This window comes from Gottfriedia acidiceleris (genome assembly GCF_036421055.1).
Classification (GTDB): Bacteria; Bacillota; Bacilli; order Bacillales; family Bacillaceae_G; genus Gottfriedia; species Gottfriedia acidiceleris_C.
Map to the genome: position 1 here is coordinate 1 of NZ_JAZGQS010000008.1, position 230,686 is coordinate 230,686.

208 protein-coding genes, 1 tRNA gene, 1 pseudogene, 6 riboswitches and 1 other annotated feature (1 of these 217 cut by a window edge) are annotated in these 230,686 nt (G+C 33.0%); of the genes and pseudogenes, 56 read left to right on the forward strand and 154 right to left on the reverse strand.

The features are described 5' to 3' along the window. Positions 1-111 precede the first annotated feature (111 nt). The 5 genes from katG to qoxA all read right to left on the reverse strand — a co-directional run bounded on the left by katG (position 112) and on the right by qoxA (position 6,440). Positions 112-2,295 carry a catalase/peroxidase HPI gene (gene katG, locus RAH41_RS13375; RefSeq protein ID WP_331223051.1) on the reverse strand — a complete coding sequence of 728 codons (2,184 nt, stop codon included), beginning with the start codon at positions 2,293-2,295 and terminating at the stop codon, positions 112-114. 435 nt (positions 2,296-2,730) lie between these two features. Continuing rightward, entirely contained in the window at positions 2,731-3,012 is a 282-nt protein-coding gene (qoxD, locus tag RAH41_RS13380; protein WP_025672299.1) for a cytochrome aa3 quinol oxidase subunit IV, read from the reverse strand. Further along, the gene (locus tag RAH41_RS13385; protein WP_025672298.1) at positions 3,009-3,599 is read right to left on the reverse strand and encodes a cytochrome c oxidase subunit 3; all 591 of its coding nucleotides are present in this window, start codon (positions 3,597-3,599) and stop codon (positions 3,009-3,011) included. Before RAH41_RS13385 ends, qoxD begins: the two co-directional genes overlap by 4 nt. Further along, the gene (gene qoxB / locus RAH41_RS13390) at positions 3,577-5,541 is read right to left on the reverse strand and encodes a cytochrome aa3 quinol oxidase subunit I (protein WP_331223054.1); all 1,965 of its coding nucleotides are present in this window, start codon (positions 5,539-5,541) and stop codon (positions 3,577-3,579) included. Before qoxB ends, RAH41_RS13385 begins: the two co-directional genes overlap by 23 nt. Continuing rightward, positions 5,541-6,440, reverse strand: coding sequence for a cytochrome aa3 quinol oxidase subunit II (qoxA, locus tag RAH41_RS13395; protein ID WP_331223055.1), 900 nt, complete (start codon positions 6,438-6,440; stop codon positions 5,541-5,543). Before qoxA ends, qoxB begins: the two co-directional genes overlap by 1 nt. 787 nt (positions 6,441-7,227) lie before the next feature. Between qoxA and RAH41_RS13400 the strand changes: the two genes are divergently transcribed. From RAH41_RS13400 to RAH41_RS13410, 3 genes are all read left to right on the forward strand, one after another. Next, positions 7,228-7,560: a DUF1904 family protein gene (locus RAH41_RS13400; RefSeq protein ID WP_331223057.1), complete on the forward strand. Its 333-nt coding sequence runs from the start codon at positions 7,228-7,230 to the stop codon at positions 7,558-7,560. Between the two features lie 244 nt (positions 7,561-7,804). Further along, positions 7,805-9,163: an arsenic transporter gene (locus RAH41_RS13405; RefSeq protein ID WP_331223058.1), complete on the forward strand. Its 1,359-nt coding sequence runs from the start codon at positions 7,805-7,807 to the stop codon at positions 9,161-9,163. A gap of 31 nt (positions 9,164-9,194) precedes the next feature. Then, complete coding sequence (locus RAH41_RS13410; protein WP_331223060.1) at positions 9,195-9,860, forward strand: DUF2642 domain-containing protein; 666 nt, start codon at positions 9,195-9,197, stop codon at positions 9,858-9,860. Between the two features lie 107 nt (positions 9,861-9,967). Here RAH41_RS13410 and RAH41_RS13415 read toward each other — a convergent pair whose 3' ends face one another. The 5 genes from RAH41_RS13415 to RAH41_RS13435 all read right to left on the reverse strand — a co-directional run bounded on the left by RAH41_RS13415 (position 9,968) and on the right by RAH41_RS13435 (position 14,111). Then, on the reverse strand, positions 9,968-11,179 hold the full coding sequence (locus RAH41_RS13415; RefSeq protein ID WP_331223062.1) for a DUF4097 family beta strand repeat-containing protein: 1,212 nt from the start codon (positions 11,177-11,179) through the stop codon (positions 9,968-9,970). Continuing rightward, positions 11,176-11,631: a hypothetical protein gene (locus RAH41_RS13420; RefSeq protein ID WP_331223064.1), complete on the reverse strand. Its 456-nt coding sequence runs from the start codon at positions 11,629-11,631 to the stop codon at positions 11,176-11,178. Before RAH41_RS13420 ends, RAH41_RS13415 begins: the two co-directional genes overlap by 4 nt. 14 nt (positions 11,632-11,645) lie before the next feature. Beyond that, positions 11,646-12,107 (reverse strand): hypothetical protein, encoded by a 462-nt coding sequence (locus tag RAH41_RS13425; RefSeq protein WP_331223065.1) that lies wholly within the window; start codon positions 12,105-12,107, stop codon positions 11,646-11,648. Continuing rightward, the gene (locus RAH41_RS13430; protein WP_331223067.1) at positions 12,104-12,652 is read right to left on the reverse strand and encodes an RNA polymerase sigma factor; all 549 of its coding nucleotides are present in this window, start codon (positions 12,650-12,652) and stop codon (positions 12,104-12,106) included. Before RAH41_RS13430 ends, RAH41_RS13425 begins: the two co-directional genes overlap by 4 nt. A 292-nt stretch (positions 12,653-12,944) precedes the next feature. Beyond that, the gene (locus RAH41_RS13435; RefSeq protein ID WP_331223069.1) at positions 12,945-14,111 is read right to left on the reverse strand and encodes a CapA family protein; all 1,167 of its coding nucleotides are present in this window, start codon (positions 14,109-14,111) and stop codon (positions 12,945-12,947) included. 375 nt (positions 14,112-14,486) lie between these two features. Here RAH41_RS13435 and RAH41_RS13440 point away from each other — a divergent pair, with 375 nt between their 5' ends. The 3 genes from RAH41_RS13440 to RAH41_RS13450 are packed head-to-tail and all read left to right on the forward strand — an operon-like array spanning position 14,487 to position 17,842. Next, positions 14,487-15,437, forward strand: coding sequence for a MoxR family ATPase (locus RAH41_RS13440; protein WP_331223071.1), 951 nt, complete (start codon positions 14,487-14,489; stop codon positions 15,435-15,437). Beyond that, on the forward strand, positions 15,438-16,637 hold the full coding sequence (locus RAH41_RS13445) for a DUF58 domain-containing protein (protein ID WP_331223073.1): 1,200 nt from the start codon (positions 15,438-15,440) through the stop codon (positions 16,635-16,637). Positions 16,638-16,654: 17 nt separating this feature from the next. Then, on the forward strand, positions 16,655-17,842 hold the full coding sequence (locus RAH41_RS13450) for a hypothetical protein (protein ID WP_331223074.1): 1,188 nt from the start codon (positions 16,655-16,657) through the stop codon (positions 17,840-17,842). A 403-nt stretch (positions 17,843-18,245) separates the two neighbouring features. Here the strand turns inward: RAH41_RS13450 and menC are convergent, their stop codons facing one another. Genes menC through RAH41_RS13470 form a run of 4 tightly spaced genes read right to left on the reverse strand, consistent with a single transcriptional unit; the run spans position 18,246 to position 22,325 of the window. Continuing rightward, positions 18,246-19,361 carry an o-succinylbenzoate synthase gene (menC, locus tag RAH41_RS13455; RefSeq protein WP_331223076.1) on the reverse strand — a complete coding sequence of 372 codons (1,116 nt, stop codon included), beginning with the start codon at positions 19,359-19,361 and terminating at the stop codon, positions 18,246-18,248. 26 nt (positions 19,362-19,387) lie between these two features. Beyond that, complete coding sequence (locus tag RAH41_RS13460; protein WP_331223078.1) at positions 19,388-20,236, reverse strand: GNAT family N-acetyltransferase; 849 nt, start codon at positions 20,234-20,236, stop codon at positions 19,388-19,390. Further along, positions 20,211-21,386, reverse strand: a complete 1,176-nt coding sequence (locus RAH41_RS13465) for an amidohydrolase (RefSeq protein WP_331223080.1) — start codon at positions 21,384-21,386, stop codon at positions 20,211-20,213. The genes RAH41_RS13460 and RAH41_RS13465 overlap by 26 nt, the downstream gene beginning before the upstream one ends. 24 nt (positions 21,387-21,410) lie before the next feature. Next, positions 21,411-22,325, reverse strand: coding sequence for a MurR/RpiR family transcriptional regulator (locus RAH41_RS13470; protein WP_331223082.1), 915 nt, complete (start codon positions 22,323-22,325; stop codon positions 21,411-21,413). A 257-nt stretch (positions 22,326-22,582) separates the two neighbouring features. Between RAH41_RS13470 and RAH41_RS13475 the strand changes: the two genes are divergently transcribed. Both RAH41_RS13475 and RAH41_RS13480 read left to right on the forward strand, forming a co-directional pair. Continuing rightward, complete coding sequence (locus tag RAH41_RS13475; protein WP_331223083.1) at positions 22,583-23,692, forward strand: glycosyltransferase family 4 protein; 1,110 nt, start codon at positions 22,583-22,585, stop codon at positions 23,690-23,692. Further along, positions 23,685-24,467 (forward strand): HipA family kinase, encoded by a 783-nt coding sequence (locus RAH41_RS13480; protein WP_331223084.1) that lies wholly within the window; start codon positions 23,685-23,687, stop codon positions 24,465-24,467. The genes RAH41_RS13475 and RAH41_RS13480 overlap by 8 nt, the downstream gene beginning before the upstream one ends. Positions 24,468-24,514: 47 nt before the next feature. Here RAH41_RS13480 and RAH41_RS13485 read toward each other — a convergent pair whose 3' ends face one another. The 4 genes from RAH41_RS13485 to RAH41_RS13500 all read right to left on the reverse strand — a co-directional run bounded on the left by RAH41_RS13485 (position 24,515) and on the right by RAH41_RS13500 (position 30,228). Beyond that, positions 24,515-25,825 carry a UDP-glucose/GDP-mannose dehydrogenase family protein gene (locus tag RAH41_RS13485; RefSeq protein ID WP_331223085.1) on the reverse strand — a complete coding sequence of 437 codons (1,311 nt, stop codon included), beginning with the start codon at positions 25,823-25,825 and terminating at the stop codon, positions 24,515-24,517. A gap of 1 nt (position 25,826) precedes the next feature. Then, on the reverse strand, positions 25,827-26,738 hold the full coding sequence (gene galU / locus RAH41_RS13490) for a UTP--glucose-1-phosphate uridylyltransferase GalU (protein WP_331223087.1): 912 nt from the start codon (positions 26,736-26,738) through the stop codon (positions 25,827-25,829). Between the two features lie 674 nt (positions 26,739-27,412). Beyond that, complete coding sequence (locus RAH41_RS13495; protein ID WP_331223089.1) at positions 27,413-29,143, reverse strand: glycosyltransferase family 4 protein; 1,731 nt, start codon at positions 29,141-29,143, stop codon at positions 27,413-27,415. Then, on the reverse strand, positions 29,143-30,228 hold the full coding sequence (locus tag RAH41_RS13500) for a CotS family spore coat protein (RefSeq protein ID WP_419471606.1): 1,086 nt from the start codon (positions 30,226-30,228) through the stop codon (positions 29,143-29,145). The genes RAH41_RS13495 and RAH41_RS13500 overlap by 1 nt, the downstream gene beginning before the upstream one ends. A 305-nt stretch (positions 30,229-30,533) precedes the next feature. Between RAH41_RS13500 and RAH41_RS13505 the strand changes: the two genes are divergently transcribed. Beyond that, the gene (locus RAH41_RS13505) at positions 30,534-31,508 is read left to right on the forward strand and encodes an NAD-dependent epimerase (protein WP_331223093.1); all 975 of its coding nucleotides are present in this window, start codon (positions 30,534-30,536) and stop codon (positions 31,506-31,508) included. Positions 31,509-31,814: 306 nt separating this feature from the next. Here RAH41_RS13505 and RAH41_RS13510 read toward each other — a convergent pair whose 3' ends face one another. After that, positions 31,815-33,095 carry a helix-turn-helix transcriptional regulator gene (locus RAH41_RS13510; RefSeq protein WP_331223095.1) on the reverse strand — a complete coding sequence of 427 codons (1,281 nt, stop codon included), beginning with the start codon at positions 33,093-33,095 and terminating at the stop codon, positions 31,815-31,817. 302 nt (positions 33,096-33,397) lie between these two features. On the opposite strand from RAH41_RS13510, the gene RAH41_RS13515 reads away from it, so the two are divergent. From RAH41_RS13515 to RAH41_RS13530, 4 genes are read left to right on the forward strand one after another with little or no spacing between them, the layout of a single operon-like run. Next, entirely contained in the window at positions 33,398-33,523 is a 126-nt protein-coding gene (locus tag RAH41_RS13515) for a hypothetical protein (protein WP_331223097.1), read from the forward strand. A gap of 5 nt (positions 33,524-33,528) precedes the next feature. Then, on the forward strand, positions 33,529-35,091 hold the full coding sequence (locus RAH41_RS13520) for a spore germination protein (RefSeq protein ID WP_331223098.1): 1,563 nt from the start codon (positions 33,529-33,531) through the stop codon (positions 35,089-35,091). 26 nt (positions 35,092-35,117) lie between these two features. Then, positions 35,118-36,218: a GerAB/ArcD/ProY family transporter gene (locus RAH41_RS13525; RefSeq protein WP_331223100.1), complete on the forward strand. Its 1,101-nt coding sequence runs from the start codon at positions 35,118-35,120 to the stop codon at positions 36,216-36,218. Continuing rightward, the gene (locus tag RAH41_RS13530; protein ID WP_331223102.1) at positions 36,205-37,371 is read left to right on the forward strand and encodes a Ger(x)C family spore germination protein; all 1,167 of its coding nucleotides are present in this window, start codon (positions 36,205-36,207) and stop codon (positions 37,369-37,371) included. Before RAH41_RS13525 ends, RAH41_RS13530 begins: the two co-directional genes overlap by 14 nt. Positions 37,372-37,433: 62 nt before the next feature. Here RAH41_RS13530 and RAH41_RS13535 read toward each other — a convergent pair whose 3' ends face one another. Beyond that, on the reverse strand, positions 37,434-38,468 hold the full coding sequence (locus tag RAH41_RS13535; protein WP_331223104.1) for a CotS family spore coat protein: 1,035 nt from the start codon (positions 38,466-38,468) through the stop codon (positions 37,434-37,436). A gap of 441 nt (positions 38,469-38,909) precedes the next feature. On the opposite strand from RAH41_RS13535, the gene RAH41_RS13540 reads away from it, so the two are divergent. Continuing rightward, positions 38,910-39,119, forward strand: coding sequence for a hypothetical protein (locus RAH41_RS13540; RefSeq protein ID WP_331223105.1), 210 nt, complete (start codon positions 38,910-38,912; stop codon positions 39,117-39,119). Here RAH41_RS13540 and RAH41_RS13545 read toward each other — a convergent pair. Genes RAH41_RS13545 through RAH41_RS13555 form a run of 3 tightly spaced genes read right to left on the reverse strand, consistent with a single transcriptional unit; the run spans position 39,105 to position 42,960 of the window. Then, complete coding sequence (locus tag RAH41_RS13545; RefSeq protein ID WP_331223107.1) at positions 39,105-40,202, reverse strand: GerAB/ArcD/ProY family transporter; 1,098 nt, start codon at positions 40,200-40,202, stop codon at positions 39,105-39,107. The genes RAH41_RS13540 and RAH41_RS13545 overlap by 15 nt on opposite strands. A gap of 9 nt (positions 40,203-40,211) precedes the next feature. Next, on the reverse strand, positions 40,212-41,405 hold the full coding sequence (locus RAH41_RS13550; protein WP_331223109.1) for a Ger(x)C family spore germination protein: 1,194 nt from the start codon (positions 41,403-41,405) through the stop codon (positions 40,212-40,214). After that, positions 41,395-42,960, reverse strand: a complete 1,566-nt coding sequence (locus tag RAH41_RS13555; RefSeq protein ID WP_331223111.1) for a spore germination protein — start codon at positions 42,958-42,960, stop codon at positions 41,395-41,397. Before RAH41_RS13555 ends, RAH41_RS13550 begins: the two co-directional genes overlap by 11 nt. 354 nt (positions 42,961-43,314) lie before the next feature. Between RAH41_RS13555 and RAH41_RS13560 the strand changes: the two genes are divergently transcribed. Continuing rightward, a complete protein-coding gene (locus tag RAH41_RS13560; RefSeq protein WP_331223113.1) occupies positions 43,315-47,442 on the forward strand; it encodes a S8 family serine peptidase in 4,128 nt (1,375 codons plus the stop codon). A gap of 375 nt (positions 47,443-47,817) precedes the next feature. Here the strand turns inward: RAH41_RS13560 and RAH41_RS13565 are convergent, their stop codons facing one another. The 3 genes from RAH41_RS13565 to kynU form a co-directional block, all read right to left on the reverse strand. Further along, positions 47,818-48,534, reverse strand: a complete 717-nt coding sequence (locus RAH41_RS13565; RefSeq protein ID WP_331223114.1) for an alpha/beta hydrolase — start codon at positions 48,532-48,534, stop codon at positions 47,818-47,820. A gap of 278 nt (positions 48,535-48,812) precedes the next feature. Further along, entirely contained in the window at positions 48,813-50,243 is a 1,431-nt protein-coding gene (locus tag RAH41_RS13570; RefSeq protein ID WP_331223115.1) for an amino acid permease, read from the reverse strand. Between the two features lie 38 nt (positions 50,244-50,281). Beyond that, a complete protein-coding gene (gene kynU, locus RAH41_RS13575) occupies positions 50,282-51,568 on the reverse strand; it encodes a kynureninase (RefSeq protein WP_331223117.1) in 1,287 nt (428 codons plus the stop codon). A 224-nt stretch (positions 51,569-51,792) separates the two neighbouring features. On the opposite strand from kynU, the gene RAH41_RS13580 reads away from it, so the two are divergent. Then, complete coding sequence (locus tag RAH41_RS13580) at positions 51,793-52,404, forward strand: TetR/AcrR family transcriptional regulator (protein WP_331223119.1); 612 nt, start codon at positions 51,793-51,795, stop codon at positions 52,402-52,404. Positions 52,405-52,460: 56 nt separating this feature from the next. Here RAH41_RS13580 and RAH41_RS13585 read toward each other — a convergent pair whose 3' ends face one another. The 3 genes from RAH41_RS13585 to RAH41_RS13595 all read right to left on the reverse strand — a co-directional run bounded on the left by RAH41_RS13585 (position 52,461) and on the right by RAH41_RS13595 (position 55,628). Further along, complete coding sequence (locus RAH41_RS13585) at positions 52,461-53,993, reverse strand: long-chain-fatty-acid--CoA ligase (protein ID WP_331223120.1); 1,533 nt, start codon at positions 53,991-53,993, stop codon at positions 52,461-52,463. A 24-nt stretch (positions 53,994-54,017) separates the two neighbouring features. Continuing rightward, entirely contained in the window at positions 54,018-55,205 is a 1,188-nt protein-coding gene (locus RAH41_RS13590; protein WP_331223122.1) for a CaiB/BaiF CoA-transferase family protein, read from the reverse strand. Between the two features lie 273 nt (positions 55,206-55,478). Then, positions 55,479-55,628: a hypothetical protein gene (locus RAH41_RS13595; protein ID WP_331223124.1), complete on the reverse strand. Its 150-nt coding sequence runs from the start codon at positions 55,626-55,628 to the stop codon at positions 55,479-55,481. Positions 55,629-55,823: 195 nt separating this feature from the next. On the opposite strand from RAH41_RS13595, the gene speB reads away from it, so the two are divergent. Together speB and RAH41_RS13605 are read left to right on the forward strand one after the other, a co-directional pair. Then, on the forward strand, positions 55,824-56,768 hold the full coding sequence (gene speB / locus RAH41_RS13600; protein ID WP_331223126.1) for an agmatinase: 945 nt from the start codon (positions 55,824-55,826) through the stop codon (positions 56,766-56,768). A 241-nt stretch (positions 56,769-57,009) separates the two neighbouring features. Beyond that, entirely contained in the window at positions 57,010-57,591 is a 582-nt protein-coding gene (locus RAH41_RS13605; protein WP_331223127.1) for a TetR/AcrR family transcriptional regulator, read from the forward strand. A gap of 37 nt (positions 57,592-57,628) precedes the next feature. Here the strand turns inward: RAH41_RS13605 and RAH41_RS13610 are convergent, their stop codons facing one another. From RAH41_RS13610 to RAH41_RS13630, 5 genes are all read right to left on the reverse strand, one after another. Further along, a complete protein-coding gene (locus tag RAH41_RS13610; RefSeq protein WP_331223129.1) occupies positions 57,629-57,883 on the reverse strand; it encodes a spore coat protein in 255 nt (84 codons plus the stop codon). Between the two features lie 12 nt (positions 57,884-57,895). Further along, positions 57,896-58,084 carry a hypothetical protein gene (locus tag RAH41_RS13615; RefSeq protein WP_331223130.1) on the reverse strand — a complete coding sequence of 63 codons (189 nt, stop codon included), beginning with the start codon at positions 58,082-58,084 and terminating at the stop codon, positions 57,896-57,898. Positions 58,085-58,286: 202 nt separating this feature from the next. Then, positions 58,287-59,774 carry an amino acid permease gene (locus RAH41_RS13620; protein WP_331223132.1) on the reverse strand — a complete coding sequence of 496 codons (1,488 nt, stop codon included), beginning with the start codon at positions 59,772-59,774 and terminating at the stop codon, positions 58,287-58,289. Between the two features lie 688 nt (positions 59,775-60,462). Further along, the gene (locus tag RAH41_RS13625; RefSeq protein ID WP_331223135.1) at positions 60,463-62,457 is read right to left on the reverse strand and encodes an alkyl/aryl-sulfatase; all 1,995 of its coding nucleotides are present in this window, start codon (positions 62,455-62,457) and stop codon (positions 60,463-60,465) included. Between the two features lie 268 nt (positions 62,458-62,725). Continuing rightward, entirely contained in the window at positions 62,726-63,760 is a 1,035-nt protein-coding gene (locus tag RAH41_RS13630) for an AI-2E family transporter (protein WP_331223136.1), read from the reverse strand. A gap of 412 nt (positions 63,761-64,172) precedes the next feature. Here RAH41_RS13630 and RAH41_RS13635 point away from each other — a divergent pair, with 412 nt between their 5' ends. Then, entirely contained in the window at positions 64,173-64,610 is a 438-nt protein-coding gene (locus RAH41_RS13635) for a hypothetical protein (RefSeq protein ID WP_331223138.1), read from the forward strand. A 13-nt stretch (positions 64,611-64,623) separates the two neighbouring features. Continuing rightward, on the forward strand, positions 64,624-64,752 hold the full coding sequence (locus RAH41_RS13640) for a hypothetical protein (RefSeq protein WP_331223140.1): 129 nt from the start codon (positions 64,624-64,626) through the stop codon (positions 64,750-64,752). Between the two features lie 6 nt (positions 64,753-64,758). Here the strand turns inward: RAH41_RS13640 and RAH41_RS13645 are convergent, their stop codons facing one another. The 17 genes from RAH41_RS13645 to RAH41_RS13725 form a co-directional block, all read right to left on the reverse strand. Beyond that, positions 64,759-65,265, reverse strand: a complete 507-nt coding sequence (locus tag RAH41_RS13645) for a (2Fe-2S)-binding protein (protein WP_331223142.1) — start codon at positions 65,263-65,265, stop codon at positions 64,759-64,761. After that, positions 65,265-66,098 (reverse strand): FAD binding domain-containing protein, encoded by an 834-nt coding sequence (locus tag RAH41_RS13650; protein ID WP_331223144.1) that lies wholly within the window; start codon positions 66,096-66,098, stop codon positions 65,265-65,267. The genes RAH41_RS13645 and RAH41_RS13650 overlap by 1 nt, the downstream gene beginning before the upstream one ends. A 1-nt stretch (position 66,099) precedes the next feature. Then, positions 66,100-68,418, reverse strand: coding sequence for a xanthine dehydrogenase family protein molybdopterin-binding subunit (locus RAH41_RS13655; protein WP_331223146.1), 2,319 nt, complete (start codon positions 68,416-68,418; stop codon positions 66,100-66,102). Positions 68,419-68,688: 270 nt separating this feature from the next. Then, a complete protein-coding gene (locus RAH41_RS13660) occupies positions 68,689-69,588 on the reverse strand; it encodes a LysR family transcriptional regulator (protein ID WP_331223148.1) in 900 nt (299 codons plus the stop codon). A 361-nt stretch (positions 69,589-69,949) separates the two neighbouring features. Continuing rightward, positions 69,950-78,439, reverse strand: a complete 8,490-nt coding sequence (locus RAH41_RS13665) for an InlB B-repeat-containing protein (RefSeq protein WP_331223150.1) — start codon at positions 78,437-78,439, stop codon at positions 69,950-69,952. Between the two features lie 795 nt (positions 78,440-79,234). Further along, positions 79,235-80,086, reverse strand: coding sequence for a lipase family protein (locus tag RAH41_RS13670; protein WP_331223152.1), 852 nt, complete (start codon positions 80,084-80,086; stop codon positions 79,235-79,237). Further along, a complete protein-coding gene (locus RAH41_RS13675; RefSeq protein WP_331223153.1) occupies positions 80,083-80,952 on the reverse strand; it encodes a lipase family protein in 870 nt (289 codons plus the stop codon). Before RAH41_RS13675 ends, RAH41_RS13670 begins: the two co-directional genes overlap by 4 nt. Positions 80,953-81,140: 188 nt before the next feature. Continuing rightward, positions 81,141-81,581, reverse strand: coding sequence for a ferritin-like domain-containing protein (locus RAH41_RS13680; protein ID WP_331223154.1), 441 nt, complete (start codon positions 81,579-81,581; stop codon positions 81,141-81,143). A gap of 215 nt (positions 81,582-81,796) precedes the next feature. Continuing rightward, positions 81,797-82,222, reverse strand: a complete 426-nt coding sequence (locus RAH41_RS13685; protein WP_331223155.1) for a MarR family winged helix-turn-helix transcriptional regulator — start codon at positions 82,220-82,222, stop codon at positions 81,797-81,799. A gap of 98 nt (positions 82,223-82,320) precedes the next feature. Further along, the gene (locus RAH41_RS13690; protein WP_331223156.1) at positions 82,321-82,857 is read right to left on the reverse strand and encodes an NAD(P)H-dependent oxidoreductase; all 537 of its coding nucleotides are present in this window, start codon (positions 82,855-82,857) and stop codon (positions 82,321-82,323) included. Positions 82,858-82,985: 128 nt separating this feature from the next. After that, entirely contained in the window at positions 82,986-84,890 is a 1,905-nt protein-coding gene (locus tag RAH41_RS13695; RefSeq protein ID WP_331223158.1) for an APC family permease, read from the reverse strand. Positions 84,891-84,968: 78 nt separating this feature from the next. Then, a riboswitch (cyclic di-AMP (ydaO/yuaA leader) is annotated at positions 84,969-85,102 on the reverse strand. A 160-nt stretch (positions 85,103-85,262) separates the two neighbouring features. Then, positions 85,263-85,466, reverse strand: a complete 204-nt coding sequence (locus RAH41_RS13700) for a hypothetical protein (RefSeq protein ID WP_331223159.1) — start codon at positions 85,464-85,466, stop codon at positions 85,263-85,265. A gap of 107 nt (positions 85,467-85,573) precedes the next feature. Continuing rightward, positions 85,574-85,762, reverse strand: coding sequence for a hypothetical protein (locus RAH41_RS13705; protein WP_331223160.1), 189 nt, complete (start codon positions 85,760-85,762; stop codon positions 85,574-85,576). 107 nt (positions 85,763-85,869) lie between these two features. Next, positions 85,870-86,058 (reverse strand): hypothetical protein, encoded by a 189-nt coding sequence (locus tag RAH41_RS13710; protein ID WP_331223162.1) that lies wholly within the window; start codon positions 86,056-86,058, stop codon positions 85,870-85,872. A 240-nt stretch (positions 86,059-86,298) separates the two neighbouring features. After that, on the reverse strand, positions 86,299-87,429 hold the full coding sequence (locus tag RAH41_RS13715) for a cation:proton antiporter (protein ID WP_331223163.1): 1,131 nt from the start codon (positions 87,427-87,429) through the stop codon (positions 86,299-86,301). A gap of 246 nt (positions 87,430-87,675) precedes the next feature. Further along, a complete protein-coding gene (locus RAH41_RS13720; protein WP_331223165.1) occupies positions 87,676-88,329 on the reverse strand; it encodes a TrkA family potassium uptake protein in 654 nt (217 codons plus the stop codon). 38 nt (positions 88,330-88,367) lie between these two features. Then, complete coding sequence (locus RAH41_RS13725) at positions 88,368-89,708, reverse strand: TrkH family potassium uptake protein (protein ID WP_331223166.1); 1,341 nt, start codon at positions 89,706-89,708, stop codon at positions 88,368-88,370. Between the two features lie 165 nt (positions 89,709-89,873). Between RAH41_RS13725 and RAH41_RS13730 the strand changes: the two genes are divergently transcribed. Continuing rightward, positions 89,874-91,115, forward strand: a complete 1,242-nt coding sequence (locus tag RAH41_RS13730) for a cation:proton antiporter (RefSeq protein ID WP_331223168.1) — start codon at positions 89,874-89,876, stop codon at positions 91,113-91,115. Positions 91,116-91,155: 40 nt separating this feature from the next. On the opposite strand, the gene RAH41_RS13735 is transcribed toward RAH41_RS13730, so the two are convergent. From RAH41_RS13735 to RAH41_RS22630, 7 genes are all read right to left on the reverse strand, one after another. Beyond that, on the reverse strand, positions 91,156-91,533 hold the full coding sequence (locus RAH41_RS13735; protein ID WP_331223170.1) for a MerR family transcriptional regulator: 378 nt from the start codon (positions 91,531-91,533) through the stop codon (positions 91,156-91,158). Between the two features lie 12 nt (positions 91,534-91,545). Next, positions 91,546-92,256: an SDR family NAD(P)-dependent oxidoreductase gene (locus RAH41_RS13740; protein ID WP_331223172.1), complete on the reverse strand. Its 711-nt coding sequence runs from the start codon at positions 92,254-92,256 to the stop codon at positions 91,546-91,548. A 106-nt stretch (positions 92,257-92,362) separates the two neighbouring features. After that, the gene (locus RAH41_RS13745; RefSeq protein WP_331223174.1) at positions 92,363-94,714 is read right to left on the reverse strand and encodes a universal stress protein; all 2,352 of its coding nucleotides are present in this window, start codon (positions 94,712-94,714) and stop codon (positions 92,363-92,365) included. 60 nt (positions 94,715-94,774) lie between these two features. After that, entirely contained in the window at positions 94,775-95,335 is a 561-nt protein-coding gene (gene kdpC / locus RAH41_RS13750; RefSeq protein WP_331223176.1) for a potassium-transporting ATPase subunit KdpC, read from the reverse strand. Positions 95,336-95,359: 24 nt separating this feature from the next. Continuing rightward, positions 95,360-97,399 carry a potassium-transporting ATPase subunit KdpB gene (gene kdpB, locus RAH41_RS13755; protein WP_331223177.1) on the reverse strand — a complete coding sequence of 680 codons (2,040 nt, stop codon included), beginning with the start codon at positions 97,397-97,399 and terminating at the stop codon, positions 95,360-95,362. A 32-nt stretch (positions 97,400-97,431) separates the two neighbouring features. Beyond that, positions 97,432-99,105: a potassium-transporting ATPase subunit KdpA gene (gene kdpA, locus RAH41_RS13760; RefSeq protein ID WP_331223407.1), complete on the reverse strand. Its 1,674-nt coding sequence runs from the start codon at positions 99,103-99,105 to the stop codon at positions 97,432-97,434. A 38-nt stretch (positions 99,106-99,143) separates the two neighbouring features. Beyond that, positions 99,144-99,221: a potassium-transporting ATPase subunit F gene (locus RAH41_RS22630; RefSeq protein WP_088012318.1), complete on the reverse strand. Its 78-nt coding sequence runs from the start codon at positions 99,219-99,221 to the stop codon at positions 99,144-99,146. 513 nt (positions 99,222-99,734) lie between these two features. Further along, positions 99,735-99,877, reverse strand: a riboswitch (cyclic di-AMP (ydaO/yuaA leader). Positions 99,878-100,004: 127 nt separating this feature from the next. Continuing rightward, a riboswitch (cyclic di-AMP (ydaO/yuaA leader) is annotated at positions 100,005-100,143 on the forward strand. 117 nt (positions 100,144-100,260) lie between these two features. Between RAH41_RS22630 and RAH41_RS13765 the strand changes: the two genes are divergently transcribed. The 4 genes from RAH41_RS13765 to RAH41_RS13780 all read left to right on the forward strand — a co-directional run bounded on the left by RAH41_RS13765 (position 100,261) and on the right by RAH41_RS13780 (position 104,124). Further along, positions 100,261-100,638: a DUF2294 domain-containing protein gene (locus tag RAH41_RS13765; protein WP_331223179.1), complete on the forward strand. Its 378-nt coding sequence runs from the start codon at positions 100,261-100,263 to the stop codon at positions 100,636-100,638. Between the two features lie 43 nt (positions 100,639-100,681). Continuing rightward, positions 100,682-101,101, forward strand: coding sequence for a CBS domain-containing protein (locus tag RAH41_RS13770; protein ID WP_331223181.1), 420 nt, complete (start codon positions 100,682-100,684; stop codon positions 101,099-101,101). Between the two features lie 164 nt (positions 101,102-101,265). Beyond that, positions 101,266-102,639: an aspartate aminotransferase family protein gene (locus RAH41_RS13775; protein ID WP_331223183.1), complete on the forward strand. Its 1,374-nt coding sequence runs from the start codon at positions 101,266-101,268 to the stop codon at positions 102,637-102,639. Positions 102,640-102,657: 18 nt separating this feature from the next. Next, the gene (locus RAH41_RS13780; RefSeq protein ID WP_331223185.1) at positions 102,658-104,124 is read left to right on the forward strand and encodes a CoA-acylating methylmalonate-semialdehyde dehydrogenase; all 1,467 of its coding nucleotides are present in this window, start codon (positions 102,658-102,660) and stop codon (positions 104,122-104,124) included. 460 nt (positions 104,125-104,584) lie between these two features. Here RAH41_RS13780 and RAH41_RS13785 read toward each other — a convergent pair whose 3' ends face one another. From RAH41_RS13785 to RAH41_RS13815, 7 genes are all read right to left on the reverse strand, one after another. Then, positions 104,585-104,806, reverse strand: a complete 222-nt coding sequence (locus tag RAH41_RS13785; RefSeq protein ID WP_331223187.1) for a hypothetical protein — start codon at positions 104,804-104,806, stop codon at positions 104,585-104,587. Between the two features lie 34 nt (positions 104,807-104,840). Then, complete coding sequence (hydA, locus tag RAH41_RS13790) at positions 104,841-106,232, reverse strand: dihydropyrimidinase (RefSeq protein ID WP_331223189.1); 1,392 nt, start codon at positions 106,230-106,232, stop codon at positions 104,841-104,843. Next, positions 106,229-107,536 carry an NAD-dependent dihydropyrimidine dehydrogenase subunit PreA gene (preA, locus tag RAH41_RS13795; RefSeq protein WP_331223191.1) on the reverse strand — a complete coding sequence of 436 codons (1,308 nt, stop codon included), beginning with the start codon at positions 107,534-107,536 and terminating at the stop codon, positions 106,229-106,231. Before preA ends, hydA begins: the two co-directional genes overlap by 4 nt. A 16-nt stretch (positions 107,537-107,552) precedes the next feature. Beyond that, on the reverse strand, positions 107,553-108,890 hold the full coding sequence (locus RAH41_RS13800) for an NAD(P)-dependent oxidoreductase (RefSeq protein ID WP_419471604.1): 1,338 nt from the start codon (positions 108,888-108,890) through the stop codon (positions 107,553-107,555). 375 nt (positions 108,891-109,265) lie between these two features. Then, complete coding sequence (locus tag RAH41_RS13805) at positions 109,266-109,835, reverse strand: TVP38/TMEM64 family protein (protein WP_331223195.1); 570 nt, start codon at positions 109,833-109,835, stop codon at positions 109,266-109,268. A gap of 213 nt (positions 109,836-110,048) precedes the next feature. Beyond that, positions 110,049-110,738 (reverse strand): zinc metallopeptidase, encoded by a 690-nt coding sequence (locus tag RAH41_RS13810; RefSeq protein ID WP_331223197.1) that lies wholly within the window; start codon positions 110,736-110,738, stop codon positions 110,049-110,051. Between the two features lie 15 nt (positions 110,739-110,753). After that, positions 110,754-111,164, reverse strand: coding sequence for a MerR family transcriptional regulator (locus tag RAH41_RS13815; RefSeq protein WP_331223409.1), 411 nt, complete (start codon positions 111,162-111,164; stop codon positions 110,754-110,756). 195 nt (positions 111,165-111,359) lie between these two features. Between RAH41_RS13815 and RAH41_RS13820 the strand changes: the two genes are divergently transcribed. Together RAH41_RS13820 and RAH41_RS22635 are read left to right on the forward strand one after the other, a co-directional pair. Next, a complete protein-coding gene (locus RAH41_RS13820) occupies positions 111,360-111,755 on the forward strand; it encodes a spore germination protein (protein WP_331223199.1) in 396 nt (131 codons plus the stop codon). Between the two features lie 99 nt (positions 111,756-111,854). Continuing rightward, positions 111,855-112,019, forward strand: a complete 165-nt coding sequence (locus tag RAH41_RS22635) for a Ger(x)C family spore germination C-terminal domain-containing protein (RefSeq protein WP_419471607.1) — start codon at positions 111,855-111,857, stop codon at positions 112,017-112,019. A gap of 74 nt (positions 112,020-112,093) precedes the next feature. Here the strand turns inward: RAH41_RS22635 and RAH41_RS13825 are convergent, their stop codons facing one another. The 21 genes and pseudogenes from RAH41_RS13825 to RAH41_RS13925 all read right to left on the reverse strand — a co-directional run bounded on the left by RAH41_RS13825 (position 112,094) and on the right by RAH41_RS13925 (position 132,614). After that, positions 112,094-112,372: a gas vesicle protein gene (locus tag RAH41_RS13825; RefSeq protein ID WP_331223201.1), complete on the reverse strand. Its 279-nt coding sequence runs from the start codon at positions 112,370-112,372 to the stop codon at positions 112,094-112,096. A 13-nt stretch (positions 112,373-112,385) separates the two neighbouring features. Then, a complete protein-coding gene (locus RAH41_RS13830; protein WP_331223203.1) occupies positions 112,386-112,673 on the reverse strand; it encodes a gas vesicle protein K in 288 nt (95 codons plus the stop codon). Beyond that, the gene (locus tag RAH41_RS13835; RefSeq protein ID WP_331223205.1) at positions 112,636-112,848 is read right to left on the reverse strand and encodes a gas vesicle protein; all 213 of its coding nucleotides are present in this window, start codon (positions 112,846-112,848) and stop codon (positions 112,636-112,638) included. The genes RAH41_RS13830 and RAH41_RS13835 overlap by 38 nt, the downstream gene beginning before the upstream one ends. After that, a complete protein-coding gene (locus tag RAH41_RS13840) occupies positions 112,845-113,651 on the reverse strand; it encodes a GvpL/GvpF family gas vesicle protein (RefSeq protein WP_331223207.1) in 807 nt (268 codons plus the stop codon). The genes RAH41_RS13835 and RAH41_RS13840 overlap by 4 nt, the downstream gene beginning before the upstream one ends. Further along, positions 113,648-113,884 carry a gas vesicle protein GvpG gene (locus RAH41_RS13845; RefSeq protein WP_331223209.1) on the reverse strand — a complete coding sequence of 79 codons (237 nt, stop codon included), beginning with the start codon at positions 113,882-113,884 and terminating at the stop codon, positions 113,648-113,650. The genes RAH41_RS13840 and RAH41_RS13845 overlap by 4 nt, the downstream gene beginning before the upstream one ends. Further along, positions 113,881-114,633, reverse strand: coding sequence for a GvpL/GvpF family gas vesicle protein (locus RAH41_RS13850; protein WP_331223210.1), 753 nt, complete (start codon positions 114,631-114,633; stop codon positions 113,881-113,883). Before RAH41_RS13850 ends, RAH41_RS13845 begins: the two co-directional genes overlap by 4 nt. A 1-nt stretch (position 114,634) precedes the next feature. Further along, positions 114,635-115,519: a gas vesicle protein GvpN gene (gene gvpN / locus RAH41_RS13855; protein ID WP_331223212.1), complete on the reverse strand. Its 885-nt coding sequence runs from the start codon at positions 115,517-115,519 to the stop codon at positions 114,635-114,637. 11 nt (positions 115,520-115,530) lie between these two features. Then, the gene (gene gvpO / locus RAH41_RS13860; RefSeq protein ID WP_331223214.1) at positions 115,531-115,791 is read right to left on the reverse strand and encodes a gas vesicle protein GvpO; all 261 of its coding nucleotides are present in this window, start codon (positions 115,789-115,791) and stop codon (positions 115,531-115,533) included. A gap of 56 nt (positions 115,792-115,847) precedes the next feature. Further along, positions 115,848-116,084, reverse strand: coding sequence for a gas vesicle protein GvpJ (gvpJ, locus tag RAH41_RS13865; RefSeq protein WP_069033480.1), 237 nt, complete (start codon positions 116,082-116,084; stop codon positions 115,848-115,850). Positions 116,085-116,405: 321 nt separating this feature from the next. Continuing rightward, the gene (locus tag RAH41_RS13870) at positions 116,406-117,437 is read right to left on the reverse strand and encodes a C40 family peptidase (protein ID WP_331223225.1); all 1,032 of its coding nucleotides are present in this window, start codon (positions 117,435-117,437) and stop codon (positions 116,406-116,408) included. A 21-nt stretch (positions 117,438-117,458) separates the two neighbouring features. Further along, on the reverse strand, positions 117,459-118,544 hold the full coding sequence (locus RAH41_RS13875; protein ID WP_331223228.1) for a dipeptide epimerase: 1,086 nt from the start codon (positions 118,542-118,544) through the stop codon (positions 117,459-117,461). 144 nt (positions 118,545-118,688) lie between these two features. Continuing rightward, positions 118,689-119,006, reverse strand: a complete 318-nt coding sequence (locus RAH41_RS13880; protein ID WP_331223230.1) for a DUF3870 domain-containing protein — start codon at positions 119,004-119,006, stop codon at positions 118,689-118,691. A gap of 370 nt (positions 119,007-119,376) precedes the next feature. Next, complete coding sequence (locus tag RAH41_RS13885; RefSeq protein ID WP_331223232.1) at positions 119,377-120,612, reverse strand: sodium:proton antiporter; 1,236 nt, start codon at positions 120,610-120,612, stop codon at positions 119,377-119,379. Positions 120,613-120,884: 272 nt separating this feature from the next. Further along, on the reverse strand, positions 120,885-124,475 hold the full coding sequence (locus tag RAH41_RS13890; protein ID WP_331223233.1) for a bifunctional 2',3'-cyclic-nucleotide 2'-phosphodiesterase/3'-nucleotidase: 3,591 nt from the start codon (positions 124,473-124,475) through the stop codon (positions 120,885-120,887). Positions 124,476-125,301: 826 nt separating this feature from the next. Next, entirely contained in the window at positions 125,302-126,009 is a 708-nt protein-coding gene (locus tag RAH41_RS13895) for a hypothetical protein (RefSeq protein ID WP_331223234.1), read from the reverse strand. 271 nt (positions 126,010-126,280) lie between these two features. Further along, a pseudogene (locus RAH41_RS13900) lies at positions 126,281-126,427 on the reverse strand (phosphoglycerate mutase family protein); the annotation flags it as partial. Positions 126,428-126,625: 198 nt separating this feature from the next. Continuing rightward, the gene (locus RAH41_RS13905; RefSeq protein WP_331223236.1) at positions 126,626-127,579 is read right to left on the reverse strand and encodes an alpha-L-glutamate ligase; all 954 of its coding nucleotides are present in this window, start codon (positions 127,577-127,579) and stop codon (positions 126,626-126,628) included. A gap of 15 nt (positions 127,580-127,594) precedes the next feature. After that, positions 127,595-128,644 (reverse strand): LLM class flavin-dependent oxidoreductase, encoded by a 1,050-nt coding sequence (locus RAH41_RS13910; RefSeq protein ID WP_331223238.1) that lies wholly within the window; start codon positions 128,642-128,644, stop codon positions 127,595-127,597. Positions 128,645-128,824: 180 nt separating this feature from the next. Beyond that, positions 128,825-128,931, reverse strand: a riboswitch (SAM riboswitch). 138 nt (positions 128,932-129,069) lie between these two features. Then, entirely contained in the window at positions 129,070-130,161 is a 1,092-nt protein-coding gene (locus tag RAH41_RS13915; RefSeq protein ID WP_331223239.1) for a Ger(x)C family spore germination protein, read from the reverse strand. After that, positions 130,158-131,249, reverse strand: coding sequence for a GerAB/ArcD/ProY family transporter (locus tag RAH41_RS13920; RefSeq protein ID WP_331223241.1), 1,092 nt, complete (start codon positions 131,247-131,249; stop codon positions 130,158-130,160). The genes RAH41_RS13915 and RAH41_RS13920 overlap by 4 nt, the downstream gene beginning before the upstream one ends. Then, positions 131,250-132,614: a spore germination protein gene (locus tag RAH41_RS13925; protein WP_331223243.1), complete on the reverse strand. Its 1,365-nt coding sequence runs from the start codon at positions 132,612-132,614 to the stop codon at positions 131,250-131,252. It abuts the gene before it with no gap. Between the two features lie 460 nt (positions 132,615-133,074). On the opposite strand from RAH41_RS13925, the gene RAH41_RS13930 reads away from it, so the two are divergent. After that, positions 133,075-133,623: a DUF3231 family protein gene (locus RAH41_RS13930; protein ID WP_331223244.1), complete on the forward strand. Its 549-nt coding sequence runs from the start codon at positions 133,075-133,077 to the stop codon at positions 133,621-133,623. 49 nt (positions 133,624-133,672) lie between these two features. Here RAH41_RS13930 and RAH41_RS13935 read toward each other — a convergent pair whose 3' ends face one another. Next, a complete protein-coding gene (locus tag RAH41_RS13935) occupies positions 133,673-133,813 on the reverse strand; it encodes a hypothetical protein (RefSeq protein WP_331223247.1) in 141 nt (46 codons plus the stop codon). A gap of 640 nt (positions 133,814-134,453) precedes the next feature. Between RAH41_RS13935 and RAH41_RS22640 the strand changes: the two genes are divergently transcribed. Both RAH41_RS22640 and RAH41_RS13940 read left to right on the forward strand, forming a co-directional pair. Next, positions 134,454-134,537: a hypothetical protein gene (locus tag RAH41_RS22640; RefSeq protein ID WP_419471608.1), complete on the forward strand. Its 84-nt coding sequence runs from the start codon at positions 134,454-134,456 to the stop codon at positions 134,535-134,537. Between the two features lie 326 nt (positions 134,538-134,863). Then, positions 134,864-135,310 (forward strand): YndM family protein, encoded by a 447-nt coding sequence (locus RAH41_RS13940; RefSeq protein WP_331223249.1) that lies wholly within the window; start codon positions 134,864-134,866, stop codon positions 135,308-135,310. Positions 135,311-135,441: 131 nt separating this feature from the next. On the opposite strand, the gene RAH41_RS13945 is transcribed toward RAH41_RS13940, so the two are convergent. The 12 genes from RAH41_RS13945 to RAH41_RS14000 all read right to left on the reverse strand — a co-directional run bounded on the left by RAH41_RS13945 (position 135,442) and on the right by RAH41_RS14000 (position 147,825). Next, positions 135,442-136,206, reverse strand: a complete 765-nt coding sequence (locus RAH41_RS13945; RefSeq protein WP_331223251.1) for an ABC transporter permease — start codon at positions 136,204-136,206, stop codon at positions 135,442-135,444. 2 nt (positions 136,207-136,208) lie between these two features. Continuing rightward, entirely contained in the window at positions 136,209-136,967 is a 759-nt protein-coding gene (locus tag RAH41_RS13950; protein WP_331223253.1) for an ABC transporter ATP-binding protein, read from the reverse strand. A gap of 69 nt (positions 136,968-137,036) precedes the next feature. Beyond that, a complete protein-coding gene (locus tag RAH41_RS13955; protein ID WP_331223255.1) occupies positions 137,037-137,381 on the reverse strand; it encodes a DUF1048 domain-containing protein in 345 nt (114 codons plus the stop codon). An 18-nt stretch (positions 137,382-137,399) separates the two neighbouring features. Beyond that, positions 137,400-137,777 carry a DUF1048 domain-containing protein gene (locus RAH41_RS13960; protein WP_331223257.1) on the reverse strand — a complete coding sequence of 126 codons (378 nt, stop codon included), beginning with the start codon at positions 137,775-137,777 and terminating at the stop codon, positions 137,400-137,402. 1 nt (position 137,778) lies between these two features. Then, a complete protein-coding gene (locus tag RAH41_RS13965; protein ID WP_331223258.1) occupies positions 137,779-138,102 on the reverse strand; it encodes a PadR family transcriptional regulator in 324 nt (107 codons plus the stop codon). A 699-nt stretch (positions 138,103-138,801) separates the two neighbouring features. Continuing rightward, positions 138,802-140,790 (reverse strand): acetoacetate--CoA ligase, encoded by a 1,989-nt coding sequence (locus RAH41_RS13970; RefSeq protein ID WP_331223260.1) that lies wholly within the window; start codon positions 140,788-140,790, stop codon positions 138,802-138,804. 589 nt (positions 140,791-141,379) lie between these two features. Then, the gene (locus RAH41_RS13975) at positions 141,380-142,087 is read right to left on the reverse strand and encodes a response regulator (protein WP_331223262.1); all 708 of its coding nucleotides are present in this window, start codon (positions 142,085-142,087) and stop codon (positions 141,380-141,382) included. After that, positions 142,065-143,684 (reverse strand): DcuS/MalK family sensor histidine kinase, encoded by a 1,620-nt coding sequence (dcuS, locus tag RAH41_RS13980; RefSeq protein WP_331223264.1) that lies wholly within the window; start codon positions 143,682-143,684, stop codon positions 142,065-142,067. Before dcuS ends, RAH41_RS13975 begins: the two co-directional genes overlap by 23 nt. 272 nt (positions 143,685-143,956) lie before the next feature. After that, a complete protein-coding gene (locus tag RAH41_RS13985) occupies positions 143,957-145,666 on the reverse strand; it encodes an NAD-dependent malic enzyme (RefSeq protein ID WP_331223265.1) in 1,710 nt (569 codons plus the stop codon). Positions 145,667-145,734: 68 nt separating this feature from the next. Next, positions 145,735-146,703, reverse strand: coding sequence for a 2-keto-3-deoxygluconate permease (locus tag RAH41_RS13990; protein WP_331223266.1), 969 nt, complete (start codon positions 146,701-146,703; stop codon positions 145,735-145,737). A 636-nt stretch (positions 146,704-147,339) separates the two neighbouring features. Beyond that, entirely contained in the window at positions 147,340-147,522 is a 183-nt protein-coding gene (locus tag RAH41_RS13995; RefSeq protein ID WP_331223268.1) for a hypothetical protein, read from the reverse strand. Positions 147,523-147,585: 63 nt separating this feature from the next. Beyond that, positions 147,586-147,825: a hypothetical protein gene (locus RAH41_RS14000; protein WP_331223270.1), complete on the reverse strand. Its 240-nt coding sequence runs from the start codon at positions 147,823-147,825 to the stop codon at positions 147,586-147,588. A 313-nt stretch (positions 147,826-148,138) separates the two neighbouring features. On the opposite strand from RAH41_RS14000, the gene RAH41_RS14005 reads away from it, so the two are divergent. Then, entirely contained in the window at positions 148,139-149,380 is a 1,242-nt protein-coding gene (locus RAH41_RS14005; protein WP_331223272.1) for a helix-turn-helix transcriptional regulator, read from the forward strand. Between the two features lie 245 nt (positions 149,381-149,625). On the opposite strand, the gene RAH41_RS14010 is transcribed toward RAH41_RS14005, so the two are convergent. The 3 genes from RAH41_RS14010 to RAH41_RS14020 all read right to left on the reverse strand — a co-directional run bounded on the left by RAH41_RS14010 (position 149,626) and on the right by RAH41_RS14020 (position 156,112). Then, positions 149,626-150,030 carry a BsuPI-related putative proteinase inhibitor gene (locus RAH41_RS14010; RefSeq protein ID WP_331223274.1) on the reverse strand — a complete coding sequence of 135 codons (405 nt, stop codon included), beginning with the start codon at positions 150,028-150,030 and terminating at the stop codon, positions 149,626-149,628. A gap of 202 nt (positions 150,031-150,232) precedes the next feature. Further along, positions 150,233-155,149 carry a S8 family serine peptidase gene (locus tag RAH41_RS14015; protein WP_331223276.1) on the reverse strand — a complete coding sequence of 1,639 codons (4,917 nt, stop codon included), beginning with the start codon at positions 155,147-155,149 and terminating at the stop codon, positions 150,233-150,235. Positions 155,150-155,914: 765 nt separating this feature from the next. Next, positions 155,915-156,112: an aspartyl-phosphate phosphatase Spo0E family protein gene (locus RAH41_RS14020; protein ID WP_331223278.1), complete on the reverse strand. Its 198-nt coding sequence runs from the start codon at positions 156,110-156,112 to the stop codon at positions 155,915-155,917. A gap of 1,443 nt (positions 156,113-157,555) precedes the next feature. On the opposite strand from RAH41_RS14020, the gene RAH41_RS14025 reads away from it, so the two are divergent. After that, positions 157,556-159,529 carry a bifunctional UDP-sugar hydrolase/5'-nucleotidase gene (locus RAH41_RS14025; protein ID WP_331223280.1) on the forward strand — a complete coding sequence of 658 codons (1,974 nt, stop codon included), beginning with the start codon at positions 157,556-157,558 and terminating at the stop codon, positions 159,527-159,529. 28 nt (positions 159,530-159,557) lie between these two features. Then, positions 159,558-159,686: a hypothetical protein gene (locus tag RAH41_RS14030; protein ID WP_331223281.1), complete on the forward strand. Its 129-nt coding sequence runs from the start codon at positions 159,558-159,560 to the stop codon at positions 159,684-159,686. A 699-nt stretch (positions 159,687-160,385) separates the two neighbouring features. Here the strand turns inward: RAH41_RS14030 and RAH41_RS14035 are convergent. The 15 genes from RAH41_RS14035 to RAH41_RS14105 form a co-directional block, all read right to left on the reverse strand. Further along, positions 160,386-161,201, reverse strand: coding sequence for a YitT family protein (locus tag RAH41_RS14035; protein WP_331223282.1), 816 nt, complete (start codon positions 161,199-161,201; stop codon positions 160,386-160,388). 243 nt (positions 161,202-161,444) lie between these two features. Beyond that, complete coding sequence (gene fbpA, locus RAH41_RS14040) at positions 161,445-161,618, reverse strand: Fur-regulated basic protein FbpA (protein ID WP_331223283.1); 174 nt, start codon at positions 161,616-161,618, stop codon at positions 161,445-161,447. Between the two features lie 280 nt (positions 161,619-161,898). After that, positions 161,899-161,997, reverse strand: a riboswitch (SAM riboswitch). 85 nt (positions 161,998-162,082) lie between these two features. Beyond that, positions 162,083-162,188, reverse strand: a riboswitch (SAM riboswitch). Between the two features lie 190 nt (positions 162,189-162,378). Continuing rightward, entirely contained in the window at positions 162,379-162,582 is a 204-nt protein-coding gene (locus RAH41_RS14045) for a PfkB family carbohydrate kinase (protein WP_331223285.1), read from the reverse strand. A gap of 76 nt (positions 162,583-162,658) precedes the next feature. Continuing rightward, positions 162,659-163,636, reverse strand: a complete 978-nt coding sequence (locus tag RAH41_RS14050; RefSeq protein WP_331223287.1) for an ABC transporter permease — start codon at positions 163,634-163,636, stop codon at positions 162,659-162,661. Further along, on the reverse strand, positions 163,633-165,195 hold the full coding sequence (locus RAH41_RS14055; RefSeq protein ID WP_331223288.1) for a sugar ABC transporter ATP-binding protein: 1,563 nt from the start codon (positions 165,193-165,195) through the stop codon (positions 163,633-163,635). The genes RAH41_RS14050 and RAH41_RS14055 overlap by 4 nt, the downstream gene beginning before the upstream one ends. A gap of 104 nt (positions 165,196-165,299) precedes the next feature. Then, positions 165,300-166,268, reverse strand: coding sequence for an ABC transporter substrate-binding protein (locus RAH41_RS14060; protein ID WP_331223289.1), 969 nt, complete (start codon positions 166,266-166,268; stop codon positions 165,300-165,302). A gap of 391 nt (positions 166,269-166,659) precedes the next feature. Then, a complete protein-coding gene (locus tag RAH41_RS14065) occupies positions 166,660-167,421 on the reverse strand; it encodes a DeoR/GlpR family DNA-binding transcription regulator (protein WP_331223291.1) in 762 nt (253 codons plus the stop codon). A 1,409-nt stretch (positions 167,422-168,830) separates the two neighbouring features. Next, positions 168,831-169,403, reverse strand: coding sequence for a hypothetical protein (locus RAH41_RS14070; protein WP_331223293.1), 573 nt, complete (start codon positions 169,401-169,403; stop codon positions 168,831-168,833). Between the two features lie 258 nt (positions 169,404-169,661). After that, positions 169,662-169,862: a hypothetical protein gene (locus RAH41_RS14075; protein ID WP_331223295.1), complete on the reverse strand. Its 201-nt coding sequence runs from the start codon at positions 169,860-169,862 to the stop codon at positions 169,662-169,664. Positions 169,863-170,178: 316 nt separating this feature from the next. Further along, entirely contained in the window at positions 170,179-170,505 is a 327-nt protein-coding gene (locus RAH41_RS14080) for an ArsR/SmtB family transcription factor (protein WP_069033014.1), read from the reverse strand. Between the two features lie 100 nt (positions 170,506-170,605). Next, positions 170,606-172,381 carry a SulP family inorganic anion transporter gene (locus RAH41_RS14085; RefSeq protein ID WP_331223297.1) on the reverse strand — a complete coding sequence of 592 codons (1,776 nt, stop codon included), beginning with the start codon at positions 172,379-172,381 and terminating at the stop codon, positions 170,606-170,608. A gap of 203 nt (positions 172,382-172,584) precedes the next feature. After that, the gene (locus RAH41_RS14090; protein WP_091024007.1) at positions 172,585-172,923 is read right to left on the reverse strand and encodes a zinc ribbon domain-containing protein YjdM; all 339 of its coding nucleotides are present in this window, start codon (positions 172,921-172,923) and stop codon (positions 172,585-172,587) included. A 438-nt stretch (positions 172,924-173,361) separates the two neighbouring features. Beyond that, positions 173,362-173,820 (reverse strand): EVE domain-containing protein, encoded by a 459-nt coding sequence (locus tag RAH41_RS14095; protein ID WP_331223300.1) that lies wholly within the window; start codon positions 173,818-173,820, stop codon positions 173,362-173,364. A 3-nt stretch (positions 173,821-173,823) separates the two neighbouring features. Then, positions 173,824-174,363 carry a DinB family protein gene (locus RAH41_RS14100; protein WP_331223411.1) on the reverse strand — a complete coding sequence of 180 codons (540 nt, stop codon included), beginning with the start codon at positions 174,361-174,363 and terminating at the stop codon, positions 173,824-173,826. Between the two features lie 67 nt (positions 174,364-174,430). After that, entirely contained in the window at positions 174,431-175,378 is a 948-nt protein-coding gene (locus RAH41_RS14105; protein ID WP_331223302.1) for a YafY family protein, read from the reverse strand. A 555-nt stretch (positions 175,379-175,933) separates the two neighbouring features. Here RAH41_RS14105 and RAH41_RS14110 point away from each other — a divergent pair. Together RAH41_RS14110 and RAH41_RS14115 are read left to right on the forward strand one after the other, a co-directional pair. Further along, positions 175,934-176,272: a PadR family transcriptional regulator gene (locus RAH41_RS14110; protein ID WP_331223304.1), complete on the forward strand. Its 339-nt coding sequence runs from the start codon at positions 175,934-175,936 to the stop codon at positions 176,270-176,272. After that, positions 176,257-177,018, forward strand: coding sequence for a VanZ family protein (locus RAH41_RS14115; RefSeq protein ID WP_331223306.1), 762 nt, complete (start codon positions 176,257-176,259; stop codon positions 177,016-177,018). Before RAH41_RS14110 ends, RAH41_RS14115 begins: the two co-directional genes overlap by 16 nt. A gap of 868 nt (positions 177,019-177,886) precedes the next feature. Here RAH41_RS14115 and RAH41_RS14120 read toward each other — a convergent pair. After that, positions 177,887-178,228: a hypothetical protein gene (locus RAH41_RS14120; protein WP_331223308.1), complete on the reverse strand. Its 342-nt coding sequence runs from the start codon at positions 178,226-178,228 to the stop codon at positions 177,887-177,889. A 392-nt stretch (positions 178,229-178,620) separates the two neighbouring features. Between RAH41_RS14120 and RAH41_RS14125 the strand changes: the two genes are divergently transcribed. Further along, complete coding sequence (locus RAH41_RS14125) at positions 178,621-179,034, forward strand: site-specific integrase (RefSeq protein WP_331223310.1); 414 nt, start codon at positions 178,621-178,623, stop codon at positions 179,032-179,034. Between the two features lie 5 nt (positions 179,035-179,039). After that, on the forward strand, positions 179,040-179,189 hold the full coding sequence (locus RAH41_RS22645) for a hypothetical protein (RefSeq protein ID WP_419471605.1): 150 nt from the start codon (positions 179,040-179,042) through the stop codon (positions 179,187-179,189). A gap of 507 nt (positions 179,190-179,696) precedes the next feature. Here the strand turns inward: RAH41_RS22645 and RAH41_RS14130 are convergent. The 6 genes from RAH41_RS14130 to RAH41_RS14155 form a co-directional block, all read right to left on the reverse strand. Continuing rightward, on the reverse strand, positions 179,697-180,665 hold the full coding sequence (locus RAH41_RS14130; RefSeq protein WP_331223311.1) for a hypothetical protein: 969 nt from the start codon (positions 180,663-180,665) through the stop codon (positions 179,697-179,699). Positions 180,666-180,901: 236 nt separating this feature from the next. Next, positions 180,902-181,579 carry a hypothetical protein gene (locus tag RAH41_RS14135; protein ID WP_331223312.1) on the reverse strand — a complete coding sequence of 226 codons (678 nt, stop codon included), beginning with the start codon at positions 181,577-181,579 and terminating at the stop codon, positions 180,902-180,904. After that, complete coding sequence (locus tag RAH41_RS14140; protein ID WP_331223313.1) at positions 181,579-181,776, reverse strand: hypothetical protein; 198 nt, start codon at positions 181,774-181,776, stop codon at positions 181,579-181,581. The genes RAH41_RS14135 and RAH41_RS14140 overlap by 1 nt, the downstream gene beginning before the upstream one ends. Then, a complete protein-coding gene (locus RAH41_RS14145; RefSeq protein ID WP_331223315.1) occupies positions 181,773-182,255 on the reverse strand; it encodes a phBC6A51 family helix-turn-helix protein in 483 nt (160 codons plus the stop codon). The genes RAH41_RS14140 and RAH41_RS14145 overlap by 4 nt, the downstream gene beginning before the upstream one ends. A gap of 62 nt (positions 182,256-182,317) precedes the next feature. Beyond that, a complete protein-coding gene (locus tag RAH41_RS14150; RefSeq protein ID WP_331223316.1) occupies positions 182,318-182,662 on the reverse strand; it encodes a hypothetical protein in 345 nt (114 codons plus the stop codon). An 11-nt stretch (positions 182,663-182,673) separates the two neighbouring features. Then, complete coding sequence (locus RAH41_RS14155) at positions 182,674-182,928, reverse strand: helix-turn-helix transcriptional regulator (RefSeq protein ID WP_331223317.1); 255 nt, start codon at positions 182,926-182,928, stop codon at positions 182,674-182,676. A 390-nt stretch (positions 182,929-183,318) separates the two neighbouring features. On the opposite strand from RAH41_RS14155, the gene RAH41_RS14160 reads away from it, so the two are divergent. Further along, the gene (locus tag RAH41_RS14160) at positions 183,319-184,152 is read left to right on the forward strand and encodes a DUF2971 domain-containing protein (RefSeq protein ID WP_331223319.1); all 834 of its coding nucleotides are present in this window, start codon (positions 183,319-183,321) and stop codon (positions 184,150-184,152) included. Positions 184,153-184,335: 183 nt separating this feature from the next. After that, positions 184,336-184,899, forward strand: coding sequence for a tyrosine-type recombinase/integrase (locus RAH41_RS14165; RefSeq protein ID WP_331223320.1), 564 nt, complete (start codon positions 184,336-184,338; stop codon positions 184,897-184,899). Between the two features lie 213 nt (positions 184,900-185,112). On the opposite strand, the gene RAH41_RS14170 is transcribed toward RAH41_RS14165, so the two are convergent. Then, the gene (locus tag RAH41_RS14170) at positions 185,113-185,967 is read right to left on the reverse strand and encodes a hypothetical protein (RefSeq protein WP_331223321.1); all 855 of its coding nucleotides are present in this window, start codon (positions 185,965-185,967) and stop codon (positions 185,113-185,115) included. Positions 185,968-186,436: 469 nt separating this feature from the next. After that, positions 186,437-186,850 carry a hypothetical protein gene (locus RAH41_RS14175; protein WP_331223322.1) on the reverse strand — a complete coding sequence of 138 codons (414 nt, stop codon included), beginning with the start codon at positions 186,848-186,850 and terminating at the stop codon, positions 186,437-186,439. 192 nt (positions 186,851-187,042) lie between these two features. Between RAH41_RS14175 and RAH41_RS14180 the strand changes: the two genes are divergently transcribed. After that, the gene (locus RAH41_RS14180) at positions 187,043-187,933 is read left to right on the forward strand and encodes a hypothetical protein (protein ID WP_331223323.1); all 891 of its coding nucleotides are present in this window, start codon (positions 187,043-187,045) and stop codon (positions 187,931-187,933) included. 241 nt (positions 187,934-188,174) lie between these two features. Here the strand turns inward: RAH41_RS14180 and RAH41_RS14185 are convergent, their stop codons facing one another. From RAH41_RS14185 to RAH41_RS14230, 10 genes are all read right to left on the reverse strand, one after another. After that, entirely contained in the window at positions 188,175-189,152 is a 978-nt protein-coding gene (locus tag RAH41_RS14185; protein ID WP_331223324.1) for a hypothetical protein, read from the reverse strand. Between the two features lie 80 nt (positions 189,153-189,232). Next, complete coding sequence (locus RAH41_RS14190; RefSeq protein WP_331223325.1) at positions 189,233-189,655, reverse strand: hypothetical protein; 423 nt, start codon at positions 189,653-189,655, stop codon at positions 189,233-189,235. 476 nt (positions 189,656-190,131) lie between these two features. Next, positions 190,132-190,929, reverse strand: coding sequence for a hypothetical protein (locus tag RAH41_RS14195; RefSeq protein ID WP_331223326.1), 798 nt, complete (start codon positions 190,927-190,929; stop codon positions 190,132-190,134). A 212-nt stretch (positions 190,930-191,141) separates the two neighbouring features. Next, positions 191,142-192,059 (reverse strand): tyrosine-type recombinase/integrase, encoded by a 918-nt coding sequence (locus tag RAH41_RS14200; protein ID WP_331223327.1) that lies wholly within the window; start codon positions 192,057-192,059, stop codon positions 191,142-191,144. Between the two features lie 123 nt (positions 192,060-192,182). Beyond that, positions 192,183-192,255, reverse strand: a tRNA-Val gene (locus RAH41_RS14205). A 135-nt stretch (positions 192,256-192,390) separates the two neighbouring features. Then, on the reverse strand, positions 192,391-192,585 hold the full coding sequence (locus tag RAH41_RS14210) for a hypothetical protein (protein ID WP_331223329.1): 195 nt from the start codon (positions 192,583-192,585) through the stop codon (positions 192,391-192,393). 275 nt (positions 192,586-192,860) lie between these two features. Beyond that, positions 192,861-194,066 (reverse strand): DUF6944 family repetitive protein, encoded by a 1,206-nt coding sequence (locus RAH41_RS14215; RefSeq protein ID WP_331223330.1) that lies wholly within the window; start codon positions 194,064-194,066, stop codon positions 192,861-192,863. 99 nt (positions 194,067-194,165) lie between these two features. After that, positions 194,166-194,822 (reverse strand): TrkA family potassium uptake protein, encoded by a 657-nt coding sequence (locus RAH41_RS14220; protein ID WP_331223332.1) that lies wholly within the window; start codon positions 194,820-194,822, stop codon positions 194,166-194,168. Positions 194,823-194,836: 14 nt separating this feature from the next. Beyond that, entirely contained in the window at positions 194,837-196,153 is a 1,317-nt protein-coding gene (locus tag RAH41_RS14225; RefSeq protein WP_331223333.1) for a TrkH family potassium uptake protein, read from the reverse strand. A 163-nt stretch (positions 196,154-196,316) separates the two neighbouring features. Beyond that, positions 196,317-197,231 (reverse strand): DMT family transporter, encoded by a 915-nt coding sequence (locus tag RAH41_RS14230; RefSeq protein ID WP_331223335.1) that lies wholly within the window; start codon positions 197,229-197,231, stop codon positions 196,317-196,319. 116 nt (positions 197,232-197,347) lie between these two features. Between RAH41_RS14230 and RAH41_RS14235 the strand changes: the two genes are divergently transcribed. The 5 genes from RAH41_RS14235 (at position 197,348) to RAH41_RS14255 (ending at position 202,082) form a co-directional block, all read left to right on the forward strand. Further along, positions 197,348-198,076 carry an alpha/beta hydrolase gene (locus RAH41_RS14235; protein WP_331223337.1) on the forward strand — a complete coding sequence of 243 codons (729 nt, stop codon included), beginning with the start codon at positions 197,348-197,350 and terminating at the stop codon, positions 198,074-198,076. A gap of 113 nt (positions 198,077-198,189) precedes the next feature. After that, complete coding sequence (locus tag RAH41_RS14240) at positions 198,190-198,705, forward strand: YjcG family protein (RefSeq protein WP_331223338.1); 516 nt, start codon at positions 198,190-198,192, stop codon at positions 198,703-198,705. Next, on the forward strand, positions 198,702-199,133 hold the full coding sequence (locus tag RAH41_RS14245; RefSeq protein WP_331223339.1) for a GNAT family N-acetyltransferase: 432 nt from the start codon (positions 198,702-198,704) through the stop codon (positions 199,131-199,133). The genes RAH41_RS14240 and RAH41_RS14245 overlap by 4 nt, the downstream gene beginning before the upstream one ends. Positions 199,134-199,339: 206 nt before the next feature. Further along, complete coding sequence (locus tag RAH41_RS14250; protein WP_331223340.1) at positions 199,340-201,634, forward strand: ATP-dependent helicase; 2,295 nt, start codon at positions 199,340-199,342, stop codon at positions 201,632-201,634. A gap of 322 nt (positions 201,635-201,956) precedes the next feature. Further along, complete coding sequence (locus RAH41_RS14255; RefSeq protein ID WP_331223341.1) at positions 201,957-202,082, forward strand: hypothetical protein; 126 nt, start codon at positions 201,957-201,959, stop codon at positions 202,080-202,082. Between the two features lie 66 nt (positions 202,083-202,148). On the opposite strand, the gene RAH41_RS14260 is transcribed toward RAH41_RS14255, so the two are convergent. Further along, entirely contained in the window at positions 202,149-202,499 is a 351-nt protein-coding gene (locus RAH41_RS14260; RefSeq protein WP_331223343.1) for a DUF1360 domain-containing protein, read from the reverse strand. A gap of 291 nt (positions 202,500-202,790) precedes the next feature. On the opposite strand from RAH41_RS14260, the gene RAH41_RS14265 reads away from it, so the two are divergent. Next, positions 202,791-203,327 carry a CotY/CotZ family spore coat protein gene (locus tag RAH41_RS14265; RefSeq protein WP_331223345.1) on the forward strand — a complete coding sequence of 179 codons (537 nt, stop codon included), beginning with the start codon at positions 202,791-202,793 and terminating at the stop codon, positions 203,325-203,327. 61 nt (positions 203,328-203,388) lie between these two features. On the opposite strand, the gene RAH41_RS14270 is transcribed toward RAH41_RS14265, so the two are convergent. Then, entirely contained in the window at positions 203,389-203,925 is a 537-nt protein-coding gene (locus RAH41_RS14270; RefSeq protein WP_331223347.1) for a CotO family spore coat protein, read from the reverse strand. A 242-nt stretch (positions 203,926-204,167) separates the two neighbouring features. Here RAH41_RS14270 and RAH41_RS14275 point away from each other — a divergent pair, with 242 nt between their 5' ends. Together RAH41_RS14275 and RAH41_RS14280 are read left to right on the forward strand one after the other, a co-directional pair. Then, positions 204,168-204,641: a spore coat protein gene (locus RAH41_RS14275; RefSeq protein ID WP_331223349.1), complete on the forward strand. Its 474-nt coding sequence runs from the start codon at positions 204,168-204,170 to the stop codon at positions 204,639-204,641. A gap of 380 nt (positions 204,642-205,021) precedes the next feature. Next, positions 205,022-205,687, forward strand: a complete 666-nt coding sequence (locus tag RAH41_RS14280) for a DUF2642 domain-containing protein (RefSeq protein WP_331223351.1) — start codon at positions 205,022-205,024, stop codon at positions 205,685-205,687. Positions 205,688-206,100: 413 nt separating this feature from the next. On the opposite strand, the gene fabI is transcribed toward RAH41_RS14280, so the two are convergent. Further along, positions 206,101-206,871 (reverse strand): enoyl-ACP reductase FabI, encoded by a 771-nt coding sequence (fabI, locus tag RAH41_RS14285; RefSeq protein WP_331223353.1) that lies wholly within the window; start codon positions 206,869-206,871, stop codon positions 206,101-206,103. A gap of 251 nt (positions 206,872-207,122) precedes the next feature. Between fabI and RAH41_RS14290 the strand changes: the two genes are divergently transcribed. Further along, positions 207,123-208,286 (forward strand): FtsW/RodA/SpoVE family cell cycle protein, encoded by a 1,164-nt coding sequence (locus RAH41_RS14290; RefSeq protein WP_331223354.1) that lies wholly within the window; start codon positions 207,123-207,125, stop codon positions 208,284-208,286. Between the two features lie 141 nt (positions 208,287-208,427). Then, positions 208,428-209,186: a bis(5'-nucleosyl)-tetraphosphatase PrpE gene (gene prpE / locus RAH41_RS14295; RefSeq protein WP_331223355.1), complete on the forward strand. Its 759-nt coding sequence runs from the start codon at positions 208,428-208,430 to the stop codon at positions 209,184-209,186. Positions 209,187-209,378: 192 nt separating this feature from the next. On the opposite strand, the gene RAH41_RS14300 is transcribed toward prpE, so the two are convergent. From RAH41_RS14300 to RAH41_RS14315, 4 genes are read right to left on the reverse strand one after another with little or no spacing between them, the layout of a single operon-like run. Beyond that, positions 209,379-210,266 (reverse strand): RluA family pseudouridine synthase, encoded by an 888-nt coding sequence (locus RAH41_RS14300; protein ID WP_331223356.1) that lies wholly within the window; start codon positions 210,264-210,266, stop codon positions 209,379-209,381. A 13-nt stretch (positions 210,267-210,279) separates the two neighbouring features. Continuing rightward, entirely contained in the window at positions 210,280-211,071 is a 792-nt protein-coding gene (locus RAH41_RS14305; protein WP_331223357.1) for an NAD kinase, read from the reverse strand. A gap of 15 nt (positions 211,072-211,086) precedes the next feature. After that, positions 211,087-211,710 (reverse strand): GTP pyrophosphokinase family protein, encoded by a 624-nt coding sequence (locus RAH41_RS14310; protein WP_331223358.1) that lies wholly within the window; start codon positions 211,708-211,710, stop codon positions 211,087-211,089. Positions 211,711-211,725: 15 nt separating this feature from the next. Further along, positions 211,726-212,106, reverse strand: coding sequence for a hypothetical protein (locus RAH41_RS14315; RefSeq protein WP_331223359.1), 381 nt, complete (start codon positions 212,104-212,106; stop codon positions 211,726-211,728). Between the two features lie 136 nt (positions 212,107-212,242). Between RAH41_RS14315 and RAH41_RS14320 the strand changes: the two genes are divergently transcribed. Continuing rightward, positions 212,243-212,833, forward strand: coding sequence for a CYTH domain-containing protein (locus RAH41_RS14320; protein ID WP_331223360.1), 591 nt, complete (start codon positions 212,243-212,245; stop codon positions 212,831-212,833). Between the two features lie 733 nt (positions 212,834-213,566). Further along, entirely contained in the window at positions 213,567-214,439 is an 873-nt protein-coding gene (locus RAH41_RS14325; protein ID WP_331223361.1) for a DsbA family protein, read from the forward strand. A 273-nt stretch (positions 214,440-214,712) separates the two neighbouring features. On the opposite strand, the gene pepF is transcribed toward RAH41_RS14325, so the two are convergent. From pepF to mecA, 4 genes are all read right to left on the reverse strand, one after another. Continuing rightward, complete coding sequence (pepF, locus tag RAH41_RS14330; RefSeq protein ID WP_331223363.1) at positions 214,713-216,533, reverse strand: oligoendopeptidase F; 1,821 nt, start codon at positions 216,531-216,533, stop codon at positions 214,713-214,715. Positions 216,534-216,586: 53 nt separating this feature from the next. Next, a complete protein-coding gene (locus RAH41_RS14335; protein ID WP_331223365.1) occupies positions 216,587-217,792 on the reverse strand; it encodes a competence protein CoiA in 1,206 nt (401 codons plus the stop codon). A 174-nt stretch (positions 217,793-217,966) separates the two neighbouring features. Further along, complete coding sequence (cls, locus tag RAH41_RS14340) at positions 217,967-219,514, reverse strand: cardiolipin synthase (RefSeq protein ID WP_331223366.1); 1,548 nt, start codon at positions 219,512-219,514, stop codon at positions 217,967-217,969. A 50-nt stretch (positions 219,515-219,564) separates the two neighbouring features. Further along, positions 219,565-220,236: an adaptor protein MecA gene (gene mecA, locus RAH41_RS14345; RefSeq protein WP_331223367.1), complete on the reverse strand. Its 672-nt coding sequence runs from the start codon at positions 220,234-220,236 to the stop codon at positions 219,565-219,567. 317 nt (positions 220,237-220,553) lie between these two features. On the opposite strand from mecA, the gene RAH41_RS14350 reads away from it, so the two are divergent. Then, positions 220,554-221,225: a TerC family protein gene (locus tag RAH41_RS14350; protein ID WP_331223414.1), complete on the forward strand. Its 672-nt coding sequence runs from the start codon at positions 220,554-220,556 to the stop codon at positions 221,223-221,225. A 134-nt stretch (positions 221,226-221,359) separates the two neighbouring features. Here RAH41_RS14350 and spxA read toward each other — a convergent pair whose 3' ends face one another. Continuing rightward, complete coding sequence (gene spxA, locus RAH41_RS14355) at positions 221,360-221,758, reverse strand: transcriptional regulator SpxA (protein WP_056473638.1); 399 nt, start codon at positions 221,756-221,758, stop codon at positions 221,360-221,362. Positions 221,759-222,247: 489 nt separating this feature from the next. Between spxA and RAH41_RS14360 the strand changes: the two genes are divergently transcribed. Continuing rightward, complete coding sequence (locus RAH41_RS14360) at positions 222,248-222,451, forward strand: hypothetical protein (protein WP_069032985.1); 204 nt, start codon at positions 222,248-222,250, stop codon at positions 222,449-222,451. Between the two features lie 442 nt (positions 222,452-222,893). On the opposite strand, the gene RAH41_RS14365 is transcribed toward RAH41_RS14360, so the two are convergent. Genes RAH41_RS14365 through opp3b form a run of 4 tightly spaced genes read right to left on the reverse strand, consistent with a single transcriptional unit; the run spans position 222,894 to position 226,841 of the window. Next, complete coding sequence (locus tag RAH41_RS14365; RefSeq protein WP_331223371.1) at positions 222,894-223,829, reverse strand: ABC transporter ATP-binding protein; 936 nt, start codon at positions 223,827-223,829, stop codon at positions 222,894-222,896. Beyond that, complete coding sequence (locus RAH41_RS14370; RefSeq protein ID WP_331223372.1) at positions 223,819-224,868, reverse strand: ABC transporter ATP-binding protein; 1,050 nt, start codon at positions 224,866-224,868, stop codon at positions 223,819-223,821. The genes RAH41_RS14365 and RAH41_RS14370 overlap by 11 nt, the downstream gene beginning before the upstream one ends. Before the next feature lie 20 nt (positions 224,869-224,888). Next, on the reverse strand, positions 224,889-225,911 hold the full coding sequence (opp3C, locus tag RAH41_RS14375; RefSeq protein ID WP_331223373.1) for an oligopeptide ABC transporter permease: 1,023 nt from the start codon (positions 225,909-225,911) through the stop codon (positions 224,889-224,891). Between the two features lie 3 nt (positions 225,912-225,914). After that, positions 225,915-226,841: an oligopeptide ABC transporter permease gene (gene opp3b, locus RAH41_RS14380; protein ID WP_331223374.1), complete on the reverse strand. Its 927-nt coding sequence runs from the start codon at positions 226,839-226,841 to the stop codon at positions 225,915-225,917. An 828-nt stretch (positions 226,842-227,669) separates the two neighbouring features. Here opp3b and RAH41_RS14385 point away from each other — a divergent pair. Both RAH41_RS14385 and trpS read left to right on the forward strand, forming a co-directional pair. Beyond that, positions 227,670-228,044, forward strand: a complete 375-nt coding sequence (locus tag RAH41_RS14385) for a DUF3899 domain-containing protein (protein WP_331223376.1) — start codon at positions 227,670-227,672, stop codon at positions 228,042-228,044. A 58-nt stretch (positions 228,045-228,102) separates the two neighbouring features. Further along, positions 228,103-228,332 (forward strand) — a binding site (T-box leader). A 57-nt stretch (positions 228,333-228,389) separates the two neighbouring features. Then, entirely contained in the window at positions 228,390-229,391 is a 1,002-nt protein-coding gene (gene trpS / locus RAH41_RS14390; protein WP_331223378.1) for a tryptophan--tRNA ligase, read from the forward strand. A gap of 165 nt (positions 229,392-229,556) precedes the next feature. On the opposite strand, the gene RAH41_RS14395 is transcribed toward trpS, so the two are convergent. Beyond that, on the reverse strand, positions 229,557-230,309 hold the full coding sequence (locus RAH41_RS14395; protein ID WP_088012078.1) for a YjbA family protein: 753 nt from the start codon (positions 230,307-230,309) through the stop codon (positions 229,557-229,559). A gap of 216 nt (positions 230,310-230,525) precedes the next feature. Then, positions 230,526-230,686: the final stretch of a DUF2268 domain-containing protein gene (locus RAH41_RS14400; RefSeq protein WP_331223379.1), read on the reverse strand. It continues 619 nt past the right edge of the window; 161 of the gene's 780 nt are visible here — the last part of the coding sequence; the start codon falls outside the window, past its right edge — the gene reads right to left on this strand; its stop codon occupies positions 230,526-230,528.

Here is a 230,686-nt window from a genome sequence, read left to right on the forward strand (position 1 = left end):
AAAAGGCTGTCTATATGACAGCCTTTTGTTTGTAGAGAACACCGAGTAAAATCCTCCCTGATTGAACAGGAAGGATTATTAATTACTTCATATTATATATTGTATATTTCCTCATCCAAGGTCGAAGCGATCTGCATTCATGACTTTAACCCATGCAGCTATAAAGTCACGCACAAACTTCTCTTTGTTATCGTCTTGAGCATAAACTTCTACTATTGCACGCAGTACTGAATTTGAACCAAAAACTAGGTCAACACTAGTAGCTGTACGTACTATCTCACCAGACTTGCGATCACGTCCTTCAAATACATCTCCGTCTACAGGGGTCCACGCAATTCCCATGTCTAGCAAGTTTACAAAGAAGTCATTAGTAAGTGTACCAACTCGGTCAGTAAATACCCCGTGTTTTGTGCCATTATAGTTTGTACCTAGTACGCGCATACCACCTATTAGTGCAGTCATTTCAGGTGCAGTTAGGCCTAACAATTGTGCCTTATCTACTAATAGCTCTGCTGAATTTACACTATACTGTTTCTTTTGATAGTTACGGAATCCATCAGCAATAGGCTCTAACACTGCAAAGCTGTCTATATCTGTTTGCTCTTGTGTTGCATCGCCACGGCCTGGAGTAAATGGAACTTTTACATCAAACCCTGCATCTTGTGCAGCTTTTTCTACCGCAGCACTACCACCAAGTACAATCAAGTCGGCTAGGCTGACTTTCTTATGTAGATGGTTTTGAACGTTCTCTAATACATTCAGTACCTTTGCAAGTTGCTCAGGCTGATTTACTTCCCAATCCTTCTGTGGTGTAAGTCGAATTCGAGCTCCATTTGCACCGCCTCGCATATCTGAGCCACGGAAAGTACTTGCTGATGCCCAAGCAGTATTTACTAACTCGCTAATAGTAAGCTCTGTATCTAAGATCATTAATTTGATCTTTTCAACTTCTGCATCAGTTATTTCATATTCAGTAGCAGGTATAGGATCTTGCCAAATTAAAACTTCTTCTGGAACTTCCGGACCTAAATATCTTGAACGAGGCCCCATATCTCTGTGTGTTAGTTTAAACCACGCGCGAGCAAATGCATCAGCAAAATCTTCTGGGTTTTCATGGAAACGACGAGATATCTTTTCATATTCTGGATCAAATCGCAATGCCATATCAGCTGTAGTCATCATTGTTGGAACACGAACGGTTGGATCTTCTACATCTGGCGCAAGATCTTTCTCCTCAGGATTTACAGCTAGCCATTGAAACGCACCTGCAGGGCTCTTTGTAAGCCACCATTGATATCCAAACAATAGATCAAAGTAACCATTATCCCACTTTGTTGGGTTTGCAGTCCAGGCACCTTCAATACCGCTAGTGATTGTATCACGACCTTTACCAGAACCATGAGTACTTAGCCACCCTAGGCCTTGGGAATGAATCGGAGCTGCTTCTGGTTCTGGACCAACATGAGCTGCATCTCCAGCACCGTGAGCTTTACCAAAAGTATGCCCACCAGCAATTAGTGCAACTGTTTCTTCATCATTCATTCCCATTCGAGCAAAGGTTTCGCGTATGTCACGACCACTTGCAATAGGATCTGGTTTACCGTTTGGTCCTTCCGGGTTAACATAGATAAGCCCCATCTGAACAGCAGCTAGTGGATTCTCAAGCTCACGATCGCCCGTGTAACGTTTATCCCCTAGCCATTCGGTTTCAGTACCCCAGTAGACATCTTCTTCAGGATGCCAAACGTCTACACGTCCTCCTCCAAAACCAAATGTTTTTCCGCCCATTGATTCAATAGCAACATTTCCCGTTAGAATAAATAAATCAGCCCAAGAAATTTTGTTACCATATTTTTGCTTAATCGGCCAAAGCAGTCGACGGGCTTTATCGAGATTCCCGTTGTCTGGCCAACTATTAAGTGGAGCAAAGCGTTGTGTACCAGTACCTGCACCACCACGCCCATCACCTGTACGATATGTACCTGCTGAGTGCCAAGCCATACGAATAAAGAATGGCCCATAATGTCCATAATCAGCAGGCCACCAATCTTGACTGTCTGTCATTAGATTGTGAAGATCCTGTTTAAGTGCTTGATAGTCTAACTTTTTAAATGCTTCTGCATAATTAAATTCTTCATCCATAGGGTTAGATTTTCTGTCATTCTGATGTAGAATGTTCAAATTTAACTGGTTTGGCCACCAGTCTTTATTTACTGTACCAGCTGATTTCGGAGTAGTCGTGCTACCGTGATTAAACGGGCACTTTGCAATGTTAGAATTATCATTCATTTCCATACTTTTTTCCTCCTTAAAAGTAAATAAATACCCAAATAATTATGTATCTTGTATTACTTTTCAAACAAGATATGATTAATTATTATGCAATTATTATATTAAACTATTACATATAATCATAGAAATAAGCTCACAAATAAGATACTATTCACAACATTGTGAACAATTGATGACAATAACTTATTTTGTAAAATACATTGTCTAGTTCAATCAGAAACATCAACCAATTGTTAATACAGTCTCATTTATTGTTTTAAGGTAATCATTCATAAGTATTTCTTAACTTACTTCTACATTTAATACAAGACGACCTGCTATCTAAATGATTTACCGCTTTTTTATTTTTTAATGAAATGATCTTACTGGTAAGAAATTTAGTCCACCTTAAAAAAGCCAAAAAAAAAAGCTCTTCGAATATCGAAGAGCTTTTCACTATTACATACCCCAAACTAATGTCCAAAGTGTACCGAAGACAATTGCTACTGCAATAAATACTGCGTAACCTAAATTGATATATAATACACTTTTATTTTCATTTTCATTCATATGCATGAATACGATTAACTGAAGACCGCCTTGTAATAATGCAGTTACAATTAAAATAATAAATGATACTTTAAATGGTAAATTTAAATAGTAAACACTTAAAGCAATGATTGTTAGAACAAGTGATTGGATGAAGCCAACCACTTGATGCTTAGGGAATAATGCGCTCATCCAATCAGTCCTTTCACGTAAACAAAACTAAAGATAAAGATCCATACTACGTCTAAGAAGTGCCAGTATAATGAATAAATAAATGTTTTGTTTGCTGTAGTTTCTGTAATTCCCTCACGAGAAACTTGAATTAAGATTGCAATACCCCATAACATACCGAATGATACGTGGGCACCGTGAGTACCTAATAATACGAATAATGCTGATAATGCTCCACTACTTTGGATTGTTGCACCTTCATGAACATAAGTAAAGAACTCTGTAATCTCTACTCCTAGGAAGACTGCTCCTAAAGCTAGTGTTAATACAAGGAAGCTTATAAAAGCTTTTTTGTGATTTAATTTTATTGCGTTTACAACTAAACCAATCGTAAAACTACTTGTTAATAGGGCAAATGTTTCTATCATTACACCTTTCATCTCAAATAATTCTTTTTGAGTAGGTGCTGAACCAGTGTTATTTGCTAAAGTGAAGTAAACTGCGAACAATGTTCCGAATAAGGCAATCTCTGCTCCTAAAAATATCCAGAAGCCAAGAATCTTATTAGAACTTTCTTCACCTAGACTATACAGAGGCCTGCTGCTCATAGTGATCACCTCGTAATTTTTTCTCTGTTTCGATAATTTCTTCTTTATGAATATGGAATCCATGATCACGTTGGAAAGAACGTGCAATTAAGCAAAGTGCGATAGGAACTGCAAATACAATCATTGGAACCCACCATTCAAATATTAAGAAGAAACCAAATGCCATAAATGCTGCACCTAAAATGAATGGTATACCACTATTACTTGGCATATGAATATCTGTAATCTCGCCTTCAAGTAATGATTTACCTTCTTTTTTAGCTTTCCAGAATGGATCTAAAGAATCAACTTTTGGAATAACTGCGAAATTATAAGGAGCAATTGGACTGCTTGTAGCCCATTCTAATGTTCTTGCATTCCATGGATCACCAGTAGTTTCTCTTGGTGCGTAACGTACACTGTAATAAATATTGTAAACAAGTAAACAGAATCCGATTCCTAGCCCTACAGCTCCAATTGAAGCAATCAGATTTAATGGTCCGAAACCTGACGCTGCACTGTAAGTATACGTACGACGAGTCATACCTTTTAATCCTAATAAGAATAATGGGAAGAATGTTACGTTAAAGCTAACGATAATTGTCCAGAACGTAATCTTACCAATTTTTTCATCTAATTTAAAACCAAATACTTTAGGGAACCAATAGTAGAATCCTGCGATTACCGCAAAAACAGTACCTGGAATTAATACATAATGGAAGTGAGCAACTAAGAACATCGTATTATGATATTGGTAGTCAGCACTTGCCATAGCTAACATTACACCCGTTACCCCACCGATTGTAAAGATTGGGATAAATGCTAGTGAATACATCATTGGAACAGTAAATTCGATTTTACCTTTTCTTAATGTAAATAACCAGTTAAATATTTTAACACCGGTTGGTATACTTATTGCCATTGTTGTAATACTAAAGAAGCCATTTACAACAGAACCTTGACCCATTGTATAGAAATGGTGAACCCAAACAAGGAAACTTAGAGCAGAAATGGCGATCATACTAACAACCATGCTCTTATATCCGTATAAATTCTTTCTTGAGAAAGTAGCTATAATTTCACTGTAAATACCGAACGCTGGAAGAATAACGATGTAAACTTCAGGATGACCCCAAATCCAGAATAAGTTCGCCCAAAGCATGTCGTTACCATGTGCCATCGTAAAGAATTGAGTACCAAACTCACGATCGAACATCATTAATGCTAAAGCTACTGTTAATACTGGGAATGCGAATACGATAATAACGTTTGTAATTAAAATACTCCAAGTAAACATTGGCAATTTCATTAATTTCAAGCCTGGAGCACGCATTTTTAAAATTGTAACGATAAAGTTAATACCAGTCATTAAAGTACCTAGACCAGCAATTTGAAGCGAGATTGCGTAATAGTTATTCCCAACGCCTGGGCTGAATTCCTTACTAGCTAATGGGAAATAAGCTGTCCAACCAGCATCAGGTGATCCCCCGATAACAAAGCTTAAGTTTAAAAGCATTGCACCTGCAAAGAATAACCAGAAACTAACTGCATTTAAGTAAGGGAATGCTACGTCACGAGCTCCGATTTGTAAAGGAATAACGATGTTCATTAATCCAATAATGAAAGGCATCGCCATGAACAGAATCATAATTAAGCCGTGTGTTGTAAAAATTTCATTATAATGTTGTGCATCTAATATTTTTAAATCTGGTCCTGCTAACTGTGCTCTCATTAATAACGCATCTACTCCACCACGGAATAGCATTAATAATGCACACAGAATATACATTACACCGATACGTTTATGGTCAACAGTTGTTAACCATTCTTTCCATAAATAACCCCATTTTTTAAATTTGGTTAAACCAATTACAATAGCAAGAGATACAACAACGATACTTACCATTGCACCATAGATCATTGGTTCACCAGTTACAAAAAAGTGATCCCATTTATAACCCATTATTTCATCCCCTCCATATTATCCATGTCATGGTGATCAGATGAATCCTTCATAGAACCATGTTGATGTCCTGCATTTTTACCTTCTGGAGCTGGTCTAAATTCTAAATGAGTCGAAGAATATGACTTTCTACCTAAATGCTCAATTTTTAGTAATTTATTAAACTCTGTTTCTGTTAAAGCAGGAGCTGTTTCTTTAACGTCTTTAACCCAGCCATTAAATTCCTTATTATTCATTGCTAATACTTCAAATTCCATTCCAGCAAAGCCTTTACCATTGAAGTTACTGTTCTTACCAATGTATGAACCTGCATTTGAAGCAACAAAATTTAATTTCGTTACCATGTCACTCATTGCATATTTTTGTCCACCTAATTGTGGAATCCAAAAACTTGTAATAGGACCGAATGAATAAAGTCTGAATTCTACATTTCTGTTTGTTGGAATGTTTACATAGTTAACTGTTTCAATTCCTTGTTCAGGATAAGAGAAATGCCATTTCCAGTTTGAAGAACTTGCATAAATAACAAGTGGTTTATCATTTTCATGACCTTTTGGTACACTTTCAACTGCATTTGTTGTTTTAACAGTTACTACTGATAAAACTGCAACAATAATTATTGGGATAACAGTCCAAATAATTTCTAGTGTTTTACTACCCTCTTCATGAGGAGGTTCGTAATCTTTTGGAAGTTTACTAGCACGATATTTATATAGAATAACAATATAAAGAATGTAAACTACTAGTAAAACTCCTAACATCATCAACATCGAGAAGATTATCGTATCTGCTTGCGTTTTAGCAACAGGGCCCTTAGGATCAAGTACTGTAATCTTGTCACAAGCACCCATTACTAATGCAACCAACATGATCATCATGCTCATTAGAAATTTTTTCATTTCGCTCTTCCTTCCTATAACGTAAGTAAAAGTTCAAAATAGTTTTTTTGAATTATTTCTTAGATAAGTATTTTTATAAATTGTCACTAAAATGACAAACAATGTCCACAGTTATAGTAAGATACTTTAATTAAAAAAACAAACAATTAATTACCATTTTGAAAGGAAAAAAAGAGTGTTCACATTTTAGACATATTTGAAAATATGTTTATTTCTAAAAAACCTATATATATCAACTGTTCCACTCAATTGCTCACTTATTCACAACGTTCACATTTTAGACAAATATTAGATTTTGATTAACTTTTTGTTCACATTTTAGAAACATACATATTAGTAAATTAGTATAATAATTTTTATGAAACTTTACGAAATAATCTGTATTTTCACACAAAAAAATAACGCAGAATGATCTGCGTTAAAAACAGGGTTGTTAATTTGCTGAAGAGAAAAACTACTGTCCTAGCGCGTTCTTCTCTTTTTTAGGTTTTTTGGGGGTCTAAGTTTGCATTCCATATTTAACTTTCTAATATGGATAATACGAAGAACTAAAAAAACAATGGCTTATTTCTTAAACTTCTTTTATAAATCTTAGAATACCAAAAATGAAAATGATTATCAATACCAATTATTGGTTTTTTTAAATCTAACAAAAATGTTCAAATAATTTAAATATAAATTATCATGCTGTTGAAAAACTACATTGTCAATTAATTATCAAATTTTCGTAAAAGGAGTATTACCAAAGTATTTAAGCTATAATTGTATTAAAAAAGGTGGGATAATTATGCATCAATTATTAATTAAAGGGATTTCAACTGATGATATTTGCAATATTAGTAAGTCTTTAATCGAAGAACTCGCAGCAGTTTGCGAATGTGGGACAGATAATTTTACGATTGATTGTATTCATTCAACTTCAATTTTTAATGGTGAAATTGTAGATAGCTTTCCATTCATTGAAGTAAAGTGGTTTGAACGTGGAGGTGACACAAGAGATCGTTTCGCGGCTACAATCGCTAGACATATTAACACATTGAAAATTCCTGAATTTGAAATTGCTTTTATTACATATCAAGAAGATTGTTATTATCTAAATGGGAAGAAATTCCCACAATAATATTTTGAAATAATTTAGGTCAGCGAAGTAGCTGACCTTTTTTTTTTTGAAAATTTATATTTCCGGGGCAGGTGTACCTATAGGACGATGTCATTTCGGGACATTTCAACTATGTGGACAAATATACAAACTAAAAAAAATGGGTAATTGACTAAGTACATGATTTGTAAAATTGAATATTAGTATATTAATCGGACAAGTAGGACACAAAAAAATGCTACCGATTAGAGAAAGGTGAATAAAAATGAATTTTGAAATTGCAATGACAGCATTTGTTTTCATTATGACAATGGCCGTCATATTCTGGAGACCAAAAGGAATTCATGAGGCATGGCCTGCTTCAATTGGTGCAATAATCATTCTAGTAACTGGGATTGTTACTCGACACGATTTATACGACATTATAACAAAAATCGGTGGAGCTTCAATTACAATTATAGCTACTATCGTTATGGCTGTTATTTTAGAAAGCTTCGGGTTTTTTCATTGGTCAGCAGCTCGATTAGTTACATTGGCCAAAGGATCGGGATATCGGTTATATTGGTATATCCAACTATTATGCTTTTTGATGACTTTACTATTTAACAATGATGGAAGTATTTTAATTACAACTCCAATCTTAATCCTTCTATTAAGAAATCTTCGTCTAAAACCACACCAGAAAGTTCCATATTTATTATCTGGAGCGCTCATTGCGACAGCTTCTAGTGCACCGATCGGAGTAAGTAATATTGTAAATTTAATCGCTTTAAAAATTGTGCATATGACTCTATACATGCATACAGCGATGATGTTCGTACCAGCAACATTAGGTTTATTGTTTATGTCGGCGCTAATGTACGTCGTTCTAAAAAATAAATTACCTGAGACACTACCAATCTCAACAGATGATATTGAAGAATCGTTCTTTATAAAAAACTTCCATCCACTAAAAACAAAAATTTCAGTAGAAACGAAAAAGAAACGTACAAAATTTATGTTAAAAGTTCTTGCTTTCGTATTCTTAATGAGATGTTTGTTATTCGTTGCATCTTACTTTTCAATTCCAATTGAATTAGTTGCGGTACTTGGCTCTTTAGTCTTATTAATTTGGAGATGGTACCACTTAAGAACTAGCCCTACAGATATCTTAAAAAAGACACCTTGGCAAATATTACTTTTTGCATTTTCAATGTACGTGATTATATATGGGCTTCATAATGCCGGTTTAACTGAGTTTTTAGTAAAAGAATGTGAACCAATCGTTAATCAAGGATTATTCCAAGCAAGCTTTATTATGGGCGGTTTAGTAACTGTTTTATCAAATCTATTTAATAATCACCCTGCGCTTATGATTGGAACAATTACGCTTACTGAAATGGGTCTTGACCCAATCACTTTAAAAACGATATACCTTGCTAATATAATCGGAAGTGACATGGGGTCATTATTATTACCAATTGGTACACTTGCATCATTAATTTGGATGCACATTTTAAAAGAAAACAAAATTAAAGTAAAATGGAAAGATTATTTAAGCGTGACAATAATTGTTATCCCTTTAACAACAATCGTTACATTGTTTTTATTATTCTACTGGGTACAATTAGTATTCGCACACTAATCAATACTTTTACCTCTAGGAGGAGATCTACGTGAGTGATGTATCTACATTGCTAGGAAAACAAGTCTCGGTAAGATTGTCTGGAGATGTCATATTCGAAGGAATTCTTACTGATTTAGGACAAGATATTTTAGTGCTCTTTAACGGCATAAAATATTATTATATCCCTTGGATGCACATCCATATGGTATATCAAAAAAATGATTTAAAAGAAAAGATAGATAACCCTATTGAACCATCCATTACGCAGGAAATGGAGTCAATTTCATATCGTAAAATTTTACTGAATGCTAAAGGAATATTTTCAGAAATCTATGTAACTGGTAATATAACTTTTCATGGTTACATTATGAACGTATTGAATGATTATCTTGTATTTTACTCACCTGTCTTTCATACAATGTATATTTCATTATCACATTTAAAATGGATCACACCATATAACCATAGAGTAATGCCATATAATTTAACAAATGAGACACTAGGAGTACATCCACCTACTATACCTTTACACAGGTCTTTAGAAATTCAACTTAAAAAAGAAATTGGAAAGCTTGTTATTTTTGATGGTGGAACAGATCCAATGAAAATTGGACTTTTAAATAAAGTAGATAATAATCAAATAGAACTTTCCGTTGCAAGTGGACAAAGTGTTTATCTAAAACTGGGACATATAAAATCTGTACACTTACCATAGCTGGATACAACCTTTGATACAAAATGTATTTAAAGGTTTTTTTTTTGATTAAAATAATGAATTTAAGTAAAAAAAAGCCCCCTGTAATGCAAGGGGCTATTAATCTTCTAATCTTTATTTACGTAAATTGAACCATTCTTCGTTTTTAAAATCAGATGCTGTTTTCCACTTCCAACGATCGCCTTATTTGTATGATTCTCATCTTTATTTTTCATTCCCCAACCAATATTACCATTAAAACTACCATCATTTGTTTCCGCATTAATCGTTAGATTGTTATCCTTTTGTAGGTCGATTTGGATTTCACCATCATCAGAAGAAATTTTACTATTACCATTTAATAATGCATCCTCAACATTAATTGAACCATTATTTGTTTTTGCGTTAATTTTTCCTTTATAATCACTTAAGTTAATTTCTCCATCATAAGTTGTTATTTCACTTGATCCATCTATATTGGCATGTTCAATCGAAATGCTACCATTTCTTGTAGTGGAATTTAAATAACCAGAAATATTTTTGATTGTAATTTCACCATCATTCGTTGCAATTTCACTATCACTATTTAAATTTACATTCGTTAAGCTGATTGAACCATTTCTAGTTTTTGCAACTAAGTTTCCAGTCACATTCTCAATATTGATTTGACCATCATTTGAATTTATGACTGTTTTATTGTCTTTATTTGATACATTTACAGAGCCATTTTTTACATTTATATTCGTTAAAATACTTTTAGGTAAATCAATATTTAGTTGGGAACTGTCATGATCAAAGTGGAAAATCTGATTATCATCATTACGAATCTCGATAATCATTTTATCACCATGTGTTTTCACTGAATAATAATCAGATACTTCCTCACTTTCTTTTTTATCTCGATCCGGTACTCTTATATTACCACTTACATTTACTGCACTAGAATCGGTTCCATTTACACTGATTTCACTATTATTGGCTTTAATAATAACTTCATTAATTGATGAAGTTATTGTTTTTGAATCATTTACTTCAATATTTTTAGATTTAAATGTAAAACCAATTTCTTTGACAAACAGTTGACCAATACTAAATAGTAATGAAACAACCATCATTAATATAAGTAAAAAAATACTAAATCCATGAAAACGTAGAGAGTCTTCTTTTCTTACTAAATGGAATAGTAATATTTCTATTCCTAATAAAATACAAGCAACTGGCCATGCATTAATTAGAATCTTCGAATAAGGGATTGAAATAAAATTTTGTAGAAACCATAGTAAACCAATTGCGATTAAAATAATTCCCGCTGTTATAGTACCAACCTTCCAATTCCTCATACTTCTTTTTTCGACTTTCCAGTTAATAATTTAATACCGAGTCCGACAAAAACAAGACTAATTAGTAAATTTTGTACTAAATTATAGTCAATAAAAATATTGTAATGTCTAGAAAGATAATCAGAAGCGTTCTCTAATAATGATAAGCAACCAAAGCCGATTAATACCCAACCAATTAAGAACTTATTAAACTTAAATTGATGATTTACGATTGGCTCATCTACTAATTCAATATCTTCACGATATTTACTATGATACTGAAGTGCATCAAAGTAGCTATAAAATACGATGACTGGTATAAAAAATCCAAAGCTTGATATTAAATGTGTTAAAAATACTGTACCGAAAAATAACAGCATAAACTGCAATCCTCGACTCATTAATCCTAAATAAAAATGGCCAAGACCAGGTAAAATTGATAATAAATAAACTAATTTTTTACGTTTCTTCAAAGTTTGTACCTCCATTATTTTTTATTTCCTTTCAAAATTTTTGGAATTGGAATTGATAATTTAATTTCTTCACTTTTTTCAATTAATGAAGAAGTCTGATCAATCGTTTGTACAACGTGACGATTGGAATTTGTAATCCGCTCAGTTATTTGAAATTGGAAGAATAAAAATGTTGCTGCTGCAGCCAATACTAAATGGATTAAACGAACTTTTTTTGAATTCGTTTTTGATTTCTTTTCATTCGTTTTTTCCGTAATCTGTATTGATTCAGTTTGTTTCATTATTTCGTTTACTAACTCATCTGAAAAATGGAATTCAGGTGGATTCATCCATTCCATGTCTAATTCATTTAAAAGTTCAAGTTCCGCCTGACACAAGGTACATTCATTTAAGTGTTGTTCAAGCAAAAGAGATTCTTTATTTGAAAGCTTCTTTTGTTGATACGATATTAGTTGGTCAGAAGTTAAATGTTTCAAATGATCCCTCCTTTATGCTTGTCTTTAATTAATCGTTTGGCTCGATATAGGCGTGATTCTACAGTTTTAACGGCTACATTTAATTTCAAAGCTATTTCCCCATAGGTAAGTTCTTCAAAATAATATAATTTCAATACATCGCTATATGTCTGTGGCAATTCAATTAAATATGAATGAATAAGTTCTTTATCGATCGTTTTTATTAAAGCTTCTTCAGGTGATAATAAATTCTCTTCTGGTAAAGTAGAAAGTAATTCACTAGTTTCATTTTCCTGTTGTTTTACTTGTTTTCTTTTAAAATCAATAGCTTTATTCATTGTAATTCGATAAATCCATGTAGCCAAATTAGATTCTCCGTTAAAGTTTTCGAGAGAACGATACAATTGGAGAAAGACTTCTTGCGAAATATCTTCAGCATCCTTTTGGTTATTTGAAACTTTCAGTGCTACTGCAAATACCTTTGATTGGTATCTTACAATTAATTCTTTAAATAGTTGATGATTCCCCTTAACTATATTCCTTACTAATTGTTCATCCGACTCCATTGCATCACCTCTTTTCCTCTTCCATAATTTTAGACGAAGACAAATTTAAAAACCCTGCAAAAAAAGTAAATAATTTTATAAAAAATTTTTTCAAAAGATTCTTTTCAAGTTATTTGAATTGAAAAGAAAGTTAAATATCATAAAAACAATTACTAAGTAGTTTGTGAGAAAATACTTATTTAATGAATTAATGAACAGAAAAAAAGCTTATATTGTGGTATATAAGCCTTGTGAATTTCCTTTTTTATTTGCGATTCTCAGTTTTTAATGGCAATTTACACATTTTGCCGTTTTAATTTTGAACCTCAGGAATACTTTTTAAATCCGTTATATTTGTTCGCATATGGTTCATTATTTCGTTATATCTCATTTTGCCATTTATTAGATGAACATCATTAATATTTTCCAAAGACATAATTTTAAAATTTCGATTATCATGATAGTAATTATAAGTTGGAAAAAAGCTTGGATTTTTCAATTCAATTTTTACATTGTGATCTGTTTGAGTTTTTACTACATCAATTGTACCCATGCCACCAATTAACTCATAGATTTCATCTTGAGCTGATAAGAAATTTCCTAATGAGTAAAAAACGATTGATTTATTTCCCATTTTTCCAGTGACCCATGCCGGCGGTTGTAGGACGTGTGGATGATTTCCAATAATAATTTGAACTCCCATATCAGCTAATTGTTTTGCAAGATTCTTTTGGGTATTGTTCGGCATTCTTTCATATTCAATCCCCCAATGCATGGCAACTACTACCACATCTGATACTTTCTTTGCCCTTGCAACATCACTACGTATTTTGGCAAGGTCAATCAAATTTACTAAGTAATCTTTTCCTTTAGGAACCCGAATCCCATTTGTACCAAATGTGTAAGCAAGAAATGAAAATCGAATATTATTTTTATTTATCACTCTAATTTGGTCACGATCTGCTTGAGATTTAAAAGCACCTGTATATGGCATATGAATAGCGTTCCAATGGGAAATTGCACTTCGTATAATTTTCTCTCCTCGATCAAGCGTATGATTATTGGCGAGTGTTACAAAATCAACCCCAGCTCTTTTGAGTGCATCTCCAACTTCATATGGGCTATTAAACGCTGGATACGTAGATAATCCGAATTGCTTTCCACCAATCATCGTTTCTTGATTCGCTACTAAAATATCTGGCTTTTCCATCGTTTTTCTAACTTCATCAAACATTTTATTAAAGTTATATACACCATTTGGGAGCATAGCATCTTCATAAACTTCATTATGTATTAATAGGTCCCCCACGGCTCCGACAGTCACCTTTGTAACTTGCTGATTTATATTTTTTATAGGCTCTTTCTGCTCTTTTACCTGTTCTGTATGTCGTTTTTCTTTGAGTTCCTCTTGATTATTTTTTGTACACCCGCAAAGTAAAGTAAAAAAGCAGCTTATTAATACGATAATTATTTTTTTCATCTTTTTCTCTCCAGTTAAAGGGAGGTTCAATAGAATGCATTGTACAGGTATAGGTAAAGACAAAACAATCCGGAACCTTTATGTAATCATATTTTAATCCTCATCATCATTTAATACTCTTTATAATTCTTAAAAACTGCCGTTTCCGACATTCTTTCTTTTAAAATATTTCCATTTTTTAACAAATAATATATTTTACAGTGTTTATTGAAAAATTTCAACAAAAAGTAATGGTTCATTTTAATAGATTTCATAAAATTTACAATTATTGGACTTCACTATTGTTTAACTATTAAAATAATAGCATGTTCAACAATTTTTTGATGATTAAACAGATTTAAAGCTAAAAACGTTTTAAAAGAAAGGGAGAGAACAATGAATAGATCTGAAAAGTTATTACAATTAAAGAATGAGATTAGTCATGTGATAATTGGTAAAGAAGATGTCGTTGAAATGATTTTCATCGCTCTTATTAATAATGGACATATTTTACTAGAAAGTGTACCTGGTACTGGAAAGACACAATTAGCTAAAAGCTTTACCAAAACAATTAACGGATCGTTTAAAAGAATTCAATTTACCCCGGATTTATTACCTAGTGATGTAACAGGTATTCAATTTTTTCATCCAAAAGAACAAGACTTTCAGCTCCGAATCGGTCCTGTTATGACCAATATTTTATTAGCAGATGAGATTAATCGTGCTACTCCTAGAACCCAAGCTAGTTTATTAGAAGTAATGGAAGAAGGCCAGGTAACAATCGATGGGGAAACTATTCTTCTACCAAGCCCGTTTATCGTTATAGCAACGCAAAATCCAATTGAATCACAACAAGGTACGTTTCCATTACCTGAAGCACAAATGGATCGATTTTTTATGCAGATTCGTTTGGAATATCCTACATTTGGAGAAGAAAAAAGCATTATGAAGTCATATCGTTCAAATACTCCATTTTTGAATTTAAAAAATGTACTAACTTTAGAAGAAATTGATGAAATGAAAGAACAGGTGAAAACCGTTACAATTTCGGAAGAAGTAGAGGATTATATTTTAAATATTATTCATTCAACGAGAAATCATGAAGACATTCAACTCGGCATAAGTCCACGTGGTACATTGGCACTAATGAGAGCTTCACAAGGTAAAGCATATATAAACAATAGATCATTTGTCACTCCACAAGATGTGAAGGATGTCGCAATTTATCTCCTTTCACACAGATTGGTCTTGACGCTTGAGGCATCCCTAAAGAAAAATGCTAGACAAGTTATCGAATCAGTTTTAAATCAAGTTGAAGTTCCTGTAGAAGCTGGAGCTGGTCAATAAATGACTTGGAATAAAGAAATACATGGTAAAAGTTCACTTGATATCCTAACCATTTTTGGAATCATATTTCTACTCATTAATCTCTATCAATCTTCCTATTTATTAATGTTTTTAGGAGGATTTTTAATCATCATTAGTTTAATGAGTCGATACTATTTAAAACATATTGCTGATCACCTAATCATCGAAAACGACAAGGAGCCCATTCGAGTATCCGTCGGAGAACAATTTAATTTACCTATTAAGATGACCCAGAATCATTGGTTACCAATTATTAACGCAACAGTTCGAATAAAATTAGAACCTATAGTAGATAGTATAAATTTTAAAACGGTTAGTAACGATTCAAATTTGGAACTAATGATCCCAATTCAACTAAAAGGTTACGAAACGATTCAGATTACATTACCTCTTTCAGCTACCAAACGTGGAGTTACTAGAATTAAACAAGTAGAATTAAAAATTTCAAACTTTTTCAGTTTAGGTTATCTCTATTTAACATATAAACCTTTTTTACATAAAGAAATTATTATTTATCCAACTTTAATTCCTGTTCCTCAAATTGAACAAATTATTTCAACTAACTCATACGGTAGTTTTGTCACAAATACTAGTATGTTTGAAGATTTTCTAGCACCAATTGGAACAAGAGATTATGTCTATTCGGACTCATTTCATCGAATTCACTGGAAAGCTAGTGCTAAAACTCAAGTACTTCAAACGAAAATTTATGAACGAACTGCTGACTATTCAATGACATTTATTATAAATTTACGAGATTCTCATCATGATAATTTTAGATTAAGTATAATTGAAAACATCGAATCCATTGCTAGTAATATTGCCTATATAGTCCAATACGCTACATTAAAAAATATTAATTATGAAATATTTCTAAATTTGAACATGGAAAGTGGAGTTCCTGTTTATCATTTACCTATTGGTGGTGGTAAATCTCAACTAGGTAAAACTTATGATATCCTTGCACGAATTAATGGCGCAAGAATGACTCAGCCGATTGATAGATTACTATATTACGTAGAAAAGCAACAACGAAAATCTCCTGTTGTTATTTTATGTGGCCCATTTGGTAAGAATGGTGATCGCTATTTCGCTCAAATGCGAAAACGTGGCCAAATCATCTATTATCTACAAGATGATTTAGAAAGTCCAAAGCTTGTTCCATTTGGACAAAATTAAGTCGAAAGGATAATGAAATGACTTTACGTTTACTTTCTACATACTTTTTTTCTTTAGAATATTTATTGCTCTATTTAATCGTTCTATTTCTATACGAATCAAAAAATCAACTGCCACCTACTTTGGCATTCATTTGTATTTTTATGATTGGAAATCTATTTTTACTTTACTCATTGCGAAAGGCTAAAATTTCACGTGTTATTCCGTTTCTAGCAGCCATTATTTCTGGAGGACTTAGTTATACTCTAGGATTAAATTCAGTTACATCTATTTTATGTGCTAGTTTTATCTATTTTCGACTAGAAGCTTTTCTTAAAGACACTTCGTTATGGATCGAAGAACGAAATAAATTACAAATCATTTTTTATTTAGCTAGTTTGATCGTACTCTTTTTTGGCTTTGCTTCACATTATTCTCATATGAACTTGATATTATGGATAATTATTATTTTTACCATTTTATTTAGTTTAGGTAGATACTTTCAACAAGCAGTCACTACACATACGATTAAAAACTTTGGAGGAATGATTGGATCGATTAGTATAGCAGCCCTGCTTACTGGTACTATATCGTTAATATTGCCGATCTTAAAGTGGGCGATTTTTAAAGTACTAGACGGTTTATTTAGTGCAGTTGGTTTTTTAGGAACTCCTTTCTTTAACTATGTAGATCACATCACTTTAAAAGAGAAAAAAATTAAACTAGGTCAAAATTCAAGCGCTGAAGATAAAGTACCACAAAATATGCGTAATCACCATTATATTTTAGAGTCGATTCCTACTTGGGTATGGTTATTATTATTGATGATCGTTTTAATCGTAATTTGGCTAGTCATCAGAAAACTTTCTTATATACGAAATGAAAAACATACTGTTCATCAAGAAATCAGCATTGAATATAATGCAATTCCAGAACACAATAAGAAAAAAAGACGCTTTTTCAAACATTCTACCCCAACAGAGCAAATCAGAAAACTAATCTTCCAACTTCAAAAATATGCATCTAAATACAAGATGGGTCGACACCACAATGAAACATTAAAAGAGTGGTTAGAGCGAATACAAATACCGAATGAAGATGAAGTAATCAATGCATATAACTCGGTTCGCTATGGTAAAGGTGAAATAAAGGATATCGAGAAATATGAAGAACAAGTGAAAAGAATCAAGGAAAAGATTAAAAGCAAGATTAAGGAAGAAAATTAAGAACACTAAACCCAAACCTTTTATTTAGGGCTGGGTTTTTACTTTGTTTTAAAAATTTGAGATTACGAAAAGATCTGTGTTTGTGCAAATAAATTTGCTATTACAGTAATTAAATCTGTTCATGTGCAATTAAAAATACCGTTACCACAATAAAATTTTGCAAATCTGCAATTAAAAAAGCCAAGTCTGCAATTAAATCTATCATAACTGCAAATAGGCTTGGCTTTATGAGAAGATAGTTTATCAGATTTAAAAAAATAGATAAAATAACAATAAAACGAGTAAGAATCGTTCAAAACTAAACATTATTCAGTAAAAGTAAGCTTAATTTGATCTGATTAAACTTTCAACGTTAAATCAACAAGGAACACGACAACCATAAATTTAGGTTTGTGTCCTATGTTTATCTCTTATTGTAAACTTTCGTACTGATTGTATATTTTTCAATATTTTGCATGTGTGGGTCGTACCCGATGCCTGGTTTTGTTGGTACATTGATCATTCCATTTTCTACGGTTACTTCTGGCTTGATGATATCTTCTGCCCAGTATAATGCAGATGCTGCTGTGTCACCAGGTAGAATGAAGTTAGGTAATGAAGTGATTGCAATATTATGTGCTCTTCCAATCCCTGATTCTAGCATTCCACCGCACCATAATGGAATACCATTTTCCTGGCATAGATCATGTATTTTTCTTGATTGAGTTAATCCTCCAACTCGACCAATTTTAATATTAATAATTTTACAGCTTCCTAGTTTTATTGCTTTTCTAGCATCTTCTAGTGAGTGAATACTCTCGTCTAAGCAAATCGGCGTTTTCATTCTTTCTTGCAAATCTGCATGATCAATAATATCGTTATATGCTAGTGGTTGTTCGATCATCATTAAATTATAATCATCTAATGCAATTAGTTGATCCATATCAGATAATGTGTATGCTGAGTTAGCATCCGCCATTAATGGAATAGTTGGGTAAACTTTTCGTACTTTATCGATCAATTCAATATCCCAGCCTGGTTTAATTTTTAATTTAAATCTCTTATAGCCTTCTGCAAGTCGGTCTTCTATAATATTAATTGTTGAATCGATTGAATCTTGAATTCCAATGCTTACTCCTACTTCGATTTCCTTTTTCGTTCCACCTAATGCAGTTGAAAGTGAGATATTTTCTTGTTTAGCATAAAGATCCCAAATTGCGCCTTCTATAGCAGCTTTGGCCATATAGTTGCCACGAATATGTGAGAAATACTTTTCGGAAATTTCGTCTGGATGGTTAATTTCATTATTTAACACGATTGGAATTAAATAATCTTCTAGAATATGCCAATTTGTTTTTAAAGTTTCTTCATTGTACAGCGGATCAAGCATCGCAACAGATTCAGCCCAACCTGATATTCCATCTTCGCCTATCGCTTCCAATAAAATAAATTCACGGTCATATTCAGTACCAAAGCTTGTTGTAAATGGATGCAATAAATCTAGCTTCATATGGCGTAATATTACTTTTTTAATTTTCATTTCCGATATCTCCCTTATATACTTTTCTATTTGTTCAGTACATAAAAATGAACTGGCACTTCCGAGTCTGAATTTTTATAAAATCCAGTTACTTTCCATCCGCTTTGAAATAATCTTTTAAAGGTCTCTCTAGTAAGCATTCGCCATTGGCTTGCAATTTTACTATTCGTTTCTCTAATTGTTCGGAAATCTTTTGGTACCGCAACATAGGCTAGATTGTTAAACACATCTGTATCGTTTTGAATCGGCATTGGTAATCTGTCATTGTTTTCTTCCCATTTAATAAGTGAATTTTTAACAGCTTCATCTAAGTCAAAGTGTCTCAAATTCTCCTTTTCTTCTTTCCCTTTTGCAATATACCATTCAACTAAAAAACGGTCAGATGGAATTCCACTATTTAATAAGTCTTCCATTTCTCCATAGCAGTTTTCAATATACGTATTACAAACGCCACCTAACTTAGCAATATTTAAATACCCATTTGCTGTTTCTAATGGATCATAAGTCCAAGTAATCTTTTTATAGCCTAGTTTAAGAGCTTCTTCTTTTTGGGCAATTTTAAGTAGCTTTCCAATCCCGTTATTACGAAACTCTTGATCAATTCCAAGCATATGAGAACAAAGATAAACATTTTGACCATCATAGCCAGGAAAACTATATTGAAATCCAATTAGTTTATCTTCAAAATATGCACCTAAAACTAAGCCGCCATTTTTTGCTGCTGTAATTGTTTGATGTGTAGGAATTGAATCCTCATAACCCCAAATTTTAGATTCTAATTCTCGTACGTGCCCCATTTCTTCGATGGAATGAAGAGCACGAATCTTAATGCCTGTTCCTGTATTAACTTCAGATTGATTCAATTCGTTTAGCATTTGCCTCACCCCTACATTGTTCTTGTTCTGATGCTAATAAGACTGTTTGAGTTAAAATCTTCGCTCCATAATAAAGAGCTTCTAAATTAAAACTCATATGCGGATGATGTAATCCCGGAGTTAATCCACACCCTAAACCGACCATTGTAGCTGCAATTTGAGGATATTTATTTGTATAGAAATGGAAGTCCTCACCTCCATTTGAAATGCATTCAGGCACTACGTTTTCATGTCCGATTATTTCTACAATGGCTTTTTTGGTCATTTTTATTGCTTGCTCGTTTTTTACGGCCGCTGGAACAAACTCTTCCATAGACCACGAAATCTTAGCTTTTGTTTCAATCATCGTTTCCTCAAACACCTCCACTGTACGCGCGTTTAATTGGTTCATAATGTCATTTGTTTGCGCTCGAACATCAAGTGAAAACTTTAGGGTTTCTGGTATCGTATTTGATGCTTCATTTTCAGTTTGAATTTGGGTCATTTTAATTGAATGAGGGATATCCGTATTTAAATTTATTTGCTTTAATTTATTTACTATTTCAGCAGCTACTTCAATCGCATTAATACCATCTTGTGGTCTAGAGGCGTGAGCTTGAATTCCTCGAATTGTTCCTTTTATCGTTTCAGCAGACCCATGTATGATTACTGGAGATGCCTTCTGATAAGGTACTTCTCTTTCTGGTCTTAAGTGTACGCCAAACAAGGAAATGACATTTTCTAACGCACCATCTTCCATCATTTGAAGGGCTCCTTCACCCTTTTCTTCGGCTGGCTGGAAGATAAATCGAATCGTATGTTTTGGCTTAATACCACTTGTAGAAATGGCCAATGCTGCATATAAAACCATCGTACTATGAGCATCATGACCACATGAGTGGTTTGCCATTACAACACCGTCAACTTCTTGAACTAATGCATCCATATCGGCTCTTAGCGCAACAACTGTATCATTTTGACCCTCAATTTCAGCAATAAATCCAAAATGATTTTTAAACGTTTTAATCTCAATTCCTGCATCTTTTAGTCGTTCTCTTAAATACTGTGCTGTTTTTTCTTCATGCCAACTAGGCTCAGCTAGCTTATGTAAATCCTGGTATGTTTTTAAAATCGTTTCTTTATGATGATCTAGATAAGATTGTGGATTCATAAGATTTTCTCCTAACAGTTTTTTCTATTCTATAAACACTTCATATGTTGAATAAATTTTTTCCAATTTTTGTTGATACATTTGAATTCTTTTTTGGTCTTTTTCATATAATCCGGCAATCACTAAATTTAATAGACTAATAACTGATGCGACTGAGTTAGAACCACTTTCCACATTTTCTTCTGTAGTTAGAACTATATCTGCAATTCGGCCAATTGGTGATAATAATCGATCAGTAACTGAAATTAGACTTACTCCATTTTCTTTCGTACATTCTGCAATTGTTAGTGTTTCTTTTGCATACCTTGGAAAAGAAAATGCAACAACAACTGATTTTTCGGTTAAATTACAAAACTTTTCATAAAAGTCACCTGCTGGAGAACAGTACATTACGTTACCTCTTATTGAACTTAATGTATTTGAAAACCAATACGCAGCTATATGGGATACACGATGACCAACTATTAACACTTGATCAGCACAGGTAATTGCTTCAACAGCTTTTGAAATTTCCTTAATATTCGAAGGTTGTAATAAGTTTCTTAAAATATTTACTTCATTTTCGATAATTTTTGTAAAAGTATTCTGGCCGTCTAAATTTTTCATCTCTTCTTTTTCTTTTATATAATCCGTTTTATTTAAATGAAGAAACTCATTTTGAACACATAACTGCATATCACTGAAGCCTTCAAATTCGAGTGCATATGATAGACGAATGACCGTTGTTTCACTTACATCAGCTTTTTTTCCAATATGATAGGCAGTTTTAAAGGCACACTCCTCAAGATTTTCAATCATATAAGTCGCTACTTTTTTTTGGCCTGGTGATAATTGTGAAAATTTTTCCTTAACTAACAATTTAAAACTAGATCGCTCCATTATTTTTAATCCTTCCGGCGTTGAAGTATATCCTTCAACAATTATAAAAGTTGCAGTCAATACTTCTTTTTCTTATACATTATCATATCCCTAAACTAGGAGCAAGGAAAAATAGAAGTAAGTTTTTCTTCTTTTAACCTAATAAATATTTGTAGTTAGTAGTTAATTGCCCTTACAATTTACCTCAATTTGAATTAACTAAAATAGGACTACTATTCACAATTTGAATCCGGTCAAAAGCCGTAATCGTGTATACAATTATTTTTCAAATCGGTTTAAAAGTTATTTGTATACCCTAAAACCAAGGAGGGGAAAATTTGAAAGTCTTAATAATCTGGCGTCTTTTAACAGTTGGTGGAGTAAATGCTGGCTGGAGGAATCGTTCAATTTATTTTAAAAAGTTTGGAATTGATACAGAGTTTCTATACACAACAGATCATGGTGGATTACACATAATGGAAGATATTGCACCTGTCTATTTAACGAAGGACGAAAACGAAATTATTGATATTATTAAAAACAATGCATATGATGCAATCATTGTAGTAGATACGGGATCAGCGTATAAGTGGTTACAAAAAGCTAAATATAAAGGTCCAGTTATTGTAGAAGCACGTACGCCCGAGCTTATTAAACTACAACCTCATTTAAAGAAATTCAGAACCATTGAACCTGTTTCTATTATTGTTCCATCTAATTATCAAAAAAGATTAGTTTCAATCTTAACAGATAATATCCCCATTAAAGTAATCTACAATGGTGTTGACACATCATTTTTCCATCCATTAGCACAAGATGAAATCGCATCCGAAAATAATCCAATCCTTCCAAACAATAAAAAAGTTGTGTGCTGTATTGGGAGAGTGGATAAACGAAAAAACTGGCCAATGTTAATTGAAATCGCAAAATTGATCAAAAGTGAACGGTCAGATATTGAAATATGGTTAATTGGAGGAGCTCAAAGTGTTCAGCGAGAGGATTTTGCATTAACTTGGAAGGAAGAAGGTCTAACTGATATCATTAAATGGTTTCCGGTTATTCCTTATCAACAAATGCCTCATGTATACGCAAAAGTACTTCAATCCGGTGGTTGTACGATCGCAACTACAAAAGTAGAATCTTTTGGGAATACCTTTATTGAATCTATGGCATGTGGTGTTCCTGTTGTTGCTTCTAATATAATGCCTATTTCTGAAATCGTTCTTCAAGGTGAAACAGGTATGCTATTTCGCGGACATGATGTCCAAGATGCTGTTAAAAAAATCTATTCAATCGTTGATAATAAGAAGTTTCATCAAAAACTATCGCAAAATGCAATCAACCATGTTGAAAAAAATTTTGCGATTCATAAAGTAGCCGATATTTATCGCGAATATCTTTTAAAATTTGGTAAAGACAAAAATAGTGATGTGATTCAACATGATTGAACCAGTTTCCTATATTAAAAAACTAGAAGGAAAATCAAATGCTCATTTAATTACATTTAGTGATGGTAGAGATTATGTTGTGAAATATTTTCGGTCTGGATTTGAGAAAACATTACCAAACGAATGGGTTGCTTATTGCATTGCTAGATTTTTAGATTTACCAGTTCCTTTTGCTCAAATTGTTTCTATTCCTGAAGAATTTTCAAAAACGATACCGAATCTAGACATGGAAGAAGTTCAACATTCAAAGTTTCAGTTTGCTTCTTTATATATACCTGAAACGTTAAATGGCCACCAAGTTGTAACAGTTCCTAGTATTTTAAATAACAATCAGCTTGCAGGTACCATTTTATTCGATTATTGGCTGTGTAATGGAGATCGTACTCGAAAAAATATTCTACTTCGTGAAGAAAGTTTAGGTCAATTTAAACTTTGGATTATTGACCATGCTGAAGCATTTGGCTCCTATAGCTGGTTAACTTCAGAGTTAGAAACCTTGCCTCAAAATATAATGAAAAGTTCAACTCATCAATTCATGTCCCAATATATAAGTAGTGAGGAACAATTTAATGAACAACTGCAGATCATCCAAAGATTCCCAGTACTGCTTTTAGAAGAAATAGTAGAAGTAATACCTGATGATTGGTTATTATCAAAGGAAGACAAAAAGGCAATTGTAGGCAGATTAGTAAATCGTAGAAAAAAAATTCTCCCTTATCTTAAACATAAATTCGTCAAAACGATCTACCGTCCATTACATGAACAAAATGAGTAAAATAATAAAAACGACTTCAAATTAAATTGAAAGTCGTTTTTTTATTTTTATTGAATTATGGACGGTTTACCAACTGGGTAATATTCTATTTTCTCACAATCTCTTACTCTTTCTTCCATCAGACAGTTTCTTCCATCAAAAATGATTGGATTTTTCATTTTCATTAGGATAGTAGGTAAGTCAAGTTCTCTAAATTCTCTCCACTCAGTAACTATAAAAATTGCATCTGTATCTGTTACACATTCATTTATTGAACTAGCGTACGTTAAATTGCTACCTAGAATTTTTTTTGCATTTTCAATTGCAACAGGGTCATACGCAATGACTTCTGCTCCTAATTCTGTTAAAGAATTTATGATATTAATAGAAGGTGCTTCTCTCATATCATCTGTATCTGGTTTAAAAGATAATCCTAGACATGCAATCTTTTTCCCTTTTAATATACCAAATCGTTCAATTGCTTTCTTTACTAGCAATTCGCGTTGTAAGTTATTAATTGCAATCGTTTCCTTTAGAAAACCAAATTCTACCCCATTTAACCCGGCTGTATGCAATAAAGCTTTAACATCCTTTGGGAAACAAGAGCCGCCGTAACCTATACCTGCATATAAAAATGCTTCACCAATTCGTTTATCTTTCCCCATTCCTTTAGCTACATCTTCTACATTTGCACCGAGTGCTTCACAAAGATTTGCAATTTCATTGATATAACTTATTTTACTAGCTAAAAATGCATTAGATGCATATTTAATCATTTCAGCACTTCGAATACTAGTAATTAAAATAGGTACATTTAATGGTTTATACATTTCTTCAACAATTCTAGCAGACTCTTGATTATTGCTACCGATAATGATTCGATCTGCTTCCATCGTATCTTTAATTGCCGAGCCTTGTCTTAGGAATTCTGGATTTGAGACAACATCAACTACAAGATCGTTTCTGCAATTTTGTTGAATAATTTCCTTTACAACTTCATTCGTTCCAACTGGAACAGTACTTTTTATCGCAATAATTACGTCTTGTTTAATATTTTTTGCGATATCAATCGCTGCACCCTCAAGATAGGATAAATTTGCGGCCCCATCTTCTCTTTGAGGGGTCCCTACTGCAATGATAATAACCTTAGCATCTTCTAACCCCTTATCATATGAGGTTGTGAATGATAATCTTCCTAACTTTATATTATTTGTTATTAACTCTTCAATTCCCGGTTCATATATTGGAGAAATACCTGCACACAAATTTTTTATTTTAAGTTCATTTATATCAATACAAGTTACTGAGTGACCAATCTCTGCTAAACAGACTCCTGTTGTTAAACCGACATAGCCCGTACCTAATATAGAAATTTTCAAGTCAATCCACTTCCTGATTCTTCATATTTAGAGCATGTTCAGATATGACCTCATTTAAGAAAGCAATTACCTCATCTTTTATATCTTCTCTATTAATCGCAAAATCAATTGTAGCCATTATAAATCCGATTTTATTTCCGATATCATATCGTTTACCTTCGAAATTATATGCTAAAACAAATTGTTTTTTATTTAATTCATTAATTGCATCTGTTAATTGTAATTCACAGCCTTGTCCCACAGAAATTGTTGCTAAAATATCAAAAATCTCTGGTGTAAGAATGTATCGTCCCATAATTGCATAATTTGATGGGGCATCTTTCAATTTTGGTTTTTCTACTAGACAGTCAAGTTGAAAAAGATTTGTATTTTTATCGTAAGTACTTTCTTTTTGTTTAATAACGCCATATTTACTTACCTCTTCATCAGGAACATTCTGAACAGCAATAACCGGGGCATTATATTTCTCGTAAACATTAATAATTTGCTGTAAGCAAGGTGTTGAAGACATCACTATGTCATCCCCTAACAAAACAGCAAACGGCTCATCTCCTATAAAACTCTTAGCACATAATATCGCATCTCCTAATCCTTTTGGTTCCTTTTGACGCACATAAAAGATTTTCACCATATTGGATATTTTTTGCATTTCTTCCAAAACAGTTAGCTTGTTTTTTCGAGATAATGATTCTTCTAATTCATATGATTTATCAAAATGATCCTCGATTGCTCGTTTGCCTCTACCACTAATAATAATGATTTCTTCGATTCCGGAAGCTACAGCTTCTTCAACGATATATTGAATAGTTGGTTTATCAACTATCGGTAACATTTCTTTTGGCAACGCTTTTGTTGCTGGCAAAAACCGAGTCCCGAGACCAGCAGCGGGAATAATAGCCTTGCGGATTTTCATTTGAATTGCCTCCAAACATTTGTTCATTCTACTTTATATGTAAATGAAGGAGGTCTTGTCACCATATATACCTATTCTGTTTAGAAAGTTTATGACTTGATAACTAGGGTTTTATACGTCTATAAATTTATTTTTTTAGAAGACTAAACCAATCTATTAAATGGTAATGTTTATAGGAATTCATGCACAAAATTTGAGAGACTTTTCGTGGTACTTGAATCATGTTGCATCAGTATGATGCATTATGCGATTTGAAGAGATTAATTGCCTCAGCATAGGCATTAATTTTGCTAATTTAAACGTTATTTAAGAAGAGGTTTTTCATCTTCGCTCTTGTCATTTTCATCACTAGAGTAGGCGCTACGCAAGTCGATTTAACACTTATTCGGTGTTCATTTCATTAACATTCATTACGCTATTGATAACGTTAATTTGGCCATTTTTGTCGTTCCAGGAGTTGTCATTCATGACACGAATTTTGGCGTTAATTTAGCCAATTTAACTTTAATTAAGCGGTGTTCATAACTTGATCAGTAGAGTTCACTTATTTCATATTCGAAACACCATTCATATTAAATAATTTTCAAATTAAAAAAGGCTAGCTCAAAAGTTTTTAAACTGATGAGACAGCCTCTTTCGATTTATTTAGACAGATTCCTCAAAAATATAATCTTTTATCGATTTCTGTTTCTATGCATTTCAATGACGCTCGGAATTTTCTTTAATCTAAAAGGTTCTGAATTACCATTATTAGATAGATTGTTAGCCCTATTTTCTACTCTACTTATTTCATTTGCATATGATCTTTGATTTAAGTTTAGGTTTGAATTTGAGGTTGCATTATTTACGCCCTGATCGGATACTCTTCTAATCCTTAATCTTGGATTCGTATAGGTTGTAAATTCTTCCGCTACTTTTGTGACTACTTTTTCTTTAGGAACTGATTTTGCTTTCTCTACTAGGATTGCTAGCAATTCTTCAAGAGTTTTGATATCTGATTGAATAACTGGTTTTTCTACTTCTACTATTGATTCAGTAGTTTTTTCTATTTCAAAAGTTGGCTTTATTTCTATAGTTGGTTCGATTTCTTCAATGATCTCTGTCGTAGGTTGTTCGATTTCTTCAATAATTTCTTTTGTAGTTTGTTCGTTTGCTTCCGATACATTGTCATTAGCTACATCAAACTGTGTATTTTGTACTGCAGTTTTAAATAATGTTTGAGGTTCAAATTGTTCTAATTGTTCTGGTGAGATAGATGAAGCATATTCAGTTTGGCTCCATGTAGATAGAATTTCATTTGCTACACGACTCCATAAATACTTAGTAACTGCAAGTTCTCTACCCTTTACTCCCATATTCTTCATTAGCGTTTTATTTGATAATATTTCTGTAATTTTGGTAGCGAATTCATTTGGATCAACTGGATTTTCTACGATTAATCCATTCTCTCCTGGAATAATGACCTCAGGATTTCCCCCACGAGCAGTTGTTACAATTGGAAGTCCGGCTGCCATCGCTTCATAGTGCACCCTTGCAAGAGGCTCTTGCCATAATGAAGTACAGACAAATAAATCTGCTACTGCAAACCAGTTGTGTATTTCAAAAGGTGATACAAACCCTGTTGTAATAATCGGTACATCTTGTTTTTTTGCGATAGCACGAATATAAGCAACATAATCTGTAACATTGTTTTGACTAAACCAATTACTACCTACAATGACTAAAGCTAAATCTTTGAAAGTTTTTGAAAGTGTTGGCAATGCTCGTATTAGACGGTCTACGCCTTTATTTTCTGAAAGTCTTCCTGCAAATAAAATAACAGTTTTATTTTCTAAACCATACTCTTTTCTAAGTGTGTTTCTCGTACTAATCATTTTAGGATCATTACCAGGTAAGAAACGGTCAGAATCAACACCTGAGTAGATCGTTCTAATTTTATTTGCACTTTGAGGATAGAGTTCACGAATTACATTTCCTACATAATCACTTACCGTAACGATACTTGATACTTCTTCTAATACTAAATTCGCTTCATCAACGGCAATTTTCCCAATATTAAACATGTCATTATGCATACTTAACGTAATTTTTGAATTTGGTGCTACTTTTCTAATCGGAAGGACAAGTCGTGGTCTGTTAAAAATGTGGATTAAATCAAATTGATTTCCTTTAATGTATTCAACTACACCCTCACGATATAGTTCTAATACTTTCCCTGGCACACGTACATAATTTACACCGTCAATTGTTTCTTCATCTGGCAAAGTTGGATCATTAACGCCTAGTACTGTTATATCGTGTACCTTACTTAAATAAGGTAAACTTCCTGCAATATAAGTCTGGATCGCACCACCTAAAACTGGAGGTACTGGTAGGTTTTCTGTACATACCATTAATATTTTCATTATTTTCCACTCCAGTCGTTGCGAACCTCATTCAACGTTGCCCACTTTGACTCCTCTAAGTCAACGATTGATTGGATTAATTGTTTAGTAGATTCGCCTAAAAATAATTCTGGTTCATAAAGTACTTCTTTAATATTTTTATAAAATTCATTTGGCATTGAAAAGTCAATCATTAATACTTCATATAATTCTTTAGAAATTGGATTTGCTTCATGATATGCGTTTATCATTTCCCTTACCCATGTAGGATCCCAAGCGAATAAATCAGACATTGTTCCAGATATCAGTTTTCTAAGATCACGAATTGGCAAATCATATGCAACTCCATCTAAATCAATGATCCACATTCCATTTGGACCCATTTGACCATTTGACCAACCGTAATCTTGGTGAACTAAACCCCAGCTCGCATTTCCTTCATTCACCATCTTAAAGTAACCAGAGTTATTTAAGTCTTCCATACTCTTTCTTGCTTGTTCTTGAAATATATCTACTACATTTAATAAATCCTGACTTGCTGGCATTTCTTCATAAGCCAAGGCAATTGTTTTGAACCAATTCATTTTGTTATATACTTTTTCATAACTTTTTGGCCATTTGTGCAATCTTGATGCAATTTCTGCTTGAATCGGTGGTTCATAGCCTTTACTTAAACGATGGAACTCACCTAGAGCATAACATAACTGCTTAGCACCTTCTAAATCTTTAGAAACTGGTGTCAACTCTTCAATCCATTCTGCAACGAACCATAACTTTCCACCAGCTTCTACATATTCCTCACCATCTCTAGTTCGGACAATGCTTGGAACTCTAGCTTGTTGAACCTCAACTAAATACTTCTGAGCCCCTAAGCTAAACATACTTCTAGTAGGCCTTCTGTGTAAAAGCTTAAAACTTTTTGGACCATCGTTTGTTTCAATTTTCCAAATCGCTCCACCTTTATCAGCTTTCGTCGTAATTACTTGCATGCTATTTACTTGAAGATCATAAAACTTAAGTACTTCAAGCCCAATTTTTTCAATATATTCAGGCACATAGAATTCATCATGAATAAGCTCATCGACAATCCATGGCTCAATTATCATATTATTCAATTTCTCCCTCCTACTTTTTAGAGCCCATAAAAAAATTCACATTTCTTTTTAATGAAATGTAATAAATAGTTGCCTATTTCCTTTTTATTGCTCTTTAGTGTATTTAGACCTAATGTAATCATATGATTTTGTCCAAGTAATGTGAGGGTATATGTGTATTCTATTAAAAAAGTATTTTTTCTAATCTAGTTATATACATATTTCTATTTGTATTCGAACTTTGTCGTTTTCTCCGTCATATGATATTCCAACTATTGTTAGGTAAGGAGGTTTTTAACATTAAAAAAGTTAATACTTTGCGCATCTTAATTACTGGATGTGCAGGATTTATTGGATTTCATCTAAGCAGACGCCTATTAGAAATAGGTTTTCAGATCATTGGAATAGATAATCTAAATGATTACTATGACAGACGTCTAAAATTTGATAGATTAGAACTTTTAAAGAAATATGAACATTTCAGTTTCATAAATGGCTCAATACATGAAATGGAAATACTTGAAGAGTTATTTGTAAAATATAATTTCGATCTAGTCATTAATCTAGCAGCACAGGCTGGAGTAAGATATAGCTTAGAAAATCCAGGGTCATACATCCAATCAAACCTTGTAGGTTTTGCCAATATTTTAGAGTGTTGTAAAAATCATCAAATTAAACACCTTATATACGCCTCTTCTAGTTCTGTTTATGGAAATAATAAGAAAACTCCCTCATCAATTAATGATCGAGTAGATCAACCAATTAGCTTATATGCAGCTACAAAAAAATCAAATGAATTAATGGCACATTCTTATAGTCATACCTTTAATCTACCTACTACCGGATTGCGTTTTTTTACTGTCTATGGACCATGGGGCCGTCCAGATATGGCATTATATAAATTTGCTAATGCAATCTCTAACGGACAACCAATAGATGTTTATAATTATGGAAATATGAAACGAGATTTTACTTATATTGATGATGTAGTTGAATCAATCGTAAGAATCATAAAAAATGGGCCACCAAATGAATCTTCCTCATATTACAAACTTTATAATATTGGTAACCATAGCCCAGTGAAATTAAAATATTTTATTGAAGTTTTAGAAAAGCAACTTGGAATAAAAGCAACTATTCGTTTATTGCCGATGATTTCAGGAGAAGTACTTGAAACATATGCCGATATTGATCAACTTGTAAACGATATTCAATATAGTCCAACTACTTCAATTGAAGACGGTATTGCTAAATTTGTTGAATGGTTTAAGGAATATAAAAAATTAGACTAATAACTTTATAAATCAAGTTACAACTGAAAATAACCACAAGGATTATAACTTCCTTGTGGTTTATTTATTTAATCTAGGAAAAATTTTCGAAACAATTTTGTTTTCAATCATAATGAACTGCAATTCAATATTATAAAAAAGAAGATTATTTTTTTATTTTATTCCTAAAGCACTCTAAAACTCGGCATATCTTTTGCATCAATAGTTCCATCAAAGTTTATATCCGCTGAAAGTTTATTAGTACAAAATAACCTCAAATTAATTTTGTCATCTATTACTGTTTAATAACAAAAAAAGAAGCCCAGTTTAAGGGCTCACTGCATATAAATTATTAGCCTGGATGCGATCTTCACTTAGCATTTGAATATAATCCTCATTTAATTGATCTGTTAAATAATCTCTATAGTGCCAAATTGATAATAAGCATAGTTTAAATTTTTCAATTATCCCTACATTTTTAATTTTTCTAGCTACATTTATTAATTCATTTAAGCCTTCAATATATTGCTTATTTTCACATTTTAAAATTGAATGTGCGTAGCAGAAATCTAAATACAATTGTTGTTTATACAAATTTGAACTATTGGCCATTTTATGGATTACTTCTTCATGGTGATTGATTAAAGCTGAAGCATCTTCAAGTCTACCCAACTTTACATAGGATTCAATAATTCTCGGAATACCTACATATAAATCATCTCGATCTTTAATCCAATCGTAGTATTCATCAGTATATTGTAGTTCACCAAATTCTAGTAATGTAACATACCGATTACCGACTGCAGCTTCGGCAAAGAAATCATTTATCTTTCCATACTTTTTTATTATTTCCACCACTTCTTCTAAAGAATTACTTAACCTATTTAAAGCGAAGCCTTGATAAACTAATGCGTAGCCGAAATGTTTTTCATTTTTCGCCATTTTTTCTAATCGCTTAGCATAATGAAGGACTTTGTCCCATTGTTTTAACATATAGTAAGTAGCCGTAATATACAAAATGGTTAATTCCTGAAAATCATCTGGCATATAGCTTACATATTCTAGTACATGGACAAGGGTAGATGGTCCTTCTTCTGTTAACCTATTTAAGTAGTACTTTCTAAAATAACTAATAGCGACTTCTTCTGCTGTTTGATCCGGCATGTGATGAATAATGATTTCATACAAAGGCAGAGCCGCTTTCTCTTTCCCTTCAGCAAATAACTTTTCAGCAATCTCAAATAAATTTTGCAAATTTTTTGTTCGAATTGTCTTAGATTTTTCCTCTAACATTTCTGAAACGATGAAGTTTAACTCTTTTTTAAATCCTTTTATTGCACATTTATAAATGAATGCTACACTTCTTCTTTTATCTAAATAACGATTTTGATTAAAGCATAATTGTGTATAGCTTGAGTAAAAATATCCTTCTGCTAAACCGAATGCTTCTGTAATTGCATCTAAATAATGCAAAGAAAGTGGCTTTTTATTATTAAATACTCTACTAATATCACTAATATGGATTCCAGAATATTTAGCCAGATCAACTTTATTCCAATTTTTGTCATTCATAAATGTAAGAAAATCATATAGAAGTATCTGATTCATAAGCATTCCTCTCCATACTCGGTGATAACCTTTCAATTGCCCTCCATTTTGTCTAGATGAAAAATGGAAAACTAGGTAAAATCGCACGTAATCTACTAGGTTTATTATACTATTTTGCCATTTTTTTAAAATAGGAAATATTCAATTATTTAATTAAAATTAATTAATGATTTAAATTCTGTTTCAAATTCATTTGTTTTTAAATCAATATGTATCTTACTTTTCCAACCTTTTTGCATGCTTTTCCTACAATGGGAAATAATACCTTTATATTTTATAAATTAATTAATGGGGATGATTTAATGTTAAAAAAGATTATTTCATTTATACCTGATTATCCTATTTTCGTCCAAGCTTTTGTTACCTTTATTGTTCCTGTAGGATTATCAAAATTTTTCAAATGGGTTCATCTTATGGAGAAAGAGTGATTTAAATGAAGCGGTGGAGATCCAATAAAATCTCAGAAAATATGGCATCTCTAAATACTGAATCTCAAAATAGTAATGAGAACTTATCCAGTGATCTCCAAGTAAATTTGGATTGGATTTTTAATGAAATAGGACATAATTCTGATGTTAAATTTAGAGAAGTTTTATTAGGTGAAACAGATATTCAACTAGCAATCATTTTTATTGATGGCTTATCTAATGCTGAATTAATTCAAAAGCATATATTGGGTGAGTTAATGACCGGACTTACTGCCATTGCCACAAATCATCAAAATAATGGGCAATCTTTAAATCTAAAAGAAATTAAAAAATGTATTAAAGAGAAATCACTCACTGTTTGTACAATTGAAGAAGTCACTACTTATAAAAAATTAAAAACAGATGTACTTTTTGGTTCAATTGCTTTGTTAGTTGATGGTATTTCTGAATGTTTTTTGATTGGTGAAGCATTAACAAAAACTAGAGAAGTAAAGGAACCTGATTCCGAGGCACTTGTTCGTGGACCAAGACTTGGGTTTGTTGAAAGCTTAGCTGATAATACGGCTATGTTAAGACGTGCTGGAAAAAATCCAGATTTAACAATGCTAGGATTTGAAATTGGTGAGGTTTCAAAAAAACAATTAGTTATAGCGTACATTTCAACGATTGCGAATTCTGAGATTATCGAGGAAGTGAAAAAAAGAATAAAAAGAATTGAAATTGATAGCGTTCCCGACTCTGGTTATATTGAACAATTAATAGAAGATGATTATTTAAGTCCTTTTCCTCAGATTCAAAGTACTGAACGTCCTGATCGGGTTATGAGTGCCTTAATGGAAGGCCGAGTTGCCATTATTTTAGATGGCTCACCCTTTGCGCTAATAGCACCTGTAACTTTTCAGATGTTAATTCAATCTCCTGAGGATTATTATGAACGATGGATCGCAGCTACTTTAGTTCGATTATTACGATATTTAGCCTGTTTTATTTCATTGTTCGGGCCATCTTTATACATTGCGTTTATTTCATTTCACCAAGGTTTAATTCCGACAAAATTAGTATTTCATATAGCAGCTACTAGAGGAGGTGTACCGTTCCCTCCATTAATTGAAGCACTAATAATGGAAATCTCAATTGAAGTATTAAGGGAAGCCGGTCTGCGTTTGCCTAAACCAATTGGGCAATCTTTAGGAATAGTTGGCGGGTTAATTATCGGTCAAGCCGCAGTTGAAGCAGGTATTGTAAGTACGATTATGGTCATTGTCGTTGCAGTAACGGCAATTTCCTCATTTACATTACCACAATACAATGTAGGAATTGCCCTTCGTATGCTTCGTTTTTTATCGATGCTTTTTGCAAGTGTTTTTGGTTTATATGGAGTCATATTGTTTTTCCTATTACTTTGCAGCCATTTAGTTCAGCTCAAAAGCTTTGGTGTTCCTTACCTAAGTCCCGCTGCTCCAGTTCGATTAAGTGATTGGAAGGATTTCATCGTAAGAGCTCCACTATTTAAGATGAAAAATCGTCCAAAAAGCATGCAAGCTAAAAGAACAAGAAGGATGAAATAGCATAAGAAAGGAGGAGTAACTAGAATATGAATTCAAAGCCTATTGATCAAATATCAACGAATCAAGCTATCATGTTAATTGTAAATTTTATTTTTGGTGCAGGCATATTAATTTTACCAAGAAGTGTTACAGACAAAGTGAAAACGCCAGACGGTTGGATCTCAGTTATCATAGCCGGTTTGATTATAACCCTCTTAACCTTTTTACTCGTTAAGCTGTGTAAACAATATCCGAACGAAACATATTTTCAATTTACTCAAAAAATTATTGGTAAATGGTTAGGAATTTCATTAAGTATCATTATAATCGTTTATTATGCTTGCCTTTCAGCCTTAGAAGTTCGAGTGATGGCAGAAACGACTAGGTTATTCTTACTACAAGGTACTCCGTCCTGGGCTATTTTAATCCCGTTCTTGTGGATTGGTTTATATTTAGTACTTGGTGGGCTCAACCCCGTTGCTAGAATATTGGAAATTATTTTCCCAATTACAGTGTTATTTTTTCTATTAGTTATTTTTTTAGGAATAGGAATTGTTGAGATAGATAACCTTCGTCCAGTACTAGGAAATGGCATTAAACCTGTCCTTAATGGACTCAAAACAACTTCCCTTTCTTTTTCAGGATTTGAAGTGATTTTATTTGTTTTTATGTTCATGAAAGATAAAACGAAAATATCAAAAACAATTATGTTTGGCATAGGTATTCCATATGTCTTTTATACGATTACAGTTGTTGCTGTAGTCGGTGCTTTCTCAGTAGACGGTGTATTATTGCAAACTTGGCCCGTACTTACATATATTCGCAGTTACGATATTCAAGGTCTATTTGTAGAAAGATTCGACTCATTACTTTTAGTTATTTGGATTATGCAAATTTTTGCAACCTATATAATTGCATATTATATTTGTGTCCTCGGTATGGCTCAAATTTTTAATAAAAATATAAAACCTTTTCTTTTTGGTACATTACCATTTATTTACATTATCTCAATGATTCCAAAAGATATAAATCAGACTCTACTAATGGCTGATACAATCGGAGATACTGTATTTTATTTATTTGGGATTATCCCTCTTCTCCTATTAGTTATTTCATATGTGAGGAAGAAATTAAATGAGAAAATGTAGATATAAAAGGACTTTAATCATTTTAACTTTAAATTTAAGTATTTTAATTTTATTATCGGGTTGCTGGAGTAGTAGGCCCATTGAGGACTTAAACATTATCGTAGGTTCTTCGCTAGATAAAGACGGTGAAGGAAATTTAAAATCGACCCTACAATATGTCGTTCCTCAGGCATTGGATACAACAAAATCTGGTGGAGGTAATGTATCGAAACCTTATATTAATGTGATTGGTGAAGGCATATCGTTAGAACCGACAGGATGGGATACTACTTTAAGTAGAAATGGATTCATTTTTGGAGCACATCAAAAATGCCTTGTTATTAGTGAAGAACTTGCTAGAGAAATAAACCTCCGAGAGCTTACTGATTTATATTTTCGTGATATCGATATTCGTGGAAGTACGCTAATTTTCATTGCAAAAGGTGAAGCCTCAAAAGCATTAGAAACGAAAGAACCAAATGTCATTCCGTCATTACGAATCGTTGAAATTGCAAACCAATCATTAACTTCAATAATAGTCAGTAAAACACCATTAATAAAAATTGGTGGATTAATGAATTCTGGTTCTAGTTTTCTCCTCCAATTATTAGAAACAACTGATAAAGGTATTAAGTTTTCTGGCGGTGCAGTTTTTAATGGTAAAAAAAATAAAATGATTGGCTCTCTTAATCCACTAGAAGTAGAAGGAGTTAATTGGATTACGGCACAAGGAAAAGGGGGAGCAGTAAAGGCATACACGAAAAAATCAGATGGTCCGACTTGGTTTCAAATTGAATCGATGAAAAGTAAAGTAACACCACATATAAAAGGTGATAAAATCACTTTTGACGTCAAAATCGAGTCTGAAGGTAGAGTAGCAGAATATTGGAATCCTAAATTAAGACCTTTATTTGATGAAAAAAATGTGAAAAGAGTCGAAAAAGCAACCGAAGCAGAAGTAACAAAGATCGTAGAAAATGTAACAAAAAAGCTACAAAATGAATATAAAACAGATGTTGCCGGATTTGGAAACGAAATAAGAATTCAATACCCAAAAAAATGGAAAAAAATGAAGAATGATTGGGATGAATTATTTAGTAAAGCTAAGATAAACTACGATGTTCATATTTTGATTAGAGATTATGGAATGATTGGTAAGAAAACAAACAAATAAAAAAGTAAAACTCGAATCCTTAACTGGATTTGAGTTTTACTTTTTAAAATAAAGTTGAAGTTTTATCGATCATTAAGAACTTCATTTGTTCGTACAAAAAATGAAGAAATCACTCTTTCTTTATTTAATTCTAATGTAATTATTTTTTTCATTTTTAAAACTAGACTTTGGTCCACCAGCAATGTTTCCTTGTTTTCGTAATGTGCCGAAAATACGTTATAAAATAAATGAGGAAATAATAAATCCGCTTTAAGTAACTGGTACTTTAAACAAGATAACGGATTGATTTCCTGATATGCGATGATTAATTTCTTCATTAACTTTGGATTCCAATTTTTTTCTTTTATCATTAAGATATTTAAAATTCTTCTCATATCATGAATCGGTAATTCGATTTTTAAAGAATTCATATTTAAGAAATATAAATTCCCGTCTTCTCCAATTATAAGATCATTTACATCAAAGTTAAGGTAGCTTAATGTTTTTGCTTTCTCTTCTATCACTTCGGCAATATATTTATCAATTATTTCTAAAGCTTTTTCACATTGTATTAAAACCGTATTTATATTTTTTAAAAACAGCTTATCGATTTCATTTTGGTGTTTTAACTTTGCTCGTTCTTCTTTCCATTTTGTTAATTTTATAAATTTAGTTTGCAAATCATTTTTCCAATTTGATTGAATGGATGAAACGTGTTCATTTGTTAATTCAATGCCGAACGAAGCTTTATGAAAAGAAGCAATCCCATTCATTATTAAAATTAGATCTTCTTCACTCTCAAAATTTGGTTCCCTTCCGTTAACGGCTTCAAATAACATAAAATTGTCATCTTTTAACCTTACAAAACCATCACCTAATTTTGTTGTTAATACTTCTGGTGTAAAAACGCCATTATCTCTAAGATAATCAATTGCATAGATCATAAATTCAATATATTTTTCATCAATTAAAACTTTTTTTACCATTACTTCACCGATATTTGTATCAATGGGCCATTCAGCTTTTTTTTCATTAATGTATTTTAAAGTTTTATTTTTTACTTCTAAAGGGTAATTTGCCATTACTTTTTTTACTAGATCACTAAAAAAAGCGTCCAAAAATGATACCTCCCAAATAATACTTATCCACTGTTAATCTATGAATATGTACATGTTTAGAGACGGCTAATCTACTAATTAAATTAGGAAGTAAATTAATTTCAACTAATAAATTTCTGGCTGTATGCTGACATAACTGTTTGATCTTCATGATGTATACTTCTTCTATTAATTTTACTTTTCATTTCATAATTAATTACAACAATAATCCTATATTTTCTTCAGTGTTTTTAAATAATTACTTCGGCTTTTTTAACTAAAATAGGTGCAACATTTTTATGCAACTAAATACTTGTAACATCTCTCTACCCTTCACAACTAAGCAGAAGGGTAGACGTACTCTTCTAATGATTGAGTGATTTTTCCAATTAACAAATTAGATCTTATATTGAGTAAAACAGTCCCAAATTTCTCATAATACCATTAAAAGGAGTGTTATGAATGAAAGAAATATTAATTTTTATTTTGTTATCAATTTTTTGTTTTTTGTTATTTTACGGGCTTACATTATTACAAGGTTTTGATTTGCATTATTTAATGTTAGCAATTTCTTATAATAAAGTTGGCTTTATGGCTCTTGATAAAATTTTAATTGTTTATTTCACTCTCTATTTTGGCTTAACAATGTTTATGAATCTAAGAAAGAGATAACTTTTTCTGGATTTTTAAAGTCACAAATAGGATAAATGGCAAAATAATTTGAAACGGAACATGAAGATATTTAGGGACTAAATCAAGTCCAATATGAACATGCTGTGCATAAGATACGGTTGTAAATATACTAAAACATATAATAATAATTCCAATTAAAAAAGTTATTAACCAGTTTTCTTTTAAATGAAAAAGTTCCATTGTCCCTATAACTGCCCCAAAAAATAAAATGGATATTTTTATAAAACCTAAAATAACAAAAACAATTACCGCTAAAGACTCTAATCTTGTAAAAAAATCCCCAATGTTAATTAATGATACGCTTGAAAGTACTGGGTAAGTTGAAGCTTTAAAAATAATTTCACCTAAATTTGCTATATGTATGATCGTCGATATAATTAGAAAGACACCAGCATAGATCATTGCTAAATAGCTCATTTTGTGTGCATTTTTTGGTTGATCATAATATTGCAGCAATAATAAAAATATGATTGACTCCCCAAATGGGAATGTTAAAGTCGTTGGAAATACTGATTTTAAAACTGGTTTCCATCCGTATTCAAGCATAGGTTTTAAATGGGAAAAGTTCAAAAATCCAGTTAATAATTGTGAAAAAATGAGAATAAAAACGATAACCCCACTTAATAGAAAACAAATCCAAACCGTCCTAGCAAAGCTCGTAAATCCTTTCATAACAGTATAAATCATGAGAAATAACATAAGCATTGAAATGGTAAATAAACCTGTATTATCTAATGCAACAATTAAAATAAGTTCTGCAAAATCTCTCATAACCCTTGATGCAATATAGATACAATAAACAACATACAATATGCCTACAAAGCCACCTATATATTTGCCCCATGCTGTTTGTAAGCACTTGATTAATGAGTTAGACGGGTTATTTTTATATATTCCCAAATATAAGCTTAATAAGAGTAATCCACCAACAAGACTTATTAAAATTGCTAGCCAGGCATCTCTTCCAGCATCTTGTGCTGGGTCAACAGCAACAGCACTTCCTATCAAATAAATTGCCAATAAACTAAATAACTGCTCTGAATTAAATTTCATATCTTGCATTACATCACCTTATTTCTTCTTCATAATAACAGGATCTTCTAGTAAACCACTCCGTTTAATAATCACAGTTGTTTTCACATTCACTTTTGCTTTTGCGAAATCATCTGCCCAATGGCTTTTAAGTTGTTTCCATTTTTTAGGATCATTAGTATGAATCATATCTCCGAATCCAAAGACATCGCTTTTATAGAATTGAGCAGATTGAATACTATGTTCAATCTGTTGTTTGACTACTTTAGCAGCTTGTTTTTCAACCTTTATTAAATCTTGAACGCTTTCAAGATTGATTGAACAACCAGTTTCATCAAGTAATGTAAGGAGTGTATTATCAATGTTAATAATTGGGATATTCCCCATAACTTTCACATCCGTTTTTATATTTTGAGCATGTAACCGAAGAGAGCTATATTTATTATCTCCACAAGGTATGGCAAAATTCGTTTGTTGAATTTTATCCATTACCATTAAAATTCCTCTTACATCACGTCCAGAAATCCAACCAACTAGTTTACTACCTCGAAATAATGCTAAGCGATCAATTTTCGTTTCGGCTGGTTCCATCGTTTGTAAATTCGTTAACGTATTTTTTTCTTTATTATCGTTAACAATTTCAACTCCACTAATCGCAATCTCTTTCCCTGAATAGGTCATGTCTTCTCCTAATTCGAATACAGTTGGATTGACACTTTCACCTAATGAAAAATTAACGCTTTGGATTTTTGAAACCATTTCTTGTGATGAAACTTTATTAATCGGTGTCATTGTATTTAAGATCTCTTCAGCTGTTGAATTTTTAGCTACAAGGACAGACATAAAAGCAGAGACTCTTGGTTCCCTAAGAATGCTGTCAACTATTTCTTCTATACCGTGCTTTGCTGCGTTCTCTCCTATTACTGTTAAACCAACATGTGTAAAGTCTTTATTTTTCGTAATTTTTTTACCTGCCTCACGAATTGCTTCTGATAACGTTTTTCCTGAACTTGTATATAGAATTACTGGCGAAGAGTTACCACCACCATTTTGACCAGTAGCTAATTCTGTTGGATTAATGACTTGTAATGTAACCTTATAATTAGATTCATCAGACCAATCGACACCTAATCCAGTTATAAATGAGATTTTATTTAACTCCATATAATTATTACAGCCTGATAGTAGCAAAAAAACTGATATTATTAACTTTAATTGAAGTTTACGCTTCATTGTCTTCACCGTTTTTATTTTTTTGTTGTTTTCTCATCCGTGTTGATTCTGGGACATAATCTTGACTTGCAGTCTTTAAATTTTTCCAAGGTAAACGGATAAAATTATCTTCATTATCTCTAATTGATAATGGAGAAACTGGCATTAAATATGGGACCCCAAATGAATCGAGTGTATTTAAATGAACTAGCCAAAATAAAAACATTAATGCAATTCCATACAACCCAGCAATTCCTGCACTTAAAATAAATAAATATCTCAGTAGTCTTGCAGATGCAGCAACACTGTAATAAGGAAGAGTAAAACTTGAAATACCAGTAATAGAGACAAAGATAATCATTGCAGTAGATATAATTCCTGCTTGGACAACAGCTTGCCCTACAACTAGTGCACCAACTATTGATACAGTAGATGCTAGTACTCTTGGACTACGAATACTAGCTTCCCTAATGATTTCGAAAGCAAATTCCATTAGCAATAACTCAACGATCGCAGGAAACGGTACACTTTCTCTTTGAGCTGCTAGACTTACTAATAACGGTGTCGGGATCATCGAACGATGGTGTGTAATTAATGCAAGATATAATGCAGAAACTAATAATGATGTAAAAAATGCTATAAATCTCAAAAATCTTAAAAAGGTTCCAACAATATATCGTTGATTATAATCATCAGGAGATTGGAAAAACATAGGTAAGGTTGCTGGAAGCACTAAGCCCATTGGACTACCATCTACAATAATTCCAATTCTACCTTCTAATAAATTTGCGGCAATTACATCAGGTCTTTCACTGTCTAAGACAGTTGGAAATGGACTTAAGGGTTTTGATTCGATAAGATATTCAATATTTACTGATTCTAAAACTCCATTAACTTTAGAATTCTTTAGTTTTTCTTTTATAGTACGTAATATATCTTGATCAACCTTGTCATCAAGATAAGAGATTACTACACTCGTATTCGTAACATCACCAACTTTAATCATTTCCATTTTAAATTGAGCACTTCGAAGTCGATAACGGAGAAGCGACATATTCGTAGCAATTGACTCGGTGAAACTATCTTTTGGACCACGAATAATCGTTTGTCCAGTCGACTCTGAAACAGAACGGAATTGCCCACTTTTCGTGTCGATCAGAAGAACTTTTTCCAAATGATTTATAAATATTGCAGTATCTCCATTTAATATTGAAATCATAATGTTATTCCATTCAGTTTCGGTTTTTACTTGTGGAACATCAAATGTATTATCTTTCAAATCATTGAAAAAATTAATATCGCTTAAATCTTCTAACTCCGTATTCTTCCATTTACGAAGAATTGGATCAACGATAAATTGACTAATCGTCTCACCATTTGAGATACCTTGTAAATGAATGAGAGCCATTTTTCTTTTATGATTGACACCAACTTCAAACTCTCTAACAATTAAATCCGCACAATATTTGAGTTCACTATTTAGATTATGTAAATTCTTTTGTAAATCAGACGATAAAACAACTGGAGTTTTAACTTCTTTTGATTGTTTACTTCTCTTTGGATAACCGAAACGCATAGCAATCACCTATCAATTTCAATTTTATTTATTACTATTTAAAATTTGTTAAAAGTATAGAAATTATGCTATTTTTTACCATTTTCTAAATTCGCCAAATTATTAACGTGAAAAATCACCTACTTCGTTCAAATCTTAGGAAACGTTTAAATTCTACAAAATTCAATTTTTTACTATGTTTTCTAGTTTTTTTGAACAATTTTCTTAACAGTTTTGAATAGTTTAGTCTACTTGATCAGGAAAAACATTGATTTTATAGGGAATAAATAACCCAATTGACTGGCTATTAAATTTTCTTAATAATCGAAATATAGGGTTAATTCCTTAAATTAAAATTGAAGGGGTGTTTTGTATTTGAAAAGAAATTCAGTATTGCCACTCAAAGTTGTTTCCACTAGTTTTATAGCTGCTAGTTTGCTATTTTCTAGTCATACTTTTGCATCAGTTGATTCTACTTCTCAAGGTGGCGGATTAAACGTAGAGCAGTATTTAAAAAACCTAACAAAAGAAGATCGAAATCGAGTACATAGTAGTGTTGGAACGATGGATCAAGACAAATATTTATCACCAAAACTCGATACGTCTAGTGATAAGGCTGTAAACATCATCGTGCAATTTGCACAAGATCCTGCAAAAACAGATGTGAAGAAAAACGAAGATAAAGGAATTGAAGTCTCTTTAGATGAGGCAAAAAATAAAGTAGAAAAATCTCACCAAAATTTTAAACAAAAAATTGGAAAAGCAAAAAAAGCAATGTCAACTATGCAAATTCGTAAAGAGTACCGTTTGGCATTTAATGGTGTTGCGATGACTGTACCAGCTAATGAAGTACATACTATTCTTGCAATGGATGAGGTAAAAGCAATATTTGAGGATAAAGTAATCCAAATAGACCCATCTCCTTCAGAGATTCAAACAAGTGAGTCAAGTAGCCATTCTCCTGCAGTAGATAGTACTGAAAATATCGGCGCAACAAAACTTCACGAAGAAGGTATTACTGGAAAAGGTGTAAAGGTTGCAGTAATTGATACAGGAATCGATTATAATCATCCGGATTTAAAAGATGTTTATAAAGGTGGATATGATTTCGTGAATAACGATACTAATCCAATGGAAACAACATATGACGATTGGAAAAAGTCTGGTCAATCTGAAATCAATCAATTAAGTGGAACTACTTACTATACTTCCCACGGAACACATGTATCCGGAACAATTGCTGGTCAAGGTAAAAATAAAACTAATTATGCTGTTACTGGCGTTGCACCTGGAGTTGAACTATATGCATACAAAGTGCTTGGTCCATATGGTTCAGGCTTCACTAGTAATATTATCGCTGGCATAGACAAAGCAGTAGCAGACGGTATGGATGTTATTAATCTATCACTTGGATCTGATTATAATGACCCTCTTGATCCAAATGCCATTGCGATTAATAACGCTTCATTAGCTGGTACCACTGCTGTAATTGCAGCCGGGAACGCAGGAAGTAACCTATATTCACTTGGTTCACCTGGTACTTCTCCACTAGCTATCACAGTTGGAGCGAGTGATTTTTCAATGACAATCCCTACAGCTACTGGTACGATAAGTTCAAATGATAATCTTGCGTTACAAAATTTAAAACTTCTTGCAAAGAGCTATGATGATGATTTAAATACTTTTAAAAATCAAACGATACCGATTGTGTTTGTCGGGCTAGGTAATAGTGAAAGTGATTACAGCGGTAAAGACGTAAATGGTAAAGTTGCTTTAATTGAGCGTGGAATACTCAGCTTAAATGAAAAAGTAATGCTCGCAAAGAAACATGGAGCAAAAGCAGTATTAATGTACAATAATAACCCAACAGAAGGTCAAATCCCTCATTATCTTGGAAATGGCTTTGACTTTATCCCTTCCTTTACATTGACAAATGAAGAAGGTTTAAAAGTTGTAGATAAAGTAAAAAAAGGTAATGCAACATTTACCCTAAACACAATTGGAGAAATGAAAACGAGTGGAGATACATTAGCTGATTTTAGTTCACGTGGGCCATCAAACAGATTTTATGATATCAAACCAGAAGTAACTGCACCAGGAGTTGCTGTATTCTCAAGTGTGCCAGCTTATCAAAATGGGCCAAATCATCTAACCGATTATACGAATGCATATATGAGTGCTTCAGGTACATCAATGGCTACTCCTCACGTTGCTGGAGCGGCGGCGCTACTTTTACAAGAACATCCAGAATACAAACCAGAGGATGTAAAAGCAGCTTTAATGAATACGGCAGATAAACTGCAAAAAGATTACAGTGTATTTGAAGTTGGCGCAGGAAGAATCGATGTTTATGAAGCAGCGCATTCTGACTTGCATATTAAAGTACTAGATAAAACGATCAGCACGAAAGATGGTCAAGATATTACAATACCAGATGTTACAGGTGCATTAAGCTTCGGACCACAAGTTACTGCAGACAAAGAAAAAACAGACTCTCGAGTTGTTTCTATTTCAAATACTAGTAATAAAAAGAAAACATTTAATGTACAAGTTAAGTTTAATCAAAATGTTAAAGGGGCTAAAGATGCTTACGCTAACAATATTAAACTAGATGTTCCTGATACCGTAACAATTAACGCAAACAACACGATAAAAATTAAACCAACAATTCATATCCCTGCTACTGCAGAATTTGGTAACTACGAAGGCTATATTTATATTATAAGCAATAGCAATTCTGATGAAGTTTACCAAATACCTTTTGGTTTCAAGCATTTACAAGAAGGCATTAATACGATCAATGCTTTTGAAGACGCGTTTACAACGCGACGTGATTTAAATCATAGTTTCCCATCTGGAACAGCCATTGGATTATCTCTCAATAGTCCAATGGAAACTGTAGATTTAGTTTTAAAAGATGCGAAAACAGGAAAAGAACTAGGACTAGTTGATGCATATCAAGGTCTGTTGACGGAAGATACGATGTTCTTGACTGAATACGGATTTAATGGACTTTATAGTGCATTTACAGGGCATAAGGATCACCCAATTTCATATTCAAGAAAGCTTGCTCCTCCAGGAAAATATGAGTTAGAACTAATCGCAACAAACAGAGAAGGTAAAACCTTTAAACAGTCTGATGTGTTTTATATCGAAAATACTAACCCAATCGTAAAAATGCAACAACCAGGCGGAGTGTATGAGGTAACTCCAGACGGTATGACTGTAAAAGGTAACATATATGACCAACAAGTAGATATCATGAACCAAAATGGATTTAAATGGGATCAGTCTTCTAACATGATTAACGTAATTAATAAAACAAAATTCTCGTCAACACCTTTAAAAATTGAAAAAAATGGTGACTTCGAATTTAAAACTGGACTATTAGATGGTAAAGATATAACCAAAATTAGTCTTGATGCATATGACTACGCTCAAAATGGTATGCAGGATCATCCCGATTTCTCATATACGCTTGTTAAAAAAGGACTTCCATATGCAAAACTAGTAGCAAATAAAAATGATGTGAAATATGGCGAAAATGTAACGCTATCACTTAGTGCAAATAATATTAAAGATTTAACAGGTGGAGAATTTACATTAACATTCCCTTCAACAACATACGACGTTGCAAATGTATCCTTAAATAAGGATTATGTTTCTTATGCTAAGTCACATGGCTTAAATGCCGATCTTAAAATCATTGAGCAGACAGCAAGTAAACTGACACTTAACACTCAATTATCAGGTGACTCAGTTCAGCCAATCCAAACGAATATGCCATTAATTGATATTACGTTTAAAGTGAAAGAAAAACCAAGCAACTATATCAAATGGATTCAATCGATTGATCTTACAAAATCTACTGCGTTCTCATTAAATCAAGCACCTACTACTATTCAAGGTTTTGGACAAGGTATTAATATTGTACCAACTTACTCTCAACTTGAAGGTGGCATACTTGCAGATGGATTTTTAGATAACTGGGGTATTTGGTTAGACTACAAAAAAGATTTCTCTAAGGCGGGCATGAGTTTAAAATTAGTATCAAAAAATGGAAAGACTTATACTGGAGAATTTAACAGCAGTGCACGATACTTTGTTAAAAATCTTCCAGCTTCAAATGAAGATTATGATCTAACAGTTAAAATTCCTGGACATTTCGACCGACATGTAACAATTAATGATTTATATGATGTTACGAATGGTGAAACTGTAGGTCGATTATCTTATATTTTATATGCTCCAGTAATGGGTGGAGACGTAAATAACGATGATGTAATCGACGTATTAGATGCTGATTATATTAAAACATATTGGGGTACTAACAAGCGTGCAGCAGATATCAATTTCGATGGGATCGTTGACGCAAAGGATATGAGTTTTGTTCAAAAGAACTATTTAACACCAAACCCTGATGTCCAAGACGTTCCTAAAGGTAAAACGAAAATTAAAGGTGTAACTTTAGCAGACATTTTGAAGGACTTAAACATTCAATAAACAATTTAATAGAATAATAGTAAACGTCGGGTCATTAGACCCGACGTTTTTATGCTGATCAAATTGCTTTAAAATATTAACTTTTTAAACCATTAAAAGGTCATTTAAAAAATGCTATTGATCATTATTAAATGTCCCCATTTTCCTATTGACTATTTTATATTTCAACACTTTGATAAATAAGTTGTGTGGTATGATTCCAACTAGTTGCCCTGAAAAAAGCCAGAGATCAACATCTCGATCATGTTTTTTACACCTATATTTACCATGCTTATTAAAAATTGATTACACAAAAAAAAAGACTTTTTCATCAAGATCTGTTTCTTGAATCAAAGCCTTTTTAAACCTTTTACATTATTTAATTATTTTATACCATTAAAACGAACTTAAATAATCCTTCATCTCGTTAACTAACTGCTCAGGAGACTCATACATGCTCATATGTCCGGCACTGTTTAAAGTAGCAGTTTTAATATTTTCTTTTTCAATCGAAAAAGTCTTTTCAGGTGGAATAATCTGATCGTCTTTACCCGCAAGTAAAAGTACAGGTAAATTTGTATCGTTAAGTACATAATTTCTGTCGGGTCTATTTTTCATACTTATTAGGGCATTAACCGTGCCATCTACTGAAGTTTTATACCCAATCTGCTTTGCTAAATCTATTTCTGCACTATTTTTTTGAATATTTTTTGGAGAGAAAAGTTTAGGAATCAATCCATCGACGACGTTTTTCACTCCTTCATTTTTAACTTTTTCAGCATTTGCCTCTCTACCTTTTTTTGCTTCCTCACTATCTGGATAAGCCGTAGAGTGGATTAATGAAAATCCATTTAAATAATTTGAGTATCTTTCAGCAAAGGCCAGTGTAATATAACCACCTAGCGAGTGCCCAAACAAAGTTACTTGATTTATATTTAATTGATCTAGAAAATCTTTCATCATATCTGCATAATCTTCAATTGAATGTTCTTCTTTTATAGCAGTAGAGTCTCCATGTCCTGGTAAATCAATTGCTATCACACGATAATCCTCTGCTAATTTTGGAATTACTTTTTCCCAATATGCATGACTTCCCATAAAACCATGAATCAAAACGATTGGCTTCCCCTTACCTTGATCCTTATACGCAATTGATAAATTTTCAAGTTCTATTTTACTAGTAATGATCCTTCAACTCCATTCGAGAATTTTCAATGAATACAGGACTATTTTCATTTACTAAAATACCTATATTCAAAAATAGATACGAACTAACATAAAGAAACCTTATGAACAAAATTCTGCACTTTCATTATTTTCTCCTCTCTTTTCTCGAAATAATCTTTAAATTAAAAAAGGAGTGTCTCAAAAAAGAGAGACACCCCAATTCATTAAAATTTATCTACCTTCTGCTTAAATACCGCATCGTTACGTTGAATTTTCTGAGCTTTATTTTTATTTATAAATAAGTAAGCCACTGATAATACAATTAACCACGGTATTCCGAATTGAAGCATAATCTTAAAACCAGTAAACCAAGAAGTAATGGTTAATCCTAACAATAAAATTGCTCCTAAAATTGTGAAGTACGGGAAACCGATCATTTTTACTGGTAATTTTCGCCCGCCTGACTGTTCCCATTTTCTTCTAAAAAATAGATGTGAAACAAAGATTGTCATCCAAGTAAACATCGCGCCAAACATTGAGATACCCATCATAAATGCATAAGAGGAATCAGGTAGGACTGCATTTACGATTCCAGCAACAATAATTCCAATTGTTGAAACTGCAAGAGCATTTACTGGAACACCTTTTTTACTTAATTTGCCTAAAATTTTCGGTGCATGATTACTTTTAGAAAGTGAGTACACCATTCGTGTTGAAGCATATAATTGGCTATTCATCGCTGACAAAGCTGCCGTTAAAATAATAAAGTTCATAACGCCTGATGCAAAAGGTATATTTAATATTTCCATTACTTTTACAAAAGGACTTTCATCTACTCCTGCTGATTTCCACGGAACGATTATGAGCATGATTGCAATCGTTAATACATAAAAAATTGATAAACGAAAAACTGTTGCTTTCAGAGCTTTTGGAACAGCAATATCAGGTTCTTTTGCTTCACCCGCTGTAACCGCTATCATTTCAGTTCCTAGAAAACTAAATAGTGAAATGAAGACAGCTACCCACATTCCCCACCAACCAAACGGCATAAATCCTCCGTCATTTGTTAAGTTCTCTACACCAATACTCCCGTGATTAGACGTTCCAAATAAGATATAAGTCCCTAGTAAGATAAAACCAACAATTGCGCTTACTTTAATCATTGAAAACCAATACTCAAATGTTGCAAATGTATTTACACTAGTCGCATTTATATAAATTAATACTGCTGCAAAAAAGGCAATCCAAACGATTCCAGGTACAGTTGGAAACCAATATTTCATATAGACTGCAATTGCACTTACTTCTACTCCAACAGCAAGTACTTGTGCTACCCAATATGAATATCGGACAAGATATCCAGCCATAGGATGGATATATTTTTCAGCAATTGTTCCAAACGAACCACTAGTAGGATGTGCAACAGTCATCTCAGCTAAGCAACCCATTAGTAGTAAAACAATGAATGCACCAACTGCATAACTAAGTAATACACTTGGGCCAGCTGTTTTAATTGCTAGTCCGCTTCCAAGGAATAATCCCGTCCCAATTGCACATCCCATGGCAATCATTGTTAGTTGACTAGTTTTTAACTCCCTTTTTAAGCCTTTTTCTTGTTCGTTTTCAATTTGATAATTAGTGGTTGATTTCTTCATGATCTCATCCCCTTGTCCCCTTAGATAGCCAACTCAACTTATGCGACAACTTCACGTTCATTTTTAAATTTTTCATATTGCTTTTCATTCATGATTTTCTTAAGTGTTTGTACCACTTTCCAAACTTCCTCGTAAGAAGTGTAAAGTGCCACTGGTGCCAGACGAATAATATTTGGTGCTCTGAAGTCAGGAATAATACCATTTTCTTTTAGAGACTTACAAATACGTGCTGCTTCTTCATGCTCTAGACTGACATGTCCTCCTCGACGAGCATCCTCTCTAGGAGATCCAATGAAAAATCCCATATCTGGTAATTCTTGTTCGATACAATCCATTAAAAATTGGTTAATCTGTAGTGATTTTTCTCGAATCGCATCAATTCCAGCTTCCGTAAAAATCTCTAATGAGCCCATTAATGGTGCACAACTTAATACATGAGGCGTACCAATTTGATAAGCACCAGCTGTTTCAGCAGGAGTTAGCGTATGCTCCATATCGAATTGCTTATCTTTTCTTGAACTAAACCAACCAGCAAGTCCTGGTAGCTGGCCAAAATGTTTATGATTTACAAATAAGCCACCTACTCCACCCGGTCCACCATTTAAGTGTTTATAATTACACCAATAGGCAAAATCAACGTCCCATTCACTAAAAGAATGTGGAACTGAGCCAACAGAGTGACATCCATCAAAACCGATTAAAATTCCTCGTTTATGAGCTTCTTCAGTTAAACGCTTCATATCTAAAATTTGACCACTGCGATATAATACTGTCGGTAAGATAATCAATGCAATTTCATCTGTCATTGCATGAATAATGTCTTCTTCTTCTAAATAACGACCATCTTTACTTTTAACGCAAATAAGATCATTTTCAGGATCGAGTCCATGAATACGTAATTGACTTTGAAGAGCATAAATATCTGATGGGAATGTAAGCTCATCCGCTAAAATCTTTTTTCGATTACCTTTTGGTTGAAAAAAAGTAGCAACTAACTGATGTAAGTTAACGGTCGTGGAACCGGTTACAATTACTTCTTCAGAAGAAGCACCAACTAACGGAGCTAATTTTTCTCCTAATTTTTCTGCCATGAAAAACCATGGATGATTTCCATTTGTCCAACCGTCTATACCATAATTCTTCCAATCATCCAATGATTCTAGTAAAGTACGTTCAGCTCTTTTAGAAAGTAGTCCTAATGAATTACCGTCCATATAGATTGAGCCAGGTTTTAAGTAAAACTCATCTCTAAACTTTCTAAGTGAATCGAGACTGTCCATTTTTTTTGCGAATTCTAAACTTGTTTCTGTAACTTTCGTACTCATACTCTTCCCCCTCTATCAATCTACTATATAAATCTATTTGTGAAAAAATCATATCAATTAACTGACATCATGTCAATGACACGATGTCATATTTTCAGATAATAAAAAAAGTTTCAACTTTAATGATCAGGTTTTTTGTTAATGTACAGTGTTTTTCTGTCATTTCTTCCATTTTTATTCATTTACCTATATGCTAGATGTAACTTATGTTGGAGGATCGTAGTATGAGTAATGACAAAGTAGAATCTAAGCGTCAATTACGTTCAATGATGACAAGACAAAAACTACTCGAGGCTGCTAAAGAAGTATTTCTTGAAGAAGGATTTCAAAAGGCGACGATAACACAAATGATAAAAAAAGCTAATATTGGTTACGGAACAGCTTATGTTCACTTTAAAGGCAAGGAAGAGCTTTTAATTGTATTAATGGAAAGTGTAATGGAAAGGTTTTATAAAATTGCCGAAACTCACTTTTTTCCTGAAACGAAAGAATCCGCTGAATCAATTATTTATAAACAAGCTACTTCTTTTCTAAAAATGGCAGAAGATGAGCGAAATATGATGCAAATTTTTGAACAAGCAATTGGAGTATCTGAAATCATCTCAGACAAATGGAAAACGATTCGTGAAAAGTTTATTGGACGCATATCACTTGATATTTCTTATGCACAACAAACAGGATTAGCAAGAAAAGAACTAAATCATGAGCTAGTCGCCCGTGCTTGGTTTTTTACAAATGAGATGTATTTATGGGAAATCGTTCGAAATGAACAGCATTATTCAATTGAAGATATTGCAAAAACAATCACATCACTTTATACAACCGGTCTTTATTAAGTGCCAAATTAAAAAGCTCAAACTTTTACTTCTAAAGTTAGAGCTTTTTTAACTTCCTATTTTGATTTAGCGCTACAATACATTTCTCTTAAAATAAACTTCTGAACCTTGCCAGACGCATTTCGAGGAAGTTGATCAATAAATTCAACAACTCTAGGAATCTTATACCCTGCCATTCTTTCACGGCAAAAAACTTGAATCTCTTCAAAAGATAGACGATGTCCTGTTTTTAATACGACAATTCCCGTTACAACCTCCCCCCATTTAGCATCAGGCGTACCGATCACTGCTGCTTCCAAAATAGAAGGATGCTCATATAAAACATTTTCAATTTCAACTGAATAAATATTTTCTCCACCTGAAATTAACATATCCTTACTGCGATCAACTAATGTGATATATCCTTCCTCATCTACTACAGCTAAATCTCCTGTATATAACCAATCATCTTTTATCGTATCTGCTGTTTCTTGCGGCTTTTTATAGTATTCCTTCATGATTGTTTCACCTTTTAAGATTAATTCACCAACTTCACCTGGTAAAACATCTTCACCCATTTTATTGACCACTTTAATGACTGTATAAAGTAAAGGGGTTTTTCCCGTTTTTCCTAAATGATGCTCATGATCTTCTGGCGAAAGATAAATCCCTGTTGGCCCTCCTTCAGTTAATCCACATAAGCTGAAAAATTGATTTGTATTAAATAATTTCATACTTTTCATTAAAATTTCAGGTGGCATAGGAGCTGCACCATAGGCACAACGTTTTACGGAAGAAAGATCAAATTGATCAGCATTTGGAACTTGCTGTAAATAGTTATACATTGTAGGGACCCCAAAAAATAAAGTAATTTTATACTTTTCAATATCCTTTAAAACATTTACTGGGTTAAAATCACGATGGACCACATTTGTCATACCCAAATATAAACCTGGTAAAAAAAATATTACCAGCTGTGCACAATGGAATAAAGGAGCCACATGTAAAAGCCGATCCTGGCAGCTTTGTCCCATTACCGCACTCAATCCATTTATGAGCTTTTCAATTCGTTTATAGTCAAAAAGCGCACCTTTTGGTTGCCCAGTCGTACCTGAAGTATATAATAAATGAAAATCATCATCTCCTGAAATCTCTACTTGAGGATCTTCATCAATAGTTGACAACACATCAAAGTAGCTTAAACAATTTGGCGATGAAGTAGCTGGAGCAGTAATGATATTTCTTACTTTCATTAAGGACTTTGCAGCATCTAAAACGATTTTTTCTAGTTCTGAATCACAAACTACAAAGACACTATCCGACTGCTCTAAAATATATTCAACTTCTCGTGAAATTAGGCGGAAGTTAATTGGAACGACAACTGCACCTACTTTTACAGCAGCACAATAACTAATCGCAAACAAGTCAGAGTTTGCCATCATTAGAGCTAGTTTTTCACCTTTTTTTAAACCTAGTTTTTGTAATCCCCATGCAAAACGATTAACCACTTTATTGAATTCCATGTATGTGTATGTACGGTCTTGATAGACTAATGCTAATTTATCCGGGTGCCTTTTTGCGTTTAACGATAATACATTTCCAAAACTCATTTGCTTACCCCCGTCTGAAATGATTTAGTTTTCATCAGCTGACCTAATAACTCCTTTTTCAATGAATTGATTAATTGTTTGATTATCGTATCCTAAATTTGTTAAAACTTCTGTTGTATTCGTACCAGGTTTTACGCCAACATGTTGATAAGTAGGACAGAACACTGACGATTTAAAAGGTGAACCAATTTGCAACTGACTTGTACCATCATTTTTTTTGACGTTTACTAAAAGCCCCCTTTCTTTTAATTGCGGATGCTCACATGCTTCTTCAAAAGTTAAAACTGGCTCAACACACGCATCAAATTTACTAAAAATTTCGATTAACTCATTAAACGTTCTCTTACTAAATGCACCTTTTACTTCATTTTTAAATAAATCCAATTCCTCTTTATCCCCACTAAAAGAATAAGGTAGAAATTGAATGATTTCTAATGCCTCACATAATTGTTTTCGAAATGATGGTTCAAGACTACCAACTGAAAAGAAACGTCCATCTGCTGTTTCGTAATAATCATAAAACACACCTCCATTCAACAGATGTTCCTCTGGCATTGGATTAATTTTTTGAGTTAACCATCCAGAACCCATTAAAGATTGCAATGCAAAAGTACAATCTGTCATTGAAATATCAATCCACTGTCCTTCACTAGTTTGTTCACGATGAATGACAGCTGACAAAATGCCGATAATCGCGTGTAACGATCCACCTACTTGGTCTGCAACTTGGATTCCCATCGGAACTGGGCGTTCACTTTTTCTAGTTGAATAACTCAACACACCAGTTAAAGAAAGATAATTGTTATCATGTCCTGCACGAATTCGATACGGCCCTGATTGACCATAACCAGTAATTGAACAGTAAATTAGTTTCGAGTTAATTTTCTTCAATTGCTCATATCCTAATCCAAGCTTTTCCAATACTCCTGGCCGAAATTGCTCAATGACAATATCATACTCTTTCACTAACTTATAAATAATTTCAGTTGCTTCTTCATTTTTCAAATCAAGGGTAATAGATTTTTTAGAACGATTAATTGTTTGATGTGCGGCAGATTGGTCCCCATCAAATGGAGGTGAAGTTTGCAATATGTCGGGATGATATGGAGATTCGATTCGTAATACTTCTGCACCTAAATCCGCTAGTATCATAGTTGCATAGGGACCTGGTAAAAGACGAGTAAAATCCAGAATTTTCAATCTATTTAACATAGAGTTAACCTACTATTCAAAATAATTTCCTCACTCCATCTCTATAATTTGTCATTGTACATTAATTATTCTAGATTACTTGGTATCTCTCCTTTTTTAAAAGTCATATTATTGAATGTTGATTAGTGCCCACTAGTTTAAAAAAGTAGATGCAATTTTGAATTAAACACATGAAACTGAAAACTCTGATCAGATAGTTTATATGTTTTTTTATCTACCTATATTCAGGAGTAATAAAATTTTAAGCAGAAAAAAACCACTAAAAGTGGTTTTTTAATCACGCATTGCCCCTGCCTCACGAGAAGTCATTGCTCCTTGTCCTTGGCTTACGTCATTTTGAATTTGTTGTTTTACTTTTTGAGGATTCGTTCCTGATTTCATATTTGATCCCATATTCCCTTTACTTTGTTGATTTTGTGGCATAATATCCCTCCTTAATAAATTGTTTAACAATTATATTATTTACAATAAATGTCGTAATATCCGGGAATTTGAGCTAATAAATAATTCTTAATTGAATATAAAATAGTTTGACTATTCAGATTTAACAATCTATAATCATATTAAACTAACTACCGGTAGTTAATACAGAAAATAATAAATAGGAGATGATTTTTTATGAAATATCCACTTTCCCCTGATGTAAAACCTGAGTTTTGTACAACTGGAACGTTTATGAGATTACCGTCTGCAAAAGAAAATGCGAAATTAGCAATCGTAGGTATGCCTTTTGATACGGCTGCATCGTTTCGTGTGGGTGCTCGTTTTGCACCTCAAGCAATTCGCCAAGCTTCTATGACCCTATTTCCATATCATCCAATTCACAAGGTATATCCTTTTGATGATAGTAATGCAATCGATATTGGAGATGTGTCCGTTATCCCGCATAATATTCACCGTAGTTATAAAATTATTGAAGATGCAATGTTTGAATTAATGGATCAAAATATTATTCCAATCGCCTTAGGTGGTGACCACTCAATTACCCTTGCAAACCTTAGAGCAGCAGCTAAAAAGCATGGGCCAGTTGCAATGATTCATTTTGACTCACATACTGATACATGGGATACTTATTATGACGAAAAATATTGGCACGGCTCTCCTTTTATTCGAGCTCATGAAGAAGGATTACTCATTCCAAACAAGGTATTCCAATTAGGAATTCGAGGTACATTGAACCATCCTGGAGATATCGATGCTAGTCATGATCTAGGCTACAATGTTATTACGACTCCTGATATGTATGAACGAGGTTTTGAAGATATTTTAAGAGAAATGAAAGAAGTAATTGGTGATACTCCATGTTTCTTAACATTTGATATTGATTTTGTCGATCCTTCTTGTGCGCCTGGAACTGGAACGCTTGAAGTTGGTGGATATAATAGTATGGAAACTTTGAAAATGATCCGTACGTTAACTGATTTCAATTTTATAGGATTTGATTTAGTTGAAGTACTGCCATCCTATGATCCAACACAGATCACATCCCTTTTAGCTGCAACACTTGTACATGAATTTGCTAGTTTAGCTACATTGCGAATTAATAAAGGAGAGTCAAAGTAATTTATAAAAACTCTGTTATTTAAACAGAGTTTTTTTAGTGTGTTGTACTCATTAACTTTATATGAGGACGCTATTTTTAGTTTTTTCCTTTACTCCTTCCTCATGAAGCCTTAAAACTTCTACTTTTATGGGTTGCAGTTACTCCTATTAACTTTTTCAAATTAAATTTCAATAATTTTTAGACTTCAAACAGATTCCAGTTTATAATCTAGCTAACAAGAGTTAGTTTCGGAGGATGAATATGACAAAGGATAAGATTATTGCAGCAGCACTTGCCTTATTTTCTAAAAATGGCTATGAGGGTACAAGTTTAACTGAAATTGCTAAAGCTGTTGGGATTCAAAAACCATCTATTTATAATCATTTTAAAAGTAAAGAAGAAATCTTTCTTACTATTTATGAAAACATTCTATGGCTTCATGTGAAAAAAGTAGACGAACTAATGGGTGAAATAAGCGAACTATCTGCAAAAGAACAACTTTACAAAATTCTAAATTTAACATTTGAATATTATATTGAGTTCGAGGAGCAATCTACTTTCGTGAACCGCGCTGTCTTTTTTTCACCTGAACAATTAAAGGAGCAATTACATACTCAGTTCATGGAATCTGAAGAAGCGATGTCGACTATTTTAAGATCAGTAATTGATAAAGGGATTAAAAATGGCGAAATTCGAACAGGGAATGTTGAAGATTTTGTTATGTCTTATTACTGTTTAATTGATGGTATCTTTATTGAATTATCCTATTATGGAGCTGAAAAGATGAAGCCAAGAATATCAAACATTTGGCGAAATTTTTGGTACGGATTTCAAAACGAATAATAAAAAAGCATTCGATAAAACGAATGCTTTTTTATTATTACTGATTAGCCGTTAATTCTGATTTAAACTGCTGAATTAAATTGTCATCTGCAGGTGCAGCTGGTTTGTAAAATCCTTTTTGTAATGCATAATTGTACAATGTGCGTTGACGCGCTTCATCTTGATTTCGTAATTGAATTAAAGTTTGTCTTAACTCTGAATTATTCGATTGATTAATATATCCAGCATAAGCAGCTAAACTAGCATTTAGACCTTCTAAATAATCATTTACCATATCTTTATCTTGAAACATTGTCTTATCTCCTTATCCTAAAAAATTTAAAAGTTCTTGTCTTGATTGCTGTGCTGATTGAGCATCTCTTTGTAGTAATGCTTTTAATTCAGGATCAGAACAATTTTGAGCATAGGCCTCTAATTTATTTGCGATTGTACTATGTCCTCCGATAATATGACGAAGATTTTCTAATTCAAGTTCTGTTAATCCATTATTCATACTTAATTTCTCCTTTCGAACAAAAAATTACATACTTCTTTTTTCGTCTGCCTGAGCTTCTGTCCTTCTCTGACTTTGTTAATCAGAAAGGTTTTTCGAATACTCCACACATTGACATTATTAATTTTCCAAAAAACTGTAAAAAAATACGTAAAAAAGCTCAATCTATTCGAATAATAGATTGAGCTTTAGTCAAATTTAATTATAACTCTCTGCTGAAATCAGCTTCTTCTAATTTAACCTTTTTCGTTTTCATCACGACTTTATAGCCAAGATACCCAAGAATAAATAATGGTAGTCCAATGTAAGAAACAGCAACACCATACCAGTCAATTTTGTCTCCTGTAAATGCTTCATAATTTGTTCCAAGCATTGCAACTAAACATAAAACTGTTGCTAGAATTGGACCAAGTGGGAACCATTTTGCTAAATAAGGTAGATCTTTTAATTTTCTTCCTTGAGCGATATACGCTTTACGGAAGCGATAATGCGTAATTGAAATGCCTAACCAAGAAATATAACCAGCCAAGCCTGCTGCATTTAATAACCAAGAGTATACTGTACCATCACCAAATAATGAAGTTAAAAAGCAAAGCGCACCAATTAGAGTCGTCGCAATTAATGCACTTACTGGAACTCCACCTTTGTTTACTTTTCTTAAGAATTTTGGTGCTTTTCCTTCTTCAGCTAATACCCATAATACACGAGAACCAACGTATAAGCTTGAATTACCTGCTGATAAAACTGATGTTAATATTACTGTGTTCATTGCAGCAGCTGCAAAAGCTAGTCCTGCATGTTTAAATACTAAAGTAAATGGACTAATCGCAATACTATCAACATCTCCACCTAATAAGTTAGGATCTGTATAGCTGATTAAACAGCCGATAACGAAAATCGCTAATACGTAAAATAATAAAATTCGCCAAAAGATTTGTTTGATTGCTTTTGGAATGTTCTTTTCAGGATTTTCACTTTCCCCTGCAGTAACCCCAACCATTTCAGTTCCTTGGAAAGCAAATCCTACAATCATAAATACACTAAAGATCGATAAGAGACCGCCTTTAAATGGTGCTTCTCCTTTTGTGAAATTATCAAATCCACCAGTATGACCACTCATAATACCGAAAATCATTAATAATCCAATGACGATGAAAATAATGATTGTAGCTACTTTAATAATTGAAAACCAAAACTCAGATTCTCCATATCCTTTTACAGATAGTACATTTAAACCAAAAATTAAAACAAGGAATATAGAACTCCATACGATTCCAGGCGTATGTGGGAACCAATACTTCATAATTAAAGCCGAAGCTGATAATTCTAAAGCAAGGATAATTGCATTGTTGTACCAATAATTCCAACCAACAGCGAAACCAAGAGCTGGGTCGACAAATCTTGAAGTATATGTGCTAAAAGAACCCGAAATTGGAATAAGAGTTGCCATTTCAGCTAAGCTAGTCATAAGGAAATAAACCATGATACCAGCAATTAAATAAGCAACAAGAGCTCCACCTGGCCCTGCATCATGTATTGTTGCTCCACTCGCTAGAAATAGACCAGTACCAATCGTACCACCCATAGCGATCATTGTTAAATGTCTTGTTTTTAGTTTTCTTTCTAAATGTTCTTTTTTAGGCGCGTTACTTTGAACAGTGAAGTCACTTTTACGGTTTGTATTTTGCATGAATACACCTCTTTATTTTAAATTAAAATTTCTCCTAGAATTTAAATCTTTAAAAGCTCGCATACCAGTGTATCTCTGACTATTCGACAGGAAATTGCAAAACACATTCTAATACTAAACCTGGAGACTGAGCGATGTAAAGATGAAAATCCTCCCTTCTCGATTAAAAAAAGGAACAAATCTAATACCCTCAATGCTGGTAGCGTTTTCATTTTTTTTGCTTTCATCATCGAAATGTACTTAATTTAAATTATCATAATTTGACGAAAAATAGAAGAAGTTTTTTCATTGTTTAGATAATTTAGAGTTATTTAAGTATAGTTAAATTTTCAAAAATCGTATATTTATTTGAAACAATAAATATATATTAAATCTAAGTTCGACATACTTCAACAATTAATTATTAGATTGGTAAAAATTATATAATGAAAGCGCTTCGCAAAATTATATCCTTATTTTATAAAGCTTTACACTATTTAGAAGTTCAAAAATAATTATCTGTCTATAGGAAAATCATCATTCTTTTGCAGGTGAAATGTCCTGAATTTTTATCTTAAAGATCATCAACCATATACAAAAAAATGAATAAGACTTTGTTTTTAGTTTTCTGAATTTTTAGAACGAAAAATTTAAAAAAACATTCTTCATATTTCCTGAAGAATGCTTTAACATCTATTTTTAATCTATCTTATGGAGTAACAATATTGATCTCTTGATTGAAATGATCAAATAAATTTAACATCTCTTTAAATTTCTGCTTATTCCCATTAATGCTTAACTTTCCACTTTCAATTGCCTGATTTACATCAAGTTTCCCAAGCATCATGAAATAAAAAGTTACTTTATCTACAAATAATGATGCATCAGATTTTGTGGTTGTTAGACCTTTGCTATATTTAAAAACAGCGTTCTTGATATCAATTGTATAATTTGTATCCAAATCAGTAAAATTTACATTAAATGTTAAATTTTTATCATTTGCTTTTGGTCCATTTAGTGTAATTGACATATATTCTAAAAAATCATTTACTTCCATACTTAAGATTATCTGAGGGTCAACAGTACTAGTAGTTTTCGAACCATCTAACTTGACAATTCCTTTTCTCAGTTCTTCTGCCCCTGTTAAATAATAATTTCTCCAGGCTGCAGATTCGGACTGATAGCCTAATTGCTCGTAAGATTTAGCTAGTAAGTCTTTTGCCTTTTTATTAGTAGGATTTGCCATCACAACATTTTTCAAAACTTGCGCTACCCAACGATATTCCCCTTTTTCAAAATCCGCTTTTGCTAGCTTCAGTACTTTCTTTTCTCCACCCATATATTGAACATATTTAGTTCCACTCTCTACTTGTGGAAGTGGATCTAAATCAGATGGGTTTCCATTAAAATAGCCTAAATAATAATTGTAAACTGCTTTGGCATTTTGCTTTAAATTACCATAATATCCTCGATTCGCCCAGTATTTATCAAGGCTACTAGGTAGTTTTATTTGTTCAGCTATTTCATCTGCAGTATAGCCTTGATTTGCTAGACGAATTGTTTGATCATGAATGTATTTATATAAATCCCGTTGCTTTGACAGATGGTCGATTACACGACTTTTCCCCCATAACGGCCAGCTATGCGCTGTAATTAATGCTCCAATTTCTTCTTTACTAACTAAATTGATTGTATCATCCAAAGCTTTTACCCACTCCGAAGCATCTCGTGTTTTCGCACCTCTTAAAGTATAAAAATTATGCATCGTATGACCTGTATTTTCAGCGACTACTAAAGTTTTGTAATCATTTATGTAATAATGCATTTCTGAAGGTGCTTCAGTATTTAACGTTAATAAAAATTTAAACTGAACTCCATCTATTTTCATCGTTTGTACTTTATCTTTTATTTCAATTGTCGGTTGCAAAAAGCTAATTGTACCATTACTAAGTCTAGAGCCAATCCCATTTGTTACGTATCCTTTTTTATTTAAAGGTAAAAGATTTCCGAACATATACCCCGCTCTTCGTGACATGATATGGCCTAAAAGGATATTCTCACTTACTACTTCCTTTGAAAAATTCAGTGGTGTAATAATTGGTACTTTTTCTGGATTTGTGGCATATTGTAAAACTCCTTTTATCCCTCCAAAATGATCAACATGACTATGGCTAATAACTACTGCACTAACTGGTTTATTAGGGCGATTTGCATAATATAATGCCATCGCTGCTTTTGCAGTTTCACTCGTTGATAATGTGTCTAATATGATTAAACCTGTTTTACCTTCTACAATGGTCATTACAGATATATCTTGTCCACGAATTTGATAGATCCCATCAACTACCTTGTAAAGTCCCGGTGAATCTAGTAATTGAGCCTGTCTCCATAAGGATGGATTGACCGTTAAAGGGGCGGGTCCATCATTTATAATAGAATATTGGTATTGATCCCAGATGACAACACCTTTTGTATTTTTTATTTGATTTTGCATTAATGGTGAAATGAACCCTCTATGAGCGTCAATAAAATCTTGCTTATCATTAAAATTTAATTCAGTATAAATTTTTTCATTGGATTTAATTGTATCCATCGTAGGAGGCATCGTTTGTGAATAAACTTTGTTATTATTAAAATGACTAAAGAATAAAATGACTAATAGTAGATAAATAGTTAATCTTTTTAAGTATATTTTTTCAAACATGTTTTTACTCCTATTTTTTAGACATCGCAACAGCCCCCAGATAATGCTGAAACCTTTCTTTAGTTTGCCTTCAAATTTCCAATTTATGTTAATATTAGTGCTGAATTATGAGAGGAAGGGGGAGACTCCGCAGGAACAAGGGGGCTTTTGCTCATGGCCTATGGAAAGAGAGCTTGACGTAGTGGAAATCACTGTACTTAATAAAACCTCTTTTTTCAACACACAAAAAAAAGATGATATCGATGTAAACTCGATATCATCTTTTCGATTAATCAGCCGCTTCGCTTTGTTTCTTATCATGATCTGTTACGTCTAATACATCTAGTAAAAAGATAAATACAGGAATACCGATGATCAGACCCCATACGCCAAAAAAGCGTTCTGAGAAAACGAGAATTAAAAATGTATAAAAAACAGGTAAGTTTGTTTTAGCTGATATAAGTTTTGGATTTAAGAAATAACTTTCAAGCGCATGTAAGACTAAAATCATGATGATTACATACATAATATGAGCCATTCCACCGATTGTATAAGCAATCGTACAAAGAGGTATTAATGAAATAAACATACCTGCTACAGGGATTAGTCCAAGTAAGAAAATCAAAAAGCCTAAACCGATTAACTGAGGAAATCCCATAAAGTTTAAAGCGATTACCGATAAAATACAATTCACAAATGCAATGATAAATTGCGCTTCAATTACTTTTCCAAAAGAACGCGAAAATCTTTCACCAAAATAGGCCAATTCATTATAAAGAACTGATATTTTACTATTTTTAAATTTTCGAGTAAAAGCTATAATTCGAGGTTTTTCAAGAAGAAAAAAGAAACTCAGAACTAGAGCGATTAATACTTCAATTCCCCACTGGCTAATATTAGATGCATACTTATATAAAAAATCTAAGCCTTGCTCTGTATAGCCTGATATTTCAACCTTTTTAATTGCAGTAACGATATAGTTGATAATTTTCTCATCTGGCGGATTCATATAAAACGTTTTTATTTGGACGATTAGTTGAACAACTTGAGTTGTAATAATCGGTAAATAATTATAGATTCCAAAAACTAAAGCCGCCACAATGACAACATACAAAGAATAGACAACAACTAAACGATTAACTGGCAGTATCTTATTTACTCTATTCGTAATAAATTTATGTATCCGATCCATTAAATACGTAAAAATGAAAATTAGTAAGACTAAATTTATTATTTTCCGAATTAAGATCAACACTAGAACGATACTTGAAATGATTGCTAATCGTTTAAACGTGCTACTTTGATAAAATTTTTTCACATCCATTCTACAACCTCCTTACTTTTTCTTGATATTTGAGTAGTTTGGACTTTTTTTATTTTCAGTTTTTTTATTAGATGAAATTAATCTCTCTATTAATTTGTATTTAAACTAGACGACGCTTATGATTATATACAATAATCTAATTCATTTCCATCTATTAATAAGACAAATCAGTACAATTTATTGACAAAAAGGATAAGCATTCAAAGTCTGCGAAAAAAAAAGAGAAGCTATCTAGTAATAGCTTCCCCTACTTTCATTTTACTTTAAACCCAATTGAATGAAAACATCTCCATATAAAAATCTTTTCTTTGAATCCTATTACTTTTCTTGTTCCTAAGATTCTTTCCAAACTGCCTATATCCATTCACACTTGGGCACCGAGTGAATACTATAGGCATGAGGGTGTGATGCAATGAATAACTCTAAGATTAAAGAAGACCTCCGAATAATTGCTACTCTACAAAGAGACTTAAATGTTGCCACTGCTGCATTATTATTAACTGGTCAAATTACATTAATAGGTGTTTTCGTAACTTCTGGTGAATTTAGTCTATCACTAAGTGGACCCTTATTAGGTAGAGAACGTGTAGAGAGTAAATATGGAGATCAATTAACAAATACTCTCATTGATGTAATCGATATAATCATTGCAATTTTATTATTAATTGATGAAGTTCGAGTTGTTAGCTCTGTAATAGGACCTACTAGATTCTCACTCAACGTCAGTGGGCCCATTTTTGGTGCGCCAGTTAGCGAACCGACACTTCCTTTTCTAAAAAAAACGTATTACTTTTGTAAAAAAATTGTTTCGAAACATTTTGATATTGATCCACGAATCTTTAGTAAATAAAGGAATGGTGATTATGGCTTTAACAGATATCCCTACAGTAAGACCTACTGATACCCAAGTTTTTCTTATGGCAATTTCAGTCATTTCGTTTATTTTCTTCTTTACACGAAGAAAAGTTAGTGATACAACACAAATGAGTTAGCGCTCACTATTCGTCTTTTTCTAGCTCCTTATTTTTTGGTTCTTCTCTATTTTCGATAACTGACAAAACTGCTTCATGTATTTCTTCATAGCATGTGCATCTACAAATATTAGAAGATAGCCATTCTTTCATCGTTTCATATGTTGGATGTGAATGTTTCATTAAAAGAGAATGGCAATTCATGATGAATCCAGGTGTACAATAGCCACATTGAAATGCAAAATTTTCAACAAATGCTTTTTGGATTGGAGAATCTTTTAATCCTTCGATCGTTGTTATTTTTTGTCCAATCGCTTCAATGGCAAGCATGATACACGATTTATAAACGGTATCATTTATAACGACTGAACAAGCTCCGCAATCTCCATTTAAGCAGCCCGGCTTTGCACCAGTGAGACCAAGCTTTGTTCGTAGCACATAAAGGAGAGGGTCTGCAGGACGGATTTCCACTTGTCGCAACTCATCATTTATATCTAAAGAAATACTAATTTTTTCTGCTGGAGACTGGTCCATTACCTTCCCTCCAATTCTAAAATGATCGTTTCTAATGTATTTCTTAAAACAAATAGTCGATATTCCTTTGAGCCTTCTATATCATCTAATACTTCTCCAGGAATGAATTGCAATGCTTTTTGGATTCTTTCATCTAAATTTACATTCAAATTGTTAAGTTCAGCTTCCATTTTCTTGGAACGAAATGGAAACGGACATAAACCACTAAAGGCAAACCGTAATTGGTTTTCCACTTTTATAGATGCAATCGTTAGTAATGGATAACCAGTATCCCATTGCTGACGTTTTTTTATGCTTATGAAAGGTAGATTCATATATTTCTTTTCGGTTAACAGTTGAATAATAAGTTGTCCGTCTTGGAGTTGAAAGTTTTGATTAAATATTTGTTCGATTGGAAAAGCCTCAACACCATTGTATCCTGCAATAATTACTTGGCTATCACATAAGAGAAACGGTAAAACCGCTTCACGATAAAAAATTTGACCACACAAATTTCCACCTAGTGTTATTTTATTTCTTGCAGTGCGGTCTGCTATTTCCATCGATGTTTTTGAGAGTAATGGAAATAGGTTTTTCTCTTCTAGATCAGTAAGTGAAATGACAGCACCTGCTATTAAATAGTCCTCATTAAACTCAAACATTTGGCACTCTTTTAGCTCTTTAATATCAATCAGCGCATCTGTTTCAACTAGATTTAAACGACCAAGCGTTAGGATTTCCGTTCCACCTGCGTAATAAATAGGTCTTTTGTTTTTAGCTTTTAAAAAGTAAAAAATCTCCAATGCCTCTTTTATATTCATTGGCTTATAGTATTCTAAATTAGAAGATAACAATCTAGTTCCCACCTTCTTTTACTTTCCATAATAGTTCTGGGATAATTGGTAAATTATTTATGTTTACAGAAAGTGCTGTCGAAAGGCAATTACCAAGAGCAGCTGGCATTCCTAGTAAACCGTGTTCCCCTGCTCCCCTTGCACCAAAAACAGCATCAATTTGTGGTGTCTCAACAAACGCTACGTCATATTTAGGGTTCTCCCCAAATCGAATTGGTCGATATGTTCGCAATTGAGGATTTAATACTTTCCCATGCGCATCAAAATAAAACGTTTCGCGCCCTGCAAAAGATAATCCCATACTCATTGCACCTTTCACTTGACCTGTTGCAGTTTTAACATTTAGTACTTTGCCGATATCAACAGCTGTAACGGCTTTAAGAATCCTATATTCATAAGTTTTCGTATCAATTTCTACTTCAACCCCATGTGCACAAACTGTCCATTCAGGTCCTGGTTTTCCAGCTCCAGTTTCTCGATTAAGTTTGGTTAAGCCAGTTAAAATATAGTGACCTCTTCCAATTATCTGACCACCTATAGAATTTCCATTTGGGAATGTGTATCCGTAGGCAATATCTTTTATTGCTATGTTTTTATCCGGTTCACTCCTTAAAAATACTTTTCCATAACCAACTTCTAAATCTTCTATAGGAGCACGCAATATAAACGATGCTAAATCTTTTAGTTGACGAATCACATCTTCAGCAGCTACTAACAACGCTCTGCCAGCCATAAACGTCCCTCTACTCGCAACTGTTTTCCAATGTTCGGGTGTATTTAAAGTATTAATATTCATTTGAACATGTATGTCCTCTATGTCCATTTTGAGAATTTCTGCTAACATTTGAGCAAGAATCGTTTTTGTTCCTTGACCAATCTCTACAACACCAGACATTAGATTGATACTACCATCCGCATTATAGATTAATATGACACCTGAGCTTGCATTTGGTGTAATGGTAGAGGTTTTCCACGAACAACTAATCCCTTTCACTCTTAACTTATGATTTCCTAAGTCAACAACTTGACCTTCCTGCCAATTGATTAATTCTCTCATTTTTTCTATACATTTTGGTAGATTCCCAACTGTACTAGAATTTAATACAACTTGGGTAGGAGTTGTATCACCTGGTTTAATGGCGTTTTTTTCTCGAAGTTCCATTGGATCCATATTTAGTTTTTTAGCTAAGATATCCATTGCTCTTTCAAACGCAAAATGTACTTCAGAATGACTAAAACCTCTAAATGGTGCTGGATAAGGATGATTTGTATACATACATAAGGAATCACACCAAATATTTTCGATATTGTAAGGTCCAGTACAATCAACTGCTCCAGCCCTTGTTAAATCAATTGATTTATCTGCATACGCCCCGCCATCCCATAAATAGAGTATTTCTGCAACTTTGAGCATCCCGTCCTTTGTACTTCCAAGTTTTACATTTGCCTCTAGTCCTATATGAACAGGTGATGAAACCATGTCATTTTCCCGGGTGTTATAAATTTTTACTAATCGGCCATTTACTGCTCTTGAAGCAATAAAGGCTAAAAGCTCTAACTGCACTGCTCCTTTTCCACCGTACCCCCCACCTACAAATGGGGTTTTTACAATAACCTTTCCAGGTTTAATATCAAAATACTCTCCAATTAAATTCTTAACCATAAAAGGGCATTGTGAGGAAGTAGTTATCTCAACTGTGCCATCATGATGGATTTGAGCAAATGAACATCTTGTCTCCATCGCAGCATGATCAGATGGTCTAAATCCAAAGCTCTCATCAATCATGACTTCACTTTCGCGCCATCCTTTATTAAAATCACCTTTCCTAATTTTTATTCTTGTAGCAATATTTGTACCTGGCTCTGGATAAACTCCCTCGTTTACTTTATATTCCCCTAGCTTCGGGTGTACAAGCGGGGCATCTTGTTTAAGGGCTTCAAAGGGAGAGTTTACAACAGGAAGTAATTCATATTGAACTTTTATTAAATTAGCAGCTTTTTGTGCAGCAAATGGAGTATCTGCTACTACAATCGCTACAACTTCTCCAAAAAATCGAACACGATCAAATGCGATTGGGTATCGATCAAGTACCGCTTCTCCTACTAAAGGTAAGTTGTCACCAAATACAATTTTTCGAACACCCTTGACGTTATGAGCATCGGTTGCATCTATACTTTTAATAATGGCATGCGCATATGGACTTGTGACCAAACGAGCATGAAGCATTTCATTCGTCTCAAAGTCATCTGTATATTTAGCATGACCTGTTACTTTTTCGAAGGATTCTTTCCTGGGTATTCCTTTTCCGATAATGTGCATGATGGGTTTTCAACCCCTTTCGTAAAAAAAATTCACAATGTTAAAGCTTTAATGATATTTAATTTTTTCTTTTATATGAGATACTTTAAAAATTTATGTTTTGGATACTAAAAAAATGCCCAGATAGAAGAATCAGGCATCTTAATCAAAACGATAAACAATGAAATTTAGTAGATCTATTAAGTACAGGTGCAATTGGAAAAAAGTCTCAACTTGAAGATTAAAAAAAAGATAGTGTAGTCAGTTGTCATGCTGCCTTCACTATCTTTTTTACATAGTTGTATTAAACTGCTCTTTTAACTTCTCAACAAATTCTTTAGCCAACGGTGATAATGGTTTTGCTTGTAAATAAATCAGCCAAAAATCAACCTCAAAAAAGTCTTCATCTTTTAATGGGATTACTTTAATATCTCCGTTTAAAACCATTGGTCGATTTCGAATCGAAAATTCATGTAAATAAAGGATCGCTTGACTCTCTTTTACAAGTTCATAAAGCAAACTACTTCTATTTGTTTTAAGAACAACATTTTTTTGATTCATTTTTGAGATTTTTTGTAATGTTTTATAGTCCGAAGTTTTATACATCACAATTTTCGCATTAACTAATTCACTAGGTGAGACTGAATCATACGTATAAAATGGTGATTTTCTACCGACTGCAATACAAATATGTCCCTTATGAATCTGCTCAAATTCTATGAATTTTTCCCTTTTTAAATCTTCTTTTAAAGCAGGAATGAGCGCAAAATCATAATCTTGCTTAGTAAAATGTTGAAGTATAATAGCAGGATTTTCTTCAACTACTTCAAACGTAACTTCATTTTCTTCGTTATTAAACTTCACCATCGTTTCTTGTAGCAAATGTGTAAAAGTTGGTGCAGTTATTATTTTCAAATGATTTTCACTTCTATTTTTAATGTCATAAATTTCCTTGTTAAGCTCCTTAATCGTGCTCAATAAAGTCATTGCCTTTGCGATCACTATTTTCCCTTCAAAAGTGGGTGTAACCCCTTGTTTGGATCGGTAAAATATTTTTATGCCTAGCTCATTTTCTAACTGAGTAATTGATTGGCTCATCCCAGAAGGAGATATAAATAATTTTTCAGCAGCTTTTGTGATTGACATCTCTCTTGCTGCACATACAATATGTTCCATTTGATCAAAATTCATTTTTGCAATTTCTCCTTAAGAAAACAAAATCTATATCTTTTTCGTTAGATTTCAATTTTATATTAACGATAAAAAAAAACCAATTATTTCATATTATTAACATAATTAGTCTCAACATGCGTAATAATAAGCTTGGTAATTATTTAGTTCGACTTAATTAAGTTTCATAAAATAAAAAAATAAGACAAGAATAGATTGAATCATATTCTTGTCTTTAACTATTTTAAGGGAAAGTTTTTAATTTGAAAAAGCTGATCTAATCGTTTTACTTTTCCAAAAAGGGTGTTTAATCCATCTACGTAATATCATAAACACCTTTTTTGGTTTGAGAGTAAATTTGTACTACTTGTTATTCCGTTTCTTATAGCTTAATAGACATTACACTTGTCCACTCACCATAAATTTTTTGTGATCCAACCATTTTATAAGAACGGATTTTGTAATAGTAAGTTTTACCTTTACTTAATCCTTTGTTCGTATAATTAGTTGTTGTCACGCTAGTTACGTGGGTGTATGATCCTGTTTTTGAAGTTGATTTTACAATTTCATACCCTGTTGCACCTGATACTTTTGACCAAGTCAGTTTTACAGCATCTTTTGCAGCTTTTGCTGTTGTTGCATTTGATGGTTTACCAGGAACATTTTCCCATTTCGCGTAAATCACCGTATCTGCAGTAACTCGATCTGTAGCAAAGTTCCATGCCACTTTTCCTGCACCATCTTTGTACCATCCAACGAATACAAAGCCTTTTTTAGTTGGTGCTGCTGGTTGGCTAATTGTTGCATTGTAAATTGCTGTTTTTGCAGCAACTGAACTTCCCCCTTTAGTGTCAAATGTAACAGTATACGTGTTAATGTTCCATTTTGCATAAAGTGTAATGTTGCTAGTTAATGTTAAAGTGTTTCCTACTGGCGTATTTAATGTCGCATCTTTATACCATCCAGCAAATGTATAACCCGTTTTTGTTGGTGTCGGTAAGTTTAAGATACTATTGTAATCCGCAGTTTGAGCAGGAACTGTAGAACCTCCATTGCTCTCATACTTTACTGTATACGAATTGATTTGCCATTTCGCATATAACGTAGTGTCGTTCGTTACTTTATCTGTTGCAAAGTTCCAAGGAATTGTATTTAAAGCATCTTTGTACCAACCAACGAAAGTATAACCAGTTTTCGTTGTTGTTGGTGCTGTGATTCCTGTGTTATAATCTGCAGCTTTATCAGCAACTTGACTACCGCCATTGCTATCGAAGTGAACAGTGTAAGAATTAATACTCCACTTCGCATAAAGGATCATGTTGTCAGTAACTTTGTCTGTCGCAAAGTTCCAAGCTTCTTTTCCTTCAGCATCTTTGTACCAACCAACAAATGTGTAACCAGTTCTTGTCGGTTTTGTTTCATCTAGTAATGAATTGTATTCAGCTTTTACTGAAACTACAAGTCCAGCATCTTGTGTATCATAAATAACAGTGTATTTTGCTGGCTTCCATTGACCGTAAATCGTTTTTGCAGAGTAAATTGAATTTGTGAAATCCCAAGGGATTGTACAAGCTTCATCTGCAAACCAAGTTAAATCATAACCGTGTACAGTTGGAGCTGTGATTCTACGTGAAACAATTCGATCTTTAGTTGCATCCTTCACTACCGCTGGAGCATCTTTAGGCATTACGAAATGCACAGTATATCCATTTACAACTTTTTGTACTACTGTCACATCAGCATACTCTTTAGCTTTTAAATTAATGGTATAATCTTTCGCTCTTGAGAACAGACTTTGATCTAAAGTAATTGTACGATTTTCTTTATCTATAGTATATTTCGATGCGTCAACAGGAAGACCGTTGATAGTAATACCAGTAATCGCATTTGCCCAATCTTTGTCAACATACTCTAATACCATATCGTTGCCTACTGCATTATCCGTTGTATCTGCTGTAACAACTGAACCAGCTAACGCATATTTCGCATAAAGTGTGATTGGTTTTGTTACAATGTTATCAAAATCATATGGTATTGTTAAATCTTTGTCCAAGTACCAACCATAGAATTTGTAACCCACTTTTGTCGGATCGACTGGTTTTGTTGCATTTCTGTCTACGATTTGAGCAGAAATCGGGTCTCCACCATTTGATTCAAATGTTACTGTATAACCAATAACTTGGTCAGACACAACTACATCATTATAACCTTCAGAAACAATTGTCACATTTACTTTTTGTCCAGCTGTGAATAGAGCAGCATTAAGGATAATGCTATTATTTGTAATCGTATAATCCTTATTTAACTCTAATGTTTTCGCGCCGATTTTCACAGCTTTGATATTATTTTTCCATGTGCCATCATCTGTAAATGATAAAGTAATGTCACTTCCAACAATGTTTCCAGCAACATCTTTATTCACCGTAGGTGGTACTTTCATCCAACATAAATAGAAAGTAGAATTATCTGTTAAAACTTTCGGATTTGATGTAATATCAGACTTCTTATCACTTGAATTAGCTGCATCCAAATAAAGGTCTGGACTAATCGTTAAAGTTCCATTAATTACATGTGTAGCACCTGTAGACATATTTGGTGCTGTTGTTTTTCCATTAATTAATGCATCAGCAAAGAATGTATCAGTCGAATTCTTTAACGTACCACCGTTTAAATCAATATGGCGTCTATATCCAAGAAGTACATTTGGAATTGTAACTGTTTCCCCAGTTGTAGAAGTTATCTTTAAGTTGTATCCGTTAATATTTCCAAGGTTTCCAAGAGTTGGCATTTCACTGAAAGCAAACTTTTGCCCTAGGTTTGTTTGGCCTGCTTTAACAGCTTGATCATGCGTAGCCGTTGTGAAAGTTAGAATACCGTTACTTCCGTTAGACGATAAGTCATAAGTACTTGGGTCTAACGTATACTTCGTTGGTGTCGTATCTGTTGAGCCATCGCTCTTCATTCCATAGAATGTCGCTTCAATCGTTGCGATTTTGTCTTTTCCAGTTAACCAAGAAACATTTGTTAAATAATCTGGAATGTTGATTTTTAAATCGCCTTCTCCAAGCACCCAACCTTTACCACTTGCATTTTGGTTACTTGGGTCGAATTTCGCTCCATTAGGATTCGATTTATCAACAGGTGAATAACTTTGAGTTGTATTCATTTGCCATTTTGCGTAAACAGTAATGTCTCCATTTAAAGGATTTCCTTGCATTGCTAATGTACTATAAGTTTTATCAGTATACCAACCAAGGAACTTATATCCTTGTTTCGTTGGTACAGGAGTCATATATGACATTAAATCACTATTTGGACCATTCGATCTACTGGAATTCGGATTGTATCCTACCGCCATTGGATTGATCGGCGTTCCACCTTGGCTATCAAACGTAATACTATATCCAACTGGTTGTTGAGCTGTGTAAACAGGATCATAACCACCAATTACATCAGGATAAACAGTGCCATCTGCACCTTGTGAGCCGATAGTAAATCTGTAAAGTTGTGGCAAATAATTTGCTCCGCCTGGGTTTAAAGTTGCTTTACTATAAGTTGAAGCATCATTTGGATTAAGCGTAGAATCCGTCATAAATGTTTTCGCATTAAACGTAATTTTTCCAGGCTTACTAATGTCATAATACTTTTGGTTCGTATCTGGATTGATCAAATTAGTGATATCCATGCTCTTACCACTATTAGTCGTCACAATCACTTTATTGATTCCATTTCTCCATTTTGCATCTTCTATAAAGTTTAATGTTAAATCCTTTCCGATATGGGCTACTGTTGGATCAGTAATGATTGGAACCGCTGGCGTCGGAATTGGTACCGCTGAGACTGTTAAAGATTTCGTTACATCTTGGTAACCTGTCGCTTTTATTGTCATCGTGTAATTAGTAGCCGTTGGGAATAATGACCCAGGGAACGTAATTTTTGATGGCATTGTTTGCGATGCACCATTTGCATCATAGTACGTATAACCAGGGTTGATTGTCACTAAATTTGTTACATCTGTTGAACCTAACATGATTTTTGTAATTGCTTTTCTCCACACTACATCATCTACAAACACTGAGCTTGTTGGAGAAAGTGAGATTGTTGCTCCATTTTGTAAGTCTTGTAGCTTTGGTGTTGATGCGATTTGCATAGCTGGAGCTGCAAAGTTAAGCTTTTGCATAACTTGCTGTACTGTGTCACCAGCATTTAATGTAATTGTTGGTAATGTTCCTGGTCCTGTATAATCAAATTTAAAAGTTGTATCTTTATCTACCGTTAATTGCGCAGTTGGAACAGTTAAACCTGCATCAATCGCACTTTGATTTTGTACGCCAAAGTTTTTAAAGATGAAATAAAAGTCATTGTAATCAATTCCATAACCAAAACCTGTTGGTTTAATCCAATAAATATCTGCGTCACGGTTCTTGTTTAAAAATGCTGTTTTGTTAGCAACTGTATTGTTTGGATTATCTACATAACCTAAGTTTTTATATTGGTAATAAACATCGATTTCTTTCAGTAAATCTTTCATATCTATGACATTATCACCATTTACATCTCCCCCTAAAAGAATCGGGAAAAGACCTGGAAGATCCTTTATCGTACCTGATTGATAACCGAATTTGTTTTCACCAATTACTGGTGTTTTTGCATATCCTTTAAAATGTCCTGGTACACTTGCTTCCATAGAATATGGTTTATTACTTACAGCAGCTGTTACTGCATAATATGGATTAATAAACGTATAGGCCATTGTGTTATTAAATGAAGTCGGTTGATCCGTTGTAAATTTTGATCCTTTATCATCCGTCACTGTTACCTTCGCACCTGAATCAACTGTGAATTGTGGATAGTTGTTATTTACGTTATTTCTTGCAAAAGATTCCGCTGCTACACGTCCTCTAATGACAGAAATGTTCTGTCTTACATAAGGATCATTCGTTGGGAACCACGCGACTTTCGTATCGTCACCAGATAAAGTTAAATTAGCTGATAGTATTTGATATGGGAATGGTCCCGTAATTGGATCAGGATTATTATAGGTCACATCCGCCTCTATGATCGGCATATCATGGTCAAGTGCACCTGCAGCACCTATATTCGAAATCGTCACATCTATCGTTTTACCAATTTGATAAACTGGATGAACATATGGTTGTCCTACAGTAAGAACGTTAGTAGGATCAATTCCTTTACTGATCAGATAATTTTTGTATTCATCTGTTAAACGAATATTACTGAATTCATATACATTATTGTTATTCAGTAAAAATTTACCGCCGGTCATTCCAGTACCATAGTGTGTTGCCATTGTCATTTTGAATGGTTTATTCGTATCGACAACTACTTTATCTTCGTTGCCAGCTCCCGCATCTACTCCATTTGATGCAGTTAGTGTAACGTAAGGATTTCCCTTTTTAATAAAGTAATAAGTTTGATCATTGATACTATCACTTTCACCTGAATAATCAACTGGATCAATAATAAATTGACTACCCAATTTATTTGTAAGGTCCTCAGGGCTCACCCCGAAATGGAAACGACCTTTCGCATTCGTTTTGAAGTAGACTGTTGGGAACATGCTGTCTTGATAACCTACAACACTGTTTAAGCCTTGATCAACAGGAACTGGTGTCACACCATCTTGTGGGCTTGGCACTGACGTTTCTCCGTTAGCTTTCATTACATCTATGTTCGAGTCATAAACTGTTCCTGTGAACCCTTTTATTTCTTGTCCAGGTAAATACCCTGTCGGATCAATTTCATAAATCCCACCTTTAGAGTCTGAATCCATCGTCATAGTTGGTGGTGTACCGTCAATATATACCGTATCTTCTGCTGTATAACGTTTTCCATCTTTACCAGTTGCAATCATCTCAAGAGAATATGCGCCTTCTGGTAAAACTTGCACTGATTTTGAAATACCAGATGCATCATACGTACCATCGTATGATTTTGTAAATGGAAGATACCATCCATTAAAAAGAGTGATACGTGGGCCGTATTGGACACCTGGAATAATACCACTTCCGTTTGATAAGGTGTTAGCTACACCGATATATTTCCCGTCTTTGTCTTTAACAAGAATATAGTAGTTATCCATTGCGTTATTTACTGAGAAATTATAAGCTGAAAGATTTCCTACACTAGTCGCTTTAATCGCTACTTGGAAATTATTAATCCCTTTTTCCGCAACTGTAATCGTAAACGGAACGCGATAAGACTCCGATGAATCAGCTGAGTTTACTAGGTTAACATACCCTTCGTAAGTACCCTCTATTGCATTCGATGGAACTGTAATTTTTGCTGTTGCTTTAACAGTACTTCCACCGCCAACATTAATAGCTGACACACTTTTTCCATCAACAGTAAAGTCGATTTTTACATCATTTCCTGTGCCTGGACCTACTTTATTCGATCCCGCAAATTTTGTAGACATAAACTCAGTACTTACTTTAAATGTTTTACTGCTAGTTCCTTGGTTAGAAACTTGAAAATCTTTTGAAGAAAAAACGTCATCTGAACCGTTCGTTGCACCTTCTCCACGACCTTTAAAACCAAAGAACATGCTTCCAGTAAGATTATCTACTTCATGAAGTGTTGAAGCATCTGATAGATTATCAGCTGTAATTGCTTTATCTAACACTTGAATTTTCACATCAGTAGCAATTGCACGAGCAGGATCAACACGTCCAGCTCCTACTTGATAGACACTATAATTCTTTGAATCTGTGTTAATGCTTTTAGCTGTATTCATTAATACCGCTTTAATATCTGCAGGTGTATAATCTGGATGTGCAGCTTTAATTAAAGCTGAAATACCAGCAACATGTGGTGTTGCCATTGATGTACCAGACATAATCTGATAACCAAGTTTATAATCATGTGCCGCATTTGGTTCCCAAATATCGTATGGAGCTGTTGATGAAATATCAACACCAGGTGCTACAACATCAGGCTTAATTGTCCAATCTTTAACAGGACCAGTTGAACTGAAGCTTGCAAGTTCATCTCCACTCTTACTAATAGAAGCATCAAGTGTAGAAGGGAACGTAATGCTAGCAGATTTAGGATCCTTTTTAATCGTATCAGATAGAGCTTGACCTGCTACCTGTGTTAATGAAACGGAATAAACATTATCCATGCTGACACCTAAGAAATTAGGAATAAAGCCTTGGCTATCAGTATCATCAGTATTATCCCAAATGACCATACCCGCTGCTCCAGCGTTTTTAGCATTTGCCATTTTTGTTTGTAAATAGTCTACGCCACGCTTTACTAGAACAAGTTTACCTTTTACATCAATTCCGCTATAATCTGCTACACTCCCTAAACCAACATCAACAATTGGAAGTGTTTGACCTTTATACACATCGTCTGATTGTGAGAAGTTTTTACCAAATAAACGTGCTTTGTATGAAGTTGAACCATTCTTAACTGTCATTGTTGCAATATTTTCAGGAACTGTACTTGCACCAACCGTAATTGCTAGAGCTGAAGTACCTGGTGAGCCGACTGTAGCTTGTCCAGGTCCACTATTACCTGCAGCAACATCACACACAACTCCAGCTAATGTAGCATTGTTAATCGCAATACTAGTTGGATAAAGTGGATCATTAACACTTGCACCAAGAGATAGATTAATTACATCCATATGGTCTTTTGCGGCTTGATCGATACCACTTAGTACAGATTCAGTTGTTCCGTGTCCACCTGGTCCTAATACACGATAACCATAAAGTTCAACATCCGGTGCTACCCCATTTGCCGAATAAACATCGTTATTTTTCGTTGTATTTGCCGCAATCGTACCCGAAACGTGAGTTCCATGTGAAGTAATATATGGCTTATAATCCGATGGCGGTGTTCCCCATACTGAACCTGGATTCGCCTTATCAGCTACCCAATCATCATAAGTTGTTTCCATCGGATCATGGTCATCAACGTATTTTATATTTCCGTTTGCATCAAATCCGTCATTATTAACAAAGTCATGTCCACCATATAATTTTCCATTTGCATCATGTGTTGCCTTATATAGATCAGGGTGGTTGTAATCGATACCTGTATCCAATACACCCACTTTAACCTTTTGACCCGCGCGTGGACCTGTTTTAATGATACCTGTGTTACCATCAGCTTGAAGCTTATCAATTCCTAAATAGGAAAGTGCTGATGTTGGCTTGCCAACAGATGTACTTGTTGCTGCAGTTTTAGAATTTCCTTCATCTGGTAAAGAATATTCTACTTGAGACCAAACAGACGCAACATCTGGACTTTCTGCAAGTTTTTGAACTAAATTCGCAGGTAAGGTTAAAGCAACTCCATTAAATGCATCTGTAAATTCTCGCGTAATACGGATCCCCGTATTAACAGATTTTCCTCCAACGATCGTTGTTTTAGGTTGAGTATTCAAAAAGCTCTTAAAATTTGCATGGGAATCTTTAACTTTGTTTTGCGCATCGGAATATTCACTTGCGAATGCTTGACTATTTGCAGTTGCTCCACCTTTAGCTAAAGATTGCTTAATGATTTGTATTTTAGCTGGATCTTGTTTAAATTGAACAATAACATTTACCTTTTTTGGACCGATTAAATCCTTTTTGTCTACACGGATTTTTTCAGCTTGATCTGCTCCAGTAAGCTTATTAATATTTGCTTTTTGTTCAGCAGTAAGCCCGTCAAGAATACGGTTTACTTCTTTTGCATCAAAGGTATTACTAGATGAATTTTGCTGATTAAGCTTTGTTTCAGCGCTGTTTCCACTTGCATAACTATGAGGAATTACAACGTTTAAAAACATTGTACTCAACGCAAAGATCGACATGATCTTTTTAGTTGGCCTCTTACTAGAAACTTTTCTCTCTTTCATGGTTTCCCCCCCAAGTATAAACTAATAATAGAAAATTCTATTATTTTACCGAATTCGTAAAATTTAAGTATTAAAATGTTTCTAAATACTTAAATTTAATTAAATATTACTCCATGTTCGGCTTGTCTTGTATTGGGGAAATTTAGCGATTTATACTTCATTTTTTTACATAAATAACGCGACAAAATGTTATTCTATGACATAAGTTGTAAAATTCAAGCTAAAAAACCTATTAAAAATATCGAAAATTCAAGTAAAACAAGAAATTTTTGACGATTTTAAAATTGGGGGAATTTGAGGTTTTTGTTAAAAAAATTAAAAAGTTAGAAAATTCCTATTTTTAACAAAAAAGCTATCAAACTTTTAATAAAAAAAGAATGATAGCTTTCTAATGTAAGGTTAATCTATTTAGTTAATATAGACCTAATTGAGTTAAAACATCATCTAACGTTACACCCTTATAAGTATTAGGCGGCTGTTTTCATGTGTAATAGACTTTATTGTTAATTTCTATTTTAATCTTATTTGTGATTCTTGGTGTTCTAATTGCAGGTTTACTAATTTTATTTTTATTCTCAATTTTTATTTGCAGTGCACTGTTTATTTGCTCAGAGGGAATCCTTATTTGCTACTTGCTAAGACTTTTTTGCATTCCATTTTTATTACCGATAAAAAACGCACAAAGAATATTAATATATTAGTGCGTAAACCTCTTACTTACTATGATTTCCAACCTAATTGAGCTCTAAAAATAAAAAAATCAAACCTCTGAATATGATGGATTTGAGAAGTAACTCAACTTAATTCTTTATTTTTTTCAATACAGTTTCCATTATAAGGAGTACATATTTTTATACTTGGACAAAAATCAGGATTATTCAAACATAATGCAGAAGTAAATTCAGGATCTAATCTGCTTACAGTATTAAAATAACAACCAATATAATGATTACGAGCTATGCTATTTAATTGAAACGAAACTGGAAAATGATTGTTCACGTGCCGATAATATAAACCTTTAGATGTAAACGGCGGTGGATAAGCTTCTGCAGGTAGAGTAGGTATGATGTCATGTATATTAAAAATACGAAAACTACTCTTTACAATTTTATTGTATCGATAAGCAAATTCTGGATCTGCTACACGCGGACTACCGAAAGTATAGACTGATAGATTGTCGAAATGAGAATTCACTGTAATATCAAAAGCAGCTAAAACAGCTAAAGCCCCACCCAAACTGTATCCTGTTATCAATAGTCTTTTATTAGGTGATAACTTCATCAATTCTGTAAATAGTTCATTTCTTGCAGATTGATAAATACAAGTAAATCCTCTATGTGTTTTTCCAACATTTTCAGCAAAAGGATATTCTATTTGATACAAGTCTTGATCTGACTCATTATCTTTATATGAATCTGTACCTCTAAAAGCTATAATAATTTCATCTTTTGATTCTGCCATAAATCCAAAAACTTCAGCTTCTGGTTCTTCAACACCGGCAAAAGCATAAATCAAATGGCGTAGTTCAAATCCTTTCGGTAAAATAAGACTTCCATTTTCTATAAGCTGATTTGATTGATGGCACATTGCAGCAAGTAATATTGCATCATTACTATTAAATACATTGTCATTTCGATAGTAATTCATATACCTTCACCTTCTTTAATACAAGGTTTTGGACATTTACAAGTTCGCTGAAATGGAAAACACATTTCCGAATTAGGACAAAAATTAGGGCTTTCATTACATAATTTGATCGCATAATCTGGATTTAAATTACTTAAGTTTTTAAAATAACAGCCTATCCCATCATTTCGAGGCGTATTATTCAACTGGAAGGAAATTGGATATTTTGTATTTACATGTTGATAATAGATCCCGTCCTCAGTAAATGGCGGAGGATAAAACTTTTCTGGAAAAGTTGTAAATGAATCATGAATATTAACGATCCTTTGACTACTTTTCACGACTTGATTAAATTGATCAACAAAGTCTGGATCACCCACACGTGGACTCCCATAAGTATAAACGGATGCATGTTTAAATTTTGAGTTCGTTATTATATCTAAAGTGGCTAACGTTGCCAATGCGCCACCATAATTGTGCCCGGTAATAAAAAGTGTTTTATTCTTTGGAAACTTCTTTAATTCATTAAATAATTTTTTTCTTGTCGATTGATAAATACATGTAAAGCCCCGGGAAGTTTTACCACTATTCTCAACATAGGGATAAGGAACTTGAAGGATGTCATATGCTGCTATAAGATCTGCTGGATAGGCGGCATACCCTCTAAATGCGATAATAATATTTTCTTTTGATTCGGCAATATAACCAAATACCTCATTCGTAGGATTTTCTATATTTACATCAGCATGAATAATATACTTCAGGACGTAGCCTTTTGGTAAAGTAATCGTTCCTTTACGAAAAAGTACATATGTTTGATAGCTGAATGCAGCTAAAAGAATAGCTTCTTTGCTATTCAAAACATTTCTCTTTTCGGAGAGTCTCATATTTTTTCGTCCTCTCTTTTTTTCCTGTAAGCTTTAACTATTGTGCTTCTGCAGCCTTGAACTTTTCAAGATTTATTCACAGTTATCTTAAACTTGATATGATGAAATGTGGGAGTGGGATACAAAACTCCATAATTCATCATTAAAAATTTGTATTGATTTTCCATTCTTATGATACTCTCTTATCACTAGCCTAATTTATTTCTTGTATAAAAATAAAGGAACCATACTGCATGATTTTGCTCATCTTTTGCCGCTCTACTAAAGGCATTTTTAACGAATTGATTTGATGTACCATCTGAAACACTTAAATAAAAATCGACTGTTTCTTGTTCATCTTTTAGAGCAAACTCAAGACCTTCTACATATGCATTGGGACAGTCTTCTGATATTTTCGGTTGTGGTTGTCTCCCTGTTAATTTATGATAAATTGATATGAAAAGGTTGTAATGCTTTATTTCATCTTCTTTTATTTCTAAAATTGTTTTCCGTTCTTCCTCATTCTTTGCCAAACTAGCTAATTTTGTATAGCAATTAATAGCTGAATATTCACCATTAATAGCCTTTTCTAATTCACTAATTAATTTATGATCCCTCTCATACGAATTCCCATAGTATTGATAATACACAACTTCACCTCTACGTTTTATTTTATACAATTCTTGTTATTTTTTTTAATGACTCATACATTGTATGTTTCTTTCATCAAGATTAAGATTAATTTTTTGATGCGAATACGAAAAAAGAACCTTGTGTAAATACGTTTACAAGCAATATTAAACTTACAAAATATTGAACAAAAAAAGAAAAAAGAGCCTATAATAGACTCTTTTTCACATTTTTATTATTTTTTTGATTCAATCTCGAAAGCAGCTTGAAAAGTTTGTTTTGTAATAAGCTTTGCTGCGTCATCACCAAGTATTTCTGAATACCGTTTAGATAGATTTTTCCAGCAAACTTTTATTTCCTCTTGTATTTTAATTCCATTATTAGTCAAATTCACTAATGTTAATTTACCTTCACTTTTCCGTTCAACTAGTTTTTTGACTTCTAATTTTTCTACAAATCTTGTTGTAGTTGAAGGGGCAATATGCAATATATTACTTAATTCTGTTTGGGTGATATTTGGTTGCTCATTTACAGCCATTAATAAAAATGCATAGGTAGGTGAAATGCCTAGTGGAGCAAATTCCTCTTCTGCCATCTTATTCATTAATCTAGCCAAATGATTCGCAGTAAAGTATAAACAATTACTAAAATATTGTTCCATTTGCTCAGCTCCTGATTTATCTTGTTTGTCTATACAACTTACAAAATAAATCAATGATTTGTCAATAAGCAGAAATGACAAAAATTACTTCTTGAGTTTTAACGATTTCCACGTAATTTTGGATTCGTAATATATGAAGCTAACTCTTCAGCACTTTCTTGAAGTTCCTGATCTGACCTATTCATTACCCCTTGAAGTAAGAATGAAGGTAAAAAGTGCATTCCACATAAGTTTGCAGTAGCTTGTAATGGTCGTGTTAGTTCACTCATCGAGTAATGGTTATGCCCTCCTGCTTGATATGCTTGTGATGGCCCACCTGTTGAAATAACTAGCATAAATTCTTTACCTTTCAACTTAGTACCTTCTGATCCATAAGCAAAACCATAGCTTAATACCGTATCTTGCCATTGTTTTAATAAAGCAGGGGTACTGTACCAGTAAAAAGGAAATTGAAGAACAATACGGTCGTGTTCTAATAATAATTTTTGTTCTTTTTCAACATCAATTTCAAAATTTGGATAGTTAGCGTATAAATTGTGGATTGTAATTTCTTCTTGTTGAAGACGATTCATCCAAGCTTTATTCACTTTTGATTGTTCTAAGTTTGGATGTGCTAAAATAACTAAAGTTTTCATCTAAATTCTCCTTTGTGATAATTCATTTGTTTGTACATACAAATGATAATTCCTTTTTATAAATTTAGCAAGTATTTTTCAAGGTGAAGAAACAAAAAAGCATGAAATACTATTTCATGCTTTTAATACTACTTTCTCAAATGATACGGGACTGTCGTAACGACTACATCTTTCTGACTAATCAACCAAAGTCGAAGTAATAACGCTGTTTGGTTATGAAGAAGATTATGCCACCATTTTTTTGGAATAAATTGTGGAATCACAATTTGAACATGGCTATCTTCCTCTTTTGCTTCAATTAACTTAATGAATCTTGATAGTGGCGCTAATACTGAGCGATATGGGCTTTTTAAAACAACTAGGCGACAAGGTGAACCCCATTCTTCCCACTTTACTTCCATTCCTTTGATTGATTCATCATCAAACCCTACATAGACTGCTATTGGTTCTGAAGAAATACCTTTTGCAAATGATAAGGTATTGTGAACAACTCGATGAGTACCTGAAACTAATACAACTGTTATAACTTTATTTGCTTCTGGTTTAAAAGAACTTAAATCAATCCGTAATTCGCTTGCTACATTTTGATAATGTTTATAAATTGCTAATGAGAAGAAAATAATTGTTGGAATAACAACTAAAACAACCCAAGCACCATCTACAAATTTTGTAACTGCAAATATTACAGTAACAACTGATGTAACGATTAACCCAATAATATTTATTGCTAGTTTGACCTGCCAGTTAGGACCTTTTACTCGTTTCCATCTTCTTGTCAAACCTAATTGAGCGATTGTAAAAGATAAAAATACACCAATTGCATACAGTGGAATAAGTGCATTCGTATGTGCTTGGAATGCAATGATTAAAATACTCGCCGCTGCAGCAAGTGCGATAATTCCATTTGAGTAACCTAAACGATCGCCTCGGTTTGTAAATCCTCGAGGTAAAAATCCATCTGCTGCTACGATTGCAGCTAACTGAGAAAAACCTGTAAACGTTGAGTTAGCTGCTAAAATTAAAATGATAAATGTAAACCAAATGATGACTTGATATAAAATTCCATGTCCGAAATACACTTTTATTAATTGTGATAACATCGTATCGTTTGGATTAGGTGAAATACCATTCACATATAAATGATAGGCAAATCCTAAAAGAGTAATTGATGTTATAACACCTAGTGCTATATATGTTTTAATTGCATTTTTTTGACGAGGTTCTCTAAAAACAGGTACTGCATTTGAAATGGTTTCAATACCCGTTAAAGCTGAACATGCAGAACTAAATGCTTTCAATACAAGTAAAATACTTAAACCTTGTGGAACAGTACCAAATGTTGGTGTATGATGCTGGACAAATCCATTTTGGAATTCATCAAAAAATCCGGTGAAAATCAAAAGTAACATACAAATCATAAAGCCAAATGTTGGCCATGCAAAAATTTTAGCTGATTCAGCAACCCCACGAAGATTTACAACTAACAATAAAAATACACAAAAAATAGCTAATACCGTTTCATAAGGTGCAACAGCAGGGTATGCAGATGATACTGCTTCAAGTGCAGCAGAAACTGATACCGCAACAGTTAATATATAATCAACTAATAAAGAGCTTGAGGCAATAAGTGAAACCCATCGATGCTTAAAATTATCCTTTGCAATCGCATATGCCCCACCACCACTAGGATAAGCTAATATTCCCATAATATATGAAAGAATTAGTAATCCTAATAAAAGAACAGTTGCGATTGTAATCGGTATAATATACCAGTGCGCTTTTACCCCTAGACCGATCAACTCGGTCATTCCAGCCTCTGGTCCATAAGATACAGATGAATACAAATCGGCAGCAAGAATCGGTAAGGCAATGAACCAAATTAACTTATTATGCTGAGCATGTATTTCAGCAGTTCTCATTGGTCTACCAATAAAAACTCTTTTTACGCTGTTAAAATTTGCAACCGAGTAATAAATGCCAAAAATAGCTAAAATGAATAGTCCAATTTCTATATATTCGGACGGATGATGCATAAGATTTCTCCCCTTTTCTTAAAAAAGCGTACAAAAAAACACTAAGCTTTACTTAGTGTTTAAAAACAATACTAAATAAACCCCCTTCTTTAAATGCTTACGAGGTTAGCTGTCGGATTCGGGATTAAAGAATATCCCTACCTTTACAAAAGGATTCACCCCAATAAAGAAATGGTTCCCCCGCTCTTTTTAAGATTAAGCAACTATGGTTTTGAAAATAGAAAAATATAGAATTTAATTGTAAATATATAACTTCAGGATAAATTTGTAAAGAGACTTTTTTTAAAATGTACATTAGAACTTAAAATAATAGTAATCTAATAGAACTAAAAATGTGGTACAAACTTTTTCTTAATCAAATGCCTCTTGTCTTTATTTCCTACTAATATTGTCTACTTGATTCCAAACGATTTGTTGTGATTGATCTGTAGCTAAAGTGTTCGTTAATACATTTTGTACTTCAGTTTGATTAAATGTAGAAATCTTTTTATTAACTTCTGACATATTTGTTTCGTACCCTGTCAGTAAAATAGAAAACCCACATCCAACTACTATAGATAAAATGACTTTTTTCATTTTCTTTTCTCCTCTCATTTTTTTCATATAAAAAAACCATGACCGATGGCCGTGGTTTGACGTTCGTTTTTAAACGTATGACCAGCTAATGGAAAATTTGCTATTAATTACCGAACTTGATTCCAAACGATCTCTTGTGACTTTTTTGTAGCGGTAATGTTCGTTAATACGTTTTGAACTTCTGTTTGATTAAACATCGGGATTTTTTTATTAACTTCTGATATGTTCGTTTCGTACCCTGTCAGTAAAATAGAAAATCCACATCCAATAACTATAGATAAAATGACTTTTTTCATTTTGTTTTCTCCTCTCATTTTTTTCATATAAAAAAACCATGACCGGTGGCCGTGGTTTGACGTTCGTTTTTAAACGTAAGACCAGCTAATGGAAAATTCGTTAGTAATTAGCGAACTTGATTCCAAACGATCTCTTGTGGTTGATCAACTGCTACCATGTTTGTTAACACGTTTTGTATCTCAGTTTGATTAAACGTTGAGATCTTTTTATTAACTTCTGACATATTCGTTTCGTACCCTGTCATTAAAATAGAAAATCCACATCCAACTACTAAAGATAATATGACTTTTTTCATTTTCTTTTCTCCTTTCGCGATTTTTTTCATATAAAAAAACCAAGACATACTGTCGTGGTTTGACGTTCGTTTTTAAACGTAAGAACAACTTTATCATGATAAAAATTACTCGTCAAATGGTTTTTTTTGGAATTATTTATGTAAACGATTACTTGAAATGAATGATTTTTGATAGTCTATTTTTGGTAATCGTTTACATATTTATGACGATCATAATGAGGACGTTTTACTTAAAAAACGCTATTCATGAAAAAAAACCTTCATCATTGGAGGGGTAACAAGCGTGGTTACTAGCACAACCACTAAAAGGATCGTAAATAATGACTGATCTAACAATTTATTTTCTAAACCAATAGAGGCAATTATTAAAGCAACTTCTCCCCGAGATACCATTGCAGATCCAATACCTAAAGAATTCCTCCAGGAAAATCTAGAAATTTTAGCTCCAAGTGAAGAACCTATTAGTTTTGACAGAATCGCTACAATGCTTAAACCAATAATAAGCGTAATATTATCTAAAATCCCTGTAAATTTAGCAGTTACTCCAATTGATGTGAAAAATATTGGTACAAATAACGAATAACTAATTGTCTCCACTTTTTCAAAAACCTCATGCTTAAATTCAGTTACACTGATTGCTACCCCTGCAATATACGCTCCAATAATTGCAGCTACACCAGTATACTCTGCAAAATATGCATAAAGAAAACAAATGATTAAAGCCGAAGAGATTACTGTTTCTGTAACACGTAATGTCGAAAATTTTCTAAGTAAAAAAGGAACTACTTTCCAACCTACAATTATTGCTAATAGAAAGTATAATCCTTTTTTGAGAATTATTTTTCCTAAATTTACATCCCCGCTTTCACCCGCAAAGCTAAGTAAAAATGCCAGTGCGATGATCACTAAAATATCATCTATTACTGCAGCACCCATGACAGTTGCACCTTCACGGGTTTTTAATTTGTTCATTTCTTTCAATACCTGTACTGAAATGCTCACACTTGTAGCGGAAAGTAAAAGCCCCAAAAAGCTAGACTGAATCGTAGTAAAATGAAGAAATAGTCCAATTAAATAACCTACTCCAAATGGTACAATAATTCCTCCAACCCCTACTAAAGTCGACGCGATCCCAGTACGTTTAAACTCATCGATATCTGTTTCAAGTCCTGCAATAAACATTAGCAAAATTACCCCAATTTGACTTAATTCTTTTAATACATCTGTGTCATTAATTAGTCCTAATAGGCTAGGCCCAAGTATGATTCCGATTAAAAGTTTACCAAGGACAGACGGTTGTTTTAGTCTAACACTAATATCTCCTGCAATTTTAGAAGCTATTAAAATAATCGCAAGTTGAAAAATAAGCATATCTTCTGTAGTAATTGACTCCTTAGCGTTATTACAACTACTACACTCACCTCCAGCCTGAGTGAATTACGAAATTTATGTAATTATTGTCTTTACTTTTACTACAAATTTTCATTAGTGAATACTTTTATAAAGCAGCATTCATGACATTGTTATTAAATAGTAAAAAAATAAGGTAATCACTTTTGAAAACTAATAAGCAATTACCATATAGTTATTCGTATATTTAAATGAATTTTTAGTTATTTATTCAATATTTGAAAAACGATGCAAATCCCTATTTTCTCCAATCATAACCAATATATCTCCCTCATGTATCACTTCATCTGGAGAAGGTGAGATATTAACTACTCCTTCGCTTTTTATAGCGATGACCGTTAAGTTATATTCTACTCTAATATTTAATTCTTTCAAACTTTTCCCAACCATTTGTGAAGGTAACTTAATTTCTTCTATACTATAATTTTGCGCGAGTTCAATAAAGTTTAGAACATTTGGTGACATTAATTGATGGGCTACCCGTTCTCCCATATTCTTTTCCGGATAGATAACCCAATCAGCCCCAACTTTTTTTAACACTTCACCATGCCGTTTATTTAATGCTTTAGCAACAATTTTTTCAATTTTTAATTCATTTAATACTAACGTTGTTAAAATACTTGATTGCATATCATTTCCAATCGCTACTATAACTGTATCAAAGTTTCCAATACCAATAGCCTTTAAAGCTTCATCATTTGTAGAATCTGCAATTACTGCATGTGTGGCTATGTCTGCAAACTGATTAATTCTCTCCTCATTAATATCAATTACTAGAACTTCATTACCATGTTGCAATAAAGTATTCACAATACCTGAGCCGAATCTACCAAGGCCTATAACTGCATATTGTTTTTTCATATTTACATTGCTCCTATATAAAATGAATTTGGTACGATTTATCCAATCATGATTTTACCTTTTGGTCGTTTAAAAGGATCTGAAGTTCTTCTTAGCGTAACAGCAAAAGCGATCGTCAATGGACCAACTCTTCCCGCAAACATTGTTAAAATAATCAAGATCCTTCCAATGGGTGTTAGATCAGGTGTCAACCCCATAGATAATCCAACAGTTCCAAATGCAGAAGTTGCTTCAAATAAGATCATTAAGAAATTCTTTCCATGCTCTGTAATTGTTAAGACCATGGTAACAAAGATAACAATAAGTAGACCACTTATCGTAACGGTAAGCGCCTTATAAATAGTGTCGTACATGATACTTCTTTTAAAAAATATAACATCTTCTTTTCCTTTAATCTGAGATCGAACTGCTCCTAATAATGTAGCAAAAGTAGTTGTTTTGATCCCTCCTCCAGTAGAACCTGGAGATGCTCCGATAAACATTAAAATGATAATGATGAAAAGTGTAGACTGGGTTAAATCAGGGATATTAAGTGTATTCGACCCTGCCGTTCTAGGTGTCACAGATTGATATAACGAACCTAGAAATTTCCCAGTCCATGATAACGGCTGTAGTGTTTTTGGATTATGTAATTCTAGGAAGAAAATCAGAACCGTTCCTATAACTAATAAATAAATAGTAGTTTTTAGAACTACCTTAGTATGTAAAGAGAGAAAGCCTGTTTCTTTGTATTCGTATAATTCGTTCATTACGATAAAGCCAATTCCCCCAAGTATAATCAATAAACAAACTACAATTGTAACAGTTGGATCTGCTACATAACCAGTTAGACTCTTAAACTCTCCCATTAAATCAAAGCCAGCATTATTAAAATTTGAAACGGAATGAAATAATCCAAAATAGATTGCCTTTCTAATTGGCATATCAAATGAAAAACGAATTGCTAAAATTAACCCACCAACTAATTCAATTACAATTGTAAAAATAAGGATTCTCTTTACTAAACGAACAATTCCTGCAAGCGATAAATTATTCAATGCTTCCTGTAATAACAAGCGTTCTTTTAAAGAAATTCTTTTACCCAAAAGAACTGCAAAAAAAGTAGCAAATGTCATAAAACCTAAACCACCAACTTGAATGAGAGACAAGATAACTAATTGTCCAAATAACGTGAAGGTTGTACCAGTATCCACTACTACTAGCCCAGTCACACAAGTAGCAGATGTCGAAGTGAATAAAGCATCCAACCAATTCAGCCCTTCTCCATCCCTAGTAGCAATTGGTAGAGTTAGAAGAATACTACCTAAAACAATTATGAGAGCAAATCCAATCACTAAAACTTTTGATGGGTCTAAAGAAGGCTCCAGCTTTTTTTTCATAGTACATCCCCTCTTTTAGCATACAATATATTTTTCCATTACTAGTGTTAGCGTTCCCATTGAGGAAAAAATATAATATTAACTTGTTATTTTGTACAATAAATATTTTGAGTTCAACAAGGTCAATCTATGATTAGTTTATAAATGCCTGTGAGGTGAAATATTATGGAATCAGTTGTAATGAAATCTGTTGAACATGAATTGTATATCATTACTTTTGTCTTGATTTTTGGATTATTGGCAATTAAATTAGCTGAAAAAATAAAAATTCCTGATGTAGCTTTATTTATGATTATTGGAATATTAGTAGGTCCATCCGTATTTAATTTCATTTCATTACCAAATGAATCAGTAGCTAATCAGTTCATTATCGTACTTGGTTCTGTCCTAATTCTATTTGAAGGAGGTAGAGCCATTCATGTTTCCGTTTTAAAAAAAGTATGGATTACCATCTCTCTTCTATCGACTCTTGGGGTGATTATTACAGCTTTGGTTGTAGCAGTTACAGCTTTTTATTTATTAAAATTACCTTTCCTATATGCGCTTTTACTTGCCTCGGTCATCGCATCTACTGACCCAGCAACTTTGATTCCGGTTTTTAAACAAGTTACGATTCATGAAAAAGTAAGACAAACTGTAGAAAGTGAATCAGCTTTTAATGATGCGACTGGCTCTATATTGGCATTTACTATTCTAGGAGTCATTTTAGGACAATCGCAATTATCCATTACAGCTAGTATTTGGAGTTTTTTCCGTGAAGCTGGAGGCGGGATATTAGTTGGAATAATCATTGGTTTCTTTGGAGCGCTTTTTACCTCAGCACATAAATGGGCATTTTTAAATAAGTACAGTACAATTGTTAGTCTTGTATTAGCTATTAGCACATATTTAACAGCAGGATTAATTCATGCTAGTGGATTTATGGCAACTTTTACTGCTGGCCTGATTTTAGGAAATCCCCAATTGTTTCGTCTTCATATTTCAGAAGAGACTAAAACAACCGATGCTCACTTTTCTGATAATGTTACATTAATTATGAGGAAACTTATCTTTATGTTACTTGGTACACAAGTGAATTTTCATATATTAAGCAAATATTGGATACACGGGGTACTGATTGTTTTAGTTTTCATGTTTATTGCTCGACCACTAACAGTACTTTTTTGTACTTTGCCAGATCGAAAAGCAAATTGGTCTTGGAATGAAATTATATTTATGTTTTGGGTTAGGGAAACAGGAGTTATTCCTGCAGCTATCTCCGGAATGATAGTAGCAGCAGGAGTAAATTACTCAAACGAAATAACGACTGTCACTTTTATCGCAATCTTAATGACTATTTTAATTCAAGCTAGTACGACAGGGTATGTAGCTAAAAAATTAGGTCTTGTTGTAGAGAAATCTAAATAAAAAAGTGAGTTTAAACTTACGAATTCAATAAAAAAGACAACTATTGAAAGTTGCCTTTTTTATTTATTTCACCTTCATATTTAGTAATTTTCAGCTGAATTTTCTTTAAATTTTCTTTCGTTTCTTCTATTTGCTCTAAAACATTTTTTTCTTGTTGTTTCATAAGTTCTAAACGCTGATGCAATGTTTCTTCACCACTCATAGTCCAGTCAACAAATTGCTTTATTTTTTTGATTGGCATACCTGTGTTTTTTAGGCATAAAATCATTTCAATAAATTTAAGTGCGTCTTCATCAAAAATTCTGTCTCCACTTTCTGTTCTTTTTAGAAATGGCAACAATCCTTGATTGTCATAATAACGCAATTGAGAAATTGTTAAATGATTCAACTTTGCCACTTGTCCGATTGTATAATTCATGAACTCTCATCCTTACCAAGGCATAATTCCTTCTGCATTTAAAATTTTACCATTGTAGTTTAAATGACTTAATGCATAGGTAGTAATAATTTTAGCACCTTCAGATGTTGTTTTACCTCCAGGTGTATTTCCATTTAGGTCAGTCGTTGTAAATCCAGGTGTAACACCAAAAATCTCAGGACCATTACTTCCAAATTCTTTTCCAAGTGTAAGTGTTAATGAATTGTTAGCAGTTTTTGAAGAATTATACCCCAAGATATTGATTGATGCAGTTTCTCCAAGGTCAAATAATGTTTGTGATGCCATATCTGTCGTAACATTAATAATTTTTCCTCGTTCAGATTTTTTAACCAATGGTAAAAAAGTTTGAATCATTTGGAATGTTCCAAAGAAATTTACTTCAAATGCTTGGCGTAAAGTTTCAAGTTTGATTTCACTTGGCAAAATATGAAAATCTGGTGCTATCCCTGCATTATTTATTAATAGATCTAAATGATCAGTCACTTCATTTATTTGTTTTAAAGAATTTTGAATTGATTGTCTGTTCGTAACGTCTACTTGTATAAACGAAACATTTGATAAACCTAAAGATTTAACAGCCCTCATTCCTAAATCTTCATTTCGAGCACCCAAAAATACATGATAATTTTCCTCAGCTAACTGACGAACTACTTCTAATCCGATCCCTTTATTAGCACCTGTTACAAATGCAAATTTTTTCATATTAATTTCCTCCAATTATAATTTTGCTACTTACAAATTAGAGATTACTGCCTAAACCTTAGTTTAGGTCAAGCGTTTTTACGAAAAAATGTTTTGTTCATTTTCCTTAATCCTGCCATTCCTTCCCCTTGCTGATAAGGTCAGCAACAACTAACACATCTAAATGACGTAATCGTCTTAACAGCTTTTGAACAATTGAGCCTGTTCTAATTTCTTCCCATCTAGAACGAGCTGACTGACCTATAATGATATGGGTAGTCTTTTTTTCGATTATATTTTTTACTAGTTCAATGAAAACATGTCTACGATCTGTTGTTTCATATATTTCAAATGTTCCACCTAACCGTTTGGTTAAATCTTTTATTTTTATTAATGAAAGCTTTTCTTCTTCAGACAAATGATCATGTTCTTTCACATATGATACATATAATTTAGCCTTCAAACGGTATGCAATTCGAAAGCCTCTGCGAATCAGTCTTTCATTATTAGGTTTTAGATTAACACAAACAAAAATGACTTCTTCTTGTCTCCAAGGTCCTCTAAGTGTTAAATCTCTTTCCCATGCCTCTAACCGTTCATCTACATCATCAGCTACTTCTCTAAGTGCCAATTCCCTTAAAGCAATTAAATTTCCAGTTTTAAAAAAATTATTTAATGATTGTTCTATTTTAATTGAAGAATAAATTCTTCCTTCTCTCATTCTTTCCCTTAGCGCTTTTGGAGAAATATCAATTAATTCAATTTCATTCGCATCCCTAAGTATATGATCAGGTACTGTCTCTCTAACTCTAACTCCAGTAATTTGCTCGACACTATCATTTAAGCTTTCAACATGTTGTATATTCATTGTGGAAATGACTGATATCCCCGCTTCCAAAATTTCTTCAACATCCATATATCTCTTATTAAATTTACTACCTGGAACATTCGTATGCGCTAATTCATCTATTAACACGACCTCTGGGTTTCTTTGGATGATTGCCTCAGTGTCCATTTCTTCTAAAGTAGTTTCTTTATATGGAATAACTTTTCTTGGAATAATGTCTAAATCTCCTACTTTTTCCAATGTTTCCTTTCGACCGTGAGTTTCGAGTAATCCTATAACAATATCAATCCCTTTTTTCTTTAATTCATTTCCTTCCCTTAACATCGTATATGTTTTTCCTACACCAGGAGCTGCTCCGATATAAACTTTCAAAGTGCCGCGCTTAATTTTATGAATTTCCTGAGCAAGCTCTTGCGGACTTAAACGACGATAAGGATCCACTACTTTTTTAATTACTTGTTTTGTAGGAATTACTCTCTCTCCATCATTTTCAGCTCGGTCAGCAACAATAAACACATCGATGTTTTTCGTTTTTCTTACTATTTTATTAACGATCGAACCCTTCACAATTTCTTCCCAGCGTGTTCTCTTTGATTGGCCGAGTACAATACTTGTTATATTATTGCGAATGGAATATTCAACAATTTCTTTTGCAATTGAATTACTTCTTAATGGCAATTCTTCAAAAATCCCTCCGACTTTTTCAACAAGTTTTATGATGGAACGTTTAAAAGTTAATTCATCACTAGTGAGTTTTTTATTAGGTGGTTGAAAGCACACTACATGTAAATCTCCACCCAATCTTTTTGAAATTTGTTGCCCTCTTCGAATCAAAATAGAACCATTCAAATGATATTGTACGGTGACTAAAATTTTCTCCGAAGCCCCAGACGGACCGGTCATACCGTGTTTTTCGCGATATTCATCTAGTTCGTAATTTACTTCACCTGCTATAAAACGCAGTGCAAGTTCACGAAGAATTGCTAAATTACTTTTATGTAATAATTGATTAGAATTTTTGTTTTCTTCGTCAGTAAATGAATCCTCTTTTGATCTTTGTAATATCACTTCAGGCGTAACGTCTAATAACTTTACATCATCCGCCATAGCTAACGTGTCTTCCGGAACAAAAAAATCACCTTTAACTTTGCCTCCAGTTAATTTTTCTGCTTCATCATAAACTTCTTTTATTTCATAAATATTCATGGTAGTAATAACGCTTATATTTTTTGAAATTAAATAGTTAATATCTTCTATACGAGTGGGAAACATTGCATTCGGTCTATTTTTGTGTGCTAATGAATCGATAAGTACTACTTCCGGATTTCTCGTTATGATTGAATTGATATCAAGATCTTGTTTTATCGAGCCATTATCTTCCCAAGTTATTGAGGGGATTTTATCTAAGCAACCAATTTGTTCAATTGTTTTCTGACGATTTGTTTCACTAATTAACCCAATTACAACATCAATACCACGTTCTTTTAAAACATTACCTTCTTGGAGCATATGATATGTTTTTCCAGATCCACTGACAGCACCGATAATAATTTTTAATCGACCTTTTTTGATTTTCTGAATGGAAGCTAGTAATTCCTCAGGGGTTTTTCTACGAAACTGTTTATCGCTCAAGATTCTTCCTCCTTTCTATCTATATACATAGGGAAAAAGGAGAGAATGATTCCCCCCTTTTTATCTGATCTTCTGTAAAGCTAAGTTTAGTTCTAATATATTCACACGTGGCTCACCAAATATTCCTAATTGACGACCATTTGTATGCCTTTCAATTAACGATACTAGTTTATCCTCAGATATACCTGTTGCCTTTGCAACCCTAGGTGCTTGCGCTTTTACTGCTTCAGGGGATAAATCTGGGTCAAATCCTGAACCAGAAGTTGTTACTAAATCGGCTGGAATCGTTTTCCCTAAGTGACTATTTTCATTTTTTAATTTATTTATTTTTTCTTTTGTTGCTTTAACATACTCTTTTGACGCAACTGCTGCATTTGTTGCAGCTGAAGCAGTAGGATTGTAGTTTGCAGCAGACGCTCTCGAATGAAACCATTCAGGTCCTTTAAATTCTTGAGCTAATAGTTTAGAGCCTGTAACTTTTCCATTCGTTTCTATTAAGCTACCATCTGCTTTTTTGGGAAAAATAGCTTGCGCAACCCCAGTTGTAGCTAAAGGATAGCCTAATCCACAAATTAATAACAATACGATAGATGCTCTGATTGCAATCATAACTGATTTCAAATTAATTCCTCCTTTTCCTATGAATTAAACAAAGTGCAAAGTAGATACAAGCATGTCGATTACTTTAATGCCAATGAACGGTGCTATAACTCCACCAAGTCCATAGATTAATAAGTTTTTAGTTAATAGCTTATTTGCATCCATTGGCTTATACTTCGCACCCTTCATCGCAACAGGAATGAGGAGAGGAATAATGATTGCATTAAATATTAATGCTGATAGGATTGCAGACTTCGGTGAATTCAATCCCATAATATTAAGATAATCTAATTGCGGAATTGCCATGATAAATAATGCTGGGATAATCGCGAAATACTTCGCAATATCATTTGCGATTGAAAATGTTGTTAATGAACCACGGGTAATTAATAACTGCTTACCGATTGCTATAACAGATAATAGTTTTGTAGGATCTGAGTCTAAGTCGATCATGTTTGCTGCCTCTTTTGCAGCCATTGTTCCCGAATTCATCGCTAAACCAACATCGGCTTGTGCTAATGCAGGCGCATCATTCGTTCCATCTCCAGTCATCGCAACCAATTTCCCTTCATTTTGTTCTTTTTTAATCGCAGCAATTTTATCCTCAGGTTTAGCTTCTGCAATAAATTCATCAACTCCTGCTTCTCTCGCAATTGTGGCAGCAGTTAAAGGATTATCCCCTGTACACATAACGGTTTTGATTCCCATTGCTCTTAATTCATCAAATCGCTCTTTTAATCCTGGTTTTACTGTATCTTTTAAATAAATCACACCGAAAATTTGATCATTTATTGTAACAGCAAGTGGTGTTCCCCCTGCATTTGCAACGAGATTTGCTTTTTCTTCAAGTTCTTTTGGAACTTTACCACCCTTAGCTAATACATATTTTTTAACTGAATCTACTGCACCTTTTCGAATCTCAGTTCCATCTTTTAAATTTAAACCTGACATTCTCGTTTCAGCAGTAAATTCAATTATTTCAGCATCCTTGTATTCATTTTCATCCCAAGTAATACCATTTTTGTGCGCCAATTCAACTACTGAACGTCCTTCTGGTGTTTCATCTTTTACTGAAGATTTTAAAGAAGCTAATGTTACCTCTTTTTCTGTTATACTGCCAACTGGAATGAATTCATTCGCCATTCGATTACCGAACGTAATCGTACCAGTCTTATCTAAAATCATTGTATCAATATCCCCAGCAGCTTCAACTGCTTTACCAGACATAGCTAAAACATTAAATTGTGTTACACGGTTCATCCCTGCAATTCCGATCGCTGAAAGTAATCCACCGATTGTTGTCGGGATTAAACAAACTAGTAAGGCAATTAAAGTTGCTACATCAATTGATACGTTTAAATAGTTTGCAATCGGAACAAGTGTCATAATGACGATTAAAAATACTAAAGTTAATACTGCTAATAAAGTAGTTAACGCAACTTCATTCGGAGTCTTTTGACGAGCAGCTCCTTCAACTAATGAAATCATACGGTCAATAAATGATTCACCAGGGTCAGTTAAAATTTTAACAATAATATAATCTGATACGACTCGAGTACCACCTGTTACAGATGAAAAATCTCCTCCAGCTTCTTTTATAACTGGTGCTGATTCACCTGTAATAGCTGATTCATCGATTGAAGCTAGACCTTCTATAATCTCACCATCAGAAGGAATGATTTCACCCGTATCTACTCGAACGATATCTCCTTTTCTTAAAGAAGTTGATGGTACTTCTATATAAGATCCGTCTTTCTGTCTTAACTTCGCACTTGTTTCTGATTTCGTTTTTCTTAATGTATCTGCTTGCGCTTTTCCACGTCCTTCTGCAAGTGCTTCTGCAAAGTTTGCAAATAGTACTGTAAATAATAAGATCAAAAATACTGCAATATTATACGTTCTTCCAACTGAACTAAATCCAAAAATATCTGGTTTAATTGAAAGAATGAATGTAATAAATGTACCAACTTCCACAATAAACATAACCGGATTTTTTATCATGACAAGTGGATTCAACTTTTTAAATGAATTGATGACTGCTTGCGTTTTTATTTCTTTTGAAATAGGCTTATTTTCGATAGCCATATGATCAATCTCCTCTTTCATTATTATTGCTACTATTTAAACATTCCTAAATGTTCAGCGATTGGTCCTAGTGCAAGTACTGGGAAAAACGTTAATGCACAGACGATTAAAATAATCGCGATTAAAATGACAGTAAATAACGGTGTATCTGTTCGGAATGTTCCAGACGTTGTTGCAACAATTTTCTTAGTAGAAAATGATCCTGCAATTGCTAACATAGCAATAATTGAAATATATCGACCAAACAACATAACTAATCCGATTACGATATTATAAAAATCCGTATTAGCTGTTAGTCCACCGAATGCTGATCCATTATTAGCAGCACCAGAAGTAATTCCATACAGTACTTCTGATAGACCATGGAACCCAGGATTTAATATAGAAGAAACTGGTCCTTTTAATGCTAATGCTAAGGCAGTTGGAACTAAGATAATTAAAGGATGAGTTAAAATAGCAATAGAAACTAATTTAATTTCTTTTGCTTCAATTTTCTTTCCTAAAAATTCAGGTGTTCTTCCTACCATTAGACCACAGATAAAAACAGTTAAGATGACATATAATAAACCGTTTAATAAACCTACGCCCTTTCCTCCGAAAACATTGTTTAACATCATTTCAGCAAGTGGAATCATACCACCTATTGGCGTTAATGAATCGTGCATGTTGTTAACAGAACCTGTTGTAGCAGCAGTCGTTACAGCTGTGAATAAAGCTGATTCTGAAATTCCAAAACGTACTTCTTTACCCTCCATATTTCCATGGATACCGATTGCTTGTAATGCAGGAGTACCATTATACTCTGCAACAAATACTGCCGTAAGAAGCCCTAAAAACAAAATACCCATTGCAGCAAATACTGTCCAACCTTGTCTTTTGTTTTTAACCATTACACCAAATGCATAAACCAATGAAGTTGGTAAAAGCATCATACATACAATGTGAACTAAATTTGATAAAGGTGTAGGGTTTTCAAAAGGATGGGCTGCATTTGTGCCAAAGTATCCTCCACCGTTTGTACCAATATGTTTTATAGCCTCTAGAGCAGCTACTGGCCCTCTTGTTATTACTTGTTTAAGTCCTTCGATTGTTGTTGCATCGACTGCACCTTTTAATGTTTGAGGTACTCCTTGAAACACTAAAAATAGTGCTACTATAAATGCTAAAGGTAAAAATACTCGAGTGATTGAACGAACTAAATTAACATAAAAGTTTCCTAGATTATCTTGACGTCCTACTAATCCCCTAATAAATGCAATTGCAACTGCAAAACCAGTTGCCGCTGAAGTAAACATTGGGAATGTAATGGCCATCATCTGTGAAAAATAGGATAGTGAATTTTCACCACTATATGCTTGCCAGTTTGTATTCGTAATAAAGGAAGTTGCTGTATTGAATGCCAAAGCTGATGGCATATTCCCTATATGATCTGGATTGTAAGGTAAATATTTTTGAAATCTAAAGATCGCATATAGAAGAATCATCATGACAAAATTACTTAGCAACATCGCTAAAACGTATTTTTTCCAACCCATTTTCTCATCTTCTCGTACACCGATTAAACGATAAATTAATCGTTCAATCGGTCCAAAAAACCGATCTAATCCGGTTTTTTCATTGTCATATACTTTAACAAGGTAGCTACCTACTGGTTTGACTAATAAAACGATAATTAGCAATGTAACGACTACCTGCAAAATTCCCATGGACATTTAATAATTCCTCCCACATGTTTAACTAATTACTAAAATTTCTCTGGCTTAATTAGAACAAAAACTAAATATAGAATTAGAACAATCCCTATTATTGCTGGAATGAGCATCTATATTTCCCCCTTACGCTTTTTCACAAAATATTGTAAATCCCCAAAATATTGCAAATACAATAACCAATAAAGCTACCATCGTATAATCATTTATCAAAGTAGTTCACCCTTTCTATCTCAAAAGCTAGCATAATATTTCATGCACATTTTCATTAGTAAATAGACTTTTTAAACTAGTTCACCTTTTCAAAAATACTGATTTAGAGAATTAAAAAAGACCAATGGATACTAATCTTCAAATTAATTAACTAAAACTTAATAAGAGGAACATACATTAAATAAATGTTGTCCTAATAAGTTCGTTAATTCAATTTCAGAAGAAAAGTACTCATTGGTCTACTTAACACCCAGCTAGCAGCTCGCTCTCTTTGTGTTCTGTCTCCCTGATCCTTTTTAATCTTTACCATAATTTTCCATTAATTTGCAAAATAAAAAGACCTACTCTATTGTTTGCTCAGGTAATTATTGCAAAAAGGCAATAAAAAACCCGCTCAAATTAGGCGGTCTATTGACCTCCCTCGCTTTAGCCTACGAAGTTAGCTGTCGGGTAGGATGGCGAAAGAGTATCTCATCCCTTCTACATTCATGTAAAATTAACCCCAAAAAATTGGTTCCTCCGCTTACGAATAATCGTAATTAAGCCGATCTTTATTTTGCTGATTTGATTATACGGCGATGATTTTTTCATGTAAAGAGTTTTTTTCAAAAAAATTCTTTGTAAAATTTTATTCCTTTACAATTAGAATTATCTCTGTATGATATACATATCAACAAATAAATTTGCTGTAATCGCTAAATCGTAAATTACGAGCGGGGGATCCATTCGTGCATTGCACATGGGGTGAATCCATTTATGGTAGGGCTACTTTTCAAGCCCGAATCCGTCAGCTAACCTCGCCAGCGTTTGAAGGGAGCAAAATTTTACCGAGTTATTACTATTTCAATATACTTTTACCATTGAAATAAATAGCTACGAGAAGATTGCTCTTCTTTTGGCTATTTTTTTGTTTTAATTAACAGTATGGGAGAGATATTAATGGCATCATCAAAAAAAAAACTAGAAATCGAATTAAGTGAGGCATTTATAAAATTTCAAAGAGAACTTATTGGTAGAGGTCCTCAAGAAGCGAAAACTTATATAGTTGAGGATATGATTATCCTTCGATTCAAAGGCGTTTTAACAACAGAAGAGAAACACTTAGTATCTCATAAAACAGGAAAAAGCCTTGTCAAAAAAATGCGCCAAGTTCTTAGAGAAATGTATAGTAAAGAATATGAAGAAATTATTGAAAAATATACTGGATGTAAGGTTTTATCTAGTCATAGTGATACTAGTACAAATACCGGGGAACGAATTGAAGTTTTTATAATGGAGCAAAATATTATTAAATTACTAGAAGCTAAGAACAGTTAAATGATTATATCTAAATATTATAATTAAGTAAGGAGTATGAAAAATGAATATCGCGTTTTTCTTTACCCCCAAAAATGAACTTGTCTATTTGAATATCAATTCAACAATGCGTCAAGCACTTGAAAAAATGGAGCACCATCGCTATACAGCTATACCTTTAGTCGATGATTATGGTAAATATGTAGGCACCCTCACTGAAGGTGATTTATTATGGAAATTAAAAAATACAGAAAATTTATCATTCTCAAATACACAAGAAATCGATTTAAAAGAAATTTCCCTACACAACTTTTATGAGCCTGTTTCAATTAATGCTCAAATAGAGGATTTATTTACAAGAGCTATTAATCAAAATTTTATTCCGGTTATTGATGATAAAGATGTGTTTATCGGAATGGTGAAGAGAAAAGAAATTATTGAGTATTGTAGTAAGAAATTATTAAATGAAGCTAAAAGTAACTAACCGCTAAATACAAAATTAGCGGTTAGTTTTTTTAAATTTATTCATAAATCAACTAATCTACAATTTTGTCCATCATAAAAGGATAATATAAATCATTATGTAATATTAATTAATAAAGAGAGATTTCCATAATACTAGAATTTTGAAAGTTGGTGACTATTTTAGTGAATGATAAAACTGTAAAAGCAACTCCTTCTACTTCTCTTTCAAAAGAAGAGATTCTTGAATTAGACCAAAAATATGTATGGCATCATATGTCTCCTCACAATCCAAATCCAATGGTTTTAGTTTCTGGAAAAAATAGTACAGTTACTGATATTGATGGTAAAAATTATTTAGACGGGATGTCTGGATTATGGTGTGTGAATGTAGGTTACGGTCGCGAGGAAATCGCCAAAGCTGCTGCCAAACAACTTCAAGCACTTCCCTATGTTCCAATGTCTCAAGGCAATGTTCCATCTATCTTATTAGCTGAAAAGTTAAATGAATGGCTCGGTGGAGACTATCGTATTTTTTATTCTAATTCTGGATCGGATGCAAATGAAGTAGCTTTTAAGATAGCTAGACAATACCACCAACAAAATGGTGAGCCCCTGCGTTATAAATTTATATCAAGATATCGTGCTTATCATGGTAACTCTATGGGCGCTTTAAGTGCGACAGGTCAGGCTAATCGAAAAGTTAAATATGAACCTCTTTCTTCAGGTTTCCAGCATGTCGCACCACCTTATTGTTATCGATGCCCATTTGGTAAAACTTATGGGGACTGTGGCATCCAATGTGCAAAAGCGATTGAGGATATTATTAATTATGAAGGTTGTGAAACGATTGCTGGAATCATTATGGAGCCGGTGATTACAGGTGGAGGAGTAATTGTACCACCTGCCGAATACTTAACAAAAGTTCGAGAAATTTGTGATAAATTTGGTATTTTACTAATTGTTGACGAAGTAATCTGTGGTTTTGGCCGCTCTGGAAAACAGTTTGGACATCAAAACTTCGGTATAAAACCTGATATTGTCACTATGGCAAAAGGAATGACGAGTGCTTATTCCCCACTTTCAGCAACTGCAGTAAGTAGTGATCTTTATGAAGTATTTAAACAACCAGGAACAGATAATCATTTTCGTCATGTTAATACATTCGGAGGAAATCCAGCTTCATGTGCAGTTGCACTTAAAAACTTAGAAATTATTGAAAGAGAAAATTTAATAGAGCGTGCTTCCTATTTAGGTAAAGAGCTCCGTAAAAGATTAGACGGTTTACTACTTTATAAAAATGTTGGAGATATTCGCAGTTTTGGGTTTATTGCAGGAATTGAGCTTGTTGAGGATAAAATGAGTAAAGAACCTGCTAGTCCAGAATTGGTATTAAAAATAATAACTGAATGTAAGGCGCAAGGATTAATAATCGGTCGAAATGGAGATACGGTACCAGGCTACAATAATATCCTTACATTGTCGCCTCCATTTACAACAACTGATGAAGAGCTTGACTTTATTGTAAGTACTTTAAACAAAGCATTCTCAAAACTATAATCGTGCGGGGGGATCTTCTTGTCTACACAAACTAATATAAAGGTATTAAAAAATTTTATAAATGGTGAATGGATTGAAGCTTCAACAAATGCCAAGACAATTCCAGTTCCTAATCCTGCTACTGAAGAAATATTAGCATTTGTACCTCTCTCAACTAAATCAGATTTAGATACCGCTGTAAAAGCAGCTAAAAAAGCTTTTATTTCATGGAGTAAAACCCCTGTTCCTAAAAGAGCAAGAATACTATTTTCATATCAACAATTACTAATTAAACATTGGGATGAACTTGCTAATTTAATAACAATTGAGAATGGTAAAAGCTATAATGAGGCATACGGAGAGGTTCAACGTGGAATTGAATGTGTAGAATTTGCTGCCGGCGCACCAACATTAATGATGGGTAAACAATTACCTGATATTGCTACAAATATTGAATCAGCAATGTATCGATATCCTGTTGGGGTAGTTGGAGGCATAACGCCTTTTAATTTTCCAATGATGGTACCTTGCTGGATGTTCCCATTAGCGATTGCATGCGGAAACACGTTTATCCTAAAGCCTTCAGAGCGTACTCCACTTCTTGCAAATCGTTTAGCAGAACTCTTTACCGAAGCAGGTCTACCAAAAGGTGTATTCAATATTGTTCATGGAGCACATGAAATTGTAAACGAATTACTTCAAAATAAAGATGTTCCTGCCATTTCATTTGTAGGCTCTCAACCAGTGGCGGAATATGTATATAAAACTGCCTCTGCAAATGGTAAGCGCGTTCAAGCTTTGGCAGGTGCTAAAAATCATAGTATCGTTTTACAAGATGCAAACTTAGAAGAATCGGTTAAACAAATCGTTACAGCTGCATACGGGTCTGCAGGTGAACGATGTATGGCCTGTTCAGTAGTAGTAGCAGTTGGCGACATTGCTGATCCTTTAATAGAGAAATTAAAAATAGAAGCAAGTAACATCACAATCGGAAATGGATTAGATGAAGATGTATTCCTAGGTCCTGTCATTCGCAAGGAACATCGTGAACGAACTGAACAATATATAGAAAGTGGAATACAAGAAGGTGCGACATTATTACGAGATGGACGAAATGATTTAATTAGAAAAGAAAAAGGCTACTTCATTGGACCTACAATCTTTGATAACGTGAAACCATCTATGAAAATCTGGAAGGAAGAAATTTTTGCCCCAGTTCTATCAATCGTTAGAGTTGATACATTAGAAGAAGCAATTGAGCTAACGAACAAATCAGATTTTGGTAATGGGGCTTGTATCTTTACAGACAGTGCATCAAGTATTCGATACTTCCGAGAGAACATTGAAGTAGGTATGCTAGGAGTTAACATTGGCGTTCCTGCACCAATGGCTTTCTTTCCATTCTCTGGTTGGAAAAACTCGTTCTATGGTGACCTACATGCCAATGGTGCAGATGGGGTTGAATTCTATACAAGGAAAAAAATGATTACGAGTAGATTAGAGTAAATAAATTTTGGCTTTTCCATTAGTTTAAGTAACTGACTAATGGGAGGCCTTTTTTAATAGAAAAAATCGCATATCCCGTTAGTAGTTACGGATGAGATGCGATTTTTCATTCATTATTGATTTGCCAGAAAGTATATCTTCATTTAATGCTGGACGTTCAGTTTTGCTTGATCATTGCAAATTCGTTCAAAAACTTACCAAGATTGCATCGTTATTAATTAAAAGTAGCAAAAGTAGCTAAAATTCAATTTTTTTAATTTTAGTTGAAATTCATCTATTTTTTTAATGATTTAGCTTATTGAAGACTCATTTTACTATCATTATTTGTAATTCTCGATTTATTTGCAATTCTCGAATTTTAATTGCGATTCGGCCTTTTTTATTTGCGATTCTCGGATTTTAATTGCGTTCGTCTATTATTATTTGCAATTCGCCCATTATAATTGCGATTCTATAATCCTCACAAATGAATCCCCAACTGCCTAACAATTAACATCCCAAAATATTTCCGTGTATCTGCATTCATTATGTGAAGAGTAACAAACTTCTCCTCTTCATCTTGATTTTCAAAGTTAACATAAGCTCCATCTAGCGTTTCTCTTACACTCTTAATCTTGTAGCCTTTCTTTACAAGGGAATCGATTTGATTTCTTTCGATTAAAAAGTCCTTGTATGTTGACATTTATTTACTCATTCCTTTCATTACAAATCTTTTCTTATAGACTAGTTTCACCATACTTTTTCCTCTTTAAGTACTCACCACTACCTGCATTACCTACAAATTGCTTCTCTCTAATGACAAATTCTCCACGAACTAAGACACTCACTGGCTCTCCAGTCACTTCCATCCCTTCGAATGCGTTATAGTCGACTGCCATGTGGTGGGTTTCAGATGAAATCGTTCGCTTACAATTCGGATCAAAAATAACTAAATCAGCATCTGAACCAACTGCTATTGTTCCTTTTTGAGGATATAAGCCAAATAGCTTTGCACTTCTAGTAGAAGAGATGTCAACAAATTGATTTAATGAGATTTTGCCTTTTTTTACACCTTCAGAGAATAATATACTTACTCGGTCTTCAATCATGGGTCCTCCGTTTGGAATTTTTGAAAAATCGTCGCGACCAAGATCCTTTTGTCCTTTAAAGTCAAATGAACATTGATCCGATCCTAAAGTTTGCAGATTACCATTTTTTAATGCATTCCATAGGACATCTTGGTTCCATTTTTCGCGGAGTGGTGGAGACCAAACATATTTTGCTCCTTCAAAGTCAGACTTTTCTAGCATAGACTGATCAAGTACTAAGTATTGTGGGCATGTTTCACCCCAAATATCAATTCCACTATTTCGGGCTTCCGTTATTTTTTCAACAGCCTCTGCACAAGTAACATGTACGACATATAATTGTGAATTTGCTAGACCAGTTAATGTAGCCGCTCTTCCGGTCGCTTCACCCTCTACTTCTGGCGGACGTGTCAATGCATGGTATATAGGCTCTGTTTTCCCTTCATCTAAAGCTTGATTGATTAAATGATCTACAACATCACCGTTTTCCGCATGCACCATTACTAGTGCCCCATATTCCTTTGCTGCTAATAAAGTACGATATAACGTCGCATCATCAGCTTGAAATACATTTTTATAAGCCATAAATACTTTAAATGATGTGATTCCCTCATTTTCTATTACTCTAGGTAACTCTTTTAATACCTCATCATTTATTTCGCCAATCATTAGGTGAAAGCTATAATCAATCACTGCTTTATTTTTGGATTTTTCATGCCATGTTTCAATCGCTTTTTGGAGCGGTTCTCCTTTATTCGTTAAACAAAAATCAATAATTGTTGTTGTCCCACCGAAGGCAGCGGCAATCGTTCCTGTTTCAAAATCATCTTTTGTGACGGTTCCACCAAACGGCATATCTAAATGTGTATGGGGGTCTACTCCACCTGGAAAAATATAATGACCTGAAGCATCTATCACTTCTGAATCTGTCTGATTTAAATTTAAACCAATTGCAGAAATTTTATCTTCTTCTATTAAAATATCAGCCTTATAAGTATCCGTTGCAGTGACAATTGTTCCATTTCGAATAATTTTCTTCATTTTCTTTTCCTCCCCCCCTTTAAAATTGAATATTGATTAGATCTTGCTAATGTCTTTAAAGCATGTTGACGATCATTCCAAGTCATCGAGGGCTGTCTACTTGGGACTTCTACCATGTTAATTGCATCGTCCACCGGACAAACAATTTTGCATAAATTACATCCTACGCAGTCTTCTTCCCGAACCTTTAAATATGATTTTCCATTTTCATCTATTCCCATATCAATACATTGATGAGATGTATCTTCACAAGCAATATGACATTTATTGCAGTTAATACATTCATCCGTATCAATTCTAGCAACTACCTGGTAATTTAAATCTAAATTTCCCCAATCTGAATATTTATGAACTGATTTACCGACTAGTTCTGTTACTGAGGAAAGTCCTTTTTCATCTAAATAATTCGTTAAACCATCGATCATGTCTTCAACAATACGGAATCCATGGTGCATTGCAGCTGTACAAACTTGAACGCCTGTCGCTCCCATTAATAAAAACTCTACTGCATTTTGCCAATTCGATATTCCCCCAATACCGGAAATTGGTACCGATATTCGTGGGTTACGTGCACATTCTGCCACCATATTTAATGCAATTGGTTTGACTGCTGGTCCACAATACCCACCATGTGCTCCTTTCCCAGCAACATGTGGTACTGTATTCCAGGAGTCTAAATCTACTCCCATTAAACTGTTAATTGTGTTAATCATACTGACTGCGTCAGCTCCACCTCGAACTGCCGCTTCAGCCGTTACAGTAATATCCGTAATGTTCGGAGTTAGTTTTACGATGACAGGTGTTTTCGCAACTTCCTTTACCCAAAAAGTTTGTTGCTCTACTAATTCAGGAACTTGACCGGATGCAGACCCCATTCCTCGTTCTGCCATTCCATGTGGGCAGCCGAAGTTGAGTTCTAAACCGTCAACACCAACGTCCTCTACCCTTTTTACTATTTCATGCCATTTATATTGTTGCGGTTCAACCATAAGTGAGGCGATAATCGCTCGGTCTGGAAATCTTTTTTTCGTTTCATAAATTTCTTTTAAATTTACTTCAAGCGGTCGATCAGATATGAGTTCGATATTATTAAATCCTGCAACTCTTTGTCCGTTAAAATTAATCGCTGCAAATCGTGAGGAAGTATTAATAATCGGTTCACCTAATGTTTTCCAAACTGCCCCTCCCCAGCCAGCCTCAAATGCACGTTGAACCTGATAACCTGAGTTTGTTGGAGGAGCAGAAGCTAGCCAAAACGGGTTAGGTGACTGAATACCTGCAAGATTAATTCGTAGATCTGCCATGCAAGAAAACCTCCTTTTAAGTGTTTAACTGCTTATGAATTGCATAAGCTACTTCTTTACCTTGCTGAGCTGCAGTCACTACCATCGCTTCACCTTGCCCTTTTCCAAAAATGACATCACCGCAAGCAAAAACTTTCGGATTAGACGTTTCGAAAGTTTCTTTATTGACCTTCACAACTCCGTCAGTGTGTTCTAATCCAAATTGTTCGATCAACTCTGTATAGCGAGTTTGCCCGATCGCCTTTATAATCCCATCAACTGGAATCGTGAAATTTGAATTTGGAATAAGTACTGGCCTACGGCGACCATCTTTTCCAACTTCACCTAGTTCTAATCGGACACATTCAAGTGCAATTACTTTTCCGTTTTCGCCAATTATTCGTATTGGTAATGTTAGCCATCGGAATTCCACACCATCTTGCTTCGCAAAATCATATTCAAATTGATAAGCGCTCATTTCCAATTGCGTTCTACGGTATAAAATTTTGACATTGCCAGCGCCTAGTCGAATCGAACATGTTGCAGCATCAATTGCTGTATTGCCCGCTCCTATTACAGCAACATTTTTACCGATAAAACGATTTGATAATTCTCCCGTTTTTGTCTCTTTTACAAAATCAATCGCATCGTATACCCCGTCCAAATCCTCTCCTTCTATATCAAGCATCGGTACTTTCCCCATACCGATTGCCAGAACGACTCTGTCATAGTCTTTTAATAATTCCTCTGAAGAAATATCCGAACCAATTCTTGTGTTCGTATGAATTTTCACATCTAAGTTTTCAATTTGTTGAACTTCCCAGTTTGATATACTCTTTGGTAACCTGAAAGAAACGATACCATATCGATTTAAACCTCCGGCATGATTTTCTGCTTCAAAAATTGTTACTTCATAGCCTAATAAAGCAAGTTCACGAGCTGCTGCTAAACCTGCAGGACCACTACCTACTATTGCAACCGTTTTTCCATTCTTTTTTTCAGCCTTAAATAATTGTTGATTATTTTTTATCGCCCAATCAGTTGCATACCGCTGTAAATTGCCAATCATAATCGGTTTTGTAGAAGATTTTAGTACACATGCACCTTCGCACAGTTCTTCTGTAGGACAAACCCTGGCACAGCTGGCTCCAATCGGATTAGATGACATAATCGTTTTGGCTGATCCTTTTAAATTACCTGAACCAATTTTCTTAATAAACGTAGGTATGTCAATCCCAGTTGGACAAGCTTTAATACATGGGGCATCATAGCAATAAAGACATCGATGTGCTTCTTCAACTGCTTCCCGTTCGGATAATCCAGGATGGACTTCTTCAAAGTTCTTCGATAAATCCTCTAATGAAACTCTATTCACTAACAACACCCTCCTATTAGGCTACAAAGTTACTTTTTAAGAAAGCTGCTTATTCAACTGTTTCAATGATTTTAATCGCATTCATTCCATACAACAGCAAAAGTAAAGCACATTTCCAAGTAAGAACAATTACTCTACAATCTTTCTTAAAAAGGGAAAGCTTATTTAAAATTGAGGTATTTCAATATATGATTAAATAAATTAATTTAGACATGTTTATGTAAGGGGTTATCAGTGTTTAATTAGTGCTTATTTAAGCTTTTTGCCAAAAGTTAAGAAAGCTATTCTTTTTCGAATTAATTCAATTTTAGTTAGTTGTATTAGAAAAAAATAAAAGCTCAAACCATATAGTAGGTTTGAGCTTTTTACATTTTTTCAAAATTTATTCTTCACAAAAATAGTAAAGCGTTTTCTATAAAAATAGATCAGCAAGACGATAATTAACAATCCTAAAATGACTTTACCGAATAAAGTGAACTCTAAAACTTGATTAACAGAATACGATTCAAATAATATGACAGGTAACTTACCAATAAAACTAGCTAACATGAAGCTTGACCATGTGATTTTTCCAAAGGCAGCAAACAATGTAATCAAACTAGAAGGAATAAAAGGAATAAAACGCAAAATTAATACCCCAAAAAATGCTTCTTTTCCTTCTAAGCTTAAAAGCCTATTTAATCCTTTAAATTTAGTTGAATTACTAATAAATCTTTTTTGTAAACCCTTTCTATATAAGATAAAAGATACGAATGTACCAACTAATTCACCTATGAAAGAGACTAAAAATCCACCAGTAAGACCGAATAATTTAATATTGATTGCTGTCAAAAACCAAGCTGGTATAATACCAACAATACTAATAAGAACATTAATTAAAATACTTAGGATCACTGCATAGTCTTTATATGTATTTAAAAAATGTTCAATTGCAGAAAGTGTCATAATTTTCCCCCATTTTTTTTAACCACTTAATTGTACAACATTTAGTATGATAAAAAAGCTAAGGTTACAAAAATACATAAATCTTCCAAAAAATAAATCCTATTTACTATTTTAGACATTGATATTTTAAACATACTTACCTATTTAAATTTAATTTTTCACAAAAAAAAGATGATTTCGAATTGATCACGAAATCATCTTTTTGAATTAATTTTATTCTTCTTCAGTTTGTCCTTGGAAAAATATAAATAAATATTTTACTAATTCTAAAACTGAGATTAAGGTTGCAGCTAAATACGTAAGAGCAGCAGCTCCTAAAACTTTATTTACACCTTTTCTGTCGGAATCGTTGATAATTCCTCCTGCTAGCATTAATTTCTTTGCTCTTGAACTTGCATTATATTCAACTGGTAAAGTAATCAGTTGAAATGCTACTGCTACTGAAAAAAGTAAAATTCCTACTCCAATTAAAGAAAATGCTTGAAGTAAAAATCCTGCTAGTAATAGTAATGGAGCTGCACCTGATGCAATGTTAACGATTGGAAAAATCGTATGACGAAGTGTTAAGAAACCATACGAGGTATCATGCTGTATCGCATGACCTACTTCATGTGCTGCGACTGATACAGATGCAATTGATCTTCCATAATATACTTCTTCTGATAAACGAACCGTTCTTGCCATCGGATCATAATGATCTGATAAGCGACCAGATACTACTTCCACTGGTACATTAGGTAAATTATTATTATTTAATATATATCTTGCTACTTCAGCTCCGGTTAACCCTCCTGAAGCTGGCACTTCAGCCCACTGATTAAAACTAGATTTCACTTTAAATTGTGCCCAGATCGATAATCCGAAAGCAATGAAAATAAGGAAATCCATAGGATGAAAAAACATTCACATTCTCTCCTTTTAAAGAATAAATGACAATAACGTCTGAATTAATTCTGATGTTTGTGACGTTAATTGACGGATAATGTTTAGCTTTTGTTCTTCAGTTAAATTTTCTAGTAAATATTTTAATTGTGATAATTCATTCTGTAACTGATTCATATGAACAGTAACTTCCTCTGTTAGAGGGGCAACACTCTGATCGTGAATCAGAGTTTTTTTCTTATCTAAAATATCTTTTATTTCTTGGAGTGGTAAGTGCATTGATTTGCATTGCTCAATAAATTTTAAAGTCTCTAAAGAAGCTTCATTATAAAACCGGTGCCCAGATTCTGAACGCTCAGGTTCAAGTAATCCTAAGTTTGTATAATAATCAATTGTACGCTTAGACACTCCTACTTCTTTTGCTAATTCTCCAATTTTATAGACAATCCCAATGTTTTCACGCTCCTTATATTTGTATTATATGTGAATTCGATTAAAACGTACAGTAAAACGTTACATTGTTCGAAATTGCACTTATAAATTAAGCTGAATAGATTAAAATCTCTACATCTTAAGTACTAGTAACAGAATTTATGGAAAAATAGGATAAAATTTACCACCTAAAGAAAAGAGGAGTACTAAATGATAGCGGACCGAGATTTAGATAAAAATGAAAAATCGCTTCGGGAATTGCTATTTAATAGTTCTGACTTCAAATCAAGTGATTTTGCAAGCGGTGACCGACGTTATCGGTTATTTTATTTAGATAATACAATGATTGATGATCAAACCGTACAAGACCACATTATCCGTCCTTTACTAAATAATACAAATGTCAATATACGAGAGGCCGTTTCAATTCTCGATTGCACTGAAACTGAACTGCTTTCTGATGCAGCAAATGCGCTCATTGAAGGAAAAACAATTTTACAACTAAAAGGAGAATTAAAGCTTTATTTACTTAAAACAGAGTTAGTTAAAGAACGCTCAGTAAACATTCCAATAAATGAACGTGTTTTACGTGGACCACACTGCTAGTTAGTGCTTTCGAGCTTGGTGATAAGGTAAATAAATGAAAGCCTAATTACGTCCAATTTGAAAAAGAACTTAATAAGCACTTTGAGAAACTCGCATTAAATACAATCAAGACGATGCAATCCGCAAAATTCTGATGTTCTTGGTATTGGAAAGGAATTAAAAGCGTTCCATCCTAACATTTGGTCGTCTTTAGATTGGAGAAAAGACTATCCTCGAATGACAATTGAACCAAAATTTGATATTAAACTTATCAATTCGAATTAACTACGAATACCTTATTTTTATGTAATGCAGCAGCCAAATAGGTTGCTGCTTTATTTATATTAAAGGGAATAACTCTACTCCTCCTTCTTTATACCCAGCTGATCTTCTATCCGATTAATCCGATCATGCAAAAGCTTCCCTTTAACACTTGAATTAAAATACGGATCATCCTGCCACCAATTTAACCCAATCTCCATTGCTTTATCAATTGAAGCAACAACAAGACGAATTTTAATTGTAAGTAGTTCTACATCTGCCAAGGCGATTTTAATATCCCCTGCGATGACGATTCCTTTATCCAAAATTTTCTCTAAAATATCTAAAATATTAGTAGATTGTGCTGAATGTTGCATGTTTTCTCCTTTCTTACATTAAGTTCCCTAAAGGTCCTAAATCAATGTTTAAGTCTTTTCCTTCAAGTCCAAAAATGATCTTTAATTCTTCCATTTTTTCTTCTAAATTCAATAGAGCTGTGCCAAGATTTTCAATTTGTTCTTCCGTAAGCATACCGCCCTCTACCCTTCTAATAGCTTGTCTCTCAACAAGTTGCCTTAGCAATTCCAAAATTGTTAGTACTAGTTGAGCAAGTCCTTGTTCAACATCTTCTGGATTCATATTAATTCTCTCGGCGGCTATTCCCCGATTCGCTGACATTGTTTATCCCCCTTTCATGAATCGATTCTACTGCTGTCACAAGCAAGCAAATATTTACATATACCAAATCAATATCTGCAATAGAAAGGACGAGATCACCTGTAATTACTACTCCTTTATCTAGAACTCCGTCTAAAATATCTAATAATGTGATGTTATCATTTTGACTATTCATGTAGTTTTAGAATCCAAACTAGCAAAATGATAAAATGGCCACGGTCCTGAAATCTCTACAATAATTCCTTTATCCTCATACTTTTGTCTAAATTCTTTGATTAGCAGTTCAAATTTCTTTCTGCCGTCTATTGGGACTAGAGAAGTACTATTGTAGATCATATCAACATTTCTTCCTGTAGCATTTCGGCTCCAATTTTCTCTTGTTTTATTGCCAACCGTTGCGTTGTTTAGATTGTCTTCCAAGCTTTGTGATATTAAACGTAGTTCACTTTGTGCTTCATTTTCGAGTAGTTGTCCTTGCTTTTTCTTCATAAAGAATTGTTTCCCAGGAGATAATACTTTTAATTCATCTCTCATACTTTGAATTACTTTACTATTTCGCTCCAATACTTTTAAAAATTTCGATTTATCATAGTACATCTTTACATTCCATTCCTCTTTTTCTTTTAAATGCTCAAAAAGGGATACGATATTTAGCTGCTCCTGCGACAAATCCTCTCTTAATTTTTCAATACTTGAATAGACGGTACAAAACTTAGAAGGAAGAAATAAATAGTTTTTAGAATAAGTCACAATTGTTTCATGATGATGAACTGCATGTTTGTGTACCCATTTTGGATTATCCATCTTTTCTTTTAGAATTGACTCAGCAAATTCTTCCTCACTTAAATAACAAAAAACTGCAGTTACTTTTTCAACAATTTCAAAACTAGTTTGATCTTGATCAATCCCCTTAACTGCATAAAAGGGTGAATCTTTTAGCTGATTTGTCGGTAGCAAACCATATAAATAAATACTCAACTGCCCCTCTCCCGTTCTTTCATTTTTGCGACATGATATCGCAGAAGTAGTTCCTCTTCTTGTTGTTCATAAACGTCTTGCGAAATTTCTCCTAATTCATACATCATTTGTAGACGAATCAATTGTTGCTCAATCGATTTCGAGTCAAATAAAACGCGGTCAGCTTCCTCCTTTATTTTTTCACCTAATAAAATGATTGATTTTAGTGGAAAGGCTAAAGCTTTAAAAATCATGACTTATCTCCTGCCGTTATGGTTAAGTGAATAAAGTTATATGCGGGCCATGGTCCAGAGTATTTGAATTCTACTTTATCCTTCCATAATTCATAGAGCTCATTAACTTTTTCGTCAAAGATTACTTCCTGGTCCCGATCAATTAAAAAAGCTGAATTGAGAAGCATGGTTTCGTATATTGGAGGGTTAGATTTAGAGGCACTTGAAAGTGTAGAAAGAGGTAAATAAATCTCATTGTGCAGATTGTGTTGCAGATTGTAGAAAAAGTCCTTCGTTTTTTCTCCAAGTTTAATCTTTTCGTAAAATGCAGCTTCTTTTTGCTGATTTACTTTCTGTTTAAGTTTTTGTATGTCGTCATTTATTCGTATTTCTTCTTCTAACCACTCCTTACGCGCAATTACCTTTAAACCTACCTCAATTTTATTGTTTATTTTCTGAAAGATTGATTGCAGTTCGTCATACAGTTTTTCTAGTAATAAATAAATCTCTTCTGAAGAGGAAAATACATTATTAAAACTCATAGGAATGACGGTTAACTGTTTCATAATGAATGAGACTACACCTTGATGGGCGAGTAAATTTGCACGCGTTGGAGGGTAGTCTTGATCAGATACATCTGCAACAATCATAACAACATCTTTATATCGGATTGGATACAGATTAATTTCTTTTCCATCCCATTTTGTAAAACCGAAATCGTGATCGATATTCGTTTGTATGATACAAAATGGATAAACACCTTCGCTCATATTAAACTCCCTCCATTTGTATGCTTATCGTTTTTACAAGGAATTGTTTTGCCTGTGAGTATGTTTGAACTTTGCCAGCTTGTTTAAGATGAAACCAAAAAATATCTGTGCATAAAGTCTGAAACTGTTCATTATGAATTGTTATTGGCATATTATTTCGCTTTGCGATAGATGCAAGCTTGATCGATGTTCGAAGACTTTGAGGTTCAATTTTTCTACAATGATGACGGACAATTTGCACTAAATTGGTAATATAAAGACTTTCTTTTTCCGATAATCCAGTTATATGTGATAAGATGGAGAACTCTGTTTCATGATCCATTTTTTCTAACGGAATCGTAATTAATCGATCAAGAAGTGCATCTTGTGCTTCAAATACACCAACATACTCCTGCGGATTGCTTATAAAAATAACTGAAAAGTTAGGATGCACTGGCAAAAAAGACTCCTTCCTTTTCATCCCATAAAGTGGAATCACTCTTTCTTCCAAAATTGATAAAAAAAGAGTGTTCGTTTCAGGATGAGAACGAGTGAATTCATCATAAATCAATGTATATCCTTTTGTTGCAGCTTCTATAATGGGGCCGTTTACCCAGGTTTCTTTAATCGTTTCTTCCTTTTTATAAACAGAATGAATGTAGTTATCAATAATTTTTTTATTCGTTAAGCCATTAAAACTACCAAGCAAATCCCTATTAGACATTTCATGGTTTCCATGAATTAATCGAAACGGTCTACCTATTTGTTTTGCAATATAAAGTGCAAGTGATGTTTTTCCAACGCCAGCTGGCCCTGTAAGATGGACTGCAAATCCAGATTGTAAATAAGACAGTAACCGTTCTGTTAAGCTATGCAAATAAGGAGACGATATAAAGTTTTTTTCCATATTTCTCTCCCTCACTCTTGAATTAATGCACCTCTAGCACGCAATGATTTTCTTTGAAATAATACAATTTCTAATTCGGCATTAAGTAAAACAGAATAAACTCCTATTAATTCATCTTTAGCGTGAGCCTTCATATATTCTTTCTCTTCAATTACCTCAACGGTTAGTTCCCAACCTTTGTCAGATTTATGAACGTGAGTAATTTTATGAACTGGTCGAATATACTGCCCAAAAAAAGTTTTTACTACTTCTAGTATTTTAATAATTTCCATAATAGCCTCCTTGTCTAAAAAGAGAGACCAAAGCATAAAGCCTTGGCCCTACTTGCTTAAGCTACTTCCTCTTCTTCTTCCTCTTCCTCGTCTTTTAGCAATCCTACTGCTTCTGCATATCGTAACCAAGTATCAACACTTGCGATGACAACACGAGCTTCAATCGCTAAAAGCTCAATGCCGACTAACGATACTCTTACAAATGCATCAATTACAACACCTTTGTCAAGAATACGGTCGATTACTTCAGCTAGGCTGGAAGAATCAACACTTTTTTGAATGGAAGCCAACATATATCCCTCCTTTCCTATTAAATTAAGAAAGAAATGATAGAAAATGAGAAAATAGCTTCCTTCTCAAATAATTCCCATCCCTTTCCCTCTATCCTATGGGACAAGCAAGTAGGGAGTGATAGACTTTATTCAAAATGAATCTATTATCCTATACTCCAATTTTTTCCAGTTGGTGTGTAACTTTATTAAATAAGAAAATAGTGGAGAAAAAACTGAATATGAATCTACGAACATTAAGAGTATAAATAAAAAACCATGAACAACTACTGTTCATGGTTTTTCAACATTTCCTATCTCAAGTAGAAAATAATATTTACCCAATTATTCTTGCCAATAACGGCGAGCACCTGAGAATTCCTCGATATAACCAGGGGTATTTAATGGAATGATTTCTACACTTCTAGCAGCATTAGGAGACTGAATCATTAAACCGTTACCAATATACATTGCAACGTGATGAACTGATCCAGTTCCATTTTTACTTGCAAAGAATAATAAGTCTCCAGGTTGAATTTCATCTTTCTTTACTTCCTTACCGCTCTTAGATTGAGGTCCTGAATCTCTTGGAATTGTAATACCATATGACTTAAATATGCTATATGTAAATCCTGAGCAATCAAACCCAAATCCCGACACACCAGCCCATAAATAACGTAAACCCAGGAACTTCTTCGCCGTATTAATTAAATTTTCAGGAGTTGCCTTAGGGAACTGATTTTCATTTTGATATACTGCAACATCTTCCTTTTTAATAAATTTATTTCCGTCATCTGGTGTTGCAACCATTACAACATCCCCAAAATCTTTCACAACTGGTAAGCGAGTGTTAAAGCTAATTTCCATGAACTTATGGTTCAATGCTTTCCCATCGTACAGCCATGCTGTTTGACTCGATACCATAATAAACGGGGTATTCTTATAATTCTCTAATCGGTCATCCGTTGTTAATTGTCTTTTCGGCATCCAACCAGGATAGCCTATTAAGTTTCGTGGTGTAGGCTGACCATCTACAGCAACCTTTACCCAGTCGCCTGACTCTTCTAAAATGGTTACTTTTGTACCATATACCGCTTGAGTTTCAAGATAATCTGTTAGCCAACGACGAACTTCAGTATTTTCCATATTAGCTGACCATTGACGCGGATCAACAGGATTACTTAAAGAAGGTGCATCAATATCTCTAACTTGGAATCTACCTTCTGTTGTCCACTGTGTTGAAACAGACACATCAACGTAGGCTGTCTCACCTGGAGTAAGTTCCTCTTGCGATTTTGCTAACGATTGACTTGTCATTGTAGAAAGTAAAGTACCTGCAACACATAAACTTAAAATCAAATTTTTTGTCTTTTTCATCGTAAAACTCCTCTCCCTATTTTAACGAAGACTTTTTGATAATCTTCTGTGAAGCCCTAAACCAGGTAAGGATGATAAATGAACTTCATCCCCAATAAACTTAATTCCATCAAAATCTTGATTCTTTAACCAAAGTGGAGCATCTAAATCGATTTTTTGAATATTTGGATGGGCAGTAGCAATATGTGCTGCCGCAAGTACTGAGACTGAAGTTTCCATCATACTGCCAATCATGCAAGGAATATTTGCTCTTTCAGCAATATCTGCAATTTGCATTGCTCTTCTTATTCCTCCTGTTTTCATTAACTTAATATTTAGCAAATCAACTGCATCCTCTTTAATCAGACGTAATGCATCCTGGGGAGAAAAAAGACTTTCATCGGCCATAATTGGTGTTTTGACATTTTGTTTTACAAATTTTAGCCCATCAATATCGCCTGCTGGGACTGGCTGCTCAATAAGCTCAATTTTTGAATTTAACTGTTCTAATTCTTGAATAATGGAAACGGCTTGTCTTGGAGTCCAGCCTTGGTTGGCATCTACTCTAAGCGTAATGTCGTTTCCGACCCTTTCACGGATGGCCATTATTCGTTCAATGTCTTTCGTCCAATCTTTTCCGACTTTGATTTTCAAAATAGAAAAGCCATCCTTGATTATTTGACTTGCTTCCTGACACATTTCATCTACTGTTCCAACACTAACCGTCATATCATTTTTTAATTGATTCGACCTTCCCCCAAGAAATTGATAGAGTGGAAGATTAAGATGTTGGCATAAGGCATCATACAGTGCGATTTCCATTGCGGCCTTTGCACTTGTATTTAAAAAGCAAGAGCGTTCAATCATTAGAGAGAGTTCATTCATATTTCTTATATCTCTTCCTAATAATAGCGGTGTAAAGACTGTCTTTAAAATCGCTTCGATGCTTTCCTTTGATTCTCCAGTAATAGCTAATGTAGGTGCTGCAGCCCCTAATCCAACGATCCCATCCTCTAATTGGACATAGACAAAAACATTCTCTATTTCAGTTGCTGTCCTAAGTGCTGTTTTAAATGGCTTTTTTAAAGGGAAAACTTCTGTTTGCACTTGTATTGATTGAATAATCATCGTTTTTTTCCTTTCTGTTTAAAAAAAGTTTAGTAATCTTCCCATAGTCGCAATAATTTTGTATGAAATAAAAAATCCAGCTATTAGAAAGGAACTTCCTTTGCTAATAGCTGGATTTCATCTACGAAAATAGATAAAGCAGCATTAAGATTCAATTATTTGCAAGTATTTTATATGTGCATTTTTAAAGGCTACCATCAGTGCTTTCTGGGATGAGCCAAAATAACGTGTACTAATTTCTTGTAATACTCCATCCACGTCTAACATTGACTGCCCGACGAATAATTGCTGCACAAACGATGATGTTAATGAAATTGTTGCTGAACAATCTGCATCAACAATTAAATGACTTGTCCGATCAACTACTAATCCAATAAAAAAAGCATTATACTTCTGCATAATCGGATTATTAGATGAAGTCTTTGCATCTCCAATAAGATAGATCGTATCTTTACTGTACAATTTATTTCCTCCCGCAAATCAGGTATTCCGTGCAAAACTCTAACCGGAAAGGAAAGAATTGGCAACGGCATATGTATTCGCTTACAGTTAATTTTAATATACGAAACTACTTTTGACAATATATTATGAATATTCAGTTTTAATAAATAGATATTCAGGAAATGTGAACTATATAAAGTCTCTTACTTTTTTACTAAAATACATTCCTTTTCTCTTAGGAAAAACATAAAATTCGAATTAAAAAACCTTTTGAAGTTCAAGAGGTTTTTGTTTCAATACTATGAAATAAAATTAAACTATTTATAAAACATTCAGAATCAACACCAATAAAGAACACTAGTAGGACAACAATTCTATTTTGTTTTAAGTTTTAAATCGTTTGTTTTTTTATTTTAGCAATTAAACTCGAAATACTTAAACCTTGTACCAATAAAGAAAAAACTACATTTACAAATACAATTAATACAATGCTTTTATAATAAGGAAAACTATGAGGTAATGTTAATGCAAGTGATATTGATAAAGCTCCTTTTAACCCTCCCCAGTTGATAAGAAACTTTTCTGCATTCGTGAAACTTTTTGCTTTGAATAAACTAATATAAACTGCAATTGTTCTGGCAATTAAAGTAATTAAAATAGAAAATAAAGTTAATTTCCAATTAGTGGAAATGTTTAATCGATACACTTCTATTCCGATCAACAAGAATAACATTGTATTTGAAATGAATGAGATAATATCCCAAAAACTAAACATATAATTTTTTGTATTTTCATTCATTCCTATTTTTTTGCCATAGTTACCAAAAACAATGCCACCAATAACGACAGCTATAACACCACTTCCATGAAAAATTTCTGCAATTAAATAGCTACCATAAAATAAAAGAAATGAAACCATTGTTTCTAGTGGATAATCATTAACTAAGCTAATTAAATAAGATGCGATAAAACCTAATACCAATCCAATTATCACACCTATCAAAACAATCTTAAGAAATAATAAAAAACTAGCTCCCAAAGCACCAAATAATCCTTTATTCATGAAGCTTATAATGTAAACTGTAGAAATTTTAAAAAGCACCACAGCTATTCCATCATTAAATAAACTTTCTCCTTCTAGACTAATCGCAATTGATTTTTTAGCCTTCATCACTTTTAAGATACCCATTACTGATATTGGATCGGTTGCACACATTAAAGAAGCAATCGTAAGCGAAACGACAAATGGTAAATGGCAAAGATAAGTCAATACGATAGCAATGATGATAAAGGTTAAGAAAGTCCCAAATAGTGCTAGTCTTCCAATTTCCCCTTTAAATTTATTTATATCTTTAAACTCCAATTTAATTGCTGCTTCTCCTAACAAAGAGGGTAAAAAGAAACTTAAGACAATTACAGAAAAAAACTGTTGGTTACTAAATAGATAAGCTATATTATTAAAAAAAGGTAAATTTATTAAACCAATTAATAGACCTAATATGACAAGAAAAATTGTATATGGTTTTTTTAACTTATTCGCCAAAATCCACACTAAAACTCCCGCTAACAATAGAATTAATATACTTTTAATCCAACTATTTGCATTTTCAATTAAATTTGTTTCCATATCATTTTTAAACCTACTTTCTAACTACCTAAAACTTCCTAGTTCTATTTTTTTCCATTTCATTTTTTTAATACGATATGAAAACATAATTTTTAAAATAGTGCTTGAAACATTCTCATCACTTTAAGAACAATCTTTTTACAAAAAAAAGCTTGTAGACAATTGGATAATGACATAATTACCGCTTTGTCTACAAGCTGACATTTCATTCTAATATAGAATGCGTCTTTTAGTTAGAAAACTATGAAATACTTTAAGTAATTGTTTAAAGGTTAATTTACTTTTTTAATTCTACCTTCAACTTCATAAACGAAAGGTCTTGGCAGAGATTTAACATAATCTACAGTTGCTTGTAAATCTTCAGGGCCAACTTCTAAATCAGTTGATCGTTCGCCAATACCATATTTTACATTTCCATACATATAGTTGTTTACTACAACTGAATATTCTTTGTTCGGATCAATTTTACTACCATTTGGTAAAAAGATGTCTACTACCTTTTTAGTAGATGAATCCCAAGTATACTTAAATCCAGCGATATGGAAATCTAATCCCTTATCTGTAATTTGATTATTTAATACTGTTTCAATATCTTGACCACTAAGCATTACTTTATTTAATACATTTCCGAATGGCTGAATTGCGAATAAATCACCAAATGTAACTTGACCTGCATTAAGCTGTGCTCTAACACCACCGCCGTTCATCATTGCGAAGTCGGCATTCATCGCAGCTTTCATTCCATCTGCAATTAAGTTTCCTAGTGCAAAATCACCATAAGTATCAGAAGATGGATAGCCTTTTGGTAAAGTTTGCATTGAGTCACCAACAATCTCAGCTTTAATTGGCATAATTAAATCTTCATATTTTTTCATGATCGCAGAAACTGTTGGGTCTGATGTATAGTCTTTTTGATAAACTGTTACAACTTCAGCTTGTTTCTTAACAATGTCACCAGTTATAGCATCTAGTTCTAAATCTACATCTGAAAATGCAGAGCCATATGAATAAGCTTGTACGATTAATTTATTATCTACTTCTTTATTAACAAATACATGATTGTGTGCAGCAAAAATTACATCTACTTCATCATCAACCTTTTCTGCGATATCCGTCGCATCAAATAAGTCTGCTTTACCTGTTTGAAGTGTAGGATTATGTGCTAGTACGACAATTGCTTCGATGCCTTGTTTTTTAAGAATTTCAGTATAGTGGTTAATTGCCTCGACCTCATCACGGATTTCAAGCGTTTCATTTCCTTTTCGAACGATCATTGATGGCGTTTCTTGAGTAACAACACCGATGAAACCAATTTTTTTACCGCCAACTTCTTTAATTGCATATGGTTGTGTGATTAATTGTCCTGTTGAAGTATCATATGCATTTGCAGCGATTACTGGAAAATTCATTCCATCATAACCCTTTGTTCCTTTTGGATGTTCTCCACCATTAATCATACGCTTTAATTCAGCTATACCTTCATCGAATTCGTGATTACCAACTGTTCCAACGTCAAAGCCCATTGCTTCCATTACTTCCACAGTTGGTTCATCTTGGAATAACGCAGAGATTAGTGGGCTACCACCAATCATGTCACCTGCGTGAACTAATAATGTATTAGGATTAGTTGCTTCACGCTGTTTCATAGCAGCAGCTGTGTATTCCATGCTTCCTGCTAATACTTCTTGTCCATTAAGCGTAACTTTTGTATCAGTATCAAGTTGACCGTGAAAATCATTTAAACCAAGTAGTTGAACTTTAATATTTTCTTTTGGCGCAGTTCCTACATCTAATTTAAAAATTCCAAAGCCAGCATTATCCGTTTTATTTGTAAATGCAATATTACTATTAGGCTTAATAAATTCTTCCGCTCTTGGTGATGTCGTGAACGTTACATTTACATTTCCACTAATTGGTGCAATTGACCAGTTATGATCTGCTGTTGGTGTAATTGTCTTCTTTTCAGAAATATAATCCATTAGGATTTGACGATTTTCATCAGCAGAATCTACAACTAGCTCGCTACCTTTAACACCGGGGAAATTTCCGCCTCCACCAGCACGATAGTTATTTGTTACAACGATGAATTCCTGATTTAGATCTAATGGTTGTCCATTAAAAGTTAAATTTACTACTCGACTTGAATTACGATTAACTAGATTTCCATTTAAATCATACTTTGCTGGTTTTGTTACATCAATTTGATAGTTAACACCATCAATTACATCGAAGTTATATACAGGAAAAGCTGGATTTAATAATGCTTGTTCTTCTGTTTTATTAGGATCAATTTGATTATATTTTCCAGCTGTCATTTCAATCCATTCTTTCACAACTGATCCTTTTACTTTAATTGCTTTTAACGTATTGTCATAAAGATATAGATCGCCTGCACTTCTAATTGTTAAATCGCCTTTTTTAATTTCTGTATACTCAGCAACCCCATTACGACCAGCTTTGAATGGAGCTCCTACTGATAAAATTGGTAATTCTTTATATTCTGGTTTCTTTTCAGTAATATATTTTTCTACAAACCACTTTTGCGCATTTGTTACAACTTGAATCGATGGATCATCTTGTATTAATGAAAAGTAACTATGAATATCATCAGTAGTTGTTCCAATTGGTGTATTTACATACTTCACTGTTGCGTCATGATTAGGTTTAACAGCATTTACAATTTCTTGATCCGGAACTACTGTACTTTCTGTTTTGGTTTTACCAGTAACAGGATCCTTCACATCAGCCCAAATTTCTCTAGTAGAAGATTGAGAATTTACGACTGACCATTTTCCTTTTTCTTTTTTTAGTGTTAGATCAATCAGTCCTAATGAACCACCACCGTAACCTGCTTGAACTGCTGGTACACCGTTAATAGTCCCTTTCGAATTATCTACACCTGGTAATGGCTTTTTATCTGCTCCTAAAAATAGGGCATCAAGTGTAGCCTCTGATTTTGCAGGAAATACTTTATGTGTATGTGAAAATGTAATTGCATCAATACCAGGTACTTCACTTAATGAATAAATTACATCTTCGGTATTCTCTTTATTCGCATTAAAACCCGAATGAGTCATTGCAACAATAACATCTGCACCGTTTTTTCTCATTTCAGGTATAAATTTTTTAGCTGTTTCTACTATATTTTTAGTAATGACTTTACCATCAAGATTTGCTTTGTCCCACTCATTAATTTGTGGTGGTACAAATCCAATAAAGCCGATTTTAATTTCTTGCTTTTTTCCTTGTTCATCAATCACTTTTTTCTTAATGATTTTATAAGGATTAAATTTGTTCTGATCATTAGTAGGATTTTTATCGTGATCATCTACGTAAACGTTTGCATTAATGTACGGAAAATCAGCATCATTATATGCTTCGTTTAAAAAGTCTAGCCCATAGTTAAATTCATGATTACCTAATGTTGCAATATCATAACCCATTATGTTCATTGCTTTAAATACAGGATGAACTTCTCCTTTTTTTAGCGGGTCAATTTTAGCTTCGTATGTTCCTAGTGGGGTACCTTGTATTAAATCCCCATTATCGACTAAAACATTATTTTGAACTTCTTTTCGAGCAACATTTACTAAAGTAGCAGTTTTAGCTAATCCAACTTTTTCATATGCTGCATCCTTGTAGTAATCATAGTTTAATAAATTTGTATGGATATCTGTCGTTTCCATAATTCGAAAGTTTACTAAATCCTTGTCAGCTTTATTCTTATTAGATGCAAGCACATTTACAGGTTCAGCCTCTTTTGGTGCAGCATACGCCTGTGTACTCACAACTGACATACTTAATAAAGATAATGCTAATGAAAATGATAACGCTTTCGAATTTTTACGATTCTTACTCCTCATTTAAATTCCCCTTAAAATACTTTATTAGGATTTAATTAAAAATTATCCCCAAAAATTATTATAGAATTAAAATAGGTTAAAATATATTTAATTATACTTAATCAAAGTTAACGATTCCTTAAGGATTTTTATGTTGGTTGGGTCCGTAGTGAATATCCTGTGCTTTCATCACCTGAAAAAATATATAGATGAATTAAAAGAAGAATTTAAACGTGTCAGCAATACTTAGTATAAACAGTTAATTAGGAAATGAATATTGCTTGATTAAAATAACAATTAAAATAAAAAAGGCTAATCAATAAGGGTCCTTTTAGATTAGCCTTTTTCTATAGAATAAATTAATTTAATCGCAAAATTGTTCAAAATATACATTTTAACTTAATGAGCTAAAAACTCTATTGTCACATGATTAATTTTCGATAGATGGTTCTAAATATTACATTTAACAATTTAACTGCACTTAGAAAAAAACTAACCTTAGTATACAAAATTGTCGAACAATCGCAACGGGTAATTGGACCAATTTACCTTGTAGTGAAAGTATTTAAATTGCAAGAAATTTGTAGATATTTCCCGGGAATTTGTAAAAATTTGCTATTGAATAAAAAAATAATATTCAATAGCATTTTTAAACTGAAACAAATATCAGTTTTGTATCTTGTACGAATTTTTACTATTAAAAAATTTTTAAATTAAATTTGTTACAGCAAACGATACGAAACAAAAAGCCGATACATCCTTACGAATGGATCGACCTTAAAGTATACATTTTCAAAAGTATTAATTAAATTTTTACAAGATTAGAAAAAAGATTTTAATAGGTCCTTTATTTTCTAAATAAAGAGAAAAGCCATCCCCATTTTTCTTTAGGCTTTTGTATTACAACTTCTAAACGTTTATTAAAATTATCCTGTGAATGCCATTCTTTTCTTTGTTCTTCTCGCATGTTTTGTATTTCTTCTTGTAAAACATCAATTTTTTGTTTTTCTTGTTCCAATAATGTCTCATATTGGATTTTTTGTTGTTCGGCTAATTTTTCGATTTTGTTATACGTTTTATTAGATGAGTTTCCAATATTTGCACTTATATCATGATGATCTTGTTGAAGCCTAGAAATTGCCGTTTTAATTTCTGACATATCATTTTTCAGCTGAACATTCATTTCACGAGCAGCTGCCAGTTCACTGACTAGAAACCTTAAAAACTCTTTTAATTGATTTGGGTCATGTGGTAAATTTTCATATGTATCGGTTATCGCAATTTGTGTTTCATCGTAACCTTCTAATCTTTCTTTTTGTTGAAATACGAGGTCTTTTGCAGCATCTTCCAGGGGCTTTTCTGAATCGCGTAACGCTATAAGCACTCTAATATCAGATTGAACAAATATACGCCGATCGCCATCTTTCAAGAACTCATATCCATTGCGTTCTAATATTTGACCATACTTTCGAACAGTAGGTGTTGCAATCCCCAGTTCTTCTGCTACTTCCTTGGAAGAAAAAGCTCGTTCATTCGGTTGTATATCACTTCGCATAACGGACCTCCTTTTTAAACAAATATGAAGGATTTTTTGACATATTGCAACATATATCACTGTGAGACAAAAAACACGTGATGATTTCCTACTTCAATAGTTTAAAGAGTAGCGCTTTTACAATAACATTTTCCAAATCTTAGAAAAGCAATATGAACGATATATATACTAATTCATACTTTTAATCTAAAAGATAGTGAAATCACATAAAAAACCCCTTTTCACTCTTAAGGAAAATAGGGGATAGATAAACTCATTATACTGATTAAATAATATTGTTATCCTTAAAATACTTTGCTACAGTTTTTGCTTGTCTAATTCCTAATTCCGTAAGTGGTGAATCATACCAACCTTGATTCTTCCTTCTTTTATTAAATAATGTTTGTCCATGTCTCATGAGGTATAAAGTCTTTTTCATTTACTTCCCCCTTTATGATCTATTAATTATCAAATCTACAGTACACACTAGTTGGTCTTTATCGTTAGCATATTCCTATTAAATAATTGCCTATTACTCTTAGTTCTAAGAAAAAGTTTAACAAACTGGACATGAAAAAGCTCAAACCACTGTTACGTTTAGGTTTGAGCTTGTTAAAGTTAATCTAAGTAGTTCTACTTAAGCCGTTACTGTAGAATACTTTGCTTCCAATGTCTTCTTTAAAAATAATGCTAATTCAAGCATGCCGTATTTTCCAGCTATTGCTTCCGCATCCGAGTTATAGTTGGTATTTGTATTGATATCATAAGTATAAATTTCACCTTCAGCATTTCTAATAAATTCGATTCCAGCAACTTGAATCTTATTTTTAGCCAGAACTTCTTTATACTTATCTAAAATTTCGTCATCAAAACCATCGATGATTTGGAACTTAGGTTTCTCTTCTACTTCTTCTCCGACTGGGCAGAATAAATCACCAATTTGGCATGCATCCGCTGGACAAAGTTCAAAGCCTTCCGAAGTATCAACTTTTACAGCATAAACAAAGTTTCCACCTACAAATTCACAACGAGTGATGTAGCTTTCTGGCGATTGAATGTATTCTTGAATTAGCGTAATGCCATCGACTGGTTCTTCGAAAGTAGGTCCTTCTACATAAGCTTTTAAAGCTTCGATACTTTGGAATAGTTGAACTCCTAAGCCTTTACCAGCACGATTATGCTTCGTAATAAATGACTGTCCAGCAAAGTTAGTAGCTGCCTTAATAATGTTTTCTTTTCCAACTGCGGCAATTGTTTTAGGAGTCTTAACACCATACTTTTCTAGCTCTATGTATTGTAAAACCTTACTAACTTCTAGCTTTAGGGCATTTGTACCATTTAAAACCGTACGGCCATGCGCTTCAAGCCAAGCTAATACTTGACCAGTAAATTCTGCTGCAAAACGATGATCACGTGTATGAGAAGAAGCACTCATTCGGCTATAAAAAATTCCTTCTGGTGGTACTGTTGATAAATCTACCGTACCTTCATCTAAATGCCATTCCTCATATGGAACCCCAAGCTCCTCTAATCTTTTTGTTAAATGGATTGTCCATTCGCTATTTTCATGTATTACATATACTTTGCTCATTTTTATATCCCCCTTCTAGCTTTTTATTAAACTACGTTTTTGTTCTACTAATGGCATAACCTGCTTTGAAAATCGTTCCATTTCCTCTAGTTGAGGTGAAAATTGCAATAATAATAAGTCTAAGCCAGCTTCTTCATATTGTAAAATTCGATCTGCAATTTGTTCTGGTGTCCCTACTAGATTTGGTCTAAGACCACGATTCGAAACTGAGTAATCTTGTAATTGAATTTGCTGTTCTAATTGTGATTTTGTCGTAAAATCTTTAAAGCCAGCATACCCACTAGAATCCTTCACAGTCGTAATTTTTTCAAGTTCTGCTTGCGCCTCTTCTTCTGTATCTCTGCAAATAACGTATGCGGCCATACCGAAAGAACTTAATGGTGCATTGCCAGTTTGTTCACGGCGTATCTTCATATCTGTTACTTTCTGATTAATTTCTTCAACCGTTCCTCCGTGCATCACATATGCGTCACATTTTTCTACAATCGTTTGCTTACCTTTTTCACTTTCACCACCTGCATAAAGAATAGGGTTTGGTCTTTGTATAGGTTTTGGAGCAAGCTTCGTATCCTTTAAGTCATAAAATTTTCCTGAATAATGAAAGGTTTCTTCTGTCCATAAACCTTTTAGAACATCAATAAACTCCTCTGTACGAGCATAGCGCTCATCATGTTCTGTAAAAATTCCACCATATTGACGAGCTTCTTCTGCCCACCATGCAGAAACGACGTTTAGTGTAAAACGACCATTACTGATTTGATCTATATTAGCAGCCATTTTTGCTGTTACTGCAGGATTATGGAAACCTGGTCGAATCGCAGTCATAATTTCGATTTTTTCCGTTACTGCAGCAAGTGCCGCTGCTGTGGACCAAGCTTCAAGTGAATCATGCTCCGGTCCTTTAATATCATTTAAATATAATTCAGCGATTAAAGTAGTCGAGTATCCCCATTTTTCAGCTGATTGAATGACCTCTTTAGCATACTCAAATGTTGGTGGCATGCTTTCGTCATCCACATTACGTAACCATCCTCCAAAAATCGGTAACCAAAAACCATATTTCATTTCTATTCTCTCCTCCATCATTAAAATTGTCTAGTTTTCGCATTAGTTAAGTTGGATTTATATATAGTGGAATTCAGTTTTTTTTAACCTTCCGCGTAAATAAATAAATAAATAAATAAATAAATAAAAAAGAAAAAAGCCTCTTTCATTCAGAAAGAGGCATCGGAAACAATTGTTTTCGACTTATCTATCAGAATGATTTCATTCTGCAGGAAGTGGCACCGTTCCTAAATTAGGAGGTTGCCGGACGTCATAGGGCCTGATCCCTCGGTCACTCTCGATAAGTTTGTTTTATGTAATTTCATAACTGAATCATAAATCCTAGTAAACGGATTGTCAATAAGGGAATTAAAGCTTTTATTAAAAGAATCCTTTTATTATTGAATTTATTAGAAAAATAAAATTTTTATAACGTTAAATCAAAGTTAATACATAGTACCAGTTCCCTTTAGTATCACTTTTGTTTTTACTCGAAATTCAAGTTTCGGATAAATTTCTTTCCACTTCTTTATTTCTTTTTTTGATACTCCGTAATTTGCTTGATATTTTAACCCAAGTCCGAGCGGATCAACATTTAAATCTTGAAGATGTTCTAAAAAAATTTTTATTCTTTTGTTTATTAATTTTGAAGCTTTTTTCTCATATTCTTTCAAATCTCTATCTTGATGTAATGCTTTTTTTGATTCCTCAATAAAACCTTTTACCTTTATATGAACGTCTGCATATGGTTTCTTATTTTTGGGCGCAACAATTCTTATGTCAGTTTTCGTATTTTCAGCACTTACATAAAATTGATCTTTTCCTTTTCCAACATTAATTAAAGTTGTTTTTTCTGGATTTAATAGCTCATTAAGTAACCTTGTTTCGTCGCGATTTAATACTGCTTCGAATTTCGTTCCTTTCAATACCGCAGCTGTACTAATTTTAAAGGTACTATCGAATGGTTCAATAATAGGCAAAAATGGATCTATACCGTCTTCCTTCAATCGCATATAATAATCATTAAGTATTTCAGACACTACGTATGGTGACTTATTGGATTCTTCATCAAAGGCTAACACAACTGCATTACCAGCTAATCTCTCTGATTTAACCTTCCAGGATAAAACTTCTTTTGCAGAAGGTTCACCTACAGCTACATAAGCAATGCCTTGAATATCTGCCCGTTTAATAAACCACTTCATTAAATCAATTTGGTTTTCACCTAAAAGCTCTTTATCTATTACTAATAACCTACAATGACCAAAATCTAATTTTTTATCTACTAAAGATTGGATTATCCTAATTGATTCAGAAACGGAGGTTGATTTTTGTGAAATAACTTGAAAAGCAGACTTACCTGGTTCAACTTGAGCTGCAGGAATTGCTAATTTCACTGACACCAGGTATTCTCCAATATCTTCTGTCTGATCGATTCCTATGCCAACGACAAAAAAACGTTTATCAACATCGAGTAATTGGCAACCTGACGCAAAACATAATTCGATTATTAACAAAAACGTTAAAATACGTTTCATGCTCTTTGCCTCCAAGACAAGAAAAAAACTAATAATACTAATATGAGTTCAGATGGAAAACGTATATTTTGCCAGATTCTAACAACATCAAATAATTCTCTTTCGCTAGTAATTGCCTGAAGTATAATCGTACAGACTCCAAAAAATGTTAAGAATAGATATCCATTAAGTTTCCTTTTTTTAGTAGACTTCAAATAATAATTAGAAAACATTCCTTCAATTAGTTTTAAACCAACATGCCATGTTAATATAGCAAATAACAGTGACAACAAAAGATAAATGTAAAGCATTAAATAAAGCACTCTTTCGATAAAACCATATTCCATTCTTAAAGAATCAGAAATGAATATCCATGGAAACACTACCTCATCAACCCCGTTAACACCTAAAAAACCAATTGGTACCAAAAATGTAAAACAAATGACAGCCAATCCGATTAAAGGCAAAATCCACAGAAATTTAACAACTTTTTTAGTATCAAGATAACGATTGATGATAGCCAGATTTATATACCCTGTGAAATAATAAGTGGCAGCTGAAATAGAACTATAATTAGGCTTTTGCCAAAAATAATGGAGTATTCTTTTAATATGGACGAAATAAAAATATTTACTTGTCATCGATTTATAAATAATAAAAACAACAACTGGAGCAGTTACAAGAACGATTATTTCGATAACATTCAGAATTGATTTTGTTTGATTATTCGCTCCAAAAATAACAATTGCCAGAAAAAAAGATAACAGCACTCCCAAATTTAACTCAGGGGTTAAATACAGTCTAGTTATATAACCAAAAGAAATTAACACAAAAGCTCCTGCAATCATCCACATTACTCCTAAAAATGCTAAGTAAGAGTTTGTAACAAGAGTAGGTAGTCTTTTGTTTAAAATTTCTGGCAATCCTTTATTAGGAAATTTGCTAATTCCGATTGTAAATAAATAAATAAAAATTCCACCTATGAAAACACTTAATAACATAGATATAAGAGACCCATTAAACCGTTCGCCAATTAAAACCATTGGTACATTGATAATAATGTTTAACATCATTGTTAACAGTACAGTATAGTAAAAATAACGAGTCACTTAGCTATGTCCCTCCTTTGGGTTCTCACTAATCGTTTCAATTTTTTTTGAAGATCCCCATTCGATCGCTAAAAAAGGAGTTCCAAAGCTTCGTTTATTAGCTAAATAACAGATAAGTGCAAGCATACCTCCAACTAATCCGATCATTCCAAATAGAGCTGCTAATATAATCAGTGGATATCTAATACAACGAATTGAGAAACTCATGGAACTGATAGGGATTGTAAAATTAGAAATAGCTACAAAAGCTGTAATAATAATCATGATAGAACTTACAAGTTGTGCTTGTTGTGCAGCTTGTCCAAGGATAAGTCCACCAACTGTTGTAGCTGTAGGCCCAATTACTCTTGGTAATCGAATACTAGCTTCAACCAACATTTCTACAGCTAGCATCATAAAAAGAACTTCATAAATTGAAGGATAAGGAACCCCTGCCCTACTACCTGCAATCGTCAAAGTAAGTTGCGATCTTAATATTTCCGGGTTATATGAGGTAATTGCAATATAAAAAGCAGGTAAAACCAACGTTATAAATAGAGCAAAATATCGGATTGTTTGCAAAAGTTTTTTAATCCAAAATGAATGATATAAGTCATCCATTGACGAGATAAAATCAAAAAATACAGTAGGCGTACTCAAAGAGAATGGTGTTCCATCCATAACAATAATAACCTTACCTTGGGCAAGATTTAGAACTGTTCGATCAGGTCTTTCTGTTATCATCATGCTAGGAAATAAATGAATTTTTTTATCACCAAGTTTACTTTCTAATTGGCCAACTGCTTGTATTACATCAACCTTTACCCTCTCGAGTCGACTTTTTAATTCATCAATTACCTTCTTATCTGCAAAATCTGCATCATAAAGTATTGCTATATTTGTTTTTGATACTGTTCCAACTGTTTGATATTCAATGTTTAATTTATTAGAAGGATATCTTTTACGAATTAAAGCTATATTTGTACTAAGGTCATGTGAAAAAGCTTTTTGTGGCCCTTGAACTGATGTTTCTACTGAAGCTTCTTCAGATTGAGTATTCATAGTACGAATGGCATTATAAGAATAAATACCATTCGAAATAAAAATTAACACATTACCAGAAATTATATATTCACCTAAATACCTTTTGTTTTGAATCGATTCACAATTTGATAAGGTGAGTAAGTGTAAAAGAAATTTACTTTCTTTCTCACAAAGCATAAGTGGTTGGATGATATCAGTTTTAATTTTATCTGCGTCACATAGATCTTGAAAATAAATTAAACTTATTTCTTGATCGTAATATTCAAAAGAATGGACAATTAAATCTTTTGATCCCACAAATTCTTGCTTAAGTGCATTTATTACTGCAAGTTGACTTCTCATCTTATGCTTCCCTCCTTATTACTTTTCATATTTTTTTAGTATGTCAATTTCAAGTTTATCCATTCTATTTAAATTCCTTTTTTTCCCTTTTTTGGATATGTAAAAATAGCTATTTTCTTTTGGTTTAAAGACTTAAATCTTATGTGTAATTTTAATTTAGATTCTTGCTTTTTTACTCTCTCATAAACCCTTTATTAGGAACTAAATTTCAGATTCACTCCTTTACTTACTCATCAAGCCTATATAAGGAACTAAATTTCGGATTCCTGCTCTTTTACTTACTCATGAACCCACAATGAGGAAAAGATTTCGAATTCTTGCTTTTTTATCCAAAAATAATCAAAGAAAAAACTGTAAACTTTTTGAATAAAACCTTTCAACTCAAATAAATTTATGAGTATAAAATCCCCAAAAGGTTCAATAATAATTTTCGTACGTACCTCTTTAAAAGGAGTTTAGTATGAATTTAATTGAGAAGGGAAGTAAATTTATAATGGGAGTATTAAGTGGAAATCCACAAAATGAACCTTTACATTATGGAGAAGTTTACGGTCTATGGAGTCACCTATCAGCTACTAAAGCTGGTGTAGATACTTACCAAGTTTATATTAACCATACTGGTGATGAAGAGTTAAGAGCATTTTTAAAACAAGTAATTGAAAATTCAATGAAACCTGCAATTAAAGAAGTTGAAGAAATACTTCTACATAATGATATTGCAGTACCTCCAACTCCATCAGAACGACCAGATGCCGATTTAGAACAAATCCCTGCTGGAGCTAGACTTCAAGATGCTCAAATCGCTTACATTGTTGCTGCTGAAATAGCTGCTGGAATTACAACTAACGCTGCATTATTGAGTCAATCAATTCGCGAAGATATTGGGATTATGCTTGCAAGTTTTGGTGCTAAAAAAGCGAAAGATGGTGCAGCACTACTACAAATCATGAAAACAAAAGGTTGGTTAGTTCCACCACCTCTTCACCTTGAAACAAAGCAACAACAGTAAAAAAATTGTCCACCTAAAATTAATTAGGTGGACTTTTTTTACTTTCTAGTTAAGGTATAGACTGAGCAGAATGCTTAGGATATCTTGAAACAGTTGTTCCACAAACATATACCTTCACAACCTTTTTTGTAATTTGTAATAAATTTTGTTTATGTACTAGAGTAGTAGAAAAAGTGAAATTAGTTTTCATATTTTTAAACTCCTGCAAGATTCGAGAATATGTCACATTTTTTTAATTTTTTAATATATTATTTTGTTAAAATTTATTAATCGAACAAGGAGCCCTGTGTATCAAACTAAAAAATATGATGTTCATAAAATGCCATGGTACTCAATTTATTGGAGTCTAAAAGGCACAGGTACAGCTAAAAAGGCTTATGGAGTAGAATTTTATAAAACATATACCTATAAATAATTATTGAGGTTATTAAAAAATGAAAAAAAACTACATACGATTTTTTTTAATGTTAATTATACTTATTGGAAGTTAAAGATTCCAAGTATATTAGAGTCAACATACCCGTTAGATAAAGAAGATATGGGACAAGCATTTTATAATATAAAATATTTAGTACAAAATCTATTTTTTTTAGTTTTTGTAATATTTATTAATATAATATTATTGATACTTTTATTAAAAAATAAAAAGTAATTCGCGCCTCAGGCAAATACTCTAAAGCAGTCTTGTAATATGAACATTCACTAGCTTTTCTTTCCAAAACATGTCATATCTTTGTTGTAATGTAGAATCCCCATCAGAACACTATTCTTCACCGTTTTCGACAGTTATCACAATTGCAATGGAAGGTGATCTCTTGATCTGACCCAAAATAAATAATACTATAGCAACAATAGCTGATGTAGGATTAGCATACTTAATTATTTGGTATATGGAAGTTACCATATGGTGGTAGCTTGGTAACTCCTGCTTTAATTTCCGCAATTGGCATAGGTTTGTTTGAAATCTTTTTTCTAAATTACAGAGCATCGAGAGAAAGTATGATCTGGAAATTTACGTTATCAAACCGAGGCATCAGAAGAATTGACACCTGGTATACAAGACGAAAAAATTAATTAATAATTTCTGTATAATAATAAAGGATGTTTAAAATATTATGACGATTTAATGAATTTGACTTATCGGCAGTATTATATACATTTTATTTTTATCTTCACCCTATAAAATAAAAAAGAATATATGTGAAATAAATTTCTCATAATAAGTTCAGGAGGGATTTTTATGAAGCATATAAAAGCATTTATCATTAAATTTATTGCTTGTCTTGCATTACTATATATAATATTGGGCGTTGGGTATGATATGGCATTTAGAAATGTATTTCTGATCTCGTTAGTCTTAGGAGTAATCGCATATATAGTTGGTGATCTCTTGATCTTACCCAAAACAAATAATACTATAGCAACAATAGCAGATGTAGGATTAGCATACTTAATTATTTGGTACATGGGATCAAAGTTAACATATGGGGGTAGCTTGGTAACTCCAGCATTAATTTCCGCAATAGGCATAGGATTATTTGAAATCTTTTTTCATAAATATGTTTATCATAATGTTATTAAAAATACTGAGCATCAAGAGAATGTATCAACTGGCAATTTACGTTATCAAACCGAGGCATCAGAAGAATTGACTCCTGATATACAAGACGAAAAAATTAAAAAATAATTACTGTATAATAGAGGTCTTTTAAAAATAAGTAAGAGAAACTTAAGTTTCTCTTACTTATTTTTATCTTACAAAGGTAAACTCAAAAAAAGTACAGACTGAAAGAATTCGCCACCCTGTACTTCGTCATTTTATTTCATTCGTTTTTTATATACCTTCATCGAAATCAGATAAAACATAATCCCAATTCCAACTAACCAGAACACTGCTGTTAAAATCACTCCATAGTCTGGTTGACCAGCTAAAAGTAAACGAACACTTTCGGCAATAGGTGTCATTGGCTGATTTTCGGCAAAAGCTCGAAGCTTACTACCCATATTATTTGTTGGAACAAAGGCAGAGCTTACGAACATTAAGCCCATAAGTAGATAAGAGAACACGCTCGCACCTTCATACGATTTTGACATTAAACCGCATGCTACAGCAATCCAAGTGAAAGAAAATACGGTAAGCAGGATCATACCAACAGCTAATAGCCACTCCACAAAATCAGCGTGAGGACGGAAACCCATGATAAAAGAAATGAGAATCACCGCTGCAACTGATAATAAGTTTAATAACAATGTTGAGATGACATGCCCACCCAATATCGATGATTTGGCGATTGGCATGGAATGGAATCGATCAAAGATTCCTCTAGTCATGTCTGTATTCACTCGAACTGCTGTATAGGAAATTCCCATTCCAATACACATAAGCAACACACCTGGAACGATAAAATTCACATAATCTATTTTATCCATTGTCATGGCACTACCAAAAATATAGACAAAAGCAAGCATAAGCATGATTGGCATAAGAATCGTTGTAATAATTGTGTCAATACTTCGAAGTGAATGTTTCATCACCCGACTACTCATTGTAATGGTATCGCTGAAAAAATGGTTTCCATTCATTACTATTCTCCTTTCTTTCCGGTAACTGCGAGGAAAATTTCCTCAAGGTTCGGCTGTTTTTCTACATATTCCACTTTTTTAGGCGGAAGAATTGCTTTTAATTCATTCAATGTACCTTGAACGAGAATCTTTCCTTCATGTAAAATTGCAATGCGGTCAGCTAGTTGTTCGGCTTCTTCTAAATACTGGGTAGTGAGAAAAACAGTGATACCAGCTTTCGCCATATCGCGGATCACTTCCCACAAGCCTAAACGTGCTTCAGGGTCAAGCCCAACAGAAGGTTCATCAAGAAAAACAAGTTCAGGGGATCCAAGTACTGTCATTGCTAAATCTAAGCGTCGTTTCATACCTCCTGAATAAGTAGCAAGAGCACGATTGCCGGCTTCAACTAAATCAAAACGGCGTAGACTTTCTTCCACAGCTTCTTTCCGATTAGGTAAGTGGCGAAGTTTTGCTACTAGATCGAGATTTTCACGTCCTGTCAAAATATCATCTACTGCAACGTTTTGTCCGGTTAGACTAATTTTCTCACGTACTTGTTGTGGATTTGTTTGAAGATTTGCATTACAAACTTCAATTTCCCCCTTATCTGCTTGCAGTAAAGTAGTTAAAATTTTAATAATAGTTGTTTTACCAGCACCATTTGATCCAAGTAAAGCGAAGACACTGCCTTTTTCCACTTCAAAATCTACACCTTTAAGAACCTCAATTTCCTTGAAGGATTTTTTTAGCCCTTTCACTGAAATTGCTAGATTGCTCATATCATTCCCTCCCATTTATAAGGCGCGTTTCTCTGCGGCAGCGCCTGCACTGTTTTTGTAAATGTCACTCTATTTTTTCTTACCTACACGATCTATAATGCTTTTGTTCAAATTATTTCGTAACTTATCATCCCATCTTTTCGCTTGTTCGGTAAGTCCATTCGCGAATGCTGTCAAGTCTTCACCTGTCACTTCCAATACGTCTTTGCCATCTGCCGCACCAGCTTCAAACAAATCAATGAGATCGTACTGTATTCTTAGCATATCCATGCCACTTCCAGAGGCGAAACTCCACATATAGTTACAGATTGTTTTGTAGGCTTCTGAATAGTTTCTTGGCAAAGCTTCAACACGTGCCATCATTTCTTTGTATTCTTTTTTGTCATCAAGTATTTTTTTGAAAAAATTCATCATGATTATTAGCCCCCTAAGTTATTTTTTATTCGTCCAAATTTTTACTTGCTGTTCTACTCTACTCTCAATTTCTTTTTTCAAATCTACTTGCTTTCCTAATATACTTGACGATTCTCCACCTAGTTTTGAGGCAGCCATCAATTCATCAGCAAATGCTGCTACGTCTTCACCGGTTACATCTAACACATGCTTGCCTTCAGCTGAACTTGCTTCAAACAGTTCATACAAATTAATAATTTCTTCACCAAATCCATATCCAAAATTCCACATATACTTTTGAATCTTTTTAAACACAAAAGCGTAATCTTTTGGTAGGGAATTTACTTTTTTCATAAATGCTTTGTATTCCTTCTTGCTTTCTAAATCGCCAATGATTAGCTCTATAAATTTCTTCATATTACTTCTCCCCTTTTAAGCTATTAATTTTTGATGAAACAAAATCCCATTTTTTCCAAAATTGCTTTAATTCCTCATGCCCAGCTTCAGTTAATGAATAAAACTTTCGAGGTGGGCCCATTTCAGAACGTTTTTTCTCAATATTTACTAACTCTTTCTTTTCCAGCCTGATCAGAATCGTATAGACGGTACCTTCGACAACCTCTGTAAAACCTAAATCATTAAGGAGACGAGTAATCTCATAGCCGTAAGTATCACCTCGACTAATGATTTCAAGAACACAACCTTCCAAGGAACCTTTAAGCATTTCTGTTAAATTTTCCATAACATACACCTCCTTTATTTTTGCTCAAATTAGTTTTTAGTCTATTAGAAATAAGTAAGCTATAACGTTGGGTAACGAGGTCAAAAAAATTTAATACATATAACCACCTCTAAAGCTAATTAGTAATACAGATATTCAGTATCACTTAGTACTGGATGAAAAAATATCTAAATAGCCTATGGATTAAGTTTTTCATAAGATAACGTTTAATGAACTCTTTCCAACTATTTAGCATGACTGATATTCAGTGTTACTTAGTAATAGTATATTGTATTACTAAGTAGAGAAAATGTGAACCGTTTTTAAAAAAAATTTTATAACATTTCCAACTATTAAGTATCACATATATTCAGTATTACTTAGTACCGTTACATAGTAACACTAAGTAGTAGAGATATCAAGTCGTAAACAAAAAAAGTGTATTTTATGTTTTATAACTAAAAGAAGGCCTGTTTTAACATACCTTCTACAAAGTAAAACGATTCCCAATGTATTTGCAAAAACAAATGATTCAATTAAAAGAGAAACAAAAAACACAGTTATCTCACCTAAAGTATCAGTTTAATTTTTAACTAGTGTTCTGATTTTATGAAATCGATTGTTAAAATCGCTTAATACTAAAAAAACACGCCATCTAAGATAGCGTGTCTGATTTTAAAATTTAGAATTTTTGACTGCTTGCTCATTGTAAAATAATTATCATGATTTATTTTTTTCCACATTTAAATCCTGTGCCAATTCAATAAAAAACCTTAATGATTCTGGATTAGTCATGGAACCTTGATTGACTACTTTATCTGGAGAAAACCCTAATAGTATTTTACGAATTGGAACCTCTAATTTTTTTCCGCTCAATGTTTTTGGAATTTGCTCAACTTCATAAATTTCATTCGGAACAAACCGAGGTGAAACCTTCTGCTTAATTTCTGCTTTTATTTTTTCCTTTAATTCGTTTGTCAAAACAACCCCATGTTTAAGTACTACAAACAATGGCATAAATGACTCACGGCCAAGTAATTCTAAATCGATTACTAAACCTTCCAAAACCTCATCAAGTGATTCAACAACTCGATAAATTTCACTTGTTCCTAAACGTACGCCAAGTCGATTAATTGTTGAATCTGAGCGTCCATAAATTACACAGCTACCTTTTTCATCGATTTTAATCCAATCTCCATGTCTCCAAATACCTGGATAAACTTCAAAATAACTTTCTAGATATCGTTCATTATTCGAATCTCCCCAGAAATAAAGCGGCATAGATGGCATTGGAGAAGTTATGACTAATTCTCCGACTTCATTAATAACTGAATTTCCTTCATCATCAAATGATTGTACATGAGCTCCTAATGAACGAGCTTGTATCTCTCCAGCATAAACTGGAAGAATCGGTGACCCTCCAACGAATGCTGTACAAACATCAGTACCTCCACTAGTTGAAACAAGCCAGATGTCTTCTCTTATATTTTTATATACCCATGAAAATCCTTCTACGGATAAAGGTGATCCCGTCGAACAAATCGATTTTAATTTTGAAAAACGATTTTTTTCCTTTGGTTTTATTGCATATTTTTCGCACGCACTCAAAAAGCCTGCACTTGTACCAAAAAATGTTACACCTACCTCTTCTGCAAGATCCCATAATACATGTAAACTAGGATAAGAAGGGCTTCCATCAAATAATAAAATCGTACTGCCAGATAGCAACCCTCCAACTAATTGATTCCACATCATCCAGCCTGTAGTAGTAAACCAAAAAATGACATCTTCTTGATTTATTCCTTGTTCAACGACTAATGTCTTAAGTTGTTCGATTAAAATTCCACCTTGACTTTGTACAATCGGTTTAGGTAACCCTGTTGTTCCTGAGGAAAATAAAATCCAAAGTGGGTGATCAAATGGAACACTTTCAAAGATCAGTTCACTGCTCCCTACAAATAAATCATTCCAGAATATTGTTTGATTATCTAATTTGTAATCATTAAAATTCAGATATGGTACTAAGATTGTTTTCTTTAATGTAGGTAATTCGGACTGAAGTTCTGCAACACTTGATAATCTATTTTGAATTTTTCCGTTATAAGAATAGCCATCCACTGCAAATAAAATAGTCGGTTCGATTTGTTTAAATCGGTCGATTACAGCACTCGTTCCAAAATCAGGTGAACAGCTTGACCAAATTGCCCCAATGCTCGCACAAGCTAAAAAAGCAATAATCGTTTCGGGAATATTAGGCAAATATGCTACTACTCGGTCCCCAGATTTAACGCCTAATTCTCTTAAAGAATTTGCAACTAAAGCTGTTTTTTCCTTAAGTTCTTGCCAACTTATTTCTGTTTTTGGAGTTATTTCTGATTGAAAAATTAGTGCAGGTCGATTGATCTGATCGTTTCGAAATACATGTTCAGCATAATTAATTTTTGAACCAGTAAACCATTTTGCGCCTGGCATTTTTCGCTCTTCAAGAACTTGATCATATGGTGCATGGGAAATTACATTACAATATTTCCAAATGCTTTCCCAAAAAGTCTCTAACTCATCAACTGACCAATTCCATAACTGATCTTGTGTATTAAAAAATAAATTTTTTTCTTTTGCGAGCCAATTCATAAAATGGCTGACTCCTGCATTTTCAACTTGCTGCCTAGTTGGTTCCCATAAAAAAGCACCTTCAGTAATCGCTTTCATTTTTACTCCTCCTAAATTACCAATCTATTTTTTTAAGTAACAGTAAATATGTTTAGCTTTAACCTTAAATTAATATTGCTTATCAAGCTTTCTCTTTTATAAATGACTACACTAAACTACCTTCGTTGAAAATATTACCTGAAAATACCTAATTTTTAAAATTTAATCTTTATATTATTACACACTAAATTTACTGTCAATATAAAAACTAATCATAATTCCTTACATAATAGTCCCTTTTAATAACCTAGTCGTTAAGCTTGTTAAAACCAGCAGAAGAAACATAAACGGTCCAAATTTTGAAACGAATATTCAATATTTTAAAGAATTAGTTGAAGAATCAAATTTAGTTAGATATATATTAAATAAAAACTGTTCCTGACCTTCTAATCCATCTAACTATTTGTGTATTTTTTAGAAAGCTAAAAAATTTAAGTAAAAAAGAGAAACTCTTAGAAGGAGTTTCTCTTTTGAGTTAAAGTAGGTGGTATTAGGTAAATAGGAATGCTCAACAAAATATATGCTTCAGCTAAGCAACTTACAAATAAGCAAGAACCACCATCTTCTACACTTAATTTCGGTATAACACTTACAGAAAGTTTTTTATTAAGTACTCGTTAATTTGGTTATATTCATGCTGGTAAACTGGTCTTCCGATGGTCCCATATATAACCTTGACAACAAGGATTCCTAAATCCTTTAAGAAGTTCAGGTACTTTCTCGCTGAAACCGTAGAAATGCCCACCACATTTGCCACTTCTTCGGTGGAAAAAGGCACTTCCTTCAATTCCTGAACTGCTTCCCATACTTGCTTTAAAGTATCCTTAGTTAACCCTTTTGGTAGCTCTTCAACTATTGCAGTTTCATCTCTGTGTAAAAGATAATTATCGAGCTCTTGTTGGTTGACTGTTTCCAGTTTATCGGTAAACCGGGTCTTTTGCTGATAGCTGACAAGTGCAGCATTGAACCTTTCAAATTCAAAAGGCTTTATTAAATAATCGACAACGCCGTTCCTTAATGCCTTTTTGATTCGGTCTAAATCCGATGCTGCAGAAATAACGATTACATCGATTTCAAGTTCATTTTTCCGGATGTAACTCAATAGCTCTAAACCTTGTTTGCCTGGCATAAAAATATCTAGAAGTATAAGCTGTATTTCTACCTTTCCAAGCAAATGGATCGCATCATCAACTGAATTGGCTACCGTAGTCAAACGAAAACCACCAATTTTAGAAAGATATCGTTTATTGATTTCAGCCACCATAGGGTCGTCTTCAACAATCATTACATTGATCATGCTTTTCATCCTCTGCTTTATAAGGTATATACACCGCAAAATTTGTTCCCTTTCCCGGCTTAGAAGAAATGATTAGGTCCCCTTCTAGTCTTTCAATCCCCTGAGCTAAAAGATATAGTCCGACCCCGCGGTTATCTCCTTTCGTTGAGAAGCCTTTATCGAATATTTTATTTTGTATTGATTTCGTCATTCCCATACCTGTATCCTTAACCTCGATTGTTAAAATATCTTCAGCGAAATCAAGCTTTAAGTCAACTTTTTTGACAGGACTGTTTGCTATCGCTTCCATTGCATTATCGACAAGGTTTCCAATAATCGTTATGAGTTCTTGGGTGATTAATGGGTTCACAGGCTGGGGAATCTTATTTGGACAATCAAATGATAGTGATGCACCTGATTCTCTTCCAAAGCTTAGCTTGCCAATCAAAAATCCAGCTAGTACCGGATCCAGGACATTCTTGGTTACAAAACCCATTTCCATTTCCCGATGGTTAACCGTTTCACTCACATAGTTCGCTAGTGTGTCGTATTGTTCGGTACGGACTAGGCCAAGAATAACATGCATTTTATTCATGAATTCATGGGCATGTGCACGAAGGGCATCAGCATAATTTCGCACTCCTGTGAGCTGTTCTGCCAATAACTGTACTTCCGTTTTATCACGGAATGTAGCGATTGCTCCTACCGGTTGATTATCCACCACAACCGGCACCCTGTTTACTAAAATAGTAACCCCATGCAAATCCTGTTCCTGATCAACCTCAGTCTCTCCAGACTGCAATATACGGGTTAAGCGGGTCTCAGGTAAATAATCTTCTATTTTTAGTCCTTTTGGATTCCCTCCTAGGCCGGCTTTTTTAAAAAGCTTTTGGGCAGCCCTGTTTACAAGGGTAATTTTTCCTTCTTGGTCAATGGCTATAATTCCCTCACGCACCGACTGGAGCATGGAACTCCGCTCTTCAAGTAGCTTAGCAATAGCAAACGGCTCGAGGCCCAATAGGATTTTTTTGATGAATTTGGCTAAGCCTACCGCACCGGTTACCCCGATTAATATTCCGATTATTGTCCCAATCATCATCCCCATCCGACCTTTATGTACAGCCTTTGTTACGTTTTCCAAAGAAATCCCTACCGCAACTGCGCCGATTTGTTTTCCATTTGAATTCATTATTGGTGTAAATGCCCGCATGGAGGGGCCAAGAATCCCTTTTGAGGTAGATACATACTCTTTCCCTCGAAGGACTGGTCCTTCATCTCCTCCCCTAAATCTCTTTCCAACTTCACTGGGATCTGGATGGGATAGACGGATTCCTTTCATATCCATGACGACAACAAAGTTAACATGCGTTAAATCTTTTATTTGATTAGCAAAAACTTCTATTTCTGTCGAATTTGTTTTCCCTTCAAGAGACCCAATGACTTGCGGGTTAAGAGAAACTATCTTTGCAATATTGAGTACCTTTTCTTTCTGTGTCTCTTCCACACTGGAGGTAATTCTCTTACTGATTAGCAAATCAGTTATACCTAGTGACAAAGCGACAACAAGGCATACAAAAATAATGATGATGGCTTGTAAACTAAATCTGCCCTTTTTCATAATCTCCTCCAGGTTATCTGCTTAATTATAGTATGAATAAGGTTTATCCATTACATACTAAGAGACTGCAAAGCTCTCTTGAAGAGCTTTGCAGTCTCTATAAAATCAACTTATTAATAAAATTTCCCCCGCCACGATTTGGTTAAGCAAGGTATGGTAAAGAAATAAAGATGGAGACAACGTAAAACTTTTGCTCCATCTTTATTTTTTTTTCAATATTTAGCCTCTGTTTTATTAATAAGGACTAACTTTATTAGCTATCCCCTTAACATCTATACTTCTATAGCTATACTTTTAATTTCTTTATACTCAGCTTTCCACATAGCATCTTCAATCGCATTCTCAACATCTTGAATATCTGCTCTTGCAATTCCTTCGTTTATAGCAGCGTAGGCTACTTCAATGGCTACGTATTTTGAGACTTCATGTAGCTTTTCAATAGATGGCAGCAGGGATGCTCCAGGTTTACTGGTGTCAGACATGCTTGCAACCGCATAAGCAGCTGCTGCAAACATTCCTTTTGAGATCACTTCAGCTTTTGCAACAATCGCCCCCAAGCCTAGGCCTGGAAATACAAATGCATTATTTGACTGTCCAATTTCATAGGAAACACCTTTGTATTCCACATTGGCAAACGGGCTACCTGTTGCAATTAGAGCCTTGCCATCTGTCCACTTAATCAGGTTTTCCGGCACTGCTTCAGTCAATGCCGTCGGATTGGACATAGGTAAGATGATAGGTCGTTCAACGTGCTTGGCCATTTCTTTAATAATTTCTTCAGTGAACGCGCCGGCTTGGCCTGAAGTACCGATCAGGATTGTTGGCTTCACCCTTTGAACTACTTCCATTAATGAAATGATTCCGTCCTCATTCGTATCCCAATCCTTAACATCTTCCAACTTTCTTACATAAGGCTTCTGGAAGTGCAGAACATCTGGTGTTTCCTCTGTTAGTAGCCCCCGATAGTCTACAGCCCAGAAACGATCAAAGGCTTCTTCTCTGGTCGATCCTTCTAGAACCATGGCATCTACCATTTGGTCTGCGTTACCGATGCCAGCAGCGCCTGGTCCAAAGACAACAATACGATGGTTCTTCAAGGATTCTCCTGTTACTTTCAAAGCAGACATAATAGCAGCAAGGGTAACAGCACCTGTCCCCTGAATGTCATCGTTGAAGGTTAGGATTTTGTCACCATATTTGTCCAAGATATTTCGCGCATTTACGTTACCAAGGTCCTCCCAGTGAATGAGAACTTTTGGAAAGAACTTCTTTGCAGTCTGAACGAATAAATCAATGAATTGATCATAACGTTTACCTCGGACACGTGCGAATTTGTTGCCGATATACATAGGATCTGCAATCAAAGCCTGATTGTTCGTGCCAACATCCAACACGATTGGTAGAACACGGTTTGGATCAATACCAGCTGCAGCCGTGTACACGGCAAGTTTACCAATCGCAATATTAATACCGCCTATCCCTTGGTCCCCAATACCAAGAATGCTTTCAGAGTCGGTCACGACAATTAAATCAACACCATTTTTTGGTTTTCCAAGATTATAAAATGCCTTTTCGATACCCTCAGGATTATCAATTGAAAGATATAAGCCATCTGGGCGTCGGTATCTATGGGAGTATGACTGGATTGCATCGCCCACAGTTGGAGTGTAGATGATAGGGAGCATTTCTGCCAGGTGTTCTTTCAAAAGGCGATAAAACAAGACAACATTACGGTTATATAAATCATAAAGCAGCCCGTTTTTGAATAGATTGGTCGTCCGCATCGAATATTGTTCATAGACCCTATTAACTTGTTCATCAAGAGTTATTACTTGTGGCGGTAACAGACCTTCAAGTCCAAGTTCTTCCCTTTCCTCTTTCGTAAAAGCTGTTCCTTTATTCAAAAAAGGATTGGAGAGAACTTCTTTTCCTTTCATTGTAGTTATAACAACATTCTCAGGTACACTCTCAAGTACATTCATGGTGTTTCCTTCCTTCTATCTTAAATTAGCTATTCAGACAAGGATTACAGTAATTTTTCACTTTATTGTCATGATGCTCTTGCAATTGATTTATTAGCTTTTTTCTTTTCGGACATTTTAAATACATAATTAACAATAATAGGACATACTATTACTGATATTACACATGCTGCTGCAACTTGCGCAGTAGCTCCTGGTGCTATTGCAGCTAAGGTTGGATCTACTGCTGCAACAACAGCTGGTGTAGCTACAGCATTCCCTGCAGTTGACCCTGTTGCTAAACCAACGATCGGATTTTCTTTAAATAACTTTAAAAGTAAGTAAGCTCCAATTCCAGTGAATGCAGCTATTAATCCTAGTAATATGCCAGGACCTCCCGCTTTTATAATAGTTGAAAGATTCATTCCCGCACCTAATGGGAATGAGAAGAATGGGATTAATAATAATTTACTGCTTCCAAGGAACTTTCTCATATCAGAATCAATATTTCCTAAAATCATTCCTATTACTATTGGAATTAATACTCCAATAAGAGTTTGAAAAGGAATTGTGGCTAGGCCAGATGCACCTAATGCAACTAATGTGAAAAATGGGCCATCTTTTAATGAAAATAAAGCATATGCGCCTACATCTGTTTCGTCACCATATGATGAAGCAAGGGATGCATATAATCCACCATTTGCATTTAATAACGCTGCAAGGATAGCTAATGGTGATAATCCTAATATTCCGGCTGGTCCAAAAAGCATCGCTACAGTTAAACCTATACCTGCACCAACTATAAATTTTCCTGTTAATAATATTGCACCTTTTTTTAATGCCTTTGGTGCTAATTTGAAATTAATTTGTGAACCAATTAAAAACATAAAACATGCCAAAATAGTAGAAGATGCCTCTTTACTAAATAATGCCGTTGTAAAACTTCCAATTTGTAAAAATTGCGGGAAAAAGGTATTCGTTAATACTCCTAAAAAAAGTGGAACAACCATCAGACCACCTGGAATTTTATCAAGCGTTTTCTTAATTGGAATTTGCATTTTTAACCCTCCTAAAATCGTTTTATAATCTCGAATGAATCCATTATTTTATCAATTGCTCAAATACTAGTAGAAAGCGGTTCCATTTTTCTTGCATGATATTCTATGTTTTAATCACCCTATGTTTTGTTACCTGTCTATCATATTTCGATGAAAACTATTTTCATAGTTTATAAAAGTTTAATAATCCTTTTTGTAAATAAAAAAAGTAAGCAGTTTTAATAACTGCTTACAAAAAGTTTTTTATTGAGTGTTCATTGGACCACAAGAATAATACCCGACACCTGGTATATACTCCCATTCAAATAAAGAATGCAGAAAAACGGCTAATCGATTGATGAAAAAATTTTTCAATTGTATAAATGTGAAGTTTCTGTACAGTCTTTGCAAAGAGTAAGCCAAAACCTTTGAGACACATTGTAAGTCTTTTAATTCTATTGTTTCTAATAAGTCTGTGCAATTTCTATGCAATCGAAAAGTAACGCTTTATTATGAGGTAGAGTGAATTGCACAAATTTGAAATTAAGGAAGAAATCATAGAATTTCACAATTAAATTATTATGTACACCTGCTTCGAAATGAAAAGCTATAGAAGAACTTTGTAAAAATAGACTTACCATTCGACATTTTGAAAAATCAATAAAACGATTCATAATGAGTGACCATATAAAGCTTTCCACCAATAGGGTTTAACAGACTAGTGGAATCGGGAGCATCAGATACAAAATATGTAGAGTTTCCTGCTACACTGTTATCAACAATCGGTTTCCCGTTCACATCAATAGGTGTACCAGCTGGAATGAACTCTCCATTGTTCATTACGATTTTATCTTCAGATTTGAAAAGCCTGTTATATGAAAGCGGAAATTCTTTACTTCACCATTATTTTACTTTCAGAGATGCGTTCGAATAGGTTTGAACCATCTTATCAATAGTTTTTGGCGCATCCATCCCATTAAATTTTACAGAATCAATCGTCACATGCCCTTTATTTTCCATGGCTGAAACAGGCATTACAGCGGGAATCGTTAATCCAAAGACCTTTAAATGGGAAATCGGAAATACTGATCTCCATTTTCTGTTTATTTGCAGTACATTTACACTATTTTTCTTACACAACATTACTTTCTATCTATTTAACTTCTATGGGAATTTCTATTATTTCAGTTTCTATAATAAGTTTATCAATATAAATTTTGAATTTGGAGTATTTAATTTCGTACTCCTTATTGTAAAAGAGTACGTTAACAATTGGGGTTACACACAGGACTTTTAGCCTGCTTTTTCTTTTGGAATTTTTAAAAAATGTTTGAAAAAATCAAAATTATCATTAAAATTAACCATAGAGACTCATTGTATTATATTGAATTTGGGTTTTCTTAAGTAAAATAAGAACAAAAATTTCATATCAGCGAGATAAAGTGAGGTGTTCACCATGCTAGAGGGACAAATAATCAAATTCTATCGTGAACGTCAGAACATGATGCAGAAGGATTTAGGTATGGGCATCTGTTCGAGTACACATATAAGCAAAATTGAACGAGGCTTAACTGAAGTCTCTAAAGAAACGATAGACTTTCTATCAAAGCGCCTTTGCATTGAAATGGAAACAGAAATTAATACTTACAATTACCTAGATTCCCTTTTAAAAAAATGGCATGAATCGATCATTTTAAAACTGAAAACAAAGGCTAAGAGTATTAAGAAACAATTAGAGGCTATTCCTCTGCTACAAATACCGGTTATTTATCGTTCCTATACGCTCGTACTTACGAGATATTATTTATTAATGGGGCTGAATCACCAAGCTAAAGCTCTAATTGATGCTATGGAAAAATGGTCTGATCTTTCACCATATGAAAACAGCATGCTTCTTCACATTAAAGGGATTAATGGATTAATGAATAAGGACTTTTTAAAGGCAATTTCTTATTTTCAAGGGATCGATTTAACCTACTACAACAACCAAGAGTACTATTATCATTTGGCTGTTGCCTATCATTCTCTCAATTCACGAGTAATGGCTTATTATTATGCTGAGAAGTCTCTGCACTTTTTTACGGAAATACGCTGTATTACTCGTATGATAGATGCAGAAATGCTTATGCTAATCCAAGTAGAGCAGGACGAGTTTTACGAACCAAAAGAAACGGAATATCAAAGATTAATCGAGATGACAGAAAACTTTGGATTAGATGATCAAACAGCAACGCTGACCCACAATCTCGCATACCAGAAAGTTCGCCAAGGAGAATATGGAAAAGCTAGTGAATATTATCATCAATCCATGGACATAAGTGACCCCCACACAGAAACTTATTTAGCTGCTTTGGAAGGATACATAAAGGCGTTAACGAATCAAGGATTGAAATCAACCGAAAAATTGCTCCAATTGGTCGGAAAGGGGATTGCTCTTTCTGAAGAAATTAACGAGACAGTTTTTAAACATTCTTTCCATTTACATAAATATAATCTTCAAAATGATCAAGAAAAATACTTCAATTATCTTGAAAAAGAAGCATTTCCTTATTTCAAGAATATGGCATATGTTCTTATGATTGAACATTATTCGATAAAGCTGTTCGACTTTCACATGGAAAATGGCAATGTCAAAGAAGCAAATCAATATGCAGCGTATCTCGTGGAAAAATACCGCAAAAACGATAAATTTGCTTGATTTTTAAACTAATACCTTTTAAAAAGTCGTGTACTAGAACAACGTCAAATTAAAGTAGATGGAACCGAGAATCTATAAAAAATTCTCACTGAACCATCTGCTTTAATTTAAATCCTATCAATTATTAAATGTAATAATTCAGGTGTTAAAGTATCAATCTTAGTAAATTAAGAAAGAACTTTTTGAAGAGTGTGGAGTTGTTCACGTTTATTGAATCAAATAACTTCTCTTCCTACAACTTTCACTTATCGAATGGCTGTATTTTCAGGCGGAATATTGAATGGAAAGGAAGTAGCTGGCTTTGAATGAACAAGTTTGTCATTTATTTTCCATACTTCTAAAATGACACTAACTGTATATATTCCTGCAGGTACTCTCTCTCCATCATTCATTTTGTAATTCCACGTACTTTTCCATTGAATTTGTTCCCCGCTGTTTAATGCTTTATTTTGAAACACCTGTAAAAAAAATTTCCCGTGACTAAAATGATACACCTGTTCTCCTTGTACATTATACACCTTATAATCATAAAACTGGCTTGTTGAAGACTCTATAAGCATTAGCTGATTACTATTATTTTTTAACGTAAAAATAAATGTGGCTTGTTCCACATCTGTGATGACATCTCCATCCCATATCCAATCTGTCATGCCTCTAACCTCCTTAGCTAAGATTAAATGATTTTAGCAAAATAAAATTCTCATAGGTGATACTCTTTCCTAATGTATAGATATATCCCTTTAATATTGCTTATTACTTTATAAAAACATTTTTTTAATAATATAAAAATGCCAGCTACCTGAGTAAGTGTTTTTCTCTCTTTTCTCAGGAGCTGGCACCCTTTTAATTTAGTTATTTTTTAACAATAACCTGTGTTACTTGTACATCTTTATAACCCTTTGCTTTTATTAAGACCTTGTAGGATTGAGCCTTTGTAAATACTTTTCCATTTATAACTATGTTTCCTTTTTCTATTTTGTAGTTTCCTTTTATCGATTTTCCATTTACTGTAATGCTTGTTATTGAGCTTCTCCATTTTGAATCGTCTTTGAATGTTAGGTTGATTGTTTTTCCTACTTTGTTATCTTTTTTGTCTGCTACTAATTTTGGTGCTGGTTTTACTTCTGGAATAATAACCTGTGTTACTTGTACATCTTTGTAATCCTTTGCTTTTATTACGATCTTATAGGATTGAGCCTTTGTAAATACTTTTCCGTTTATTACTATGTTTCCTTTTTCTATTTTGTAGTTTCCTTTTATTGATTTTCCGTTTACTGTTATGCTTGTTATTGAACTTCTCCATTTTGCATCGTCTTTGAAGGTTATGTTGATTGTTTTTCCTACTTTGTTATCTTTTTTGTCTGCTACTAATTTTGGTGCTGGTTTTATTACTGGTGGTACTGGTTTTAATACAATTGAGTTAACATACAATCTTCCTTTAGTCATCATGGTCATTTGATTTCCATTATTGTCCTGAACTGTAACCTCTATCTGTCCACCGTTTAATACAATGTCCTTTTGAACAATCCATTGTCCAACATAATGTCCTGTACCTTTGCCATCTTTATCTACTACCTCTTTCATTGGCAGTTCAATGGCAGAATCATTAGCTGTTTGTATGCTCATAGTCTTATTTACATTACCAATAGGAGAAATAATTCTAAATGCTGCTTTCTTTAATCCTACCTCTGAATCAAATTCAACCTTCACTGCATCACCAGATTTTAATTTTAAATCTTGATCTGGTTTCAAATTAGTAATACCTTTTATTGAATATTTTACATTTACAGTTACGCTCTTAACTGTTTCATTTCCTGCCTTGTCTCTAGCAACAACATTTATTCCATTTTGCCCTTCCTTGGACATAAGTTTTACTATCCAATTTCCATTTGAATCGATGTCTGCCCTTGTTCCATTAACATCAACATAATCTAAATACTCATCTTTGGCTGTTCCTGTTACAGTTAGTACCTGATCATTAATATTTGCCTTATTTTGTGGGCTTTTAACTTCTAAAACTGGTGCAGTCTTGTCTACTATAACCTGTATTTCCTTCGAATAAGGAGTAGATCCGATTTCTGTAATAGTTTTCGCCTTCAGAGTATTAACTCCCTCTTGTAGTACAGTATCAATTGAGAAGCTTCCATCATCATTTGTCTTTCCGTTTGCTATATCTTCATCTTTGCTAAATAGATGAACGTCCATTCCTGGAGCCGCCATACCTTTTATTGTTACTTTTTCATTATTTACAAATGGGTTGTTCACTGGTGAAGTTATAACTGGAGCTAGTGCTTCCTGCTTAACTGTTGCTCTGATCATCATGTTACCAAAATCTTTATTTGCTAAAGTGAATGGACCTCCTTTTACAAACCACCATGATCTTTTTGCTAGTATTGGATTATTTTTATCCAACATAATTGCTGGACTTACAGGAGCCATACTATCCTGTATGAAAACCATATAAAAATCGCCAGTTACAACGATTTGTTGTGCTGATAAATCAACGACTGTCCATTTTCCTGCTTCTTTATTAGCAGTTCCATTGAATGGCCCTGCTATTATTTTTCCAGGTGAGCCACCCTCTCCACTTGCATCATAAACTGCCACTTTAAATGTTTTTCCAAAGCTTGTATCAAACATAAATGACCCAGAAGTTACTATTCCTCTAGTCTCTCCCGCTGGAAGTGACATTCTTACCGCATAGCCGCCTCCTGCCTCCCATTGAGCCACTGAATATTCTGGTGTTCCATCATCATAGCCGATTTCTCCTGAAAAATTTATAAATGGTTTTAGCAAAATATCATGTGAGACATTTTTATTACCCGTAACATCTACAGTAAATTGCTCATCAAAATAGTTCTCTGCTGTAACTTGTACAGTATATTTACCTTCATATGCAGTTATTGAGTAATTACCCTCTGCATCAGTTGTAACTGGTGCTACTGCTGCATCCTCAATTACGTAAACTTTAGCGCCTTTCACAGGTTTTCCTGTTTGGGCATTAATGATTTTACCTGTAAATGTTCCCTTAGGTATTGGAGCCAATGTAATGTTTGTATTTTCAAGAACTTGGTCAGCTGCTACTGTAACCTTCTGAACCTGTGGATAGTATCCATAGGATTCAGCTCTTAATGTATAATCGCCTGCTTTAACCTTAAAACTATATGACCCGTCTTGCGGATTTGTTTTTGTTGAACGACCATTTTCACCAATCGATACTGTAGCTGATAATGGAATTCTTGCTATGTCAGAATTGGTCTTTGCAGAATTAATTATTTGTTCTTTTGGGCTGTTGCTTAAATCTGATGTGCTACCTGAAGCCGCAAATACGTTTGTTAATCTATTCATCAGTTCTTTAGGGATACTGTTTAAAGCTGCTGATGTGCTGCCTGATGCTGCAGATTTGTTTGTTAATCTAACATCATCTATAAACCATCCTTGATTATTATTGGAGTCAGTAGATACAAAGAGAAATGCAACATCTATTTTCTTTCCTGCATATTTGCTTAGATCTACTTCCTCATTTGAATATCCGCCTGACGTAGTGCCTACATATGCTGCTTCTATATCATAATTCTCAGCACCGTCAGGTTTAACCGCAACAAATGCACGGTCATTTTTCCCTATATCATACCAATTTTTAAACTGTAAATAAGCATTCCCTTCCGGTAGGACAATAGCAGGCATTTTTAATAGCATAGCTTGATTTCCTGAGTACGTTCCTTCAAGATTAGTAGCTAAAACCTTTTCACCTGAGGCTGCTGCTTTAGGTCCTGTTGTTGGTTTTCCCCACTTCCATTGATCCGTCCCGCGAGCATCGCTTTCCCATCCTGTCATGTCTGTTTCAAAATCATTAAAGTATCCTATTGTAATTGGAGATTTAACAAGTATTGTATAGATATCACTTGTAACCTCGTTCTTTCCATTGTCAACTATTCTCCATCTGTAAGATAGATTTGATCCTGCCACTACTTTGTCAGCTGGAATTACAGCTTGATAGCTTCCTGACTTGTAGTCCCCACTCTTCCTTTCAGCTGCAACCGTTGTCCACTCATCCGATGAATTATTTCTATATTGAAGCTCAACTGTCTCGACGCTTACATTATCCTGTACATCTATTTTTAAATCTTGTTTCAATCCTTCGTATGCCTCTTTAACAGGTATATGTTTAAATGTTGGTGGAACTGTATCCTTGGCATCTGTTGATACTTGGCCTTTAATCTCAGATATTCCTTTTAAAACTGATGTTACAGCCTTAAATGCATTTATAACACCATATCCATATCCATTGTTAGGGGTTGTAGGATATTCAGAGTCCGTACAAGGAGTTGCTGTTTGCTCTATTATTTTTTCTATTTCATCTATCGTTAAAGATGAATTGGCTTGTCGAAGTAATGCAACAAGTCCTGATGTATGTGGACCTGCCATCGAGGTTCCATTCCATCCACCCTCATATTTACCTCCTGGAACTGAGGACCTTATATTTACTCCAGGTGCTGAAATTTCCGGCTTTTGTATTCCACCATATGGTGATGGCCCCCTTAATGAGAATTTGCCTAACTTGTTGTTTATGTCAGTTGCTCCTGTTGCAAAGGATTCTGGATAGTTTGCAGGATTTGCAACTGATCCTGGTCCACCAGGATTGGTAGGGGTTGTATTTCCTGCTGAAAATTCTGGGAATATATTTGCGGCAATCCAGTTTTTTACGATAGTTCTATACCAATCATCTATTCCTGGACCGCCTCCCCATGAGTTATTAATAACATCAGGAGCCATTTCTGGATGTGGTACTCCATTTCGATCTTTAGGAGCGAGCATCCATTCACCAGCTTCTATTAAATCTTCATCTGTTCCACCATCTTCTGTAAATGCCTTAGCAGCTATCCACTTTGCTCCTGGCGCAACACCTATCTTATTAGTTCCATTTGGTTCTGAACCAACCATAGTACCCACAGTATGAGTTCCATGACCAACATCATCGTAGGGTTCTTGACCGTTTTGTTCAGTTGCATCAAACCAATTAAATTCATTATTTGGTTTATCTGGATTAGCTGGGTTATACCCTCTATATTTTGTCTTTAATGCAGGGTGATCCCACTGAACTCCTGTATCAATGCTACCAACAACTACTCCTGTTCCATCTATTCCCAAACCCCAAACGTCAGGCACCCCAATTTGTTTAAGGTTCCATTCTGTATTATCAACAGTTGGAACAGCAGCTTCAGTAGCTTTTTCTGGCTCAATTAACTTTGTCACTTCATTAGGTATTATACTTTCAACTTCTGGCATAGCTGCTATGTTTCTCATTACTTCCTCTGTTGCTGTTACTGCCATACCATTTACTACGTAAAATGATTTATAATCCTTTACATTTCCATTTAACTTTTCTGATTCAATATACTTTTTCAAGTTTCTCTGTGATGAATCTGATCTAATTCTTAATTCAGAAACGATTGATGAACGAACGACTAACTCTTTTTTTACATTTGATAGTTGCTTATTCTTAGTTTTAACATCATTAGCAACCTTTGCTGTATCTACCTGATCCTTAAATTTCACAAGAAAGGTAGTTTGAGATTTGTCAGCAAATTCTTTGTTAAGTTCTGGACTTATTTTATTCTCTATTATTTCTTTAGAATTCTGGTTATAGCTATTCATACTATTTTCACTTGCATAAGCCTTACCATAATTTCCAGCTGGTCCAACAAATGAGCTTATGGTAAGTAGGCAAGTTGTCGACAATGTTAGCAATTTTTTGGTGATTTTCATCAAGTTTATACCTCCATATTTAGATTAAATTTACCTAACTACTCCTTTATCCTCCTTTCCCTTAATTGCTTGAACCTATTAAACTTATAAAATAGGTTTGCGATGAGACTTACAACACTAACTGCATGTTCAAATTTTAAGAAATATCTTGAAGCAAGATTCAAAGTTGAATAGGGTAAGAGTTTGCTAACAATATATCTCCTAAACCAATTACCGATTCTGTCTCAGAGTTATGTAGTTTCTAGTTGTATATGAGATGAATAGGTAACATTGAATTTTAATAGAATTATATATTTGTCAGAATAGGATGACAAATGGGGTTTTTGTAAAGGAGAGCTATCTATTTTTTTACATTTTTTTACATTTTTTTATACTTTTTTACATTTTTAATAATTTTGAATATTATTACATTGTAAATCTATCAATTGTACTATTAATATAGATTTTGACTTGGGTTTTTTAATCAACGTGTTGATAATTTAGTAATTGTGTGTATAGGGTTGTATAACAACTCAACCCCACATTCCTTCGATTCCATTTTCCCGTTCATAATAAACAGCTACTATTGAATAATTTTTTATTGAACCTATATTATAAGTAAAAAAGGCAGCGCCCAATGGGCTTGCTGCCTTTTTTAAAATTTATTGTGCCACGCACTCCACATGCGAATCTACAATTGGAAATATATAAGATTATGTTACATTTAATTGCTAAATGATAAGTACAATGACGATAACAACTACTTCAAGATCAGTTTATCGGTGCCTAAATTAATAAGTATTCATAACACTCATCCTTCAATACAGTATACCTATTGAATAACTGATTTATTAACAGGTCTAACTCTTGACTACATTGAATGGTTTTAGAATGAAGAAAACCATACCTCTTATTAACATCATATAATTCATTTCTCTTTTCCTCTATCGCTAGTGTTGCTTGTTGTTGTAATAAAGTAACCATTCCTAAGTACCCCCATTCGAATATATCTCTTATAAAGATTTTTCTATTGATGTGACTTCCTAAGTTTGCTGCTGAAGTTGTTATCTTTTGCACTTGTTACAGTAAAATTAGAATAATTTAATCGATTAACTAAAAAGCTGCACTCCATTTTGACACTCGTGAGAAACGGCAAGTAAAAGCTCAATTCTACTTTTTCTACAGAATAGAGCATTTAATCATAAAAAACCGACAACGTCATAACGAAGCGTCACCGGTTCTTGTTAACATTTAAATAAGCTAGGAGCTATCCATAGTTTGCACATGTGTTTTCATAACATACAAGTTGCTGTAATTGTATGACCGATTAAACGAAGGAAATACTCTAAGACTTTTTCATATACATTCGTAAACTTCTACACTCTTTGTCTAACTATGCCGTCTTATGTACACTTTATACTTTTGTCCCATCTTCTATCGTAGTCTATTTAGATAATACGAGAAAGCTAGAACAACGTAGATAAAGAGGTAGCTAAAAGCGTCTTCAATTTCCTTTTTTTCACCATACATCCTACTAGTAGATATGAATAAATTACAAATATAGAGAAACATCTTAAAAGCAGGGTTCATTGTTGATCAGGGCAAATTAAGAGATTGCTAACAGGTTATAAGCGACACATCTTGGACGAATTACAGATTCAGTATCAGAGGCATGTAGTTTTTAACTGTATATGAAGAGAATAGGTAACACTGAATTTAATAGAATTGTATATCTGCTAGAGTGATGTGACAAATGGGTTTTTTCACGGGTCTTGAGACCTATTTTTTTTATAATTCAAATGATTTTAACTGAAATAACATTGCAAATCTCTATCAATCGTACTATTAATATATATTTTGAATTGGGTTTTTAAATTAATCTATTGACCATTAAGCCATTATGTAATTTGGTGATATATAAGAAGTATAAATACAGAACATTAGAAAGTATCGTAATAAAAACCGAGAGAGGATGTTTTTTCTGGGTGAAAAACATTTTTCCCTCATAAACAAATGTATCGGTTTAGAGCAGGCATTTCCTTCAAAACAAAGTCCCAGAACTGTTGGTCAATACGGGGTGCAAAAGTACAATAACGAAACGAAGTGTTATTAAGAATGAAAAATGGCTGTTAAAGATTAGAATAATCGAATCATAAAAGATCTTAAAAAGATTATGTAGCAATTCTAGAATAGTAACGAGCGGAGGCTTGGATAATAAATTCCCTGGAGAAATGTTGTTATAAGTATCTTCCTAAAATAATTATTTTAAAAAAATCTAGAATATTATTCAAATCTAGTATATTATGTAAATGTTAAAAATTATTTTCAGATAATTCGGATATTTAGTATAAAAACATGATTCTTATTAGGAAATTATCATGTCTGGAAAATTATAACCTTTATTAAAGAAGTTAGGATGTGAAAGAATTGAAAAAACATTTTAAGTTACTCTGCATGGTTATAATAGCAACTATGATTATAGCGATTCTTCAGTTTGATAGCATATCAAAGGTTTACGCAGAGAACACAAAAAAATCCATAACTATATTATTTACACATGATTTACATGATCACTTATTGCCATTTAATATATTGGAAAATGGACAAATTGAACAAGCCGGTGGTTATGCAAGATTACAAAGCGCTATTAATCATGAAATACAGAAAGATCCTAACTTACTCTTGGTTGATGCAGGGGATTATTCAATGGGTACCTTATTTCAATCAATTTATTCAAGTGATGCCCCTGAACTGAGATTATTAGGACAATTGGGTTATGATGTAACAACTTTAGGGAATCACGAATTCGATTTTAGAGCTAAAGGCTTGGCTGAGAGCTTAAATTCTGCAAGAAATAGCAGGGAAAGGTTACCTCAGGTTGTAGCATCGAATGTTATATATCCAAAAGATAAAAATGGGAATATAACTCCATCTTTAATGAACTTAAAACAATCAATGAATAATTATGGTGTGAAAGATTATACGGTAATGGAGAAGAATGGAGTAAAAATAGGTTTGTTTGGACTGATGGGAAAGGAAGCAGCGGACGATGCCCCTATGTCTGAAGTAAAATTTGCTGATATCTCTGAAAGCGCAAAAAGAGTTGTTGATAAATTAAAACAAAAAGAAAAGGTCGACCTTATTATTTGCTTATCCCATTCAGGTACGAATAAAAATAAATCTAAATCTGAAGATGAAATATTGGCCAAAAAGGTGCCTGGTATAGATATTATTATTAGCGGCCATTCTCACACTAAACTCAATGAACCACTAAAGGTCGATAAAACAGTAATAGCATCCAGTGGAGAATACGGGGAATATTTAGGCAAAATTAATATATCTAATACTTTAGATACGGGTTGGAAACTAGATCACTATAAGCTTGAGCCAATAAATAGCAGTTTACCGAATGACCCAAATATTTCAAAGACAATAAATAATTTTAAAAATATAGTACAAGAAAAATACTTAAATAATTTTGGACTGAAATTCGATGAGATACTTGCAAATTCGAGCTTTAATTTTGTAGAAACATCAAAGATTGGAGAAAAGCATGCTGAAGATACTTTAGGTGATTTTATTACAGATGCCTATGTTTATGCTGTAAAAAAAGCAGAAGGTTCTAACTATGAACCTATAGCAATGGCCATTGTACCAGCAGGCATAATAAGAGGTTCTTTTGTAAAAGGCAATATAACAACAGCAGATGCATTTAATGTAAGTTCTTTAGGAATTGGCCCTGATCATATTTCGGGGTATCCTTTAATTTCAGCATATCTTACTGGTAAAGAAATTAAGACTATCTGCGAGGTAGATGCCTCTATTTCTCCAATGATGCCTGCCGCACAGCTTTATATGTCAGGAATAAGTTTTAAGTTTAATCCAAACAGGCTAATTTTTAATAAAGTTACAGATAGTGAATTTGAAGGTAACGACGGTTCTCTAGAAAAAATTCAGGAAAATAAGCTTTACCGAGTTGTAGTAGGACTATATTCAGCCCAAATGCTTTCAGTAGTAAGTAAGAAATCCTTTGGTTTGCTGTCAATTGTCCCGAAAACTAAAGAGGGAAAACCTATTACTGATTATGAAGGACAGATCATAACAGATACTCTTAATGACCATAAGTACGAAGTGAAGGAATGGATGGCGATCGCAGAATACCTTCAATCATTTCAAAAGATGGGAGGTATTCCTCAAATTCCTGAATATTATCATACTACCCATAATAGAAAAATTGTTGAGAATAATCATAGTATATTTGCTATTTTAAGCAACCCCAATGGTATTGCAATCGGAGCTTACTGCATTTTGATCACAATAGGCTCATTACTTGCTTTTATTATTTTTATGTTAGTTACACGAAAAAAGAGAAAACACCGTAGGGATATAGAAATTTATTAATATATCAAGAAATTTCGAATAAATCCCAGTGGCAAAAGGTCTCTGGGATGATAAGGAAAAAGTAGTTGAAACAACACTTGGTATTTACTCACATTCAAATGAAGAAATGCACAAGAATACAGCTGATCGTTTTGATGAAAAATTTGGTTTAAATTAAAATGCTCGTGAAGTTTCTGTGCAGTCTTTTTGCAATGCATAATATTCATTACAAAAAATGGAAGTAACTGAAAACAAAGAAAAAGCCCAAACCCTTGATACACTTAGGTTTGTGCTTCCTTAATCGTATGATTCCAACTGGACTTGAACCAGCGACCCCTACCCTGTCAAAAAAATAGGCTATTTTTTGTATACTTTGTTGTTATTTTAAGAATTTGATTAGGTGATATGCTAATAATATTTGCACCAAGGAGCATGAAAATAACCAATTTCGCCTTATTTTCAGGAAAGCCAAAAATAAAATGAAATTTTTCAACTTGCTTTAAATAGAACTTTCAAAAAAGGGATTTGTTATGTACATTTTTACGAGAACCCACTCCTTTTATTAAAAGGAAATGGGTTTTTTTAGATCCTCAATTACGATTAGTGTAACTTAATAGTTTTGAGTATATTATGTTCTTATTAACTCATGGTAGTACAGTTCAATAAGATAAAGGTTAATAGTAGATTTTATTCAATTAGATTAAGGCGGATAAATTTTTTACAAAAAATAAGACTAAGTAAAAAACTTAATCTTTAGTACCTATTTAATCTGTTATTTACTTGGTAAAGTTTTATTATCTATTTTAATATTGATCGTTATCGATCCTAGTGATGTTTCAAAATAATATTAAATTTCTCCCAAAGTCAATAATCTGTTTTATTTCTGAACAGGTCTATGAAATAATCCCATAACTTCTATCGTTTCTGTAATATTAACAAATGCATTTTTATCAACCTCTGAAATGAGGGTTTTTACTTCATTTAATTCGTATCGAGAAATGACTGTAATTAAAATATTTCGTTTGTCTTTCGAATATCCTCCCATACCATCCATTATTGTTAAGCCTCTATACAAATTTGCAATTAAATGCTCACGCATTTCTTCACCCTTATTTGTAATGATCATTAGCGTTTGCTTGGCGTGATCTGTATATATAGCATCTACAACTTTTCCAGTGACAAATATTGAAACCAATGTATTTAATGCTGTATCCCAAGAAAATAAAAATCCACTAATTACAATTACTACCGCATTCATACTTGAGAGCAAAACACCGATTGGAAAATCTCTTTTTCTTGAAACAATCATGGCAATAATGTCAAACCCACCAGTAGATCCTGAAAATCGAAAGATGATTCCAACACCTAAACCTGTTATGGCACCACCAAATATTGATGAAAGTATTGTATCCTTCGCAATTTCATAGACAGGAACAAAGTATAGACCTAATGATATAACTAAAACTGAAAGTATTGAATTAAAGATAAACTTCCTTCCAAGTATAATATATCCTATAATTAACAATGGTAGGTTTAAAAGGAAATTAGACAAACCAGTATTGATGGGGGTAAGCATCCCTAATATCATTGATATACCACTTAGACCACTACTTAGCACTTCATGAGGGATTAGGAATAGGTTGAATCCTAATACAACAATAAGCGAACCAATAATAATACCTATAAATCTCAAATAAATTCCCTCCGAATCAATTCTCTTATTTCTATATTTATAAATATAATATTTTTATTTATAATGTAAATTTAATAGTTTTTTTAGATAAATCGAAATACGTAATTAAAATTATAGTGTGGTCTTTAATTTAATTAACGCATTTTTGTATATTAACATCTATGACCAGAATCGGTTTTGAAGATAAAAAAAGAAAGTTAGAGATTAAAGGACAATCTTGAAAGACCAATGATAAAGATGTTATTATACACACTTGTTTCTATTTTCATTTATTACTCGATTAAATTCTTCCTCCAACTCACTTAAGGTTAAGAGATATAAATGTGTAGACTCTTTTTTGTATACTCCCGCCTTTAATAACTTTTTAATCAAATAATTTTTTCTTGTTTCAACAGCTTTTCTCAATAAATTTTCCAATTAAATCCCTCTCTTTTAGTTACTAGGTTACAATTTATTCTTTTTATACCATCCTTCTATTTATTTCAACTAAAGTTTTTCAAAATAAACTCCATAATCACCATTCTACTCCTTTTAAATTTTTTGTAATTCAGTAAATGGTGGTCAGACCATTTAAACACAATTAATAACACAAACTTTTCTCATCCGAATACTACGAATTAACTTTAAAAATTTTTTCTATAACTAAAATTAAAACTAAAAACCTCTCAACAAGATAAGTTGAGAGGTTTTGGCTCTGTACTTATCTTTCGGATTCTCCCGTGGAATTGGCACGGTATTCAAAGAACCCGTTGCCGAGGCTTCATAGGGCCAGTCCCTCCACCTCTCTGGATAAGAAATAATAATATTTGGTTTTTAAAATCTTAGTTAATAATGAAAAAACCTCTTCAAAGAAAGAAGAGGATTAGCTTTAATATCAACTCTCCTTATCTCTCAAGGCTTTACCTTGGTGGAATTAGCACAGTGTTCAGTTTGAACCCGCTGCTGAGGCTTCAAAGGGCCAAATCCCTCCACCTCTCTAGATAAGATTTATCGTTTATGTAATATCGAAATTGAATGACTAAACATTAACCTAAATAAAAATAAACGTCAACCTATTTGGAAAATGTTAGATTTTTCCGTTTTTTTCAATTACTCACTCTTCTAAATGAACAAATGCCAGCGTAGTATTTGCCTTTCGGGTAAAGGATAATCCTTCGCAGCATATGTTTGTATCTAATCAAACTTGCTTTAAATAATGTCCAAATTGATCATCTCCTACCTTACCAATGAAACAAGTCTTCTTGCCTAAATTGGTCAAGCCCGCTAATACATTGGCCGGGGCACCACCAGGATTTCTTTCAAAGACAACTTTGCCAGGCTGAGAAGAGTTATAAGGAGTTAAATCAATTAATAACTCTCCAAGAGCTGTTACATCATACATTTGAACCTCTCCTAAATTCTTGAATTTATTAAGCCAGAAGACTACTCTTCTGGCTTGTTATTTGAAAGGAACTAATTTAAGTTCTGCTTCGTAATCTATCTAGAAGGACAGCAATAACAATAACTATCCCTTTTACAACTTGTTGCCAGTAATAATCCACATTAAGTAAGGTCATTCCATTCGTTAACACAGCCACAATCAAAACCCCAATGATAGTTCCTTGTATACGGCCACGTCCCCCTACAAAACTAGTACCACCTAGTACGACAGCTGCTATCGCATCTAGCTCAAATCCTATTCCTACCATGGGCTGCCCTGAGAACAAACGTCCTGCCATCACAACGCCACTCACACCGGCCAATAAGCCACTGATGGAATATACATTAATCAGGGTGCGATTAACTTTAATCCCTGTAAGATGTGCAGCTTCTTCATTACCGCCAATAGCATAAACATGTCTCCCGAACATTGTATTCTTTAAAACAGTTATCATGATGATATAAACAATTACCATCACATAAATAGGAGTAGAAATCCCCAGAATTTCACCTGCACCAATGAACTTGAACTGCTTTGATGCCAAAACTACAGGATATCCTCCGGTTATAACATAAGCCACCCCCCTCAGGTAGGTCATACTACCAAGCGTCACGATAAAGGCAGGCAACTTAGGTACAGCTGTTAAAAATCCATTAATAGCCCCAGCAACATATCCTACCGCAACTCCTACTAACATAGCGATAACTGGAGGAGTTCCGGCATTTGATAGTAATACAGATATAACACCGCTCAATGCAAGGGTTGAGCCTACCGATAAATCAATTCCTCCTGTTAATATAACTACAGTCATCCCAGCTGCCAGAATAGCAGTGATTGAACTCTGCTTTAGTACGTTTAAGATATTACTTGAGTCCGTGAAATTCGGTGCAACAATAATCATAACGATGATTAATAAGGCAAGAATTATTACCATGCCCAGCTGATTAAAAATCTGTTTTGACCGTTCCTTGAATGAAACTACGGATGGACTTGACGTTTGTAGGTTTGTATTCATTGTTTAACCTCTCCTGTAGCATAGTACATAATTTTTTCTTGTGTAGCTTCATCACGAGATAGTTCAGCTCTGAGTTTTCCCTCATGAATCACTAAAATTCGATCACTAACTCCTAATACTTCTGGTAATTCAGAAGAAATCATCAATACAGCAAGCCCTTGCTCTGCTAATTTAGTTATGATTTTATGAATCTCAGTCTTTGCACCTATGTCTACACCACGTGTCGGTTCGTCAAGCAGCAGTATTTTAGGACTTATAGATAACCATTTAGCAATAACAACCTTTTGTTGATTTCCTCCGCTAAGGCCCATAACATTTTGTTCCTTTGATGCCGTTCTTACTCCAAGTTCTTTAATGTATCGATCCGCATCACGATTCATTTGCTTATATTGTAATAGTTTAAATTTACGATAGGTTGGCAATTGTGCCATCAGTATATTTTCTTTTACAGATAAATTTGGTAATAACCCCTGTTCCTTCCTGCTTTCAGGAACATGAGCAATGCCAAGTTTTATTGCGTCAATAGGACTTTTTATATGAACCTCCTGGCCATCTAAAATTATTTGACCCTCTGACAGTTCGGAAAGTCCAAAGATTGTTCTTACCAGCTCAGTCCGTCCCGCACCGACAAGGCCTGCTAAGCCCACAATTTCTCCAGGGTAGATTTTCATCGATACCCCCTTTACAAACTTCTTGTCAGAGACATTTTTTAACTCAAGGACAGGTTTTTGTTCAGACCTATCAATACTTTCGATTCTTTCTCTTACAAATAGCTCATTTAACTCTCTTCCTACCATAAGTTTTACTAGATTCTCGGGATTTGTATCCGAAATTGGTCCACTTGTAACCCAATGACCGTCCCTAAGAACTGTAAAGCGATTTGAAATTTTAAAAATCTCATCCATTCGATGAGAGATATATACAATAGCTACGCCTTTTCTTCTTAATTCTTCAATGATGCCAAAAAGCTTTTCTATTTCTTTATCTGTCAGAGATGCCGTCGGTTCATCCATAATTAAAATCTCAGAATTAAGTGATAAAGCTCGAGCAATTTCTACCATTTGTTGCTGGGCCACACTTAAGGTGGAAACATCCGCTCGAGGGTCCAAGGAAGATCCTATGGATTTTAAAACTCGTGCAGCATTCTCATAAATATCACTCCATTTTATTAAGCCCAGCCTATTTTTCTTAAATGTTGTCCCCATCATAATATTCTCACCAATGGACAAATTTGGTGAAAGGCTTATTTCTTGGTGAATAACACTGATCCCTTTATTTCTTGCTTCCATTGGATTATTCCAATGTACTTCTTGACTTTTATATTCAATCGTTCCTCCATCAGGCTGATACACTCCAGCCATGATTTTCATTAAAGTAGATTTCCCTGCGCCATTCTCCCCCATCAAGGCATGAACTTCCCCTTTATAGAGTTCGATATTAACGTTTTGTAACACTTTGACACCGGAAAATTTCTTCGTAACCGCCTTCATCCTAAGGATGGGTAACTGACTTTCTGCTAGATGACGATTTATTTGTTCTTGAACCTGAAATACTGCCATTAGTGCCACTCCCTTAGTCTCTTTTTAAGCCCTCTTTTACTAGGATATAAATATAGTGCTCCTGATAGAGCACCATATTTTATCTCCACTAGAGAGAAAATCAATTACCAGCCACTATAGGAATTAACATTATCTTTAGTAATAAATTTAGTTGGAATAAGAACTTTTGAGTCAACTTTCTTTCCATCAATAATTTTTAATGCTAAGGCTACACCATCAATAACCATTTGATTCGGGAATTGTGCTGAAGTACCAGCAAAGCTTCCGCCCTTTTTCAGCGCGTCAACTGCAGAAGGCGCACCGTCGACACTTACGACAAAGAATTCATTTTGTCTACTAGCCTGTTCTTGAGCAATTTGTACTCCAACAGCCTCTTCATCATTTATTGTAAATACTGCATCAATTTTCTTGTTTGCTGTTAGTGTACCTTCCATTACGGTAAGAGCCTTTTCACGATTACCCTCACCATTTTGTTTAGCAACAACCTTAATATGGGGATATTTTTTAATTACTTCTTTAAAACCTTTAATTCGGTCTGTCACTGCTGAAACAGGAGGTCCATCAATAATAACAATGTTACCTTTTCCGTTAAGTTGTTTTACAAGGTACTCCGCAGCTAATTTACCTGCTTGAACGTTATCAGACATAACCACTGAGTCAATACCACCTTCTGCAAATCCATCAAGTGCAACAACCGGAATACCTGCTGCTTTTGCCTCACTAACTGCACCGGCAATACCTGCAGAATCAAATGGGCTTAATAATATTAAATCAACTTTTTTTGTGATAAAGTCTTCAATTTGTGCAGTTTGTTTAGCAAGATCTTGATCCGCACTTACTGTCGTTACATCAGCATTATACTTAGAAGCAACTTCTTTAGCCCCTTTAGACATCGCTACAAAGAATGGATTACTTAAATTTGGTACTGTTAAACCAATCTTTAGCTTTTTTTCAGTATTAGACTTGTCATCTGTTTTACTAGTATTTGAAGCGCTTTCATTATTGCTACATGCACCTAAAAAGCATAAAGTTAAAATTAATAATACTATGTTAAAAAATTTAAAGTTTTTCATGGTTTGTAATTCCTCCTAAATATAGTTTTGTAAAGTAATAGATACTTCTAGCAAAACACAATCCTTGTAAAAAACTCTGTAATACCGTAATATAAAAAATGAGTGCTAAAATTAGTATTAATTTTAGATATACTCAGGCAGGGTTGTGATTTTGGGCTTTTTTCCATTTGGTCGTGGTTGCCCTGAATCGTAACCTTTTTTTGTGTGATTCTTCATTTTTCTCCCCCGAAGAACAAGTTAATTAAAACGATTAAAATCTTTTCTATTATCTTCACAACTCTATAAGCATCACCTCCTAAAAATGATGTGAATACCTTTTAAAACGCTTCCATTTAAACGCCTTCATTTTTTGCTTTTATCTTATATTAGATCTTTACCTATAGGGGAAAAGTCAGACTATGTGAACAGAAATTCCTAATTCCTCAATGCGGTTAAGTACGGTCTTTTGTGCAGCACTATCGGTTATTAAATAATTTATCTCATGAATATCTGCAAACTTCGCAAAGCTTACTTGACCTATTTTGGTATGATCAGTAATGAGGATAACCTTTTCCGCACAATCAATCATCTTCTTTTTTGTTGATGCCTCAATTAAATTTGGGGTGGTTAAACCATTTTCTACATCAACGCCATTCGTAGCAATAAACGATTTGTCTACACAAATTTGATTAAAGCACATTTCAGCAAAAGGACCCACCAAGGCTAGTGTTTCTGAACGCAGAGAACCACCACATAATAAGACTTCAATTCCAGATACATCCTTTAATTCGTTGGCACATAATATTGAATTTGTAACCACCTGTAAGCTCGAAAAGTTTCTTAGTTCTTGAGCAAGATAATAAGTTGTCGTACCCGAATCGAGCAAGATACTTTCACCGTTCTTAATAAGTTTAGCCGCTTCCTTTGCAATAGCCCTTTTCTCTTTTTGAAACTGCACTTCTTTCTCAATGTAAGTCGGTTCGAAGGTCACACTTTTGAACAAGACAGCCCCACCATGCGTTCTTTTTAACAATTGTGCTTCCTCTAGTTCCTTTAAGTCCCTACGGATTGTTGATTCAGACAAGTCAAAGTGCTGACTTAACTCTTGTACATCTACTCTAGCATTCTTGTTTAGTAACTCTAGTATTGCCGACTTTCTTTCTATACTGTACATAGAACGTTTACCTCCAATTCATTTGAAATGCGACATTTGACCGTTTTAGCTCATTTTTGAATGAATTTGGTTTTTTATGCTCATTTTTGATTATATGTGCTATTTTACCAATTTACAATATGAATTTCGGAATAATTGTGAAAATTTAAAAAATAAGAGGAGGGAGACACTCTGACTAAGTAAAACTTAGAAGTAAACACAAGTTCGGGCTTCGAATGGTATTAATTTGAGAGAAATGAAAGTAGTTTTGAAAAAGAAAAATTGAATTATAACTGGTGAATCTCTGCCCGATGCATTAACAGCAGCACACATCGCACAATTCCTTTGCATCTAGAGAAAAACGGTATCAGGATGCTTTAAATGATTTAAAAGAAAAGGGATATGCCGCCAACACTCTGGATGGCGTATATCGCACTGGCAGTATGATTTTTAAGAAAACCATTGAAATGAGGCTGATTAAAAATGAACCAACGGAGTTTGCTTACCTGAAGAAAGACAGAAAAACCTTTGAAGAATTAGGAGGAACAGGAGATCCCTAAGTATATGGAAAAGGAGGACTAATCTTTCTAACTTTTTCCTATTCAGGGATGCGTGCTGGTGAACTGGTGGCTTTGAAGTGGAAAGACATCAACTTTGAGAACACCATCAGATCACAAAAACGTATTACAACCTGACGAATAACACGCTGGATTATCAATTAGTACTTCCTAAGACGAGGAAATCCAAACGAGCCATTGTAGTAGATAAAGAAGTCATTGCGGCTTTCAAAAAGCATATGCAAGTGCAGAAGAAAGTGAAACAGTTTTTGGACTGCTTAGGCCACTATGATGACGAGACAACAAAAAAACGTCTATCTGCACGTAACAAAAAAATGAAAAAGAGGCTTCCCACAAGTTAGAGCAACTCATGAGAAACCTCTAATTTTAAGAGAGAAATGTTAGCATTCCGCTCCCCTCTTACATAAAACCCTCATATATCAAGGGGTTTGGGCAATGAACATTTTTAACGACAGTAGAAGAAAGACCCGTCGAATCAGCATTCAGCTGGCATCAATTGTAATATCTTTAACCCTAATTTACTTCATTTTATTGGACTTCGTTAGCAAAATGTTAGCATTGTTAGAAGTCAATGATTTGCCATTAACTTGATGCCTTTAATAATAGAAGCGTTGAAACTTTGTTTGCATCGCTTTTAAATCGCAGTTAAACAATCCACATGTGTCGACTGTAATTGACAACACAATAGATGTTGGTGTTCGTTCAAAACTGAACAAAAAATCGTCTTTTTTTGTTTTACATATGTTTTAAAATGAATATGTTAGTTCAATTAAGTCCAGTGAATGTTTCTATTAAGTCTGTGCAATTTTTGTGTAATTGAAAATGTAATGGTTTATTGTGAGGTAGGGTGCATTATTTTTCGTTTCTACTAGATTGAAGAGCAAACCTGAAAGAGTTAAAACAACTGATTATTTCTTCTAATTCATTTTTAGCTTTCTTCAAAACTTCTTCTTCTTTATATATCGAGAATCTTGTGATATATCGATCTAATTTATCGTTTAGTTCAATAATATTATCTGAACTTATATGTTTTGCATTCAAACCAATTAAGTCTTTTGCAAAAGCTTCACTTAATGATTGAATACTAGGGATTTCTATTTCTTTTTGGATAGAAACAATTGCTGGTGTATAATCCATTCTGTATGCTTGACCTGGTATTTGCTCCCAAAATTGTTCCCATTCATCGAGTAATCCTGCCTTATAAAGAATTAACTTCAAAAATCCACATAACCATGCAGTACAGCTCGTATTTCTATTTTTACAACCTTTTCCTTCCTCTAACTCATCGCAATAATTACAACAAGACCCTCCAATTTCAATACAAACATTACAAATGGATGAAATACCAACGCCCTTTAAATACTGATGTCCAAAGTGTATCAGTTCTTCTCTTGTCATGAGACGTTCCTTTTCATAAGTATCCATCGCTTTTGACCCTTTCTTTTTTTACTAAAAGAGAGTGTTTTGCTTTTAGAAAACACCTGAAATCTTAAAAACTTTGAATTTATCAATCATTAAGATCGTATCAAACAAATAATTCTTAAACATTAATCGAACAACAAAAAGTATATTGATAATCAATAGGTCTCGAAGAAAATAGATAACCTTGTTACCATTGTGGTCTGATTCCGGGTTACCGCACCAGTTATTTATTTCTCAGACACACTTATTAAATTCTAAAAATTACGTGTGTACATCTTTATGCACATCTCTTTTTGCTTGTATATAAAATTCTACTAGTGTGTCAAAACCTTTACGAAAAGGCGGGTCTCGATAGAACTTATCTATAAAACCTTCTTCCGATAATCCGTTCATCTCTTTTACTATATCTTTTACACTCTCTGCTGCTCTTTTTTGTATTTCATATTTTAATTTCAAATGCATGCGCCACCGCTCCATTACTATGGTATTCATCTAACATCTTTTAATAGTTAACACTCATATTACCCAGATTTTCCTAAAACTCATTAACTTTCGCATGTCATATTAATGCAGTAGTATTATCATACTCAGTCGTTACTACTTCTTCTCCTATATTCTTATATAACAATCCTGCATAATATTTTGTCAGTAAAATCAATTAATAAAAGACCAATGAAGATTAGTTTATTCTAAATATGGTCTATGCAAAAAAATGATTTTATTATTATCTAGAATTAAATATATTTCTTTCTATGAATAACTAATTTTTTCATCGTTATTATTCTTCTTTAAATTTATCTAACATACTAATCGTATCAACTAAGTGATTATTAAAAATTTGGCGTGCAACTACTAATAACTCAGAAATTATCGGATCTCTGAGGGAGTAAGTAACTTTATTTCCTTCTTTCGTGCCATATACAATATTTTTATTTCGTAAAATTGAAAGTTGTTGCGATACAGCTGACCCTTCACTTCCGATTAAATTTTGAATTTCATTTACATTCCTCTCGCCTTCACTTAGAATTTCAAGAATTCGAATTCGTAGTGGATGACCTAGTGCTTTAAAAAAATCTGCTTTAAATTGTTGTAGTTCTAAATTCAATTGTGTTCCTCCAAACTATCTATAAGATCCATATCCTAATTCAAAATATTTATTATCATTATACCTATTCAGCATGTTTTTATAAAATTTATAAGGATAATTACTCAACAGAGTCCGTACTATTTTGATTTACTACTCCATTTTTTTGATCTTTTAAATCTAATAGATTTGAGTTGGATAAGCTTGAACACTCTAAAAACGCATAGTGCTTGCAGCCTAAACACTTAATATAATTAATATTTAATAGTGCGTAGCCAATTGCTTCACCTGTATGCTCGAAAAAGTTTTGTTTACCAATAACATCATACAATTTGGTACGAATTAATAATTCTTTTGGTTGAGATTGAAGACCGGTTAGTAACACAAGACTGTCATTATCCCTGAGGTAGTTGACGATACTTGCTAACTTAGCTTCACCTGTTGTATCAATAAAGGGAACCTTTCCAAATCTTAAAATTAAAAACTTTGGTTTGTTTTCTGATAACTTTAAAATTGTTTTTTCAAATAGATTAGCAGTTCCAAAGAAAATTGCCCCTTCAATTGTGAGAATGCTAATTTGAGGACAATCATGATATTCATTAACCATATATGTCATCAATTTTTGATTCTGCCGGGAACGATCAGGTAATACCTTTCTAACGATCAGAAGTTCAGACATTCTTTTAACAAATAAAATCACAGCAATGATTAAACCAACCTCCACAGCTGTTGTTAAATTTAAAAAAATGGTCAGTAAAAAAGTTAAGATTAAAATGATAGAATCACTGGATTTAGTTTTTAAAATATGAATAAACTCTTTTCTTTCACTCATGTTCCATGCTACAAGCATTAAAATTGGGGCCATACTAGCTAAAGGAATTTGTGATGCTAATGGTGCAAACAATAATAAAATGATTAGGACAATAATACCATGGATAATTCCCGAGATAGGTGAAATAGCTCCACTTTTTATATTTGTAGCAGTCCTAGCTATTGCTCCTGTAGCCGGAATTCCTCCGAAAAATGGAATAACCATATTAGCAATCCCTTGTCCCATTAACTCTTTATTACTATTGTGTCTGTTACCTGACATACCATCGGCAACTACTGCAGATAATAGTGATTCGATCGCACCAAGCATCGCAATAACAAAGGCTGGTCCAATAAGTGTACGGATTTTTTCAAAATTCAGCTCTATTAACTGAAATGCTGGAATACTACTCGGAATATCACCAAATGTGGACTTAATTGTTGGAACTTCCCCTTTAAAAAAGATGTAAGCCATTAAACTAGAAAAAATCAGACCAATTAATGATCCGGGGACTTTTGGGAATAATTTAATAACTGTAATAACTGTAATTAAACATATGATTGAGGTTATTACACTATAAGAATTTAACGTTGAAATATGTCGTCCGATTTCACTCATATTTGATATGAAATTCTCATGTTTAGTTATATTTTGAAGTCCTAAAAAATTAACAATTTGTCCAGTAAAGATAATAACCGCTATCCCTGCTGTAAATCCTATAGTAACAGGACGAGGTATAAACTGTATTAGAAAACCCATTTTAAAAATCCCCATTAAGGTGAGAATAACACCAGCTAAAAAACCTGCAATAAGTAAGTTTTCATAACCATAATGAATTACAATTGATAAAAGTATAGGTATAAATGCGCCTGTTGGGCCCCCTATTTGAAACTTTGATCCTCCGAAAATTGAAACTAATACCCCTGCAATAATCGTTGTATAAATACCGTATTCTGGTTTTACTCCTGAACTAATCGCAAAAGCCATTCCTAATGGAATTGCAATAATTCCAACTACTATTCCTGAAATTAAATCCTTTCTAAAAGATACTTTATTATAATTTTCAAATCTCCCTCGCCATTTCACTGTATCGCACCTTCTAGTATATTTGATTATTTGAATATACAAATATTTAATATAATCATAATAACAGATCTCTTTCTCGTCAAACAAAATCTTATAATTAGAAATTGTAACTATTTCCAAATTTCCATAGTACAAAAAGAGAAAAAAAGAACCTCTTCGAAAAAAGGTCCTTTACTAAGGAAGATGGGTTATATAAAAAACATCTATATTTTTTTTACAAATTCAGATTTTAATTTCATTGCTCCAAAACCTTCAATTTTGCAATCTATATCATGATCACCATCAACAAGACGGATACTTTTTACTTTTGTACCAATTTTAACAACAAGAGAAGTTCCCTTTACTTTAAGATCTTTGATGACAGTCACTGAATCACCATCATTTAATATATTTCCATTGGCATCTTTTACAACTTTCTTATCATCCATTTCAGTTTCAATATCCAGTGTCCATTCATACCCACATTCAGGACACACAAATAGATTACCATCATGATATGTATAGCCTGAGTTACATTTTGGACAATTTGGTAGTTCGACCATAAACTATCCCCTCCTTTAGTATTGCTTTTAGAGCATTATTATTTCTATACTGACATAATTTAATTATCTTTACAATATGATATTTGCATATTTGAATTTTTGAATATACTTTTTTGAATTGGAAAAATTAACAAAAGAATTAAACTTATTATTAACTAGAAAAGACATTAGACGTCTTTAATTTAGTTGAATCTAAGCGAAATTAATGAGGGAAAAAATGAAAAAACTCAATTTTAGTATATTAATTATTTGCTTTTTATTAATTGGAGAGGCTGTTCGAACAATAAGGAATTAAACTCAGTTTCGATTGTAATCACAATGGGATTAGACTATAATCCTAGTGCAATTGCATCTCAAACAGTGAAAATTCGAGTTGTTCAATTCTGTTTTTACTTGAACAGTATTGAATCGTTTTATATGTCAAGTCCACTTAGTAATTTAATCCGCATCTCCCAGCATAGCGCCAGCAATCGTCAGGAAATCTTCTCGCCCAATCTCAAAATGACCATAGCGGAAGGCATACCCCCAATTTCGATTCCCACGCGTGAAACTAAGCTTCTCCAATAAATCGGCAATCTTTACTTCCTGACATGGTATATATCGGATTTTTCGGCGGAATGGCACAAAGGATTCGGACATCTGATAATCGTATACTCTTTCATCAGCAACCTGTCCAATGGCAGTGAATGTTTGGAGCGCCTCACCCTTTACCAAATCCGTTCGTGGAGAGTAGTATATCAGCCAATCGTTTGGACTCATACGCTTTAATGGTCCTGATTTGCCATGGCAGAGCTGGGCAAATCCACCTAAAACCCCTAGCTTCACATGTGATGCAGATACAACGCCAATCCAGTAGCGGCTTTGTTCACTTAATAATCTGGTCACGTCCCTCTTCATATTCTAAACTTTCCTTTCTAAAAAGTTTTTCAAACGGTCCAACTGAAGAAGATGATGACGATAGTGCATTTCAATAAGTAAAAACCACTCTTTTGCATTTAGCGCACCGAATCTCGGATGGGGAACTGTATTCTGTTTAGGTGCCTTTTCAAGTTTTGGCTCGGTTTCTTCCATTCGATGAATTACAGTGTACAAACCTTGGATCAGTTGTTCTTTGCTTTCCGGTTGCTCAGGTGTATATTGTGGGGAAGGAGGAACTTTAATACGTACGGGAGGGAATCCATTTTGTTTAAATATCGTTGCACCTTCCCTTGTTTTTTCCATTGGAGAGACCATAGCATCCTTACTCTGCATAATGCAATATTCAATATTGCGAAGATGCATATAAAGAGCAGAGTTAATCAGATGCTGATACATTTGTCCAATCGACCACTCATCCTCACTTGGCTGCCTCTTCAACTGTTCAATACTGAAATTATCCAATTCACCAAGATAATGAAACGCTAAGACTTTAAACCGCTGAAATGCTTCAATTGTACTCATATCCTTCAAACAACTCCTTTATTCTAATTTAATCTGACTATAACAAAACGCTACTGACAACAGTATGTCAGTAGCGTTTCAACATTTTTTCAGCTTCTTCACGAATCCGATTTCGGAAAGATTCAGGTTCCAACACAACGACATCTGATCCCCAGCCAAGTACCCAATGCAGTAGTTCGTCTGGCTGTCGAACGCGAAAGGTCGCAAGCAAACGATTCTCATTTTCCTCTATTGCTTCCATGTAAAAGTTGTTTGATTCCTTCACTTTATCTGCTATGTCAGGGTTGATCTGAATGATAACATGAACATTGCGATCATCCGGTGGCTTGTAATCGTTCAAATTAAATTCGGTTGGCACCTTGAATCGGTCTTCAAGAATGGTAAGCCCGGTCATCCTTGACAACCGAAAATGACGAATTTGATCACGAAGATCACAATGTGCAATTAGTATCCATGATCCTTTAACAAGCACAAGTCCATAGGGAGCCACTACACGAAAACTATATCGATTTCCATCCGCTTCGGGTATTCTTTTCAAATAATGGAAGCATATCTTCCGCTCCCCCAATATTGCTCCACGAGCTGATTCGATGTATTCTTTCTCTTTTCCCCACGTAATATCTTCACCAGAAGAAAGCAAACGTATCGTCTTACGCACCCGAGATGTTTCTCTACGAACACTTTCAGGTAAGATAGCCTCAATTTTCCCACGAGAGGTTTGAGCCCCAATGCCATAGTCAACATCAAATCTTTGTTCGATAAAGTCCGTTCCTATGATCAATGTCACGGCTTCTTCCACCGTGAAACTAATCGGTGGAAGGAAATATCCCTCCATCAAGGAATATCCCAACCCGGGGGCTCCTATCACCGGTACACCTGCTTCACTAAGAGCCTGAATATCACGATAGATGGTCCTTACACTCGTCTCAAATGTATGTGCTAAATCCTCAGCTCGTAAAACCTCTTTGCGTTGCAATTCAAGCACTATAGCTAACAATCGATCTGTCTTGTTCATACAACTCTACCTCCCCGCGAAACTAAATAATGCTTGGAAAAGTCCATTTAGTAAACTCATCGATTTTTTCACTTTTTATGATCCTTAATGTTTTGTCAGAGGAAACCCATTTAAAAAGTATTATTACTTAATTTATTGTTTGATAAAACTTTGATTCTTCTTTACAGTATTGTTCTGATGTATCTAAGTTAAATGAACTACCGCATACTTATTTATATCATTAAACCAATAAAAACATCATCATTATCCTCTCAATGGGCTATTGCAATTGCTTGTTTCCCAAAATGAAAATGATCTGAGCTTAGTTCATTTTTAAGTTCTATATTGACTAAATAAAACAGTATCAAAACTACGTGACAACTTATCCTTTTTATCGGATAGGCTTTTTTGAGTGTCTACTATATGGGGATAAAATCAATTCGGTAGTCTTTTTTCTATTGCTCTAACTAAAAAATATATAAGTGTTGTTGGAAAAAATTGTAATAAAATACCTTGTGTTACGATGTACATAGTGATACGATGTTTTTGTTGATTTAATTAAAGAGAGGTGAGTTTATGGATAAGGAAATTATGAAAGGCAGTATTGATATCTTACTTCTTTCACTTGTTAATACAAAGGATATGTACGGATACCAAATTGTGAAAACATTAAAAGATAATAGCAATGAACATTACAATATGAGTGAAGGAACACTGTATCCAGCTTTAAAAAGGTTAGAAAACAAAAAATGGGTTCAATCCTATTGGAATGAGCCAGATAGTGGTACCAGAAGAAAATATTATCGTATTACAGATGATGGGATTAAAGAATTAAATAGGAAATTACAAGAGTGGAAGAAAGTAAATAATATAATAAAAGTTTGTTCGGAGGGATTTGCTTGGATAACAACATAGAAACATATATTAAACAGATAGTTAACGGATTAAATTGCAGCGAAATTGAAAAAAGCGAAATAGCTGAAGAAATTCGAGACCATTTGCTGTTATTAAAAAATGATTACATAGAACAAGGTTTCTCAGATCAAGATGCCTCTCAAAAAGCATTAGAAATCTTTGGAGATGAAAAAAAATTAAAAGAGGGTTTTCAATTTTCTTTATTCCCGCATTATAAGCTTTTCCGAATAGCGATATGGACAGGATTTTGTTTATACTCTTTTGTTTTACTTTGGCACTTATTATTCATTCGTTTAATAGACAGAATCATTAATTTTGGGGACCGTAACATTTATTTTTGGTACCAACAAGAATCCGATAGCTTCTTTAATTTAGAAGTTTGGAAACTCAATTCCAATATTATTCCATTTCATAACACATTTGGTTATATTATGGGATCAGATAGATTTAACTTAGATATCATTCTACATAACACAGTAGGAAACATCCTGATTTTTGTACCACTTGGAGTTCTTCTACCTATCTTATCAAAGAAATATAGTACATTCTCAAAAGTTTTTGTAAGTGGATTTATAATTACATTTACAATTGAGATTCTGCAATTCTTCTTACAAATTGGTCAGTTTGACATAGATGACATAATTTTGAACACGCTTGGAACAATAATTGGCTATTCTTTTATAAGATTACTTATAATTACCCCAATTTTTATTAAATGGAAATTTGCTAAAAGAATGATAAACTAGTTCGTAAATGAATTGTAGTTTCTCAAAAAAGATATCGATTAGGTAAAAACTGCAAAAAAAAATGAACTTAAAATAGAAAATTTTTAATCAATTACGGTATTAATTAAGAATTGGATTTGGTTTAAGTAATGATTAGTCCTTATTCAACTAGTCGAGTAGAATGGAGTCTCTTTACCTTGCGGTAAATTGAACTCCACCCCCTCCCAGAACCGTGCTTGCACTATTAATGCACACGGCTCCTCCAAGTTATCATTCACAGAATGTAGCAATCTTAAATATTGCTAATTCTGCTATCCTTAATAGTTTTGTTTCCATTTATTCTACCTCTGAGTGTAGTAAATGTGTCCCTATTAAGGGTGATACTTTGGTAGCAGCCTTTCCTCCATCGGCATTACCCAACTTCATAGGTACTACGCTGCTATCCGACTCCCTACATCGGCATTTGGTTTCCTTTACTTGTTATCGTTTGTACACCATACTCTTCTATTAAATGAAAAGACCGGTAGGGTCTCCCGAGTTGCCGTATCATATCAATGTGTTACGTGCCAAGGTCTCTGACTCCGGAGAGGTTTTACCCTTCTTGCCTTTAATGAAAGGTAAAATGTTGCTTTCTGCTATGCGTAAGGCATCAGCCCTCTCGTTTTACTAACATTTCGAAGCTCAATCCCTTCAACCATTTGGCTTTCGGCCCGCAACCTAACTGTCTACGCTTAAAGACTAAAGTTACCTTTAGCCCTCCAAGACTCGCTACGAGTGAATGGCTAGTTCTTACTCGACGGGAATCCCACCCGTTATATGATACGACCTAGGCTCGGCCGCACACGCACGCTTTAGTTGAATAAGGATTTGTAATTAGCAGTGCACAATTTTAAGTTTGCTTAACAATTATTTTTGAAATTTCCAATTTATCATTCTTTACTAATGAATCGCGATCTCCAGTACGTTTAGGAATTAGCGTTGGTGCAACTACAATACATTCGATATCCATCGATAAAAGTTGACGGTAAATACTATATCCACTTGAACCAGCTTCATAACAAACTAGTAATTTCTCTGGATCACCTAACTTCTTAAAAAGTTTTCGAATAGCTTCTGGAGTATTTTGGATATTCCCATGAAATCTTGATGGGCTTCTTCCTTCATCAGCAATACCAACAGCAATAATATCTTTTGAAACGTCTAAACCAATAAATTTTTGACCATCCTTCATAATACACGGCTCCTTTTGTTTGTAGCTCTACATTTGGTTTGGGTAGGCTTTTTATCACTCCCATTATTGCCAACTGCAACCTACGATAAGCAAAATGGAGCCGTTTCGTTCATTATGACTAATCTGCCAGTTAGTTCAATAAGAATATCAACAATCTACTTTAACAGAGCCTTTTTAAAAGAACATTATATATTAGTATAAGAGCTGATTACTTGATAAAAAACCTGCTAGAGTTCTAGATCATCCACTGTAAAAGCTCTTCTTCTTCTGTATATTCCATTTAGGGGATTCCAGGAACATTTATATGAACTGAAAAACCTACTATCTGGAGCTTTGATCAAATTCACGATTTTATTGACAAGTGTAAAGGCGAAAGACATTATTTAACATTCTTGCTTGCTATTTATACAGGTATGAGACGAGGTGAAATACTGGGTTTAAAGTGGGCTGATATTAATTTCAAAAACAAGTTTATTGACGTGAAACGTTCACTTGCCTACATCCCAGATGAAGGATATATATTAACCTCCTTAAAAACAGAAAATGCTTATCGACAAATTCCCATTCCAGATTATTTAATTGAGGAATTACAAAACCATAGAGAAATGCAAGAATTAAAGAAAAAAACATTAGGTCCAGGGTATACTGACAATGAGCTCATTATTTGCACTGATACAGGAACAATGCAAGACCCACGAAATGTACTAAGATCTCTGAAACGAATAATTGAATTGGCGAAGGTTCCGGAGATTCGCTTCACGATTTCCGGCATACACACGCTTCTATTCTTGTTTCAGAAGGAGTAGATATTATGAAGTTGTCAAGGAGGCTTGGGCATTCTAATCCAAGAATTACCTACGAAATTTATGTTCATTCTTTAACCAATCAAGATAGAGAAGTTGCGGATATTTTTCACTCGGCCTACATTAACTCTAAAAATATCGATGTGAACAAAATGTGAGCATTTGAGTTTTAACTATAAATGAGAAGATAATTTTCACGACAATAAAAAAGCCACACCCCCCTGTTCTTTAAGGATTTGTGGCAACTTTAAATCATATGATCCCAACTGGACTTGAACCAGCGACCCCTACCCTGTCAAGGTAGTAAAGTCTGAATCATTCAGTATTAATGGTACGATTAACATTTAAACTAATCGACCACTTCACGTTCATTTTTAATTAACTCTATTATATTATGGTCACGATTTACTGTAAAGTGGTCAATATAGATTATTATTTTTATAGTATTATTATTTCTGGTTCCGATACACATGAAAAGTGTGATAAATGTAACGGTGGTTAAAATGTGAATGTGGTTCATGTGGATGCCATTATGTTCCTAAACACCAATACTAATGTATGGTTATCCATATCATTTACGAAAAAAAAGAAGCGTTCCAAATATATTGGACCGCTTTAATTTTATTCTGTTTATATTTATATACCCTTAAAAGTCCTCTATTTCATTAACTGAATATTAGCTTATTAAACCATTTATTTAGGTCATCTTTATTATCTTTTAAATATAATGTTGAAGTTTCTTCATTTGAAAGAATCTTTAAAAACAAATGTCTTAAATAATTATCAATTTCTACTGAAATTTCTCTTTGTGTATCTACGCTTCTTAAACTTTTACTAATAGTATCTCCATGTACAGTTGAAGACCTAATACTATAAGCTTTTTTAACTAACTTATATATTTCATCTCTTTCTTCAAAAGTATTACCCAGAATAAAAGCTGTTCTTTCGGAAATCTTATGTGAAATCTCTGTATTATCAGTTGATAACAGAGTTTCTAATAATGTACAGTACATTGAAATCCTATTGGGTAAATATGTTTGGCTTCTAGTTGCCTGTAAAAAGTAAAAAAAACGTTCAATTCTATTTGAATTATTAATGATTGTTTTTGATACTTCATCATGGGTTATAATCGTTTTACTATCATCGAAAATATAGTTATAAAATTTTAAAGCTGTTCTTATCTCTTCATCTGAAAATACAGTTTCTTCTCGTTGACCAGATGCATTATAAAATAAGGAACTCCTCATATTAGAACTAACAGAATGTCCCATTCCATCATTTTGTTTAATATAAAGAAAACCGTTCTCAATACTCACACTATTATCCTTAACAACCCATAAAAAACTAGCAAATTTTTGGGTAGTTATTAAGCAGCTATTAAGCAAATTAAGTCTCTCATCTTCATCGGAATAATTAAATGAATCGGGTAATTCATTTTCAGAATAAATAAATGGGTTACCAATTAATGATCGAAATTCTAAAGAACCTATCATACTTTCAAAACCACTATCGACCATCGTTTCTAATCGTCCTCTACTGTTTGAAAGTCTCATGTTATCAAAAATCTGTGTACCCTTGTTTAAAACTTTGTCTATTTTAAAATCATGGACTCTTGTAATAAAATTGTATATCAAAATTCTCTTCCCCTTTTATTTATGTATTATATTAATTTTATTATAAATTCTAATAGGATATATTTTCCATAATTTTTAATAAATTTTTATTTTTGCAAACATTGAACAGTGAGTTATTAACAAGTGGGTACTACTTCAACTCAATTCGTTACATACGCTTATAAAATAAAAAAAAATCACGTACTATTCGGGATGAAGTGAACAGTACGTGATTTTTATATTTCTATATTCAATTATTAGATAATTCCAGCTTGTTTACCATTTTCTATTTCATCAATGAAACGATTATCAAATGTACCTTTAAAAAATGCTTGTTGTAATTCTGTTTCTGTAATATTAATACCTTGTGTACCGTCATATGTATTACTTAATAAGCTTCTAAATGGTTGTTCTAATGATGTGTAATTATAAGATTTCAAACCTAATTCAACACGTAGATCATCAACTTCACGTGACACTTTCCAAACATCAGTGTGTTCAACTGCAAATTCTCTAATTGCTTTCAGATATTCATATTTTGCATTTAATGCTTTATAACGCATAATAGTTTCAGATGCAACTTTTTCCTTGGCATATTCAGGAAGAACTTCTTCCATTTTAGTTAATAGATCACGTAAATCTTCTGTACGATATTGATTTATTTCATTCAGTTTATAACCAGCATCACGTAGCTTTTCATCTATTTCAGCAAGACGTTTTTTTTCTTCTGTGTAAGTATCTACCGTTATCTGATTTAATACATATGCCTTGTGAACATTTTTTACTTCTTCTTGTATTCTATAAAACTCTTGTTCTAATTGGTTATATTCTGATTTAGCAGTTTCAAGTGCATTATCATATCCTTGATTAACTTTTTCTTGTTCTGCTAATAACTCTTTCATTATTTCAGTTGAAGTTTTCTTTAGCCTTGCCATTATTTATTTCCCCCATTTACTTTAAGTGTAAGATCAGCAACTGCTTTTACAAGAAGTTCAAGTTGTTGTTCGGTTGTCATTTTCCCTTCATTGTCTGTAAGATTTACAACCTTTTCTTCTTGCTTTGTTCCTAATTGCTTCTTTCGTTCTTCAGCTTGTAGTCTGATACCTTCACGAATATTTAAAATTGCACTCATTCTGTAACATCTCCTTTTGTTGTATTTGGTTTTGCAGTTAAACGTGCCAGTAAAGAAGCCTTCTTTTCTTCTACTGATCTAGTTTCTCCAATTTTTTCATGTGCTGGTGAAATACCTAATTCAATCATTCTTTCTATTCTTTCTGAATCCACAATATAAGAGAAGGTTTTTAAATATAACTCAATATCTTTTACAGTTGCTGAAGCTTTTGTTGCGTTTGACATTATTTTTCTTTTGACAACTTGGTAACTGGACCTTTCATCTTCACTTATTATTGTTCCACCTAATGCATTTAAATAGCTGGAAAACACTTCATCTTTAATCCATTCATACCAAGTCTTTGTTGACTTTCCATGTTTAGTTACAAAATCATTTATAGATATTCCTGATTGATGACGTTCTTTTACAAATGCCTTTGCAAGATTTACTTGTTCAGTAGATAACCCTGAAGGTAATGGTATTTGTTTTTGTTCCAACATCTTCCCTACTCCTATTTAACGTATAATTTTTTATGTTTAGTTTTAAAAGTTGTAGTATTAACCTACTTGTTAATAACTTCTTTTACTTCAGATTTATATAAATCATTGTTTAACATTTTCTGAACCAGCACTAAAGAACGCTTAATATTAGTATTCTTTTTAGATATTTCAGCATGAAGTTCTTCTAAATCTGTAAGAAGTGTTGCTTTCCTTGAAATTGATATAAAAGAATACATATGTTTTTGATAGTTTTCTGAAGAATAAGGTACTTCATAGATAAAAGTAGTTTCTTTTACTCTTAAAATCGTTTCTGTAAACATTAAATGGATAATTGCACCTTGTTCTTTATGTGTTTCATTCAGTAATGACTTTTCTATATAACTTAAATTCTGTTTAATAGTTTCCATAACGGAACCACCTACCTATCTTTTTTAACTGTTTTCATTTTTCGACTAGCAAATACTGTATGAAGTAAGGCAATTTCAGCACCTGAAATACCAGCATCTCCTAAAGCTTTTAATATCTTCTGTTCAGTATGTGGTTGTAATGGAATTACATTAGCTTCAATTTTTGATATTAAACTTCTATCACATCCAACTTTTAAAGCCATTTCTTCTTGGGTATACTCTGCAATCTGTCGTAAATGACGAAGTAATTCATTATTCATTTTCATCACTTCCTTTAATTGTTTTATTCAAGTTCACAATTAGTGAATAATAGACAAAAAGAAAAGGTACTGGTTCAGAACCAATACCAATCACTCATACTTTTCTATATATAGGTCCTTTAAAACCACCTAAAGTAAGACATAAAAAAAATTCTATTTAATTTTTTCTTCAGTTTTTGAATATTAATTTTCAAGTTTTCATAGATACCCTACTTGAAAATAACAAAGCCAAAAATATTATGTGTATTGTCTGATAGCTTAATAAATGAATATGCACACCCCCTTCCCCATGATGGGAGTGATCAAGTGTTTATAAATCTTGATGAATAATAATTAAATAAGTAAAATCAAATAGAGAGATAATTATTTCACTTATATTTAATAAAGGGGATTTATATGGATAGTTACTTTGGTGATATTATTTATACAGATGATTTCATGTGGGAAAAGCTAGAAATATATGAATTACCAAAATTCCTTTATCATTATACTTCTATTGAAAATCTAGCTTTAATATTAAAAAATAATACCATTCGTTTTAGTAGATTAGATGGAGTAAATGATATGAATGAAGCTATGGCATTAAATCTACCTAATGCGAATACTGCTATTTTTAATTCTAGTTGGACAAGTGAATCAAGCGAATCAATTCCAATGTGGAAAATGTACACAAAAGACATGGAAGGTGTCCGAATTAAATTACCTATAAATATGTTTAAGGGTAGGGATGAACCTAGAGTATTCGAAAAAGGTGGTTCACGTCTATCACACACTGACTCTATTACAATAGATAGGGTAAACTTAAACTATTCATTTACTAGTGGAAGTATATTAGGTCCTAATAAAATTTATTATACTGATGATGAAAAGTATTTATATTCTAAAGTTTTGAATCAAGATGAACAAAATATTAGGATAAACCTATACGATTTAGGTATGTTCAAGAAGAAAAGCTGGGAGTTTGAACAAGAATGGCGGTTTAAGATTTTAGCATTACATGAAGAAGTTTATCTTCCAAATGATGAGTATACAAAGATGATACTAGATCTAGAAACTTATCCAATTATACAGAAGTATATAGACATCAATCTAGAACCTGATATTTTCAATGAAGCAGAAATTACATTAGGTCCAAAAGCTTCTGAAGCACAATACATAATTCTAAATGCATTAATTGAGAAATTTGCACCACAAGCGAAAATTCACCGTAGTAACTTACAAATTAGATAATCTTATTTTCCTTTCCACCTTACTAGGTGGTTTTTTATTTACCCAATGTAAGAAAATACTATAAAAACTTACATTGATTTCATTGATATTATTGAATTTCTTTAAAATTAGTGCTAAAATGAAAATACCTTACAAAAACATACATTCAAAACACTGATATTACTGAAGGGAAACGATACATATATGAATAACAACCCAAACCAAATTAAAGATGTTCAGCCTATTAGAAGCAAGGAACAAATAGAAGATATGAAGTTTTCACTTAAAAGACACTGTTCAGAACGTGACTATATTCTATTCTTAATTGGTATTAATACTGGTTTACGTGTAGGTGATCTTCTTAAACTAAAAGTATCGGACCTTAAAAAGAAGAAGAAGCTGAATATTAAAGAAGGTAAAACAGATAAATTCAGGGAAATAAACCTTTCTAACATTTATGATGAAGTGCAAGCTTATGTTGCTGAAAACACTTCAGAATGGATGTTTCCAAGTCGTAAAAGTGATAAACCTATTTCAACTGTACAAGCGTACAGACAGTTAAATAAAGCTTCTGAAATGGTGGATATAACTGAAGGGATTGGAACACATACATTAAGAAAAACATTTGGTTACTGGTACTATAAACAAACAAAAGATATTTACAAATTACAAGCTATTTTAAACCATTCAAGCATAGATATTACAAAACGATACATAGGTATTACACAAGAAGAAATAAATGAAAGTCTAAATGATTTTGTTTTATAATTCCAGAATATACTGAAAGAAACTACTTTTGTGGTTTCTTTTTTGTGTATTTTTATTTATGTTTAGAAAAATATTAACGGTTATTTTCTTTTCCTTACTTGGGGTTCATTATATGCGTTTTTAAAAGTCTCAGTCATTCAATCTCTATATCCATGTATTATATGACTTTTAAAAAATAAAAAACTGATACCTATGTACCAGCTTTTCATATATTTAGGCTTTAATACTATCGCTATACACTTCAAGATACTCTTCAGGACTATAAATATTTACTATATTCTCATATGGAACACTAATACCAACTTTCAAATAGCAATAACACTCTCCAAAACTAGAATGATAGAAGTCATCGTTCAACTTTTCAAAAGATTTCTTTATAATCCATTTTCTTTTAAGCAACTCTAATTCAGAAGTAGAAAAGTTTTCTTTATTTTCTCCATCTAAAAATGTGTAATCTTCAATTTCTTCTAGTGGTACAGTAAACTTTATAACATAACAATCATTTTTTTGCTGAATCCATTCTAACATTAAATTTTCTTTTAAAAGTCCCGATAAATTAATTAAAAATTCAGGATTATTTTGCACACCATAAGTAAGTACGTTTTTATAATAAAAAAAAGAATTTATCTGGTAGTCCATATATAATTTCCGAATAACTGAATCAATTGGGGTAGTTACACTCTCAAATTTTTTATCCAGATCAAACACTTTATCTTTATATCGAATTTCTTTATTCTGCACATCAATGTAAATATCACGAATTTTCAAAAAAATACTAAGTGGGGTATCAAATTCAATTGCCTTTTGTAAACTAATCAACCCATATTTCTTTATTGATTCACATTTATCATTATTAGTTGTAACATGAAGCGATGCGATTAATAAATCAATGCTTAGTAACTTTTCAACTGTAATTTCAAATTCTTCTAAAAATTCTTCTACATTAAAAGAATCTTTATGCCTAAGTGCATAACTACTGATTCTTCTTTCACTTATATTTAGGTAGTTACTAAGTGAAGATAGTGTTTCTTCAAATCTTGTAAAATCAAATACTATTTGTTTATTCATTAAACTACCCCTTTCAAAGTCCGATAATTACTAATTCAATTTTCTATCAATTACCATGATCTTACAAGTTCATCCATTTACTTTAGAAGTTAATTATTTAACCGTTCAATTTGCTTCGCAAACTTGTCGAATAAATTCGCCAAGCATTGACACAAAACATCTTTCTTTTTTGATCCTGATTAATTCCCACACTTTTTCAGAAACAAAACAGATTAATCTTTTATGCTTTATTTACTTTTTGGGGAAGTGCTTTTCTTCCCCTTGCTTTAGCAAAAATAACGGTTTACTTATTACTTGTTCAGAAATCAACTTTAACTGAATTGATATAGTAATAGATACGAAACTGTTTAAAAAGCACCTTCCACCTTACTCTCCCAACAGTTACAGCCGTTTTTATAATGCACAAAAAAAGCGACCAATCCCCCCTTTTTTGCACAAAAAAAGCGACCATGACATTTTGTAATTATTGTTATTTGTTAAACTTTAAATATATATCTAAAAAACGACTTTTGATTAAATAAGTTGATATTAGAAAAATAATTAATTGAAGCCCGAACCCTATGTATAATAACCATTCTTCTGAAGAATAGGCTAATACTGTTGCCAATATATTAGCAACTGCTACCGCCATACAATCATAAGCAATAAAATAAACAATACTAGGCTTTATTTCTTTTTTTGTTTGTGAACTTTGCACAAAAGAAACAACAGTTACTAATACCGCTAGAATTGGAAATATAAACATAATGGATATATTTGTAACTTGAGTTATTACTTCAGTCTTATGTTCAGAAAAAACAAACGCAAAAATAGCTATTAATGCAACAACGATTTCCAATAAAATAAACCCAACTTTACCCTTCGCTACTTTATTACTACCCAATAAAAACGCCCCCATAATTAATAGAATTATTTATAGTAAATTGCACTAAGAGTAGCAATCCCCTTGATTATTGTAACAAAATTTTCCAGTTTATATGACGTTTTCTATTAGAAATTTCGTTAATAAAGTCTGAACCACGTTAAACCATTGTTTAAGGGTTGTAGATTACAACTTTAAAAGGATGTGGAGATCGTGGAAAATAATCATTTAATATATAACCCTAATACTGGTGAAGTAGTGGGTGAATTTAATCCTGAAGTACATTATTTAAGAAGTAGGAAGCAAGATGCTTTCTTAAAGAAAAATGAAAAATCTAAAGATGCTTTTGAGGGATTTAATGCAGAATCTGGTAAATTTATATGGTCCTATCCCAAACAAATTAAATATATAATCCATTCGCCAGAATTTAATAAAGCAGATTTGACTATGATTTTTTACCTTGCAACTTATGTAAACGGAACTGGTTATTTAGCTTTCGATAATGGAATAAAACTTTCAAAGACTGATCTTCAAGAACGCTTAAAAATAAGTAGAAACTCATATTCAAAATTTTTTAACAAGCTGATTAATCATCAAATACTTATTCCATCTAATGATGCTTTTAAATGGAATGAAAACTATAATTTTTACGGTAAAACTAAAGGAAAAGCGACGCCGAAAATGTTAGTTAGAACTTATATTTCTCAAATAAGAGAACTATATGAAGCAGTAAATGAAAACGGAAAACGAAAATATTCAGCTACTGCACTTTATCCAATCTTTGCACTTGTTCCTTATCTGCATCATTCGAGTAATATCATTTGTAAAAATCCTGAAGTAAAAAACATTGAAGATATTGAATATTTTACTCTGTCAGAAGTTGCAGAACTACTGGGTTTGAAAGACAGTAAAAAATTGAGTTGTTCACTATCATCTTTAATACTCAATAAACAGACAAGTTTCATAAAAGTAGAGAGTAAAAATGAAAAATATTTAAAACTAAATCCCAAATTTTTTTGGAAGGGTACTTCTGCACCCGATACAAATCTAATCGCTGAATTTGATATGATAGCTACCAATAGAAAGAAGAATAAAAAAAACTAAACTTTCGACTGCTATAAGATTTGTTTCAAATAACGCACGTGCAATTAATGGATTTGGAGAAGTAGAATCAGGAAAGGTAAACTAGTAATTTTATATATTCCCTCTAAAAGGATGAGATCACTATTAAAAGATTATTTACAAAATGAAATTTAAAATCTTAATTTAATAGTCAATAAATTTTTATGTTCCCCTATTTAACCATCGCAGATTTTGAAAAGTAGGGGAACATTTATTTGTAGTTTTAAAGAAAAGAAGAAACCCCTTGTAATTTATTAAATTTTATCAAGAGTTGCACTGCTTCTTCAGTATTTTCCACATCATATGAGAAAGGATTAAGTGAAACGGCAAATGCAAGTGCTTCTAAACATGAAAACAATCTATAAAAATTAATATCAATATAATAATTATTGTTGGCACCGTGTAATATTGAGTGTCTATTTAAGGGATGTTCTGAATTTGATTTATACAAATATTCTAATCCATATTTTTCATAAGATATTAATAAATCCAGACCTTCATCAATTCTTCTTAAAAATAAATCGTCAAGATAATCATTAGGTAGTATGTATTTATTCTCGAATAATACTTTGTCACGCCATATTACCTTTCTATTTTTCATAACTTCCTTAAAGGCACTCGTTGAACCAGATTTATTATATTCAATTAAATTGTTATCGCAAAATTCTCTAGCAATTCCTTCAATAACAGTAAGCAATAGCGTTATTGCTGCGGCTATATGATTAATATAATAGCTTTCCACGGCTTGTGTAATTAACTTGATGTGTGATTTAAATTCAGGTATTTTATAATATGTCCCTTTTAATTGTCGTACAATTATTTCTGGTGAATATATTTTTCTAAATATATTAAGTGCTTGATCTCCTAAGGGAGTTAATGATAATTCAATAACTTCTCCCATAGGTACAAACGGAGGTAAAATCCATTCATGTGATTCAATTAACTGTTCACCTAATGATATCTTTATATTATTACGTTGCAGTATTTGTTCCTTACTATCTAAAGGAATGGTGAGTAATCCAGCTTTATCATATATAACTACACAGTTAAAATAATGATGCCTTCCCAATTGCTTAATATCAATGCTATCTGAAGGTAAATTAAACTCTTTCTTCATTTTATTAATGACTTCTTCTTGGGAATACTTATCTTTCAATACATGTGTATAGAATAAATAATATTTATTCAACAATTTTTGCATGTTATTACTCTCCCCTTTCCTACACTTCTTTGAGAATAAACTTTGTCATTTCATAAAATCTACTATTTTATTAAACTGTATTAATTACTATCAGGAAAAACAAGTTTAATTAGTAGCTTTCCATAAGTCAACAAACTTGACATAGCATCTAAAGCATCTTTTGTGTTCTTTGCTTTTTCTACAACATCCATTACAATACTTTTAGCTTCTTCTGCATTTTTAGCTTTTAATACATTTGTCATTTCATTAAAAAGTTCAAGCATCTCTTCATTTATTTCATTATTTTTTCTTATCAATCCAACCATTTCAGGTAAGTATGCTGTATTTTCAACTATTTTCTGTATCATTTCATTTAGTTGGATTTGACGTTGTATATTTTCTTGTTCTTTTCTTTTTTTATTGGCTTCACTTTGTTCCAGATCATGTTGTATAGAATCTAATAAAGAATTTGTAAGACCAATATGTTTTTCTATTTTGGGGATTTGTAAATTAAGCTTTTCCAAATTTTACCAAACCTTTCATTTTTCCTTTAATTATATATTAAATCTAAAAGCAAATTTAAAATAATCTACAATTTATCAAAAAATTATGTCTGAAGATCACTTTTATATTGTTTTAGGGTTGTAAGGATCAAATTAATAAAAGGATGATAAGAAAATGACTATAAATAAAAATTACAAAAACATAATAAACATAGTTGAAAAAACACTAAATGGAATAAAATCTAGTGAAATCATTGAATTAAGAAATATATGCCAAGAAGACAGATATACCTACTACAAAATAATCAAATTAAAATACATTTGTTACATAGGATTAATTAGGGACTATACAACTAAAGAAACTGAAGATACTATATTCTTGTTAATTCATGATATTATTCACCGAATTAGTGTAGACTCAAATGATAATTCTGAACTGACAATTAGTATTTCATAAATACACATAAATGGAACTGGGTAATTTTCCAGTTCCTTTTTTATTTATCAGTTTGGTGTTCATTTAATTCCCACCAATTCTTGGAGATCAATCTCCAGTATAAAGCTTTAAATTTTCTATTTAAGATTCCAAAATAGAACCCATATGTATTTGTAACATTACTAAGTTTGATTTTCCTTACAAGTATTCTAAAAGCATTGATTGCAGTTTCTAAAATATTTTCATCAACCTTGTTATTGTTCGCTGAAATAGATACCAATTTCCAGTATTCTTCTATTTTTTTTGCATTATCGAAGTAACATTTAACAAGGTTTGTAAATTCTGTTGGAACTTTTTCGCTTACGAAAGAAGCATCTAAAAATCCGTTTTCTTGTACATGGTTTACTTCTTTGTTACGTATATCAATATTTTGATTGTTAGTTTTTAAAGGACTATGAGTTTGTGGTTGGTTCAATTTTTCGTTTTCGGATGGTTCAGTTTGTACACAAAAACGATTAAATACATATACGTTATTCGATTTCGAACCGTTTTTACGAACTGTATCATATACAAAAATTAATCCAAATTCCTTTGCTTTTGAAATCATTCTTTTAAAAGTACTTCTACTGATGCCGAAACCGTCTTTATCATGTGTTGCTGATACAACAGTACCTATTTTAGCATTACAAACACCAGCTACTTTTGCAGAAAATCGAATAAGACGTTTTAAAGCAACCAGTTCTGATTTAGTAAACTTGATCTTAAGATCAACCATCCATTGTTCAATATTGTTATTAAAATCTTTAATATTATTAAATTGTGATAAATGTTTAAAATTATCAATATTTCCTGATTGCATTTTTATTTTTCTCCCAATACAAACAGAAACCCAAAGTACCCTTCTATGCTAAAAATGGCAATACTTAATACACCTTGCATCATCAAATTTTTTTCGATAAAATGAAGGTAACTGTACGGTATTTAGTTTGATTTCTGTATAGTTTTCAATTTTATTTTTTGTGGTCACGTGCTGGTAACACGTGGCTTTTTTCTTTTTATTTGTTTCTTAGATTAAATATCTAATGTATTTATAGGATTAAATCTATCATTCTGTTCTTTAAGATCATTTCCCCACATTGCAGAATAACGTTCCGTAACTGCAATAGAAGAATGTCGCATCAATCGTTGAACTGCAAAAGTACTCATTCCTGATTGAATACAACGTTGACAAAAAGTGTGTCTAAATGTATGTGCTGATAAACGAACATCACGAAAATTCATGATCTTTGCCAATCTTTTAAATACATTTTTAACTGCATTTGGTGTCAACTTTTTATTGTGAAGATCCGCAAATACATTTTCATTAATATTTTCAGCACCAAAAAACTGTTCACAATAGACTTTGTAAGCTGATAATTCTTTAATTAATTTCTCAGTAATTGGAATAGTTTCATAAGTACGTGATTTACCAAAAACACTCATTGTACAATTGCTAAAATCAATATCACTCCAACGTAAATTACACATTTCTGACAATCTGATACCACTTGATAATAAACAAACAATGATAGAATAATCTCTATATGCATAAAATGCCTTTTCTCTTTGTTTAATACGTCTGTAATAATTCAGCATTTGCTTAATATGGTAATCTGAAAAAACTTCAATCTTAATATCTTCTTTAGCACGTTGAATTTTTTTTGCAGGGTTATTCTGAATTACTTCAATTTCTACCATGTAATTTAAAAATGCTTTTACCCTTTGTAGTTTGGAATTGGTAGTAGTAGCGTTGTTCCCTTTTTTCTGATAAAAAAGAAGAAACTTCTTTACTACATTTGGAGAAATATCTTGTATGTTGACAATTTCGTTAGCATTACAGAAATCTTGAAACTGTCGCAAAATTTCTTTATAGCTTGAAATTGTTGTTGGGGACAAATTTTTAAATTCTCGATCATCTAAAAAATCTTGTATTGCAAATTTTAACAACATTAAAAAGACCACCTCACCTTAGATTAGTGAAGTGGTCTCTTTGGATTGTAGAAATTCCATCTACAACCACTGTACAGTACAGAGTTTAGAAATGTCGTTCAACCCTTGATACTGTTAAGTTTATGATCCCAACTGGACTTGAACCAGCGACCCCTACCCTGTCAAGGTAGTGCTCTCCCAGCTGAGCTATGGAATCGTAATTTATAAGGAGAAATCATTCTCTCTAATAAAATCTATTATACCGTTTTGTCTTCTACTCTTCAACCAATATTTAACAAAAAATTTCGAATATAAGTCACTAGAATATATTTTCACTTTTTTTGAAAAATACTCACCTATTCGACTTCGCTTCTATTTCGTTTATTGAATGCATTAAATCTTTCCATCTCAAGTCTTTATCTCTTGGTATATTGCTTAATAGAATACTTCCAACCACAATTGTTAAGAACAATAGTAAAACACCCACACCAAATACAAATGTCTGAACTTTATAGTTTTTAACGATTTTAATTATTCTACTTTTCACAGGCGATCTCTCCAATAGTTAAATATTAATATTCCTTAACCAATAATGGTGAAGGTACACTCTCTTTATTAATATTTTCCTGTTTGCCTATTATGTAATCAAAATTTCAAAAAATCGTTACAATTTAGTATTTTGTTGCCTTTGTACCTATACAAGCACTGAAAAATTTTGTATCCTTTCTATTTCTATAAGTTCATTTTGTGCACCTTCAATGTATGGCCTTAATTTACAGTCTATGTATCTAGAACTAACATCCATACTATAGTTTATTTTTGTTAGTTCTTTTTCTTTTTCTCTTTATATTGTGAAGTTTTGCTTTTCTCTTGATTTGATTCGACCTTATTTTCCGCCGATTTTTTCTTTCTATTTCTTCTAGGGTTTTTGTTCTCTTCTGGTTCTTGTTTCTCTTGCTCTTTTTGTTCATCATTCGAGTTAAATAACTCTTTTTGTTCAGAGTAAACGGAAACGATTGAACCGGCAGCTTGTATCCAACTTCCACTATATTTTAATAGTAGCGCTAATTCTTCGTATTCCTTAACTAATGGGTTTGTTTCAGTTTCTTCGTCGTATTGTTGGAGTACATCAAAAATGACACCATCTGACAGATCACTTGGCCCACCTTGTTCGCTAGAAATTGATTCATCCTGTTGACTTGGGATTGGTTCTTCTTGCATTTCAATCGGTTCATAATCTGGTATTCTACCATAAAGATATTCTATTTCATTCAATATGTGTTCATTCGAAGATTCGGTTGATCGCATGTTTTCATTATGAACTTCATTTACATTTGTAAGTTCAACGGTATCATCTTCTGGCAATCTTCCAGTATATTCTTGTACTTCATCAAAAATAATTCCATCTGATAGTTCACTTGCCTCAGACACTGGCGCACTGCCATGATATTCTTGAAGTACGTCAAATATGACTCCATCTGATAGATCGCTAGGTTGTTCTACTTGCCCTGTTTCTTCTAAATAGTCTTTTAAATCCTCTATTTCTAGTTCTACCATACCACCCATAACTTGTAATGTATTTCCAATCGCTTGTAAAAAATTCCCCATAAAACCAGATACATCAAAATCCTCTGAACTTACTTCTTCAAGCGCTGCAATTAATCCTCCAAAAGCTTGTTGAGCATTCCCAGTCATATTTAACTTTATCGCCCGATCTGGATCCTTTTGTCCTTCTTCTTTTTGTTCTTCTGCTTCCGCAACTAATAAACTAAATAATACAGTGACATTACCTGAAGCTTGGATAATTTCACCTGCATCTTCTAATATACTAGGTTCTCCTAAAAAAGCTTCTATTAGATTACCAATCGCTTGAAAGCTATTTCCACCAAAATCTAGCTGAAAACTTATATCCTCCCATCTTTTTCGGTTTTCTCCTTTTAATCCTCTCATTGGAGTACTACTAATTGCTGAACTGATTGTGCCAATTGCATTCACCCATGCCCCAATAACTTCCATAACTTGGCTCATTACAAAACACCAATCCTTGATTAGTCATTTAGGATTAGTATATTCATCCATAACGTTTAAACGTTCCAAATAGGTAATTGTAATTGAGCCCTATTATCATTAACCAACTTTCTTCTTAAACAATTCAATTTTTGATTTTTCGCCTACAATAAAAATTAAATCACCACTTTGAAAAACTACATCTCCAATATGCGATACCATTGGCTCCCCGTCACGGATGATTAGGACAACAGTTATGCCATATTTCATCGAAAAACTTATTTCTCTTAAAGTTTTGCCAACCAATTTTTCAGGGATGACCGTTTCAACTCCTGCAATATTTTTTGTAATTTCGATGTATTCGATGATTCCACTCATCGCTTCCATACGTGCTGCTTTATGTCCAGCTTCTTCTTCTGGATAGATTACTAAATCTGCTCCAATACTTTCTAAAATCCCACCAACTTCACGATTATTTGCTTTACAAATAATTCTTCTAACTTTTCTCTCTTTCAATCTTCTCGTAATTAAGATAGAGGCTAAAGAATCCGTTCCAATCGCTACAAATACTGCATCAAATTGACTTACATTTAAATCCTCTAGTATAGACTCTTCACGTAAATCGCCAATTACTGCATATTCTGTATACTCTTCTAATTGCTCTAATGTCTTTTTATCTTTATCACAAACAACAACTTCATGACCTAACTGATCAAGCTCTTTTACAATTCCTCGACCAAAACGTCCTGCACCTATTACCAAATATTGCTTTGGCATATAACCTCTCCTCCTTACCCAACTGCTAAGTCTTTTTCAACATATTTTAATTTTTGATTATCGACCCTAAATACGAAATAAATCAGTGTAAAGATTCCAATTCTCCCAATAAACATTAGTAAAATTAATATTATTTTAGACACACTATGGATATTTGTTGTAATCCCTAACGATAATCCTGTATTGGTAATTGCCGAAATGGCCTCTAGTAAAATTAAATCTAACTGAAACGGTTCAAAAATCGAAATCATGATCGTTGCAACTGTGATTAATATGATAAAGCTCATCGCAATAACAAATGCACGATCAACAACTTCTTTCTTTACACTTGTTCTAAAAAGAATTGTATCGTCTTGTGACTTAATAACTGAAAACATCTTTGCAGCTAAAACCGAAACTGTTGTTAAGCGTATCCCTCCTGCTGCACTCGATGAAGCTCCACCGATATACATCAGCACTAAAAGGATTAAGATTGCAGGCAATGTTAGTTCTGCAATATCAAGAGGTGCATATCCTCCATTTCGACTCGTAACTGATAAGAAAAATGAATTTGTGAATTGATCGAAAAAATTTAAATGCTTAAATGCATGGCCTCTTTCTAAAAGCCAAAATACAATTGTTCCAAAAATCATAAACGAAAAATGCAGACGCATATTAATCCTTGTAAATAAAGATTTTTTCTTATTGTATTTATAGATGTACTCCATAATAGTCGGATATCCTAATCCACCTATAAAAATTAACGCAGCTGTTACAATTAAAACTACATTATTTTTTTGAAACGATATTAAACTATTACCAAATAAATCAAAACCCGTGTTAGTAAAACTTGCAATTGAATGGAAAGCAGTAACTAATAAAGTTTCTAATACAGTGTCATATTTCCCTCTAAATTGACTATAAAAAAAGAGCCCGCCAATCAATTGAAAAAATAATGATGTATATAAAACTGATAAACTTAATCTTCGAATCGACTTAATGCTACTTTGATTTTGATCCTTCGATACGACTAATAAATTTGAAATCGTCATCCGAATACCGAGTATCATAAATCCGTAACTAATAAATACAACAATTCCGATAGCACCAATTTCCATTTGGATCATTAATAAGATTTTTCCCCATACATTAAAGGTCTCAACTAAGTTAACAGTTGTTAACCCAGTCACACTAATCGCACTCGTTGAAACAAATAAACTGTCTATATAGCTTATATTCGAAATTCGCGTAAATGGCAGATAGTACAAGAATGAAAATAAAAATATAATGATGATATAAGAAATAAATATGTAATGGAGAGGATTTTTGGCTTTTTTCTTCTTTTTATTCATGAGTAGCTCTTTTCTCCTTTTAGTTGGCTGGATAAAAGTTGATGGAATATTTTTCTAACCTTTATTATCTATTCTACCTAATTTAGTTAAAAAACAAAAAAACTTTCAAATCATCTGAAAGATTTGAAAGCCTTTTTGAAATTTATTAAATTCATTAATTGATCTAAGCTGATGAAGAATTACCTGTTTTAACTTGTGTTAATGTAACTTCTTTTTGTTGTTGATATAGGTACAAGAATACACTCACAATTACGATCGTACCTCCAATTAGCTGAAATGATGATAGCATTTCGTTAAGAAGGAAAACTGCTAAAATAGATGCACCAACTGGTTCCCCAAGTATACTCATTGATATTGTCGTAGCATTTACGTAATTTAATAAATAGTTATTTATTATATGTGCTAATGAAGGAATAATGGCAGATGCAATAAATATGATCCAATCTTTGGATTGGTAATCAAAGAAATTATCCATCGTTACAATATTATAGATTGTTAAAAATGATGCTGAAAATGCGAATACCCAAAAACTATACACCCAATGAGATGTATTTTTTACGGTTGTTTGTCCAACCATTAAATAGAGTACTGCAGCAATTACACTTAAAAATGAAAGAATATCACCTTTAAACGCTGACATACTTAATCCAATATCGCCAAATCCTATTAGACATACACCAATAATCGCGATTATCATACATATTTTAGATTGCATAGACGTTCGCTCTTTAAATACAAAAAATCCAAGAATCATTGCAACTAATGGCTGAAGAGCTAAAATGATCGTTGAGCTCGCTACAGAAGTAAAAACTAATGAACCATACCATAAAATAAAATGGACAGCTAACATTAACCCACCTAAAGCGAATGATTTATAATGCGATTTTTTTAAGGCTTTTAATTCGTTTTTTCGTTTCAATACAAATGGTAGCATCCATATACATGTAAACCAGAGGCGATACATGCTTAAAACAGATGGGGAAGCTTTCGTCCATTTAGCTAAAATAGCTGAAGTTGAAATTGCAATAATGGACAAAATTAATAATGACATCATTGCATTTGGTTGTTTTTTACTCATGTTTCACCTCATTTCGACTTATTTTGTAAGCGTTTAATACATTTTACTTTTCTAAATTTTTTGTATGAAGTAACATCTAATTATATCATCCTAGGGAAAAGAAGAGGAGACATTTTATGATACAAACAAATGGTACTAGAGAAGAACATACACTATATAGTGAACACATCAAAAAAGAAATTACATTTACAATATACTATTCAAGCATGTACACTCCGTTAATAAAACATCACTTATTAATTGCACAAGATGGACAGGATTATTTTAATTTAGGAAAAGTTCATCGTGTTATAGAAAAATTAACAAAAGAAGGTTCAATTCAACCTACAATCGTTGTGGGAATACCATATTCTTCACCAGAGGAGCGTTTTAAACTATACCACCCTTCTCAAGCAGGCCAAAAAAATTATATTCGTTTTTTAGCTGAAGAATTACTTCCTTATTTAGATGATCATTTACCTTTACTTGGCTTAGCCCATAGTAGAACATTAATCGGCGATTCATTAGGTGGTACTGTTTCATTACAAGCAGCATTTACATATCCGAATACATTTGGACAAGTCATTATGCAATCACCATTTGTGAACGATGATGTGATGGAATTTTTAAAGAGAACAAAATTAAATTCGATCCTTTCTATTGTTCAAACTGTTGGAAAACATGAGGAAAATGTTTTTACACCAAGTAAGCAATGGGTTAATTTTGTCGAAGGTGGATTACAATTAAAAGATTCTTTAGCAAACTTCCCTGTAGAATTACATTATGCAGAATATGAAGGGGACCATACTTGGACAAACTGGGAAAAGCAGCTTGAGGACGTATTAAAAATTAGTTTAGCAAAATAATTCGTGAAACTTAGCGATTTTCAAAAAATTTGGTATAATTAAAATTAGTTATTTTTCTTTCGTTAATTTTTTCAAATTAAAATATAAAGTATCACAAACAGGAGGTAATTTTTATGAAATGTGGCGTTGTTTTTTTCCCATCTAATTTCGTTCAAGAAAAGGCTAATGAGTATAGAAAACGTTATGATCCAGCGTATACGTTAATCTCCCCTCATGTTACATTAAGAAGTGGATTCGAATTAAGCGAAGATCAACTTCCAAATATTATTTCACAGTTAAATGAAATTGCAAGTCAAATTGAACCATTTGAATTGGAAATTAATAAAGTAAGTTCTTTTGCACCAGTTAATAATGTCATTTATTTAAAAGTTACACCTGTTGAAGCATTAAAAGAGCTTCATGAAAAAATGCACACTGGCGCTTTCCCAGAAACAAAAGATTATGCATTCGTACCGCATATCACAATTGGTCAGCAGTTACAAGATGCTGAATTTGCTGATATTCTAGGCCAGTTACGCATGATTCAATTTAGTTACAATGAAGTAGTAGATAACTTTAAATTAGTTTACCAATTAGAAAATGGTGCTTGGGAAGTATATGAAACATTTAAATTAGGAGCAAAAAAATGAGCTTTCGCACAATAGTAGCAGCAACAGATCAAGAAATAAAAGACGCTCTTAAAGTTCGAGTAGAAGTTTTTGTTGAGGAACAACAAATTTCAAGAGATTTGGAGTTTGATGGCCTTGATGAAGAGTGTATCCATTTTGTTTCATACGATGGAGAACAACCGATTGCTGCAGGTCGACTTAGATTAATCGAATCGACTGGAAAAGTTCAGCGAATCTGTGTGTTAAGTAGCTATCGAGGAAAAAAAATCGGGAATGAAATTATGTACTTAATTCATAAAACTGCAAAAGAAAAAGGATTAGATCAATTAGTCTTACACGCACAAGAATCAGCAATTCCTTTTTATGAAAAATTAGGTTATAAAATCTCTTCCGAAATATTTTTTGAAGCTGGCATTCCACACGCAGAAATGAAGTTAAAAATTAATTAAACACACTTAAAACTATGATTCAATTGAATCATAGTTTTTTTTCATGGGGCTTACTATACATGACGCGATGTAACAAACAACGGTCTTACCGATACATTTAGTTCTATACATATGAAAGATACTTTTTTCCCATTAAAATTAACTTTTCGTACACAAATCTTTTTGGTAACATAGATGAGTCTGCTTTAATTTTAAGGGGGAAAATAATGAAAATTGCAAACTATCAAAATCAATCAATCTATTTACCAGAATTCCCTCGATCAAGATATGAGGAAATATATCAAGCCAGTATTCGCGGGGAAGTTAAATGTGTTAATTGTCATCAAAGATTAAATTTCACATTAACTATTTATGATATTCCTCATTTTTATCATCTAAACAATGAGCAAAATCTAGCATGTATGAATCATAACGTAGAGTTAGAGCAAGAAATGGTTGCTAGATTTGAAAATAATCATTCTACTACCGAAATTACGAACGATCGAATGATTAAACTTCCTACTAAGCGTTCGATTTCAAATACAGCTACAATCGAAAAAACAGATGAAAATCAATTTATTAACAGACTACCTTTTTACAATATTCCACCATATAAAATAAATGAACAAAAGACGGATGAATTTGTGATCAATCAAATTTCATTGGATTCTCAACAATGGAATGCTGTCACACATATCGGTTCACCTTTGCTTGTACTTGCTGGAGCCGGAAGTGGTAAAACACGCGTCATAACAACTCGCGCAATGCACTTAATGAATAGCGGTATTCTTCCTCATGAAATGATGCTCGTAACTTTCACGTCTAAAGCTTCTGCAGAAATGAAAGAGCGAATGAAAGGTCTTGGTTACCCTATTGGGCAGATGGAAATTGGTACCTTTCATAGTATTTTCTATAAAATGCTTTTACGATTTGACCGTACGAAATGGGATTCAAGCCGTTTAATTAAATCGGATTTTCAAAAGGAGATTATGTTAAAGCAAATTGGCCGACGCCTTGAAATTGATGAAAAGTCATTTGCATACGACCAGGCAATTCAACAAATTGGCTTATGGAAGAACTCTTGTGTTTATCCACATGAGATTAGATCAAAAGATGCTTGGGAAGAACAGGTCGCTTCTCTTTATGAAGGCTATGAATCATTAAAAAAGCAAAATGGGCAATTTGATTTTGACGATATGTTACTCGGTTGCTTTGAAATGTTAAATGAAAATAATGAATTACTTTTGCATTATCAAAATCGATTTAAATGTTTATTAGTGGATGAGTTTCAAGATATTAATAAAATCCAATTCAATATTCTAAAAATCCTTTTTCAACATACAGAAAATATTACGGCTGTTGGTGATGATGACCAGTCAATCTATGCGTTTAGAGGAAGTGACCCCAAGTTTATCTTGGACTTTAAAGAACATTTCCAAGGAGCAAAGATTTATCATTTAAGTGAAAATTATCGTTCAACCCACGGGATCGTATCATTGGCAAACGAAGTCATTAAGCCGAATAAAAACCGTTTTGTAAAATCAATGCATGCTCAATATGACTCCAATCAAGTACCTTCTTTTTTCTTTCCATACGATGAAGAAGAAGAAGCAACGATGATTATTAATGATATAAAAGAAAAAATTAATAGCGGTGCAAATCCAGGACAATTTGCAATTTTGTATCGTACTAATACTGCATCAAGGGCTGTTTTTGAGCGCTTAATAGGAACAAGTTTGCCTTTTACAATCGATCAAGATGGTGACTCATTTTATGATCGACCTATTATCCGAAAAATGATTTCTTTCTTACTATTAATAGGAGATGAGGACCACCAAGCAGCATTGAAAGAAATATTGCCTGTCTTTTTCCTAAAACAACAAGCATTTCAAGATGCAAAAATGAATAGTGTTTTGCAAAACCTATCTTTCTTAGAAGCGTTTACCACAATTAAAAGTGCAGCACCATTTCAAATTAAAAAAATTGAAAACCTGATAAAAATTTTACGTTATTTAAAAAACGCATCACCTTTAGAAGCAATTGAGCGAATTGAAGAAAGTCCAGCTTTTATGGACTATATTAAAAAACGTGGAAATGAGTCTAATAAAATCGAACGACCTTCTGATGATCTAAGAGATTTAAAGGTTGTAAGCAAAAATTTCAAATCAATTAGAGAATTTGTTGAACACGCATTTCATATTTCCGCTAAATTTAAAGAATATAAGCAGAAAAAAAATCAATCTTCACAAGGTAATATTTCGCTTTTAACAGCTCACCGTTCAAAGGGATTAGAATATGATTATGTCTATATTTTAGGGGTTGTAGACGGAGGATTCCCTCATGATTATGCTTTAGAATCTTTGAAAAATGGTCACTTAGATCAACTGGAAGAAGAACGTCGTCTTCTATATGTCGCATGTACAAGAGCTAGAAAGCTATTATACTTATCGATTCTTCAAAAAAGAAGAGGAAAAAAAGCTAATACGTCAAGACTAGTTCGACGTTTTATAAATAAGAAATGAGATTGAACAACTTTCTTGTATAAAAAATTAAGGTGAGCAAAATATGCTCACCTAAGTGTGTAGACAAAGTACTAAAAACTTAATTTTCAGACTGATTGCAAGCGCTTGTCTTTCGAGGCACGAAGCCTGGTGAGGAGCGGAGTTACCCCAGACGGTAATGAGCACCGCAGACAGGCGAAGTAACGAAGAAAGCGAGCGTTTGTCAACAGTCTGAGGTGAGCAAAATATGCTCACCTTTTTTTTATGGATTAACGTCTAGTCGTTCTACTGCCACAGCCACAACCTGATTTTTTCACGTAGCCTGCCGGAACTCCTTGATAATATGGGTTATAGTTCGCTTGATTCATTTGTTGCTGCATTTGTTGCTGTTGCATTTGGTACTGCTGTTGTTGTTGGAGCTGTTGCCATTGAAAAGGAGTCATTTGACCCTGACCTTGATTATACATAACTTCCCTCCTCAATAAATTTATTCACAATAGTATATGAAAGGAATTTTCAATCGTTCTACCTAAAATTACGAATTCAGTCTATTAACAATCGTTTCTATAACGCCAGCTGCCCCAGCAATAGCTAACAAAACAATGATGAACTCTCCCACATGTGGGAAGAACACATATATTAATAGTAAAAACGCTGTACACCAAATTCCGCTACACCAAGTACAACTTAATAACTCTCCAAAAAAATATTGGATTCCACTTCCTTTAATCTTTGTATAAGTAACTGGCATCCCATTCTCTTCAAGCGTTATTTCATCAATAAAAGGTCTTCTTAGAAAAGCTGTAATTTTATCGTGAACTACTAAACGAGTCAAACGAAAGCTTGCCAAAATTAAGATGAATAACAACAACCAACTTATATCCATGTTAAGTACGCAGGACAAGGGATATGGATGCAAAGGGTAATAATCTCATGTCCTTACCCTACAATTATGCTAAATCTAATCCCTTCCAACCCTTCTCCTCCCCTTTTCTTTTTTACTCTCCCTATTTTCCTATTACAGATCCAAGTTCTTCTTTGTCTTTCCTGCTTTAACTGTACTACTTTGCTCCTAAGCCCATTTATCTAAAAAAGCAAAAATCTTCAGTAACCGTTTTTCGCCTGCTTAATATCATAGTAATGTAATATCCATCTAAAGTGATAAGGAGTGAAAATGATGAGTTGCAAAGACAACCACGACAAAAAAAGAAACCATTGTGTATGTGACGTTGTAAAATTCATAAACGATCTACAAGATTGCGCAACAAACACTTGCCCAACAGGTTGTGACGTTCCATTCTTAGGTGCTAACCCTAATGTACCACTTGCAAATACTCGCCCTTTCCTATTGTATTTAGCAAACGGTGAATTATTTAGAGTACCAGCATTTAATAATAATATGATGGCAGTCATGTCTCAACAACGTGATGGCGGAGATAACAATAACAACAACAAAAACGCTCAAATCAACAATTGCCAAGATACAGTTGTTTTCCGTGTTGAAAGTGTAGATGAAGATTGCTGTGCAGTGTTAAGAGCATTAGTTCCAGTAAAAAACAAAGACAACAAAGACAACAACAAAGACAACCAAAATACTTTCTGTGAACTAGTTGACGGCGATATGTTTGTAGCATCAAACACTTGTGTAACTGTTGACTTAGATTGCTTCTGTGCAATCCAATGCTTACGTGACGTACACGTTACAAATCTGTAAGTTTAATGTAAACTAAAAAACTATGGGTGGTAGATCATGTATCTACCACCTTTTTAACGCCTTAAATACCTACCATTTGAATACTTACAATACTTTGAATATCCAATTCAACATCATTAATTTTCGAAGAAACCTTTATTGAAACCTTACCTTCGTTGTAACCCATAATATAGCCAATATATAAGTCTTTTTCTGTTCGAATTCGGCACTCAACTTTTGGAATATAATGAGGCTTATTTATCATAAATAATACTTTTTCTTCATTCGTCATCGCTTTAAATGGTTTTTTCATCCAAGTATTGTCTTCTTCGACTTGTTCTTCTTGTTCTTGTTCTTGTTCTTGTTCATCTACATTCACAACATCTTCAAATTTTTCTAGTTCTTCTAGTTCTTCAAGTTCTTCAAGTTCTTCAAGTTCTTCTGGTTCTTCGACTTCTACGTATTTAGAAGCTACATATTCTTTATCCTTTTGTTTTTGATCTTGATTATTTACTTTGACCACATATGAGTGTTGTACGTTCAACTTGGCTTCTTGAAAATCTGGCTGCGCAATATATAATAATGGCTTTACACCCTCTTTAGACTCTTTTCTTGCCATTGTTGTTCCTCCCTCGTAAGTGTGCTCTCATAAATTATATGAACTGACAATATTTATCATGTTACTTTTTTCTCAATCAAGTAACCTACAATTTTAATCGAAATACAAAATAAATGCCTATCAACACTTGACTAATTTTATACATATTCATCTAAATTGGACAAATATCCTAGTACAAACAATTGACAGGGCACATATAAATACATTGTAACCGCACAGAAAAAACAAGGAGCGATGAAAAAGTGAATAAAGAGTTATTCTCAGTATTCGTAGGTAAAGGAGTTAGAATTGGTCGAGGAGGTCATGAATCTAAAGAAGGTTTATTAATTGGTGCATATGAAACACATATTGCTCTTTTTACTGAGGCTGAAGGTGTAATTTACTTCCCTTATACTCATATTAAAAGCGTAACTTCATTTGCAAAAGGTAAATTAACTTATGATGAAATGTACAATACGATTGAATTATTACCAAACGAGAATTTTGTAGAATTATTAAATTCTCAAGTTAGACAATGGGTAAAAATTAATCGCGGTGGCCACGACAAAGTTGAAGGCATTCTTCTTGATGCAAACCATGATTATGTAGAAATTTCTTTTAACGATGAACTAGTGTATATTGCTACTTATCATGTAAAAAGTGTAAGTTTCGGAGAAAAATTTGAAGTTTACGAAAGAAGTAATACGACAAGCCAAACATTAAGAAGAAGAAAATAATGTTTAGAAAGGTCGTTTTATGAAATAAAACGACCCTTTTTTTATAAAACTTTGACCCTCGATGCCATTCTAATTATGTAAACCCATTATAAAGTAATTTGAAACTATACTTAATTTTGAGTGGTAATCAATAAATCATTGGAAGTATGCTGTTATTGAAATAACTGATCCAACTATAAATTTTCAAACTTAATAATCTTTTTTCATTCATATAAGACAGGCACTAACTACCTTGCCAACCTTTAAATGAAATGATTGATTTTATTTAGACAAACTATCATTTTACTCGATATGCCCATATAAATAAAATTGAAAATCCTTTTTCAGAAATAAACATGTCTGAATAATAATGATTTATCTTTTTAAGAAAGGAGAAAATCATGGCAAGTTTCAAAAATTTTCTCAACAAACAAGTTACAATTGAAATATCCGGTAACAGTAATGTTGATGGAATCTTAATTGAAGTTGGAAATGATTTATTAGTTGTTTTCAATGGTGAAAATTTTCTTTATATTCCACTACTTCATATTCATAATCTAAGTGAGAGTTTAATTGAAGAATCATATGGTGTTGTTCCGTCATTGCAAGAATTGGAACACGAAAAAGATGAGTTATCTTTACGTAAAGTATTAACTGCTGCCAAAGGAATTTTTGTTGAAATTAATCTTTCAAATAATCGTTCTTTTCATGGCTTTATTACAACCATCATGAATAATTACTTTGTATTCTATTCACCGATCTATAAAATCATGTATATATCCCTCCAGCATTTAAAATGGTTAACCCCGTATCTCACAGAAAAAACCCCTTATATGTTAAGTAATAATTTATTACCTGTTAATCCTTCTAATATCCCTCTAGCGCGCACGTTAGACGTTCAATTAAATAAGTTGATAGGTGAATTAGTCGTAATGAACAGTGGTGAAAATTACGAATATATAGGTAAGTTGAGCTCTATTGACTCGAATTTCATTGAGTTGACTACATCTAGAGGAGAAAGCAAATTAGTAGGTCTTCGTCACTTAAAATCAATTTTTATTCCGTAATATTTATAATATTAAAATGCCACATTTACAATAAAAAAGTGCCTTTCATGATTATCATAAGAAGGCACTTTTTTTATTTGACTAATGTCAGGTTGATTTCCCTAACGGAGTGTTTACCCATATAAAGAAGACCGCTTATTTCTGCTGCAGGATGCACGGCTTTCATAGGTTTTTCGGGCATGAGCTGAGCTGTTTCGTCGTTTTTTCATCCTGCATCCCTATTTTAGTTAGGCAATCTCCTGTAACAATCTGCTATGCGTACGGTATTTTCTTTTTCTACTGTTTTAATTTTTAAGGAACCTTTTATGAGTATATTTTCCTCTTCTCGCTTTTTTACATACTTATGACTAAGTATGTGATATCAACCCGAAAAAAAATAGAAGCCATTTAGACTTCTACTATACTTACTCTTCTTATCCCATTATATGGTATCCTGAATCAACATGAATGTTTTCTCCAGTAATACCTCTTGCTAAGTCACTAAATAAGAATAAAGCAGAATCTCCTACTTCTTCTTGTGTTACGTTTCTACGTAAAGGTGCTTTTTCTTCGATCTCTTTTAAAATTGTATTAAAGTCACCTACTCCTTTTGCAGAAAGCGTACGGATTGGTCCTGCAGAGATTGAGTTAACGCGAATATTGTATTTCCCTAAATCGTTCGCTAAATAGCGTACAGAAGCTTCTAGAGCTGCTTTAGATACACCCATTAGGTTATAGTTTTGCATTACACGCTCTCCACCTAAGTAAGTTAGTGTAACAATGCTACCACCTTCAACCATTAATGGTTTTGCTTCACGAGCTACACCTACTAAAGAGTAAGCACTAATGTTTTGTGATAATAAATATCCATCACGGCTTGTATCTACAAACTCACCTTTTAAGTCCTCTTTATTAGCAAAAGCGATACAGTGTGCTACACCATGAATTGTGCCTACTTGCTCTTTAATTGAAGCAAAGCATTTTGCTAAATCTTCATCACTCGTTACATCACATTGAACTAAAAGATTATTAGAATTTTCTAGTGAGTCCGCTAATTCACGAACACCTTTTTCTAATCTTTCATTTGCGTATGTAAAAATTAAATTTGCACCCGCGTTATGTAATGATTGTGCAATACCCCAAGCGATACTACGGAAGTTTGCAACACCCATAACAACAAAAGTTTTTCCTTGCAATGAAATCATATTATTCATCTCCTTTATTATTAGTTATTAGTACTAGATACTAAAATAGTAGCACAAATACGATGGATTGAAAATAGTAAAGTTATTTATAGCTTTATCCACAAAAAATATAAATATAATAGTTTATTTAAAAAGAGTTTATAGTTTTGAATTCCTTTAAGGACAAAAATAAATTATAATGATGATTGTCGTACATTAAAAGTGCCTATTTAAAAGCATACTAATAAAACATAATATAGAGAGGTGAGGACATGAAGGAAGACCGTACATCTCCCTTTCAAATTGATTTCAAATTACTTTTTATCCTTTTTTGTATTGCCACTGTAAGTTATCTTGCAATTACTAGTGCAATGCCAAGCCTTCCTGCAAATCTAAGAAACATCAATTTCGCTGGACAACAAATTAAATGGTATATCATCGGACTTGTTGGTATTGCCTTTATTATGATTATTGATTTTGATCGATATAAAAATGTTATTTGGTATATGTATGGTTTTGGACTACTATTACTACTTGGATTAGAACTGCATATTCCAGGTGCTAAAACCATCAAAGGTGCAACGGCATGGTACACATTACCTGGTATTGGTAACTTCCAACCATCTGAATTAATGAAAATTTTTATGATCATTATTTTAGGAACGATTATTTCAAGACATAATGATATGTACGCTGTTCGTGGAAAGAGAGAAGATATTTTACTTTTAGGTAAAATATTCGGTATTTCATTGCCTCCTCTACTACTGATTGCGAAAGAGCCTGACTTAGGAAATACAATGGTTATGTGTGCAATTATTGCAACAATGATTTTAATTTCTGGAATTCGTTGGCGCTATATTCTTGGACTTGTTTTATTTACCATTGGTCTTGGTGCTTTCATGGTTTATCTATACTTTTATCATTTTGAATTTTTCACATCGCATGTGCTTGAGGAATACCAATTAAATCGTTTTTACGGTTGGTTAGCACCGTATGAATACCCTTCTCAAGGTTATCAGCTTACTCAAGCATTAATGGCAGCTGGTTCTGGTTTGCTTACAGGTAAAGGGTTCCATAACGGTGAAGCATACTTCCCTGAACCACATACAGATTTTATTTTCACAGTAATCTGCGAACAATACGGGTTCATAGGAGCAAGTGTAGTCATTTCATTATTCTTCTTATTAATTTATCGCATGATTCATATTGCTTTAGAAAGTAACGACAAATTTGGTAGCTATCTTTGTGCTGGTGTAGTCGGAATGTTTACTTTCCAGATTTTCCAAAATATTGGTATGACAATCGGTCTACTACCGATTACAGGGATTACTCTACCATTTGTAAGTTACGGAGGAAGTTCTCTAGCAACTAATCTTCTAGCAATTGGATTCATCCTTAATGTAAGATCTAGAACGAATAAGTATATGTTTGACTGATAGAGTAGAAGGGGGAAAGATCTTATGAAGATCTTTTCCCCTTCTTTTTTAATCGTAACAATACTCTTGTTTAGAAAGTTCTTTATAGACTGCTTTTTTGGGGCATACTACCTTTATTACTAGTCTAAAAGGATTGATAGAATGAAATACGATATAATTGGCGATATTCATGGTTGTTATAATGAATTTGTTGAGTTAACTAAAAAACTTGGTTATTCGTGGGAGAATCAAATTCCTGTTCACCCTAAAAATCGAAAGTTAGTTTTTGTTGGTGATTTAACGGATCGAGGACCTAATTCGCTTGCCGTTATAAAAGTAGTATATGAACTTGTGATGAAGCATAAGAAAGCATATTATTCACCAGGGAATCATTGTAATAAACTTTATCGTTATTTTCTTGGTCGCAATGTAAAAATTCAACATGGACTTGAAACAACCGTTGCTGAATTAGAATCAGTTAGCGGTAAAGAAAGGAGCCATTATCTGGCATCGTTTAAAAAACTTTATGAAGGCTCCCCGCTATATAATGTATTAGACAATGGAAAATTAGTAGTTAGTCATGCAGGTATACGTGAGGACATGATTGGTAAGCATTCAAATAATGTTAAAACATTCGTTTTATATGGAGATATTAACGGGGAAGTGCTTCCAAATGGGATGCCTGTAAGAAAAGATTGGGCTAAGGAGTATAAAGGTAAGGCATTAATTGTTTATGGCCATACTCCTATTAAGGAACCTAGAGAATTAAATAATACAATTAATATTGATACTGGCGCTGTCTTTGGTGGTAAACTAACAGCATTTTCGTATCCAGAGCATAAATATACCCAAGTACAATCTTCTATGCCATATATTGAAGAAAAATTTAGTTTTTACGAAGAAAAAGAAAGCAGAATATAGGAAAATAGCAACAAAAAAAGTAGGTTTCTGATCGGAACCTACTTTTTTGCTGATAATGTAAGCGCTCACTTATCAGCTTAATATATTAGTTTCTTCCATCCCCATGGAGAAACACTACATACTAAAAATAATCTATTATTCATATATTGTCAATAATTTATACAAAATTTAGACAAATTTAACACTTGACATTCACGAATCCAATAATCTCTCTATATCAGCGGGTAAAGCGATTTCAAAGTTTTTTTCCGTATGATCAATTGGATGAACAAAAGACAATTGATAACTATGCAAAGCCTGTCTATTTAATCGATCAGTATTACCTCCATATAAGTCATCCCCGATTAGTGGATGTCCAATCGAAGACATATGTACCCGGATTTGATGTGTTCGACCCGTTTCTAATTCTAATTCAACAACTGAGTGGTCCTTATTTACTTCAAGGACTTTAAAATGTGTGATTGCTTCTTGTCCCTCTTCTGAAACGATCCTCTCAATAATACTATCACTTTTCCTAGCAATCTTTGCACGTATTACCCCTTCAGTATCGTTCATTTGTCCATGGACAATCGCTAAATATTTTCTTTGTACATTTTTTAATTCATTTTTCGAAAACAAATAATGAATGTAACGATTTTTGGCAACTAACATTAATCCTGATGTATCTTTGTCTAATCGAGTTACAATATGGATGGTCGATTGAAGTCCAATTGACTGATAATGAAATAATAATCCATTTGCAAGGGTACCCTTAGGATGCTCTCTAGAAGGTATACTCGGTATGCCAAACGGTTTATTGATGACTAATACAGCATCATCTTCATAAACAATCTCAAACGGAATATCTTCAGCTATAAGATCCTCACTTGGTTTCTCGATTGGAAAATAGATTTGTACAAGATCTAATTCTTTTAAAATTGTACGGACTGTTCTTTCTTCACCATTTACTGTAATTTTTCCACCTTGAAATTTAATATCTGTGAGAGCACGTTTAGAGAGCTCCTTTAATTTAAGAAACTCTCTAAGTAAAATTCCATTATGCTCTTTTTCTACTTCCCATGATAAACTAAATTGCTTCATATTCTTCACCATTTTATTTAACAAAAGAATCAACGACACGCTTCCAAAATGGAAAAGGTCTAAAACGTGCAAATCGTACTTTTTCATGAGCTACTCGACATTGAATCGATTTAACATCTTGATGTACGATTGTTTTATGATCTAATGTAATTTGAAAATTTGCGTTTCTTACAGGTTTCAGTAAGCAAGTATGATGTTTAGGTAAAACAAGAGGTGAACCAATTGTACGAAAAACGCGATTATTAATTGAAGCCATTTCAGCAATTTGAATCGCTTCAATTGATGGATGAATAATAGCTCCACCAAGTGCTTTATTATACGCTGTACTACCTGAAGGTGTAGAAATACAAAGACCATCACCCCTAAATGTCTCAAAATGCTGACCTTTTATTTCAACATCAATCACTAATGTACCTTCAAGACCTTTTATCGTACATTCATTTAAAGCTAATGTTTGCATTTCTTTTCTTCCATCCTTATAACGGATGATTACTTCCAATAAAGGATATTCAACTACTTGAAATGGAGTCTTCGCAATTGCAATAACAAGCTTTTCTACCTCACTTGGTACCCAGTCAGCGTAAAACCCTAAATGCCCGGTATGAACCCCTACGAAAGATACTTTATCGAGAAGATGAGTGTAATGATGAAAAGCATGAAGTAAGGTCCCATCACCACCTACTGATATGACAATTTCAGGCTCTTCTTCATCAAATTTAAAATTAAAGCTCTCTAAATAATCTCTCATTCGTTTCGTCAGTTCATTGGACTCTTGATCGCCCTTAGACATAATTACGAATTTCATTTTCTCGTCCTTTCCTTATTGGTCGTTTTTTTTCGAAAACTCAGCTTGCGCCTCTTGAATCTCTCCTCTAATAAGGGACATTTCTTCATCTAATAAAAACGCTGCTTCAGCTGCTCTTTGTAATCGTTCATGAATATTTTCAGGATATTTCCCTTTATACTTATAATTTAAAGAATGCTCTATTGTTGCCCAAAAATTCATCGCAAGAGTTCTTATTTGAATTTCAACTAAAACGTTTCGTTCACCTTCAATTGTTTGAACTGGATATTCAACAACTACATGATAAGAACGATACCCGCTATTCTTTTTATTTGTAATATAGTCTCGCTCTTCAACAATTGTAAAATCTTTACGTTTACGAAGAAGCTCCACTACATTTTTAATATCCTCTACAAATTGGCACATCATTCTAAGACCGGCAATATCCTGTAATTCAGTTTCTAAATTTGCTAAAGGAATTCCTTTTCTTATGCTCTTATTAACAATGCTGTGAACAGGTTTAACTCTCCCAGTTACAAACTCAATTGGGGAATGCTGATTAGTTTCTTCAAACTGTTTTCTAATCCCTTTTAACTTTACTTTCAATTCATTTACTGCTTGTTCATAAGGTGCTAAAAAACTTTCCCATTGACCATTCATCCAATCACCACCAACTTACTTCTCTTCTAAAAATACACTTTGAACTTGCTTAACAAATTCTTCTCCATAGTTAAAATTACCTTCAACATTTTGGATTAAATAAGTTAACTCTTCATTCCAATTATTTAGTGAAAGACTCTTTTCACCGACCTTTAAAAATACGTTTAAATTTTGATCATTTGCTTTTTTCAATTCCGGCCAATACTCATAAGGAACTGTAACATATACAAATTCTTCATTTTCTTCTAATATATACAATAGTGAACCTTGGTCTGAATCTGCAATCATTGTTCCTACTTCATGACACTGTTCTATAATCATTTTAGTATCGTCGATTAACAGAAATAAACCATCTTCATTTCTATTTATTTCATTTATTTCAAGCATTTTTCTCATCACTAAAACCTCAACCTTTTTAATGTATGTATTTTATTTAAATTTGACCATTTCTATTGTAACATATCAAATAGAAAATAGACGAAGACTAGCACATTCAATAACAAAAATAATACTAAAAAATAAGGAGTTAAATATGGCTAAAGAAATTGAAATTGAATTTAAGAACTTATTAACAAAAGAGGAATTTGAAAAGCTTAAATCCTATTTTCAAGTAAACGAGTCAAGTTTCCAATCACAAACTAATTATTATTTTGAGACACCTGATTTTACAATTAAAGAACATGGTGGAGCGTTAAGAATCCGAAAAAAGTCACTAACTTTATTTACTTTAACTTTAAAAATAAAACAAGCAGTTGGACATTTAGAAATTAATCAAAAAATTAATGAAACTGAAGCATCAACAATGCTAAAAACCTATGTTCTTCCAGCTGGAGAAGTAAAAGATTATATCAACGAAGTAAAACTAAACTTAACTGACCTAGAATTGATTGGTAAATTAACAACAAACAGAGTAGAATTCCCATATGAAAGTGGACTCTTAGTTTTAGACCATAGTACATATTTAAATCACGAGGATTATGAGTTAGAATTCGAAGTTTCGGATGAAAACATTGGTAAACTACAGTTTATCAATCTGTTAGAGAATCATCAAATTCCTCAACGTAAAACATTAAATAAAATTAGACGCTTTTTTAATGTTAAACAAGGAAATCAAACGAACTGACATTTGAGCATCTTTTTTAGTTTAAAAGGTATGTTTATGTTTGCTCTATGAACGAACCGAGTATACGTCAAGTTGGTTGAAATAGCCCAACACAATTAGTTTTTTTAAGCGCCGAAGAAACCTAAGGGTATTTTTCGGCGTTTTTTAGTATGAAGCTGATTTTATCAATCTTTTTATCAAAAAATAGTAGATTTCACTCAGCTTTTTAAACGTTTATCTGCAATTAAAGCTGCTTTGCTAGTTTGCCATTTAAAACGAACTACTTATGTCTAATTTTTCTGTCATTATGCCTTAACCAGTATGGGTATAAATCCCTCTTATTTGCTATGACAATGGTTTTAATTGCAGTATTGTAATTTTTATTTGCGATTCTCTTTTTTTAATTGCAGATTAGACAATTTTATTTGCGATTTTGGAATTTTATTTGCACAGATAATCTCCTTATTTGCAGCTCCCTCATTCTTTTTTGCAGAATAGACTTCACTCTCGTTTTTTAATAAGTTTCAAAATTTATTATGCGATCCGTTCTGACTTCTGCAGCACCCCCTTTTTATGACCTTATTCATATGAATTAAGGAAATATTAATAGATTAATGAAAAATAGTGCATCATATTTGAAATATTAACTATCGGTTGCTACAATACCATTAGAGAATAAACGTGTTATATCTTACAAATTAATTTTCAAGTCTGTTATAGTACGGACGAATGAATTGCATTAAGGGTGAAATATATGAATGACAAACAATATAAAAATGAATCAATCACGCTTCCCGGGCAGAATTGTACAAAAAAATCGATTGAATTGTATGTATTCATAGATCCACTTTGTAGAAATTGTTGGGATTTTAGTACAATTTTAAAAAAGTTTCACTTAGAATATGGCCAATATTTTTCAACTACTTATATTCCAGTTAGTCGATATTACACAACTAAAAAACTATTAGAAAAACGACCTTCTCAGCTTGCATTCGTATGGGAGAAGACAGCTAGCAGATCGGATATTCTTTGCGACGATCACTTATGGATTGATAATAAAGAACTTTACCCATACTACTCTGCAATTGCATTAAAGGCTGCTGAGCTTCAAGGGAGAGTAGCTGGCGTTAACTACTTAAAGAAGTTACAAGAATATTATTTCTTGAAAGATTTAGACATTACAGATCAAGATGTTCTTATCGAATGTGCTAAAGATATAAATATTGATGTAAAAGAGTTTATGGAAGATTTACACAGTACCCACTCTATTAAAGCTTTGCAATGTGATATTAAAGTTACGAAAGAAATGCATGTAACTGAAATTCCAAGCGTTGTATTTTTTAATGAAAATATTGAAGAAGAAGGTTTGAAAGTTTCTGGTTTTGAAAGCTATCAGACTTATGTAAAAATTTTAGAACTAATGACTAATACAAAATTAGAAAAGCGAGAACTACCTGATTTAGCTGAATTTATTAAATTCCAGCCATTTGTTACGATAAAAGAATTATGTATGATTTACGAACAATCTATTCAATGTATGGAGTTAGAATTAAAAAAATTAATCCTACGTAGAAAAGTTAAGAAAATTGTTCAAAAAGATCAAATTTATTATCAGTATGTTGTTTAAGAAACAAAAAAAGACCTAGCTTTCGCTAGGTCCTTCTTTTGATGTAATATTTTACATCAAGGGGATGGGAGAAATTTTCACGTTCAACAAAGGGGTATTTGTGTTTGTGAAGTAATTCACACCCTTATAATACAATTTATTTTAGAGTTTGGCAACCATTTGAGAAATATTTCACATTTTAGACACAAAATAGTAGGTATAATGATACAGAAAAAGTTTGGATCAAAAACAAACACATCTAGCTATGATGCTACATGTGTTTGTTTACATACTTTATTCGTTAAATAAAAGTTCTTCCATTTCGTTTAACATTTCTTCAAATACTTTCAATGCTTCTACAATTGGTTGTGAAGAGGTCATATCAACACCAGCTTTTTTCAATACTTCAATTGGATAATCAGAGCTTCCTGCTTTTAAGAATCCTAAGTATCTTTCAACTGCTGGTTCGCCTTCTTCTAGAATTTGTTTTGAAAGTGCTGTTGCTGCACTGAAACCAGTTGCATATTGGTAAACATAGTAATTGTAATAGAAATGAGGAATTCTACTCCATTCTAAACCAATTAACTCGTCGATAACGATCTCGTCACCAAAATATTTTTTGTTTAGCTCGTAATATGTTTTCGTTAATAAATCTGGCGTTAATGCTTCACCATTTTGAGCTAATACGTGAATCTGATGTTCAAACTCGGCAAACATTGTTTGACGGAATACAGTTCCTCTAAAAGTCTCTAAATAGTGATTTAATAAATAAAGTCTTTGCTTAGGATCTTCAGTATTTTTTAGTAAATAATCGTTTAATAACGCTTCATTACAAGTAGAAGCAACTTCCGCTACGAAGATTGAGTAATCTCCATAAACATAAGGTTGATTTTTACGAGTATGATAACTATGCACTGAATGACCAAATTCATGTGCTAATGTAAATAAATTATTTACATTATCCTGCCAGTTCATTAAGATATATGGGTTCGTACCATACGCACCAGAAGAGTATGCTCCGCTACGTTTTCCTTTGTTTTCTACAACATCAACCCAACGGCTTTCATATGCCTCTTTTAGAATTTCAATATATTCATCACCTAAAGGTTTTAATGCTTTTAATAAAATTTCTTTTGCTTCTTCATACTTAACTTCCATTTTTACTTCTTCTACTAATGGTGTAAATAAGTCATACATATGAATTTCATCAAGCTTTAACGCTTTTTTACGAATAGCAATATAACGATGTAATAAATTTAAATTATCATTTACAGTAGAAACTAGTTGATCATAAACAATTTCAGGAATTTCGTTATTACTTAATGCTGCATGACGAGCATTATCATATTTTCTAACTTTTGCTTTGAAATTATCTTTCTTTACAGCACCGCTTAAAGTACTTGCAAAAGTGTTTTTATACGCATCATACGTATGATAAACTGCTTCAAAAGCATCTTTTCGAACCCGACGATCTGCGCTTTCTAAATAGTGAATATAGCGACCGTGTGTAATTTCTACTTCTTCACCATTCTCGTCTTCAATAGTTGGGAATTTTAAATCCGCATTATTTAACATTCCAAACGTATTGCTAGAAGAAGATAACACCTCAGAAGCTTGTGCCATAATTTCCTCTTCAGCAGCTGAAAGAACATGTGGTTTTTGCTTTAAAATTTCTTCTAAAGAGTGCTCGTACAATTTCAGTTCATTATTTTCTTCGATAAATTTTTTTAATGTATCTTCTGAAATAGTTAATAATTCAGGCACAAAGTATGACATTGCACTTCCAGCCTTAGTGTATAGATTTTTCGCACGATCATCTAAAGCTTGATATGTAGAATTTGTTGTATCTTGATCGTAACGCATATGAGAATATGTATACAATTTACCTAATAAAAACGAAATTTCATCCTGTTTTTTCAATGCATTTAAAAGTGTTTGAGATGACTCACCTAATTTACCTTTAAATTCTGAAAACGATGGTATTAATTCAAGTACTTTTTTATACTCTTCTTCCCATTTTGCATCTGTTTCATAAATATCTTCCAACTTCCAAGTTAATTCTTCTTGAACTTCACTTCTAGTTGGTAATGTTTTAACAGCTTTTTGTTCTAGCATGTCTGATCCCCCTAAAATTATTATTAGCATTAATAACATTCCAGTGCCTGATATTAATAATCATTTGAATCAGTTCTTGCATTAAACAACAAATCAAATGCTGTATTAGCGCTCAGACAGTCTTCATCCATTGCTTGTTGGAATGATGATGGAATAATAGCATTAGCTATCTTCATTATTTTACCATTTTTAATCCGTTTTACGATTCTAATTTTTACTAAAAAGTCAATATACTTTTCTACACATTTCTCCAAATTATCATTTTCACTATCTTGAAATTGATTAACTCTCCATTTACCATTCTGTACTTCCATTTTTACAGACTGAATTATGTTATCTATAAAGATTAGTTGTCCAATTTCTACTTCATGAAAAAATTTAAAATATATTTCCCCCTGCCAAACGATACAATGTTCTTTAATTATGCAGTTACTTTCTAAGGGAACTCCTATTACTGCAGGAAAATAATGAATCTTAGTATTGTATAAATACTGTTTAAAACCCTTTAAATTCCCTTTCGTATGCAAATGTTGATATCGTCTAAAATCCTTTTTCAAACGATTCCATTTAGATACAAATAGCTTTTTATCAATTCGATTAGGAGTTAAAAATTCCTTAAGACTGAAATTATTAATTGGATATACGTCCTTTTGACCAACATATTGGACTGGAGAAAATGCTATTAAAGAGGAAAGAACTATAAATGATTGTAATGTAGGATTATAGAAGAGAAGTGAAAAACCGTTTATTCTAACAAAAGAATAAATAGAAAGTGAATTAAAGTAGAAAGATGACCATCTTTTTTGATTTAATAGCTTGTCATTTAGAATCCACAAAACTTTCATTCCACTATTTTTAAAAGAGTTTGTCCTCTTTATCATTGCTTTTAAAGGAATAACCGAACATTGATATTCAACACACATTTGAAGAGTATTAAATTTTATTAATAAATCAGGTCTTTGGTTTAATTCAGGTATAAATTTTTCAACCTCAACATTTACATTAAACTTTTTAAAAAATTGATACAAAGCAAACTTCCCTTTATAATGATCAACACTCTCTTTTTTCTCATTTTCACATTCAGTCAAATCGATATGCGCAAAATGAGTGACCCTCCTTACTCCAATTTTGAGCCTCACATGCTTTTTACAAATCGGGCAAAAGTATGGTCCGTTTTCCTTTAATCTTAATAAATCCTTTGTCGTTTTAACTTCAAATAAATTAATAGTATGCCTTTTTGTATTTAATGCAACAATCATCTACCACTACCTCCTTGCGTATTACTTCACTATCCATTTCGAATTATCCTTCAAAAAAATTAAAAACGATTTTTCAAATAAAAAACCTACCAAATTAAATTTTCTCTTTGGTAGGTTGTCTATCTGATTTATTATAAAAATGTTCTATCAATGTTCTTTCAATTAGATAGTTAATTACAAAAGTGGTGCCATTAATCTTGATAATGATTCAAATATCCTTTTGTATATCGGTCTCTTTTTAAAATCCTTAAAAATAATTGCTTCAGAATCATGGATATCATTATTAAAATCATTAACTAAGTGGTTAATACTTTCTTCTAAATATAAAAATGCTGTGACCTCGAAGTTTAAACGGAAACTTCTCATATCCATGTTTGCCGTTCCAACCGATGCGATTTCATCATCTACAATCAATATTTTACTGTGTAAGAATCCTTGTCTATATTCATAGATTTCGACCCCTGCTTCTAATAACTCTGGAAAATATGAACGTGAGGCATAAAATACGATTTTCTTATCGGGACGATCAGGCATTAGAATTTTTACTTTGACCCCACCATTTGCTGCAACTTTAAGAGCAGTTAAAATATCTTCATCAGGCACAAAATATGGTGAAGCAATGTAAATACTTTTCCTTGCACTTGTAATCATCGCAAAAAACAATTCTTTTATCACTTCATGCTTTCTGTCTGGTCCACCAGAAACAAGTTGAATTGCTCCTTTGGAAGAATAATTACTAGCATTAATGTCAAAGTACTCTTTATCATCAATTAACTCATTCGTCATATAATACCAATCTTGTAAGAATATGAATTGTAGCGTTCGTACTCCTTCTCCATTAAGGTATAGATGGGTATCTCGCCACTTTCCAAAATAGTGGTCTTTTCCTAAATACTCATCTCCAATATTTAAACCGCCAACAAATCCTACATTCGAATCTATGACGATAATTTTCCGATGGTTTCGGTAATTAATCGTATCGTTTAAAACTGGAATTTTAACTGGGGAAAATGGTAGTATTTCTACACCAGCTTTTCGTAACTCTTTTACAAAATTTCTTGATAATTTCCAACTACCTACAGCGTCATAGAGAAATCGAACTTTTACACCATTTTGTGCCTTTTCAATTAGAATATCTTTTAGTTGATTACCAATCTCATCATTTCTTACGATATAAAATTCAATATGAATATGATGTTTTGCTTTTTTTAGTTCCTCAATTATTTTTGGAAATGTTTCACTTCCATTTGTAAGAATTTTTGTAAAAGTATTCATCGTGACTGGTGTATTACTCTGTTTAGCCGCAATATTTATTAGATACTCTAATCTTTGATTTTGTGCTATAAATTCTTTCACTTCTACATCTTCTGATCCACTTATTAAACCATTTGCATTTTGATCATTAATTGCTTTTTTTCGATAGACCATTTTCTTTTTGTAATTTTGTCCAAAAATTAAATAAAAAACAAAACCGAATAACGGGAAAATAGCTAAAAGAATGATCCATGTTAAAGTTCTAGCGGGATTTCTATTTTCTAGGAAAATAATAATCGATACACCTATAGCAGTGATCGAGAACATTATACTGATTAATCTAAAAATAGTAGATTTCTCAAAAAATGCAAAATTCATTAACCAAATGAATTTAATAGTTGGAGAAGCAAAATATAAAATGCATACAACAATTGATAAAAATATTAAAATCTTTAATCGAAATTGCATCAATATTCTCCTTTATAAAGAAAAGAAACCGATCCCTAAGGCATCGGCTATTACAATAATGGAAAAATTGATTTAAAATGAGGTAAAGCTGTTTTTTCATAAATCAATTTTCCGTATTCCTCTAAAACATGTATAGTTACTTTTGAACGATGACCATATTCAAGTAACATTGATGATAAATATTCAACTTGAACTTCATCAAGTAATTCTTCTTCAAATTTAACATAAAGATAGTAATAATCTTGGAAGGAATAAAGTGTAGTTTCAAATAATTCTTGATTAACAGCATGTGATAATGAAATAATGTCTTCAAGATTTTTAAAGGATAGAATCAGTTCTGTTTCCTCTTCATCCATCGAATCAAAAATATCGTCATCATCATCTTCATCTGAATCATCTTCATCATCTACAGAGATAAATGGAATTTCTAAATTCTTTTCTCCTTCACCTAAATTCACTTCTACTTTTTTGCCGTCTTTAGAAATCACAGCTTTTGTTACAACAACTTCTAAACCCTTGTCTAGTGCCTGTACCTGAATCCATAGGGGGCCACCAGCAATGAATTCCTCAGTCAAATGCGCTTCATCAATTAATTCCCAGAAAAGCTCTTCACTTCTTTCTCGATCTAACCATACTTCATCTTTAGAGAAACCTCTCTCCTCGATGTCTAAGTAGGATATGGAGAACTTAAACGTATTTTCATTAATTCTTTCTATTTCCATTAGTTTTCCCCCTCCTTTAATGAACAACAAGTTTGCGTTAGACGAAATAGATAAATAAAGTAAAAGAAATTTTATGTTAAATATAAAATTCTGAAATAGTAAATTAGAAAAATACTCTTAAAAATTTAGCTTTAATAAGTAAATTTTTATCTATCTTACCATGAAAATTTATTAAATGCGAATAGTAACTACAATTATATTTTATGATACTATTTAAAATTTTGGAAATAAAATTCACCTATTTTTTAAAAATCATCATATACCTATTAATATTAGGACAATCATTTAAAGCTTTTAATAAGAGAGGTGAATTCATGATAGATCTTCATTATATATGGTCCTTTTTAATGATTGTGATTATAGACATTGTTTTAGGTGGAGATAATGCTATTGTCATTGCATTAGCATGTAGAAAATTACCATATAAGCAACGTAACATAGCGATAATTTTCGGTAGTATTACCGCAATTGTTTTACGGATTATCTTAACAATAGGTGCAATTTTCGTCCTTCAAGTCCCATTCTTGCATTTAATTGGCGGAATATTACTTTTGTACATAGCTTGCAAATTAATTATTCAGGAGGATGACAACCCTTCTATAAAGGAGAACTACACAGTTTTCCACGCAATTCGTACAATTGTATTTGCTGATTTAGTAATGGGGATTGATAACGTATTAGCAATAGCTGGGGCATCAAATGGAAAGCCATCATTAGTCATTTTAGGTCTTTCCATCTCAATTCCAATTATTATTTGGGGAAGTAAAATCGTTTTATGGTTTTTAGAGAGATATCCAATATTGAGTTTTGTAGGGGCCTCTGTTCTTTCTTTAACAGCTAGCAAAATGTTAATAGACGAGCCATTTATCAGTCAGTATATAAACGGGCGGAACGATATGGAATTAATTGTGGGCTCATCTTGTATAATCTTCACCACTGTTATAGGTTACTATTTTAATAATATTCGATTCCGTAAGCGAACATCCTAATTGTAAAAAAAAGCTGTAAAAAGTATGCATTTAACTTTTTACAGCTTTTTATATAATATGAATAAGTATTTGTTCAATATGATTGAGAATCTTAATCAAGAATTGTAATTTTTTTCACAATTCAAAACGTCGATTTACTCATTAACTAAACGTTGTGCTTCACGTAATTGATATGTGCGAACTGAACGTGGTAAAAATCTTCTAATTTCATCTTCATTATAACCAACTTGTAAACGTTTCTCATCAATAATAATCGGTCTTCTAAGTAAACCAGGATATTTTTGAATGATTTCATATAAGTCTTGTAAAGGAAGACTTTCTAAGTCTACATTTAATTCTTGGAAAATTTTTGATCTTGTTGATATAATTTCATCAGTACCACTTTCAGTCATACGTAAAATTTGTTTAATCTCATTAATTGATAATGGTTCTGAAAAAATATTTCTTTCTTTATAAGGAATATTATTATCTTCTAGCCACATTTTTGCTTTTCGACAAGACGTACAACTTGGTGAATTATACAAAATTACCATTTTGCTCTCCCCCTAACTACTCTTTTAAATAAAAGTAATATAGTTATGTGTATTAATTTATAAGAATTGGTTAATTATAATTAGTTTAATCTACCACCATATGTTCACATTATACAGTATTGTGCAAAATAAATATATACAAATTTGTAAAAAAATTTAAAAAAACCTATACAAAAGGTGTACAATTTTCAGTAAATTTTATAAGGAAATATAAGTCATTTCTTTTATTCTTTTCTTGTATATGAAACCTGCTTTTTCACACCATAAACCACTATCCGAAAATTGATATTTCATGCACCATTTACAAAAGTATTCAAGTACTCCTTTCGTTTCAAACAACTTTTGGCCTAATGATTACGATACTAAAAGCAGGATAGCTTTATAAAAAGCCCATAAATAATAATTTTGAAAAAGTTTATTTATTCTTTCTATTTCACCAAATTTTTAATACAATAATAGTAACGCTTACATTCCTAGGAGGCTAATCTAATGGCAGCTTACATAACTGATCTATTGATTGTTGCAGTGTTAGTAATTGGAATTACTGCACTAAATGGTGTGTTTACAAACGCGATTGGCGAAAAAATATTTGGTAGAAGTAAAAAAAGTCAATTTGTTGATATGTCTGACAGAATGTCTGCAAACTTCAAACAAGTTGGTGGCCAAGGCAAGTTCCGTAAAAAAACTTATTAAAATCAATACTATAAGAAATTTACGATTAAAAAAGGGCAAGGCCCTTTCTTTTTTTGCCTTAATAAGGTTTAGTGTATAACTAATGTATAATGAGATGACTAGTCCGTCCTACGGTACGTACTTTGAAATATTAAATTCAGGGGCTTTGAATTAAAAAAATTCGGTTAAATTTTCTCTTAAGCTTGTCCTAGCATTATTAAGCCTTCTCTACACTTATCATCATATAACCTTCACCTTAATTTACCCTTAACTTCGACTTCTGTTTTTTACTTGCCTTTGAATTTTTTTGAGTAACGTCCCTCTCATGAGTAGCCATTTTGATTATTTTTGCTGTTATCCTTCCTCATGATTTACCTTTTACTGCCCCCAGTAACCTATTCTTTTGATTTTCTACTTAAACCAATCAAAAAATCCTAGTGATAAACTCACTAGGATTGATTTATTATTTATACATTTGTTGATAATTTTTAAATTCTGCTTCAGAGCAAAGTACGAAATGTCCAGGACGAACTTCACGTAATTTTGGTTGTTCGTTTGAATAATCGTGTTGTTTTGGATCATAAACGATACGTTTACGATTGCGCTCATAATCAGGATCTGGAAGTGGAATTGCTGATAATAATGATTTTGTGTAAGGATGCATTGGGTAATCATATAATTCATTACTATCTGCAAGTTCAACAATTTTACCGTGGTACATTACACCGATACGGTCACTAATGTACTTAACCATTGATAAATCATGGGCGATAAATAGATAGGTTAAACCTTTTTCCTTTTGAAGCTTTCTCATTAAGTTTACAACCTGAGCTTGAATTGACACGTCAAGAGCAGAGATTGGCTCATCGGCGATAATAAATTCTGGTTGTACAGCAAGTGCTCTTGCAATTCCGATACGTTGGCGTTGTCCACCTGAGAATTCATGTGGGAAACGGTTAGCGTGCTCTTTATTTAATCCTACTGTTTCAAGTAAGTCATAAACCATTTTCATACGCTCTTCTTTGTTACGAGCTAAGCCATGAATATCAATACCTTCTGCAATGATATCTGCAACTTTCATACGCGGATTTAATGAAGCGTATGGATCTTGGAAGATCATTTGCATACGACGGTTAAACTGCTTTAATTCTTTACGACTTTTCTTACCATGTACATCTTCACCATCGAAAATTACTTGTCCATCAGTCGCATCATATAATCGAATGATTGAACGTCCAGTTGTAGATTTACCAGAACCTGATTCACCTACTAAACCGAAAGTTTCTCCACGGAAAATGTCAAATGTAACATCATCGATTGCTTTAACTGTCGTTTTACCTGTATTAAAGTATTGTTTTAAATTTTTAACTTCTACTAATTTTTCTACTTTATTTGACATTTGCTTCACCTTCCTTCATTCGTTGAATACGCTTCATAACGGCTTCAGGTGGTTCAACTTTTGGAGCATCCTCATGTAATAGCCATGTTGCAGCATAGTGTGTATCAGACACTTTAAACATTGGAGGTTCCATTTCAAAGTCAATTTTCAAAGCATTTGGATTACGTGGTGCAAACGCATCCCCTTTTGGAGGATTTAATAAATCCGGCGGTGTACCAGGAATTGCTACTAATTCAGCTCCTTGTTCATTATCTAAGTCAGGCATTGAAGCTAAAAGTCCCCAAGTGTAAGGATGTTTTGGATTGTAGAAAATATCGTCTACAGTTCCCATTTCAACTACTCGACCTGCATACATAACTGCAACTTTATCTGCAACATTCGCAACTACACCTAAATCATGTGTAATAAAAATAATTGCTGAATCAGTTTTTCTTTGAATTTCTTTCATTAACTCAAGAATCTGAGCTTGAATTGTAACGTCAAGAGCTGTCGTTGGCTCATCGGCGATTAATAATTTTGGATTACATGCTAACGCCATCGCAATAACAACACGTTGTCTCATACCGCCAGAGAATTGGTGTGGATATTGTTTAAAACGAGCTTCAGCATTCGGAATACCAACAAGATTGATTAAGTCTATAGCAATTTTCTTTGCCTCAGTTTTACTCATTTTTTGATGCTTTATTAGACCTTCTGTTATTTGGTATCCAATTGTTAATACTGGATTTAAAGAAGTCATAGGATCTTGGAAAATCATTGAGATATCTTTCCCACGAATACCTTGCATTTCTTTTTCGCTTAATTTAGCTAAATCTTTACCATCGAATAAGATCTCACCGCTCTTAATTTTACCTGGAGGGTTTGGTATTAACCCCATTAATGCTTTAGATGTAACTGATTTACCTGAACCAGATTCACCTACAATTGCTAATGTCTCACCTTTTTTAAGATCAAATGAAACTCCGCGTACAGCTTGAACTTCACCAGCATGAGTATAAAAGGAGACACACAGATCTTTTACTTCTAATAATTTACTCATATTTCATTCTCCCTTCAAAATTACTTACTCATTTTTGGATCTAAAGCGTCGCGTAATCCGTCTGCTATTAAGTTGAAACTTAAAATTAATAAGCTGATTACAATCGCTGGAATAATCATCATATGTGGGAAAGTTTGTAATGACTTGAAGCCATCACTTACTAACGAACCTAATGATGCTTTTGGTGGTGCTATACCTAAACCAATGAAACTTAAGAAAGCTTCAGCAAAGATTGCGTTTGGAATTGTGAACATCATCATAACGATGATTGGACCCATAATATTTGGAACTAAGTGTTTTGCAATTAGTTGAGTATTTGTTGCTCCTAATGTTCTTGAAGCTAATACAAATTCTTGATTTTTTAGTTTTAACATTTGACCACGTACGATACGGGACATACCTACCCAACCTGTAATTACCATCGCTAAAGCGATTGAAAGAATACCTGGATTTTTAAAGACTAAGATGAATAGGATTACTACGATTAGATATGGAACACCCATTAAGACTTCGGCAATACGCTGCATGATTGTATCTGTTCGACCGCCAAAGAATCCTGAAATACCCCCGAAAGTAACACCAATTACCATATCAATTACTGCTGCTAATAAACCGATTAAGATTGATACTCGAGCACCAGCCCATGTTCTTGTGAAAATGTCACGGCCTAAATCATCGGTACCAAACCAATAGTTTTCTTTAATATTTTTGTTTTTATAAACATCATTTCCATATTGATCATATCCATCAAATGGTAGAAATTTTACATTTTCTAATACGCCAATTTTTGGTGGTAATTTGGATCTTTTTAAGTCTTGGTCTTTATATGAGTGTCCACTCATCATTGGACCAAACAATGTAAAGAATAATAAGATACCAAGGATAATAAATCCTAGCATTGCACCTTTATTTTTTCTAAAACGTCTTCTTGCATCTTTCCAGAATGAATCTGAAGGTCTAGAAATTTTGTCTGCATTATTCAAATCTACGTTTGCAGGTTGGAATAAATCAGATGAAATTTTTTGAGCTGTGTTGTTATTCATTATTTATTTACCTCCTGCTAAACGGATACGTGGATCAATTACACCGTATAAAATATCTACTACGAAAATTACGATTAATAATAACGCACTATAGAAAATTGTTGTACCCATAATTAATGAATAGTCATTTGTTTGGATTGAGTTAACGAATTGAGAACCTAATCCTGGTACAGCAAACATATTTTCAATAACTAATGTTCCAGTCATTAAGTTTACAGCCATTGGGCCTAAAATTGTAATTACTGGGATTAAAGCATTTCTTAAAGCATGTTTAACAATTATGCCTATTTGAGAAATACCTTTTGCTTTTGCAGTTACGATATATTCTGAGTTCATTACCTCAATTAATTCTGTTCTTGAGAATCGAGCTATAGTTGCTGTAACAAATACTGACAATGCAATTGTCGGTAGAATTGTGTATTTAAAGCTTTCCCAATATGCTACCGGGAACCAATGTAATTTTACTGCTAAATAATATTGTAGGATTGCTCCGAATACGAATGACGGAATGGAAATACCTAAAACTGCTAGAACAGTAGAACCATAGTCATATATCGTATTATTTTTTAATGCTGCTACGATACCGAAGATTAATCCGATAAATGTTCCTAATAATAGTGCTTGTGCACCTAATTGAGAAGATGGACCAATACGAGTTTTAATCATATCAGTTACTTTACGATTATCGTATTTATATGAATCTCCTAAATCACCTTTAGCAAGATTCTTCATGTAATTTGCATATTGTACAGGTACTGGTTTATCTAACCCATATTTAGCAAAAATAATTTGTTTTTGTTCAGGTGTTAATTTCTCTGGGTTTTTTAATGGAGAACCTGGTAACAACTTCATTAAGAAAAATGTAACAGTACAAATCAAAAATAGTGTGACAAACATGTAAATAAATCTCTGTAGCACGTAACGTCCCACAACTGCACCCCCCTATTAATTTAAAAAATATTTTATTTTTTTTTATTTTTTGATAATTCTTTTGTAAAAATGAGAGCATTTGGACTTTTCCCTTTTGGAACTACTCCACATACTCTTAAATACCAATTATAATTCTGTTAATTTTTTCGATCGATTTAATATCTTGTCCATATTATTCTCAAACATGGGATTAATCATTTAATCCTTTTTTTTCATTTGATGTAAAATGGTGTAAATTTTTGCTTAAGCTTTTTACCCAACAATGTAAGCGTATTCGTAATGACGCTTTTGGTCAATATTTTTTTACTTGAAAATTCTAAATTATTATTCTAAACAGATTATTCCTTACTGAATTCTCCCTTATTAAATTAGCAGAGTTTCTTATAAAAAATAGCATATTTAGATATTTATTCATAAATTCGGTAAAAAAATGAATGCTTATTCATAAATTCCAATTACAATTTCAGTATAGCAAATTTATTTATCGTAACATATCTCACAATCCAAGATGTATACCCCCTATGATGCTAATGCAATGTAGGTTAAAATACAGAAAGTTAATATACAATTCTGAATTTTTATAGTAGAATTTTCGATAAGTATCGATTTTTTTCTACAAATTTTATTATACATTTTTATGAAAGTTTTACAACAATTTTGACAAATAAAATTAAATAATTTATTAAAATAAAGTGAATTATCTTAAAAATGCTAACAATTTAAAAATATTTTGTAACGATTAGTTGAAACTATTAACACTGTTATTATAGTATAGCATTATTAAGTCTACAATATATAATTCTTTCCAACAGGAGGATCACAAATTAAATGTCGAAACACTATATTATTGTTGTATTATCTGCGATAGTACTAGCAGCAATCTTTTCACTTACCCAAGGAACATTAAAGTTTTTCCTACATTTTACGAACACAATATTCTATATTGGACTAACATTATTTGTTTTTGGTGGTTTTTTATTAATCGTACAAAGTGGATTTTTTAATATCACTCGCTTTGGAATGCGTAAAGTATTCGGAACGAGAGACCAACAAATGGCAGAAATGACTGGTGATGAATCACTTACTGTTAAAAAAGATATGATCTATAGAAGATATCGATTTTCAATTACAAAACCATTACTTTTGGCTTCAATCACTTTAGTAATCCTTTCTTTTTTATTCAGTTTTATCATTATTTACTAAATGATGTATCAACGGCTTGAAAAGTGAATATAATTAAGATATTATCTATAGAAAGTATATATAAGCTATGAAGAAGAGTAGTACACAGATTTTAGCATGTTAAGAGAGCTTGTGGATGGTGAAAACAAGTCATGCTCCCTGTCGAATGGACTTCTGAGCTTCGAACCGAACATGTAATATTAGTAGGCTTCGACGTAACTCAAACGATAGATGAGGGCATGATTTCATGCATGAGTGATTCCTTATTTGGAATAACTAGAGTGGTACCGCGGTTTAATCGTCTCTATGTAATAGAGAGATTATGCCGCTTTTTTTATTTTATTTAGCTTTATTTAGGAGGATTTTATGATGCAAACTATTTTTAGCGGAATTCAACCAACATCATCTGGGGGTATTACATTAGGTAACTATTTAGGTGCGGTAAAACAATTTATTGAATTACAAAATGATTATAACTGTTATTTCTGTATTGTTGATCAACATGCAATAACAGTACCGCAAGACAGACTTGCATTACGCAAAAACATTCAAAGTCTATCTGCAATCTATGTTGCAGCTGGATTAGACCCAGAAAAATCAACTATTTTTATCCAATCTGAAGTACCTGCACACGCACAAGCAGGATGGATGATGCAATGTATATCGTATATCGGTGAATTAGAGCGTATGACACAGTTTAAAGATAAATCATCTGGTAAAGATGGTGTATCAGCTGCTTTATTAACATACCCACCTTTAATGGCCGCAGATATACTTTTATACGGTACTCACTTAGTTCCAGTTGGAGATGACCAAAAGCAACATTTAGAGCTTACTCGTGACTTAGCAGAACGTTTTAATAAGAAATATAATGATATCTTTACAATACCAGAAGTTAGAATTAGTAAAGACGCAGCAAGAATTATGAGTTTAGCTGATCCAACAAAGAAAATGAGTAAATCCGATGAAAATCAAAAAGCTACAATTTTCGTTTTAGATGAACCTAAAGTAATTGAAAAGAAAATTAAAAGTGCTGTAACTGACTCTGAAGGCATTGTTAAGTATGATAAAGAGAATAAGCCTGGTATTTCAAATTTATTAAGCATTTACTCAGCATTTACTGGTGAAACAATTCAGGAATTGGAAAATAAATACGTTGGTAAAAATTACGGAGAATTCAAACAAGATGTTGCAGATGTAGTAGTAAACGGATTACGTCCATTACAAGAACGCTATAAAGAAATTATTTCCTCAACTGAATTAGATGATATTTTAGATGCAGGTGCTGCTAAAGCAAATGCGGTTGCGAATAAAATGATTAAAAAAATGGAAAATGCTATGGGCTTAGGTCGCAAGAGAAAAAAATAAACACTGTTAAAAATTAAAATAGTAATGGGTGTCTTAAAAGTCAAAGAACAATAGAGACACCTTTTTCTTAACTTTAACGAAATGAACGAAATATCAAAACAAAAAAAAACCCTCAAGGCACTTAATTACCTTGAGGGTTTTTTCGTTTTGAGGCCATAACCTCATTTAGTTTACTTTTTGTTCGTGTTCCATTTCCCATAGCTTTTCAAAGAAAGGTTGACCTTTAACGATTCTGCCACATAATTGCTCATGTCGTTCTGACCAACCACTCTTTATTTCGTCATATAATTGGGACCAAATGTCCTCAAATGACAAATCCTGAATTTGTTGATAAGATCTTGGATTCCACTCAGTGTACCAATATCTGATCTCCGAAGGATTTTTTGATGAATGGAGTTGATCTAGCGCCATAAATAATAACTGCTTTAGTTGTCTTTCTTTTCTTGTTAGTCCGCTCATAATAATTGGCGACGGTGACAGTATATGATGTTCTTTTGTTTCATCATTTACTAAATTTTGAAGATTATAATGACTTTCTTCAATCTCGGCTGTCATATCATACACCATTTGTTCTTGTCTTGGTATTAACCGGCTTTTTCGAATTGGAATATTATACCCAATTGTGTCTACCGCAATAATACCATTACCGTCAGTTACTACAAAGCAATAATCTAGCTGAATACGCTCATGATTCTTTCTTACATAAGACTTTTGAAACACTTCAGTTAATAGACCGGAAGGAAGCTCTAATAGTTCATTTTCAATATACTGATATAACTCTGGAGTAACTTTAATGACTGGAACTTGGTCTAATAATTCAACACTATCATCTTTTCTCCATTCAAAAAAATGACAGACATTGTAACCATTTTCTTCACCTTCAAACCAATTGACCCATACATCATGTAAATACAACATTTACTACCCCTCACTTCACAACTGTATGTAACTTTCAGTATGGTCAGTGATTCACTAATTTATTCCATTTTCCACTGAATTACAAAAAGTGTTTAACAAACTGAATGAAAAATCGTCAATAAACCATTAAAATATCATAGATTAAAGCTTCTCTGATACATTAATACTTAAGCAATACATTCTATACGCTCTAATCTGCTCTGGAATCGTTTGCATTCAAATCGAGATATAATGTATTGCATTTTCCTTAATCTTTTTACTAGCCGTTCGTAAAAGGATATCAGTTGACCATTCTGTCTGCTCTGTACAACTTTTAACAATGTCATATCCAACACTGTAACCCAATAATTTTGGAATTCCATTACCACCATACAAAT

Excerpts from the sequence above, each read along its gene's own strand:
- katG (WP_331223051.1), bottom strand. The coding sequence starts at position 2,295 with ATGGAAATGAATGATAATTCTAACATTGCAAAGTGCCCGTTTAATCAC.
- qoxD (WP_025672299.1), bottom strand. The coding sequence starts at position 3,012 with ATGAGCGCATTATTCCCTAAGCATCAAGTGGTTGGCTTCATCCAATCA.
- RAH41_RS13385 (WP_025672298.1), bottom strand. The coding sequence starts at position 3,599 with ATGAGCAGCAGGCCTCTGTATAGTCTAGGTGAAGAAAGTTCTAATAAG.
- qoxB (WP_331223054.1), bottom strand. The coding sequence starts at position 5,541 with ATGGGTTATAAATGGGATCACTTTTTTGTAACTGGTGAACCAATGATC.
- qoxA (WP_331223055.1), bottom strand. The coding sequence starts at position 6,440 with ATGAAAAAATTTCTAATGAGCATGATGATCATGTTGGTTGCATTAGTA.
- RAH41_RS13400 (WP_331223057.1), top strand. The coding sequence starts at position 7,228 with ATGCATCAATTATTAATTAAAGGGATTTCAACTGATGATATTTGCAAT.
- RAH41_RS13405 (WP_331223058.1), top strand. The coding sequence starts at position 7,805 with ATGAATTTTGAAATTGCAATGACAGCATTTGTTTTCATTATGACAATG.
- RAH41_RS13415 (WP_331223062.1), bottom strand. The coding sequence starts at position 11,179 with ATGAGGAATTGGAAGGTTGGTACTATAACAGCGGGAATTATTTTAATC.
- RAH41_RS13430 (WP_331223067.1), bottom strand. The coding sequence starts at position 12,652 with ATGGAGTCGGATGAACAATTAGTAAGGAATATAGTTAAGGGGAATCAT.
- RAH41_RS13435 (WP_331223069.1), bottom strand. The coding sequence starts at position 14,111 with ATGAAAAAAATAATTATCGTATTAATAAGCTGCTTTTTTACTTTACTT.
- RAH41_RS13440 (WP_331223071.1), top strand. The coding sequence starts at position 14,487 with ATGAATAGATCTGAAAAGTTATTACAATTAAAGAATGAGATTAGTCAT.
- RAH41_RS13445 (WP_331223073.1), top strand. The coding sequence starts at position 15,438 with ATGACTTGGAATAAAGAAATACATGGTAAAAGTTCACTTGATATCCTA.
- RAH41_RS13450 (WP_331223074.1), top strand. The coding sequence starts at position 16,655 with ATGACTTTACGTTTACTTTCTACATACTTTTTTTCTTTAGAATATTTA.
- menC (WP_331223076.1), bottom strand. The coding sequence starts at position 19,361 with ATGAAAATTAAAAAAGTAATATTACGCCATATGAAGCTAGATTTATTG.
- RAH41_RS13460 (WP_331223078.1), bottom strand. The coding sequence starts at position 20,236 with ATGCTAAACGAATTGAATCAATCTGAAGTTAATACAGGAACAGGCATT.
- RAH41_RS13465 (WP_331223080.1), bottom strand. The coding sequence starts at position 21,386 with ATGAATCCACAATCTTATCTAGATCATCATAAAGAAACGATTTTAAAA.
- RAH41_RS13480 (WP_331223084.1), top strand. The coding sequence starts at position 23,685 with ATGATTGAACCAGTTTCCTATATTAAAAAACTAGAAGGAAAATCAAAT.
- galU (WP_331223087.1), bottom strand. The coding sequence starts at position 26,738 with ATGAAAATCCGCAAGGCTATTATTCCCGCTGCTGGTCTCGGGACTCGG.
- RAH41_RS13495 (WP_331223089.1), bottom strand. The coding sequence starts at position 29,143 with ATGAAAATATTAATGGTATGTACAGAAAACCTACCAGTACCTCCAGTT.
- RAH41_RS13500 (WP_419471606.1), bottom strand. The coding sequence starts at position 30,228 with ATGATAATTGAGCCATGGATTGTCGATGAGCTTATTCATGATGAATTC.
- RAH41_RS13510 (WP_331223095.1), bottom strand. The coding sequence starts at position 33,095 with ATGAATCAGATACTTCTATATGATTTTCTTACATTTATGAATGACAAA.
- RAH41_RS13515 (WP_331223097.1), top strand. The coding sequence starts at position 33,398 with ATGTTAAAAAAGATTATTTCATTTATACCTGATTATCCTATTTTCGTC.
- RAH41_RS13520 (WP_331223098.1), top strand. The coding sequence starts at position 33,529 with ATGAAGCGGTGGAGATCCAATAAAATCTCAGAAAATATGGCATCTCTA.
- RAH41_RS13525 (WP_331223100.1), top strand. The coding sequence starts at position 35,118 with ATGAATTCAAAGCCTATTGATCAAATATCAACGAATCAAGCTATCATG.
- RAH41_RS13530 (WP_331223102.1), top strand. The coding sequence starts at position 36,205 with ATGAGAAAATGTAGATATAAAAGGACTTTAATCATTTTAACTTTAAAT.
- RAH41_RS13540 (WP_331223105.1), top strand. The coding sequence starts at position 38,910 with ATGAAAGAAATATTAATTTTTATTTTGTTATCAATTTTTTGTTTTTTG.
- RAH41_RS13545 (WP_331223107.1), bottom strand. The coding sequence starts at position 40,202 with ATGCAAGATATGAAATTTAATTCAGAGCAGTTATTTAGTTTATTGGCA.
- RAH41_RS13550 (WP_331223109.1), bottom strand. The coding sequence starts at position 41,405 with ATGAAGCGTAAACTTCAATTAAAGTTAATAATATCAGTTTTTTTGCTA.
- RAH41_RS13555 (WP_331223111.1), bottom strand. The coding sequence starts at position 42,960 with ATGCGTTTCGGTTATCCAAAGAGAAGTAAACAATCAAAAGAAGTTAAA.
- RAH41_RS13570 (WP_331223115.1), bottom strand. The coding sequence starts at position 50,243 with ATGAAGAAATCAACCACTAATTATCAAATTGAAAACGAACAAGAAAAA.
- kynU (WP_331223117.1), bottom strand. The coding sequence starts at position 51,568 with ATGAGTACGAAAGTTACAGAAACAAGTTTAGAATTCGCAAAAAAAATG.
- RAH41_RS13580 (WP_331223119.1), top strand. The coding sequence starts at position 51,793 with ATGAGTAATGACAAAGTAGAATCTAAGCGTCAATTACGTTCAATGATG.
- RAH41_RS13585 (WP_331223120.1), bottom strand. The coding sequence starts at position 53,993 with ATGAGTTTTGGAAATGTATTATCGTTAAACGCAAAAAGGCACCCGGAT.
- RAH41_RS13590 (WP_331223122.1), bottom strand. The coding sequence starts at position 55,205 with ATGTTAAATAGATTGAAAATTCTGGATTTTACTCGTCTTTTACCAGGT.
- RAH41_RS13595 (WP_331223124.1), bottom strand. The coding sequence starts at position 55,628 with ATGCCACAAAATCAACAAAGTAAAGGGAATATGGGATCAAATATGAAA.
- speB (WP_331223126.1), top strand. The coding sequence starts at position 55,824 with ATGAAATATCCACTTTCCCCTGATGTAAAACCTGAGTTTTGTACAACT.
- RAH41_RS13605 (WP_331223127.1), top strand. The coding sequence starts at position 57,010 with ATGACAAAGGATAAGATTATTGCAGCAGCACTTGCCTTATTTTCTAAA.
- RAH41_RS13610 (WP_331223129.1), bottom strand. The coding sequence starts at position 57,883 with ATGTTTCAAGATAAAGATATGGTAAATGATTATTTAGAAGGTCTAAAT.
- RAH41_RS13615 (WP_331223130.1), bottom strand. The coding sequence starts at position 58,084 with ATGAATAATGGATTAACAGAACTTGAATTAGAAAATCTTCGTCATATT.
- RAH41_RS13620 (WP_331223132.1), bottom strand. The coding sequence starts at position 59,774 with ATGCAAAATACAAACCGTAAAAGTGACTTCACTGTTCAAAGTAACGCG.
- RAH41_RS13625 (WP_331223135.1), bottom strand. The coding sequence starts at position 62,457 with ATGTTTGAAAAAATATACTTAAAAAGATTAACTATTTATCTACTATTA.
- RAH41_RS13630 (WP_331223136.1), bottom strand. The coding sequence starts at position 63,760 with ATGGATGTGAAAAAATTTTATCAAAGTAGCACGTTTAAACGATTAGCA.
- RAH41_RS13635 (WP_331223138.1), top strand. The coding sequence starts at position 64,173 with ATGAATAACTCTAAGATTAAAGAAGACCTCCGAATAATTGCTACTCTA.
- RAH41_RS13640 (WP_331223140.1), top strand. The coding sequence starts at position 64,624 with ATGGCTTTAACAGATATCCCTACAGTAAGACCTACTGATACCCAAGTT.
- RAH41_RS13645 (WP_331223142.1), bottom strand. The coding sequence starts at position 65,265 with ATGGACCAGTCTCCAGCAGAAAAAATTAGTATTTCTTTAGATATAAAT.
- RAH41_RS13655 (WP_331223146.1), bottom strand. The coding sequence starts at position 68,418 with ATGCACATTATCGGAAAAGGAATACCCAGGAAAGAATCCTTCGAAAAA.
- RAH41_RS13660 (WP_331223148.1), bottom strand. The coding sequence starts at position 69,588 with ATGAATTTTGATCAAATGGAACATATTGTATGTGCAGCAAGAGAGATG.
- RAH41_RS13665 (WP_331223150.1), bottom strand. The coding sequence starts at position 78,439 with ATGAAAGAGAGAAAAGTTTCTAGTAAGAGGCCAACTAAAAAGATCATG.
- RAH41_RS13670 (WP_331223152.1), bottom strand. The coding sequence starts at position 80,086 with ATGAATTACTATCGAAATGACAATGTATTTAATAGTAATGATGCAATA.
- RAH41_RS13675 (WP_331223153.1), bottom strand. The coding sequence starts at position 80,952 with ATGAGACTCTCCGAAAAGAGAAATGTTTTGAATAGCAAAGAAGCTATT.
- RAH41_RS13685 (WP_331223155.1), bottom strand. The coding sequence starts at position 82,222 with ATGGAACAATATTTTAGTAATTGTTTATACTTTACTGCGAATCATTTG.
- RAH41_RS13690 (WP_331223156.1), bottom strand. The coding sequence starts at position 82,857 with ATGAAAACTTTAGTTATTTTAGCACATCCAAACTTAGAACAATCAAAA.
- RAH41_RS13695 (WP_331223158.1), bottom strand. The coding sequence starts at position 84,890 with ATGCATCATCCGTCCGAATATATAGAAATTGGACTATTCATTTTAGCT.
- RAH41_RS13700 (WP_331223159.1), bottom strand. The coding sequence starts at position 85,466 with ATGAAAAAAGTCATTTTATCTATAGTAGTTGGATGTGGGTTTTCTATT.
- RAH41_RS13705 (WP_331223160.1), bottom strand. The coding sequence starts at position 85,762 with ATGAAAAAAGTCATTTTATCTATAGTTATTGGATGTGGATTTTCTATT.
- RAH41_RS13710 (WP_331223162.1), bottom strand. The coding sequence starts at position 86,058 with ATGAAAAAAGTCATATTATCTTTAGTAGTTGGATGTGGATTTTCTATT.
- RAH41_RS13715 (WP_331223163.1), bottom strand. The coding sequence starts at position 87,429 with ATGCTTATTTTTCAACTTGCGATTATTTTAATAGCTTCTAAAATTGCA.
- RAH41_RS13720 (WP_331223165.1), bottom strand. The coding sequence starts at position 88,329 with ATGAAAAAACAATATGCAGTTATAGGCCTTGGTAGATTCGGCTCAGGT.
- RAH41_RS13725 (WP_331223166.1), bottom strand. The coding sequence starts at position 89,708 with ATGAAAAAAAAGCTGGAGCCTTCTTTAGACCCATCAAAAGTTTTAGTG.
- RAH41_RS13730 (WP_331223168.1), top strand. The coding sequence starts at position 89,874 with ATGGAATCAGTTGTAATGAAATCTGTTGAACATGAATTGTATATCATT.
- RAH41_RS13735 (WP_331223170.1), bottom strand. The coding sequence starts at position 91,533 with ATGAATTATACAATCGGACAAGTGGCAAAGTTGAATCATTTAACAATT.
- RAH41_RS13740 (WP_331223172.1), bottom strand. The coding sequence starts at position 92,256 with ATGAAAAAATTTGCATTTGTAACAGGTGCTAATAAAGGGATCGGATTA.
- kdpB (WP_331223177.1), bottom strand. The coding sequence starts at position 97,399 with ATGGCTATCGAAAATAAGCCTATTTCAAAAGAAATAAAAACGCAAGCA.
- kdpA (WP_331223407.1), bottom strand. The coding sequence starts at position 99,105 with ATGGGAATTTTGCAGGTAGTCGTTACATTGCTAATTATCGTTTTATTA.
- RAH41_RS22630 (WP_088012318.1), bottom strand. The coding sequence starts at position 99,221 with ATGCTCATTCCAGCAATAATAGGGATTGTTCTAATTCTATATTTAGTT.
- RAH41_RS13765 (WP_331223179.1), top strand. The coding sequence starts at position 100,261 with ATGGCATCATCAAAAAAAAAACTAGAAATCGAATTAAGTGAGGCATTT.
- RAH41_RS13770 (WP_331223181.1), top strand. The coding sequence starts at position 100,682 with ATGAATATCGCGTTTTTCTTTACCCCCAAAAATGAACTTGTCTATTTG.
- RAH41_RS13785 (WP_331223187.1), bottom strand. The coding sequence starts at position 104,806 with ATGTCAACATACAAGGACTTTTTAATCGAAAGAAATCAAATCGATTCC.
- hydA (WP_331223189.1), bottom strand. The coding sequence starts at position 106,232 with ATGAAGAAAATTATTCGAAATGGAACAATTGTCACTGCAACGGATACT.
- preA (WP_331223191.1), bottom strand. The coding sequence starts at position 107,536 with ATGGCAGATCTACGAATTAATCTTGCAGGTATTCAGTCACCTAACCCG.
- RAH41_RS13805 (WP_331223195.1), bottom strand. The coding sequence starts at position 109,835 with ATGACACTTTCTGCAATTGAACATTTTTTAAATACATATAAAGACTAT.
- RAH41_RS13810 (WP_331223197.1), bottom strand. The coding sequence starts at position 110,738 with ATGTTTTTTCATCCTATGGATTTCCTTATTTTCATTGCTTTCGGATTA.
- RAH41_RS13820 (WP_331223199.1), top strand. The coding sequence starts at position 111,360 with ATGATAGCGGACCGAGATTTAGATAAAAATGAAAAATCGCTTCGGGAA.
- RAH41_RS13825 (WP_331223201.1), bottom strand. The coding sequence starts at position 112,372 with ATGCAACATTCAGCACAATCTACTAATATTTTAGATATTTTAGAGAAA.
- RAH41_RS13830 (WP_331223203.1), bottom strand. The coding sequence starts at position 112,673 with ATGTCAGCGAATCGGGGAATAGCCGCCGAGAGAATTAATATGAATCCA.
- RAH41_RS13835 (WP_331223205.1), bottom strand. The coding sequence starts at position 112,848 with ATGAATAGTCAAAATGATAACATCACATTATTAGATATTTTAGACGGA.
- RAH41_RS13845 (WP_331223209.1), bottom strand. The coding sequence starts at position 113,884 with ATGATTTTTAAAGCTTTAGCCTTTCCACTAAAATCAATCATTTTATTA.
- RAH41_RS13850 (WP_331223210.1), bottom strand. The coding sequence starts at position 114,633 with ATGAGCGAAGGTGTTTATCCATTTTGTATCATACAAACGAATATCGAT.
- gvpN (WP_331223212.1), bottom strand. The coding sequence starts at position 115,519 with ATGGAAAAAAACTTTATATCGTCTCCTTATTTGCATAGCTTAACAGAA.
- gvpO (WP_331223214.1), bottom strand. The coding sequence starts at position 115,791 with ATGGAAATTATTAAAATACTAGAAGTAGTAAAAACTTTTTTTGGGCAG.
- gvpJ (WP_069033480.1), bottom strand. The coding sequence starts at position 116,084 with ATGTTGGCTTCCATTCAAAAAAGTGTTGATTCTTCCAGCCTAGCTGAA.
- RAH41_RS13870 (WP_331223225.1), bottom strand. The coding sequence starts at position 117,437 with ATGAAAAAGACAAAAAATTTGATTTTAAGTTTATGTGTTGCAGGTACT.
- RAH41_RS13875 (WP_331223228.1), bottom strand. The coding sequence starts at position 118,544 with ATGATTATTCAATCAATACAAGTGCAAACAGAAGTTTTCCCTTTAAAA.
- RAH41_RS13885 (WP_331223232.1), bottom strand. The coding sequence starts at position 120,612 with ATGGAAACAAATTTAATTGAAAATGCAAATAGTTGGATTAAAAGTATA.
- RAH41_RS13890 (WP_331223233.1), bottom strand. The coding sequence starts at position 124,475 with ATGAGGAGTAAGAATCGTAAAAATTCGAAAGCGTTATCATTTTCATTA.
- RAH41_RS13895 (WP_331223234.1), bottom strand. The coding sequence starts at position 126,009 with ATGCGAAGTGATATACAACCGAATGAACGAGCTTTTTCTTCCAAGGAA.
- RAH41_RS13905 (WP_331223236.1), bottom strand. The coding sequence starts at position 127,579 with ATGAGCAAAGTATATGTAATACATGAAAATAGCGAATGGACAATCCAT.
- RAH41_RS13910 (WP_331223238.1), bottom strand. The coding sequence starts at position 128,644 with ATGAAATATGGTTTTTGGTTACCGATTTTTGGAGGATGGTTACGTAAT.
- RAH41_RS13915 (WP_331223239.1), bottom strand. The coding sequence starts at position 130,161 with ATGAAACGTATTTTAACGTTTTTGTTAATAATCGAATTATGTTTTGCG.
- RAH41_RS13925 (WP_331223243.1), bottom strand. The coding sequence starts at position 132,614 with ATGAGAAGTCAACTTGCAGTAATAAATGCACTTAAGCAAGAATTTGTG.
- RAH41_RS13930 (WP_331223244.1), top strand. The coding sequence starts at position 133,075 with ATGAATTTAATTGAGAAGGGAAGTAAATTTATAATGGGAGTATTAAGT.
- RAH41_RS13935 (WP_331223247.1), bottom strand. The coding sequence starts at position 133,813 with ATGAAAACTAATTTCACTTTTTCTACTACTCTAGTACATAAACAAAAT.
- RAH41_RS13940 (WP_331223249.1), top strand. The coding sequence starts at position 134,864 with ATGAAGCATATAAAAGCATTTATCATTAAATTTATTGCTTGTCTTGCA.
- RAH41_RS13945 (WP_331223251.1), bottom strand. The coding sequence starts at position 136,206 with ATGAATGGAAACCATTTTTTCAGCGATACCATTACAATGAGTAGTCGG.
- RAH41_RS13950 (WP_331223253.1), bottom strand. The coding sequence starts at position 136,967 with ATGAGCAATCTAGCAATTTCAGTGAAAGGGCTAAAAAAATCCTTCAAG.
- RAH41_RS13955 (WP_331223255.1), bottom strand. The coding sequence starts at position 137,381 with ATGATGAATTTTTTCAAAAAAATACTTGATGACAAAAAAGAATACAAA.
- RAH41_RS13960 (WP_331223257.1), bottom strand. The coding sequence starts at position 137,777 with ATGAAGAAATTTATAGAGCTAATCATTGGCGATTTAGAAAGCAAGAAG.
- RAH41_RS13965 (WP_331223258.1), bottom strand. The coding sequence starts at position 138,102 with ATGGAAAATTTAACAGAAATGCTTAAAGGTTCCTTGGAAGGTTGTGTT.
- RAH41_RS13970 (WP_331223260.1), bottom strand. The coding sequence starts at position 140,790 with ATGAAAGCGATTACTGAAGGTGCTTTTTTATGGGAACCAACTAGGCAG.
- RAH41_RS13975 (WP_331223262.1), bottom strand. The coding sequence starts at position 142,087 with ATGATCAATGTAATGATTGTTGAAGACGACCCTATGGTGGCTGAAATC.
- dcuS (WP_331223264.1), bottom strand. The coding sequence starts at position 143,684 with ATGAAAAAGGGCAGATTTAGTTTACAAGCCATCATCATTATTTTTGTA.
- RAH41_RS13985 (WP_331223265.1), bottom strand. The coding sequence starts at position 145,666 with ATGAATGTACTTGAGAGTGTACCTGAGAATGTTGTTATAACTACAATG.
- RAH41_RS13990 (WP_331223266.1), bottom strand. The coding sequence starts at position 146,703 with ATGCAAATTCCAATTAAGAAAACGCTTGATAAAATTCCAGGTGGTCTG.
- RAH41_RS13995 (WP_331223268.1), bottom strand. The coding sequence starts at position 147,522 with ATGAACAATGGAGAGTTCATTCCAGCTGGTACACCTATTGATGTGAAC.
- RAH41_RS14000 (WP_331223270.1), bottom strand. The coding sequence starts at position 147,825 with ATGTTGTGTAAGAAAAATAGTGTAAATGTACTGCAAATAAACAGAAAA.
- RAH41_RS14005 (WP_331223272.1), top strand. The coding sequence starts at position 148,139 with ATGCTAGAGGGACAAATAATCAAATTCTATCGTGAACGTCAGAACATG.
- RAH41_RS14010 (WP_331223274.1), bottom strand. The coding sequence starts at position 150,030 with ATGACAGATTGGATATGGGATGGAGATGTCATCACAGATGTGGAACAA.
- RAH41_RS14015 (WP_331223276.1), bottom strand. The coding sequence starts at position 155,149 with ATGAAAATCACCAAAAAATTGCTAACATTGTCGACAACTTGCCTACTT.
- RAH41_RS14020 (WP_331223278.1), bottom strand. The coding sequence starts at position 156,112 with ATGGTTACTTTATTACAACAACAAGCAACACTAGCGATAGAGGAAAAG.
- RAH41_RS14045 (WP_331223285.1), bottom strand. The coding sequence starts at position 162,582 with ATGTATGATGTAACAGCTCTTGGAGAGTTATTAATTGATTTAACTCCT.
- RAH41_RS14050 (WP_331223287.1), bottom strand. The coding sequence starts at position 163,636 with ATGAATACAAACCTACAAACGTCAAGTCCATCCGTAGTTTCATTCAAG.
- RAH41_RS14055 (WP_331223288.1), bottom strand. The coding sequence starts at position 165,195 with ATGGCAGTATTTCAGGTTCAAGAACAAATAAATCGTCATCTAGCAGAA.
- RAH41_RS14060 (WP_331223289.1), bottom strand. The coding sequence starts at position 166,268 with ATGAAAAACTTTAAATTTTTTAACATAGTATTATTAATTTTAACTTTA.
- RAH41_RS14065 (WP_331223291.1), bottom strand. The coding sequence starts at position 167,421 with ATGTACAGTATAGAAAGAAAGTCGGCAATACTAGAGTTACTAAACAAG.
- RAH41_RS14070 (WP_331223293.1), bottom strand. The coding sequence starts at position 169,403 with ATGGATACTTATGAAAAGGAACGTCTCATGACAAGAGAAGAACTGATA.
- RAH41_RS14075 (WP_331223295.1), bottom strand. The coding sequence starts at position 169,862 with ATGCATTTGAAATTAAAATATGAAATACAAAAAAGAGCAGCAGAGAGT.
- RAH41_RS14090 (WP_091024007.1), bottom strand. The coding sequence starts at position 172,923 with ATGGTCGAACTACCAAATTGTCCAAAATGTAACTCAGGCTATACATAT.
- RAH41_RS14095 (WP_331223300.1), bottom strand. The coding sequence starts at position 173,820 with ATGAAGAGGGACGTGACCAGATTATTAAGTGAACAAAGCCGCTACTGG.
- RAH41_RS14100 (WP_331223411.1), bottom strand. The coding sequence starts at position 174,363 with ATGAGTACAATTGAAGCATTTCAGCGGTTTAAAGTCTTAGCGTTTCAT.
- RAH41_RS14105 (WP_331223302.1), bottom strand. The coding sequence starts at position 175,378 with ATGAACAAGACAGATCGATTGTTAGCTATAGTGCTTGAATTGCAACGC.
- RAH41_RS14110 (WP_331223304.1), top strand. The coding sequence starts at position 175,934 with ATGGATAAGGAAATTATGAAAGGCAGTATTGATATCTTACTTCTTTCA.
- RAH41_RS14120 (WP_331223308.1), bottom strand. The coding sequence starts at position 178,228 with ATGAAGGATGGTCAAAAATTTATTGGTTTAGACGTTTCAAAAGATATT.
- RAH41_RS22645 (WP_419471605.1), top strand. The coding sequence starts at position 179,040 with ATGAAGTTGTCAAGGAGGCTTGGGCATTCTAATCCAAGAATTACCTAC.
- RAH41_RS14135 (WP_331223312.1), bottom strand. The coding sequence starts at position 181,579 with ATGGCAAGGCTAAAGAAAACTTCAACTGAAATAATGAAAGAGTTATTA.
- RAH41_RS14140 (WP_331223313.1), bottom strand. The coding sequence starts at position 181,776 with ATGAGTGCAATTTTAAATATTCGTGAAGGTATCAGACTACAAGCTGAA.
- RAH41_RS14145 (WP_331223315.1), bottom strand. The coding sequence starts at position 182,255 with ATGTTGGAACAAAAACAAATACCATTACCTTCAGGGTTATCTACTGAA.
- RAH41_RS14150 (WP_331223316.1), bottom strand. The coding sequence starts at position 182,662 with ATGGAAACTATTAAACAGAATTTAAGTTATATAGAAAAGTCATTACTG.
- RAH41_RS14155 (WP_331223317.1), bottom strand. The coding sequence starts at position 182,928 with ATGAAAATGAATAATGAATTACTTCGTCATTTACGACAGATTGCAGAG.
- RAH41_RS14160 (WP_331223319.1), top strand. The coding sequence starts at position 183,319 with ATGGATAGTTACTTTGGTGATATTATTTATACAGATGATTTCATGTGG.
- RAH41_RS14165 (WP_331223320.1), top strand. The coding sequence starts at position 184,336 with ATGAATAACAACCCAAACCAAATTAAAGATGTTCAGCCTATTAGAAGC.
- RAH41_RS14170 (WP_331223321.1), bottom strand. The coding sequence starts at position 185,967 with ATGAATAAACAAATAGTATTTGATTTTACAAGATTTGAAGAAACACTA.
- RAH41_RS14185 (WP_331223324.1), bottom strand. The coding sequence starts at position 189,152 with ATGCAAAAATTGTTGAATAAATATTATTTATTCTATACACATGTATTG.
- RAH41_RS14195 (WP_331223326.1), bottom strand. The coding sequence starts at position 190,929 with ATGCAATCAGGAAATATTGATAATTTTAAACATTTATCACAATTTAAT.
- RAH41_RS14200 (WP_331223327.1), bottom strand. The coding sequence starts at position 192,059 with ATGTTGTTAAAATTTGCAATACAAGATTTTTTAGATGATCGAGAATTT.
- RAH41_RS14215 (WP_331223330.1), bottom strand. The coding sequence starts at position 194,066 with ATGAGCCAAGTTATGGAAGTTATTGGGGCATGGGTGAATGCAATTGGC.
- RAH41_RS14220 (WP_331223332.1), bottom strand. The coding sequence starts at position 194,822 with ATGCCAAAGCAATATTTGGTAATAGGTGCAGGACGTTTTGGTCGAGGA.
- RAH41_RS14225 (WP_331223333.1), bottom strand. The coding sequence starts at position 196,153 with ATGAATAAAAAGAAGAAAAAAGCCAAAAATCCTCTCCATTACATATTT.
- RAH41_RS14230 (WP_331223335.1), bottom strand. The coding sequence starts at position 197,231 with ATGAGTAAAAAACAACCAAATGCAATGATGTCATTATTAATTTTGTCC.
- RAH41_RS14235 (WP_331223337.1), top strand. The coding sequence starts at position 197,348 with ATGATACAAACAAATGGTACTAGAGAAGAACATACACTATATAGTGAA.
- RAH41_RS14240 (WP_331223338.1), top strand. The coding sequence starts at position 198,190 with ATGAAATGTGGCGTTGTTTTTTTCCCATCTAATTTCGTTCAAGAAAAG.
- RAH41_RS14245 (WP_331223339.1), top strand. The coding sequence starts at position 198,702 with ATGAGCTTTCGCACAATAGTAGCAGCAACAGATCAAGAAATAAAAGAC.
- RAH41_RS14250 (WP_331223340.1), top strand. The coding sequence starts at position 199,340 with ATGAAAATTGCAAACTATCAAAATCAATCAATCTATTTACCAGAATTC.
- RAH41_RS14255 (WP_331223341.1), top strand. The coding sequence starts at position 201,957 with ATGGGTTATAGTTCGCTTGATTCATTTGTTGCTGCATTTGTTGCTGTT.
- RAH41_RS14260 (WP_331223343.1), bottom strand. The coding sequence starts at position 202,499 with ATGGATATAAGTTGGTTGTTGTTATTCATCTTAATTTTGGCAAGCTTT.
- RAH41_RS14265 (WP_331223345.1), top strand. The coding sequence starts at position 202,791 with ATGAGTTGCAAAGACAACCACGACAAAAAAAGAAACCATTGTGTATGT.
- RAH41_RS14270 (WP_331223347.1), bottom strand. The coding sequence starts at position 203,925 with ATGGCAAGAAAAGAGTCTAAAGAGGGTGTAAAGCCATTATTATATATT.
- RAH41_RS14280 (WP_331223351.1), top strand. The coding sequence starts at position 205,022 with ATGGCAAGTTTCAAAAATTTTCTCAACAAACAAGTTACAATTGAAATA.
- fabI (WP_331223353.1), bottom strand. The coding sequence starts at position 206,871 with ATGATTTCATTGCAAGGAAAAACTTTTGTTGTTATGGGTGTTGCAAAC.
- RAH41_RS14290 (WP_331223354.1), top strand. The coding sequence starts at position 207,123 with ATGAAGGAAGACCGTACATCTCCCTTTCAAATTGATTTCAAATTACTT.
- prpE (WP_331223355.1), top strand. The coding sequence starts at position 208,428 with ATGAAATACGATATAATTGGCGATATTCATGGTTGTTATAATGAATTT.
- RAH41_RS14300 (WP_331223356.1), bottom strand. The coding sequence starts at position 210,266 with ATGAAGCAATTTAGTTTATCATGGGAAGTAGAAAAAGAGCATAATGGA.
- RAH41_RS14305 (WP_331223357.1), bottom strand. The coding sequence starts at position 211,071 with ATGAAATTCGTAATTATGTCTAAGGGCGATCAAGAGTCCAATGAACTG.
- RAH41_RS14310 (WP_331223358.1), bottom strand. The coding sequence starts at position 211,710 with ATGAATGGTCAATGGGAAAGTTTTTTAGCACCTTATGAACAAGCAGTA.
- RAH41_RS14315 (WP_331223359.1), bottom strand. The coding sequence starts at position 212,106 with ATGAGAAAAATGCTTGAAATAAATGAAATAAATAGAAATGAAGATGGT.
- RAH41_RS14320 (WP_331223360.1), top strand. The coding sequence starts at position 212,243 with ATGGCTAAAGAAATTGAAATTGAATTTAAGAACTTATTAACAAAAGAG.
- RAH41_RS14325 (WP_331223361.1), top strand. The coding sequence starts at position 213,567 with ATGAATGACAAACAATATAAAAATGAATCAATCACGCTTCCCGGGCAG.
- pepF (WP_331223363.1), bottom strand. The coding sequence starts at position 216,533 with ATGCTAGAACAAAAAGCTGTTAAAACATTACCAACTAGAAGTGAAGTT.
- RAH41_RS14335 (WP_331223365.1), bottom strand. The coding sequence starts at position 217,792 with ATGATTGTTGCATTAAATACAAAAAGGCATACTATTAATTTATTTGAA.
- cls (WP_331223366.1), bottom strand. The coding sequence starts at position 219,514 with ATGCAATTTCGATTAAAGATTTTAATATTTTTATCAATTGTTGTATGC.
- mecA (WP_331223367.1), bottom strand. The coding sequence starts at position 220,236 with ATGGAAATAGAAAGAATTAATGAAAATACGTTTAAGTTCTCCATATCC.
- spxA (WP_056473638.1), bottom strand. The coding sequence starts at position 221,758 with ATGGTAATTTTGTATAATTCACCAAGTTGTACGTCTTGTCGAAAAGCA.
- RAH41_RS14360 (WP_069032985.1), top strand. The coding sequence starts at position 222,248 with ATGGCAGCTTACATAACTGATCTATTGATTGTTGCAGTGTTAGTAATT.
- RAH41_RS14365 (WP_331223371.1), bottom strand. The coding sequence starts at position 223,829 with ATGTCAAATAAAGTAGAAAAATTAGTAGAAGTTAAAAATTTAAAACAA.
- RAH41_RS14370 (WP_331223372.1), bottom strand. The coding sequence starts at position 224,868 with ATGAGTAAATTATTAGAAGTAAAAGATCTGTGTGTCTCCTTTTATACT.
- opp3C (WP_331223373.1), bottom strand. The coding sequence starts at position 225,911 with ATGAATAACAACACAGCTCAAAAAATTTCATCTGATTTATTCCAACCT.
- RAH41_RS14385 (WP_331223376.1), top strand. The coding sequence starts at position 227,670 with ATGTCGAAACACTATATTATTGTTGTATTATCTGCGATAGTACTAGCA.
- trpS (WP_331223378.1), top strand. The coding sequence starts at position 228,390 with ATGATGCAAACTATTTTTAGCGGAATTCAACCAACATCATCTGGGGGT.
- RAH41_RS14395 (WP_088012078.1), bottom strand. The coding sequence starts at position 230,309 with ATGTTGTATTTACATGATGTATGGGTCAATTGGTTTGAAGGTGAAGAA.